The 230,686-nt window shown below is 57.9% G+C and carries 191 protein-coding genes, 7 tRNA genes and 1 pseudogene (2 of these 199 cut by a window edge); 146 read left to right on the forward strand and 53 right to left on the reverse strand.

Annotated elements, in window-relative coordinates:
- The 3 genes from N645_RS0102785 to N645_RS0102795 form a co-directional block, all read left to right on the forward strand.
- Positions 1 to 539, forward strand: the 3' portion of a protein-coding gene (locus N645_RS0102785) for a chemotaxis protein CheW (protein WP_369754925.1). Its footprint begins 373 nt before the window's first position; the window shows 539 of its 912 coding nt (coding positions 374-912); its start codon lies off the left edge, out of view; the stop codon is at positions 537 to 539.
- A 108-nt stretch (positions 540 to 647) separates the two neighbouring features.
- Positions 648 to 1,145, forward strand: a complete 498-nt coding sequence (locus tag N645_RS0102790) for a chemotaxis protein CheW (protein ID WP_024459994.1) — start codon at positions 648 to 650, stop codon at positions 1,143 to 1,145.
- 3 nt (positions 1,146 to 1,148) lie between these two features.
- Positions 1,149 to 1,514 carry a DUF2802 domain-containing protein gene (locus N645_RS0102795; protein ID WP_036159822.1) on the forward strand — a complete coding sequence of 122 codons (366 nt, stop codon included), beginning with the start codon at positions 1,149 to 1,151 and terminating at the stop codon, positions 1,512 to 1,514.
- An 83-nt stretch (positions 1,515 to 1,597) separates the two neighbouring features.
- Here the strand turns inward: N645_RS0102795 and N645_RS0102800 are convergent, their stop codons facing one another.
- From N645_RS0102800 to N645_RS0102815, 4 genes are all read right to left on the reverse strand, one after another.
- On the reverse strand, positions 1,598 to 2,344 hold the full coding sequence (locus tag N645_RS0102800; protein ID WP_024459996.1) for a YciK family oxidoreductase: 747 nt from the start codon (positions 2,342 to 2,344) through the stop codon (positions 1,598 to 1,600).
- 66 nt (positions 2,345 to 2,410) lie between these two features.
- On the reverse strand, positions 2,411 to 3,115 hold the full coding sequence (locus tag N645_RS0102805) for an HAD-IA family hydrolase (RefSeq protein WP_238559185.1): 705 nt from the start codon (positions 3,113 to 3,115) through the stop codon (positions 2,411 to 2,413).
- A gap of 3 nt (positions 3,116 to 3,118) precedes the next feature.
- A complete protein-coding gene (gene ubiG, locus N645_RS0102810) occupies positions 3,119 to 3,820 on the reverse strand; it encodes a bifunctional 2-polyprenyl-6-hydroxyphenol methylase/3-demethylubiquinol 3-O-methyltransferase UbiG (RefSeq protein ID WP_024459998.1) in 702 nt (233 codons plus the stop codon).
- A gap of 13 nt (positions 3,821 to 3,833) precedes the next feature.
- Positions 3,834 to 5,162: a TRZ/ATZ family hydrolase gene (locus tag N645_RS0102815; protein ID WP_024459999.1), complete on the reverse strand. Its 1,329-nt coding sequence runs from the start codon at positions 5,160 to 5,162 to the stop codon at positions 3,834 to 3,836.
- A 266-nt stretch (positions 5,163 to 5,428) separates the two neighbouring features.
- Between N645_RS0102815 and gyrA the strand changes: the two genes are divergently transcribed.
- From gyrA to N645_RS17680, 16 genes are all read left to right on the forward strand, one after another.
- A complete protein-coding gene (gene gyrA, locus N645_RS0102820) occupies positions 5,429 to 7,999 on the forward strand; it encodes a DNA gyrase subunit A (protein WP_024460000.1) in 2,571 nt (856 codons plus the stop codon).
- Positions 8,000 to 8,134: 135 nt separating this feature from the next.
- Positions 8,135 to 9,232: a prephenate dehydratase gene (gene pheA, locus N645_RS0102825; protein WP_024460001.1), complete on the forward strand. Its 1,098-nt coding sequence runs from the start codon at positions 8,135 to 8,137 to the stop codon at positions 9,230 to 9,232.
- 47 nt (positions 9,233 to 9,279) lie between these two features.
- Positions 9,280 to 11,499, forward strand: coding sequence for a bifunctional prephenate dehydrogenase/3-phosphoshikimate 1-carboxyvinyltransferase (locus N645_RS0102830; protein ID WP_024460002.1), 2,220 nt, complete (start codon positions 9,280 to 9,282; stop codon positions 11,497 to 11,499).
- 103 nt (positions 11,500 to 11,602) lie between these two features.
- A complete protein-coding gene (gene cysD / locus N645_RS0102835; protein ID WP_024460003.1) occupies positions 11,603 to 12,514 on the forward strand; it encodes a sulfate adenylyltransferase subunit CysD in 912 nt (303 codons plus the stop codon).
- 203 nt (positions 12,515 to 12,717) lie between these two features.
- The gene (gene cysN, locus N645_RS0102840) at positions 12,718 to 14,130 is read left to right on the forward strand and encodes a sulfate adenylyltransferase subunit CysN (RefSeq protein ID WP_024460004.1); all 1,413 of its coding nucleotides are present in this window, start codon (positions 12,718 to 12,720) and stop codon (positions 14,128 to 14,130) included.
- Between the two features lie 763 nt (positions 14,131 to 14,893).
- Complete coding sequence (locus N645_RS0102845; protein WP_024460005.1) at positions 14,894 to 15,160, forward strand: helix-hairpin-helix domain-containing protein; 267 nt, start codon at positions 14,894 to 14,896, stop codon at positions 15,158 to 15,160.
- A gap of 135 nt (positions 15,161 to 15,295) precedes the next feature.
- Positions 15,296 to 16,003: an orotidine-5'-phosphate decarboxylase gene (pyrF, locus tag N645_RS0102850; RefSeq protein ID WP_024460006.1), complete on the forward strand. Its 708-nt coding sequence runs from the start codon at positions 15,296 to 15,298 to the stop codon at positions 16,001 to 16,003.
- Positions 16,004 to 16,093: 90 nt separating this feature from the next.
- A complete protein-coding gene (cmk, locus tag N645_RS0102855; RefSeq protein WP_024460007.1) occupies positions 16,094 to 16,765 on the forward strand; it encodes a (d)CMP kinase in 672 nt (223 codons plus the stop codon).
- 70 nt (positions 16,766 to 16,835) lie between these two features.
- Positions 16,836 to 18,191 carry a phosphomannomutase/phosphoglucomutase gene (locus N645_RS0102860; RefSeq protein ID WP_024460008.1) on the forward strand — a complete coding sequence of 452 codons (1,356 nt, stop codon included), beginning with the start codon at positions 16,836 to 16,838 and terminating at the stop codon, positions 18,189 to 18,191.
- Between the two features lie 217 nt (positions 18,192 to 18,408).
- Complete coding sequence (gene galU, locus N645_RS0102865; RefSeq protein ID WP_024460009.1) at positions 18,409 to 19,299, forward strand: UTP--glucose-1-phosphate uridylyltransferase GalU; 891 nt, start codon at positions 18,409 to 18,411, stop codon at positions 19,297 to 19,299.
- A gap of 3 nt (positions 19,300 to 19,302) precedes the next feature.
- Complete coding sequence (locus N645_RS0102870) at positions 19,303 to 20,709, forward strand: mannose-1-phosphate guanylyltransferase/mannose-6-phosphate isomerase (protein ID WP_024460010.1); 1,407 nt, start codon at positions 19,303 to 19,305, stop codon at positions 20,707 to 20,709.
- A 701-nt stretch (positions 20,710 to 21,410) separates the two neighbouring features.
- Positions 21,411 to 23,090, forward strand: a complete 1,680-nt coding sequence (gene rpsA, locus N645_RS0102875; protein WP_024460011.1) for a 30S ribosomal protein S1 — start codon at positions 21,411 to 21,413, stop codon at positions 23,088 to 23,090.
- 206 nt (positions 23,091 to 23,296) lie between these two features.
- Positions 23,297 to 24,532, forward strand: coding sequence for an acetyl-CoA carboxylase biotin carboxylase subunit family protein (locus tag N645_RS0102880; protein ID WP_024460012.1), 1,236 nt, complete (start codon positions 23,297 to 23,299; stop codon positions 24,530 to 24,532).
- A 32-nt stretch (positions 24,533 to 24,564) separates the two neighbouring features.
- Positions 24,565 to 26,559: a hypothetical protein gene (locus N645_RS0102885; RefSeq protein ID WP_024460013.1), complete on the forward strand. Its 1,995-nt coding sequence runs from the start codon at positions 24,565 to 24,567 to the stop codon at positions 26,557 to 26,559.
- A gap of 280 nt (positions 26,560 to 26,839) precedes the next feature.
- Positions 26,840 to 27,340: a DUF6795 domain-containing protein gene (locus N645_RS0102890; RefSeq protein WP_152521607.1), complete on the forward strand. Its 501-nt coding sequence runs from the start codon at positions 26,840 to 26,842 to the stop codon at positions 27,338 to 27,340.
- Positions 27,341 to 27,357: 17 nt separating this feature from the next.
- Positions 27,358 to 28,518, forward strand: a complete 1,161-nt coding sequence (locus N645_RS17680) for a lipase family protein (RefSeq protein WP_081665824.1) — start codon at positions 27,358 to 27,360, stop codon at positions 28,516 to 28,518.
- Positions 28,519 to 28,660: 142 nt separating this feature from the next.
- Here N645_RS17680 and metH read toward each other — a convergent pair whose 3' ends face one another.
- Positions 28,661 to 32,377: a methionine synthase gene (gene metH, locus N645_RS0102905; RefSeq protein WP_051174230.1), complete on the reverse strand. Its 3,717-nt coding sequence runs from the start codon at positions 32,375 to 32,377 to the stop codon at positions 28,661 to 28,663.
- 675 nt (positions 32,378 to 33,052) lie between these two features.
- On the opposite strand from metH, the gene nfuA reads away from it, so the two are divergent.
- The 4 genes from nfuA (at position 33,053) to N645_RS16525 (ending at position 38,306) form a co-directional block, all read left to right on the forward strand.
- Entirely contained in the window at positions 33,053 to 33,640 is a 588-nt protein-coding gene (nfuA, locus tag N645_RS0102910) for a Fe-S biogenesis protein NfuA (RefSeq protein WP_024460018.1), read from the forward strand.
- Positions 33,641 to 33,781: 141 nt separating this feature from the next.
- Positions 33,782 to 34,969 carry an efflux RND transporter periplasmic adaptor subunit gene (locus N645_RS0102915; RefSeq protein ID WP_024460019.1) on the forward strand — a complete coding sequence of 396 codons (1,188 nt, stop codon included), beginning with the start codon at positions 33,782 to 33,784 and terminating at the stop codon, positions 34,967 to 34,969.
- The gene (locus N645_RS0102920) at positions 34,969 to 36,921 is read left to right on the forward strand and encodes a MacB family efflux pump subunit (RefSeq protein ID WP_024460020.1); all 1,953 of its coding nucleotides are present in this window, start codon (positions 34,969 to 34,971) and stop codon (positions 36,919 to 36,921) included. Before N645_RS0102915 ends, N645_RS0102920 begins: the two co-directional genes overlap by 1 nt.
- A 5-nt stretch (positions 36,922 to 36,926) precedes the next feature.
- Positions 36,927 to 38,306, forward strand: a complete 1,380-nt coding sequence (locus tag N645_RS16525) for an efflux transporter outer membrane subunit (protein WP_036159825.1) — start codon at positions 36,927 to 36,929, stop codon at positions 38,304 to 38,306.
- A 228-nt stretch (positions 38,307 to 38,534) separates the two neighbouring features.
- Here the strand turns inward: N645_RS16525 and N645_RS0102930 are convergent, their stop codons facing one another.
- From N645_RS0102930 to N645_RS0102940, 3 genes are all read right to left on the reverse strand, one after another.
- The gene (locus tag N645_RS0102930; RefSeq protein WP_024460021.1) at positions 38,535 to 39,614 is read right to left on the reverse strand and encodes a 3-deoxy-7-phosphoheptulonate synthase; all 1,080 of its coding nucleotides are present in this window, start codon (positions 39,612 to 39,614) and stop codon (positions 38,535 to 38,537) included.
- A 577-nt stretch (positions 39,615 to 40,191) separates the two neighbouring features.
- Positions 40,192 to 43,719 carry an exodeoxyribonuclease V subunit beta gene (locus N645_RS0102935; protein ID WP_024460022.1) on the reverse strand — a complete coding sequence of 1,176 codons (3,528 nt, stop codon included), beginning with the start codon at positions 43,717 to 43,719 and terminating at the stop codon, positions 40,192 to 40,194.
- A 137-nt stretch (positions 43,720 to 43,856) separates the two neighbouring features.
- Complete coding sequence (locus N645_RS0102940) at positions 43,857 to 46,586, reverse strand: PD-(D/E)XK nuclease family protein (RefSeq protein ID WP_024460023.1); 2,730 nt, start codon at positions 46,584 to 46,586, stop codon at positions 43,857 to 43,859.
- 208 nt (positions 46,587 to 46,794) lie between these two features.
- On the opposite strand from N645_RS0102940, the gene N645_RS17355 reads away from it, so the two are divergent.
- Positions 46,795 to 49,392: an EAL domain-containing protein gene (locus N645_RS17355; RefSeq protein WP_024460024.1), complete on the forward strand. Its 2,598-nt coding sequence runs from the start codon at positions 46,795 to 46,797 to the stop codon at positions 49,390 to 49,392.
- A gap of 6 nt (positions 49,393 to 49,398) precedes the next feature.
- Here the strand turns inward: N645_RS17355 and murI are convergent, their stop codons facing one another.
- The gene (gene murI, locus N645_RS0102950; RefSeq protein ID WP_024460025.1) at positions 49,399 to 50,226 is read right to left on the reverse strand and encodes a glutamate racemase; all 828 of its coding nucleotides are present in this window, start codon (positions 50,224 to 50,226) and stop codon (positions 49,399 to 49,401) included.
- A gap of 203 nt (positions 50,227 to 50,429) precedes the next feature.
- Here murI and rmuC point away from each other — a divergent pair, with 203 nt between their 5' ends.
- A complete protein-coding gene (rmuC, locus tag N645_RS0102955; protein ID WP_238559188.1) occupies positions 50,430 to 52,019 on the forward strand; it encodes a DNA recombination protein RmuC in 1,590 nt (529 codons plus the stop codon).
- Between the two features lie 76 nt (positions 52,020 to 52,095).
- Entirely contained in the window at positions 52,096 to 52,560 is a 465-nt protein-coding gene (locus N645_RS16535; protein WP_024460027.1) for a DUF2489 domain-containing protein, read from the forward strand.
- Between the two features lie 17 nt (positions 52,561 to 52,577).
- Here N645_RS16535 and trmA read toward each other — a convergent pair whose 3' ends face one another.
- From trmA to N645_RS16540, 3 genes are all read right to left on the reverse strand, one after another.
- Positions 52,578 to 53,666 (reverse strand): tRNA (uridine(54)-C5)-methyltransferase TrmA, encoded by a 1,089-nt coding sequence (trmA, locus tag N645_RS0102965; protein ID WP_024460028.1) that lies wholly within the window; start codon positions 53,664 to 53,666, stop codon positions 52,578 to 52,580.
- Between the two features lie 75 nt (positions 53,667 to 53,741).
- Entirely contained in the window at positions 53,742 to 54,524 is a 783-nt protein-coding gene (locus N645_RS0102970; RefSeq protein ID WP_123637257.1) for a hypothetical protein, read from the reverse strand.
- Positions 54,521 to 56,059, reverse strand: a complete 1,539-nt coding sequence (locus tag N645_RS16540; RefSeq protein WP_024460030.1) for a nitrogen regulation protein NR(II) — start codon at positions 56,057 to 56,059, stop codon at positions 54,521 to 54,523. Before N645_RS16540 ends, N645_RS0102970 begins: the two co-directional genes overlap by 4 nt.
- Positions 56,060 to 56,339: 280 nt before the next feature.
- On the opposite strand from N645_RS16540, the gene N645_RS0102980 reads away from it, so the two are divergent.
- The 9 genes from N645_RS0102980 (at position 56,340) to pepN (ending at position 66,051) form a co-directional block, all read left to right on the forward strand.
- Positions 56,340 to 56,415: transfer RNA gene (locus tag N645_RS0102980), tRNA-Val, on the forward strand.
- Positions 56,416 to 56,449: 34 nt separating this feature from the next.
- Positions 56,450 to 56,526 (forward strand) — tRNA-Asp (locus N645_RS0102985).
- Between the two features lie 605 nt (positions 56,527 to 57,131).
- Complete coding sequence (locus N645_RS0102995) at positions 57,132 to 58,472, forward strand: hypothetical protein (protein ID WP_024460031.1); 1,341 nt, start codon at positions 57,132 to 57,134, stop codon at positions 58,470 to 58,472.
- 81 nt (positions 58,473 to 58,553) lie between these two features.
- Positions 58,554 to 59,693: a cyclic nucleotide-binding domain-containing protein gene (locus N645_RS0103000; protein WP_024460032.1), complete on the forward strand. Its 1,140-nt coding sequence runs from the start codon at positions 58,554 to 58,556 to the stop codon at positions 59,691 to 59,693.
- Between the two features lie 104 nt (positions 59,694 to 59,797).
- Positions 59,798 to 60,694, forward strand: a complete 897-nt coding sequence (locus N645_RS0103005; RefSeq protein ID WP_024460033.1) for an NAD(+) kinase — start codon at positions 59,798 to 59,800, stop codon at positions 60,692 to 60,694.
- 7 nt (positions 60,695 to 60,701) lie between these two features.
- On the forward strand, positions 60,702 to 61,694 hold the full coding sequence (locus tag N645_RS0103010) for a metallophosphoesterase (RefSeq protein ID WP_024460034.1): 993 nt from the start codon (positions 60,702 to 60,704) through the stop codon (positions 61,692 to 61,694).
- A gap of 168 nt (positions 61,695 to 61,862) precedes the next feature.
- The gene (locus N645_RS0103015; RefSeq protein ID WP_024460035.1) at positions 61,863 to 62,711 is read left to right on the forward strand and encodes a rhomboid family intramembrane serine protease; all 849 of its coding nucleotides are present in this window, start codon (positions 61,863 to 61,865) and stop codon (positions 62,709 to 62,711) included.
- Positions 62,712 to 62,751: 40 nt separating this feature from the next.
- Positions 62,752 to 63,012 carry a YeaC family protein gene (locus N645_RS0103020; protein ID WP_024460036.1) on the forward strand — a complete coding sequence of 87 codons (261 nt, stop codon included), beginning with the start codon at positions 62,752 to 62,754 and terminating at the stop codon, positions 63,010 to 63,012.
- 357 nt (positions 63,013 to 63,369) lie between these two features.
- On the forward strand, positions 63,370 to 66,051 hold the full coding sequence (gene pepN, locus N645_RS0103025) for an aminopeptidase N (RefSeq protein ID WP_024460037.1): 2,682 nt from the start codon (positions 63,370 to 63,372) through the stop codon (positions 66,049 to 66,051).
- A 211-nt stretch (positions 66,052 to 66,262) separates the two neighbouring features.
- On the opposite strand, the gene lpxH is transcribed toward pepN, so the two are convergent.
- Positions 66,263 to 66,985: a UDP-2,3-diacylglucosamine diphosphatase gene (gene lpxH / locus N645_RS0103030; protein WP_024460038.1), complete on the reverse strand. Its 723-nt coding sequence runs from the start codon at positions 66,983 to 66,985 to the stop codon at positions 66,263 to 66,265.
- Between the two features lie 9 nt (positions 66,986 to 66,994).
- The gene (locus N645_RS0103035; protein WP_024460039.1) at positions 66,995 to 67,504 is read right to left on the reverse strand and encodes a peptidylprolyl isomerase; all 510 of its coding nucleotides are present in this window, start codon (positions 67,502 to 67,504) and stop codon (positions 66,995 to 66,997) included.
- Positions 67,505 to 67,748: 244 nt separating this feature from the next.
- Between N645_RS0103035 and tmk the strand changes: the two genes are divergently transcribed.
- Positions 67,749 to 68,366 (forward strand): dTMP kinase, encoded by a 618-nt coding sequence (tmk, locus tag N645_RS0103040; protein ID WP_024460040.1) that lies wholly within the window; start codon positions 67,749 to 67,751, stop codon positions 68,364 to 68,366.
- A 154-nt stretch (positions 68,367 to 68,520) separates the two neighbouring features.
- Here tmk and traF read toward each other — a convergent pair whose 3' ends face one another.
- Positions 68,521 to 69,747, reverse strand: coding sequence for a conjugal transfer protein TraF (traF, locus tag N645_RS0103045; RefSeq protein WP_024460041.1), 1,227 nt, complete (start codon positions 69,745 to 69,747; stop codon positions 68,521 to 68,523).
- Positions 69,748 to 69,903: 156 nt separating this feature from the next.
- Entirely contained in the window at positions 69,904 to 70,527 is a 624-nt protein-coding gene (locus tag N645_RS0103050; RefSeq protein WP_024460042.1) for a pseudouridine synthase, read from the reverse strand.
- Between the two features lie 386 nt (positions 70,528 to 70,913).
- Between N645_RS0103050 and N645_RS16550 the strand changes: the two genes are divergently transcribed.
- The 8 genes from N645_RS16550 to N645_RS0103105 all read left to right on the forward strand — a co-directional run bounded on the left by N645_RS16550 (position 70,914) and on the right by N645_RS0103105 (position 78,278).
- On the forward strand, positions 70,914 to 71,927 hold the full coding sequence (locus tag N645_RS16550; protein ID WP_036159830.1) for a DNA polymerase III subunit delta': 1,014 nt from the start codon (positions 70,914 to 70,916) through the stop codon (positions 71,925 to 71,927).
- 215 nt (positions 71,928 to 72,142) lie between these two features.
- Positions 72,143 to 72,493 carry a PilZ domain-containing protein gene (locus tag N645_RS0103075; protein ID WP_024460045.1) on the forward strand — a complete coding sequence of 117 codons (351 nt, stop codon included), beginning with the start codon at positions 72,143 to 72,145 and terminating at the stop codon, positions 72,491 to 72,493.
- 177 nt (positions 72,494 to 72,670) lie between these two features.
- Complete coding sequence (locus N645_RS0103080) at positions 72,671 to 73,453, forward strand: TatD family hydrolase (protein WP_024460046.1); 783 nt, start codon at positions 72,671 to 72,673, stop codon at positions 73,451 to 73,453.
- A 217-nt stretch (positions 73,454 to 73,670) separates the two neighbouring features.
- Positions 73,671 to 74,288, forward strand: coding sequence for a dUTP diphosphatase (locus N645_RS0103085; RefSeq protein ID WP_024460047.1), 618 nt, complete (start codon positions 73,671 to 73,673; stop codon positions 74,286 to 74,288).
- A gap of 229 nt (positions 74,289 to 74,517) precedes the next feature.
- Complete coding sequence (locus N645_RS0103090) at positions 74,518 to 75,846, forward strand: UDP-glucose/GDP-mannose dehydrogenase family protein (RefSeq protein WP_024460048.1); 1,329 nt, start codon at positions 74,518 to 74,520, stop codon at positions 75,844 to 75,846.
- A 239-nt stretch (positions 75,847 to 76,085) separates the two neighbouring features.
- Positions 76,086 to 76,586, forward strand: a complete 501-nt coding sequence (rfaH, locus tag N645_RS0103095; RefSeq protein WP_024460049.1) for a transcription/translation regulatory transformer protein RfaH — start codon at positions 76,086 to 76,088, stop codon at positions 76,584 to 76,586.
- Between the two features lie 154 nt (positions 76,587 to 76,740).
- Positions 76,741 to 77,190, forward strand: a complete 450-nt coding sequence (locus N645_RS0103100) for an NfeD family protein (RefSeq protein WP_036159832.1) — start codon at positions 76,741 to 76,743, stop codon at positions 77,188 to 77,190.
- 161 nt (positions 77,191 to 77,351) lie between these two features.
- Positions 77,352 to 78,278 carry an SPFH domain-containing protein gene (locus N645_RS0103105; RefSeq protein ID WP_024460051.1) on the forward strand — a complete coding sequence of 309 codons (927 nt, stop codon included), beginning with the start codon at positions 77,352 to 77,354 and terminating at the stop codon, positions 78,276 to 78,278.
- 132 nt (positions 78,279 to 78,410) lie between these two features.
- Here the strand turns inward: N645_RS0103105 and cysN (N645_RS0103110) are convergent, their stop codons facing one another.
- The 5 genes and pseudogenes from cysN (N645_RS0103110) to N645_RS18240 form a co-directional block, all read right to left on the reverse strand.
- Positions 78,411 to 80,315, reverse strand: coding sequence for a sulfate adenylyltransferase subunit CysN (gene cysN, locus N645_RS0103110; RefSeq protein WP_024460052.1), 1,905 nt, complete (start codon positions 80,313 to 80,315; stop codon positions 78,411 to 78,413).
- Between the two features lie 335 nt (positions 80,316 to 80,650).
- Positions 80,651 to 82,303, reverse strand: coding sequence for a sulfate adenylyltransferase subunit CysD (gene cysD, locus N645_RS18270; protein WP_369755122.1), 1,653 nt, complete (start codon positions 82,301 to 82,303; stop codon positions 80,651 to 80,653).
- Between the two features lie 78 nt (positions 82,304 to 82,381).
- Positions 82,382 to 82,579, reverse strand: a pseudogene (locus N645_RS18505) (helix-turn-helix domain-containing protein); the annotation flags it as partial.
- A 907-nt stretch (positions 82,580 to 83,486) separates the two neighbouring features.
- The gene (locus N645_RS0103120; protein WP_024460054.1) at positions 83,487 to 83,906 is read right to left on the reverse strand and encodes a type II toxin-antitoxin system VapC family toxin; all 420 of its coding nucleotides are present in this window, start codon (positions 83,904 to 83,906) and stop codon (positions 83,487 to 83,489) included.
- Entirely contained in the window at positions 83,906 to 84,328 is a 423-nt protein-coding gene (locus N645_RS18240) for a type II toxin-antitoxin system Phd/YefM family antitoxin (protein ID WP_238559189.1), read from the reverse strand. Before N645_RS18240 ends, N645_RS0103120 begins: the two co-directional genes overlap by 1 nt.
- A gap of 612 nt (positions 84,329 to 84,940) precedes the next feature.
- On the opposite strand from N645_RS18240, the gene N645_RS0103130 reads away from it, so the two are divergent.
- Positions 84,941 to 86,347: an MBL fold metallo-hydrolase RNA specificity domain-containing protein gene (locus N645_RS0103130; protein WP_024460056.1), complete on the forward strand. Its 1,407-nt coding sequence runs from the start codon at positions 84,941 to 84,943 to the stop codon at positions 86,345 to 86,347.
- A gap of 193 nt (positions 86,348 to 86,540) precedes the next feature.
- Here the strand turns inward: N645_RS0103130 and N645_RS0103135 are convergent, their stop codons facing one another.
- The gene (locus tag N645_RS0103135; RefSeq protein ID WP_024460057.1) at positions 86,541 to 87,179 is read right to left on the reverse strand and encodes a hypothetical protein; all 639 of its coding nucleotides are present in this window, start codon (positions 87,177 to 87,179) and stop codon (positions 86,541 to 86,543) included.
- A 248-nt stretch (positions 87,180 to 87,427) separates the two neighbouring features.
- Here N645_RS0103135 and N645_RS0103140 point away from each other — a divergent pair, with 248 nt between their 5' ends.
- From N645_RS0103140 to rfbD, 31 genes are all read left to right on the forward strand, one after another.
- Positions 87,428 to 87,667: a type II toxin-antitoxin system ParD family antitoxin gene (locus N645_RS0103140; RefSeq protein ID WP_024460058.1), complete on the forward strand. Its 240-nt coding sequence runs from the start codon at positions 87,428 to 87,430 to the stop codon at positions 87,665 to 87,667.
- Entirely contained in the window at positions 87,664 to 87,948 is a 285-nt protein-coding gene (locus tag N645_RS0103145) for a type II toxin-antitoxin system RelE/ParE family toxin (RefSeq protein WP_024460059.1), read from the forward strand. Before N645_RS0103140 ends, N645_RS0103145 begins: the two co-directional genes overlap by 4 nt.
- Positions 87,949 to 88,123: 175 nt before the next feature.
- Positions 88,124 to 91,426 carry a hypothetical protein gene (locus N645_RS0103150; protein WP_024460060.1) on the forward strand — a complete coding sequence of 1,101 codons (3,303 nt, stop codon included), beginning with the start codon at positions 88,124 to 88,126 and terminating at the stop codon, positions 91,424 to 91,426.
- A 138-nt stretch (positions 91,427 to 91,564) separates the two neighbouring features.
- Positions 91,565 to 91,960: a MarR family EPS-associated transcriptional regulator gene (locus N645_RS16555; RefSeq protein ID WP_024460061.1), complete on the forward strand. Its 396-nt coding sequence runs from the start codon at positions 91,565 to 91,567 to the stop codon at positions 91,958 to 91,960.
- A 97-nt stretch (positions 91,961 to 92,057) separates the two neighbouring features.
- Complete coding sequence (locus tag N645_RS0103160; protein WP_024460062.1) at positions 92,058 to 93,296, forward strand: hypothetical protein; 1,239 nt, start codon at positions 92,058 to 92,060, stop codon at positions 93,294 to 93,296.
- A 90-nt stretch (positions 93,297 to 93,386) separates the two neighbouring features.
- On the forward strand, positions 93,387 to 95,222 hold the full coding sequence (locus N645_RS0103165) for a hypothetical protein (protein WP_024460063.1): 1,836 nt from the start codon (positions 93,387 to 93,389) through the stop codon (positions 95,220 to 95,222).
- A gap of 22 nt (positions 95,223 to 95,244) precedes the next feature.
- Entirely contained in the window at positions 95,245 to 97,287 is a 2,043-nt protein-coding gene (locus tag N645_RS0103170; protein WP_024460064.1) for a glycosyltransferase, read from the forward strand.
- A 53-nt stretch (positions 97,288 to 97,340) separates the two neighbouring features.
- Positions 97,341 to 98,348 (forward strand): hypothetical protein, encoded by a 1,008-nt coding sequence (locus N645_RS0103175; RefSeq protein ID WP_152521608.1) that lies wholly within the window; start codon positions 97,341 to 97,343, stop codon positions 98,346 to 98,348.
- A 37-nt stretch (positions 98,349 to 98,385) separates the two neighbouring features.
- A complete protein-coding gene (gene gmd, locus N645_RS0103180) occupies positions 98,386 to 99,504 on the forward strand; it encodes a GDP-mannose 4,6-dehydratase (protein WP_024460066.1) in 1,119 nt (372 codons plus the stop codon).
- 8 nt (positions 99,505 to 99,512) lie between these two features.
- Positions 99,513 to 100,439, forward strand: a complete 927-nt coding sequence (locus N645_RS0103185) for a GDP-L-fucose synthase (protein WP_024460067.1) — start codon at positions 99,513 to 99,515, stop codon at positions 100,437 to 100,439.
- Positions 100,432 to 101,619 (forward strand): DegT/DnrJ/EryC1/StrS aminotransferase family protein, encoded by a 1,188-nt coding sequence (locus N645_RS0103190; protein WP_024460068.1) that lies wholly within the window; start codon positions 100,432 to 100,434, stop codon positions 101,617 to 101,619. The genes N645_RS0103185 and N645_RS0103190 overlap by 8 nt, the downstream gene beginning before the upstream one ends.
- Positions 101,619 to 102,065: a GDP-mannose mannosyl hydrolase gene (locus N645_RS0103195; RefSeq protein ID WP_024460069.1), complete on the forward strand. Its 447-nt coding sequence runs from the start codon at positions 101,619 to 101,621 to the stop codon at positions 102,063 to 102,065. The genes N645_RS0103190 and N645_RS0103195 overlap by 1 nt, the downstream gene beginning before the upstream one ends.
- A gap of 37 nt (positions 102,066 to 102,102) precedes the next feature.
- The gene (locus N645_RS18275; protein WP_024460070.1) at positions 102,103 to 102,711 is read left to right on the forward strand and encodes a hypothetical protein; all 609 of its coding nucleotides are present in this window, start codon (positions 102,103 to 102,105) and stop codon (positions 102,709 to 102,711) included.
- 8 nt (positions 102,712 to 102,719) lie between these two features.
- Entirely contained in the window at positions 102,720 to 104,276 is a 1,557-nt protein-coding gene (locus N645_RS17360) for a glycosyltransferase family A protein (protein WP_024460071.1), read from the forward strand.
- Complete coding sequence (locus tag N645_RS0103210; RefSeq protein ID WP_024460072.1) at positions 104,273 to 105,010, forward strand: hypothetical protein; 738 nt, start codon at positions 104,273 to 104,275, stop codon at positions 105,008 to 105,010. The genes N645_RS17360 and N645_RS0103210 overlap by 4 nt, the downstream gene beginning before the upstream one ends.
- Positions 105,011 to 105,069: 59 nt before the next feature.
- Complete coding sequence (locus N645_RS0103215; protein ID WP_024460073.1) at positions 105,070 to 105,750, forward strand: hypothetical protein; 681 nt, start codon at positions 105,070 to 105,072, stop codon at positions 105,748 to 105,750.
- A gap of 49 nt (positions 105,751 to 105,799) precedes the next feature.
- Positions 105,800 to 106,621 carry a polysaccharide pyruvyl transferase family protein gene (locus N645_RS0103220; protein ID WP_152521609.1) on the forward strand — a complete coding sequence of 274 codons (822 nt, stop codon included), beginning with the start codon at positions 105,800 to 105,802 and terminating at the stop codon, positions 106,619 to 106,621.
- The gene (locus tag N645_RS0103225) at positions 106,622 to 107,497 is read left to right on the forward strand and encodes a hypothetical protein (protein WP_024460075.1); all 876 of its coding nucleotides are present in this window, start codon (positions 106,622 to 106,624) and stop codon (positions 107,495 to 107,497) included.
- The gene (locus N645_RS0103230) at positions 107,487 to 108,551 is read left to right on the forward strand and encodes an ATP-grasp fold amidoligase family protein (protein ID WP_024460076.1); all 1,065 of its coding nucleotides are present in this window, start codon (positions 107,487 to 107,489) and stop codon (positions 108,549 to 108,551) included. The genes N645_RS0103225 and N645_RS0103230 overlap by 11 nt, the downstream gene beginning before the upstream one ends.
- Before the next feature lie 84 nt (positions 108,552 to 108,635).
- Positions 108,636 to 109,187, forward strand: coding sequence for a hypothetical protein (locus tag N645_RS0103235; protein ID WP_024460077.1), 552 nt, complete (start codon positions 108,636 to 108,638; stop codon positions 109,185 to 109,187).
- Positions 109,188 to 109,215: 28 nt separating this feature from the next.
- Complete coding sequence (locus N645_RS0103240) at positions 109,216 to 111,933, forward strand: glycosyltransferase (RefSeq protein ID WP_024460078.1); 2,718 nt, start codon at positions 109,216 to 109,218, stop codon at positions 111,931 to 111,933.
- On the forward strand, positions 111,923 to 112,381 hold the full coding sequence (locus tag N645_RS0103245; RefSeq protein ID WP_024460079.1) for a hypothetical protein: 459 nt from the start codon (positions 111,923 to 111,925) through the stop codon (positions 112,379 to 112,381). Before N645_RS0103240 ends, N645_RS0103245 begins: the two co-directional genes overlap by 11 nt.
- Before the next feature lie 221 nt (positions 112,382 to 112,602).
- Positions 112,603 to 114,294, forward strand: coding sequence for a glycosyltransferase family A protein (locus tag N645_RS0103250; RefSeq protein WP_193744942.1), 1,692 nt, complete (start codon positions 112,603 to 112,605; stop codon positions 114,292 to 114,294).
- Positions 114,281 to 115,756 (forward strand): glycosyltransferase family 4 protein, encoded by a 1,476-nt coding sequence (locus tag N645_RS17690; RefSeq protein WP_193744943.1) that lies wholly within the window; start codon positions 114,281 to 114,283, stop codon positions 115,754 to 115,756. Before N645_RS0103250 ends, N645_RS17690 begins: the two co-directional genes overlap by 14 nt.
- A gap of 21 nt (positions 115,757 to 115,777) precedes the next feature.
- Positions 115,778 to 116,953, forward strand: coding sequence for a hypothetical protein (locus N645_RS0103265; RefSeq protein WP_152521611.1), 1,176 nt, complete (start codon positions 115,778 to 115,780; stop codon positions 116,951 to 116,953).
- Positions 116,954 to 117,038: 85 nt separating this feature from the next.
- On the forward strand, positions 117,039 to 117,809 hold the full coding sequence (locus N645_RS0103270) for an ABC transporter permease (protein ID WP_024460084.1): 771 nt from the start codon (positions 117,039 to 117,041) through the stop codon (positions 117,807 to 117,809).
- Complete coding sequence (locus N645_RS0103275) at positions 117,806 to 118,543, forward strand: ABC transporter ATP-binding protein (protein ID WP_024460085.1); 738 nt, start codon at positions 117,806 to 117,808, stop codon at positions 118,541 to 118,543. Before N645_RS0103270 ends, N645_RS0103275 begins: the two co-directional genes overlap by 4 nt.
- A complete protein-coding gene (gene rfbA / locus N645_RS0103280; RefSeq protein WP_024460086.1) occupies positions 118,534 to 119,463 on the forward strand; it encodes a glucose-1-phosphate thymidylyltransferase RfbA in 930 nt (309 codons plus the stop codon). Before N645_RS0103275 ends, rfbA begins: the two co-directional genes overlap by 10 nt.
- A 167-nt stretch (positions 119,464 to 119,630) precedes the next feature.
- Positions 119,631 to 120,161: a dTDP-4-dehydrorhamnose 3,5-epimerase gene (rfbC, locus tag N645_RS0103285; protein ID WP_024460087.1), complete on the forward strand. Its 531-nt coding sequence runs from the start codon at positions 119,631 to 119,633 to the stop codon at positions 120,159 to 120,161.
- A gap of 162 nt (positions 120,162 to 120,323) precedes the next feature.
- Positions 120,324 to 121,385: a dTDP-glucose 4,6-dehydratase gene (rfbB, locus tag N645_RS0103290; protein ID WP_024460088.1), complete on the forward strand. Its 1,062-nt coding sequence runs from the start codon at positions 120,324 to 120,326 to the stop codon at positions 121,383 to 121,385.
- 145 nt (positions 121,386 to 121,530) lie between these two features.
- Positions 121,531 to 122,388 (forward strand): dTDP-4-dehydrorhamnose reductase, encoded by an 858-nt coding sequence (gene rfbD, locus N645_RS0103295; RefSeq protein WP_024460089.1) that lies wholly within the window; start codon positions 121,531 to 121,533, stop codon positions 122,386 to 122,388.
- Positions 122,389 to 122,567: 179 nt separating this feature from the next.
- On the opposite strand, the gene N645_RS0103300 is transcribed toward rfbD, so the two are convergent.
- A complete protein-coding gene (locus tag N645_RS0103300) occupies positions 122,568 to 123,353 on the reverse strand; it encodes a glycosyltransferase (protein WP_024460090.1) in 786 nt (261 codons plus the stop codon).
- Positions 123,350 to 124,312, reverse strand: coding sequence for a glycosyltransferase family 2 protein (locus N645_RS16570; RefSeq protein WP_024460091.1), 963 nt, complete (start codon positions 124,310 to 124,312; stop codon positions 123,350 to 123,352). Before N645_RS16570 ends, N645_RS0103300 begins: the two co-directional genes overlap by 4 nt.
- 154 nt (positions 124,313 to 124,466) lie before the next feature.
- On the opposite strand from N645_RS16570, the gene N645_RS0103310 reads away from it, so the two are divergent.
- The 3 genes from N645_RS0103310 to N645_RS0103320 all read left to right on the forward strand — a co-directional run bounded on the left by N645_RS0103310 (position 124,467) and on the right by N645_RS0103320 (position 126,942).
- Positions 124,467 to 125,390 (forward strand): NAD-dependent epimerase/dehydratase family protein, encoded by a 924-nt coding sequence (locus tag N645_RS0103310; protein ID WP_024460092.1) that lies wholly within the window; start codon positions 124,467 to 124,469, stop codon positions 125,388 to 125,390.
- 194 nt (positions 125,391 to 125,584) lie between these two features.
- On the forward strand, positions 125,585 to 126,001 hold the full coding sequence (locus N645_RS0103315; RefSeq protein ID WP_024460093.1) for a DUF6088 family protein: 417 nt from the start codon (positions 125,585 to 125,587) through the stop codon (positions 125,999 to 126,001).
- A complete protein-coding gene (locus N645_RS0103320; protein ID WP_024460094.1) occupies positions 125,998 to 126,942 on the forward strand; it encodes a nucleotidyl transferase AbiEii/AbiGii toxin family protein in 945 nt (314 codons plus the stop codon). Before N645_RS0103315 ends, N645_RS0103320 begins: the two co-directional genes overlap by 4 nt.
- 181 nt (positions 126,943 to 127,123) lie before the next feature.
- Here the strand turns inward: N645_RS0103320 and N645_RS0103325 are convergent, their stop codons facing one another.
- Both N645_RS0103325 and N645_RS0103330 read right to left on the reverse strand, forming a co-directional pair.
- Positions 127,124 to 127,396: an antitoxin gene (locus N645_RS0103325; protein WP_024460095.1), complete on the reverse strand. Its 273-nt coding sequence runs from the start codon at positions 127,394 to 127,396 to the stop codon at positions 127,124 to 127,126.
- The gene (locus N645_RS0103330) at positions 127,393 to 127,671 is read right to left on the reverse strand and encodes a hypothetical protein (RefSeq protein WP_024460096.1); all 279 of its coding nucleotides are present in this window, start codon (positions 127,669 to 127,671) and stop codon (positions 127,393 to 127,395) included. The genes N645_RS0103325 and N645_RS0103330 overlap by 4 nt, the downstream gene beginning before the upstream one ends.
- Before the next feature lie 80 nt (positions 127,672 to 127,751).
- Between N645_RS0103330 and N645_RS0103335 the strand changes: the two genes are divergently transcribed.
- Positions 127,752 to 128,768 carry a glycosyltransferase family 4 protein gene (locus tag N645_RS0103335; RefSeq protein ID WP_238559191.1) on the forward strand — a complete coding sequence of 339 codons (1,017 nt, stop codon included), beginning with the start codon at positions 127,752 to 127,754 and terminating at the stop codon, positions 128,766 to 128,768.
- A gap of 218 nt (positions 128,769 to 128,986) precedes the next feature.
- Here the strand turns inward: N645_RS0103335 and N645_RS0103340 are convergent, their stop codons facing one another.
- Positions 128,987 to 130,906, reverse strand: a complete 1,920-nt coding sequence (locus N645_RS0103340; protein ID WP_024460098.1) for a nucleoside-diphosphate sugar epimerase/dehydratase — start codon at positions 130,904 to 130,906, stop codon at positions 128,987 to 128,989.
- A 292-nt stretch (positions 130,907 to 131,198) separates the two neighbouring features.
- Complete coding sequence (gene rlmKL, locus N645_RS0103345) at positions 131,199 to 133,406, reverse strand: bifunctional 23S rRNA (guanine(2069)-N(7))-methyltransferase RlmK/23S rRNA (guanine(2445)-N(2))-methyltransferase RlmL (RefSeq protein ID WP_193744944.1); 2,208 nt, start codon at positions 133,404 to 133,406, stop codon at positions 131,199 to 131,201.
- A 453-nt stretch (positions 133,407 to 133,859) separates the two neighbouring features.
- Here rlmKL and rmf point away from each other — a divergent pair, with 453 nt between their 5' ends.
- Entirely contained in the window at positions 133,860 to 134,072 is a 213-nt protein-coding gene (gene rmf / locus N645_RS0103350) for a ribosome modulation factor (protein ID WP_024460100.1), read from the forward strand.
- Between the two features lie 192 nt (positions 134,073 to 134,264).
- Here the strand turns inward: rmf and N645_RS0103355 are convergent.
- Positions 134,265 to 134,341: transfer RNA gene (locus tag N645_RS0103355), tRNA-Val, on the reverse strand.
- 355 nt (positions 134,342 to 134,696) lie between these two features.
- On the opposite strand from N645_RS0103355, the gene N645_RS0103360 reads away from it, so the two are divergent.
- The 4 genes from N645_RS0103360 (at position 134,697) to N645_RS0103375 (ending at position 136,374) form a co-directional block, all read left to right on the forward strand.
- Positions 134,697 to 135,140 carry a hypothetical protein gene (locus tag N645_RS0103360; protein ID WP_024460101.1) on the forward strand — a complete coding sequence of 148 codons (444 nt, stop codon included), beginning with the start codon at positions 134,697 to 134,699 and terminating at the stop codon, positions 135,138 to 135,140.
- Between the two features lie 192 nt (positions 135,141 to 135,332).
- Positions 135,333 to 135,731: a nucleotidyltransferase family protein gene (locus tag N645_RS0103365; RefSeq protein ID WP_024460102.1), complete on the forward strand. Its 399-nt coding sequence runs from the start codon at positions 135,333 to 135,335 to the stop codon at positions 135,729 to 135,731.
- Complete coding sequence (locus N645_RS0103370; protein WP_024460103.1) at positions 135,716 to 136,129, forward strand: DUF86 domain-containing protein; 414 nt, start codon at positions 135,716 to 135,718, stop codon at positions 136,127 to 136,129. The genes N645_RS0103365 and N645_RS0103370 overlap by 16 nt, the downstream gene beginning before the upstream one ends.
- Positions 136,126 to 136,374: a hypothetical protein gene (locus N645_RS0103375; protein ID WP_024460104.1), complete on the forward strand. Its 249-nt coding sequence runs from the start codon at positions 136,126 to 136,128 to the stop codon at positions 136,372 to 136,374. Before N645_RS0103370 ends, N645_RS0103375 begins: the two co-directional genes overlap by 4 nt.
- Positions 136,375 to 136,488: 114 nt before the next feature.
- Here N645_RS0103375 and N645_RS0103380 read toward each other — a convergent pair whose 3' ends face one another.
- Positions 136,489 to 138,318, reverse strand: coding sequence for an ABC transporter ATP-binding protein (locus N645_RS0103380; RefSeq protein ID WP_024460105.1), 1,830 nt, complete (start codon positions 138,316 to 138,318; stop codon positions 136,489 to 136,491).
- 248 nt (positions 138,319 to 138,566) lie between these two features.
- Here N645_RS0103380 and N645_RS0103385 point away from each other — a divergent pair, with 248 nt between their 5' ends.
- Positions 138,567 to 138,959 carry a hypothetical protein gene (locus tag N645_RS0103385; RefSeq protein WP_024460106.1) on the forward strand — a complete coding sequence of 131 codons (393 nt, stop codon included), beginning with the start codon at positions 138,567 to 138,569 and terminating at the stop codon, positions 138,957 to 138,959.
- A gap of 143 nt (positions 138,960 to 139,102) precedes the next feature.
- Here N645_RS0103385 and N645_RS0103390 read toward each other — a convergent pair whose 3' ends face one another.
- Positions 139,103 to 139,954, reverse strand: a complete 852-nt coding sequence (locus N645_RS0103390; protein ID WP_024460107.1) for a pirin family protein — start codon at positions 139,952 to 139,954, stop codon at positions 139,103 to 139,105.
- 44 nt (positions 139,955 to 139,998) lie between these two features.
- Positions 139,999 to 140,604 (reverse strand): FMN-dependent NADH-azoreductase, encoded by a 606-nt coding sequence (locus N645_RS0103395; protein ID WP_024460108.1) that lies wholly within the window; start codon positions 140,602 to 140,604, stop codon positions 139,999 to 140,001.
- A 129-nt stretch (positions 140,605 to 140,733) separates the two neighbouring features.
- On the opposite strand from N645_RS0103395, the gene N645_RS0103400 reads away from it, so the two are divergent.
- A complete protein-coding gene (locus N645_RS0103400; RefSeq protein ID WP_024460109.1) occupies positions 140,734 to 141,621 on the forward strand; it encodes a LysR family transcriptional regulator in 888 nt (295 codons plus the stop codon).
- Positions 141,622 to 141,818: 197 nt separating this feature from the next.
- On the opposite strand, the gene N645_RS0103405 is transcribed toward N645_RS0103400, so the two are convergent.
- The 3 genes from N645_RS0103405 to N645_RS0103415 form a co-directional block, all read right to left on the reverse strand.
- On the reverse strand, positions 141,819 to 142,067 hold the full coding sequence (locus tag N645_RS0103405) for a DUF4282 domain-containing protein (protein ID WP_024460110.1): 249 nt from the start codon (positions 142,065 to 142,067) through the stop codon (positions 141,819 to 141,821).
- A gap of 301 nt (positions 142,068 to 142,368) precedes the next feature.
- On the reverse strand, positions 142,369 to 143,751 hold the full coding sequence (locus N645_RS0103410; RefSeq protein WP_024460111.1) for an aspartate ammonia-lyase: 1,383 nt from the start codon (positions 143,749 to 143,751) through the stop codon (positions 142,369 to 142,371).
- A 74-nt stretch (positions 143,752 to 143,825) separates the two neighbouring features.
- On the reverse strand, positions 143,826 to 144,674 hold the full coding sequence (locus N645_RS0103415) for a fructosamine kinase family protein (RefSeq protein WP_024460112.1): 849 nt from the start codon (positions 144,672 to 144,674) through the stop codon (positions 143,826 to 143,828).
- 55 nt (positions 144,675 to 144,729) lie between these two features.
- On the opposite strand from N645_RS0103415, the gene uvrB reads away from it, so the two are divergent.
- The 4 genes from uvrB (at position 144,730) to uvrC (ending at position 150,371) form a co-directional block, all read left to right on the forward strand.
- Positions 144,730 to 146,733 (forward strand): excinuclease ABC subunit UvrB, encoded by a 2,004-nt coding sequence (gene uvrB, locus N645_RS0103420; RefSeq protein WP_024460113.1) that lies wholly within the window; start codon positions 144,730 to 144,732, stop codon positions 146,731 to 146,733.
- A 1-nt stretch (position 146,734) separates the two neighbouring features.
- Complete coding sequence (locus tag N645_RS0103425; protein WP_024460114.1) at positions 146,735 to 147,385, forward strand: alpha-ketoglutarate-dependent dioxygenase AlkB; 651 nt, start codon at positions 146,735 to 146,737, stop codon at positions 147,383 to 147,385.
- Positions 147,386 to 147,742: 357 nt separating this feature from the next.
- A complete protein-coding gene (locus tag N645_RS0103430) occupies positions 147,743 to 148,396 on the forward strand; it encodes a response regulator (protein ID WP_024460115.1) in 654 nt (217 codons plus the stop codon).
- Positions 148,397 to 148,541: 145 nt separating this feature from the next.
- Positions 148,542 to 150,371, forward strand: coding sequence for an excinuclease ABC subunit UvrC (gene uvrC / locus N645_RS0103435; protein WP_024460116.1), 1,830 nt, complete (start codon positions 148,542 to 148,544; stop codon positions 150,369 to 150,371).
- 240 nt (positions 150,372 to 150,611) lie between these two features.
- Here uvrC and N645_RS0103440 read toward each other — a convergent pair.
- The 4 genes from N645_RS0103440 to N645_RS0103455 form a co-directional block, all read right to left on the reverse strand.
- Positions 150,612 to 150,698 (reverse strand) — tRNA-Leu (locus N645_RS0103440).
- A 26-nt stretch (positions 150,699 to 150,724) separates the two neighbouring features.
- A tRNA-Cys gene (locus N645_RS0103445) sits at positions 150,725 to 150,798 on the reverse strand.
- A 101-nt stretch (positions 150,799 to 150,899) separates the two neighbouring features.
- Positions 150,900 to 151,445: a CDP-diacylglycerol--glycerol-3-phosphate 3-phosphatidyltransferase gene (pgsA, locus tag N645_RS0103450; RefSeq protein WP_024460117.1), complete on the reverse strand. Its 546-nt coding sequence runs from the start codon at positions 151,443 to 151,445 to the stop codon at positions 150,900 to 150,902.
- Positions 151,446 to 151,716: 271 nt separating this feature from the next.
- Positions 151,717 to 152,211, reverse strand: a complete 495-nt coding sequence (locus tag N645_RS0103455; RefSeq protein WP_202960771.1) for a MarR family winged helix-turn-helix transcriptional regulator — start codon at positions 152,209 to 152,211, stop codon at positions 151,717 to 151,719.
- A 257-nt stretch (positions 152,212 to 152,468) separates the two neighbouring features.
- Between N645_RS0103455 and ectA the strand changes: the two genes are divergently transcribed.
- The 17 genes from ectA to N645_RS0103540 all read left to right on the forward strand — a co-directional run bounded on the left by ectA (position 152,469) and on the right by N645_RS0103540 (position 170,207).
- Positions 152,469 to 152,981, forward strand: a complete 513-nt coding sequence (ectA, locus tag N645_RS0103460; RefSeq protein ID WP_024460119.1) for a diaminobutyrate acetyltransferase — start codon at positions 152,469 to 152,471, stop codon at positions 152,979 to 152,981.
- 142 nt (positions 152,982 to 153,123) lie between these two features.
- Positions 153,124 to 154,560, forward strand: coding sequence for an aspartate kinase (locus tag N645_RS0103465; protein ID WP_024460120.1), 1,437 nt, complete (start codon positions 153,124 to 153,126; stop codon positions 154,558 to 154,560).
- Positions 154,548 to 155,447: a tetratricopeptide repeat protein gene (locus tag N645_RS0103470; RefSeq protein ID WP_024460121.1), complete on the forward strand. Its 900-nt coding sequence runs from the start codon at positions 154,548 to 154,550 to the stop codon at positions 155,445 to 155,447. Before N645_RS0103465 ends, N645_RS0103470 begins: the two co-directional genes overlap by 13 nt.
- 242 nt (positions 155,448 to 155,689) lie before the next feature.
- Complete coding sequence (locus N645_RS0103475) at positions 155,690 to 157,297, forward strand: BCCT family transporter (RefSeq protein WP_024460122.1); 1,608 nt, start codon at positions 155,690 to 155,692, stop codon at positions 157,295 to 157,297.
- The gene (locus N645_RS0103480) at positions 157,294 to 158,274 is read left to right on the forward strand and encodes a quinone oxidoreductase (RefSeq protein WP_024460123.1); all 981 of its coding nucleotides are present in this window, start codon (positions 157,294 to 157,296) and stop codon (positions 158,272 to 158,274) included. Before N645_RS0103475 ends, N645_RS0103480 begins: the two co-directional genes overlap by 4 nt.
- Before the next feature lie 203 nt (positions 158,275 to 158,477).
- On the forward strand, positions 158,478 to 159,386 hold the full coding sequence (locus tag N645_RS0103485; protein ID WP_024460124.1) for a 5'-nucleotidase: 909 nt from the start codon (positions 158,478 to 158,480) through the stop codon (positions 159,384 to 159,386).
- A 256-nt stretch (positions 159,387 to 159,642) separates the two neighbouring features.
- Positions 159,643 to 160,617, forward strand: a complete 975-nt coding sequence (cysB, locus tag N645_RS0103490; protein WP_024460125.1) for an HTH-type transcriptional regulator CysB — start codon at positions 159,643 to 159,645, stop codon at positions 160,615 to 160,617.
- 421 nt (positions 160,618 to 161,038) lie between these two features.
- Complete coding sequence (locus N645_RS0103495) at positions 161,039 to 162,004, forward strand: DUF523 and DUF1722 domain-containing protein (protein WP_024460126.1); 966 nt, start codon at positions 161,039 to 161,041, stop codon at positions 162,002 to 162,004.
- On the forward strand, positions 161,991 to 162,959 hold the full coding sequence (locus N645_RS0103500) for a MerR family transcriptional regulator (protein WP_081665834.1): 969 nt from the start codon (positions 161,991 to 161,993) through the stop codon (positions 162,957 to 162,959). Before N645_RS0103495 ends, N645_RS0103500 begins: the two co-directional genes overlap by 14 nt.
- Positions 162,959 to 163,399 (forward strand): nuclear transport factor 2 family protein, encoded by a 441-nt coding sequence (locus N645_RS0103505; RefSeq protein WP_024460128.1) that lies wholly within the window; start codon positions 162,959 to 162,961, stop codon positions 163,397 to 163,399. Before N645_RS0103500 ends, N645_RS0103505 begins: the two co-directional genes overlap by 1 nt.
- The gene (gene phrB, locus N645_RS0103510) at positions 163,399 to 164,844 is read left to right on the forward strand and encodes a deoxyribodipyrimidine photo-lyase (protein ID WP_024460129.1); all 1,446 of its coding nucleotides are present in this window, start codon (positions 163,399 to 163,401) and stop codon (positions 164,842 to 164,844) included. Before N645_RS0103505 ends, phrB begins: the two co-directional genes overlap by 1 nt.
- A gap of 11 nt (positions 164,845 to 164,855) precedes the next feature.
- Positions 164,856 to 165,611 carry an SDR family oxidoreductase gene (locus tag N645_RS0103515; protein WP_024460130.1) on the forward strand — a complete coding sequence of 252 codons (756 nt, stop codon included), beginning with the start codon at positions 164,856 to 164,858 and terminating at the stop codon, positions 165,609 to 165,611.
- Positions 165,612 to 165,634: 23 nt separating this feature from the next.
- Positions 165,635 to 166,909 carry an NAD(P)/FAD-dependent oxidoreductase gene (locus N645_RS0103520; protein ID WP_024460131.1) on the forward strand — a complete coding sequence of 425 codons (1,275 nt, stop codon included), beginning with the start codon at positions 165,635 to 165,637 and terminating at the stop codon, positions 166,907 to 166,909.
- Positions 166,909 to 167,697, forward strand: a complete 789-nt coding sequence (locus N645_RS0103525; RefSeq protein WP_024460132.1) for a DUF1365 domain-containing protein — start codon at positions 166,909 to 166,911, stop codon at positions 167,695 to 167,697. Before N645_RS0103520 ends, N645_RS0103525 begins: the two co-directional genes overlap by 1 nt.
- A gap of 2 nt (positions 167,698 to 167,699) precedes the next feature.
- Positions 167,700 to 168,968: a cyclopropane-fatty-acyl-phospholipid synthase family protein gene (locus tag N645_RS0103530; RefSeq protein WP_024460133.1), complete on the forward strand. Its 1,269-nt coding sequence runs from the start codon at positions 167,700 to 167,702 to the stop codon at positions 168,966 to 168,968.
- Between the two features lies 1 nt (position 168,969).
- Positions 168,970 to 169,494, forward strand: a complete 525-nt coding sequence (locus tag N645_RS16575) for a DUF2878 domain-containing protein (protein ID WP_024460134.1) — start codon at positions 168,970 to 168,972, stop codon at positions 169,492 to 169,494.
- Entirely contained in the window at positions 169,479 to 170,207 is a 729-nt protein-coding gene (locus tag N645_RS0103540; protein ID WP_024460135.1) for a hypothetical protein, read from the forward strand. Before N645_RS16575 ends, N645_RS0103540 begins: the two co-directional genes overlap by 16 nt.
- A 20-nt stretch (positions 170,208 to 170,227) precedes the next feature.
- Here N645_RS0103540 and N645_RS0103545 read toward each other — a convergent pair whose 3' ends face one another.
- A complete protein-coding gene (locus N645_RS0103545; RefSeq protein ID WP_024460136.1) occupies positions 170,228 to 170,551 on the reverse strand; it encodes an EscU/YscU/HrcU family type III secretion system export apparatus switch protein in 324 nt (107 codons plus the stop codon).
- Positions 170,548 to 172,056 (reverse strand): flagellar hook-length control protein FliK, encoded by a 1,509-nt coding sequence (locus N645_RS0103550; protein WP_193744945.1) that lies wholly within the window; start codon positions 172,054 to 172,056, stop codon positions 170,548 to 170,550. Before N645_RS0103550 ends, N645_RS0103545 begins: the two co-directional genes overlap by 4 nt.
- 93 nt (positions 172,057 to 172,149) lie before the next feature.
- On the opposite strand from N645_RS0103550, the gene ccmA reads away from it, so the two are divergent.
- The 7 genes from ccmA to N645_RS0103585 all read left to right on the forward strand — a co-directional run bounded on the left by ccmA (position 172,150) and on the right by N645_RS0103585 (position 177,523).
- Positions 172,150 to 172,830, forward strand: coding sequence for a cytochrome c biogenesis heme-transporting ATPase CcmA (gene ccmA / locus N645_RS0103555; RefSeq protein ID WP_051174236.1), 681 nt, complete (start codon positions 172,150 to 172,152; stop codon positions 172,828 to 172,830).
- Complete coding sequence (gene ccmB / locus N645_RS0103560; RefSeq protein WP_024460139.1) at positions 172,820 to 173,506, forward strand: heme exporter protein CcmB; 687 nt, start codon at positions 172,820 to 172,822, stop codon at positions 173,504 to 173,506. Before ccmA ends, ccmB begins: the two co-directional genes overlap by 11 nt.
- A 26-nt stretch (positions 173,507 to 173,532) precedes the next feature.
- Positions 173,533 to 174,285: a heme ABC transporter permease gene (locus tag N645_RS0103565; RefSeq protein ID WP_024460140.1), complete on the forward strand. Its 753-nt coding sequence runs from the start codon at positions 173,533 to 173,535 to the stop codon at positions 174,283 to 174,285.
- Complete coding sequence (gene ccmD / locus N645_RS0103570; RefSeq protein WP_024460141.1) at positions 174,285 to 174,473, forward strand: heme exporter protein CcmD; 189 nt, start codon at positions 174,285 to 174,287, stop codon at positions 174,471 to 174,473. The genes N645_RS0103565 and ccmD overlap by 1 nt, the downstream gene beginning before the upstream one ends.
- A 77-nt stretch (positions 174,474 to 174,550) precedes the next feature.
- Positions 174,551 to 175,021: a cytochrome c maturation protein CcmE gene (ccmE, locus tag N645_RS0103575; RefSeq protein ID WP_024460142.1), complete on the forward strand. Its 471-nt coding sequence runs from the start codon at positions 174,551 to 174,553 to the stop codon at positions 175,019 to 175,021.
- Positions 175,011 to 176,996 carry a heme lyase CcmF/NrfE family subunit gene (locus N645_RS0103580; RefSeq protein ID WP_024460143.1) on the forward strand — a complete coding sequence of 662 codons (1,986 nt, stop codon included), beginning with the start codon at positions 175,011 to 175,013 and terminating at the stop codon, positions 176,994 to 176,996. Before ccmE ends, N645_RS0103580 begins: the two co-directional genes overlap by 11 nt.
- The gene (locus N645_RS0103585; RefSeq protein WP_024460144.1) at positions 176,993 to 177,523 is read left to right on the forward strand and encodes a DsbE family thiol:disulfide interchange protein; all 531 of its coding nucleotides are present in this window, start codon (positions 176,993 to 176,995) and stop codon (positions 177,521 to 177,523) included. The genes N645_RS0103580 and N645_RS0103585 overlap by 4 nt, the downstream gene beginning before the upstream one ends.
- 440 nt (positions 177,524 to 177,963) lie before the next feature.
- On the opposite strand, the gene N645_RS0103590 is transcribed toward N645_RS0103585, so the two are convergent.
- Positions 177,964 to 178,040: transfer RNA gene (locus N645_RS0103590), tRNA-Asp, on the reverse strand.
- Between the two features lie 20 nt (positions 178,041 to 178,060).
- Positions 178,061 to 178,136 (reverse strand) — tRNA-Val (locus tag N645_RS0103595).
- Between the two features lie 194 nt (positions 178,137 to 178,330).
- Between N645_RS0103595 and N645_RS0103600 the strand changes: the two genes are divergently transcribed.
- The 15 genes from N645_RS0103600 (at position 178,331) to N645_RS0103670 (ending at position 198,976) form a co-directional block, all read left to right on the forward strand.
- Positions 178,331 to 178,807, forward strand: coding sequence for a cytochrome c-type biogenesis protein (locus N645_RS0103600; RefSeq protein ID WP_081665838.1), 477 nt, complete (start codon positions 178,331 to 178,333; stop codon positions 178,805 to 178,807).
- Complete coding sequence (gene ccmI, locus N645_RS0103605; protein ID WP_024460146.1) at positions 178,804 to 180,081, forward strand: c-type cytochrome biogenesis protein CcmI; 1,278 nt, start codon at positions 178,804 to 178,806, stop codon at positions 180,079 to 180,081. The genes N645_RS0103600 and ccmI overlap by 4 nt, the downstream gene beginning before the upstream one ends.
- 138 nt (positions 180,082 to 180,219) lie before the next feature.
- The gene (gene smc, locus N645_RS0103610) at positions 180,220 to 183,729 is read left to right on the forward strand and encodes a chromosome segregation protein SMC (RefSeq protein WP_024460147.1); all 3,510 of its coding nucleotides are present in this window, start codon (positions 180,220 to 180,222) and stop codon (positions 183,727 to 183,729) included.
- A gap of 45 nt (positions 183,730 to 183,774) precedes the next feature.
- Positions 183,775 to 185,010 (forward strand): cell division protein ZipA, encoded by a 1,236-nt coding sequence (zipA, locus tag N645_RS0103615; protein WP_024460148.1) that lies wholly within the window; start codon positions 183,775 to 183,777, stop codon positions 185,008 to 185,010.
- Between the two features lie 71 nt (positions 185,011 to 185,081).
- A complete protein-coding gene (gene ligA / locus N645_RS0103620; protein WP_024460149.1) occupies positions 185,082 to 187,127 on the forward strand; it encodes an NAD-dependent DNA ligase LigA in 2,046 nt (681 codons plus the stop codon).
- The gene (locus tag N645_RS0103625; RefSeq protein WP_152521612.1) at positions 187,127 to 187,732 is read left to right on the forward strand and encodes a transglycosylase SLT domain-containing protein; all 606 of its coding nucleotides are present in this window, start codon (positions 187,127 to 187,129) and stop codon (positions 187,730 to 187,732) included. Before ligA ends, N645_RS0103625 begins: the two co-directional genes overlap by 1 nt.
- Before the next feature lie 182 nt (positions 187,733 to 187,914).
- Entirely contained in the window at positions 187,915 to 188,340 is a 426-nt protein-coding gene (locus tag N645_RS0103630; RefSeq protein ID WP_024460151.1) for a hypothetical protein, read from the forward strand.
- A 498-nt stretch (positions 188,341 to 188,838) separates the two neighbouring features.
- The gene (hemB, locus tag N645_RS0103635; RefSeq protein ID WP_024460152.1) at positions 188,839 to 189,822 is read left to right on the forward strand and encodes a porphobilinogen synthase; all 984 of its coding nucleotides are present in this window, start codon (positions 188,839 to 188,841) and stop codon (positions 189,820 to 189,822) included.
- A 7-nt stretch (positions 189,823 to 189,829) separates the two neighbouring features.
- The gene (locus N645_RS0103640) at positions 189,830 to 190,105 is read left to right on the forward strand and encodes a DUF3012 domain-containing protein (protein ID WP_024460153.1); all 276 of its coding nucleotides are present in this window, start codon (positions 189,830 to 189,832) and stop codon (positions 190,103 to 190,105) included.
- 7 nt (positions 190,106 to 190,112) lie between these two features.
- Positions 190,113 to 191,621, forward strand: coding sequence for a Wadjet anti-phage system protein JetA family protein (locus tag N645_RS0103645; protein WP_024460154.1), 1,509 nt, complete (start codon positions 190,113 to 190,115; stop codon positions 191,619 to 191,621).
- A complete protein-coding gene (locus N645_RS0103650) occupies positions 191,602 to 192,312 on the forward strand; it encodes a DUF4194 domain-containing protein (protein WP_024460155.1) in 711 nt (236 codons plus the stop codon). Before N645_RS0103645 ends, N645_RS0103650 begins: the two co-directional genes overlap by 20 nt.
- Before the next feature lie 305 nt (positions 192,313 to 192,617).
- Positions 192,618 to 196,244 (forward strand): ATP-binding protein, encoded by a 3,627-nt coding sequence (locus N645_RS0103655; protein WP_024460156.1) that lies wholly within the window; start codon positions 192,618 to 192,620, stop codon positions 196,242 to 196,244.
- A gap of 181 nt (positions 196,245 to 196,425) precedes the next feature.
- Entirely contained in the window at positions 196,426 to 197,238 is an 813-nt protein-coding gene (locus tag N645_RS0103660) for an ion transporter (RefSeq protein WP_024460157.1), read from the forward strand.
- A gap of 4 nt (positions 197,239 to 197,242) precedes the next feature.
- Positions 197,243 to 198,091, forward strand: a complete 849-nt coding sequence (locus N645_RS0103665; RefSeq protein ID WP_024460158.1) for an ATP-binding protein — start codon at positions 197,243 to 197,245, stop codon at positions 198,089 to 198,091.
- Between the two features lie 108 nt (positions 198,092 to 198,199).
- Positions 198,200 to 198,976, forward strand: coding sequence for a peptidylprolyl isomerase (locus tag N645_RS0103670; RefSeq protein WP_024460159.1), 777 nt, complete (start codon positions 198,200 to 198,202; stop codon positions 198,974 to 198,976).
- A 112-nt stretch (positions 198,977 to 199,088) separates the two neighbouring features.
- Here the strand turns inward: N645_RS0103670 and N645_RS0103675 are convergent, their stop codons facing one another.
- The 4 genes from N645_RS0103675 to N645_RS0103690 are packed head-to-tail and all read right to left on the reverse strand — an operon-like array spanning position 199,089 to position 205,839.
- The gene (locus N645_RS0103675; protein WP_024460160.1) at positions 199,089 to 199,562 is read right to left on the reverse strand and encodes a Dabb family protein; all 474 of its coding nucleotides are present in this window, start codon (positions 199,560 to 199,562) and stop codon (positions 199,089 to 199,091) included.
- A complete protein-coding gene (locus tag N645_RS0103680; protein WP_024460161.1) occupies positions 199,559 to 201,544 on the reverse strand; it encodes a hypothetical protein in 1,986 nt (661 codons plus the stop codon). Before N645_RS0103680 ends, N645_RS0103675 begins: the two co-directional genes overlap by 4 nt.
- Positions 201,545 to 201,574: 30 nt before the next feature.
- A complete protein-coding gene (locus tag N645_RS0103685) occupies positions 201,575 to 204,727 on the reverse strand; it encodes an efflux RND transporter permease subunit (RefSeq protein ID WP_024460162.1) in 3,153 nt (1,050 codons plus the stop codon).
- Positions 204,727 to 205,839, reverse strand: coding sequence for an efflux RND transporter periplasmic adaptor subunit (locus N645_RS0103690; RefSeq protein WP_024460163.1), 1,113 nt, complete (start codon positions 205,837 to 205,839; stop codon positions 204,727 to 204,729). Before N645_RS0103690 ends, N645_RS0103685 begins: the two co-directional genes overlap by 1 nt.
- Positions 205,840 to 206,054: 215 nt before the next feature.
- On the opposite strand from N645_RS0103690, the gene N645_RS0103695 reads away from it, so the two are divergent.
- Positions 206,055 to 206,417, forward strand: coding sequence for a hypothetical protein (locus tag N645_RS0103695; protein ID WP_024460164.1), 363 nt, complete (start codon positions 206,055 to 206,057; stop codon positions 206,415 to 206,417).
- Entirely contained in the window at positions 206,404 to 206,958 is a 555-nt protein-coding gene (locus tag N645_RS0103700) for a hypothetical protein (RefSeq protein WP_024460165.1), read from the forward strand. Before N645_RS0103695 ends, N645_RS0103700 begins: the two co-directional genes overlap by 14 nt.
- A gap of 28 nt (positions 206,959 to 206,986) precedes the next feature.
- Here N645_RS0103700 and N645_RS0103705 read toward each other — a convergent pair whose 3' ends face one another.
- Positions 206,987 to 210,061 (reverse strand): glycoside hydrolase family 15 protein, encoded by a 3,075-nt coding sequence (locus N645_RS0103705; RefSeq protein WP_024460166.1) that lies wholly within the window; start codon positions 210,059 to 210,061, stop codon positions 206,987 to 206,989.
- Positions 210,062 to 210,246: 185 nt separating this feature from the next.
- Here N645_RS0103705 and N645_RS0103710 point away from each other — a divergent pair, with 185 nt between their 5' ends.
- The 5 genes from N645_RS0103710 to N645_RS0103730 all read left to right on the forward strand — a co-directional run bounded on the left by N645_RS0103710 (position 210,247) and on the right by N645_RS0103730 (position 217,598).
- Positions 210,247 to 211,926 carry a VRR-NUC domain-containing protein gene (locus N645_RS0103710; protein WP_024460167.1) on the forward strand — a complete coding sequence of 560 codons (1,680 nt, stop codon included), beginning with the start codon at positions 210,247 to 210,249 and terminating at the stop codon, positions 211,924 to 211,926.
- On the forward strand, positions 211,919 to 214,195 hold the full coding sequence (locus N645_RS0103715; protein WP_024460168.1) for an ATP-dependent DNA helicase: 2,277 nt from the start codon (positions 211,919 to 211,921) through the stop codon (positions 214,193 to 214,195). The genes N645_RS0103710 and N645_RS0103715 overlap by 8 nt, the downstream gene beginning before the upstream one ends.
- Positions 214,196 to 214,397: 202 nt before the next feature.
- The gene (locus N645_RS0103720; RefSeq protein WP_152521613.1) at positions 214,398 to 214,985 is read left to right on the forward strand and encodes a hypothetical protein; all 588 of its coding nucleotides are present in this window, start codon (positions 214,398 to 214,400) and stop codon (positions 214,983 to 214,985) included.
- On the forward strand, positions 214,985 to 216,094 hold the full coding sequence (locus N645_RS0103725; RefSeq protein ID WP_024460170.1) for a rhomboid family intramembrane serine protease: 1,110 nt from the start codon (positions 214,985 to 214,987) through the stop codon (positions 216,092 to 216,094). The genes N645_RS0103720 and N645_RS0103725 overlap by 1 nt, the downstream gene beginning before the upstream one ends.
- A 190-nt stretch (positions 216,095 to 216,284) precedes the next feature.
- A complete protein-coding gene (locus tag N645_RS0103730; protein WP_193744946.1) occupies positions 216,285 to 217,598 on the forward strand; it encodes a GGDEF domain-containing protein in 1,314 nt (437 codons plus the stop codon).
- Positions 217,599 to 217,617: 19 nt separating this feature from the next.
- On the opposite strand, the gene N645_RS0103735 is transcribed toward N645_RS0103730, so the two are convergent.
- Positions 217,618 to 220,440 (reverse strand): insulinase family protein, encoded by a 2,823-nt coding sequence (locus N645_RS0103735; protein ID WP_024460172.1) that lies wholly within the window; start codon positions 220,438 to 220,440, stop codon positions 217,618 to 217,620.
- Between the two features lie 220 nt (positions 220,441 to 220,660).
- On the opposite strand from N645_RS0103735, the gene N645_RS0103740 reads away from it, so the two are divergent.
- From N645_RS0103740 to N645_RS0103765, 6 genes are all read left to right on the forward strand, one after another.
- Positions 220,661 to 221,425 carry an SDR family oxidoreductase gene (locus N645_RS0103740; protein ID WP_024460173.1) on the forward strand — a complete coding sequence of 255 codons (765 nt, stop codon included), beginning with the start codon at positions 220,661 to 220,663 and terminating at the stop codon, positions 221,423 to 221,425.
- Entirely contained in the window at positions 221,418 to 221,867 is a 450-nt protein-coding gene (locus N645_RS0103745) for a YchJ family protein (RefSeq protein WP_152521614.1), read from the forward strand. The genes N645_RS0103740 and N645_RS0103745 overlap by 8 nt, the downstream gene beginning before the upstream one ends.
- A gap of 80 nt (positions 221,868 to 221,947) precedes the next feature.
- The gene (locus N645_RS0103750; protein WP_024460175.1) at positions 221,948 to 223,045 is read left to right on the forward strand and encodes an ImmA/IrrE family metallo-endopeptidase; all 1,098 of its coding nucleotides are present in this window, start codon (positions 221,948 to 221,950) and stop codon (positions 223,043 to 223,045) included.
- Entirely contained in the window at positions 223,026 to 223,538 is a 513-nt protein-coding gene (locus N645_RS0103755) for a PIN domain-containing protein (protein WP_024460176.1), read from the forward strand. Before N645_RS0103750 ends, N645_RS0103755 begins: the two co-directional genes overlap by 20 nt.
- A 93-nt stretch (positions 223,539 to 223,631) precedes the next feature.
- A complete protein-coding gene (locus N645_RS17375) occupies positions 223,632 to 224,396 on the forward strand; it encodes a trypsin-like serine protease (RefSeq protein ID WP_255327667.1) in 765 nt (254 codons plus the stop codon).
- A 142-nt stretch (positions 224,397 to 224,538) separates the two neighbouring features.
- On the forward strand, positions 224,539 to 224,862 hold the full coding sequence (locus N645_RS0103765) for a hypothetical protein (RefSeq protein WP_024460178.1): 324 nt from the start codon (positions 224,539 to 224,541) through the stop codon (positions 224,860 to 224,862).
- Positions 224,863 to 224,946: 84 nt separating this feature from the next.
- Here N645_RS0103765 and N645_RS0103770 read toward each other — a convergent pair whose 3' ends face one another.
- Positions 224,947 to 225,843 carry a dienelactone hydrolase family protein gene (locus tag N645_RS0103770; RefSeq protein ID WP_024460179.1) on the reverse strand — a complete coding sequence of 299 codons (897 nt, stop codon included), beginning with the start codon at positions 225,841 to 225,843 and terminating at the stop codon, positions 224,947 to 224,949.
- 40 nt (positions 225,844 to 225,883) lie between these two features.
- A complete protein-coding gene (locus N645_RS0103775) occupies positions 225,884 to 227,551 on the reverse strand; it encodes a hypothetical protein (RefSeq protein ID WP_024460180.1) in 1,668 nt (555 codons plus the stop codon).
- A gap of 563 nt (positions 227,552 to 228,114) precedes the next feature.
- On the opposite strand from N645_RS0103775, the gene N645_RS0103780 reads away from it, so the two are divergent.
- Entirely contained in the window at positions 228,115 to 228,708 is a 594-nt protein-coding gene (locus N645_RS0103780; RefSeq protein WP_238559193.1) for a hypothetical protein, read from the forward strand.
- The gene (locus tag N645_RS18510; protein ID WP_369755125.1) at positions 228,698 to 228,802 is read left to right on the forward strand and encodes an SEC-C metal-binding domain-containing protein; all 105 of its coding nucleotides are present in this window, start codon (positions 228,698 to 228,700) and stop codon (positions 228,800 to 228,802) included. The genes N645_RS0103780 and N645_RS18510 overlap by 11 nt, the downstream gene beginning before the upstream one ends.
- 67 nt (positions 228,803 to 228,869) lie before the next feature.
- Here N645_RS18510 and vapC read toward each other — a convergent pair whose 3' ends face one another.
- Entirely contained in the window at positions 228,870 to 229,271 is a 402-nt protein-coding gene (vapC, locus tag N645_RS0103785; protein ID WP_024460182.1) for a tRNA(fMet)-specific endonuclease VapC, read from the reverse strand.
- Positions 229,271 to 229,501, reverse strand: coding sequence for a type II toxin-antitoxin system VapB family antitoxin (gene vapB, locus N645_RS0103790; protein WP_024460183.1), 231 nt, complete (start codon positions 229,499 to 229,501; stop codon positions 229,271 to 229,273). The genes vapC and vapB overlap by 1 nt, the downstream gene beginning before the upstream one ends.
- Positions 229,502 to 229,784: 283 nt before the next feature.
- Here vapB and N645_RS16585 point away from each other — a divergent pair, with 283 nt between their 5' ends.
- Positions 229,785 to 230,686: the 5' portion of a right-handed parallel beta-helix repeat-containing protein gene (locus tag N645_RS16585; protein ID WP_081665842.1), read on the forward strand. It continues 556 nt past the right edge of the window; 902 of the gene's 1,458 nt are visible here — the first part of the coding sequence; it begins with the start codon at positions 229,785 to 229,787; its stop codon lies off the right edge, out of view.

Here is a 230,686-nt window from a genome sequence, read left to right on the forward strand (position 1 = left end):
CACCCCAATCAGCACCGGACCTGATGCCTGAACCGGAGCCCGGACAATTCCGCTTGAAGGACGTCGAATGGCTGGCCAACGGACGTCCCGCCTGGGCCCAGGAGCGATTCGATGTGCTGTTGTTCAAAGTGTCGGGTTTGACCCTGGCGGTGCCGCTGATCGCCCTGGGACAGATTCAGCCGCTGACCGATGAACTGACACCGCTGTTCGGACAGGCGGACTGGTTTATGGGGCTGCTGCCGACTCCGACCGGCAAAATACGCACGGTCAATACGGCGCGGTTTGTCATGCCGGAGCGCTATGATGAGCGGTTTGTTGAAACCGCCGAATATGTGATTTCCATCGACGGGGTGCCCTGGGGCCTGGCGGTGGACTCGGTCAACCAGCCCATCAGTCTCGACCCGGAGGATGTAAAGTGGCGCACCGAACGCAGTCGGCGTCCCTGGTTGGCGGGAACGGTCAAAGAACACATGTGCGCGCTGCTGGATATTCCGCGTATCGGCCAGTTGCTGATGGAGGCGGATCGCAAGCGGGCCTGAGGTGTGCGGGGCGAGGCACCGGAAACGCGCAGCGAACCGCCGTGATATCAGCTATAGTGCGTATCAATGCATAATGACGAACAGCAAGAGCGATTGAGGATTTGATGTATGGCGACTGATACCAAAACCAGTAAGCAAAAGAACAAAGATGCGGACGATCAGGTTCTGCAGTGGGTGACCTTCCGGTTGGATGGCGAGACGTACGGTATTAACGTCATGCAGGTACAGGAAGTGCTCCGTTATTCGGAAATTGCGCCGGTGCCGGGTGCGCCACCCTATGTGCTTGGCATCATCAATTTGCGCGGCAACGTGGTCACGGTGATCGATACCCGTCACCGGTTCGGCCTGGCCGACGGGGAAGTCACGGACAATACCCGCATTGTGATCATCGAAACGGATAACCACGTGATCGGCATCATGGTCGATAGTGTGGCGGAAGTGGTGTATCTGAATCAGTCCGAGATTGAAACCGCGCCCAACGTTGGCAATGAAGAGAGTGCCAAGTTTATTCAGGGCGTGTGCCACAAGAACGACGAGCTGTTGATCCTGATTGACCTGAACAAGCTGCTCACCAACGAAGAGTGGGCCGAGCTGGACGAGATTTAACGGATGAACTGGATGCTGCTGGCCGTTGGCTTGAGTCTGGTATTGAGCGTTGTGGCGATAGCGGTCGCCCTGGTGGCGCTGCGGGCCAGCCATCGCCAGTTGGATCAGGTGCGCTCCAGTCATCGTCGTCTGGAAAGTGAGCTGGCGGTGTCCAACAGCGCCGCCATTGGCATGGGCAATCGCCTGATCGCCATGGAAAAGCGCCTGGCGCAGGGCGCAGGCGGATCGTCCGACGCACCAACGGAGCAGCCCTACACCGAAGCCAATCAACTGTTCCGCATGGGTGTCAGCGTCGAAGAAGTGGCCCGACGCTGTGGTCTGTCCCGGGCCGAAGCCTCACTCCTGCAAGCCATGCAGGAACACCGGTAGGGCGGATCGGTCCGACGCTTCGGAGCGTCCGTAGGGCGGATAAGGCCGCAGGCCGCATCCGCCGTAACTCACCGTCGCTCCACCTACGGCGTAAAAATCTCCCCATTCACGCCCACCGAATCCTCACCCATCAGATACAGATACAACGGCATATGCGACTCGGGCGTCGGCAGGGTACGCGGATCTTCCGCCGGGTAGGCTGCCGCCCGCATCCGGGTGCGGGTGGCACCGGGGTTGATGCTGTTGGCCCGGATCGGCAGGGCACCGTCCAGCTCTTCCGACAGGGTCTGCATCAGGTTGTCCTGCGCCGCCTTGGAGGCCGCATAGGCGCCCCAGTAAGCGCGGCCTTTCCGGGCGACGCCGGAACTGGTAAACACAATGCTGGCGTTGCCGGATTGCTCCAGCAGTGGCAATAGCGCCTGGGTCAGCATGAAAGGCGCGTTGACATTGATCTGCATCACCCGCAGCCAGGTGTCGGCGGCGTAGTTGGCGATGGGCGTTCGCTCACCCAGGTCGCTGGCGTTGTGCAGAATCCCGTCGAGCTTGCCGAACTCCTGATACAGGGTGTCGGACAGATCGCGATAGTCTTTTTCGGTGGCACCTTCGAGGTTCATGGGGTAAATCGCGGGCTGGGGACCACCGGCCTGTTCAATTTCATCGTAGACTTTTTCCAGCTTGGCCATGGTGCGCCCGAGTAATACCACCGTGGCCCGATGTTCGGCGAAGGTTTTCGCCGCGACCCGTCCTATACCGTCCCCGGCGCCGGTGATCAGAATGATTTTATCCTTGAGCAGGCTGGGGGCAGGTTGGTAATTGTCCGGTAGTGTCATAGTTCAACTCTTTTCGGTGTAACGCTCGGTGTTGATCGGTTGGGTGTTGACCGATAGGGCCAATGCTTATCGGAGCAGCGTGTCCAGAATGGGCAGAATCTCCCGGCCGTGGTCCACGCGGTAGTCCGCGCCCCAGGCGTCGACATCGTCCCCGTCCTCGATGTAGCCATAGGCGGCGGCAATGGTGATGGCGCCGGCCTGTCGACCGCATTCGATATCGCGCCGATGATCGCCAACATACAGAATATGCTCGGGTTCACAGCCCAGATGCTTGGCGGCCAGAAACAGTGACTCCGGGTGTGGTTTGCGCTCGGTGACGTGGTCCGGGCAGATGATGCTCTGGGGGGCGGGCTGTAGATCCAACTGCTCCATGAGGGGCAGGGTGTAGGCCGCCGGTTTGTTGGTCGCAACGCCCCAGGGAATCTGCCGTTCGCCGAGAACCTGCAACAGTGTTTGCAGGCCGGGGAATAGCGCGGTGTGCACCGCCAGGTGATCGCTGTAAAGCGCCAGGAGTCGGGTTCGGAGTGTCTCGAAATCCGGGTGACCCGGCTCCACCCCAAAGGCAAGCTCAACCAGAGCTCTGGCGCCATTGGACACACTGCGCCGGATGGTGGCGTCGGCCAGGGGCGGGCGGTCGTACTCAGCCAGCAGCCGGTTTACGACAACCACAAAGTCGGGCGCGGTATCCAGTAAAGTGCCATCCAGATCGAACATCACGGCGCGAATTGGACGGTGCTCAATCGTTGAGCTTTTCTCGGACTTCTCGGTCATCGGTCAGCCCACCTGGCGGGCGTGCAGCAGGTAGTTGACGCTGACATCGTTCGGGTCCAGCTTGTAGGTCTTGGTCAGCGGGTTGTACGTCATGCCGGTCAGGATTTTCAGCTCGAGGCTGGCTGCCCTCATCCAGCGCGACAGCTCGGATGGGCGGATGAATTTGCGGTAGTCGTGGGTGCCTTTCGGCAACAGCTTGAGCAGGTACTCAGCGCCCACAATGGCAAACACATAGGCTTTGGGGTTGCGGTTGATGGTCGAGAAATACACGTGGCCACCAGGCTTGACCAGAGTGGCGCAGGCGCGGATCACCGAGGCCGGGTCCGGCACATGCTCGAGCATCTCCAGGCAGGTGACGATATCGTATTGACCGGCTTCCTGTTCGGCGAGAGCCTCGGCGGTGATCTGGTGGTAATCGATGGTCAATCCCGACTCCTGGGCATGCAGGCGGGCAACCCCCAGGGGGGCCTCGCCCATATCAATGCCGGTCACTTCAGCGCCGCGCTGGGCCAGGGCCTCGCTCAGGATGCCGCCACCGCAGCCCACGTCCAGCACCTTGCGGCCGGCGACCGGAGAGTGTTCGTCGATAAAGTTGGCGCGCAGCGGATTGATGTCGTGCAGAGGTTTGAATTCGCTCTCGCGATCCCACCAGCGGCTGGCCAGGGCCTCAAATTTGGCGACTTCAGCCGCGTCGACATTGCTCATGTTTGATCTCCGCTTAATGTTGTCCCTTGATCTGCTTGGCCCACCAGCGGGCCTTGCCGATCAATTCGCGTTCATTCAGGGTCTGCAACTGGCGACTGAGCAGCAGGGCCTTGCCGGCCACCCAGACATGGCTGACCTTATGGCCGCAGTTGGTGTATACCAGTTGCGATACCGGGTGGTATACGGGTTGCGAAGGCAAATCGCTCAACTCGATGGCGGTGATATCCGCCGACTTGCCCACCTCCAGGCTGCCGATGTGCTCGTCCAGCCCCAGGGCGCGCGCGCCGTTGAGGGTGGCCATACGCAGGGCGCTGTGGGCATCCAGAGCGTCGGCCCGACCGGCCACCGCTTTGGCCAGCAGGGCGGCGGTCTTCATTTCGCTCAGCAGGTCCAGGTCGTTGTTGCTGGCGGCGCCGTCGGTGCCTAGGGCGACGTTGATGCCCTCGTCCAGCAAACGCTGTGCGGGGCAGAAGCCACTGGCCAGCTTGAGGTTGGACTCGGGGCAGTGAACCACCTGTGCGCCGCTGTCCCGGATCAGCTCGATATCGCCCTCGTCCACCTGGGTCATGTGCACGCACTGGGTCAGGGGTGACAAGAGCCCGAGCTCGGCCAGTCGTTGAATGGGGCGTTTACCGTGCTGCTCGATGGAGTCACTGACTTCCTGGGCGGTTTCGTGCAGATGGATATGGATCGGGGCGTCCAGCTCCTGGGCCAGAGTGGCGATGCGGGTCAGCGGCTCGTCCGAGAGGGTGTAGGGGGCGTGGGGCCCAAAACCGATCCGGACCAGTTCGCTGGCGCGAAAGTCGTCGTGCAGGGCCAACCCCTTGCGGAAATAGTCCTCCGGGCCCTGGCCCCAGGCGCTGGGGGCGTCAAACACCGGAAAATTGACCTGGGCGCGCATGTGGGCCTGTTGCGCTGCCTGAGCCACCTGTTCGGGGAAAAAGTACATGTCGCTGAAGCAGGTGGTGCCGGAGCGGATCATCTCGGCCATGGCCAGTTCCGTGCCGTCGCGCACCATGTCCTCGCTGAGCCACTGGTCCTCGGCGGGCCAGATATGGCCCTCCAGCCACTGTTTCAGGGGCAGATCGTCGGCATAGCCCCGCAACAGGCTCATGGCCGCGTGACCGTGGGCATTGACCAGGCCGGGGATCAGGAGGTGGTTGCCCAGGAAGATTTCCTGTTGGGCGTCGTAGCGTTTGTCGGCTTCTTCCTGGGGTACCAGCGCCTGAATGACGCCTTTATCGACGACCAGGGCACAGTGCTCAAACACCCGGTTTTCCGGCACCACGGGCGCAATCCAGCGGGCTTTGATGATCAGGCTGACGGTTTGCGGGGCTGACATAAAAGGAATCCTGAATACAACTTTGTCCAAAGGCCGCCAGTATACTCTTATTGGCCGCTGGCATGCAGGCCCTCTTCGCTCGAAAAACGCCCTGAAATCACCCCCTTAGCCGGTTTTTATGGTAGTATTCCGCCCTTTGTGCGGCAGCCTGGATACTGCCCCGACAGGCCCCAGAGGGCCCGTTGGGCACGGCTCGGGGGGCTTTATTGGCCTCTCTGGTAAGGGTTGCTTCTCCGACGTTTGATAATAAGGAACTCAGCGAGTCCATGGGCGAATTAGCGAAAGAAGTTTCACCCGTCAACATCGAAGACGAACTCAAACAGTCCTATCTCGACTACGCCATGAGCGTAATTGTGGGGCGGGCCCTGCCGGATGTGCGCGATGGCCTCAAGCCGGTGCACCGGCGCGTTCTGTTCGCCATGAGCGAGCTCAAGAACGACTGGAACAAGCCCTACCTCAAGTCGGCCCGTGTGGTCGGTGACGTCATCGGTAAATACCACCCGCACGGCGACTCGGCGGTGTACGACACCGTGGTGCGTATGGCTCAGCCGTTCTCCCTGCGCTATATGCTGGTGGACGGGCAGGGCAACTTCGGCTCCATCGACGGCGACAGCGCCGCCGCCATGCGTTATACCGAAGTGCGCATGGCCAAAATCGCCCACGACCTGCTGGCGGACCTGGACAAGGAAACCGTCGATTACGTCGACAACTACGACGGCACCGAGCGCATCCCCGATGTGCTGCCCACCCGTATTCCCAACCTGTTGGTCAACGGCTCCTCTGGTATTGCCGTGGGTATGGCCACCAATATCCCGCCCCACAACCTGAAAGAAGTGGTGCGCGGCTGCCTGGCGTTGATCGACGATGAAGACATCAGCATCGATGACCTGATGGAGCACATCCCCGGGCCGGACTTCCCGACGGGGGCGATCATCAACGGCCGCGCCGGTATCGTGCAGGCTTACCGCACCGGCCGTGGTCGTATCTACGTGCGCGCCAAAGCGGAAGTGGAAGAAGATCCGAAAACCGGTCGCGAGACCATCGTGGTGCACGAAATTCCCTACCAGGTGAACAAGGCGCGTCTGATCGAAAAGATCGCCGAGCTGGTCAAGGACAAAAAGATCGACGGCATCAGCGAATTGCGCGATGAGTCGGACAAGGATGGCCTGCGCATCGTGATTGAGGTCAAGCGCAACGAGTCCGGCGAAGTCCTGCTCAACAACCTCTACGCCCAGACCCAGCTGCAGACCGTGTTCGGTATCAACATGGTGGCGCTGGTGGATGGCCAACCGAAGCTGTTGAACCTCAAGCAACTGCTCGAAGCCTTCGTCCGTCACCGCCGTGAAGTGGTGACCCGTCGGACCGTGTACCTGCTGCGCAAAGCGCGCGAGCGGGGGCATATCCTCGAAGGTCTGGCGATGGCCATCGCCAACATCGACCCGGTGATCGAGTTGATCAAAGCCTCGCCGTCACCGGCCGAAGCGAAAGAAGGGCTGATGGCCCGGGGTTGGGACATCAGTCAGATGTCCGCCTTCCTGGAGCGGGCGGGCGACGACGCCTGCAAGCCGGAAGATCTGGGCAAAGAGTTTGGCGTACACGACGGCGCCTATTACCTGTCGGCCGCCCAGGCGCAAGCGATTCTGGATCTGCGCCTGCACCGCCTGACCGGCATGGAGCACGACAAGCTGCTGTCCGAATACGAAGAGAAGCTCGAGCAGATCGCCGGTTTCCTGGATATTCTGAACCGTCCCGAACGTCTGCTGGAAGTCATCCGTGAAGAACTTGAGCAGGTGATGACCGACTATGGCGATGATCGTCTGACCGAAATTACCGCCTCTACGCTGGATCTGACCACCGAAGACCTGATTGCCGAAGAGAATCGGGTGGTGACCATTTCCCATAATGGTTATGCCAAAACCCAACCGCTGGACGATTACCAATCCCAGCGTCGAGGTGGTATGGGCAAATCGGCCACGGCGGTGAAGGATGAGGACTTTGTTGAACACCTGCTGATTGCCAGTACCCACGACACGATTTTGTGTTTCACCAATGCCGGTAAAGTCTATTGGCTCAAGGTGTATATGATTCCTGTGGCAGGGCGTCAATCCCGCGGGCGTCCGGTGGTGAACCTGTTGCCGTTGGAAAGTGACGAGCGGATCACCTCGATTCTGCCGGTCAAGAATTACGACGCGGACCATTTCATCTTCATGGCTACCCGTCGCGGCACGGTCAAGAAAACGCCGCTGGATCAGTTCTCCCGTCAGCGCAGTGTCGGCCTGAAGGCCATCGAGCTGGATGAAGGTGATTCGCTGGCGTTTACCGCCATTACCAATGGTGACTGCGATGTGATGCTGTTCTCCAGTAGCGGTAAAACTGTGCGCTTCAAAGAGTCCACCGTACGCTCCATGGGCCGTGTGTCACGTGGTGTGCGCGGTATTCGTATGGACGACGAGTATCAGGTCGTTGGCATGGTGATTCCGCAGGAGGGCGGTAAGGTGCTGACGGTCAGTGAACACGGCTATGGTAAGCGCACCCCGGTGGAAGAGTTCCCCACCAAAGGGCGCGGTGCCCAGGGCGTGATCGGCATGCAGACCACCGATCGTAACGGCTCGGTAGTGGGCGCCGTGCAGGTGCTCGACGGCGAAGAGATCATGATGATCACCGACATGGGCACGCTGGTGCGCACGCGAGTGGACGAAGTCTCGGTATTGAGCCGAAACACCCAGGGTGTGCGTCTGATTCGCCTGAAAGAAGGTGAGCACGTCAAAGGCGTGGAGCGCATCGAAGAAGACGAAGAAAGCGGCGAGTCCCTGGTAGAGGACGACGCCGAAAACTGATGCACCTGTCACGGTACGTGTAGGGCGGGTAAGGCCAAAGGCCGCACCCGCCGTCACCCCAGCGTCCAAGCGACAATGCACAAACACGACGACAGGCACCCAACGGGTGCCTTCTCAATGGTAAACGATGCTTCTATGAACGAATCTGAACAACTGAAGGTGCTGCGCGATCGCATTGATTCGATCGACGATCAGATCGGCAAACTGATTTCCGAGCGGGCTCAGTGCGCCCAGGATGTGGCGGAAGTCAAAAAGAGCGCAAACCCGGAAGAGGCGGCGAAAAGTTTTTACCGTCCCGAGCGTGAGGCCCAGGTACTGCGCAAAGCCATGGAGCGCAATCAGGGGCCTTTGAGCAACGAGGAAATGGCGCGCCTGTTTCGGGAAATCATGTCGGCCTGCCTGGCCCTGGAACAGCCGATCAAAGTGGCGTTTCTGGGGCCGGAGGGCACCTTTACCCAGCAGGCGGCACTCAAGCATTTCGGTCATTCCGCCATTGCCATGCCGTTCTCGGCCATTGATGAAGTGTTCCGTGAAGTGGAAGCCGGAGCGGTCAATTACGGCGTGGTGCCGGTGGAGAACTCCACCGAGGGTGTGGTCAATCACACCCTGGATAATTTCATGACCTCCAACCTGAAAATCTGTGGGGAAGTGGAGCTGCGGATTCATCAGAATCTGTTGATATCCGATGTCACGCACGTGAAAAATATCAGCCGTATTTACTCCCACTCCCAGTCGTTGGCCCAGTGCCGAAAATGGTTGGATGCGCATTACCCGAACGCCGAACGCATTGCTGTAAGCAGTAACGCGGAAGCGGCCAAGCGTCTGAAAGGGGAGTGGAATGCTGCCGCCATTGCGGGCAGCATGGCCGCCGAGCTGTACGGGTTAAAAGTGTTGGCCGAGAAGATTGAAGATGAGCCGGATAACTCCACGCGGTTTTTAATCATCGGTACCGAGTCCGTTCCCGCCAGTGGTGACGACAAAACTTCCCTGGTGGTGGCCATGCGCAATGAGCCGGGCGCACTGCACAACCTGCTCGAGCCATTCCACCGTCATAATATCGATCTGACCCGGGTTGAGTCCCGCCCGGCGCGCACCGGTGCCTGGACCTACGTGTTCTTCATCGACTTCAGTGGTCACGCCCAGGACGCGGAAGTGAGCAAGGTGCTCAACGAAGTGTCGTCGCGGGCGGCGGACCTGAAGTTGCTCGGTTCCTATCCGAAAGCGGTTCTTTAAGGGCAGTCATGGCGGTCACTTCTGAGGAGCACACAGCGTCTGATTCGATGCCGGTCATCGGCAAATTGGTGGTGGTCGGTCTGGGATTGATCGGCGGCAGTCTTGCCATGGGATTGCGCCAGCGGCACGCCTGTCGTGAGGCCATCGGGGTGGTTCGCCGCCCGGACGCGGGCCGCAAAGCCATTGAGCTGGGCGTAGTGGATCGGGTGGTGGATGATCTCAGTGCTGTCGCACCCGAATTGGGCGAGGGCGATGTCATTTTTATCGCCGTGCCGACCCTGGCGGTGGAATCGGTGCTGGCCGCCATTCGCGATCAGGTGTCGCCGGCGGTGACCATTACCGATGGCGCCAGTGTCAAAGGCAGTGTGCGCTCCGCCGCAGAATCGGTTTACGGGCAAAGCCCTGCCCAACTGGTGCTTGGCCATCCCATTGCTGGCTCCGAGCGCAGCGGAGTGACCGCATCCAACCCGGATCTGTATGAAAACCACCGCGTTATCCTGACGCCGCTGCCCGAGACCGGCGCCGTGCATCTGGAGCGGGTACGGGCCCTGTGGCAGGCCGTCGGTGCCGAAGTGCTGGATATGTCCGTCGAAGAGCACGACCAGGTGCTCGGCGCCACCAGCCATTTACCTCATGCCATCGCCTATTCACTGGTTGATACCCTGGCAGAGGATATCGGTAACCCGAACATCTTCCGCTATGCCGCCGGCGGCTTTCGGGACTTTACCCGTATAGCTTCCAGTGACCCGGTGATGTGGCACGACATCATGAAAGCGAACCGGGGCGCGGTTCTGGATTCGCTGGATCTGTTTATCGACAACCTGACCCGGTTGCGCGCGGCCATCGACCGTGAAGACAGCGAGTATCTGCTGGGCATCTTCACCCGAGCCAAAGCCGCCCGGGACCATTTCACCAATATTCTGGCCAAGAGAGCGTTCATACCAGCCATGACCACAGGAAAAATAGATTACCTATTGCAACCCGGCGGCGCCGTGACCGGTACCATTCGGGTGCCGGGCGACAAGTCGATTTCCCACCGTTCGATCATGCTCGGCTCGCTGGCCGATGGCGTGACCGAAGTGGAAGGCTTCCTGGAAGGGGAGGATGCTCTGGCGACGCTACAGGCGTTTCGCGATATGGGTGTGGTGATTGAAGGGCCGAGCGAAGGCCGGGTCAAAATTCACGGCGTGGGCCTGCACGGCCTGAAGGCGCCCAAGAAGCCGCTGTATATCGGTAACTCCGGCACCACCATTCGCCTGATGTCGGGCATTCTCGCCGGGCAGGCGTTCGACAGCGAAATCAGCGGCGATGAGTCTCTGGCCAAGCGTCCCATGGATCGCGTTGCCAACCCGCTGCGTGAGATGGGGGCCGTGGTTGATACCGCTGAAGGCGGTCGTCCGCCGCTCAAGATCAAGGGCGGGCAGGCGTTGAAAGGCATTGATTACCAACTGCCCATGGCCAGTGCTCAGGTGAAATCCTGCGTGCTGCTGGCCGGGTTGTATGCTCAGGGCACCACCCGGGTAACCGAACCGGCGCCGACCCGTGATCACACCGAGCGCATGTTGACCGGTTTCGGTTACGAGGTGAAGAAAGACGGCGCAGTGGCTGAGCTCACTGGCGGCGGTCATCTCACCGCCACCAAAATTGAAGTGCCGGCGGACATTTCTTCGGCCACCTTTTTCATGGTGGCGGCGAGTATTGCGCCCGGCTCTGACCTGACGCTGACCCACGTCGGCATCAACCCCACGCGGGTGGGCGTGATCAATATTCTGAAGGCCATGGGTGCAGACCTGACCTTGAGCAACGAGCGCACCGTCGGCGGTGAGCCCGTAGCCGATATCCGCGTTCGCTATGCGCCGCTGAAAGGTATTCACGTACCGGAAGATCAGGTGCCGCTGGCGATTGATGAGTTTCCGGCGCTGTTTATCGCCGCCGCCTGTGCAGAGGGCGAGACGGTACTGACCGGCGCGGAAGAGCTGCGGGTGAAAGAGAGTGACCGTATCCAGGCGATGGCGGACGGTCTGACCACCTTCGGTATCGATGCCAGGCCCACTCCCGATGGTATTGTGATTCAGGGCGGCACCATGGGCGGCGGTGAAGTGGAAACCCACCACGACCACCGCATTGCCATGTCCTTTGCCATCGCAGCGCTGCGGGCCACGCAGCCAATCCGGGTCAAGGACGCCACTAACGTGGCCACGTCATTCCCGACCTTCGTGGAACTGGCCAAACAGACCGGAATATCCTTAGAAGTAATCGATCATTAAAGGACGGGGCGCATTACTCTATAATGCGCCTTACTTCGAATCCCAGTCACCCAAGGGCGGGTGAGTCTCGTGCTTGTCCCGCCCCCAAAAAGTGTTGAGCGGAATGTCAGACAAATACAATCTTACCCACCTGAAACAACTGGAAGCGGAAAGCATCCATATCATTCGCGAAGTGGCGGCGGAGTTTGATAACCCCGTGATGCTGTACTCCATCGGCAAGGACTCGGCGGTCATGATGCACTTGGCCCAGAAGGCGTTCTACCCGGGCAAGCCGCCGTTCCCGCTGATGCACGTCGACACCACCTGGAAGTTCAAGGAAATGATCGAGTTCCGCGAAAAGCGCGTGAAGGAACTCGGTTGGGATCTGATTGTGCACATCAACGAGGAAGGGGTGAAGATGGGCGTGGGCCCCTTTACTCACGGCAGCGCCAAGCACACCGACATCATGAAAACCCAGTCGCTCAAGCAGGCGCTGGACAAGTACAAGTTTGATGCCGCCTTTGGCGGCGCCCGTCGCGATGAAGAAAAGTCCCGGGCAAAAGAGCGCGTTTACTCCTTCCGCGACAAGCACCACCGCTGGGATCCCAAGAACCAGCGTCCGGAGTTGTGGAACATCTACAACGGTCGGGTGGACAAGGGCGAGAGCATTCGCGTGTTCCCGCTGTCGAACTGGACCGAGCTGGACATCTGGCAGTACATCCACCTTGAGAACATACCGCTGGTGCCCCTGTATTTCGCAGCCAAGCGTCCGGTGGTCGAACGTGACGGCACCTGGATCATGGTAGACGATGAACGTATGCCGCTGGAGCCGGGCGAAGAGCCGGAAATGAAAATGGTGCGCTTCCGCACCCTGGGTTGCTACCCCCTGACCGGTGCGGTGGAATCCGAAGCGACCACGCTGCCGGAAATCATTCAGGAAATGCTGCTGACCAAAACCTCCGAGCGCCAGGGCCGCGTGATCGATCACGACAGCTCCGGCTCCATGGAAAAGAAAAAGCAGGAAGGGTACTTCTAGGTTGGGTAACGGCGGATGCGCGCTTTGCGCTTATCCGCCCTACGCTGAGATGCGGAGGTTACGGCCTGTTACGGAAGTTGCGTAGGGGCCGAGCGCAGCGGTATTGGTCCGCGCATCCGCCGTTACCGTACGTAAAATCTTCGCCGTAACCCAACTGGACGGCCCCAAAAAAATCGACTTCAAGACCAAGGTAACTGAACACCATGAGTCACCAAAGCGAATTGATCGAAACCGATATCGACGCCTATCTCGAACAGCACGAAAACAAAGAGCTGTTGCGTTTTCTCACCTGTGGTAGCGTCGACGACGGCAAAAGCACCCTGATTGGCCGCCTGTTGCATGACTCCAAAATGATCTACGAAGATCAACTGGAATCCATCAGCTCGGACAGCAACAAGTACGGCACCACCGGTGAAAAAGTGGACCTGGCACTGCTGGTGGACGGCCTGCAGGCCGAACGCGAACAGGGCATCACCATTGATGTCGCCTACCGCTATTTCTCCACCGCCAAGCGCAAATTCATCATCGCCGACACGCCGGGGCACGAGCAGTACACCCGGAACATGGCCACCGGTGCCTCCACCTGTGACCTGGCGGTGATTCTGATCGACGCGCGCCACGGTGTCATGACCCAGACCCGTCGTCACAGCTACATTGCGTCGCTGCTGGGCATCAAGCACATTGTGGTGGCCGTGAACAAAATGGACCTCGAAGGCTTCAGCGAAGAGGTCTACAACCACATCAAATCGGATTACCTCAACTTCGCCGAAAAGTTGGGAATGACTGACGTTCAGTTTGTGCCCATGTCCGCCCTCGAGGGCGACAATGTGGTCAATCGCAGCGAACGTTGCGACTGGTACACCGGCCCGACTTTGATGGAAATCCTGGAAAACGCACCGGTCATGGCCGAGCGCAACTTCGAGGACTTCCGCTTCCCGGTCCAGTACGTGAACCGGCCCCACCTGAACTTCCGTGGTTTCTGCGGCACCATCGTCTCCGGAATCGTGAAGGTGGGTGATGAAGTCAAAGTATTGCCGTCGGGCAAGAAGAGCAAGATCAAATCCATTGTCACCTTCGATGGTGATCTGCAGGAAGCCTTTGTCGGGCAGGCTGTGACCATCACCCTGGAAGACGAAATCGATGTCAGCCGTGGCGATATGATTGTCCACTCGGCGGACAAGGTTGAGCAGACCAATCACCTCAAGGCACACCTGGTCTGGATGAACGAAGACGCGGGCGAGCCGGGCAAGGAATATCTGTTCAAATTCGCCAGCAAGCTGGTCTCGGGGCATATCGATAACCTGGAATACCGGGTCGATGTGAACACCCAGGAGCACAAGCCGGCGGACAAACTACAATTAAACGACATTGCCGTATCCGAGTTGTCGTTCAGCCAGCCGGTGGTGGTGGATGCCTATCCGAATCATCGGATGAGCGGCTCGTTTATCGTGATTGACCGACTGACCAACCTCACCGTCGGTGCCGGCATGGTCATCGAAGGCCTGCGCCGCACCAAAACCAGCCACCACCAGTTCAGCGAATTCGAACTGGAGCTGAACGCCCTGGTACGCAAGCACTTCCCTCACTGGGATGCCAAGGATTTGAGTAAATTGTAGGAATTCGTTACTTCGAACAGGGGTGCTGCGACAGGGTGTATTGTTGCGAGACACGCCGTGAACCCATGACGTGAATGGAATCACTAATGCCGCGGTGGCACGGATGCCATGGAGCGGCCCATGGGGGCTCGTCACCCGCCGTCCAGGCGGGTGACGGTCTCGCAACAATACACCCTGTCTCCGCAGTGCCAGCTTCACGTTTCGGGAAATAGCACCTACAAGATGTTTACGGAGCAGAAGAGTGTTTCGTAGGGTGGATATAGGGCGCAGCCCTGTCATCCACCATTTTACAGTTGCCGCTATAGTCCCGTAGGTCGGATTAGCGCGTAGCGCGTAATCCGACATCTTGTGTCAAAGTCAACGTCGGATTACGCTCCGCTAATCCGATCTACGCGACCGGGCCTCCAGTGGGTGCTAGTTCCCGAAACGTTCAGTGACCCCCGCGGAGGTTGGGCATACCCTTGTGAGACCGTCACCCGCCTGGACGGCGGGTGATGAGCCTACACGGATGTATTTACGGCGTGTCTCACAAGGGTATGCCCAACCGCAGCACTCTGATACGAAGTGCATCTACAAGAGAATCAAAGAAGCCTTCACAACCATAATGTGATCCCTATCAAATCTCAGAATTTTGTCGGCAATTTCCTACAAAACGCCGCGCACATTTCCCCTACGCGCCACGCGTCTCGCTGAATAATCTGGTTCCCACGTCGTCGGACGACGTTTACTGTTTACTCAACAAACCAAGCAAAAGGAGTTCATCATGAAACTGATCTCATCCTTCCTGTGTTCCGTCGCCCTGCTGTTCAGCGTTGCGGCTTATGCTGCACCCGAGGCGCCCGTCAACATCAATACCGCCGATGTGGAAACCCTCGCCCAACTCGATGGAATCGGCACCAAAAAAGCCGAGGCCATCGTTGCCTGGCGCGATGCCAATGGTGAGTTTGTCAGCCTGGATCAGTTGGTGGAAGTGCGGGGCATTGGCGAAGCGACCATTGAGTCCAACCGCGACCATATGACCCTGAACTGACCCCGGGATGACCTGCGACGGTCACCCAGGCACCTCCCTCAGCAACGATTAGACGCTGCAATTTGATGCCAAATTTGCTTTAATGGCAGCCCGGATTCACTGAATTCGGGCTTTTTTTGTGCATAGGGGGAAAACATGCCCAATCCCGAGGCTCCACGCATTGTCGTTGCCATGGATTACGACAACGCTGACGACTGCCTGACCATGGCGCGTCGGCTCTCACCGGAGAACTGTCGGCTCAAGGTCGGCAAGGAACTTTTTACCCGTAGCGGTCCCGCCGTGATCGAGCAACTCCAGGGGCTCGGGTTCGATATTTTTCTGGATCTGAAATTCCACGACATACCCAACACGACGGCGGGCGCGGTGCGTGCGGCGGCCGACCTCGGCGTATGGATGGTCAATGTTCACGCCAGTGGCGGAGAGCGCATGATGAGCGCCGCCCGCGAGGCTCTGGACAAAGTCTCCGGTCGCCGCCCGCTGCTGATTGGGGTCACGGTACTGACCAGCATGACCGAAGCGGATCTGCGCTCGACCGGCGTCGACCGATCCCCGATGGAACAGGTCCTGCATCTCGCCGATCTGAGCCATAAAAGTGGTCTGGATGGTGTGGTATGCTCGGCTCAGGAAGCCCGGGCGTTGAGCGAGCGGCATGGTCCGGATTTTTGTCTGGTCACCCCCGGCATTCGTCCCGCCGACAGTGCGGCGGATGATCAGCGTCGGACCCTGACGCCGCAGGAAGCCATTGCCGCCGGGAGCCATTACCTGGTGATTGGTCGACCGATTACCCGGGCGCCCGACCCCATTGCGCGCTGTCGGGAGATCGCTCAGAGCATTGCCCCCTGAGGCACGGCTTGAGCGCGCCGATCCGAGTGTTGTGATCCGGGTCGGCGAGTAACCCCAAATCTGAATGTTCAAGACCGCTAAGGAACCCCTGTGACCGAAAACAGTCCCATCCCGGTAATTGCGATTGACGGCCCCAGCGGGGCGGGAAAAGGTACGCTGAGTCGGCTGGTGGCCAATCGCCTCGGGTATCATCTGCTCGACAGTGGTGCCCTTTATCGGCTGACCGCGCTGGCCGCCATGAACGCCGGCGCTGACCTGGATAACCCCGATGCGGTGGCCGCGGTGGCCCGTCATCTGGCGGTGCGGTTTGACACGGCCGGTGAAGACACGCGAATTTTGCTGCAAGAGCAGGATGTGTCCCGGGAAATTCGTACCGAGGCTGTCAGCATGAACGCCTCTCGGGTGGCGGCTTATCCGCCGGTCCGGGAGGCCCTGTTGCAGCGCCAGCGCGACTTCCGGCAGGCACCGGGCCTGGTCGCCGATGGGCGGGATATGGGGACCACGGTCTTCCCTGATGCCGGCGTCAAAATCTTCTTGACCGCCAGTCCAGAGGCACGTGCCGAACGCCGCTACTTGCAGTTATTGGAAAAAGGCGAGAAAGTGGATATGGACGCCTTGGTGGCGGATATCCGCGAGCGGGACAAGCGGGACAGCGAACGCGCCGTGTCACCCCTCAAGCCCGCCGATGATGCCCACCTGGTGGACAGTACCGAGCTGACCATCGAGCAGGTGCTCGAGAGAATTTTAAGCTATACCCGCTAGCCGGGTGGGGCTGGCACCCATGGGGTGCCGGAGCAACGATGACAAATAACACAAACCGGACGGAACGAAGATGAAACTGACCTGTTTTAAAGCCTACGATATTCGCGGCAAGTTGGGTGAAGAACTCAATGAAGACATCGTCTACCGCATCGGCCGCGCCTTTGCGGAATACCTCAAGCCCAAAACCGTCGTGGTGGGTGGCGACGTGCGAGAGACCAGTGAGTCCTTGAAGCTTGCCTGCGCCCGAGGCCTGCAGGACGGCGGTGCGGACGTGATCGATATCGGTCTGTGCGGCACTGAAGAGATCTACTTCGCCACCAGCCATCTGAAAACCGATGGTGGCATCGTGATCACCGCCAGTCACAACCCAATTGACTATAACGGCATGAAGATGGTGCGCGAGGGTTCTCGTCCCATCAGCGGCGATACCGGGCTGAACGATATTCAGGCCATGGCCGAAGCCAATGATTTCCCGGCCGTGGACGAATCCAAGAGAGGCGCCTACCGCAAGGGCTCGGTTCTGGAGGATTATATCCAGCATCTGCTGAGCTACGTCGATAAAGACAAGCTCAAGCCCATGAAGCTGGTGGTCAACGCCGGTAACGGGGCTGCGGGCCACGTCATCGATGCGATCGAGCCGCACCTGCCCATGATCGAATTTATCAAGGTCCACCACGAGCCGGACCCGACCTTCCCGAACGGTATTCCCAACCCGCTGTTGCGTGAGAACCGCGCCTCCACCAGCGAGGCTGTGATCAAGCACGGCGCGGACATGGGCATTGCCTGGGACGGCGACTTCGATCGCTGCTTCCTGTTTGATGAGAAAGGCGAGTTCACCGAGGGCTACTACATCGTCGGTCTGTTGGCCGAGGCCTTCCTGCTGAAGGTGCCGGGCAGCAAGATCATCCACGACCCGCGCTTGACCTGGAACACCATCGACATCTGCGAAAAGCACGGCGGCACCGCCATTCAGTCCAAAACCGGCCACTCCTTCATCAAGGAGCGGATGCGCAGCGAAGATGCCATCTACGGCGGTGAAATGAGCGCCCACCACTACTTCCGAGACTTCGCCTACTGCGACAGCGGCATGATCCCCTGGTTGCTGGTCGCAGAATTGATCGGACGTAAAGGGCAGACCCTGTCCGAGCTGCTGCAGGACTGCATCGATCGCTTCCCGTCCCCGGGCGAAATCAACAGCAAAGTGGACGATGCCGCCGCGGCCATTGACCGGGTATTCGAGCACTACAAGGACCAGGCCAAAGCCATCGACCGTGCCGACGGTATCACCATGGAATTCGACGACTGGCGCTTCAACCTGCGCATGTCCAACACCGAGCCGGTGGTACGCCTGAACGCCGAGAGCCGCGGCGACAAGAAACTGGTGCAGGAAAAAACGGACGAAGTTCTGGCGCTGTTGAATCAGTAAGTGCCAATGGATGAAGGTAACGGCGGATGCGGGCTTCGCCCTTATCCGCCCTACACGGGCTTCTGCGGCCCGACCCCAAACCCACGCACCTTGTTTCGCGTAGGGCGGATAAGGCCAAAGGCCGCATCCGCCGTAACCCAAACGTAACGCAACTCAACGTCTATCAATCAACCACCTGAACGCCAGGAACGACCCCCAACACTCAAGGAGACCACACATGCAGATCAAAAAAGCCGTCATCCCCGTCGCCGGTCTGGGCACCCGTATGCTGCCCGCCACCAAAGCCATCCCCAAAGAGATGCTGCCCGTGGTCGACCGGCCCCTCATCCAATACGTAATTGAGGAAGCGGCAGCGGCCGGCATCAAGGAAATCGTCCTGGTCACCCACGCCAGTAAAAACTCCATCGAAAACCACTTCGATACCAGCTTTGAGCTGGAAGCCCAGCTCGAAGCGCGTCTCAAGCGCTCATTGCTGGAAGAAGTCCGGTCCATCACGCCGCCGGGGCTGACCGTCATCTCCGTGCGTCAGGCCGAAGCCAAGGGCCTGGGTCACGCCATTCTATGTGCCCGCCCGGTGGTGGGGGAAGAGCCCTTTGCGGTAATGCTGCCCGACGTGCTGATCGACAAGCACCACTGCAACCTACGCAAAGACAATCTGGCGGCCATGACTCGCCGCTTTGACGAAACCGGCAGCAGCCAGATTCTGGTGGAGGAGGTACCCTGGGAACAGGTGCACAAATACGGCGTGGTCGACTGCGACGGTGCCCAAGTGGAAGAGGGCGAGTGCGCCGCCGTTAAAGGCATGGTGGAAAAACCCGAGCGCGACGCGGCTCCGTCCAACATGGCTATTGTCGGGCGCTACGTCCTGTCCAAGTCCACCTGGGATCTGCTGGCCAAAACCCAACCGGGCGCCGGTGGTGAAATCCAGCTGACCGACTCGCTGGACGCCCTGGTGACTGACGAGACCGTCGAAGCCTATCGCCTGGCCGGCAAGAGTCACGACTGCGGCTCCAAGCTGGGCTACATGATGGCGAACATCGAATACGGCGTGCGTCACCACGAAATTGGCGCACAGTTCGATGAATTTCTCAAAAGCCGGCAGGGCTGATCGATGATTGTTCCCGTTATCCTGGCGGGCGGCTCCGGGTCACGCTTGTGGCCGCTGTCGCGCAAACACTACCCGAAACAGCTGCTCAAGCTGTTTGGTGAAACCACCATGTTACAGCAGACTCTGCTGCGTCTGGACGGGGTGCCCGACTTGGGTGACCCGATTGTGGTGTGCAATGAAGAGCACCGCTTCATGGTGGCCGAGCAGCTCCAGGAAATCGGTCAGAGCCGCGCGTCGATCCTGCTTGAGCCGCTGGCGCGTAATACCGCGCCAGCCTTGGCGTTGGCGGCGGTTAAAGCGCTGACCCAGGAGGATGATCCGACGTTACTCGTGCTTGCCGCTGACCATATGATTCAGGGGGTTGAAGCCTTCCACAAAGCTATTGCCCAGGCGACCGACGCGGCAGACACCGACAAACTGGTGACCTTTGGCATCCAGCCAACCCGCCCCGAAACCGGCTACGGTTATATCAAAACCCGCCGGGAAGGGCAGGGTAGCCATCCCGTCGAGCGGTTCGTGGAAAAGCCGGACCTGGCCACCGCTGAGCAGTATCTCGCTGAGGGCGATTATTACTGGAACAGCGGCATGTTCGTGTTCCGTGCCAGTGCATTCCTCTCCGAACTGGAGCGATGCTCCCCGGAGGTGCTCAGCGCCGCCCAGCGGGCCTACGACAGAGCCAGCACAGACCTGGATTTTGTTCGCATCGACCGGGACGCCTTTGCCGAAGCGCCGGATATCTCCATTGATTATGCGGTCATGGAGAAAAGCCAGGCGGTGGTTTGCGTCCCGCTGGATGCGGGCTGGAGCGATGTCGGTTGCTGGCAGTCCTTTTGGGAGCTGTCCGAGAAAGACGCCAATGGCAACAGCTTTGTGGGCGATGCCATTGATGTGGATTCACGCGACACACTGGTCTTCACTCAAGACAAGCTGGTGGCGACCATCGGCGTCAATAACCTGATGATCATCAATACCCCGGACGCGGTTCTGGTGGCAGACAAGAGTCAGGCTCAGCAGGTGAAGAAGGTGATTGCCCGGATCGAGCAGGGTAACCGCACCGAGCATCTCCAGCACCGGGAGGTCTATCGTCCCTGGGGTTGCTACGATTCGGTAGATCAGGGCACCCGCTACCAGGTAAAGCGCATCCGGGTAAAACCCGGCGCCAGCCTGTCCTTACAGATGCATTATCACCGGGCCGAGCACTGGGTGGTGGTCAAGGGCACCGCCCAGGTGGAACTGGACGACCAGACGCTGCTGCTGTCCGAGAATGAGTCGACCTATATACCGGTCGGCACCCGCCACCGCCTGAGCAACCCGGGCAAAATCCCCCTGGAAATCATCGAAGTCCAGTCCGGCCCCTATCTGGGCGAAGACGACATCCAGCGTTTCGACGACAACTACGGGCGGGCCTAGGGTGCGAACTTCGTCGCGCAGTGCTCCGCCTGGGTAACCCCTTGTGAGACACGCCGTGAACCCATCCATGGGGGCTCGATCGCCTGCCGTCCAGGCAGGCGACGGTCTCACAAGGGGTTACCCAGCCTCCGCGGTGCCAGCTTAACGTTCCGGGAACTAGCACCTTTTCTTCTTTTACCCCGGGGAATGGCGGATGCGCTTCACTCCGATGCGTCGGACCGATCCGCCCAACGGCCGAGCGCAGTGGTATAGGTTTGCGTAGGGCGGATAAGGCCAAAGGCCGCATCCGCCGTTACATATGCCTCCATTGTTCGCTATTGGCACCGAGGTCTGCCGTGGGGTATGCCAGTTCGAGACTCTCTGAGGCATGGATGCCGATGAGAAGCCTCCATGGATGGATTCACGGCGGGTCTCGAACTGGCATACCCCGCGGCAGACCGGGCGTGATGCCAAGAACCCCGCCTGAGTCACCAATCCTTGCCATATCCCCCAAGATCTGCTAGCCTGCCGCGCTTGCTAGAGCGTGTATCCAGACCAATGTGTACAGACCCTGGCATGGGCAGCCCGGCTGGCGCCAGCTTTGAAAGCCGGATCCTGTCTCTTTCATAAACTGACCCGTACCACTGGCAGTACGGTAAACCCGTGACACCGCACCACAGACAAGCGGATCGATCGGGTACTAAAAGGTAGCATGAATGTCCATGAGCGAAAGTTTTGCTGAACTGTTTGAAGAGAGCCTGAAATCCGTCGATATGCAGCCGGGAACCATCGTGACCGGTGTTGTCATCGACGTCGACAAAGACTGGGTAACGGTACACGCCGGCCTCAAGTCTGAAGGCGTAATCCCGGCCAGCCAATTCCTGAATGAAGACGGCGAGCTGGAACTGCAAATCGGCGACGAAGTACAGGTCGCACTGGAAACCGTAGAAGACGGTTTCGGTGAAACCCGCCTGTCTCGCGAAAAAGCCAAGCGCGCTGAAGCCTGGAAAGTGCTGGAAGCCGCTCACTCCGCTGACGAAGTGGTCAAAGGCGTTATCAACGGTAAGGTCAAAGGTGGCTTCACCGTGGATGTATCCAGCATCCGTGCCTTCCTGCCGGGCTCTCTGGTAGACGTTCGCCCTGTGCGCGACACCACCCACCTCGAAGGTAAAGAGCTGGAATTCAAGGTCATCAAGCTGGACCAGCGTCGCAACAACGTTGTGGTGTCTCGTCGTGCCGTTCTGGAGCAAGCCAACTCCGAAGAGCGCGAAGAGCTGCTGGCCACCCTGCAAGAGGGTATGACCATCAAGGGTATCGTCAAGAACCTGACCGACTACGGTGCTTTCGTAGATCTGGGCGGTGTTGACGGCCTGCTGCACATTACCGATATGGCCTGGAAGCGCATCAAGCATCCGAGCGAAATCGTCAATGTCGGCGACGATATTGAAGTCAAAGTCCTGAAATTCGACCGCGAGCGCAACCGCGTTTCTCTGGGTCTGAAGCAACTGGGTGAGGATCCCTGGGTCAACATCACCGGTCGCTACCCGGAAGGCGTCAAGGTCAAGGCTGTGGTTACCAACCTGACCGATTACGGCTGTTTTGCCGAGCTGGAAGAAGGTGTGGAAGGTCTGGTTCACGTCTCCGAAATGGATTGGACCAACAAGAACATCCACCCGTCTAAAGTCGTGAATGTGGGCGACGAAGTGGAAGTCATGATCCTGGACATCGACGAAGAGCGTCGTCGTATCTCCTTGGGCATGAAGCAGTGCCAGGAAAACCCCTGGGACGTCTTCGCTCGCACCTACGCCAAGGGCGACAAGATCAGCGGCAAGATCAAGTCCATCACCGATTTCGGTATCTTTATCGGTCTGGACGGTGGTATCGACGGTCTGGTTCACCTGTCCGACATCTCCTGGCACGAAGCCGGCGAAGAGGCGGTGCGCAAGTACAAGAAGGGCGACGAGCTGGAAACTGTGGTTCTGGCCATCGACCCGGAGCGCGAGCGTATTTCTCTGGGCATCAAGCAGCTGGAGACCGACCCCTTCTCTGAGTACCTGGCCGAGAACGACAAAGGTTCCGTCATCAAGGGTACTGTGAAGGAAGTTGAAGCCAAGGGTGCGACCGTGACTCTGGCGGAAGATGTTGAAGCCTACCTGAAGGCCTCTGAACTGAGCCGCGAGAAAGTGGAAGATGCGCGCAACGTACTGAAAGAAGGCGAAGAAGTTGAAGCCAAGATCATCAGCGTTGACCGCAAGAACCGCACCATCAACTTGTCCGTGAAGTCCAAAGACGTTGCCGACGAGAAGGCCGCTGTTAAAGAGCACAGCGCCAAAACTGCTGAACAGGCTTCGCCCACCACCCTGGGTGACCTGATCAAGGCGCAGATGAAGAACCAGGACTGATCCCTCAGTCAGGTTGTTCTGAAAAAGGCCGGCATTTGCCGGCCTTTTTTTATGGCATCTTCGGTATATAACTATAAAGTCTATCGATACCATACGTGTCCCGGAGCTTATGGCTGGTACAGTGCACGCCTCTTGTCTATGTTTATAGATGGGCCCGTGCGATAGCGCTCGGGGTTGTACCATTGCCACGTCTGGAGAGTCCCACCATGAGTTCCAAGCACACTTTCAATCCTGAAAAAGGTTACGTCGCATTGTTGGGCTGGGCCCTGGGTGCTATTGAGGCGGCCGACAAGTTCGATCGCCGCTACGTGGTGGTGGCGCCGGAGTGGGCCGAAGACTACTGCAAAGAGCATGATATCCCCTACGTGCCCTGGAACTTTGAGCGGCTGAACGATCGCTCCATGGAAATTGCCCAGACTCTGAAGGACATGGGCGTGGATGTGGCGATTCCCCTGTTTGAGGAAACCGTGGAGTGGGCCGGTGCGATCAATTCGGTCCTGCTGGATAACCCGCGGCTGTTTGGTCAGTCCATGTTGCTGCGCGATAAAGCGTTAATGAAGCGCCGGGCACAGCTCGGTGGAATCCGCGTGGGCATTTTCGAAGAGGCCCATGACAAGGAAGATGTTATCCGGTTTCTCAAGCGCGTCAACCAGACACTGCTCAAGTTGGACGGTGACCCCAACGACCCCATTCATCTCAAGGCGTTTGATAAGGCGGGCTGTCTGGGTCATCGCGTCATACGTACCCCGGATGAAGTGGATTCGATTCCCGATGAAGAGTTTCCCGTGTTGATGGAGTCTCACCTGGACGGTTGGGAATTCGCGGTCGAGGCCTGGATTCACAACGGGAAAATCTGTTTCCTGAATATTTCTGAATACGTGACGCTCGGGTATTCCGTGTTCGTGCCGGCGACTCCGGAACTCGAGAAATACCGGCCTCAGATTACACAGCAAATCGAAAAACTGATCAAAACCTTCGATATTGATTTCGGTTTTGTCCATCCGGAATACTTTGTCACCAGTGATGGCGAAATGTACTTTGGCGAAGTCGCCTATCGTCCGCCCGGCTTCAAAGTATTTGAGCTTCTGGAGCGCGCTTATGGCTTCAACGCCTACCAGGGGTTGATCCTGTCGTTCGACCCGAAAACCACGGAAGAAGAGATCAAAGCCTTTTTCCCGAAAGAGGTGGTTGATGCCAAGGGTCATGCGGGCTGCTTTGGCGTTTACCCGCGTCGTCGGGTGGTCAGCAAGCTTGAGATTCCGGAGGAGACGGAAGATCATCCGTACTTTGATTTCCATGAGCTGACGCCGCCGGTCGAAGAGACGGTCACCAAGCGCACTGCCTTTGGCACCCATTGGGGTCTGGTTTACTTTTTTGGTGAAGACCCCTACACCATGCGGGATTTGCTCAAACACCAGGAAGAGCTGGATTTCTATGTATAATCAACTCCATTGCATGAGTTGAGGAGGCCGGCTTGAGCCTAACGGAAACGAACCACAGTGCCGAGGCGGACAAATTGGTCCGCCTCGGAAACCAGCTGGACGAAGCGATTGGACAACTGGCCGACAGCCGTGAGTTTGCCAAGATCACCAAGCTCCAGCGCCTGCTGGATATTGCCCGGCGAGTGCTATTGCTGGACGGCGGTTGTGCCTTTCTGGAGGCCCGCGCTCAGCGGCTGGAAGAGGCGGGCGTTTTTGAAGGGTCGGATTGGGCGCAGCCGCAGATCCTGATTCCGTCACTGACCACTTACTCGCTGAAAAGTCCGGATGCTTCGACGGTGGTGATTGAAGCCATCAGCGAGCTGCGCCTGCTCGCTATTGCCCTGGGTGATTATCAGCACCCGGGTATGTCCTCTGAGCAGGCCCATCATTACCTGACCCAGGTACTGGCCATCAACCTGGAGCTGCTCTTCGGGACGCCCAGTGAGGCGGAGAGGGAGCAGCAAGGCCGTCTCGCGCTGATTACCCGGTCCCTGTACCGACACCTGGCGGAGCGGATTGGCTACGAACACGTCATCGACAAGCTGATCGAAGAAATCTGGCGGATTTTGCAACAGCGGCCCATTCAGGTGGACAGCGTCAAGCGCATGATCACCCAGATTGCGGTCTGTCAGATCAATCCGACCATCGAGCTGGGTATCAGCGGGCAGGGCGCCGACCGATTGATCAGCAGCCTGTTTGGCCCCACCCAGGCCTGCCGCGAGGATCCGGGCGTAGAGGTTTACCAGGAGCGCCTTCAGGCAATGGATACCGGTGCGCTGCAGTACGAGGCGACCGGCTTCGCTCGTGCCATGCACGACACGGGGCTGGTGTCCCCTTATCATCCGGTACTGTTGCGCCATCTTTTGGAACATGGCGACCACCTCCTGTCAGAAGCACTGGGGTTGTCCAGTACCGGGCGCGATTGCCTGCTCTGCTATGGCGAACTGACCCGGGCGATTATCCACCAGGCGATCCACCCGCAAACCGCTCAGGGCGTCTATGGCCTGGCTCTGATGCTCGAACGGGGTATTCTCTACCAGCCGGCGGTCGCGCCGGCACTCTGGCGGCAGCTGGCGCTGCCCGTCTCGCCCTATTGTACCCAGCGGCTGGAAATGATTTTCGGGGCGCAGCCATCCGCCACCGCCTGGCTGATGCAGGGCGTATTGTGCATGCTGGGGCAACCGCTGGGCGTGGGGCAGGGCAACAACCCCACCTGTCAGTCGGCCCGGGCACTGTCCATGTGGGCTTATAACGACCCGGATTATCTGTTGCAGATGGTGGTCTGGGCGGCGCGGGATGATGAAATCATCATTCATTTTGAAGGTCAGCCGATTTCCTCGAGAGAGAGCGAAACCGGGGTTGCCGCCGATATCCCGATGGATCTCGATCCGGTCTCGCTTCTGGTGGTGCCACATCTGGACCGTATCTACGCCGAAATGGGGCGCCGCTGTATCGGGCGTGAGGGTGATCCACACCGTTGGGTGAACCCCGAGTTTCACGGTTGGTGGTCCGGCCGGGGGTTCCGCATCAATGTGGATGTCGCTACGGGAAACCTGTGGGAGCTGGATGATTTTCTGCGTCACTTCTACGCGAGCTACCACCCTTACTACAACGGCAATCAACCGTTGATCCATCCGCAGCCGGCGGGCATTGCCGTCACTGACAGCGCTGCACGGTTTGTGGGGTGGCATGCGATCACCATTTTGCGGGTAGCGCTCGACCCGAAAGAGGTGATGCGGGTGTACTTCTTCAACCCCAACAATGACAGTGGTCAGCACTGGGGAGATGATGTATTGGTTAGCACCGCGGGCAATGGCGAGCGTTTTGGCGAGTCCTCATTGCCGTTTGAGCAGTTCGCGTCGCGCCTGTACATTTTTCATTACGACCCGCTCGAACGAGGCGAACTCGCCAATATTACCGACGAAGAACTCAGCCGCGTCAAAGACCGCATCCACCGCAGTTGGGGCGCCGACCGACAGCCCTCATAAAGGTCACATGGCCTGGATTACGGCGGAAACCACAGCAGCTCGCGTAGGGGCCGAGCGCAGCGATTGGACCGCGCATCCGCCGTTCCCTTCCCGCGGTAATCGTATGACAGATCGGCCCGACGCATCGGAGCCTTCGGCGCATCCGCCAAATAATCCCCCAACCGTGACCAACACCTCACTTTCCACGTGTCCCTCATCGAACCCCTTGACGATATTTCACCGCCTTCGGTATCTTTCCTGAATCCAACGGAAATGCTTCACCGGTACAAAGGATGGCCCCATGATTCGACCTCGAAGACTCCCCTCCGTACTGCTCGGCATCGCCGTATTCTTTTTAATCTGTTCACCGCAAGGAGCTGCCATGGCGTTTTTTTCAAAGAAGGAAGTGGTTGTCGGTTCTCCTATGGAGGGGGTTTTAAGCTATAAAGGCAAACCCGCCTCCGGAGCCCAGTTGAGACGACATTTGCGTTGGAAAGATGAAACGGGCGTAACAGACACGGTTGTTGCTGACCAGAACGGCCATTTCTCGTTGCCTGCTGTCACTGATTCATGGCGACCGTTGTTGCCCGCTGAGTTTGTTGCACATCAAAAAGTGTATGTCGAATATCAGGGCGAGGAGTACTTGATCTGGACTATGGGTAAAATGGATGAAAGCCTTTACGGTGAGTTGGGCGGCAAGCCTAACGATCTGATCTGTGAGATAACAGGGGAGCTGGCCCGTGTTGAAGTGGATCATGGTATGCTCGGCACGGTGTGTCGCTGGAGTTCAATCGATCGATAGACAAGGAGAGGTTAGCCATGGAATTGGAACCTATACAGGCATCAAAGTTGGCAGAAGAAGTGTACACAGTTCAGGATAAGGACATGTTGGGTCTCTTTTTGAGACGCCCCGAATTCTCGAGAAATGAGCGGTCGAAAGCGGTACTCCAAGCAAATATAGGAACACGACTGCTTAGCGCCAAGGATGCATTTGCTGTTTGCGCTGCAGGCGGAGGTGCTCGAAGCAATGAACTATTTCTTATCTTCCGCGGCTCCACTTGGGCCAACTACGGCGCCGATTGGGCCAGCAACGCCAGAATCGGTCTGGAGCGCGGCAGAACCGGCACCTTGGTCCACATCGGTTTTAACCAGATCTTCAGTAGCCTCCTGCCACAACTGAAAGATTTCCTCGATAAACATCCGCATATTTCCGGTCCCATTCACTGCATCGGTCACAGTCTGGGCGGGGCAGTGGCGTCGTTGGTGGCAGACTGGCTCAAAGGCCAACGTCGCAACCCGGTCAAACTCTACACCTTTGGCGCACCCCGTGTCGGGCTGGAGGGCTTTGCTCGGCATCTTACGAACAGGGCTCCCTCGAGCAATATTTACCGTGTTTACCATAAAACCGATCCCGTCCCGATGATTCCGGTTTACCCCTACCGCCACCCGCCATCACCCGGTGATGGCTATCACATTCCCTGGGGCCGAGGCGCCATTTCCTTCGCCGCCCACCGTATCGGTCACTATGTGGACAGCACTCGTCAGTGCAGTTGGTTGGCGTTGAAAGGACGTCCCAACCCCGAGCTGGGAGAAGAGGCGCTCAAACAATGGTTGTCTCGAGATACTCTGGATAATCCCGCGGATCCGTCGGTTTGGGAGCGGGTCAATAGTGCGATGGCGTGGGTGCTGAGGAAAATCAGTGTGGTGTTTGTGGCGCCGATTCAGGCGGCATTCATGGGCGGGCTGACCTTGGCGGACCGAATTGCGCTGGCCTTACGGCAGGGCGTTGATGCGTCCAAAGACGCCGGGTTCTGGGTGTTGCGGTTGATGCGGCGAATCATGAAGCTATTGGGTTTTGGTGCGATTGCGGAGACGACGGCGGAGCTCACCAGAGAGCTCATGCGTTGGGTGCTGATCCGGTTGATCGATCGAATGACCCAGATGGCGCAACGGGCTTTGCGGCAGTTGCGGGGTGGGTGATAGGTCTGGTGCGGCTTTACGGTTTGCCGTTAGTTCGTAACGGCGGATGCGGCTTGCGCCTTATCCGCCCTACGCGAGCTGCCGTGGTATCCGTAGGGCGGATAAGGGCGAAGCCCGCATCCGCCGTCACTGACTGGAATGGTTACTCAGTCCCCGGCTCATACCCAAGCACCGGGCTCAACCAGCGCTCCATTTCGGTCAGGCTCATGCCCTTGCGCTTGGCCAGGCTCTCCACCTGATCCTTCTGGATTTTCCCCACATTGAAATACTTGGATTTCGGGTGGGAGAAATACCAGCCGGAGACCGCGGCGGTGGGGTACATGGCAAAGCTGTCGGTCAGTTCGAGGCCGGAGTTCTTCTCCGCATCCAACACCCGGAACAGCGTCGCTTTCTCGGTGTGGTCCGGGCATGCCGGGTAACCCGGGGCAGGGCGGATGCCCTGGTATTTTTCCCGGATCAACTCGTCGTTGCTCAACGTCTCATCCGGCTGATAGCCCCAGAACTCGGTTCGTACCCGGCGGTGCATATGCTCGGCAAACGCTTCGGCGAGACGGTCGGCCAGGGCTTTGACCATGATTGCGTTGTAATCGTCTCCGGCCGCTTCGTACTCTTTCGCCAGCTCTTCGGCGCCGATACCCGCAGTGACCGCAAAGCCGCCGATGTAATCCTGCTTACCGCTGTCCTTGGGCGCGACGAAGTCCGCCAGTGAATAGTTGGCCGGATCATTACCCGGCTTCTGGTTCTGTTGGCGAATGTGATGCAGGGTGTCGATCACCTTGCCATGGTCGTCATAAATTTCGATATCGTCGTGGTTGACCGTGTTGGCGGGCCAGAGACCAATGACACCGCGTGCCTTCAGGCGTTTCTCGTCGATCAGCTTGCGCAGCATTTTCTGGGCGTCGTCAAACAGGTTGCGGGCCGCCTCGCCGACGACTTCATCGTTCAGAATTTTCGGGTACTTGCCGGCCAGATCCCAGGACATGAAGAAGGGTGTCCAGTCGACAGTATCCAGCAGGTCTTCCAGTGGGTAGTCATCAAAAACCTTCAGGCCGGTAAAGGTCGGGGCAGGGGGCGTGTAGTCGTCCCAGTCCATCGCCGGTGCATTCTCGATCGCTTTCGGGTAGGTGCGCAGGGTGCCGCGCGGCTTTCGGTTGGCATTGCGCTCGCGCACCTTGTCGTATTCGGCCTGCAGGTCGGCGACGAACTTCGGGCGGTTGGCATCCGAGAGCAGACTGCCCGCCACGCCAACGGCGCGGGAGGCATCGGCCACATACACCACCTGGTTCAGGTTGAACGCCGGGTCGATCTTGACCGCCGTGTGGGCCTTGGAGGTGGTAGCGCCACCGATCATCAAGGGTTTATCGATGCCCTGGCGTTGCATTTCCCGGGCGACGTTCACCATTTCATCGAGCGAAGGGGTAATCAGGCCGGACAGGCCGATGATGTCGCAGTTCTCTTCCACGGCCACCTTGAGGATTTTTTCGGTCGGAACCATCACGCCCAGGTCGACCACTTCGTAGTTGTTACATTGCAATACGACCCCGACAATGTTCTTGCCGATATCGTGCACATCCCCTTTGACCGTGGCCATCAGAATCTTGCCGTTGGGTTTGCTGGCCTCGGTTTTCTCCGCTTCAATAAAGGGCTGAAGGTAAGCCACGGACTGCTTCATCACCCGGGCGGACTTGACCACCTGAGGAAGGAACATCTTGCCCGCACCGAACAGATCGCCGACCACGTTCATGCCGTCCATCAATGGGCCCTCGATCACATCCAGTGGCTTGTCGGCGCGCTGACGGGCTTCTTCGGTGTCTTCGATGATGTAGGCGGTGATGCCCTTGACCAGTGAGTGCTCAATGCGCTTTTCCACGGCCCAGCTGCGCCACTCGAGATCTTCCTTTTTCTCGCCGCTGCTGCCGTCGCCTTTGTACTTTTCGGCAATCTCAAGCAGGGTTTCTGTCGCGTCGTCTTTGCGGTTGAGCACGACATCTTCGACTTTCTCTTTCAGCTCGGCGGGGAGGTCGTCGTACACCGCCAACTGGCTGGCGTTGACGATACCCATGTTCAGCCCGGCCTTGATGGCGTGGTACAGAAACACCGAGTGAATCGCTTCGCGCACCGGATTGTTGCCCCGGAAGGAGAACGACACGTTGGATACACCACCGCTCACACCGGCGTGGGGCAGGTTTTCCCGAATCCAGCGGGTGGCTTCAATGAAATCCACCGCGTAGTTGTTGTGCTCGTCAATGCCGGTGGCAATGGCAAAAATATTCGGATCAAAAATAATGTCTTGGGGCGGGAAGCCCACCTTGTCGACCAGAACGCGATAGGAGCGTTCACAGATCTCTTTCTTGCGCGCCGCGGTATCGGCCTGACCGTCTTCGTCAAACGCCATCACCACCACGGCGGCGCCGTACTTGCGGCAAAGTTGGGCGCGCTCGATGAACTCTTCTTCGCCTTCCTTCAGACTGATGGAGTTGACGATCGGCTTGCCCTGAATGCATTTCAGCCCGGCTTCAATCACGGTCCACTTGGAGGAGTCGACCATCACCGGCACCCGAGCAATATCGGGTTCGCCGGCAATCAGATTGAGAAAGCGCACCATGGCTTTCTCGGAATCCAGCATCGCCTCATCCATATTGACGTCGATCACCTGGGCGCCGCCCTCGACCTGCTCCAGCGCGACTTCCAGCGCGGTGGTGTAATCTTCTTCCACAATCAGACGCTTGAACTTGGCCGAACCGGTAACGTTACAGCGCTCACCCACGTTGACGAACAGGGAGTCCTTGGTGATGTTGAAGGGTTCCAGACCAGACAGGCGACAGGCCGGCGCAATGTCGGGCAGTGGCCGGGGGGCGTGCTTGGCCACGGCATCGGCAATCGCTTTGATGTGCTCCGGTGTGGTACCGCAGCAACCACCGATAATGTTCACCAGACCGCTGGCCGCAAACTCTTCGACCACGGCGACCATTTCCTCGGGGGACTGGTCATACTCGCCGAATTCATTGGGCAGGCCGGCGTTCGGGTGTGCTGACACCCAGCAGTTGGCCACCCGGGCCATTTCCTGCACGTAGGGGCGCAGTTCCTCGGCGCCCAGGGCGCAGTTCAGTCCCATGGAGAAGGGGCCTGAGTGGGCCAGGGAGTTGTAAAAGGCTTCGGTGGTCTGCCCGGACAGGGTGCGTCCGGAAGCATCGGTAATGGTGCCGGAAATCATCAGCGGCAGCTCAACACCGTTCTGCTCAAAATAGGTCTGTACCGCGAAGGTGGCGGCCTTGGCGTTGAGGGTATCGAATACGGTTTCGATCAGAATCAGGTCCGAGCCACCCTTGACCAGCCCGTCGAGGGCTTCCATATAGTTCTCGACCAACTCATCGAACGTAATGTTGCGCGCACCGGGGTCGTTCACATCTGGAGAGATGGAGCAGGTGCGACTGGTGGGCCCAAGCACCCCGGCGACAAAGCGGGGTTTATCCGGATTGTCGGCGGTGTACTCATCGGCGATTTCCCGGGCCAACCGCGCCGCGGCCAGGTTCAGCTCCGGCACGAGTTCTTCCATGTCGTAGTCCGCCATGGAGACGCGGGTGGAGTTGAAGGTGTTGGTCTCGACGATATCGGCCCCGGCGTCGAGGTAGCCTTTGTAGATGTCCTTGAGCATGGCCGGTTGGGTAATGGCCAGCAGGTCGTTGTTGCCGGCGACGTCCATGTGATAATCCGCAAAGCGCGCGCCCCGATACTCGGCCTCGGAGAGTTTGAGGTTCTGGATCATGGTGCCCATGCCGCCATCGAGAATCAGGATGCGCTCGCGCACCAGGCGATGGAGGGCGTCAATACGGGCTTGGCGATCGTCGGTCAGGCTCATGGATTACCTATCAAAGGGGATTGATTTGATTCGAAAGGGCGTGGATTTTACCAGAAATGGTGGCAGATCGCAGGTTCCAGCAAGTTGAAGTGATCTCGCGGAACACTTCGTCGCCGAGGGCTGCGGGAGGGAAGGGGTCTTTGAGGCACGCCGTAAACCCATCCATGGGGGCTCGATCGCCTGCCGTCCAGGCAGGCGACGTCCTCAAAGACCCCTTCCCTCCCTCCGCTGTGCCTGCATAGCGTTCCGGGAAATAGCACCCTAAATATCCGCTACATACCAATTCTGTAGGGTGGATAAGGGGTGAAACCCCGTCATCCACCGATCAATGCCGCTGTCATACTGAGTCACGGTGGATGACGTGCTACGCACTCTTATACGTCGGACCGATCCACCCTACGCGAGAGCGATCCACGAGACGTTGACGTTGGCACTGAGGGGCGGCATGGGGTAAGGCCTTTCAAGACCGTGGAGCGGGGGACCCGCGATGCGAGCCTACAGGGATGTATTTACGGCGTGTCTTGAAAGGCCTTACCCCATGCCGCACCGGACTTAGATCAACCTCAAACCCTGCCAAATCGACCCCCTTTGTCTCCAGGCCCAATATCCCGTAAAATACCCGAGTAAATCAATCAGGTATACGCCTGTCCCAGTATTGGAGGCCCGCACGCCACTATGGTCAATGTACAGATCACCGAATCCGCCCAGCAGTACCTCAAAGAGCTTCTGGACAAACAGAAGGACAGCGAGGGCGTCGGAATTCGCATGTTTGTTGCCAGCCCGGGAACCCCCCAGGCCGAGACCTGCATTGCCTACTGCCGCCCCGGCGAAGAAAAGGAAGACGACGAAATTGTCGAACTGACCGGCTTCAAAGCCTACTTTGAAGGCCGCAGCCTGCCATACCTGGAAGACGCCAAAGTCGACTACTCCCCGGACCGCATGGGCGGGCAGCTCACCATCCGGGCGCCGAATGCCAAAATGCCCCAGGTCAATGACGACAGTCCCCTGGAAGACCGCATCAACTACGTCCTGTACAACGAAATCAATCCGGGCCTCGCCTCCCACGGCGGCAACGTCAGTCTGGTGGAGATCACCGAGGACAACTACGCCGTGCTGCGCTTTGGCGGCGGTTGCCAGGGCTGTGGGGCGGTGGAAGTGACCCTGAAAAACGGTGTTGAAACGACACTGAAAGAGAAACTGCCCGAATTGGCGGGTGTTCGGGATGTGACCGACCACACCGACCGTACCAACGCTTATATCTGACGCGATCCTCCGTAGCCCGGCTTTACATCCGTGTTAACGGATGTAAAGCCGGGTTAAAGCCCGGTAAAACCGCTGCCAACCACGTCCTAACTGCCGCACAATAGCCGCTCCAATAAATATAGGCAGGAGCGATAGCAACGGATGGTGGTTTCCCGGCAACTTTTCAAAAAAGCGGTGCTTGTCAGCGCGCTCGTTCTGCTCACTCTGGTCGCGTTTCAGTTCTGGCCGAGCGGTTCTAACGACGAGGCGCTCGTCAGCGTGGAAGTGCGTCGCGGCAATATCGAGGCATTGGTTACGGCAACCGGCGTGTTACAACCCCGCACCTATGTGGATGTCGGTGCTCAGGTGTCCGGCCAATTGGAAACCCTGCACGTGCAGGTGGGTGATGAGGTCAAACAGGGGGATCTGCTCGCGGAAATTGACCCCACGGTGTACCTCGCCCGCGTCGATGGCACCCGAGCGCAGTTGCGCAACCAGCAGGCGCAACTGAAGGACCGCAAGGCGCAACTGACACTGGCCGAAATTCAGCTCCAGCGCCAGAAAAACCTCTTCGCCGAAGATGCGACCACCCGCGAAGCACTGCAAAGTGCCGAAGCGTCATTGCGTTCCGCCGAGGCACAGATCGAAGCGCTGAGTGCCCAGATCGATCAGACTCAGTCCACTTTGCGAGCCGAGGAAGCCAATCTCGAGTACGCCAAAATCTATGCCCCCATGGATGGCACCATCGTGACCATCGACGCCCGCCAGGGGCAGACGCTGAACGCCTCCCAAACGACCCCGATACTGATGCGCATTGCCGACCTGGACACCATGAGTGTCCAGGCTCAGGTGTCAGAGGCGGATATCGGCCAGTTGGAGGCCGGAATGCCGGTTTACTTCACCACCTTGGGCAATCAGGGGCGACGCTGGGAAGGGGAGTTGTCCCGGATTGAACCGACTCCCCTGGTCGAAAACAATGTGGTGCTCTATTACGCCCTGTTTGATGTGCCAAATCCCGGTGGACGCTTACTGCCCCAGATGACGGCTCAGGTGTTTTTTGTCGCCGGAGCCGCTGACGATGCCCTGATCGTCCCGGTATCCGCATTGCGCTACGGAGAGCGGACTCAGCGTAACAATGAAGCGACTTCCGGGAACGGACGATCGGCAACGGTTTCTGTGGTGAGCCCCGGCACTGAGCCGGCGTTACGGGAGGTGCGCGTCGGTGTCACCGATCGGGTGCACGCGGAAATCCTGTCCGGGTTGAGTGAGGGCGAGCGGGTTCTGCTCAGTGGACCGGAAAGCCGCAACCGGCGTGAGCAGGGTAGTGGCATTCCACGGATGTTCCGCTGATGTCGAGCACCCCCATCCTGAGCTTGTCCGGTGTTACCAAGAGCTACCACAACGGCGAGCTTGAAACCCGGGTACTGCACGGTATTGACCTGACGGTTTACCCTGGGGAGTTTGTCGCCATCATGGGCGCCTCCGGCTCGGGTAAATCGACCCTGATGAATATCATCGGTTGCCTGGACAAACCCACTGAAGGCCAGTATTGCTTCAACGGGCGCGACGTTGCCAATCTCTCGCCGGATGAGTTGGCCCAGTTGCGTCGGGAGTCTTTCGGCTTTGTCTTCCAGAGCTACAACCTCCTACCCGGCGCCAGTGCGCTGGAAAATGTCGAAATGCCGGCAATCTACTCTGCGCTCACACCGACTCAGCGGCGCGAGCGGGCCCGGGAACTGTTGTCCACACTGGGGCTGGCCGACCGGCTCGATCACAAGCCGAGTCAGTTATCCGGTGGCCAGCAGCAGCGGGTTTCGGTTGCCCGGGCGCTGATGAACGGCGGTCAGATCATCCTCGCGGATGAGCCCACCGGCGCGCTGGACAGTCACAGTGGACGGGAGGTGATGGCGCTGCTGCAATCCCTGTCTGAACAGGGCCACACCATTGTTCTGATCACTCATGATCCGGAGGTGGCGAAACACGCTCATCGGCGTATCGATATCAGTGATGGTCGGATTGTCGCCGATCCGGGCGCGGCTGAGCCGGTATCGGACGCGGAGCAGCCGTCCGACCAGCCCGCTCCCGATTGGCACCGCGACCCGCCGTTTGCCAACGAGCTGACCGAAGGCACCAAAACCGCCCTTCGCTCATTGGGCAGTAACCTTTTCCGAACGGCACTGACCCTCTTGGGTATTGTGATTGGAGTGGCCTCGGTCATCACCATGCTTGCCATCGGCGACGGCGCGCGCCAGGACGTTGTGGACCGGATCAGCTCCATGGGCAGCAATCTGTTGCTGGTTCGACCCGGCGGGCCAGACCAGCGCGGAGGGCGTTGGAGTGTGACCACTCTGGTGCCGGAAGACATGGACGCGATCAACCAGACCGTACCCAATATCATCGCCGCCATTCCCGAGCTGACCGGCGGCCAGACACTGCGCTACGGCAATTCGGATCACCGCGCCGAGATCAACGCGACCTCCTACGCGTTTCCAGCAGCGCGCCAGTGGTCGGTGGCGACCGGCAGCTTTTTTACCCTGGAGCAGCAGAACAACTACACCTCGGTGGCGGTTCTGGGGCAGACCGTCGCGGACTCCTTGTTCGGCGAAAAAAATCCGCTGGGCGAGTACCTCATGATTCACAACGTGTTGTTCCAGGTTATCGGAGTCATGGAAGAGCGGGGCGCGTCGCCCATGGGACAGGACCAGGACGATGTGGTGCTGGTGCCCTATACCACCGGAAGTCTGCGTCTGTTTGGCCAACAGCACCTGCGCAATATCACGGTTGCCGTGGCGGATACGGACCGGATGAATGCCACCCAGGATGCGGTTCATCAGTTGCTGCTGCAACGCCACGGCACCGAGGACTTCCAGATTCGCAACATGGCGTCATTGATTGAGGCGATCTCCGAAACCCAGGACACCCTGACCTGGCTGCTCGGCTCCATTGCCGCCATTTCCCTGTTGGTTGGGGGGATCGGTGTAATGAATATCATGTTGGTCAGTGTCACCGAGCGTACCCGGGAAATCGGTATCCGCATGGCAACCGGCGCGCGAACACGACATATTCTGCAACAGTTTCTGATTGAGGCCCTGGTGGTGTCTGCTCTGGGTGGCTTGATTGGCGTCGTGTTGGGGCTGTCGGTGGCGGCGGTACTGAGCTACTTCGGTACGCCCATTTACTACTCCCTGTTGCCGGTGGTGTTGGCGTTCAGTTGCGCCTTTGCCACCGGCCTGATTTTTGGTTATCTGCCCGCGCGCAAGGCCTCCCGGTTGAATCCGGTCAACGCCTTGGCCACGGAGTGAACGCGATGAAGTGCAACGTTTTTGCGGTCTGCTGCAGCCTGAGTGTCCTGGTGGGCTGTGCGAACATCGACCCTGTGCCGCGCCCCGAGATTGATCCCGACCTGACCTGGAACAGTGTTCTGGCAACATCCGGCGCGCGAGAGGACTCGAGTTCCTCCGCGAGCTGGTGGCAGGCGTTCGGCGCTGAACCGCTCGACGTCCTGATGCAGCAAGCCTTACAGAACAGCCCGGACCTGATGGCCGCGGAGCAGCGCCTGCGCCAGGCGGATTGGCAGATGCGTGCGACGGGCGCCTCGGTCTATCCAAGCCTCAATGCCGGCGCCGGCACCAGCGTGCGCAGTGATCAGGACGTCGAGGGCGATAGCCGCTCCTCGGAGTCGACTTCTGCCAATCTCGGGTTGAGTTATGAGCTGGACCTGTGGGGCAGGGTGGCGGCGGAACGAGCGTCCGCCCGCGCAGGTTTTCGGGCCAGCGAACAGGATTACCGCGCCGCTTACCTGAGCCTCACCGGTGCCATTGCCAACACCTGGTTTGAATACCAGGCGCTGCAGGCTCGCATTCAGATCGCCCGGGATAATATGGCGCTGAGCGAGCAGGTGATGACCGTCGTCGAGGTGCGTTATCGCAACGGCGTAGCCAGTGCGGCAGACGTCGCCCGTCAACGCACAAGCCTGTTGTCTCAGCGCGCGCAGCTCCCGCCGTTGCAATTTCAGGCGCAACAGACGCGCCGTGCTCTGGCGGTATTGCTGGGAGCCTTGCCCCAGACGCTAGCGGTTGAACCGCAGGCACTCAGCGACATCCGCTTGCCGGATATGAAGGCCCAGCCGCCCGCGGAAGCCATTTTCGCACGACCGGATGTGGCACGCGCCGAAGCGCAACTGCAAGCCGCCGATGCGGACGTGGCGGTGGCACGTCGGGCTTTTCTACCCTCCCTGAGTCTGAGTGCCGGTTTCAGCCTATCAACGGGGGAACTGTTTTCGTTGAGCGATGCGCGGGAATCCGACAATGCCGGGCTGTCCCTCAGTCAGTTGATTTTCGATGGCGGCCGCACGCGTGCCCAGAGCCGTCGGACGGAGGCGAGACGCCAGGAACTGTTGGCGCAGTACCGGCAGACGCTGCTGGTGGCGTTACAGGAAACCGATGATGCTCTGGGACGTGTGATTCTTGAGGCAGGGCAGGAGACAAGCGATCAGGCGATTCTGGCGGAAGCGGAACGGGCGCTGCGGCTTACGGAAGTGCGGTATCGGGAGGGCAGTGATGACCTGTTGACCCTGATCGACGCCCAGCGGAACCTGTTTCAGGCGAGGGAGCAGATTGTCGAGCGGCGTTTGAGTCGGCTGTCAGCGACGGTGGCTCTGTATCAGGCGTTGGGTGGTGTTCAGTAGGAAAGAGCGGCGAGTGGGGTGACGGCGGATGCGCTTTGCTCCGAAACGTCGGACCGATCCGCCCTACGGATGGTTTGGTGATTGCGTAGGGCGGATAAGGGCAAAGCCCGCATCCGCCGTCTCCATGCGCGACGTTACGTCGGGGATGCGACGGATACCACTGCAGATTGCGTAGGGCGGAGCCGAGCGCAGCGGTATGACCCGCATCCGCCGTAACCCAACGTGCCGCTACTTCTTCACCCGCTCCTGAAGATGATCCTTGATCTTCTCCCGCATATCCTTCAGCGCCTGCACGGTGGTATCCCAATCGATACAGGCATCGGTAATCGACACCCCGTACTTCAGGTCCTTCAGGTTTTCCGGAATCGGCTGGTTACCCGCGCCGATATGGCTCTCCACCATCAGACCAATGATCGAATCATTGCCTTCCATGATCTGATTGGCCACGTTCTCCATCACCAGCGGCTGAAGCTCGTGGTTTTTATTGGAGTTGGCGTGACTGCAGTCGACCATGATATTGGGCGGATTGACCCCGGCCTTCTCCAGCTCCTGCTCGCACATGGCGACGCTCACCGAATCGTAATTCGGCTTGCCGTTGCCACCGCGCAGTACCACGTGGCCGTAGGGGTTACCACGGGTGTGGACAATGGAAACCTGGCCTTCGGTGTTGATCCCCAGAAACCGGTGAGGTTTGGAAACCGACTTCAGGGCGTTGATCGCCACGGTCAGGCTGCCATCGGTACCGTTTTTGAAACCCACGGCGCCGGACAGGCCACTGGCCATTTCCCGGTGCGTCTGGGATTCGGTGGTGCGGGCGCCAATGGCGGACCAGCTGATCAGGTCCTGCATGTACTGGGGCGAGATCGGATCCAGCGCCTCGGTGGCGGAGGGCAGGCCCAGCTCGGCAATATCCAGCAGCAGCTTGCGGCCCATGTGCAGACCTTTCTCAATCTTGAATGAGTCGTTCAGATCGGGGTCGTTGATCAGGCCTTTCCAGCCGGTGGTGGTCCGGGGCTTCTCGAAATAGACGCGCATCACCACATAGATGGTATCGCTGACCTCGTCGGCCAGTTTCTTCAGACGCTGGGCATAATCCATCGCCGCGTCCACATCGTGGATGGAGCAGGGGCCAATTACCACAAAAATCCGCGGGTCTTTACGGTCGAGGATATTGCGAATGGTTTCCCGCCCCTGGGTGACAACCTCCCGGGCTTTGTCGGTCATCGGCAGCTCGCGCTTGAGGTCGGCCGGTGAGATCAACAGCTCCTGGGAGACAACGTTGAGATCGTCTATTTGCGTGTCGGTCATTAGGGTTAGTCCATAGAGTGTTTCGAGAATACGGCACCATTCTACTGAAAATGGGGCACTTTTTGGGAGAAATTTGCCGATGGGGTTGATAGTTTTTGGATAATTTGATCGGCTGCTTATTATCTCTGACAGTTGTCGCTAATTGCTTTACCGACATTAAGTCCAGATTGGCGGTGACGTCCGGGCCGGGAAGGGGAAGCCCTTTCAAGACACGCCGTAAACCCATCCCTGGGGGCTCGACGCGCGGAGTCCCTCCGCTTACGGTCTTGAAAGAGCTTCCCCTTCCCGGCCCTCAGTGCCAGCGTAACGTTTCGGGAACTAGCGCCTGTGTGATCTTTACGTTGGGTTACGGCGGATGCGCGCTACGCGCTTATCCGCCCTACGCAACCTCCTGAGCCACGCGAAGGCCGCACCCGTCGCCGCAACCCCGCAATCACGTACCGCACGAGGTCACATCCGTCGCCGAGGCCCCCGCAATTACGCATAGGGCGGAGCCGAGCGCAGCGGTATGACCTGCATCCGCCGTAACCCAAACCTACCTCATCCGCCGCTTCCCGCCCCTTATGCATCAAAGAGGTTAAACGGTGACTTCAACCAACCGCTTATCTGAGGCTAACAATGGAAAATACAGGGCGGTTTTGATGGGGCGGGTTTCGCCCAGGTCTTGCATCACCTTGGCGTAGCGCGCCAACTGCGGCGTATAGGTTGCCACCTCCTGCGTCACAAACGCCTCCGGTGACTGATCCGCCTCCGGTTGGCTGCTCTTGTAATCCACAATCCAGCGCACACCGCCATCCACAAACGTCCGGTCAATAACCGACTCGCGCACCTCCGCGCCCACCGCATGATGAATCGCCAGCTCACAGGCGCTCTCCTCATGGGCCGGGTCAAGCAGCCAGCGGCCGTCCGGGTCGGTCAGAGTCTGATGCAGCCCCCAGCGAATCTTCTCCAGAGCCTCCGCAATGGTGTCCGGCTCCCAGCCGAACTGGCGCAGCTGCAAGGTCCAGAATGGGCGCTGCTCCTCCGCCCAGGCCTCGGTCCAGGCATCCAGCGGCTGCTCGCTCAACCGCTGTAGCTGGTTGTGCAATACGGTGCCGGTATGGCGGGCCAGGCGAGCGGCCGGGGCTTCCACCTCCGGAAGGTTCTCCTCGTCGCCAAACTCCCGCCCCCGGTATGCCTGTAACACGGTCACCTCGGAGGGTGCCGGCGCCTGCCAGTCTGGGGGCAGGCGCAGAATGTGTTGGAGTCCCTCGTAGGCGTGGTCACTGTTGGCGCTTGCTGAGGGCGATTGGGTGCCCGCCGGGGCGCTCAACATCTGCGCCTGTACGGGCTCCCAGATGGTGCGTAACAGGGAGCCCTGGCGGGGGGCGCGAGGCTTGCCGCTGCGCGCATCCAGACCCACGCAGGCCAATAAATGCAGGCGCTTGACCGCGCGGGTGCAGCCGACGTACAGCAGCCGGGTGGCCTCGAAGCTGTCCCGCAGCTTGGCTTCGTTGCGCATGAATTGGTAGAGCGGGTCGGTATCGGTGCCGGTGGGAGCCAGCGGTCCCAGCAGCAGTTGGCGTTCCCCGGCCTGATTGATCCGCTGTTGCCAGAGCAGCAGCTCTTTGTCGTCGTTACTGCTGGCCCGGTCCAGCCCCGGAATGATGACGGTGTCGAACTCCAGCCCTTTGGACTTGTGCAGGGTCATCACCTGCAGGCGCGGGTCGGCGTCGGCGCGGGGGGCGGCGAACAGGCTTTCGACGCCGCGCTCGAAGGTGTTCCAGTCCCGTAGGCCGCCGCCGTGCTGGTGCTTTTCCACCAGGTTGAAGTAGCTCGGAATATCCTGCACGTCGCCGGGCTCGGCCAGCAGAGCCGGGCCGCCCAGCGCCAACCAGACGCCCTCGATCCACTGGCGTAGGGGCTTGCGATGACGCTCCCGCCAGGCGGGCTCCAGCACGGACATCAGTCGATCCAGGCACCGGCGACCGGTGTCGCTGATTCCGGAAATTCGATCGCGCTCCTGCAATTGCTGCCAGATCACCGGCCAGCCGTACTTGGGCCAGGGGTTCTGCGCACCGAGATCGGTGGTGACCAGTGCGTGCAGGTCGTTCAGGTCGAGACCACACCAGGGAGCGCGCAGAATCGAAAGCCAGGCAATGCGGTCGTCCAGGCTCAACAGGGCCCGGGTCAGGGACATCAGGTCGACAATCGCCATACGACTGGCGAGTCGGTCGATTTCCGTGGCCTGCCAGTGCAGGCCGCGCCGGGCCAGGGCAGGGAGTATCCACTGCAGGTGCGGTCGGCTGCGCACCAGGATCGCCACCGAGTCTTCCTCATCGGCGGCCAGGGCCTGCTCGGCGAGCTCGGCGACCGACTCGGCTTCCTGCAGTTGCGCCAGGGTCTTGTCCGGGCTGCCCTCCGGGTTGACGGCTTCACTGTCGACGTCGTCCGAGTCGTTCTGATGCAGACAACCGTAAAACTGGACGGCTTCATTCTCGAGTGGGGCGTTGAAGGCGATGGACGGTGAATAGCGCACCGCACCCCGGCCAATATCGTCCCGGGCGGGAAAGGCCCGGGAAAAAATATCGTTGACCCAGCGAACCACGTTGGTCTGGGAGCGGAAGTTCACAGTCAGATCCAGCGCGGTCATGGGTACCTCGCCAATGCCGTGCTCCCGGGCATCCAGAAACAGACCGACATTGGCGTCGCGAAACCCGTAGCAGGACTGCATACCATCACCGACGATAAACAGCGTGCGGCCGTCGTCGGGTTGCCAGCCGGCGGTCAGCTGCTCCAACAGCCGTAGCTGTGGGGCGGCGGTATCCTGAAATTCGTCCACCAGAATATGCTGAATACGGTAATCCAGTTTTAGGGCGATATCCGTGGGGTTTTCTTCATCCCCCAGAGCGAAGCTGGCCGCCTGGGCAATGGCGCTGTAATCGGTGGCGCCCAGTTGCTTGAACACCAGGGTCAGCTCGGCGCTGAGCAACGGCAGCAGACGGGTCAGGCTGTCGAGCAGTTGCCACTGGCTTTCGGTGTACTCCGCCGGAGGCAATTGGCGCACGGCGTGCAGTTGCTCGGCCAGGTCCGGGGTTTCTTCCTGAATCTGTGCGACCCACTCGCCGTACTGCTCTTTCAATGCGGCGCCGGGTTTGCCGGCTGGGAAGCCTTCCTTTTTCGTCAGGCGCTTGCGCCACTCGCCCTTGGTGGTGAGCATCAGTTCGGCGAGAGCCTGCCAGTCGGCTACCGCCACCGGGCTCGGATCGGGTAGGGCGGTGATGCCTTTCAGGCGCAGAATCGGGCTTTCAGGGTTGTCCTGCTCGACGTTCGAAGCGGCCTGATCGGCTAGGTGGCAGAGATCGCTGGCGTGGTAGCCGATGCCTTCGATCACCCGGTTCAGTTGTTCTTCAATCACATCCTGCAGCACCGCCTCCAGGTAGGGGCGGGCGTGGGCCTGTTGAGCCTCAAGCATCACCCCCAGCCACTGGTCCCGCTTGGCCAGCAGACGCATCAGCAGCGTTTCGATGGCCGGCAGGTTGGTGTCCAGATGGCGCAGAAGTCGCTTCAGGTCCTCCCGGACGCTGTCGTCGGTTTCCAGGCGGGCCAGGAACTGATGCACGGCCTGGCGATAGGCGAGTTCCGGGGCGTCCAGGGTGTCCGGTTGCGCGCCGAGCTGGCTGTCCAGGGGCAGTTGCCGGGTGATGGCGCGACACAGACTGTCGATGGTCTGGATGCGCAGTCGCTGTGGACTCATCAGCAGTTGCCACTGGCACTCTTCGTCGCGCTGCAAGACCGCCTGAGCCAGACGCCAGGTGCGCCGGGCGTGGGGGTTGTCCGGCTCCGGCCGTTCGGCGGCCTCGCGCAGGGCCGCCATGATGCGGTCCTGCATTTCCCCGGCGGCTTTGCGGGTGAAGGTGATCGCCAGTACTTCTTCCGGAGCGTCGCAGCGGGCCAGCAAGGTCAGGACGCGCTGAGTCAGCAGCCCGGTTTTCCCGGACCCGGCGGGCGCCGCCACCGCAAAGGAGCGGGTCGGGTCCAGCGCCGCTTGCCGGGCGTCGAAGTCCGGGGGCGCATCGGGGCTGAAGGCGCCGTGGGGGAGGTTGTCCAGAGTTGTTGGGTCCATAAAAAGAACGTGTCAGGTTGGTCGAAAAGTTGGGTAACGGCGGATAGCACGGCAGGTGGCGTAGGGCGGAGCCGAGCGCAGCGGTATGACCCGCATCCGCCGTAACCGAACCCGGCCGCATCCTCCGTTGCTTTGGTTTACAAAATAAACCGCGCAATGGTATCGGCTTCCAACACCCGGTTTAACGGTACCAATTGCCCGCTGTACCGCTGCGCCTTGGCGTCCTTGAAATCCACCCGGGCATCGCCGGCCATGAAGGTCCGGGCCAGGTCGCTCAGTACCTCGCGCCACTCGGCCCGCTGAGCGTCCCAATCCTCGCTGGGCTTGACGCCGGGTGGGGGAGTACTCAGGGCTCCGAGGCCAATCCACTGCAGGGCTTTTGGGTTCAACTGCGCGAAGGCAATACCGCTGACCGGGTCTTCTTCGGTGACCGCGTATAGCGGCAACTGCGGCTCGTCGGGGCGCGGGCCCTGCCACTGATTGGCATTGAGGTCGGCGCCGGTTTTGTAATCAATCAACAGCCGCTCGCCGTTTTCCAGCTCGTCGATGCGGTCGATAAAAAGCGTCAGGTTCAGGCCATTGAATTCAATCAGCCGGCGCTGCTCGGTGGCCACGACGCGGAAGGGCGGGCGTTGTTTTTCCAGCATCAACCAGCGCTGTACCATCCGGCTCAATCGTTCCTGCTCCAGGGCGCAGTACTCCGGCCCCAGTTCCCTCGGTCGCCGCTGACGGATCGGCGCCAGGGTCTGTTCACAGGTGCGATTGATGAGATCGTTCAGTGCTTCCTCTTCAATGGCATGCAGTTGCGAGGAGTCCCGCAGGGTTTTCCATACGGTGGCCAGCACGCCGTGCAACACCGTCCCGCGCTCGGCGGGAGAGAGGCCCAGTACCGGCGCATCCGGGAGCTGGGCCCCCAGACGCAGTTGGGCGAAGGCGTTGAACGGGCAGGCCGCCTGATGCTTGAACAGCGAGCTGCCGCCGGGCGCCTTGCTGCCGGCGGTGATGCCGGGCCCTTTGGCACTGTGTACGGGTGTGAGTACTCGGGCTTCCCCCAGAGCGGCTTCGAAGGCCTGTCGGGCGCTGATGGGCTCCGGCACCAGTTCGGCCAGTGGCGTTTCCGGCAGGGCGCGAATCAGCGGGCTGGGTGACAGGTCGCCCTGATCGTCGCTGTGGGGTGCGCTGAATACCACCTGTTCGGCGCATTGCCGATAGTGGTCGGTCAGGCTGCGGGCAAAGTGCAGTTCCCGTTCGGCGCTGGCGTGGGGCATCTGCCGGTCCCGCTGCAGTTCGAGCGGCAGCAGGGGATTGGGGGCCGGCACGGGGGGCCATTGGCGCTGGTGCAGGCCCAGTACCCAGCAGTGGCTGAAGCGCAGCCCGGCGCCCTCCAGGGCCCCGAGAATCTGAATCGGGGAATCCGGAGTCTGTGCCTGAAATGGGGTCTGTTGGGCCAGCTGGTTCAGTTGGCTCAGGGCCTGGGTCAGGCTCAGGTCGGCGCCGGTGGCCTCCAGGGCGGCAAAGGTTTCCAGCAGCTCGTGCCAAAGCCCCAGTTGCTGGAACTCCTGACTGTCCAGCCGGCGCGGGCCGGGCCAACCCAGGGTGTCCAGTTGCTGCCGGAAAAGCTGGGCCCACTGGCGCGCACTGGTGGATCGGGGCATGCGTCGTCGCTGCTCGTCGAGCAGCTGCAGGCGCCGGTTCAGCGTCGGTGTCTGCGCGGTCGTGTCGGGCGACAGCGCAGGACTTGCTTGCGCCTCACCCAGCCAGTCGGTGATCACCTGGCCATGAAAGCGCAGGTCACTGCCGGTGAGTTCAAACTTGCCCTGTTCCCGCAACCGGGTAACCCACTGCGCGCGTAGCACGGCCTCCGCATCCGGCTCCCCCCAGAACGGGTTCTGAAGCAGTTGGCAGACCTCGTTCAGCGGCCACTGGTCCCGCAACAGGCCGAGCAGGCTCAGGGCAGCGTGAATCAGCGGCGTCGTGCCCAGGGGCACCCCGGCGGAGAAGTTGAATGGCAGGGTGTAACGGGGCGTTCCCGGCAGGGGCACTGTGGGCTCGAAGACCTCGGCAAAAATCCGTTCCACCTGATCCCGTCTCTGGCCCAGGTCCGGCACGATAATGCCGATGACCGCCTCCGGCGAGGCTTGTAGCTGGCGCAGACTCCACAGGGCGGCAGCGCGCAGCTCGGTGTCCGCATCCGGGGCCGCGACGCGATGCAGGTGATTGTCGCGGGTGCCCTTGGGGGAGAGCGCGACGCGCTCGAGCGCGGCGGCGTCCAGAATCCGCTGATGCAGGGGAGGCAAGTCGTCAAAACCGAGTAGCCAGAGGCGGGGCTCGGGCTTCAGAGCGCCGGCTTCATAGGCCTGGGCGACAGTCTGCTGGCCGGCTTCCGGCGTCATCAATCGGCGACTCGCCAGTCGCTGCTCAAAGTGTTCGGCCCAGCGCAGAAAACTGCGGCTATTGCCGTTCAGATAAGGATCCTGCCGGAGCGTATCGGGCGCCACCTCCCACAGCGTGAGTGCGCGCAGCGCCGAGTCGGCCTGCTGGGCCAAGGGGTCCGCCTGCAGAAGGGTTTGGGCTTCATCCGACTGACCGATCACTTGCTCCCAGACCCATTGGCGTTGGTGGCGGCTGGCCAGTGCCCGGTCGCAACCGGGGTAGCCCCGGCTCACCAGTGTCTGCCACTGCTCATCCAGCCACCGGTTGAGAGGCCATACCCGTGGGGCGGCCCAGGCCTTTTTTCCCTGCTCGCGCTGATAGTGGCTCCAGGCCTTCAGCAGGTGACGCCGAAGGCGATCGTTGGCGGTAATGATGGACTCACCGGCGTTCAGGGCGGGTAGCAGGGGGCCGAGATCGAATAGGGAGGTTGCCATGGTGCTCCGGGGTTTTCGGTCGTTGGGGCAATGCGCGAAGAATAGCATGACCGGCGCGAGGCTTCAGGGGCGCTTGTTCCATTGAACGAATGATGCGCCAAATTCTGTGCTAGTCTTGAAGGAGCTGTCAGAAAAACGAGGGTAGGCGGTGCCCACGGAGCTTTCACGGGGTCACCATTGAACGGGGCCGCCATTCAGGGGAATACAGATGCCGTTGATGACATCGATCAACACCAAACTGTTGGCGATCGTGGTCTTGTTCGCAGCGATCAGTGGGGTGTTGATCGGGTTGTGGCAGGGGGCGGAGGAGTCGCGTCGTCTGCAACAGGGGTATGACGAGCGCCTGCAGATGCTGGGGGAACGTTACCGGGATCGCCTGGCTCAGGAGTTTGCCCGTCGCCAGAACCTGCTGGTGGCCACCCGTGATGCCCTGGCCGACTCATTGACCCGTACCGCCGGGGACGCCGTGCCCCTGGACTTCGGGTTTCAGCGCGACCCCGATGGCGCGGTGCGGGAGTACCTGGGTGAGTCCGGCATCTTCATTCACCGGGATGCGGCCATCACCGACGCTGTGCGCCGGTTGGTGTACCACACCAACGGTACCTGGTTGAATATCGAACCGCTGCTCAAGACTCAGTTCAATGCCTTTTATCTGATCACCAAGGACCGGGTCAGTCGCATCTGGCCGGCCTCGCTGGTATCCGGGCACTTACCTGCCCATGATGTGACCCAGGAAATTTTCTACACGCTTGCTGCTCCCGTTGAAAATCCCCTGGGGAAACCACGCTGGACCCCTATTTATTTTGACTACTACCCTCAAGTCTGGACCACGTCGTTACTGGTGCCGCTTTACGTCAATGGTCAGTTTGAAGGTGTGGTAGGGGCGGACCTGGATATGTCGTTCCTGTTCAGTCAGATCAATCAGTTGGAGTCGGACTTCGAATCCCTCAACGGGTTTATTTTCAGTGCCGATGGCGAACTGATCCTGCACGGCGATCAGTCGCTCAGTGCACCGGCCCAGCAGCGCGGCGATTATGAGGTGTTCAACCAACGGGCCGAGTTGAGCCCGGGCATGCGTGAGTTCATCGACCGGTCCCGGTCGGGACAGTGGCCGCCCGGCGGAGTCTATAACCACGAGTTACGGGGGGATATACAGCGTATCAGTTACCAACCACTACCCGAACTCGACTGGTATATAGGGCTGCACTACCCCGAGTCGATGCTGGAGTCCCGGCATGCGGAAACCATGATGACGATTTACCAGAATATTGCGGGAATGTTGTTGTTCCTGTCGTTGGGGATGTATTACGGGTTGAAGTGGTTGGTAACGCGACGGATTCTGAAACTGGCGGATATGACCGAGCGCATTGGTGCGGACAATTGGTCGATCCGCCTGCCAGAGTCGGGCAACGATGAAATCAGTCAGTTGGCCCGGGGCATGAACCGCATGCTGGAAAAAATCAACGAGCTGTTTCGCGGACTGAATAACAGCATTCAGGATATGGAACGGCTGGCCTATTACGACCAGCTCACCGGCTTGGAGAATCGGCTCCTGTTCAAGGAGCAGTTGCGTACCGCACTGTACGCGATTCGGCGTGAAGATCAGAATCTTGCGTTGTTGTATCTCGACCTGGATCACTTCAAAGACATCAACGACAGTCTCGGCCATGAGGCCGGTGACCGTTTGTTGGTGAGTGTCTCCCAGCGCCTGCGGGCCTGTCTGAGAGAAGAGGACTCGGTGGCTCGTTTGGGCGGAGACGAGTTTGCGATATTATTGCGCAATGTCTCCGAGCCCCGCTATGCGTCGGTGGTGGCGGAAAAGATCATCGACGCCCTGGGATATCCGATCCGGCTGAACGCCCAGGAAGTGGTGGTAGGAACCAGTATTGGCATTACGCTCGCGCCGGATGACAGTCGGGATCTTGAATTGTTGATGCGCAATGCCGACTTGGCGATGTATCAGGCAAAATACCACGGACGCAATGTGTATCGCTTCTACACGCCGGATATGAACCGGGAAGTGGAGCAGCGTTTGCGCCTGGAGCGTGAATTGCGCCAGGCGTTGCAGAATCACGAGTTTGAGCTCTATTACCAGACCCAACTCGATATGCAGACCGGAAGGGTGGTCGGTATCGAGGCGTTGCTGCGTTGGAATCACCCGGAGCGCGGCCTGGTGCCGCCGGATGAATTTATTCCCGCAGCGGAGGACAGCGGCCTGATCGTGCCCATCGGACAGTGGGTCCTGCGTGCCGCCTGCCAGCAGGCCAAAAATCTCTACAAGGCTCAGTTCAAACACGTAAAAGTGTCGATCAACGTGTCAGCGAGGCAGCTCAGTGACCGGGACTTTGTATCGGACTTCAAAGCAGTGGTAAGAGACACTGGGGTGGAGCCGGAACAATTGGTGCTGGAGGTGACCGAGAGTACTTTGATGGCGGACACTCAAGTCGCATTGGCACATCTGCATGCACTGCGCACGTTGGGTGTGGGGCTGGCAATTGATGACTTTGGTACCGGCTACTCCTCCCTGAGCTATCTGAAACGCCTGCCCGTCACCTGTCTTAAAGTGGATCGCAGCTTTGTCCAGCATTTGCCGGCCGATGACGAGGACCGGGCCATTACCACCCTGATCGTCGCCATGGCCAACAGTCTGAACTATCGGGTGGTGGTCGAAGGGGTGGAGACTGAGCCGCAGTGGGCCTTTCTGCGCGAGTGTGGTTGTCACTTTGGCCAGGGCTATTACTTCAGTTACCCGGTGCCGGTGGAGCAGCTCATGGTGGGGTTGCTCGAAGCGCAGAAGCGCCATTGATGGTCGTCAGTTATTGGGTACGGCGACCACCTGGATATCGCTGATGCCAAACTCGCCCAGTGCCGGCCCGAGCCGCTCGACCTCGGGGCCATCGGCGGTAAAAAGTGCCTGGTGAACCGGGCTTTCAATGGCTGACTTCCCGCGACCGAGCTCGGTCAACCAATAGGCCACTCGGCGGGCGATCGCCTCCCCGGAATCAATCAGTGCGACCTCGGGTCCGACAACGGCCTGCAACTCCTGCTTCAGGAGCGGAAAATGCGTGCAGGCAAGGACCAGAGTATCCATTTCCGGAGCGCGCGGATGGCTCAGCATGGGTGACAGCAGGTCCTGAAGCTGTGCCAGGGAAGGCGTCTGTCCGCGCAGGTGAGCCTCGGCCAGCCGGACCAGCTCGGAGCTTCCCAACGAAATGACCGTGCAGTCGGCGGCAAATTGCTGGATCAGGTCCCGTGTATAGGAGCGGGCAACCGTCCCCGGAGTGGCGAGCAAGCCTATGACTCTGGAGCGCGATTGATGGGCAGCGGGCTTGATCGCGGGGACCACGCCCACGATCGGCTCGCGAAAGTGCGCCCGGATGTGCGGCAGGGCCAGGGTGCTGGCACTGTTGCAGGCCACGACCACCACGTCGGGGCGGCTGTGTTCGATCAGCCGGTGCAGGACCCGATCGACCCGCGCAACGAGGACCTCTTCGCTTTTCGTACCGTAGGGAAAGGCGGCATTATCCGACGCATAGCTCACCGAGCAGTGCGGAAGCAGTCGCTGAATGTCCGCCATAATACTCAGGCCGCCCACCCCGGAGTCGAATACCAACAGGCGAGGGGGGGGATCAGCGGGCATTGTACAGGTCCGTGGTCATTGGCTTCACAGTCGTTCTTGTGCTCCTGGAGTGACTATTGTTCCTGCCGATGGGCTCACGGTGTCGCCAACCGCGGCGAATGTGTCGTGGGCAGGGCCGGTCAGGCTTGGTAGAATCGCCGCGACGATTGTATTTTGCCCCCCGGTTCTGCACAAGGGAACCGACCAGATAACGGGAACGATCTTTGCCTCTGACCAATGTGACTTTACTGATGGCCGCCGCGGGTGGCCTGCTGAGCGGTCTGATACTGACTGTACTGTTCTACCACTGGCGGCTCAAGGACGCCGTAGCGGCCCGCACTCGGGAGTTGGAGCAGACCCTTCAGCAGGCGCAGAGCGACTGGGCGCTGGAGCAGGCCGATCATCGCCACGAGCGTGACCGACTGGAGCGGCAGTGGCTGGATTTGCGCCGGCGCGAAGACGAGTTACGCCAGCAGTGGCAGGAAAGTCAGCATCAACATGAGCAAACCCGACAGCGCCTGAACACGGCTCAGCAAGAGCTGGCCGCCGCCCGGGAGAAGCTCGAGTACCTGGGCGAAGCCCAGCGAGAGTTGCGCCAACGGGACCAGGCGCTTGCCGAGGCGCGACGGCAGGCGACTGAGCTGGAAACCCGGCTCGGTCAGGAGCGCGAGCAGTTTGAAGCCCAGGTGGCCCTCCTGCAGGATGCCAAAAAGCAACTGACCAGTGAATTCGAAAATCTGGCCAACCGGATCTTTGAAAGTAAGCAACAGCAGTTCTCCCACAGCAGCAAATCCCTGCTGGAAACCGCCATCGATCCGCTGAAAACCCAGCTCACGGACTTCCGCCGCAAAGTGGAGGACGTGTACGAAAAAGAAAATGCCGAGCGGAACAAGCTCGCCGGTCACATTGAGCAGTTGCACCGTCAGGCATTGAAAATCGGTGAGGATGCCGTCAACCTGACCCAGGCCCTCAAAGGGAATACCAAGTCCCAGGGCAATTGGGGCGAGGTGGTGTTGGAGCGGCTGCTGGAACAGTCCGGGCTGCAGAAAGGCCGGGAGTATGAAACCCAGGTCAGCTACGCGAGTGCGGATGGCGGGCGCCGCACGCCGGATGTCATCGTGCGCTTACCGGAAAACAAGGACATCATCATCGATGCCAAGGTTTCGCTGGTGGATTATGAGAAATATTGCAACACCGATGATCAGGACGAGCGCGACCGATTTCTCGGGCAACACATTCAGTCACTACGCAACCATATCCGTGGCTTGAGCGTAAAAGACTACGAGCAGCTCGAGGGTGTTCGGGCGCTGGATTTCGTGTTCATCTTTGTCCCGATCGAAGCCGCCTTCATGCTCGCGCTTCAGCAGGACCCGAAACTGTACAGTGACGCCTACGACAAACACATCATTCTGGCCAGTCCGACCACCTTGCTGGCCATTCTACGCACCGTCGAAAACATCTGGCGGTACGAAAAGCAGAACAAGAATGCCGAGCGCATTGCCAGGGATGCCGGAGCGCTGCACGATCAGTTTGTGCTGCTATTGGATGCGCTGGATACCGTGGGCAATCACATCGGTAAGACCCAGGAGGCGTTCGATACCGCGCGCAAACGCCTGGCGACGGGTAAAGGAAACCTGTTGCGTCGGGTCGACAACATTCGCCGGTTGGGCGCCAAAACCAAAAAGAGCATCGCTCGGGACAAGCTGGAAGAGGCGGATGAGTCCGAGACTCTGTTGGATGTAGATGAACCAATGGACGCCGATGAGGCGCTGGAGGATGGGGCAGTGCGGGAAGACGAAAAAGCCACGGATTGAGCCTGTGCGGACGTGTCGATCCGCCGATCGTAAATCTGAATTGTCTGAATTGATAGTTGACTGAAAGGATAAAACCATGAGCAGTACCTGGATCATTTTGAGCATCGTCGGGGCCGTCATTATTGTCGCTCTGGCCGTTGTGGCTGGCGTCCTGCAGTACAAGGTGTACAAACTGAACCAGGCCCGCAAAGCCCAGGAGTCGGCGCTGCAGGCCGAGAGCGACGCCCAGCGTGAGCGCATCAACAAAAGCATCCAGGTCATCGCTCACGCCGTCGGCTCCGACGATATTACCCTGACCGAGGCCAGCATCCGGATCAGCGTGTTGCTGGACAGTCTCGGTATCGAGGATGAAGTGCGGGAAGAATTCTCAGCCTTCTACGAACTGAAAGGGGCGACAGAGCATATCCCCTTCCTGGATGCCTGGAAGGCGCTCAGCAAAAAAGAAAAATTCCGTTATGACCGGGAGCGCACAACTCAGGAGCAGTTCCACGAAAAAGCCGTGGTGGACGCCGCCAAACGCATCCGCGGCCGCAACTTCTGATTGATCCACCGTTTCAATCATCGCTTGCGCAGTACCACCCCGCACTCCAGGTGATGGGTGTAGGGGAACTGATCAAACACCGCAAAATGTTCGATACGATGGGTCTGGGTCATAGTGTCCAGGTTGTGCTTTAGCGTATCCGGGTTGCACGACACATACAGAATATTGTCGAACCGTTGGGTAATGCGGGTGGTGTGGGGGTCCAGTCCCGCCCGGGGCGGATCGACAAAAATGGTGCTGAACGCGTAGCTGTCCAGATCCACATGGCGCAACCGGCGAAACGGCCGGACCTTGTCCAGCGCCTGGGCAAAATCCTCACTGGACATCCGCACCAGGGTGACATTGTCCACGCCGTTCAGGCGCTGATTGTATTCGGCGGAGGCCAGCGAACTTTTGGCCAGCTCGGTGGCCAGCACGTGGCGGAAGTTCTGGGCCAGGGGCAGCGTGAAATTGCCATTCCCACAGTACAGCTCCAGTAGATCACCACCGAACGACCGGCTGTGCTCCACGGCCCAGGTCAGCATTTTTTCGCAGACGCGACCATTTGGCTGGGTGAATCCGGTTTCTACCTGTTGATACTGGAAAACCTTATCGGCCACCTGCAGGCGCTCAACCACAAAGTCCCGGTCCATCACCACTTTCTGTTTCCGGCTTCGACCAATCAGGTCCACGCCCAGCTGTTTTTTCAGGGCCCGGGCGGCCTCCTCCCAAGCTTCATCCAGACGCTTGTGGTAGAGCAGGGTGATCAGCGCTTCACCGGACAGGGTGGTCAGAAACTCCACCTGAAACAGCTTCAGCCGCAGTATGGGGTCGGCATTGATGGCGGCCAGCAGTTCGGGCATCAACCGATTGATCTGTTCGGAGGCGACGGGAAAGTCATCGATCAAAAACGGTTTTTTGTATTCCCCCGGCTGATACATGGCGTAGTTCACCTGGCCATCGTCCTGCCACATCTTGAACTCGGCACGTAGCCGGTAGTGCTTTTCCGGGGAGCTGAAAACGTCAATTTCGGGCAGGTCGAAGCGCGCAAAATCCTCTTTCAGTCGCGCCACTTTCTGGTTCAATTGGGCGTCGTACTGATCGGGGAATACTTGATGAATGGCCATAACGTCGGGTCTGTGTGAAAAGCGGGGCATCCGCCCCGGAAAAAGGGCGGATTGTACCAGTTCAGAGGCGGTTTTTCAGGGCGCTTGGCACTCACCCCAATCACAGACGATAAAGCTCTGGCTCTGCTGGCCGCAGTAGATGCCATAGGCTTCGTGAGGCCACTCGTTGGCAATCACCACCAGTTCGGCGTTCGGGCAGGTATTCGCCATGCGCCGCTCGATTTCCCGGTAACTGCGGCCCGGAGCGAGGTTGCGCGGAATATCGAGGGCGAGGGTGGGCACCTCACTCAGGGCGACCGGCCGTTCGGCATCTGCCACCAGGGCGTCCCGCACCAGAATGTCCCGCTCGGAGTCGGGCGTCAGGTAAGGACGTTCGGTCAGGGTTGGCTCCAGCTCATCCAGGCGGCGCTTGCAGACAATCCGTTGGTTGTTGGCGCTGCGCTCGTTCAGTCGCAGCTCCTGCACTGCCCGGCCCCGATGCTCGTGCCGGAATCGCACCGCCGACAATGCCAGGGCATGGCCGGCATAGTCGCGGGTTTCGCCCGCCAGTTCCCGGTTCAATTGAGTGTCGGCACCGGCGAGCAGGTCGCCATGGGTCTCCATCCAGATGGTGCGCAAGTCCTGAGCGTATATCTTCAACTCCGGGCTTACCGCAGCGCACTCGGAGAGTAGCCCTTCGATGTAGATTGCCTCGGTCAGGAGCGCGCGGGCCATCTCGTTGCGCTCCTCCTCGGAAGGCGGTACCACTTTGGGGCCGGCGCAGGCGGTAAGGAACAGGGCAAGTGCCGCCAGCAAAGCGGGAATCACGGATCGGCCAGTGGTAGACGCTGGTGACCGGGTTGGAAGTGTTCGAATCATAAGGAAGACCCCGAAGAAAGCGAGTGAGATGTGCGATGATGTTCGGTGCGATCAGCCAGGGGCAGGCGAATGGTAAAGCAGGTCCCCTCGTCGGGCATTGAGTCCACTTCAATGGTACCCGAGTGGTGTTCGGTGATGATGAAGTAGGAGACCGACAATCCAAGCCCCGTGCCCTGACCGACCTCCTTGGTGGTGAAAAAGGGTTCAAAAATGTGGCGGCGCACATCCTCGGACATGCCCGGCCCGTTGTCCTCAATCTGCAGAACCGCCGCGCCGCGTTCCAGGTAGGCGCGCAGATGAATGACCGGCGCCGTGCTCTGTGCCTCGTCGCGCTCATCGCTCTGGAAAGCCTGGACGGCATTGCGCAGCAAATTCAGAATTACCTGCTGGATTTCCGCCGCGGAGCCCACCACCGGTGGCAGGTCCGGAGCCAGCTCGGTAATGATGTCCGGGCGCCGGTGCCCCTGGCTGCTTTGCAGATTGAGGGTGTTATCACTCAACTCCAGTGTGTGCTGGACGATGCGCACCAGGTCGAACTGCTCATGAGCCCGGTTATTGCCGCGGGAGAATTCCAGCATATTGCTGACAATGTGCATGGATCGCTCGCCGGCTTCGCGAATGTCCTCCAGAAAGTGGAATACCCGGCGCTTGTTCAGATACTGGTGAAGCTGTTCCAGGTCGACCCCCAGCTCCTGGGCCACCTTGTGGTTCTGTTGAAGCTCAAGCGAGGTCCGCCGCTGAATGTTCTGTACGCCGTGCAGTACGGTGCTCAGGGGGTTGTTGATTTCGTGCGCCATCCCGGCGGCCAGTTCGCCGAGCGACATCATTTTTTCGTTCTGGATCATCATGTTTTCAATGCGCACACGCATGGTGATGTCATCCAGCCGGATGACCGCTCCAATCGCCTGAACCGCGATCAGCGGGTAGATACTCAGGTCGGTATAGCGCGCGTTGCTACCCTGGCCCTCCTGAATGTTTTCATTCACGAAGGGCACGCCGCTTTCGATGGTGCGGGTGATCGTTTCCATGGAAATGGGCAGGGCAGGGTACACCTCGGTCAGTGGTCGCCCCAGCGCCTGCTCCGGATTCAGGCCGGTTTCCAGTTCCGCAGCGCTGTTCCAGTGGGTCACGGTTCCGTCAGGGGTGACACCGATCAGCACCGACGGCATCGCATTGATGATGCTGTGGAGGTAGTCCTGGGTTTCCCGCAACAGAATCTCGGTGGCCTGGTGATGGGCGACTTCGTCCTGCAACTGTTGATTGGTCTGATTCAGACTCTCGGTGCGCTCAGCGATGCGGGCCTCAAGCTCCACCTTGTTCTGGCGAAGGGCATTGCGCGCCCGCTTGTTGTTCAGCCGGCTGCGCTGCAGTCCGATGATCAGCAGCGTCTGAAACATCAGCAGCAACCCGATCACCGCCCACAACAGCGCGGCCGGCCACGCGGCCTCCTCCTGAGCCCAGACCGCTGGCGACCAGACCAGCCACAGACCCAGCCAGAGGAATCGAAAACCGTGTTTCAGCTGGCACGCGTTCAAAGGCGATATCACTCATGTTGTTATCGGTGGTGACAAACAAGCATTCTAACCCCCCAACGACCTAACTTCTAACGAACTGCATCAAAATTCGGCGCCAAATCTTGAACAGGGAATACATCGCTGGGGAAAGGCGGTTTATAAGGGGCTGGAAAAGGCCAATCGCGGGCCGCAAAATGATCAAAAAATGCCCAACAATCAATATCTTGGCTTTTTTATCAATAATTCCCCAAAAGTGTTTGACACCGGTTCGGATTTCGGTAGAATGCGCAGCCCATGGCGAGGGTGGTTAGCTCAGTTGGTAGAGCGGCGCCCTTACAAGGCGTAGGTCACAGGTTCGACTCCTGTACCACCCACCACTTCGTTAAGTGCGTTCCCTTGCCATGACAGCGCGGACCGGTAGTTCAGTTGGTTAGAATGCCGGCCTGTCACGCCGGAGGTCGCGGGTTCGAGTCCCGTCCGGTCCGCCATACATACGAAAAAGGCCCACACGAAAGTGTGGGCCTTTTTCGTATGTATCGTGGAATGTGATGGGCGAGAACCCGCGCTCCGGGTTCGACAAAACGGCAGGACAGCCGTTTTGCACAGCGGAAGGCTGCCCGAAGGGTGGGCGCCATGGATGGCGCCCATGAGTCCCGTCCGGTCCGCGCAGCGCAAAGCGCTGCCAAAGAGTGAATCCCGTTCGGGGACTCAATACACCCCCAACCCCGCCCCAAAAAAAATCCCCACAATCACGAAACTGTCACACCCCCATCGTACTCTAACCCTGACGGATCGGCGCATGGAAAGGACTCCACCATTGAACAGGCGCCGCGAACGAAAGAGGATACGATTGTGGAAGACTACGTAGAAGACCTGCTGGACTACAGCTTTGACTACACCGATGATGACGGTGCAGAAGACTATTCCGACCTTTAATCCCTCCCTCATCGAGCCCGTCCGGGCCGATTAATCTGCCGACCACATCACAGAGTCATTGCCAATTGGCGGGCATAATGCGCCTGTCAACTTGAGTGTTGGCGGATTTTGACGTTAACTGTCAGTAGTGTCCCTGTCATCGATGCCCGGTTTGCCTATGGCCCATTCCAACTCGGAACACACCGAAGCGGTGTTCTTTTTCTCTGGTGATCAGGTTGCCCGGGAGATGCTTTACACCGAGTTCGAGGCAATACTGGACGGTTTTGTGCCGGTGCCCGACTACGCGGGCCAGACCGCCAAAGCCGCCTATCTGACCATCAACCCCCAGTTACAGATCAGCGCCCTGGTGTTCTTCGTCATCGCCTTCGATGGCCGGGGAATGGTGGATAACCGCTGGAATCTGCCGCTGCAGCAGTTGGTGGAGCAGGCCTCCCGCGGGCCGGATCTTGGTGCCGGCCCGATTCGTCTGGTGTGCTTCAGCCAGTGTCCGGTGGCCTGGCAGCAGCAGTATCTGTGGGACCCGCAGATGGAGCCGGGGCGGAACAGTTTTGTATTGCTGCGCAAATCTGTGGCCCGCAATCGCCTGGGCCTGGTGAAATACGAGCCGGAGCCCGAGGAGACAAAGGACGAGGAATCCATTGCGCCCCGTGAGGCACAGAAGCTCAGAAAGGCGCTGCACGAACACTACTCCCAGGAGATGCGCGACCGTCTGGCCCGGATGCTCAAGGAGCAGCGGCTTCGTATCACCACACTGAATAATCGTCACGCGCGCAAGATTGATGGGCTCAATCAGGAGCACCAGCAGAGGCTCCAGGCCTATCGGGACAAGGTTCGCCAATTGCAGGAGCAGAATGGCGAGTTGACCCAGCGGCTGGAGACTCTGAAAGAAAATTTTGATGCCCAGGTCCAGAAAATCGAGGGCATGCGGGAGTACTTCAGCCATAAGCTCAAGGCCGCCCACGCGGATGAAAACCTGCAACTTCAGACGCTGCAGGAAAACTATGAGATGGAGCTCGAAGCCCGTGTCCAGAATGCCACCGCCGAACTGGAAGAGCGGCTGGGGATGCGTGAAATGGAACTGTTCTACCGGCATCAGCAGGAAAACAACTTCAAGGAAGAAATCGCCCGACTGCGCCAGGAAAACCAGAGCCTGCTCGAGCAGGGCGGCGGGCAGTTGCTCGACCGGCTGGATCGGGCCGGCATCAGCTTTGTGGCGTTCCATCCGGGAGTCGGTCAGCTTACCGTGCCCGCCAGCGAAATGGCCGCGTACCTCGACGATCCGGATACCTTTGCCGCGCGGGCGGCCGGGGTGGTGCCCACACTCTACAAAGAGTGGCTGGCGCACTCCCGGGAGCCGGTCTGTACCGCCAAAGACGACGCCGGCCACCGCTGTGGCAAGGCTGTGGCCCAGGTCGCCCGTCCGGCGGACTTCCACCCCGGCGAAAGCGATCGCTGTGCAGCACACCAGATGGTGGTGGGTCAGCGCTTGGCACAGTAGGGAAAACGGCGCACAATATTGCTTAATTCATTGATGTGTCATTCGCTCAGCGAATCATGCGAAATCGGTAAGGAACGACCCATGCTGTCATCGCAGCCTCAGACGCCGACCTCCGATCCGGCTTTTGATCTCTCTCTGACCCGCACCCTGGTGCCGCTCAAAGACATGAGCGAAAGCCACCTCCGGGACCTGCTCTCACACAGCCAGGCGGAAGTGGCGTTTGCCGGGCAAACCCTGTTTCGTGCCGGAGAATACGACCGTCAGCACCTCTATCTGCTGCACGGTGATATCCTTTTGACCGACCGGCAGGGCGCGGAAACCCGGATCAAGGGGCGCTCCACCCTCATGCCGCTGGCCCACCAGCAGCCCCGGCCGGTGACGGCGGTTGCCGAGACCGACTGCAGTATCCTGCGCATCGACAGTGAGCGCCTGGACCAACTGCTGACCTGGAGTCAGGTATCGGACTATCTGCAACTGAACGTAGCCCGCGAGCGAGACCTGGATGAAGACATCGAGTGGATGACCACGGTGTTGCGCTCCAACCTGTTCTTCAAGGTCCCGCCTCTGAATGTCGAGCAGATCTTCTACCGCCTCAAGCCCCGAGTGGTCCATACCGGTGAAACCATCATCCGCCAGGGTGAAATCGGTGACTGTTGTTATTTCATCAAGGAAGGGGAGGCGGAGGTTCATCGTCACGGCGAAGGAGGCTGGACGCACCTGGCCGACATCGGCCCGGGACGCTGCTTCGGGGAAGACGCCCTGGTCAACGATGCCCCGCGTAACGCCCGGGTCCGTATGCTCAGCGACGGCGTGCTGATGGTGCTGGACAAGCAGGATTTCTACCGTTTGCTCAAGGCCCCTGAAGTCCCCACGGTACCGCTGGCCACCCTGCCAGAGGCGCGCGCTCGCGGCGCCGTATTGGTGGACACCCGAAGCGAGGAGGAATACAGCGCGCAACACCTTTCCCAGGCGGTCAATATCCCACTGAGCCTGCTGGCCATTAAATCCCGTCTGCTGGCCGAGGATGTGGAATACCTGTGCTACTGTGACACCGGTCGCCGTAGCCGGGCGACGGCCCACCTGCTGCGTCAACAGGGGTATCGCGCCCAGGCCCTCAATGACGCTCCCGCACTGTTTGGCGACCCACAATGGGCGGAACAGTTCGAAGACCCGGCCCCTTATGTGTTAAAAGAGGGCAGGGCGTGTCGGGAACCCTCCTGAAGCCCGAATCTCACCCGTAAGGCACCCAGGTGGTGCCGAACGACGGTGCGATGCCCCCGACAGTCCAATAACTGACAACAGATCATCGCGACGAGAGAATCCGAATGTCCGAATTCACCACCATCGGCCTGATAGTGCGCCGCAACAGCGATCGGGCACTGTATTCCCTGAAGCGCCTGATCCGCTTCCTGCAGAGTCGGGGGCGGGCTTTTGTGCTCGAGCAGGAAACCGCCGAGCACCTGCCGGATCAGGAGTTGGTCAAGGATGCGACCCACACCGTCTCCCTGGAAGTGCTGGGTGCCCACTGTGATCTGGTGATCGTGGTCGGTGGCGACGGCAGCATGCTCAGCGGCGCGCGGGCACTGGTTGAAAGCGGCGTTCCCTTGCTGGGAGTCAACCGGGGTCGTCTGGGCTTCCTGACCGATATCACCCCGGAAGATATTGAAGAGAAAGTGGGCGAAGTGCTCGCCGGTGAGTACGTTGAAGAACAGCGCTTTCTGCTGGATATGAGCGTCTATCACCGGGGCCAGTTGGTCAGCGCCGGGGATGCCCTCAATGATGTGGTGCTGCACCCGGGTGAGTTTATCCGGATGCTGGAGTTCGAGCTCTATGTGGATGGCCACTTCGTCACCAGCCAGCGCTCCGACGGCATGATCGTCTCCACGCCCACCGGCTCCACTGCCTATGCGTTGAGCGGCGGCGGCCCCATTCTGCACCCGCGCCTGGACGCCATTGGCCTGGTGCCGATGAACCCGCACACGCTCAGCAGCCGCCCGATGGTGGTGCCGGGAGACAGCGAAATCAAAATTCTGGTGGGTGAGCACAACAACACCAACCCCCAGGTCACCTGTGACGGTCAGATACACTTTATGACCCATCCGGGCGATGAAGTGCTGATTCGCAAGAAACCGCAACTGCTCAAATTGATTCACCCGGTCAACCACAACTTCTACGAACGCTGTCGCTCCAAACTGGGATGGGGTGGACACTTGCTGGATTGAGGTATCAATGGGGTCAGAGTCGTTTGATGCAGGTTTATCGGGAGATTGGCAGGGCTATGATGTAATCGGCGACGTGCATGGCTGCGCCGAGACCCTCGAGCGGCTTCTGCACAAGCTTGGCTACCGGCAAGGCCCAAGCGGCTATTACCATCACACCCGCCAGGCTATTTTCGTCGGCGATATCATTGATCGTGGGCCGAGAATCCGCGAGGCGCTCCAGTTGGTGCGCGCCATGGTGACCGCCGGCGCCGCTCGCATGGTACTGGGCAATCACGAGTTCAACGCGCTGGCCTACTGTACGCCCAAAGCCGGATCCGCTGGGGAGGCCCCGGCCGACTACCTGCGCCCCCACACGCCCCGCAACACCCGACAACTGGCCGAAACCCTGGAGCAGTTTGCCGACTACCCGGAGGAGTGGAACCACTACCTGGACTGGTTCCGCCGCCTGCCACTGTTTCTCGAGTGGCCGGAGTTCCGGGTGGTACACGCCTGTTGGGACGCCGAGTTGATCGCCCGGCACCGGGCCCGCTTTGGTGATGGCCGGTTCGATGACGCTTTTCTGCAGGAAACCGCCATTCCGGGCAGCGACGCCGCGCGCATCAAACAGCGCCTCACCAGCGGTGTCGACCTGCCTTTGCCCAAAGGCATGACCATTGTTTCCAGCGACGGGGTCGAGCGAACCCATTTTCGGACCAAATTCTGGGCGCCGGACGCGCAGACCTACGAAGAGCTGTTATTCCAGCCCGATCCGCTCCCGGTGGGTTTCGGTCAGCAGCGGATCAGCCCCGAGCACCGGCAACAGATGGTAACCTATGGCGCGGATGAAAAGCCCGTATTCGTCGGCCACTACTGGCTCAAAGGCCACCCGGAACCGATAGCATCCAACATTGGCTGCCTGGACTACAGCGCGGTCAAGTTCGGCCGACTGGTGGCCTACCGTTTCGACGGAGAAACGCAACTGAACCCCGAAAAATTTGTCTGGGCCTACGTCGACCCCTAATAGATTATTTGATGTCCACCTGGATATTTGCGTAGGGCGGATCGGTCCGACGATTCGGAGCGAAGCGCATCCGTCGTTATATAGTTTCACGTACACCGAATAGTCTGCGTAGGGCGGATAAGCGAAGCGCATCCGCCGTAACCAAAATGTCAACCAACGAGACCACCCGTGACCTGGATCCCCGTCAAACAACTCCCCCTGACCCGCGACCTGACCGAACTCAGCCGCTTTCTCCACCAGAGAGGCCTGATCCACCGCATCACCGACGAAGGCAGCCACCAACAGATCTGGGTCCAGGATCCCGCCCTGGTCGATCCCCTGGCAGACCTCACCGAGCGGTGGTTACAGGGCGAACTGGAGCTCCCCACCGACGACTCACCACGTCGCGAGGTGCCCACCGGCCCCGGCCCCCGACAGTTCCCGGTTACCGTCGCGCTGCTGATACTCAGCGCCGCCGGTGCCCTGATTGGTATGAACATCCTCGGCGGAACGCTCATTCCCTGGTTGACGTTCCAGCCTCTGAGCCTGACCGGCGCCGGCCCGGAATTTGGCAACTGGGGAGAGGCCATGGCTCGGGGCGAACTCTGGCGCCTGCTGACCCCCGCATTTCTGCATTTCAGCGCCTTCCACATCCTCTTTAACGGCCTCTGGATCTGGGAATTGGGCCGGCGCCTGGAGGCCGTACTGGGTGTCGGTCACTACCTGCTGTTTTTCGTCGGCACCGCCATCGCCGCCAACCTGGCCCAATTTGCCAGCGGCCCGTCGGTCTTTGGTGGCATGTCGGGCGTCGTCTACGCCCTGATCGGCTTTATCTGGATGCGCCAGAAGTTCAGCCCCCATCCGATACTGGCGGTCCCGTCGGGTATCATCGGTTTTATGCTGGTCTGGCTGGTGATCTGCTTTACCGGCATTGTCGACCGCTTCATCGGCGGCTCCATCGCCAACGGCGCCCACCTCGGCGGCCTCCTGGCCGGCATGGCCTGGGGCATCCTGACCAGCAAAACCCAGGCGCGATGATTTGTTATACTCATCCAATACCTGAACACAGAGCGATCCCATGAACTACCAAGACCTGCTCAATTCACTGACCCCGGAAATCTATGACAACCTAAAACGCGCCGTGGAGCTGGGCAAATGGCCCGACGGCCGGGTGGTAACGCCGGAACAACGCCAGCATTGCATGGAGGCGGTCATCGCCTACGAACACAAACATCTACCCCCGGAGCAACACACCGGCTACATCCCACCCAAGCCCCATACCCACTGCGGCGGCGAAGGCGAGGTAGCCGAGGCGGATGAACCCCTGAAGTGGAAATGACGCTTTTATTTTGTCTTGTAGGATAAGTTGAAGTCCGGCCGGAGGCGGGGTAGACCATTCGGAGACCCGCCGTGAATACATCCCTGTAGGCTTCTCATCGGCATCCATGCCTCAGAGAGTCTCCGAACGGTCTACCCCGCCTCCGGCCTCCAAGCTATCGTAAGCCCGTGAGGCACCCACGGTTTCTACAACGTGCAGAGGGACGGTTCAGGGTGTATGGTTCCCAGACCGTAGAGCGGGGGACCCGCGATCCGAGCCCCCAGGGATGGGTTTACGGCGTGTCTGGGAACCATACACCCTGAACCGGCCCGGTCCCTGAATTTCGGCACCCCACGCTTAAAAAATTTGGAGTTATTTATGTCCGCACGCGACGCACAACCGAAAGCCATTCAATTGAAAGACTACCGGCCGCCGGAATACCTGATCGACCGCACCGAACTGCACTTCGACCTCGGTGCCGACAAAACCCGCGTCACCAGCACACTGACACTGCGCCGAAACCCCGACGCCACCCCAACCGGCAAAGGCCTGACCCTGCACGGCCAAGAAATCGAACTCGTGTCCGTGGCCGTCGACGGCCGCGCACTCAGCGACAATGACTACCGCCTCGACGACGAAACCCTGACAGTGCTTGAGGTTCCCGAGCAATTTGAACTGACCACCGTCGGCGACATCGACCCCAAAAACAACACCTCCCTCGAAGGGCTCTACCGCTCCAGAACCATGTACTGCACCCAGTGCGAAGCCGAAGGCTTCCGCAAGATTACCTGGTACCTGGATCGCCCCGATGTGATGAGCGAATTTTTTACCACCGTGGTGGCCGACGAAAAACAGTTCCCGGTGTTGCTCTCCAACGGCAACCTGATCGAACAGGGCAGTGCCGATAATGGCCGCCACTTTGCCACCTGGCACGATCCGCACAAAAAACCGGCCTACCTGTTTGCGTTGGTGGCGGGCAACCTCGAGCACATCGAAGACACCTTTACCACGATGTCCGGTCGCGAAGTGACGCTGAAGATTTTTGTCGAAGCAAAAGACCTCGACAAATGCGGCCACGCCATGACGTCCCTGAAAAACGCCATGCGGTGGGACGAAGAGCAGTACGGGCGGGAATACGACCTGGATATTTTCATGATCGTCGCGGTAGACGATTTCAACATGGGCGCCATGGAGAACAAAGGCCTCAACATCTTCAACACCGCTTGCGTGTTGGCCAAGCCGGAAACCACCACCGACGCCGGTTTTCAACGCGTTGAAGGCGTCGTGGCCCACGAGTATTTTCACAACTGGTCCGGCAACCGCGTCACTTGCCGGGACTGGTTTCAGCTGAGTCTGAAAGAAGGCTTTACCGTCTATCGGGATGCGACTTTCTCTGCGGACATGGGCTCTCCCACAGTCAAGCGGGTGGAAGATGTATCCATGCTGCGCACCCTGCAATTCGCCGAGGACGCCGGGCCCATGGCGCACCCGGTGCGGCCGGATTCCTACATCGAAATTTCCAACTTCTACACCCTGACCATTTACGAGAAGGGCAACGAAGTGGTGCGCATGCTGGCCAACCTGTTGGGGCCGGAGCTGTTCCGCAAAGGCACGGATCTGTACTTCGAGCGCCATGATGGCCAGGCGGTTACTACCGAGGATTTTGTGGCGGCCATGGAAGCCGTATCCGGTCGCGATCTGACCCAGTTCAAACGCTGGTACGATCAGGCGGGTACACCGAAGCTGACCGTGACCGACCGTTGGGATGAAGACGCCGGGGAATACCACCTGACCATTGCCCAGAGTTGTCCCGCCACGCCCGGACAGCCGGACAAGAAGCCGTTCCACATTCCGGTGGCCATGGGGTTGTTGGGCACTGCCGGTTCACTGCCGCTCAAAATCAAGGGGCAGACTCCTAACCCGGAGACCGACGACAACACCCACACCGTGTTGGAACTGACGGAAGCCGAACACACCTTTGTATTTGAGCAACTGCCCGAGAGGCCGGTGCCGTCCCTGTTGCGCGGTTTTTCCGCACCGGTGAAGTTACATTATGACTATTCCCGCGATGACCTGATGCGCCTGATGAGTGGCGACAGCGACGGTTTCTGTCGCTGGGATGCCAGTCAGCAACTGGCCATTGAGGTGATCGACGATGTGATGACCGCCTATCAGAAGGGCGAAGATCTGAGTGGTATCACCATTGATGAGCGCTTGATCGAAGCCAACCGTCTGTTGTTGCAGGATGACTCACTGGACAAAGCCATGGTGGCCCTGATGCTCAGCCTGCCGTCGGAAGCCTACCTGGGCGAGCAGCAGGACGAGATTCAGGTGGAGGCCATCCACCACAGCCGGGCTGCGGTCAAACGGGCTCTGGCCGAGGCGCTCAAGCCCGAGTTGACCCGGATTTACCGCGCCTACGATCACGGCAAACCCTACCGGCCCACGGCGGATGACATTGCCGAGCGCAGTCTGAAAAATGCTGCGCTCAGCTATCTGATGGTCCTGAACGAAGCGGATATGATAGCGGCCTGTGAGCAACAGTATCGCCAGGCGAACAATATGACCGACGCGATCGCCGCGGTCGGTGAGTTGGTCAACAGTCAGGCATCCGGTGCCGAGTCGGTTCGGGAACAGGTGTTGGCGGATTTTTACCAGACCTGGAAAGACGAGCCGTTGGTGGTGGATCAGTGGTTGCGGGTTCAGGCAACCAGCAGTCGGGCCAATACGCTGGACGTGGTACGCGAACTGGAACAGCATCCGGCGTTCGAGCCCAACAATCCGAACAAGATCCGGGCGCTGGTGGGTGCCTTCACCAATGCCAATCCGATCAACTTCCACCGTGCCGACGGGGCAGGGTATCGCTTTCTGGGGGATCAGATTCTGCGCCTGAACAGCGTCAATCCGCAGATCGCCGCACGGTTGGTGACGCCCTTTACCCGCTGGAAGCGGTACCCGAAGGCGCTGCAGGAATTGATGCACGCCGAGCTGGAGCGCATCAAGGCCGAGCCGAAGTTGTCCAAGGATGTGTACGAGGTGGTGAGTAAGAGTTTGGTGTGATGGTGGTGCGGCAAACGGCGGATGCGCGCTCCGCGCTTATCCGCCCTACGGATCGCATGGCAGTTCCCGTAATAATGGTGGGTGCGCCCCAAAAGATACCACGGAGGTTTTTTGCGCAACACCGGTGAATGTATCCAAACGGATACCACTGCAGGTCGCGTAGGGCGGATAAGGCCGAAGGCCGCATCCGCCGTTACCGTACTTTACGCTATTACAGCTCCCACGACTCCAACTGCAACACCCCCGGCTGCGCCACCAGACACCACCCCCGCTCGTGCCAATCCCCCAACACAATCCGCTCCCCCGGCTGGCCATTCAAGTCCAGCGGATGGCGGGCCGGCCGATGGGTGTGACCATGAATCAAAAGGTCTGTCCGCTCCTTGCGCATGGCTTTTTCCACCTCTCGAGGGGTCACATCCATGATGTCCTGCGCTTTGTTGCTGTTCATGCTCTGGCTCTGCGAGCGCATATGGGCCGCCAGCTCTCGGCGCTTGTCCAGAGGTAAGGAGAGTACCTCTGCCTGCCATTGTGGAGAGCGCACCCGGCGGCGGAACGCCATATACTCAGCATCCCGGGTACACAGGCTGTCGCCGTGCATCAGCAAGGCGGGGCGCCCGTACAGATTGATGACGCTCGGGTCGGGCAACAACTCCGCACCGCTGGCGCGGGCGAATTCGTTGCCAATCAGAAAGTCCCGGTTACCGTGCATCAGGTAGATGCGCGTTCCGGACTCGGCCAGCGCGCTCAGTGCCTGGGCAACCGCCGTCGACAGCTCGCTTCTGTCGTCGTCGCCAATCCAGGCATCAAAAAAATCACCGAGAATATAAAGCGCCTCCACGCCCTGGGCCCGGTCCCGCAGGAAGCGGAAAAAGCCTTCGGTAACGGTGGGTTGGCGCTCATTCAAATGCAGATCGGAAATAAACAACCGCGTCATGGGGAGAACTTACTCGCTGACGGTCGCTTTCTCGATCAAAACCGGTTCAACCGGAACGTCCTGATGCCCGGCCTTGCTGCCAGTCGGTACCGCCTTGATCTTGTTCACCACATCCATGCCTTCCACAACCTTACCAAACACGCAGTAGCCCCAGCCCTGCATGGACTTGTCGCGGTGATTCAGGAAAGTGTTGTCCTGTACGTTAATGAAGAACTGGGAGGAGGCACTGTGCGGGTCGTTGGTGCGCGCCATGGCGACACTGCCCACAGCATTGCCCAGGCCGTTGTCGGCTTCGTTCTCAATCGGCGCGCGCGTGGCCTTTTGCTGCATGTCGGGCGTCATACCTCCGCCCTGAATCATGAAATTGCTGATCACGCGGTGAAAGATGGTGCCATCGAAAAATCCGTCCTGCGCATACTGGGCAAAGTTGGCCGCGGTTTTGGGGGCCTTTTCGTGGTTCAGTTCAATGGTGATATCGCCGTGCGACGTGTTCAGAGTGACCTTGGACGCGGTGCTCATAGTGGAACCCTTATGTTAGGACTAAAAGCCGGCATCTTACCACAAGGTCGCGCGCACCGAGGGTTCAATCCTTGGTGGATGACGGCCTTCGGCCTTACGCCACCCTACGGTCGGTTGAGGCCCGAGGTCGCTTCGTAGGGGGGCATAAGGCCGAAGGCCGTCATCCACCGTCCAATGCCACCTGCTCAACCATGATAAACTCCGCACATAATTTCATGGCACAACCACAGGAACCCATCACCCCGTGACCCCAGGCCGCTTTATTACCGTGGAAGGCACCGAAGGTGTCGGCAAGAGCACTAACCTCAACTTCATCCAACAGTGGCTGGAGGGGCAGGGCCATCGTGTGCTGGTCACCCGTGAACCGGGTGGCACGCCCCTGGCGGAAGAGTTACGCAGCCTGTTGCTGGCTCCCCGTGATGAGACCGTCGACCCGATGGCGGAATTGCTGATGGTGTTCGCGGCCCGGGCCCAACATCTGGAACAGGTAATCAAGCCGGCGCTGGCGGCCGGCACCTGGGTACTGTGCGATCGCTTCACGGACTCGACCTACGCCTATCAGGGCGGCGGTCGGGGCTTTGATCAGAGTGTCATCGCCCAGTTGGAAACCCTGGTGCAGGGCGAGCTGCGCCCGGACCTGACGGTCATTCTGGATATTGATGTTGAGAAAGGCCTGGCGCGCGCCAGTCAGCGCAGTGTGCCGGATCGGTTTGAGGGAGAAGCGGTGGCGTTTTTCGAGCGGGTGAGGGCGGTGTACCACGAATTGGCCGCCCGAGCACCGAACCGCTACGCGGTGGTCGATGCCGGACAACCCCTAGAGCAGGTCCAGCAGGCCATCAAACAGGTCTTAATCAGCCTGTAGGTCACAGGATCGTCGGATTACGCTTCGCTAATCCGACCTACATGGTCGGCGTTCCCGTAGGTCGGATCGGTCCGACCTACTAGGCCAACTCTAGATCCCAACGTTCCCGTAGGTCGGATTAGCGAAGCGTAATCCGACACATCAACTGCCTATTTTAGAACCGCAGGCCCAACTGCATGGAAGCACCGGCAGTATTGCCATCACCGGTAAAGCCGGCAATATCCACATTCACCACGTTGAAGGGCGAGAAGCCAATACCCACCGATACGGTATCTTCCACGTTATCTTCCAGATCACGCTGGAAGCCCACCCGCAACTGTGCCCAATCAAAGGCATTCAGCTCGGCGCCAGCGCGGACGAACTGAGTCTCCTGTCCGGTGGCGAAGTTGGGGCTGGTATTCAGGTCAGCAGCCACCTCGGCAGTAAACCAGCTACCCTCGTAACCGACAGCGGTAGTGGCACGCGGCTTAATTTCCAGCGTGTCGCCGGGCACAATGGTCTCGTACTCATTGCTGATCAGGTTTGATACCGTCAGAGCATAGCGCATGTCGCCGCACAGGTAAGTCGCGCCGAGGTCGATGTTCACATCGTCGGTTTCCACGGTGTACTCATCACCGTCGAAATCGTCCTCATCAAAATCGTCCACGGTAGCGGAATACACAAAGGTCATGACGTGCATCCACTTGGGCGTGACACCCAGCAGCAGGCGGGAGTCCTCACCGGTCTGCAAGCTCTTGGCCATGGCCAGGCCGACTTCGGATACCGCTGCACCACGGCCTACACCATAAGACTGCAGTCCAGCTGGATCGAAGTTGGTTTGACCAACGGATTCCTCGATATACTGGTAATCCTCCTCATTGATCACGGTCTGCACTGCCGCCTCAATTCTGGTTTTACCAACTACTGACAATGACAGAAGATCATTTGGAATGGATAGAACAAAGCTGCCGCCAGCGCCTACGTTGGCGGTCTTGTCCGCAATGTTCTCGAGACGACGGATAGCCTCATCGGCTTCTTCGTCCAGCAGTTGGCGAGCCTGCTGCTCAGCAGCCCACGGGTCGTTGGGGTCATATTCTATGTCGCCGAAATAGCTTTCAGCGGTTTGCTCTTCCAGATAATCCAGATAATCAGCCAAGTCCTCAAGGCCGTCGACCAGGTCGTCCTCGTCCTCGCCCAGCACACCGCCATTGAACACCAGACCAAAATCGTCCCGCTCATCAAATTTGGCGCCCAGGCTGGGGTTGTACACCACGCCATCGGCGTAACCACCAGTGGCGTAACCCGCGCCGGACATGCCGGTCAGGCGACCGTTATAGTAATCACCGGCAACAGCGGCACCAGAAGCGGCCATCAAGGCCATGCTGAGAAGCGTTTTTTTCATTTTAAAAACCTGTGAGGGGAGAACTGGGTGAAACGTAAAAAAATGTTAGTGGCTAAATTGTGGCCCATTATATAAGTAGGTGCAATAACCCATATGGGTGTTATTAGAAAATGGTCTTGATTCTGCCTTGGGGAGAAGCTTTGGCAATAACACCGGCTAAAAAACCGGCGGTGACTCACAGTACACGGGTGAACCGGTCTGCGGATGGGTAAATTCAATCGTAGTAGCGTGGAGCAGCAGCCGATCCGACGCGGCCAGATACGCCGGTGTAGCGTATAAATTATCCCCCAGAATCGGGTGCCCCAGCGCCTGCATATGCACCCGAAGCTGATGCGACCGCCCCGTAACCGGCTCCAGAGCCACCCGCGTCGCCTCTGCGCTACGCTGCAGAACCCGATAGCGAGTCAACGCCGCTTTGCCGTCAGTATAGTCAACTTTCTGTCGCGGGCGATTCGGCCAATCGCAGATCAACGGCAAATCCACCTCACCGGCCTCATCCGCCATGACCCCGCCAACCACCGCCGTATAACACTTATGCACCAAGCGCTGCTCAAACTGCCGCGCCAAATGCTTCTGCGCCTCATACCCCAGCGGAATCAACACCAACCCCGACGTCGCCTGATCCAGCCGATGCACAATCCGGGCATTAGGGTAGGGCACCAACAACCGATTGATCAGACAATCCTGCTTCTCCGGCCCACGCCCCGGCACCGTCAACAACCCCGCGGGTTTATTGACCACCAACAGAGTATCATCGGCATAGACAATCTCAGGAAGCACAACCGTCCCCAGTTCAAAAAGTCGGCATTGTACCCTAGGGCACCCATGTGGTGCCGTTTTGGGGTGGATCGACCGTGGTAATCCCTGCAAGGCAGGCAGGATGAATACCTGTAACTCGGCGGATGCGGGCGTTGCCCTTATCCGCCCTACGGCGAGGATGCTAGTTCCCGGAACGTGATGAGCTGCCGCAGAGGATGGATAGCCCCTTGCGAGACCGTAAGCGGAGGGACTCCGCGCGTCGAGCCCCATGGATGGGTTCACGGCGTGTCTCGCAAGGGGCTATCCATCCGAAGCCCCAGACACAAAGTCCCCAAAAGCCAACCGCTGGGCAACCACCAACCCGAACGCGTACAATACCGCCAAACTTCAACCGAAACCGACGCCCCATGTCCGAACACTTCCCGGCCCTGCCATACCCCTGGCAAAAAGAACCCTGGCAACGCCTCAACCGCCAAATCAGCGAAGGCCAACTGCCCCACGCCCTGATGTTCGCTGGCCCCCCAGGCATCGGCAAAGCCCACCTGGCCACCGCACTCGCCCAGCGGCTCCTGTGCCAGACACCCCAGCAAGACACCGCCTGCGGCAAATGCCACAGCTGCGGCCTGCTCAAAGCCCAGACCCACCCCGACCTCACCGTGCTGCAACCGGAAGAGCCGGGCAAAGCCATCAAAATCGACGCTATCCGCGAACTCACCCAGACCCTGGGCACCACCGCCCAACAGGGCGGCTACAAAGTCGTCATCCTAGAGCCGGCCGAAGCCATGAACGCCAACTCCGCCAACGCCCTGCTCAAAACCCTGGAAGAGCCCGCTGACGACACCGTGTTGATCCTCATCAGCCATACCCCCAGCGCCGTGCTGCCCACCATCCGCAGCCGCTGCCAACTGCGCAGCTTCGCCATCCCGCCCCAGGCCCAGGTCCTGAACTGGCTCAACCCCCTGGTCTCCGGCAGCGGCTTCGAACCCGAAGCCCTGCTCGAACTGGGCCGAGGCGCACCCCTGCACGCCCTGGCCCTACTCGAAGGCGACGCCCTCGAACAACGCCGACAGCGCGAAAAAGACTTCATCAAGCTCTGCGACCAACAACTCACCGCCATCCAGCTCGCCGACCAATGGCAAAAAGGCGACGTCGGCGAAGCCATTGAATGGCTCCTGATATGGCTCTACGATCTGGCCCGCTGGCAAGCCGGCGCCGACGTCTCCACCTTCAAACCGCTGCCAGAGCACCTGCAACACCAATTCCAGCGCATCCCCCCGGCGCTTCTACACCGGTACCTGGAAAAACTCCTCACCGTCAAAAGCCAATGGCTCAGCGGCGCCAACCCCAACAAACAGCTACTATTGGAAGAGTTGTTGCTCGATTGGGGTGTCGTTATGCGGCAGGCGATGAAGGCGGCGTAGAGTTTGGGTTACGGCGGATGCGCGCTTCGCGCTTATCCGCCCTACGCGGGTTTATACCGCTGCGCTCGGCCGTAGGGCGGATAAGCGAAGCGCATCCGCCGTTACCGATCGTGACGCATCCGCCGTTACCAAATCCAACCAACGCAAGCACCTTATCTGGACACCCGGACCCGAATCCATTACTGTTTCACCAAAATCCAACACCGGAGCAGAGTATGCACGCACTTGGCGGTGCCCGAAACGGGATACTTTCTCTCACCATCAAAGACAAAGCCGTGCTCTACGCGGCCTACATGCCCTTCGTCAAAAACGGCGGCCTGTTCATCCCCACCGGCAAAAGCTACAAACTGGGCGATGAAGTCTTCATGCTCCTCAACCTCATGGACGAACCCGAAAAGATCCCCGTCGCAGGCAAAGTCGTCTGGGTCACCCCAAAAGGCGCCCAAGGCAACCGCGCCGCCGGTATAGGCGTCCAATTCAGCGACCAGGACAACACCGCCGTCAACAAAATCGAAACCTACCTCGCCGGCTCCCTCGAGTCCGAGCGGCCGACCCATACCATGTGATTTACGGCGGAGCGCAGCGGTATAAACCCGCGTAGGGCGGATAAGCGCGAAGCGCGCATCCGCCGTAACGAACTCCAACATACCCAACCACCCGCATTAACCGGCACGACATACCCACCCCTGGTATGCGACAATCCTTCCCCAACATCCATTCACCCGAATTTACGACCGACTGCAATGCTGACCGACTCCCACTGCCACCTCGACCGCATCGACCTCAAACCCTACAACGGCGACCTCAACGCCGCCCTCGACGCCGCCCGCGAGCGGGGCATCCGGCAATTCCTGTGCATCGGCGTCAGCCTCGAAAACCGTGAAACCGTCGTCGACATCGCCCGCCAATACCCCGACGTCTACGCCTCCGTCGGCGTCCACCCCTGCGACGTCGAATCCGGCACCGCCACCGTCGAACAGCTGGTAGAGTGGGGCGGGGCACCCGAAGTCATCGGCCTGGGCGAAACCGGGCTCGACTACCACTATGCCGAGCAGACCAAAGAACTCCAACAGGAAAGCTTCGCCCTGCACCTCAAAGCCGGTGCCCAGGCAGGACTGCCCATCATCGTCCACACCCGCGAAGCCCGGGAAGACACCCTGGACCTCATCCGCGAGCACGGCAGCACCGAACACGCCGGCATCCTCCACTGCTTCACCGAAACCTGGGGCATGGCGAGCCAAGCCCTCGACCTCGGCTACTACATCTCCCTGTCCGGCATCGTCACCTTCAACAGCGCCAAAGCCCTGCGCGAAGTGGCCAAACAGATTCCCCTCGACCGCCTGTTGGTCGAAACCGACTCCCCATACCTGGCGCCCGTCCCGCACCGGGGAAAATCCAACGAACCCCAATACGTACGCGAAGTGGCAGAGTTTGTCGCCGATCTTCGGGGAATTCCCGTAGAACAGCTCGCCGAGCAGACCACCGAGAATTTCCATCGGTTGTTTCCGAAATCCAGAGATAAGTAATTCGGAGGCGGAGAGTTGGATTACGGCGGATGCGGCCTTCGGCCTTATCCGCCCTACGGCTGGCACAGTGGTATGCGTAGGGCGGATAAGCGCAATGCGCGCATCCGCCGTAACCGAACCCAGCGGCGCCCTCTCTTCCCGGGCCGGGCTTTAACTACCCTACAAAACTTCGCTCCTAGGTTATAATGCCGCCACAAAAACCAACCGGAGACACCTGATGCCCCGCACCCAACAACTGATGATCATGCTCGACCTGCAAGACAGCATGAACACCAAAGTCCACCCGGAATGGCGCTCCCAGCAATTCGAGTTCTACCGCGCCATCTGGATCGAATGCGCGGAGCTGCTCGAACACTACGGCTGGAAATGGTGGAAAAAGCAGACCCCCGACACCGACCAGGTCGCCCTCGAACTCATCGACATCTGGCACTTCGGCCTCAGCATCCTCCTGCAGAACAGCGACGACCTCGATGCGCTGGCCTCCGATATCGACCAACAGCTCAACGTCAGCACCGACGAACCCGACTTCCGCCTCGACCTGGAAGCCTTCGCCGGCGCCACCCTGGCCGACCGCCAGTTCCACATTGATAAATTCGGCCGCCTGATGGCGGGTGTCGATATGAGCTTTGAAGACCTCTATCGGGGCTATGTCGGTAAAAACGTCCTCAACTTCTTCCGCCAGGACCACGGGTATAAGGATGGCAGCTACCGCAAGCACTGGCAGGATGGTCGGGAAGACAATGAGCACCTGGTGGAAGTGGTGCGGGAACTGGATGCGGGGAGTCCCAGCTTCAAAGATGACCTGTATCAGGCGCTGTCTGCGCGGTACCAGTAGTGGGAGCGGCGGATGCGCTTCGCTTATCCGCCCTACGCGGACTGCGGAGGTTGCGTAGGGCGGATAAGGGCAAAGCCCGCATCCGCCGTTCTCGAACCCGGCCGCATCCGCCGTTACCAAACCCCGCCGCATCCACCGCATCCAAACCCACACATAGAAATACCCACCCAACCCCGTTATCATACGCCCCAACGAAATCCACTCTCTTTATGAAAGGGACCTTACCCGCATGAAAGTTACCGTATTTGGCACCGGCTACGTCGGTCTGGTGCAAGGCGCCATCCTCTCCGAAGTCGGCCATGACGTGGTCTGTGTTGATGTAGACGCCAAAAAGGTCGAGCGCCTTAAAAACGGTGAAATCCCGATTTACGAACCCGGCCTGGAGCCGCTGGTGACTGAAAACTACGCCGCCGGCCGCCTGCATTTCACCACCGACGCGGCCGAGGCCGTTAAACACGGTGACCTGCAATTCATCGCTGTAGGTACTCCGCCGGACGAAGACGGCTCCGCCGACCTCAAATACGTCCTGGCCGTGGCTGAGACCATTGCCACCCACATGGAAAAGCGCCAGGTCATTATCGACAAGTCCACCGTGCCCGTGGGCACTGCCGACAAGGTGAAAGCCAAAGTCGCGGAAACCCTGGAAAAGCGCGGCCGCACCGACCTCGAATTCGCCGTGGTGTCCAATCCCGAATTCCTGAAAGAAGGCTCTGCGGTGGCCGACTGCATGAAGCCGGACCGTATTATCATCGGCACCGATGACGACTACGCCGAGGAAGTCATGCGCGAGCTGTACGCGCCGTTCAACCGCAACCATGACAAAGTCATGATCATGGACGTGCGCAGTGCCGAGCTGACCAAGTACGCCGCCAACTGCATGCTGGCCACCAAAATCAGCTTTATCAACGAAATCGCCAACCTGGCCGAATTGCTGGGTGCGGATATCGAAGCCGTGCGCCAGGGCATCGGCAGCGACCCGCGTATTGGCTACCAGTTTATCTACCCCGGCGTGGGCTACGGCGGCTCATGCTTCCCGAAAGACGTTCAGGCCCTGATTCGCACCGCTGACGCCATCAACTTCGACGCCAAAGTGCTCAAGTCGGTGGAAGCGCGTAACAACGAACAGAAAGCCACCCTGTTCCAGAAGATCAACAAGCACTACGGTGGCGACCTGAAGGGCAAAACCTTCGCCGTTTGGGGCCTGTCGTTCAAGCCCAATACCGACGACATGCGCGAAGCCCCGGCCCGGGTACTGATGGAAGCCCTCTGGGCCGCCGGCGCGACGGTACAGGCCTATGATCCGGAAGCGATGGAAGAAACCCAGCGTATCTACGGCACCCGTGACGACCTGAGCCTGTGCGGCACCAAAGAAAGCACCCTCAAGGGCGCCGACGCCCTGGTGATTGTCACCGAATGGCAGGCCTTCCGCGCCCCGGATTTCGACCTGATCAAACAGCAGCTGGCCCAGCCGTTGGTGTTCGACGGTCGAAACCTGTTTGATCCCAAGCGGATGGTCAAGAAGGGCTTTACGTACTACTCCGTGGGCCGGCCATCGTAAAGGCTGGCAACGGCGGATGCGGGCTTTGCCCTTATCCGCCCTACACAAGCTGCCGAGCCATCCGTAGGGCGGATAAGCCGAAGGCGCATCCGCCGTAACGCCACGTGATGCATCCGCCGTAACCAAACGTGATGCACCCGCCGTAACCCAACTCGACGCATTCGCCGAAACCAAATTCTGCGGATTCGCCAAACGATTGCCAACAACCCGGCGCGCAGAACGTGCCCGATGAAGATGTTATGACCCAACCCCAATGGTACCTGGTGCAATGCAAACCACGGCACGCGTTTCGGGCCGAGGAGCACCTCGCCAACCAGGGCTTTGAGTGCTTTCTCCCGTCGCACCGGGTTAAGCGTAAACACCGCGACAAATACCGGCTCGTTACCGAGCCGCTGTTCCCACATTACCTGTTCATCCTTCTGGATGACGAGAGCAACTGGGGCGTCATCCGCTCAACCCGCGGCGTCGCCCAGGTGGTGACCTTCAATGGCGTGCCCAAGCAGGTACCCGACGATATCATCGAAGGCCTCCGGCAACACTGCGCGCTACTTAACGGCGCCGAGCCGGAACCCCTGTTCAGGGCAGGAGACCGGGTGGTGATCACCAAAGGCGCCTTCCGTGAACTGGAAGCCGTAGTGCACGCCACCAAAGGCGAGGAGCGGGTGGTCCTGCTACTCAACCTCCTCAACCAACCCCAGCACATCGAAGTCCCCACCCACGCCCTAAGTAGGTCGGACTAGCGCACAGCGCGTAATCCGACAATTACCCCCTTAGCACGAACGTCGGATTACGCGCTGCGCGCTAATTCGACCCACGCGAGAGCAATGGGTGCCGTGCGGGGCGGTGGATGGTACTATGGCTGCCTGAACCGATAACAACCGCACGGACGTTACTATGCTGATCACCACCTACGCATTCTGGCTCTTGCTGGGCATTGCCTTACTGCTCTCCGAACTCTTCATTCCCGGACTGATCGCCGCCTTCTTCGGCATAGGCGCGCTACTGGTAGGCGTGCTCACACTACTAGGCATCATCGACACCCTGGCCGCCCAACTGGCCGTCTTCGCCGTGTTCAGCCTAGTGGCCCTGTTCGCCCTGCGAAAGCACTTCCACCGCTGGCTACGCGGCACCGAAGCCGACCCCTCCGCCAAGGATATGGACGACGCTGGAGTTATTGGCTCCCGAGTCAAAGTCCTGACCGACTTCACCGACGGCACCGGCAGCGTGCAGCTCAACGGCGCCAAATGGGACGCCGAATCTCCCGACTCCCTGAAAATGGGTGACTCCGCGTGGGTCAGCGAACACAAAGGCATTATTTTGGTAGTCAGCGCCACCAAACCGTAACGGCGGATGCGGCCTTTGGCCTTATCCGCCCTACGCATACCACGGCAACTCGCGTAGGGCGGATAAGCGCCGACGGCGCGCATCCGCCGTAACCGTGCGTGACGCGACTCTATAATCTGATGGAACTGCATAATTCATTACCTTAACCCGGAGAACCACCAATGGAACTTGATATCCCCACAATCATCATGCTGGCCATCGTCGCGCTGGTCATCATCACCCTCGTCAAAACCGTCCGAATCGTCCCGCAGCGATCCGCCTTCATCGTCGAGCGCCTCGGTAAATACGCCAAAACCCTCGAAGCCGGCTTCCATATCCTGATTCCTTTCGTCGACAAAGTGTCCTACCAGCACACACTGAAAGAAGAAGCCATCGACGTCCCCAGCCAGGCCTGTGTGACCAAAGACAACATCCAGGTGGTCGTCAACGGCGTCATCTATCTGCAAGTCATCGACCCGAAACTCGCCAGCTACGGCATCAGCGACTACCGCTACGCCGGCATCCAGTTGGCGCAAACCACCCTGCGTTCAGTGGTGGGTAAAATCGATCTGGATAAAACCTTTGAAGAGCGGGAATCAATCAACGTCCAGGTAGTGCAGGCGTTGGATGAAGCGGCCAAACCCTGGGGCGTGAAAGTCATGCGCTACGAAATTGCCGACATCGAACTGCCCGCCACCATTCTCGACGCGCTGGAAAAACAGATGCGCGCCGAACGTGAACGCCGCGCCACCGTCGCCGAATCCGAAGGCGAGCGTCAGGCAAAAATCAACGTATCTGAAGGGCAGAAGCAGGAAACCATCAACCTGTCCGAAGCCGAAAAGCTGCGTCAGATTAACGAAGCCGAAGGTAAAGCGCGGGAAATAGAAATGATCGCCACCGCCACCGCCGAAGGTATTCGCCGCGTTGCGGAAGCCATCAACCTGGAAGGCGGCAAAGACGCCGTGAACTTGCGTGTAGCGGAACAGTACGTGCGGGCGTTCAGCAACCTGGCGAAAGAAAACAACACCATGATCCTCCCCGCCGAATTCGCCGACATCGGCGGCGCCGTCGCCGCCATAACCCGTACATTGGATAGTGCTAAGAAGTAGGGCGGATCGGTCCGACGCATCGGAGCGAAGCGCATCCGCCGTAAATACACGTCACGCGTGGTAACGGCGGATGCGGGCTGCGCCCTTATCCGCCCTACGCGGACAACGCCGTACGCCGCCCGCCCAACACAACTACGCCAAATACCCCCGATCCGCCATAAACTGAATCACCCGCTCGGCGGCGTCATCGGCGGACATATCCGCGGTATTCAACACACACTCCGCATTCACCGGCGGCTCATAAGGTGAGTCAATCCCGGTAAAGTTCTTCAGCTCCCCCTTGCGCGCCTTGCGATACAACCCCTTCACATCCCGCTGTTCAGCCACTTCCAGAGGCGTATTCACATACACCTCCACAAACTCATTGGCCTCCAGCAAGTGACGGGCCATATCCCGCTCGGAGCGGAAGGGCGAAATGAACGCGGTAATCACAATCAGGCCCGCATCCACCATCAGCTTGGCTACCTCCGCAATCCGGCGGATATTTTCCACCCGGTCCGCATCGGTGAAGCCCAGATCCTTGTTCAGACCGTGACGGACATTGTCACCGTCCAGCAGGTAGGTGTGATGACCGCGCGCATACAGCTTCTTCTCAATCAGGTTGGCAATCGTGGACTTGCCCGCGCCGGACAAACCGGTCAACCACAACACGCAGGGCTTCTGGTTCTTCAGTTGCTGACGCGCCTGCTTGTTCACATCCACATGCTGAACGGTAATGTTCTGGCTGCGTCGCAGGGAAAAGTGAATCATGCCTGCGCCCATGGTGTTATAGCTCAGGCGGTCGATCAGGATGAAGCCACCGGTATCGTGGTTGTCCTTATAAGCATCAAAGGCGATGTCCTGGTCCAGGTTGATGGTGCACACCCCGATGCCGTTCAGCGCCAGGTTCTTGGCCGCGGTGTGCTCCAGAGTGTTCACATTCACCTGATACTTGATGTCGGTGATGGTGGCCGATACGGTTTTTGAGCCGATTTTCATCAGGTAGGTACGGCCTGGCAGCATCGGCTCGTCATTCATCCAGACGATGGTCACCTCGAACTGATTGGCGACGGAGGCCGGTGTGTCTGAGGCACAGAGCAGGTCGCCCCGAGAAATATCGATCTCATCGGTGAGAGTCAGGGTCACGGATTGTCCGGCCACCGCCTCGTCCAGATCGCCGTCGAGCGTGTAAATGCGCTCCACGTAACTCTCGCGGCCGGAGGGCAGGGTGCGTATTTTATCGCCCGGGTGAATGACCCCACTGGCAAGCTGCCCGGAAAAACCCCGGAAATCCAGATTGGGTCGGTTCACCCACTGCACCGTCATGCGGAAGGGCGATTCCTGCATCAGTTCATCATCCACCTCGACCGTTTCGAGGTAACCCATCAAAGTTGTACCCCGATACCAGGGCATGCGCTCACTGCGCTCAATGATATTGTCGCCCCGGAGTGCGGACATCGGAATAAAGGTGATGTTCTCCAGGCCGATCTGCTTGGCGAACTCACGATACTCCTCAACGATGCGATTAAACGTTTTTTCCGAATAATCCATCAGGTCCATCTTGTTGATCGCCACCACCACATGGCGAATGCCGATCAGTGCGGCGAGATAACTGTGGCGCTTGGTCTGGGTCAGAATGCCCTTGCGGGCATCGACCATCAGAATCGCCGCATCGGCGGTCGAAGCGCCGGTCACCATATTGCGGGTGTACTGCTCATGCCCCGGGGTATCGGCAACAATGAACTTGCGTCGGTCGGTGGAGAAAAACCGGTAGGCCACATCGATGGTAATGCCTTGCTCGCGTTCGGCGGCCAGTCCATCCACCAGCAGGGCAAAGTCCATCTCCTCACCTTGGGTACCCCAACGGGCCGAATCCGCTTCCACGGCGGCGAGCTGGTCTTCAAACAGCATCTTGGATTCAAACAGCAGACGCCCGATCAGCGTACTCTTGCCATCGTCCACGCTGCCGCAGGTAATAAAACGCAGCAGGCTCTTATGCTCGTGCTGCTCCAGATATTCATTAATGTCTTCTGCAATCAATTCCGATTGGTGGCTCATAATCTTGTCCTGTTAATTCTAGCTTTGGCAACGGCGGATGCGGCCTTTGGCCTTATCCGCCCTACGGGTGGCACCGTGGTATGCGTCGGTTGGGGGTACGGCGGGTGCACTTCGCTTATCCGCCCTACGGGTGGCACCGTGGTGTGTGTCGGTTGGGGTTACGGCGGATGCGCTTCGCTTATCCGCCCTACGCAAACCACGGCAGGTGGCGTAGGGCGGATAAGCGCGAAGCGCGCATCCGCCGTCACCCATCGTGATGTACCTGCCGTAACCGATCGTGACACATCCGCCGTAACCCAATTCGACGCACCCATATCACCCAAAAAATATCGGTCCTAAAAATACCCTTCCTGCTTCTTCTTCTCCATTGACGCGGAAGAATCATGGTCAATCATCCGCCCCTGGCGCTCCGAGGTGCGGGTCAACAACATCTCCTGAATAATATCCGGCAGAGTATCCGCCTCGGACTCAACCGCGCCGGTCAACGGGTAACAACCCAACGTCCGGAAACGCACCTTCTTCATCATCGGCACCTCGCCGGGATTCAACGGCATCCGGTCATCGTCCACCATGATCAGCGTACCGTCGCGCTCCACCACTGGGCGCTCGGCGGAGTAATACAAAGGCACAATCGGAATCTGCTCCAGGTGGATGTACTGCCAGATATCCAGTTCCGTCCAGTTCGACAGCGGGAACACACGAATGGACTCTTTCGGGTGTTTTCTGGCGTTGTACAGCTTCCAGATTTCCGGGCGCTGGTTCTTCGGGTCCCAGCGGTGGTTGGCGGTACGGAAGGAAAAAATTCGCTCCTTCGCACGGGACTTCTCCTCGTCCCGACGCGCGCCCCCAAAAGCCGCATCGAACCCGTACTTGGTCAGCGCCTGCTTGAGCGCCTCGGTTTTCATGATGTCAGTATGAATGGCCGAGCCATGAGTAAAGGGGTTGATGCCCTGGGCGCGGCCTTCCTCATTGACGTGGACAATCAGCTTCATGCCGGTTTCCTTCGCCATGCGTGCGCGGAATTTGTACATCTCCTGAAACTTCCAGGTGGTATCCACGTGCAGCAGAGGGAAGGGCGGAACGGACGGCGCAAAGGCCTTCATCGCCAGGTGCAGCATTACGGCACTGTCTTTACCGATGGAGTACAGCATCACCGGATTTTCCGTTTCCGCGACCACTTCGCGCATAATCTGAATGCTCTCGGCCTCCAGCCGCTGAAGGTGTGTGAGTGCCATAGGATTCCTCTTTAATGGTTTGCGCGATGCCGAAGGGTCGGCATCGGAGTGTGATTGTCTGGCTTGTTGCGTTGACTGTTCGGGATGGCTCAATGGTGGATGACGGCCTTCGGCCTTATGCCACCCTACGGGACTAGAGCTGATAGGATCGCTATCCTTGGGGTGCGAATTTTCCCCGGGACCCTCGGTATTAGACGTGCCCTTTGCAGGTTGGGCAGGCCAATGGGGTGTGGTTAATAATTGAACGGGTCGTTCGCCCATTAACCAGGGCTTTAGCGGCTCATGCCGGCTCAAGTCTACCGATTGAAGTACCAGCACCGCTTCGGTACTCACAGTTTGTTCCAAGCGACCGAGAAAGGTCGCGATATCGTCGGCGCGAGGAGGGGTAGGGAAGGCCGACCACAACAGCTGCCCGCGACCGTCCCGGGCATAGAGCTGATAACCGCGCAGCGGCTCACCCTCGTACTCACCATTGATAGAGCGAACGCCCCCGGTAAGCACCTTCCGCCGCCCAGGCTCTACCGCACGTTCGGAAAGCACTTTATCCAGTACCTCACGGGAAGGCCCCTCAGGAACGCTCAAGCCCCACCGCTCCATATACCGCCCGGCACTGCGCCCAGTAACCTCAATCCCCCGAGCCTCCAGAAACCCGCTTACAGCCCGAAGACTCCAAAGCTCACTACCGTCACCCTGCGTAGGGCGGATAAGCGCAAAGCGCGCATCCGCCGTTGCAGGACTTGCCGCATCCGCCATTCCTTCTTTAGACGCCTCCGCCTCTCCCTGCTGAGTCAGCTCAATCCCCCCGGCATCCCCGCCAGCAGACACGTCACGCCCCCGACGCCCCCGAGCCTTAGTCTCCACCGCCGCCCAACCCCCGGCCACAAACCGCTTGTAAGCGTCCGTAATAGTCGGTCGAGTTAACCCCGTTAACTCACTGATTTCCTTATAGGTTTTTTGCTCAATCCGCAGCCGCACCGCCTGCTTACGCAGCCGGTTCAAGTCATCCGCAGAGAGCTTTTTACCACCCATAACCCGTCCATCAGTGATCAGAAAACACCCAGATTACCCAACAAACAACCCAATGTAAAACATTTAATGTCGCAGTTTCATGCCCGGCTTCCCGTAGTCCAGTAGGTCGGCTTAGGCCAAAGGCCGTAAGCCGACGCCAACCCCCGAGTTACATTGTCGGTTTACGGCCTTTGGCCTAAACCGACCTACGGGGCTCCCGTGCGTAGGCATGGTTTCGGCGGATGCGCTTCGCTCCGATGCGTCGGACCGATCCGCCCTACGACAGGCTTTGGTTGTTGCGTTGATTTGGGTAACGGCGGATGCGGGCTTCACCCTCCGAGGCGTCGGACCGATCCGCCCTACGCAACCTGCCGTGCCATCCGTAGGGCGGATAAGCCGCAGGCGCATCCGCCCTCACCAAGCCTGGCCGCATCCGCCGTCACCACCCGACAAAACACCCACAGCCATTAATCGAACCCCCAAAAGCGTGACCCAAGTCACACCACCCCACCTTTGTAGTCAATCTCCTACAAAACCCACTCACAATCTCGTATTTCCCACACCCCGGTATCCGTGGAGAATACACATCACAGGGAAGCGAAAGGAAACACACCCCGCCAGGAACGGCAAAGGAACCTCAGGCAGGATGCCAACAGGACGAGCACTGACAAGACGTCACAGGAAGCCGCTCAAGAGGGAAGGGGAATCAGGAAGTGCAGCCCGCCTGCACAGCTCAGGACGAGCAAACGCACGGTCCGTCGCGTCAGGCATCAGACCGTCACCATCAAGGGCCAGCGCCCCGCGCTGGCCCTTGTCTTATATGAATTCGCCCAGTAGGTCGGCTTAGGCCAAAGGCCGTAAGCCGACAATGTGCCTCGGAGGTGTTGTGTCGGCTTACGGCTCTTCGGCCTAAGCCGACCTACTCAAACTAGAGCCACGGGTTAAGCAGGTGTAACGCAAAGGGCTCGAAATCCCTGGTGTTTCGAGTCACCAGCACCAAGTTGTGCTCTCGGGCTGTCGCTGCCAGCAAGGTATCAATTACCGGCGCGGAAACGCCGTTTTGCTTCGCCTCCCCGCTAAGTAAACCCCACTCAGTTGCCGTATCTTCAGACACTGGCAAGATTCGGCCTGAAAAACGATGTCGTAAGTCCCGATCAAGCCATGACTGAAGGCTCTGTTTTCTCTGACCGGAAGCCAGCCCGAAAACACCCTTCTGGATTTCTCCCAGAGTCAAAACGCTCAGATGCAAGACATATTCATCCGTCGCATCGAGCCAGGCTGTTACGCCCGGATTGGGTTCCGGTTTGACCACTTCGGAGAGCACACAGGTATCCAGCAGAAATCGCATTAAAGATCGACCTCTCGACCAGTATCCTTATCGCGCTCCACCTCGAAGACATCGTCCCCAAGCGGCGAGTCGCGGAAAAACTGCACAAGGCTTCCTGCGGTTGCCCCCCGATTAAGCCGCTCGTACTCCGCGGCGGACAAAACAACGGCTTTGCGCTGCCCACGTACCGTAATGACCTGTGGCCCACTGACGTCCGCCGAAGCAATCAGCTCACTTAACCGGCTTTTCGCGTGTTGAAGTTGCCATTCCATATGTTCACCTGAAGCTCGACCAATTTGTTCAGATGGTAACAGTGAATCCCTGAAATGACTAGTCTGACTAGTTTGTTCTGTTGGTGGTCCAATAATCATCTTTTTTTGCCTCTTTTTCTGTATAAATAAGCAGTATTTGTTGCCAATTAATTTGTCAGCGGAGTAATACATGACAATGTGTTCCTTCAGTTGGCATGGTGACGGCGGATGCGCTTCGCTTATCCGCCCTACGGATGGCACGGCAGGTTGCGTAGGGCGGATAAGGGCGAAGCCCGCATCCGCCGTAACCCCCGGTAAAACACCCAAAGCCATTAATCGAACCCCCAAAGCGTGACCCAATTCACACCACCCCACCTTTGTAGTCAATCTCCTACAAAACCCACCCATAATCTCCTATTTCCCGCGCCATCCGACCTATGGAAAATACACATCACAGGGAAGCGAAAGGAAACACACCCGCCAGGAACGGCAAAGGAACCTCAGGCAGGACGCCAACAGGACGAGCACTGACAAGACGTCACAGGAAGCCGCTCAAGAGGGAAGGGGAACCAGGAAGTGCAGCCCGCCTGCACGGCTCAGGACGAGCAAACGCACGGTCCGTCGCGTCAGGCATCAGACCGTCACTATCAAGGGCCAGCGCCCCGCGCTGGCCCTTGTCTTATATGAATTCGCCCAGTAGGTCGGCTTAGGCCAAAGGCCGTAAGCCGACGATTTTGCACCGCGGGCTAGTGTCGGCTTACGGCCGATGGCCTAAGCCGACCTACGTTCTAGCTGAGAACACCAATGGACTACCCAAAATTCCAACACCACGGCGGCGCCGACGGCGTCACAGGCAGCTGCCACCGCTACATCGCCAGCCCCGACCACGCCGTCCTCGTCGATTGCGGCCTCTTCCAGGGCCAGGACGCCGACCACCTCTACAGCCTCGAACAACACCAGATCCACTTCGACCTCAGCGCCGTATTCGCCCTGATCGTCACCCACGTCCATATCGACCACATCGGAAGGTTGCCATACCTCATGGCCGCCGGATTCAAAGGCCCCATCTACTGCTCGGAGCCCTCCGCCAAACTCCTCCCGCTGGTCATCGAAGACGCCCTCAAAATCGGCTTCACCCGGGACTCGCGGCTGATCAACCAATTCCTCGACACCGTCAACAAACAGCTCAAACCGCTACCATACCGGCAATGGCACACCATCCTGGACGACGACCAACGCAAAATCCGCATCAAACTCCAGCGCGCCGGCCACATCCTCGGCTCCGCCTATGTTGAAGTGGACCAGCTCGATAAAACCACCGGACAAAGCCACCGCACCGTCTTCTCGGGCGACCTGGGCGCGCCCTATGCGCCGCTGTTGCCGGCGCCCAAGTCCCCCTACAAAGCAGACACCCTGATCATCGAAAGCACCTACGGCAACCGCACCCACGAAAGCCGAAAGGATCGGCGCCTCAAACTCAAAACTGCCATCGAACACGCCCTGAAAAACGACGGCACCGTGATCATCCCCGCCTTCAGCATCGGCCGGACCCAGGAGCTGCTCTATGAACTGGAAGACCTGATCTACCGGGGCGGGGAAACCTGGCAAAAAATGGAAATCATCGTCGACTCACCCCTGGCCGCCAAATTCACCGACGTGTATCGGGAGCTCAAGCCCTTCTGGGACGCCGAAGCCCAGAAGCGGCTCAAGGCCGGTCGCCACCCGCTGAGCTTTGACAACCTGTACACCGTCAACAGCCACGAAGAACACCTGCAGACCGTGGACTACCTCGCCAAGACCGGTCGCCCGGCCATCGTCCTGGCGGCGAGCGGCATGGCCGCCGGGGGCAGGGTGGTGAACTACCTCAAAGCCATGCTGGAAGATGAGCGCCACCAGGTCCTGTTCGTCGGCTACCAGGCCCAGGGCACCCCCGGTCGTGCCATCCAGCAATACGGGCCCACCCACGGCTGGGTCGAACTCGACGGCGAGCGCCGCACCATCCGGGCCGGTGTCACCACCATCGGCGGCTACTCAGCCCACGCGGATCAGAACGACCTGGTGCATTTTGTGAAAAGGATGAAGCAGTGGCCCCGCACCATCCGCCTGGTCCATGGCGACTGGGACGCAAGAGAGGCCCTGAAGGAAAAGTACCAGGCACTGGGTGATTCCCGTCACCACCACTTCAATGTCCTTCTGCCCACTAACGAGTAAGTCGGCTTACGGCCTTCGGCCTAAGCCGACCTACGAGAAAGCACGCAGCCGCCAATACCGTCCTGTAGGTCGGCTTAGGCCAAAGGCCGTAAGCCGACAAAAACCACGAGAAAGCAAGCAACCGCAATTACCCACTCAGTAGGTCGGCTTAGGCCAAAGGCCGTAAGCCGACAACTCCCTCCGGACTAGAAACCTACACACAAACCCCCGTTTCCTCCTGACTCAACTCCTCCAGCGTCTCGATCGTCCCGTCGGGCGAGACCTGAATCAGATTCTCCCCGCGCACCAGACACTGCGAGTCCCACGCCACATGAACGATATAACCCTCGTCGTTCGCCTCAAAGGCCAGCGGCGTCAGTACGCTTAAGTTTGGAGTGTGAGTCAAATACACAAACAGCTCCGCCTCGGTATCAATGTCGCCAAAAAATTCCAGTAATAGCGCGTCGGAATCAATAACGGTCGCGTCAAAACCGGTTAAAGACACCGCATAAACCGGGCAATACAAGGGTCGACACTGAGCACCAAAACCAGTATCAAGAACCGTGGTCTCCTCAAGAATGGCTTTCTGAGTATCATTCAGAGCCTCATGGGTTGACGCATCAAAGGTCATCAACCGTTCAAATTCATCGCTACCCAACCCGGGAATCGCGCCCAGACGAATCTCCCAATAATCCACAGGTTGGGCGAGATCGAAATCCTCAGCCGAGTACTCCCCGGAGAAGGTGGTTTCCGGAATTGAAAGCGTTTGTCGAGGGTTCTCCGGTGAAGGATGGTCATCGCCGGAGCAGGCGACCAGGGACAGGCTGATGGCGAGCAGTAATGTACGAGTCATGGGCATTTCCCTATAGTGGTGAGTGAACACAGGTACACGGGTAGCGTAGCCAAGGAAAATGTAGGAGTGTGTAAGGTTTTGTGCGGAAACTGTGTGCCAACCGGCTCGCTGGTCGGCTCAGGCCGAAGACCATAAGCCGGCACCCTGGAAGCGACATACGTGACTTACGGTTCGGCTCTTTCGGCGAGATCTTCGCTCTTGACAATCTTTGCCAATACCAAGACACTACTTTGTCAGGAGGTGTCACCATGGCGACCATGAACGTTTCCCTGCCGGACCCAATGAAGTCCTGGGTAGAGCAGCAGGCCAAAACCGGAAAATTTAGCAACTCAAGCGATTACGTGCGGGATCTGATCCGAAAAGATCAGGAAAAAGCCCAAAAAATCGCCAATTTGCAAGCGCGGGTCGATGAAGGGCTTCGCAGCGGGCGCAGTTCATCGGACATGCGGGCCATAAAGAAGCGCGCCCTGGAAGCCGTCACCAAATGACCTACCAGCTGAGCAAGGAAGCGGAGCAGGACGTTCTTGATATCTTTGTCCATACCACCGAAGAATTCGGCCTCAATCAGGCAGAGAGCTACCATGACAAGCTGGCTGCCTGTTTTGAATTCCTGGCAGAAAACCCCACGGCGGCACCGGTGCGAGAGGAAATCACTCCCCCTGTTCGAATTCACCCCGTTGGCGCACATATCATTGTTTATAGGGAGGAGCCCACCGGGGAAATCCTGATCATCCGCGTCCGCCATCAGCATGAGAACTGGATCCCGTAGGGCACTACAAAGACCGATCGTCGGCTTAGGCCGCAGGCCGTAATCCGACAACTTCCCAGCACCCCAAAACGTGATTCCCAAGCGCAAACCACGTATTATCGTCATATTCAACATAATAAACCGCCTCGGGAGCCATGGGGCGGCAGGAATCCGTTACCGCTACAGGAGTTCCAACATGGATGCCCTCAAAACGAGACTCATCATCCCAGCCCTGACAATTGCCCTGACAGCCTGTGGTGGCGGAGGAGGGGGTGCCGGAGAGAACTCCGGAAACCCCACCGGCGGCCTCTTGGACACGCTTGATGACATACCGGAAATCCGGTCCTATCGGCCCGTCTTCCCTGAACCGCGCTATGACGGCATCACAGAACAGGCTTCGCTGACACGGCAGAACAGCTTCTACTTCGTTGAAGCGGTCTACCAGCTTCTGGATCCCATATTCGAAGCCGGTACCACGCAGTTTTATATCGATAAGCCCGGAATACTGGATTACCCCTACACCGGCCCCTCGGATTTCCAGTGCATCAGCGGCAGCCTGGATCACGCCCAGCACGAACGGGATGACCGGATTGTCCAGGTGATAACACTCGATCAGTGTGAGAGCCGCGACCACGGAAAGGCCCATGGCCAGGTCATCTCGGAGGTATTTATCGATGCCGAAGGGTGGCCCACCCATGCCATCGCCACCTATCGGGACCTCACCCTTGAGGTGGAGGGAGAGCGCTTCAATTACTACGGCCAAATCACCACAACACCAGAGCGCCGCCTGTTGGTGGATTACCTGACAATCCGTAATTCCGCGCTGGACGCCACCTACCACGCCCGGGATCTCGAGAGCCTGGACGGTACGCTGACCGGCCCCATTTACCACAGCCACTGGGGTTATGTAGAGATAACCGCCGAGCCGGGCCGGACGTCGCAGACCAGGCTGGACGGCGCCGGGAACACCAGCCTCGATATGGCGTTTTATCGCGCTTACACCGCCTCCATCCTGGAGTTTTCACTGTCATCGCCCGCCATTGAGGCAGAATTTGCGGTGTCAGCCCTTGAAACCTCAATGCCGCTCGACGACCTGTTCCTTTGGCCCTATCGTGACAACCAGGCGCCTCAAGGGCAGGTGGACACGCCGGAATTGGTCGAGCCAGGCCATACGATGATTCTGGACGCCTCCGACTTTCGCGATGAGGATGATGACTTCGTCACCTATTCCTGGCGCCACCTGAGCAAACCGGACGGCTGCAAGGATGCATTGCCAAAAAGTGCGCCGGTAGTTGAACTTCGGGACGCCTGCAGAGGCACACACGAGCTGGAGCTCGTGGTCAGTGACGGATTCAATGAGGTTGTTCGGCCTTTCACGGTAACTGTCGCCGGTCCGCTACCCCAGGTAGAAAAGGTTGTGGCGCTGGAGTCCGAGGACGGCTCTGAATCACTGTCGCTGCAAGTCGAAGTGAACAACGCCTCCGAAGCAGGTCCGCTCAGCTATGCCATCGCCTATGGACCACCGGGCGTTGAGGTCAGCCCATCCGGCCTCGTGACCGGAATCCCCGAGCGCCTGTTTCAGACCAAAGGCGGCAGTGTATACATCGGTATTGAAGTGAGTAACGAGCGCTCCGTGGTGCAGGAGTTCACCATCAACTACCCCAACCGGGCACTGGAGATCGCCGCCACCAACCGCGGCGGTGCTCCCAATGACCTCTCGCGCGGATGGCAGGACATCAACAACGACGGTAATCCGGAACAACTGGTCGATTACAACGATACCTTCGCCATCATCGAAGTGCACGAGGGGGCCACACGATACCGCCACCTGGAAACCAGAGCTTTCTCGACCGACTTCCTGAGTGATAAAACCGTCATCGACTACAACGCAGACGGCCAGTTGGATATAGTGCTGCTGTACCCGGAAAAATATGTCGCCCTGTCTGGCGAGGACTTCAGTCTGATTGCCGAAGTGCCCCGCGACTCCAGCATCACCGAGCAAAGGGTTGCCGAGCTGTTTCCCGACACGCCGGTGCTCTACGGCGATATCGATGGCGACGGCGCCGATGATATTCTCTGGCTCCCGTTAACGGGTGCCGTCGAGCAGTTCACCGTCGAACACTACAGTGACGACTCAGAGACCTTGCTACAGACCTATACCCTCAATGTCCCCGAGCTGGACGGTGAATACGGGTTTGAAACCCGGTTCGTCAATCTGGATGACGAACCGGGGGACGAGCTCGTCCTGGCCCCCTACAGATCCGATCAACTCTACCTGCTCAAACGCGCTGGCACGGTGTTCGAGTTGAGCCGGAAGATCACTTACCCGGAGCGGGGCGAGCACACGGCTCAGAGCCGGCTTGAAAGCCTGAGCCAATTTACTGACCACTCCGCCGCCATGATGGGCAGTGCCGACGATGGACAGCTATTCGAATTCAGCCTGCTCGACGACCCGGTTCACTACGAGTCCGGCTTTCAGCATTACTCATTGGAGCTCGACGGTGTGAATGGCCTGCGCACGATTCGTAGCGGCCCCAACAGTATCGATGTGATCGGCGTTCGCCAGTGGCTGAACGAGCAGGGCGAACCGCAAAGCGAAATGACCCTGAGCACACTCACGGCTGACCTGGAATGGACCGGGCATCAACGATTTCCCGAATTGCCCACGCCTTATAGCCTGGATGACGTTGTCAGCATCAGTGCGGCGAACGAATCCCGGGATTTCTGGCTATACGCCCATTGGCCACCCAGCTACAGTGTGATAGACCCGGTATTGGGAGTAAGTATTTTCAGCGCGGAAGCGGTTGCCACTGCGCTCGGGTCAGGCGACCTGGATGGTGATGGACGAGTGGAGGCCTACGGAATCAGCGACGCTGGACTGTATAGGCTAAATAGCGATACCTATGCGTTTGAGTTGGTGGACGACTCGCTGCCAGAGCGCACCTTTGGGGAGGAGGGGCCGTTTGTGGCGACGTTTGCTGGCACCAATCCAGCATTGTTTGTACCTTGGGAGTTTCAGTCCAGTGGGCGGAAGCCCCGGCTGGACATCTACGAGTACCGCGACAATAACGTGCAGCGCACCGGCACCATCACATTCGATACCGAACCACTATACATGAGCCACGCACAACAGGATGTAACAGGCGATGGCGTTCCGGAACTTATTGTATGGAATACCATCCGGCAGACCGAGTTCTGGGTCATCGACAGCAGCCTGAGCGTGGTGGCGCAGTTCACCACGGAAACACCGATAGATGGCGTGTTTGAGCTCCCCACACAAACGTCCGATAGCCTCGTGGCCTACCAGCAAGGGCAGGGCGCGGGCAACTGGCGGGATACCCATATCATTCAAATCGACCTGAAGTCGGGCCGAATCTTCACCCGATCGCCCATATTGCCAGGCTGGACGGATAAGAACGGCCTGGCCTGCCTGGGAGACAACCTGGCCGATTGCACCAAAATGGTCATCACGAGCCATGGGGTGTTTTCGCTGAAGTAACCCACTCTCCAAGCTTGCAATTCACACCGCTCCTGCCTACCATGCGTTCACCGATTGAACAACGCGCCCAGGAAGGGCTCCACGACCCCCACTTCCTGGCTGTGCCGTCATGACAAGGTAGGGCGGTAGCCCATCCAGATGCTGACCGACGAATACCGCTACAAAGTCCTCAAACTGCTGGACGACAACCCCGAATTGACCCAGCGTCAGCTCGCCAAATCCCTCGGAATCAGCCTCGGGAAGGTCAACTATTGCCTGAAAGCGTTGATCGAGAAGGGCATGATCAAGGCCAGTAACTTCCGGAACAGCCAGAATAAGCAGGCTTACGCGTACCTCCTGACCCGCCGTGGGATAGAGGCAAAAACACGTCTGACAGCAGAGTTTCTGAAAATCAAGATCGCCGAACATCAGGCTTTGAAGAGGGAAATTGAGGAACTTAGGCGTCAAGTGTCGCTAAATTCCGGGAAAGTGGCAGAAAGTAGTAAAGACAACTCAGTTTCATTGAGCCATGACACCAGCGATGTCGAAGTGTAAAATCATGTAAAAGCATAACAGCGAGGCACCGGGCGCCACTCTGCCCATTGCTCTTCTACTGTTTGATGTACCGAAGAAATCCCGGAGAGATTACCGAATGCCCCTGACAGTCGGCGTAACCCCTTTTGCCCAGTGGACAAGCCTAAGTACCTTACTCACCCGGATGGGCTGGGATGAAACGCAGGACATTACCGCCTATAAAGCGGGCGATGGCCCCTGGCTTCTGTTGCACACCCGCCCCGAATATGCCGTTGCCTCCGCTCTAGATGCGGGGATTCCCCCAGAAGAGGCGCTGACTGAATGGCAGTTCGAGGCCCAAGAATTAATCGACTTCTTTAAGGAAAACCGCGAACAGGCTGCCATGACGGATATCTCCTGCGCACTCCGACATCCGCAGGCGCTAGTCCAATGGCTGGGAGCGAATCACACGGCCTTTCAGGACCGCTTCTCCGGGTTGGAGCAAGGTATACCAGAGCTCAGTCCGCCGCCCGTCGCCACTCCGTTGAGTCTGCTCATTGCCACTCAACTGGTTGCACAGACGCCGGCATTGAGTCCTTTGTTAGCCCAGCTCGAAGCGTCTAGCGTGCCAGTGGGTAATCCCGGCGAGCAAATGCCCCATGTAGACATTCCAAGCGTACTGAATGAACTTAATAACACGGCCGATACCCAGCAGAGCGAGAAGCTATCCGGGGAGCGTGATGACTTGAAGGCCGAGAATGATCTGTTGCTGCGGCAGCTTTTCGCTGTGCAGGAGGAACTGGAGAGAATCTACCTGGATAACAAGGCAAAAGACGCCAGGTGCCAAGAATATCAAGACGAGCTCGCTAAACAGGAAGCGGATAATGCCGAACTTAAAATAGCGCTTGATCGCCAGAACAACGAAAACAACATACTGAACAGCAGGCTAAGGGCTACAGAAGATTCAAAAGAGTCCCTCCAGTCTCAAAACGCTGAGCTGGAGACGACGATCCAGAGCCTGCGCCAGTGCCTCAGCGAGTATTCGGCTTCCAAGCGTGGCTCTCCTCTGAAGTCTGTTATGAAATCAGTCAAAAAGCTCAGCCCCTCTGCGCGAAACCAGGAAAAGTGCATCGAATTGGTTCGCCAAAGCGACTTGTTCGACGCCGATTGGTATGTCCGAAAGAATCCGGATGTGGCCGCCAAATTCCCCGATCCCGCCATGCACTACACATTGTTTGGTGGCTTGGAAGGGCGGGCCGCCAGCGAGCGGTTCGACTCAATAAAATACCTGAAACGGCACCCCGACGTGGCGAAGTCAGGGGTCAACCCGCTAGTGCATTACTTGCTGCACGGTAAAGCTGAAGGCCGGAAGCTTTAAATACTTCCGTAGGGCGGATAAGGGCGAAGCCCGCATCTGTCACCAATAAGCAAAACCAATACTGACCCCCTGTAACCGAACGGAACTCAAATGTTTGAAGTCCCTAAGAACCTGGATACTATCCTCCATATCGGCGCTGGCCACTGCGAGGAGTTATCGGCTTACCTGGCATCCGACGCCAAACACATCGTACTGGTGGAGCCCAACCCTGGCACTGCTGAATCACTGCGTCAGCGCACGCAAGGTGAAGCGCGTGTTGAGGTGCTGGCGCTTGCCATTACCGATGATCCGGCGCTCAACCAGCTTTACGAGTTCAACCTTCCCGAGGCCGCTAGTCTCTATCGGCCCACAGGGCTGCTCAAGATGTATCCGGGCTTGCGTGTCAGCGCTCAACATTCCGTTGCTACCTGTACGCTGGAGCAACTGGTGAATGAACACCCATTAAAAGGCGATAGGAACCTTCTGGTCTTGCAGGCGCCCGGTGCTGAGCTGACGTTGATAAAATCCTTGATAGATACCACAAATATTGAGCACTTCAGCCACTTCTGGATCACTTGCCCGCATGACGCCTACTATCAGGCGAGCGCTCCCGCCGAGGTCCTATTGGTTGAGCTTAAACAGCATGGTTATGAGGTTTCTGCTGAAGGCGGCTTGAATTCCGAATGGCCCAAATGGCAGTTGACCAGCAATCCGCTGGTGCGTCAGTTAGAAGCTGTGAAAACTGAGAAACAAGCGCTGTCCGATGCTCTACAGGCGCGTGAGAGTGAGCTTGAATATGTGCATGCAAACTTGGTAAGCGTGAAGGGAGAACTGAGCGAAGCGAGAAAGGAGTTCGATCGTAAGCAAAGTGAGTGGGACAAGCAGAAGCAAAAGCTATTGAAAGAGGAAGAGCAGAAAAGTATGGAAACTAGTGAACTACGACATGAGTTGGATAAAGAGAGGAGGTCCCACGCTGAGACCCGAGAAGAGGTCAAAAAGCTTATGGAGTCGCTGAATGAGAAGAACAAAAAGTTGGCAGAAGCAGAAGGGAAGCTTCAAACAGTAGTTAAGCAGCTTGATGAGCAGAGTGCCGGCGTGCAGCGATTTGAGGACTTGGAAGCCAAGCTGAATGCGCTATCCGGCACTATTACCAACCACATTGACAAAAAGCTCTTAAATACAACTAAACAAATTGAAGGCAGCATGGGGCTTCAACAATATCTCTCTTCTGGAGAGTTGCCCCTGAATTACCACGGTTGGCCGATCAGTCCCGACTTGGGACTATATCTCGCTGAAAAGATTGAAACGCAGAACTTTGATCTGATCATTGAGTTCGGTAGTGGTACGTCCACCAGCCTTTTTGCTAAAACAGTGATGAACAAAGTCTGGCGATCTCAGTCTTCAGGGAGAAAGCAAGCCCTTCTTGAGCGAGGCCACGAGGAAGGCTATACAAAAGATTTGGCATTTGTGGAGCCGGCCGAAGAGGACTTGCCCAAAAGAGTTGTCACCTTTGAACACAAAAAGGAGTATTACGACAAAACAGCAAATCTGCTCAAGCAGGGAGGACTGGGGAAAGTGGTTGACCTTGTTCATGCACCACTGGTGGACTATGAATACAAAGGCGAAAGCTTTCTGTACTACGCGTGTGACGAGAAATTATCAGACCTTGCCAAAATGCTTGGCGGGAGGAGGGCCAATATTCTGGTTCTGGTTGATGGTCCACCTGGTGCGACCGGGCCCTTGGCAAGATTTCCCGCTCTTCCAAAGTTGTTAAATGCGTTGCCCCTCTGCCGGTTCGATGTAATTTTGGATGACTATAATCGGAAGGAAGAGAAAGATGTAGCTAATAAGTGGCTTGAGATGCTTAAGAGCAGAGGAGTGAGCTACTCCGAAGAAAGGATTAGCTTAGAAAAAGGCGCAGTCTGTATAACGGTCGGAAACGGTTGAATTACTAGAGGTGGTAGTAAAAATGGGGGCAGGACAAAACATCCTCGCAACAGCCAATGCACACTTTAGAGCGGCTAATTACCTGAAAGCACTTGAGCTGTACCAGGGGGCAGGACGCATATATGGCGCGGAAGTGGTTTCTGCGAACATCGACGCATGCTTGACAAGACTGCAGTCCAGTGAGATTCAGAGGGCGCGCACCCTTGATCCGATTACGCGTGTTTTGTTGAATAATGCGGGAGAGATCACTTTAAGTGAACAGGAGAGAGAGCTTTCTCTCACTCATTACCAGCAGTGTGTCAATAGCTCTCCAGAAAATTTGCCTGTTAAGCCAGTCGCTAAAATTCCTCCTGATTGGCCTGAAGACTTAAAGCTTGCACCGCTACCTGAAAGTACCAACGATTTTGAGTGGTATAAACAATATAGGTACAGCGGCAGGCAAAGTCCCGTTGTCAACGTAGGTTTGAGTGTTGTTGTGCCTACATTTAATAGAAGTCGAATTCTGGATGTTACTCTTGCTTGTTTGGTAAAACAGAGAACAGAGTTCAATTACGAAGTTATCGTGGCAGATGATGGGAGCAATGAAGATCTGACACCGCTGATTCGTCGCTATGAGAGTCTACTGGATATCAAGTACGTTCGGCAAAGGGACTACGGTTACCAGCTTTGTGCGGTTCGAAACCTTGGTCTGAGAACCGCAAAGTATCCTTTCGTATCCATTCTGGACTGCGATATGGCGCCGGGGCAGTCGTGGGTACAGTCATATGTTCAGGCGCTGATTGAGTGTGAGGATGTCGCGCTGATAGGGCCTCGTAAGTACGTCGATACTCATGGCATTTCCGGTAGGCAAGTGCTTGAAAATTCAGGAATGGTAGAACGCTTGCCGGAAGTGAGAACCAACAATGATGTGGGTAACAAGATTAACGGTGAAATCTCCGTTGACTGGCGGCTGGAACACTTTCATAAGACAGATAACTTAAGGCTTTGTGATACACCCTTTAGATTCTTTAGTGGTGGCAATGTTGCCTTTTCCAAAAAGTGGCTGGAAATTGCGGGTTGGTTTGACGAAGAGTTTACCCACTGGGGCGGAGAAGATAACGAATTTGGATATCGGCTTTACCGGTCAGGATGCTTCTTTAAGGCGTTGGAAGGCGGAATGGCTTACCACCAGGAGCCACCAGGAAAAGAAAATGAAACAGATAGGGCAGCCGGAAAAGCGATTACGATCAAGATTGTCCAAGAAAAAGTTCCTTATTTTTACCGGAAGCTCAAACCGATTAAGGAGTCCATCATACACAGGGTTCCGCTGGTATCAATCTACATTCCTGCTTTTAACTGTGAAGGGTCCATTAAGCGCTGTATTGACAGCGCATTAAATCAAACCATCACAGATCTAGAAGTTTGTGTATGCGATGACGGATCCACTGACGGTACGCTAGATGTTCTTAAGGCTCATTATGGGCTTAATCCGCGAGTGCGATTTGTAACCCAGAAAAATGGTGGCATTGGTAGGGCATCTAATACCGCAGTAAATCTCTGTCGAGGATTCTATATTGGTCAGCTGGACTCCGATGATTATTTGGAGCCCAAAGCTGTTGAGTTGTGTCTAAAAGAGTTCCAAAGAGATAAGCAGTTGGCGTGTGTTTATACGGGCAACAGAAATGTCAATCCGGACGGTTCCTTGATTGCCAATGGCTATAACAGGCCAGAGTACTCCAGGGAGAAATTGACATCAGCTATGATTTGTCATCATTTCAGAATGTTTTCGGCTAGAGCATGGAGTCTGACGAGTGGCTTTGATGAGCACATAACGAACGCTGTGGATTATGATATGTATCTAAAGCTTAGTGAGGTGGGGCCTTTTAGGCACATAAACCTAATTTGCTATAATCGCGTGCTTCACGGGGAAAACACTTCAATCAAAAAACTGGGTGAACAGAAGAGAAACCATTTTTTAGTGGTTAACTCCTCGCTGGAGCGTCAAGGTGTAAGGTTGTATCGCTATAGAAGTATCACTGAAGATAAGTCATGCAGGAAGTATTTTTTTGAAAAGAATTACTTATAATTTTAGTTGTTACTTGAATCTATGAGTTGCTTTTTTTGAGGTTAAAAAGGGTTATGAGTATTACAAGTTATATTGAGCGACATGATAACTATATCCGGAATCGGTCAGACGAGGGGGTTGAACGAAATGAGAGGGTTTTAGTTTTTTCGGTGAATAGATTTAGAGGTGATCAGCGAGTCGTTGTTGGGGGGTTTGCTGATAGATTAAAAGGGATGTGCTTCTCTTATCTTGTTGCCCTCATAACTAACCGGCTATTTTTTGTTGAATGGAATAATCCATCGGATATAACATCATCTTTTGTTCCAAAGCTGTTTGGTTGGGATCAGCTTGACGACTACGACGCATCCGTAATGAAACAAGTAGATTGGGTTGATACGAATCTTGATGAGCAGGTCAAGTTGGCGTTACGGGAGGGCGGTGAATCGATTGAGGGGTTGTTTGGAGGTGAGCGCGTTGTTAAGGTCAATAGCAACCAGTTTCCACATTCGTTGCTATCTGATTACTCGAAGCTGTTTTCCGATTATGGAATAGATTGGGCAAGCTATAAAGGTTGTTTTAGCGGTGCCTTTAATTCGCTTTTTGAGTATTCTCCTCCTGAAGATAAAATGAAGTCGTTTAAGGCTTTTGGCCAGTTTAGGGAGAGCAATGTTGTAGTGATTGGTGCTCAGTTTCGAGTTGGCGGAACTTCTGGTGGCTGGAAAGATCCACAGTTGGAAGATGTGGAAAACGCACCTATGTTAGCTAAAGCGATTGAAACTTTCGCCAGTGATCGAGGGTATAATAAGTTTGGTGTTTACATAACAACTGATAATCAGGATGTTAAGAATATTTTGGCGGACTATTTCCTCGGAAAAGCTGAAGTGTTTTTCTTTGAGGAACGTCCCACCCATCTAGATAGGTCCACAACTGAAGATGCTGCCAGAGGTGCGGATCAAGTGTACTTGGAGCACACACTGTTAAGCCTGTCCGACCATGTCATTGTCGGGAAAGGCGGTTTCGGGTTGACTGCGGCATACCGTGAGAATAAGACACCAGTAAAGTATACGAGTTTACTGGATTAGTACTTTAAATTTTAGAACAACAGAGGCTTGATTAAGTATGAAGCGGGCGCTTATTACTGGTGTAACAGGGCAGGATGGTTCTTATTTGGCGGAGTTCCTTCTGGAGAAAGGTTATGAGGTTCATGGGATCAAGCGCCGTTCCTCTTTGTTTAACACGCAGCGAGTCGACCACATATATGAAGATCCTCATGTGGAGAATCAACACTTTATTCTTCATTATGGTGATCTGTCAGACTCTACGAATCTAATTCGTATTGTTCAGGAAGTGCAACCAGATGAAGTCTACAATCTTGGGGCTCAATCCCATGTCGCGGTCTCGTTTGAATCTCCTGAATATACGGCCGATGTTGACGCGCTGGGAACGTTGAGGCTCTTGGAGGCGATTCGTATTTGTGGGCTAGAGAAAAAGACCCGGTTCTATCAGGCTTCGACTTCAGAATTGTATGGTCTGGTTCAAGAAATACCTCAGAAAGAGACAACGCCATTTCATCCTCGCTCGCCTTATGCGGTAGCGAAGCTTTATGCGTATTGGATAGCAGTCAACTACCGTGAGGCTTACGGAATGTATGCCTGTAATGGCATTTTGTTCAATCATGAGTCCCCTCGTCGTGGCGAGACCTTTGTCACCCGGAAGATTACTCGAGGTTTGGCCAATATTGCACAAGGGCTTGAGGATCGGTTGTACTTGGGAAACATGGATGCCTTGCGTGACTGGGGCCATGCTAAAGATTTTGTTCGTATGCAGTGGCTGATGCTTCAACAAGATAATCCGGAAGACTTTGTGATTGCAACGGGTGTGCAGTACTCAGTTCGTCAGTTCGTAGAATGGTCGGCAAATGAGTTGGGTATCAGCCTTTCTTTTGAGGGCTCTGGTGTTGAGGAGAAAGGCATAGTAACCGCTGTGACTGGCGATAACGCCCCAGCTGTGAAAGTGGGGGATGTTCTTGTGGAAGTGGATCCACGATATTTTCGCCCAGCGGAGGTGGAAACCTTGCTGGGTGACCCGAGTAACGCAAAAGAAAAGCTTGGTTGGGAGCCGGAGATAACCGTTCAGGAAATGTGTTCTGAAATGGTCGCTGCGGATTTGGAGCAGGCTAAACGTCACGCGTTATTGAAAAAGCACGGTCACCACGTATCTATATCCACGGAGAATTGATAAGCCGTATGAAAATTTTGCTGACCGGCGCGTCCGGGATGGTGGGGCGCAACATATTGGCACACAAAGATGCTAGCGATCACGAGTGGCTTACCCCCTCAAGTCGAGAATTGGATCTATTGAATCACTCATCTGTTTTGCGATACATGCGAGAGCATGCACCAGAATTGGTGATCCATGCGGCCGGTGTGGTCGGTGGAATTCAGGCCAATATGGCGAATCCGGTCAAGTTCCTGGTTGACAACACCCTGATGGGTATTCATGTGCTTGAGTCTGCCCATGCTTCCGGCGTACCCAACTTATTGAATCTTGCCAGCTCTTGTATGTATCCAAAGGATGCTGAGAACCCATTGAAGGAAAGCCAAGTCCTTACAGGAGCGCTTGAACCAACTAACGAAGGGTATGCCCTCGCGAAGATTACCGCTAGTCGGCTGTGTGAGTATATAAGTCGGACGGATGCCGGGCGCCATTACCGTACCCTTATTCCGTGCAATCTCTATGGGAAATATGACAAATTTGACCCTAAGCATTCTCATATGATTCCTGCGGTCATTCGCAAGTTGCATGAAGCAGCACGCGCAGAAAAGGCATCCGTAGACATTTGGGGTGACGGAACTGCACGCAGAGAGTTTATGTACGCCGAGGATTTGGCAGATTTCATTTTTTATGCTCTCCCCAGGCTGGCCAGCATGCCCCAAACACTGAATGTCGGCCTGGGACAGGATTACTCGATTAACGAGTACTATCAAGTGATCGCTCAGATCGTGGGTTTCGAGGGAAGGTTTGAACATGATCTCACAAAGCCCGTTGGCATGAAGCGAAAGTTGATAGATACGACCTTGTTACAAGAGTTTGGCTGGAACTCTAAAACCTCCCTGACGGAGGGTGTTCGCCAAACGTATTCCTATTTCCTCAAAGAGGCTGTCAATGACTAAATACTCTCTGGCGTCCAGTACTTGGGACGAGGCCGAAATCAATGCTATTCATCAGGTTATCGAATCTGATATGTATACGATGGGGCCTAAAGTCGCCGCTTATGAGCGGGCTTTCGCTGATTACTTTGGTTCTCGTTATGCTGTAATGGTAAGCTCTGGATCGACCGCCAACTTGTTGATGATTGCATCGCTGTTCTTCACTAGGAATCCTAAGCTTAAGCGAGGTGATGAAGTCATCGTTCCCGCAGTATCCTGGTCCACCACTTATTTTCCGCTGCAGCAGTACGGACTTAAAGTGAAGTTTGTGGATATTGATCAAGATACGTTGAATATAGATTTGGAGAAACTCGAATCGGCGATTACTGAGGATACTAAAGCAATCTTGCTTGTTAATCTGCTTGGTAATCCAAATGATTATTCTCGTATTTCAGAATTAACGGAAGGCAAGGATATTTTGCTTCTAGAGGATAATTGTGAATCCATGGGAGCTGAGTTCAATGGGTTGAAAAGTGGCACCTATGGATTGATGGGCACATTCAGCTCTTTCTTTTCGCACCATATTTCTACAATGGAAGGTGGTTGTGTCGTTACCGATGACAAGGAGCTTTATCACGTTCTGTTGACCATACGTGCCCATGGGTGGACGCGTAATCTACCCAAAGAGAATTTGGTCAGTGGTATAAAAAGTGATGACCCATTTGAAGAGTCATTCAAGTTTGTTCTCCCCGGGTATAATGTTCGCCCCTTGGAAATGAGTGGTGCGATCGGACTGGAACAACTTAAGAAACTTCCGGAGTTTATCCGTGTTAGGCGTGCAAACGCAAAGCTGTTTTTAGAGCTTTTTGGTGATCATCCGCATCTGAAAATTCAATCTGAAACTGGCAATAGCAGCTGGTTTGGTTTCTCGCTAGTAATAAATAAAAATGCTCCATTTGATCGAAAATCCTTGGTTAAGGCTCTGCAGTCAAATGACATCGAGTGTCGTCCCATTGTCACCGGAAACTTCTTGAAGAACACGGAGGTGCTCCAGTTCTTCGATTATACAGTCGCTGGCGACCTCGATGCGGCTGAATATATCGACAAAAATGGGCTTTTCGTGGGTAATCATCAGGTGGATCTCTCTAAGGAGATTCAGCATTTGTACGATACCGTCCAATCTTTAAGTGCTAAAAATTTGTAATGTGGTTATCAGAGCCTGATTTCATGAATGTTATTCAATCGACCCCTTTGGTGTCGATTGATCTAATTCTTATGAATAAAGCCGGTGATGTATTGCTAGGTAAGCGGAAAAATCGTCCGGCAAGAGATTTCTGGTTTGTGCCAGGCGGGAGGGTTCTGAAAGGCGAGGAGATACACCAAGCAATCAATAGAATTTCCCGGGACGAACTAAATTGCGATCTTCTTGAGCAGGATGTGCGCTTTCTCGGTGTATATGAGCACTTTTATGATGACTCAATGTTTTCCGATGATGTCAGCACACATTATGTCGTGCTCGGGTATCGGGCGAAAATCACCGGAGATGTGAGCCTGCCATTTGAGCAACATCGCGATTATCGGTGGTTTAGTCCTGATGAAATTGAGCGTTGTCCTCTGGTGCATCAAAATACAAAAGCGTATTTTATTTAGTTGATCAAATGAATTTATGTGCCGCTAAAGGTATGGTATGAGGGAGTCAACTGAAGTGTCCAGAGGGTTTGAGCGGTCTAACAAGGAGGACTCTGATTTTGAGTGGAATAACAGCCAACTTCTGGACGAGCTGATCCGCCTTCAGCTGGAGGTAGAGGCCTATTATGAGAGAGCTCAGACGCTTGAGGGTGAAGCTCTGGAAAAAAGGCGACAATTAGACCGTTGTACAAATCAACTTAAACAGATGAACCAGCTAGTGGAGCGGGCGCAAGAAGCGATTTTTAGCACACGTGTCCAAACCAGCCGCTCCATGGGCAAAGTACTGCTTCGTGCCGTGTCTTGTCTCCGCCCTTCACGCTACCGAATTCGGTCACAAGTCGCTTTAGTTGAAAAGTGCTCATTTTTCGACGCCAAGTGGTATGCCCTGCGTAACCCTGATGTGGCGTTACGTGCGCTGGACCTTGCTGAACATTATGTTCGGCATGGGGGGTTAGAAGGGCGGGCGCCAGGTCCTGAGTTCTCCAGTCGTCAATATCTTGATCAGTACATTGATGTCTTGGAGTCCCGTCAGAACCCCCTAGTTCATTATCTTACGCACGGGCGGTCGGAAGGTCGGAAGCGATTCAAACCAGAGGTTAACGAGTGACATCAAGAATGACTAGGCTGGAACAGTACCTGGATTTGGTGCGGCGCCGGGGAAATTTTGGGCGAAACGTTGGCTCAGCCGATTTCCTTATCGACTACCTGGGCAAGGACTTTTTCATGCTCCCCCCTGGTGAGGTTTACTCACTGGATATTCTTGCAGGTAAATCTTACCGGCAATTGGCGGAGTGGAATAAGCACCTCCGTAAGTTGCGTGGAGAGCAGGAGTTGGTCGCACTGATTGACTATGCTGACCTGTTGCGAAAAGTGCAGATGACAGAGTCATTCCTTGGGGTAACTCGATACCTGATTTGCCAAATGGTATCGCTGCCAGATACCAGTAAGAGGAAGTTGCTCAAGCTGGCTCGTATGGCGTTTTTGGTCAGTGGCGACGTGTCCTTGTTCACCTTGGTGAGCCGGGTGGCGCCCGAGTGGCTTCCGGAGATAACACTGCCTGGTACGATTCATCAGACGCTACCCTCGGAGCTTCAGCAGAACGTGACGCTTGGGGAGGATGTGGATGATCAGGTTTTTGATCGACACAATTCTCTGGCAGGTACCAGGCGTTGCCTGGCGACGCTCGAAGACCGGCTGACCGATGAGCAATACTGGGGGCTGTCTTTGAATCAGGCTGCGTTTGAGAAAAGTCGAAGCCGGTACAATGCTTGCCTTAACGAGCTATTCTCCTCTTTCCAGCTGAGCGGTGTGGATTCAGTTGACCTCGATTCAGACAACGTTCTGAATACGATCGTGGCGACGTCTCCAGCTTGCGCCCTGGGGGATCAGGGTTTGGTGTCCGTTATCGTGTCCTGCTTCAATGCTGAGGATACGGTGGGTTACGCGTTGTCGTCGCTGAGTCAGCAAACCTACCAGAACATTGAAATTCTGGTGTGTGATGATGGCAGTAACGATGCCAGTATGGCCAAGATTCTTGAGCAAGCAAAGAAAGACGCACGGATTAGAGTCTTCCGTTCACGGAAGAACCAGGGTACCTACAACATACGCAACGCATTGATCCACGAGTCAAGCGGTGAATTTGTGACGTTTCATGACTCTGATGATTGGGCGCACCCACAGAAGCTGGAGCAGCAGCTGGCTTTTATTACGGACAACGGCATTGATGTGTGCAGTACTCGGTGGATTCGCATTGATCCGGCAGGGGCGGTTGTGTTTTTTGTTGATGGTCGTATGTATCGGTTTTGTGTCGTTTCCACAATGGCTAAGCGTTCAGTGTTCTCAGTGGTCCCTCGTTTCAGGGAGAGCTTGGTGGCTGCTGATACCGAGTTTCATGCCTCCTGTGTCAAACTGTTGGGTGAGCATAGAGTCAAAATATTGAACAAGCCTCTGGTTCTCGGCTTGTGGGGAGAGGGTTCCTTGACGCGAGCTGAGGGGTTGAAGGCGGAGAACAATGGCTATGTGGCAGAACGCCGTCGACGATACTCGGAGGTTTCTGCTCGTCAGCAGGTCTTGGGTTCGCGAGTGGTGGCAGATGAAGATGTGATTGAAGTTCTCAAGCAGAACAATATCTATCGTGAATTTTCCGGAGTGGAAGCGGTGGTGAGCTCGTGATTATTGCCAATATGAGTAGTTTTCCACCTAGAGAGTCACTACTTTTGGAGGTGGTTGATCAGGTGCTGCCCCAGGTGGATCGGCTCAACATCTGTTTGAACGATTATTTGCATGTTCCTGAACTTTTGATGCGGGATAAAGTCAACGCTTTTATACCGGATGAGGATTACCGGGATGTCGGAAAGTTTGTGGTTGATGATTTTAAGGACGATGACGACATCTTCTACATGGACGACGACATCTTCTATCCAGAGGAGTATGTCCAGACTCTGATGACAGCGCGTGATCGGTTTGAGGGATTGAACCCTGTTGTTGGAGTGCATGGCATTATTTATCCGGATGCCTATGATGGTTCGGTGGGCAACCGCAAGGTATTTTCTTTCCCCAAGGCTCTGCCTCACTTTCGAGTGGTGAATCAACTCGGAACGGGTACCGTTCACTGTAAAGGTTTTCAGGCGGCACCTTTGGGGTTTATGCAAGGGTCGCAACGGTTTGTCGATGCCCGATATGCCCGATACGCGTTGGACCATCAGTGGCCAATGTTATGCATTCCCCGTGAATGTGGATGGATGACCGAGTTTGATAGTGGTGAAAGCATTTTTCACAGCTTCACAAAATCCTGGCCAATAGAAGTGGTTAAGGAGTGCCAGGCGATTGCGGGTTATGCCCGCCTGAATGTTGATGCTGTGATAGGGGTTGAAACCCACCAGCTATCCGGTAATAGCCCCGAGTAGAATTATTTTGGTCGCGGGATCTCCGATCGGGAGCATTGGATTTAAAATGGAGAAGGTTTATGAGTGAAGTATCGGTGCAGTACGCCGTTTATATTAATCTGGATGAGCGTGATGACCGACGGTCTCATATGGAGTCAATACTATCCAGTGCGGGCTGGGAGTACGAGCGACTATCGGCAACAAGGTTGGAAGAAAGCCCGGAAAGCGCGGGTTTGAAGATGATCCCAAGACTCACAGGTCACAAAGGGGTAGCCTCGATCTGGCTGTCTCATGAACGTGCCTTAAATCGCTTTTTGGCTGTGGCTGAAAAGGGGGGCGAGACTGGTGCGTATATTTTGCTTGAAGACGACGTAAAAGTACTCAGCCCGACCTATTTGCAGAATCCACTTTCCTTGCCAGCGGGGCTTTCAGATGACTGGGAGATCATTTTGCTGAGCCCGCGTTTTCGATGGAAGAATAAGGCAAACATTCCTCCTGAGGATGAAGGTAAGTACTTTACGACACCTTATGAGAAAGAGACTTGGGCTGACCTCAATCAAGCTCAGGAAAAGTTTATCATTACGGGTGCCCACTATGTGATCTTCAAAAATCAGGGTGTGGTTTCAAAAGTTCTGGATCGTATGAAAGAGCGCTCTCTGTATGATGTTGATAACTTTTATGTCAGTGACTTCAGAACCTACGGGGTCAGACTGCCGGACGTGACAGCGGGCGGTTTTGGTTCCGATCATAATTACGAATGATGAGTACTAACCTGGTAATGGGTTGAAAGTCGGCGATGTGGCGTACTTTATGGCTTCGATAAAATTATTTTGGTGGCGTCCCAAAGACGGCTCCTTCAATTTGGGTGATGAAATCTCCAGATTGCTCTTTGAGCGTTTGTTTGATGTTCAGGTGAAACGTGCCGCGTATCCTGGTGCGAATGTGAACAGCACTGGCAGCACGCTGGGTTGGGCTTTCGATCGGGAAGACTTCGAGACACGCAAAACCAAGATGGTAGTGTTGGGTTCTGGTTTGATGCATCCTTGGCATCAGATAGAGGATCATGGCTGGCTCGACATTCGATTGGTGAGAGGCTATCTCACTCGTAGTGTCATTTCCCGGGCATTTGGTGAATCGATGGCCATTGGTGATCCGGGGCTATTGGTATCTGATTTGTTGCCCTCCAAAAAGCCGGAGAAGAAATTCCGCTATGGGGTGATTCCTCACATTAGCAAAGTGGAAGATGATTCGTTTTATCAGCGATTTGATGGCCTTCCCTCGGCGACCTTTATCAGCTTCAAAACCGACGATATAGATGCGGTTTTGCGCAAGATGATGGAATGTGAGGTGATTATAAGCCAGAGTCTGCATGGGGTTATTTTTTCTGATTCGCTGGGACTACCGAATGTCTGGTTGGATGCAGGTAGCCTTCATCCTGGTGGGAACTTCAAGTTTTTCGATTACTTTTCATCGATAAACCGACCTTTCGACAAGGGGTTCAAGGTTAATCCTGGAGAGGTTATAGATGAAACCGTAGAGCAGGAGCTGTTTACGCCAGATATGAAAAAGGTAGAACAGGTAAAGCAGACAATTAGGCAAGAAATTGTCCGAGCCATCGGAGAGTTTCGTTAGGTGTTCGGGATATTTAAACGCAAAAGAAAGCTTATTGAAGTGCCAAGGTATTCAGGAAAGGTGGGGTTTACTGACTTGGCGGACTATGAGCGAGTGGAATTTGGCGATGGATTGGCCAGATCGACGGGTAGCCGTGTGATTTTCACCCGGTGGCACGAGGGACTGCGTTACGATTTCGCCCTTGCAAAACGGCGCAGGGGCCGGCGTTTATTTGTGTTGTTCAGTGGCGCCGCCTCTCGAGATAAGATGGATCCTCCGGTTTTTCAGCGTTGGAAGTGGGCAGACCGTTTCCCTGGACACGTTCTGTATGTCTCTGATCCCGCGTTATTCGAAGATGAAACGCTGGGTCTCGCGTGGTACATAGGAGTCGGAGACCGTGATCCCCTTCCTTTTATAGCCGATACCGTTCGCTCAGTTGCTGGTTATCTGGGGTTGCAGGATGATAAGGTCGTGTTCTACGGTTCCTCTGGTGGCGGGTTTGCGGCTTTACGCATGCAGGACTTTATGGCTGAAGCGACCTCAGTGGCCATTAACCCCCAGGTAACGCTTACCAAGTACAACCGGAGCCTGGTAGGGCGTTATTTGAAAACGTGTCACGGTGTATCCTTGAATGAATTTGACTTTGAGGCGAACCGGGATCGTTTTGATCTTCTCGCGCACCCGAAAACAATAGAGAACCGGTTGATTCTCGTCCAGAATACTCTCGATAAGAGTCATTACACTAAGCACTTTTCAGCCTACTGCGAAATGTTGGGGGTTAGCCCGGACGAATCTACCGAGATGGGGAACGTGAAGACTATTTTGTTTTCTCATGAGAAAGGGCACCTTCAGGCGGAAACGTCAGAGGTGTTTACGCAAATTATGAATGCAATTTGATATGGCGCTGTTCGGATCACCGGCGGATAAGCGCCTAAAGGCTGTTCGTGCTGCATTGGCTGAAATCAGGGCGCAGTATCAGTCGCTATCACGTCCATTAAAAGCCTTGATTAAGGAAGATTCATTGAGCGAAGGCCAGGCCCGGCAATTGAACGAGCTGAAGAACTTCAATTTCTATCCACGCCTCGGGCATATCGAAAATGTGTTCTTTGAGTCTGCCCAAACTGCGTCGTATCGGGTACAGCGAGCGGCTCAGTTGGGGGCTATTCAACACTCGCGCAAATTGCCGCCAAGAGTGGTTAGCGTGAAGGGTAAAAGTGTCCGTTTTGCCGAGCAGGTGGGGCTACCTATTCCTGGAACAGAATTCCCTCTGAGGCTTGAAGAGATTGAGTTTGATGCCCCGTGTGTCATTAAGCCGCTATACGCTGAAGGTAAGCCTTGTATTTATGCCATTGCGCTTCAAAACGATGGTTCTTTCAAGGATTTTTTTTCTGGACAGCAGTTCGCAGATATAGCGTCTTTGCAAGACGCGTTGCGGCAGGCAATGAAGAAGTCGGGAGTCGCCAAGGATGCATGGCTAAAAGAAGAAATGATCGTGGGTTCCTCGGGCAGCCCGTTGGACACCTATGATGTTAAAATGTATACCTTTTACGGCGAAGTTGGATTGGTTTTGCAGGTGGACCGATGGCGAGGTCGGCACTATCGCTTTTTCGATACCAACGGTCGTATGGTAGATACCGGAAAGTATTCGGCGGAACCAAATATTGCTCCGGTGTTCGATCAAAGTTTGATCGATGTTGCCCGTAAGGTGAGCCTGAGAATACCTTGGGCACATGCCCGGGTAGACTTTCTGGTTTCTGATACGGACTGGCGTTTTGGTGAGTTTACGCTTCGCCCCGGCGTTCCTGCCAGCTTTAACGAGGAGTGGGACCGAAAACTGGGGGAGCTGTTTGTTAAAAGCCAGGCCCGGGTATATGAAGATCTGATTTTAGGCAAAGATTTTTCGGAGTACCGTCGACTGTTGAGTGAGCACCAAAAAAGCGGCGGTCATTGAGTTGGAACTCATTGAGCCTGGGGCCGTCATAGCCAGGTATATCGTCAGCAATCGTTCATTGCTTTTTACCAGGTACGTTGATTTATGAAAAAATTGCTTTTGGGTCTAGGTGCGATTGTCGGAATTGTGGTGATATTCGGCATTTGGTACTTCATCGAGACGTATGATCGCAGTAATCTTCCAGAGTGGTTAGGGGGTGACCCGGAGTATGTGCAGTCTGACGGCGCTCCTCAGGTATGGAACCACTTTGTGGCCGTAGATGAGTTATCTGAACAGGACTTTGAACGCTGGCCGGGTACCCTCGAATGCGATCCGTGGCAGCGGTGGGACGGATTTTCTCGCGAAAAGACCTTGTGGGTCAGTGACGGCATGGTGGCCTATGACAATGGTGATGTGGCGGCGTTTCTTGAGTCGGCCGGCGACGGCACCGCGATTCCTGCAAAACTTACCGCCAGATTTGAGTGGTGGCGTGGTGATATAATGGAATCCGATGTGGTGATGGAAGGCTGGTACACCGCTGTAACAGACGATTTAAAGCGTTTACAGATGAGAGGACGGCTGGTCGACGGCGTTTTATCTCTTGAAGGGACCCGGGGACCTCGCGACTGCCGAGTTGAAGCCACGCGTCCTAAGTAGCAAGTCGCCGTAAGGCGAATGAGAGGATATGATCAACCTTTTGCGCCACTTTTCAGTATCGCACCGGGCCAAGGGTCGCGACTATGCGCTGTATGCGATGCTCATTGATGAGTCGTGGTACCGCAAACAGTATGGAGACGTTATACCGGCTCATATGTCGGCGCTGTCTCACTATTCGACTTACGGCGTCCGATTGAGGTTTGACCCTAGTGCTTTCTTCAGTACTGAGGAATACCTCGATCAATGCCCGGAACTTTATACATCCGGTGAGAACCCCCTGTGGCATTTTGTCACCAAAGGTCAATACCAGGGTGTGGCAGTTAAACCTTCCCATTTATTCCAACCGAATGACTATCCTCCTGCGTTAGCCCGCCAGTCCGCTCGCAAACTCGAGATGAAACTGTGGGGGGGATTCTCTGGTGAGGTGTGGCCGGTGTTACGCTCCCGCCTGGTCGTCCCGTCCGCACGGGCGTCTGACCGCAGCTATGCGGCCTGGGCTCTGGCTCGATGGAGCGCATTTCACAAGGACTACTCGGCAGCATTGAGTTTCCTGTCATGGCGTCGTTGGATAGACGGTGAGGCGCTGAAACATAAGGCCCAGGTGCTGTTGGAGGTCGATTGCCTGATTCGCCTGGGGCGAGAGGGAGAAGCTTATGACCGGCTGCGGGCCGCTCGGAAAGGCGCCGCAAATGATGCGGATTTATTGCTTTCTCTAAGTAACGTGTTTGTGAATGGTGTGGGAGATAAGGTTCGGGAACAGCGGCTCCGCGCGGTGAATCAGGTGTTGACCCACCATGGGTTTACACCATTGGCATTGCGTAACCGGGAGGAGCCGCTGAGTATATTCAATCTGAAAGGGGCGGCGCAGTCTGCAGGTCGGTGCGAAGAAGCAAAAGTGTCGATACTGATGCCGGCTTATAACGCAGGGGCGCAAATTGAGCTGGCCATTCGCAGTCTGCAGGAGCAAAGCTGGACCAACCTTGAAATTCTTGTAGCGGATGATTGCAGCTCCGACGATACCCGATCCCGGGTTGAGGCGCTGGCGAAAAGCGATCCCCGAGTTCGCCTGATTGCACTGGAGCACAATGGTGGTGCTTACGCGGCTCGCAATGCCGCATTGGAGCAGGCCAGCGGTGATGTCATTACGGTACACGATAGTGATGACTGGTCTCACCCTCAAAAACTCGAGGTTCAGGTTCGCCATCTATTGAATCAGCCCTCGGCTGTCGCCACTATCACCGATTGGGCTCGGGCGCGTGAAGACCTGTATTTTACAGGAACCTTCCGGGCTCACGGCTCACTGGTTTCCGAGAATACGTCCTCCCTTATGTTCCGCCGCGAAGCGGTTGAACACCTGGGAGGATGGGATTTGGCCAGGACCAGTGCCGACTCTGAGTACGTGCTTCGACTGCGACGAGTGTTTGGTGATGACGCGGTGGTGCGCTTGCACCGCGGTGTACCTTTGGCCTTTGCCCTGGATCAGGAAACGTCTCTGACCCGCACGCCGGTCACTCATGCGAAGACGTTGTTTTATGGGGCTCGGCGTGAATACCGTGAGGCTGCGTCGGCCTGGCATGAATTGGCCTCCTCCGAGGAGCTTAAGCTGCCGCTGTCGGCGAATGATCGCCCGTTTCCAATTCCCACGGTTATGCGTACGAAAAACCGCGATGAAGTTCGGCACTACGATATTGTGGTAATTGCGGATTTTAATTTGAGTGGTGGCGCATTTGTCTCAACAATGAACTATGTTGATGCCGCCATTGCTCAGGGGAAGCGAGTGGCCATTTTTCACTGGCGCCGGGCCGACCTGGATGTTGAAACACCACTAAAGCCAGTTCTTCGGCAGCGTGCGGGGAGGGGTGACTTTGATATCCTTGCCGCCGGGGAGAGCGTGAAAAGCGAGGTTGTTCTGGTGGGGTATCCGGTGGTTCTTAACTATCGTCTGGATATGGTTCCTGAGATCATAACGAAGCATTTCATCATTCTGGTAAATCAGATGGCGAGTCGATTGACGACCGGCGAAGACCCTCAGTATGACCCCAGACGTGTCGGTGAGAATGTTCGCGCGCTGTTTAGCGTAGCGCCAGTCTGGGTACCCATTTCAGGCCTTGTGCAACGCTTGATGCGCGAGGATGAGCGCTACCCGGAACCGCACTTCGATATTTGGAATCCTTTGTTGAACGTCGATAACTGGTGCCTGACACGAGTTAACTGGCGCGGAGATCAGCGTCCAATGCCAGTGGTGGGGCGTCACGCCCGCGACCATTACACCAAGTGGCCGGGTACGGCCGAGGCGTTGGCTGCTGCCTATTGCGTGAACCGGGACTGTGAGGTCAGGTTGCTCGGTGGCGCTGACCATGCGCTGAGTATTCTCGGTGCACATCCCGACAATTGGCACGTGTTGGAGTTTGCAGATAGCACCTACGATTTTTTGCAGGAACTGGACTTTTTCGTCCACTATCCCCATGAGCACTATATTGAAGAGTTCGGGCGGGCAGTGCTTGAGGCCATGGGCCTGGGTATCCCGGCAATTTTACCGCCAGTTTTCAAAGAGACATTCGGCGATTTTGCGTGTTACGCGGAACCCGACGAGGTATGGCAAGTCATTGAGTCGCTATGGGGCGATAGGCAAGCATACCAGGCGGCCTCCGAGCGCGGATTACAATTCGTTCGTGAACATGCACGCTATGACGTTCTCAATCGACGGCTCGAGAAGCTTAATGAGCAGGTTACGTATGAAGGATGAGCAAAGCAAAATCTTGACCCTCACTGAGCAGTTGGAGCGCCAGCAGGATGAGATTGACCGCTTACGAGGTCGGCCTTCTCCGTTGAGGCTGTTTGTACAACGAGCAGAGGTATACCCCTTTCCGGGCCAGTCGTGGTGGGAGCGGCTGGTGGATCGCTATAGAGAGTTGGTTCCCCAGAGTGGCGTTCAGATCATTAGGAGGTCCGGTCTGTTTGATGCTGACTGGTATTTGGCGCATTATCCCGAGTTAGGGAAAGACAGACTGGCCCGTCGTAACCCGGCCAAGCATTACTACAAGGTGGGTGCTCTGCACGGGCTGAATCCCGGGCCGAATTTCGATACCCAGTTCTATCTGGCGAATAACCCGGACGTTCGCTCTGCCGGAGTGAACCCGTTAGTCCACTACGTGCTTTTTGGGCAGGATGAGGGTCGAACCTGTGTCCGTTAAGGGAGTTGTGTAGACCTTTGTTACGCTCACGTATAAAGAATCTCGGATTACGGTTGATTGCTCACTGGAAAGCATGGACATCAGACGTAAATTTCGACGCTGACTGGTACCTGGCTACCTACCGGGACGTTGCCCACTCTGGCATGCCGCCGCTGGTCCATTATCTCGCCTACGGCAGAGCTGAGGGCAGGCTACCATTTTTTGGTGCGGCGGCCCCTGTGATGAGTGCTTATCCCTTAGGCACTGCACCTGTAGACAAGCTAAACCAGATTATGTGGAACGGCTTTGACCACTGGGCGCACCCCAAGCTTGTCGAGAAGGCATCCGGCGGAGACTTGAAGGCGGCATGGCATTTGGCGACCTGGCACTATGCTCACGGCCAGTTCCGGGATGCTCTGCGTTGGTTAGTGTCAATCCCCCAGCCTACAACAGACCCTAAGGTGGTTGTGGGCTTAATTAAATGTTACTCCGCATTGGACGAGAGCAGGTCGCTGCGAGCCTTGCTGAGCGAGCTTGGTGTGAGTGAACCGTTGGCCAGTATTCTGCCATACGCTAAAGCAAATTCTGCCCAAAATGCAGAAGAACGATTGGCGGCGATTAACTCTGTATACGAAAGAAACGAGTTAATGCCGATTAAAGTCAAGCGCCCAGACCAACCACTGGCATTGACAAACATTACCGGTGACTTCAATCGCGTCGCCGCCCCACTTGGTGTGGAGAAGGGGCCACTGGTATCCGTCGTAATGGCTGCGTACAACGCCTCCAACACGATTGAAATGGCGATAGAGTGCTTACTTGCACAAAGCTGGCATAATATTGAAGTAGTGGTTGTGGACGACGCCAGTACTGACGATACGCTTGAGCGGGTCAGGAGATTGGCGTCCAATGACTCCCGGGTTCGTTATCTTGAAAGCGACAGTAATTCCGGGGCTTATGCCGCACGTAACCGGGGTATGGCACAGGCGCAAGGCGAATTTGTTACTGTACACGATAGTGACGATTGGTCACACCCTCAGAAAATCGAAAAGCAAGTGGCGCCTTTATTGCGTTCCCCCCACTTGGTGGCTAGCTACAGCTGGTGGGTCCGTGTAACAGATAGGCTTCAATGTCTGGGATCCTGGATACTTGGAGATTCATTTCTGGAGCTGAACCAATCATCCTGGCTGATTCGGCGCAGCGCGTTAGTGGCAACGGGGTTTTGGGATGAAGTGCGAGTGGGTGGTGATGTGGAGTTTGCCACCCGCTTGCAGCACCACTTTGGCCACGCGGCACTTGAATCTGTTTTGCCGGTGGTTCCGCTGGCATTCTCCTTGACGGATTCAGGAAGCCTTACCCGTACGAAAGCGACCCATATCACCACGCTGTTTCATGGATTGCGCCGTCAGTATCGTGAAGCATTTAGCTGGTGGCATCGTCAAAGGAAGGGTGTACCGATCATGCCTCCGAACCCGGGTTCTGCAGAGGTACGTCCTTTCCCGATTCCACTTGGGAACTTGCGCATTAATCAGCATTATTTTTCGGCCGTTCTGGGGGGCAATTTCGCAGTCCAGGGCGATGAATTACAAAGTTTGTTGGCTTTCCTGGAGTCCGCGCGACAGCAGTACAATGACGTATGTTTGTTGCACTGGCCTGAGCGTGATGCCTGGCATGGTAATCCGATTGCGGATGATGTATTCGAATGGTGCCAGAGGCATGGGATTCAATTTGCTCATTTTGGGGTAAGTATACAGGCACACACTGTGGTGCTTCACCGCGCTTCTCTGTGGCACCGTCCTCCCACCAGGACTGCTCAGCTAACGGGGCTCAAACATCTTATAGTGAATGAGGGTGAGCTTAGAGACCAGCGAGCGGCCATATTGGCTTATTTTAGCGCTGGTGGCATTAATGTTGAGGCTTGTGATGAAGCTTGTTAATGCCTTGAAAAACCTCTATTGGCTCTGGCGGTTACGTGGCGAGCAATTGGCCGAAGGTTTTGATTCGACTTTGTACAGCCGGTTGCACAGGGATGTCGCGATATCGGGCGTAAATGGGCGGGTTCATTACTTGCGGTTTGGTAGGGCCGAGGGGCGTGATCCTCATCCGGATTTCAGCGCTTCAGGCTACCGGTATCAACACCGAGACCTGCCCGAACAGGAAGATCCATTTGTTCATTATGAGCGATTTGGCAGGCGTGAAGGTTATGCCGCTCTTCCTGAGTGGGATGGTGCGCGGGAGTTTACCCCGAATAATCCGACCTGGCTTGTATGTGGTCATCAGGCAGGGAAGGAAGTCTATGGTGGGGAGCGCAGTCTACTGGATATATTGGCCTACCTCTCTGAACTGTGTGTCAATACGGTGGTTGTTCTACCGGGAGCATTGAATCACGATTATATTACCCAGGTGACGGCACTGTCGTGTCGAGTGATTATTGTCCCGTATGGCTGGTGGCACCGTGATTGCCCGTCGTTACCACAAACTCAGAAAAATTTTGAGAGAATTTTAACTGAGTACCGGTGCAACGCTGTGTACGTCAACACGTCAGTTCTTGATGAACCGCTACTGGCAGCGCGTGCCGTGGGTACACCGGTTATTGTGCATGTCAGGGAGTTGCCGGAGCATGATCCTGATTTGTGCGCGACGCTTGGTGCAAATGCGGATGAGGTGCGTGAACGTCTAATCAATATGGCAGACCTGATTGTCGCTAACTCAGACTTCACCGCGAGCACTCTGGGTATTCCGAATACAATGGTCGTACCAAATAGTATAGATATTACGACGTTTGAAACTATCAGTTTCCCTGTTGAGCGGGGTGACGTGTTTTCGGTGGGGATTATCAGTAGTAACCAGCCTAAAAAGGGCATTGATGATTTTGTGATGCTGGCTTCAGAGCTTGAGTCAAGAGGACTTTCAGTTCGCTGTGTTGTTATAGGCCCGGATACGACTTATTTACGGCGTTTGAGGGGTTCGGGTGGGCGATGGCCGGGTAACCTGGAAGTTCTGGGTTACCATTCTTCGCCGGAGGATGCTATTGCTCAAGTGGACTTACTGGTCAGTCTCTCACACTGTTTTGAGTCATTTGGGCGGACAGTGCTGGAGGCAATGGCCGCTGGTCGGCCTGTCGTAGCCTATGATCGAGGTGCAGTCAGTGATTTGGTGGTTCACTCAGAGACCGGATACTTGGTGCCTTATCACTCCAACAAGGCGGTGCCAGATCGCGTCGCTTTGGTGGCTGACAGGGTAGAACAGTTGCTTCAGGATCAGGAAAAATATAGGACAATGAGCATGGCGGCTCGACGGTCAGCGGGCCAGCGCTACTCGAAGCCGGTCGTAAGGGAGTCGTTGAGGCATGTTCTACTACGATCAACTGACCTTCAGCGGGCGGCCCTGGACTGCTGACGGGCTATTCAGAGTATATGTATGGGCAGTAGTGTGTTGGGTAAATATTGGGGCAGGTTTACGGACTCCCTTTTTCTGAATAAAACGTCAAGATCAACAGATCTTGACGTGATACTTCACATAGGAGCCCCGAAAACGGGAAGCTCTGCGATTCAGCGGTTCTGCCTCAATAATCGGGATCAGTTGCTTCGCGCAGGCTATTATTATCCGCGTCACTCCCTAGACAAGAATGGTGTTTCTGGCGGGCACTCGTTGGTTGGCAACCTGTTACGAGAGGGAAGAGTACGCAAAGCGAACTTGTATTTCAGATTGATGCTGCTGGGTGCGCGTTTGCAGGGGAAGACCTTGTTGCTTTCATCAGAGAGCTTTCATCGAAATGCGCGAAGCTTTGGGCCTTTGCTCCAGGGGTTGAACGTGAGGGTCGTTGGTTGGTTTCGTCACCCGGTCGAAGCGTTTGTTTCGAACTACAACCAGTCAGTAAAACGGCATTTCAGAACGGCCGATATATCTGAGATGTTGGACGAGCGCTTTATGAAGACCGGCGCTGCTAACCTCAATGGACGACGGTTGCGGCAGTGGGCGGACGTCGTCGGAGACCGTTGCTGCACATTCCTGCCTTATGTAAAGGAGTCAAAATCAGGTGGTTCTCTTCAGGATGAAGCTATTGAGAGAGTTTGGCTTCGCGTGCTTGGAGTGGATGCCGGGAAGGCAGAGGGTTTTGTTTTCGATGACAAACGGGTCAATAGAAGCTACGTTGAAGAGGCATTGGAGCTGAAGCGATTGCTCAACTTGGTGCTGTCGTCTGAAGAGGGCGGTTTGGCGAGTAGGGTCGACTGGGCGCTGCAGGATTATTCGGATAGCGCTAATGATACCGGCTCCAGTTTAGGCGTTTATTTGAAACCGGATCAAGTGCAAAGGTTGAATGAGCGATTTTCCCGTTCGAACTCGATTTTGGTCAGGCGCTTTCCTTCTTTGAAACCCATATTGAAGCAAGGTGACGCTTATGTACTTCAAGCGGAAGTTTCGAAAGAGCGTGCTCTGGATCTTTCCCTGCCCCTGGCGCACCTTCAATATTTGTACCCGGACGATTTTCGATCCCTCCAGAGCAGGGTGAGTGACCAGGTTGGTCACGGAAGCTCGCCCTCTGGGGAGTTGCTTTACCTGGCAGGCCTGTTAGGCGTTTACAGCAAGGGATAGTTCGAGTAGCATCCTGCGTTCAGTGGTTGAACGTCTTGGCCTTCACCTTATTCATAGCGCTTTAGTTTGGAACTAGTCGTTTCTAATGAAAATTTCTAATTTTTTGGCCTTGGTCGATGTCAAGGCGCGTATGTCGCTAAAGTCTGATGCGTCCAAGCTCTATTTGAGCTATTTGTGGTGGCTTCTGGAGCCGGTTCTTTGGGTATTGATGTTCTACTTGGTGTTTACTTTACTCCTGGGATTTGGTCGGGACCTCCTGTTTCTGATGGCGGGTAAAATTCCCTTTTTGTGGTTCAGCAAATCGGTGCTCTCGTCATCAAATAGTATTGTTCAGGGGAAGTCGCTAATTACGCAAACTAATGTGCCTCGTCAGTTCTTCCCCTACGAACAGGTTCATACAGTATTGTATCGCCAATGGGTGACTTTTCTGATGTTGTTCGGTCTCACAGTAGTTTATGGCTATATGCCAAGCTGGCACTGGTTGTGGATGGTGCCGCTCTGGGTCGTGCAGTACATGCTAATTCTTCTCGTATCATTGGTTGCGGCGATCTGCGTAAGCTATGTTCGTGATACTCGTATTTTGATTGGTATGTCAATGATGGGGCTTATGTTTGGTTCAGGCATTTTCTGGGACTTGGAGCGCATACAAGATCCAGTGTCGCGAGAGCTACTTGTGACCTGGAATCCCTTGGCCTACTTGCTTGATGCCTATCGGGACGTGCTGATGCGAGGAGAACTGTATGATCTCCATCATTTGGGTTGGCTGGCTCTGATCCTGGCAGTAGGCTTGGTGCTGGTGCATTTGTTTTATCGATATATGGGGCAGTCTATGGCCTCCAGGGTGATTAACTCATGACGACGGGTGACATTTTGCTCTCGGTTGAAGATGTAGAGTATGGTTACAATAGTCGGGTTTGGGGATTCAAGCGAGTCAGTATTCCTGTTCTCAAGGATGTAACTTTCGAGGTGCGTCGAGGTGAAACCCTGGGCATTATGGGGCGAAATGGCTGCGGCAAAAGCTCGTTGTTACGCATTCTGAATGGCGTAGTGGCACCCACCAAGGGGAAAGTAACTCATCCAAAGCATATATCCCGTATTTTGCTGACATTGGGGATGGGGTTTGATAAGGAGCTTTCCGGCCGGGATAACGCTTTGCTTGCGGCAATGTTGCAAGGATATACAAAGAAGCAGGCTCAGGAGTCCATTGAAGGTATCAAGGAGTTCTCGGAGCTTGGCCAGTTCTTTGAACGCCCAGTGCGGACCTACTCATCGGGAATGCGTGCGCGGCTCGGGTTCTCCACCGCGTTGTTGACCGAAGTGGACTTGCTGATGATTGACGAGACACTCAGTGTCGGTGACCAGCAGTTCAATAAAAAGGCCGAAAAAGCCATGATGGAAAAGATCAATAGTGAACAAACTGTGGTTTTTGTCAGCCACAGCGGTGCGCAAGTCAATAAAGTCTGCAGTCGCGCCCTCTGGTTGGAAGACGGCGTAATCAAGGCCGAGGGCGACACCCATGAGGTCGCCAACGAATACAAGCAGTTTATGAACAACCTGACAAAAAAGGGCGGCAAGTCCGCATGGCAATAACCTCTAAAGCCCGCAAAGGCATCGTTCTTGCCGGTGGTTCCGGCACTCGCCTGTACCCGCTAACGCTGGGTGCAAGCAAGCAACTGATGCCCATCTACGACAAGCCCATGATTTACTACCCGTTGACGACTCTGATGTTTGCGGGTATTCGCGATATCCTGATAATTACGACACCCCACGACCTCGAGGCTTTTCAACGCCTGCTGGGCGATGGGAGCCAGTGGGGCGTCAACTTTGAGTATCTTGCTCAGCCGAGCCCTGACGGTCTGGCGCAAGCATTTGTCTTGGGGGAATCGTTCTTGAACGGTCACCCAAGTACTCTGATTCTGGGCGACAATATTTTTTACGGCCATGGTTTTCTGGCTCTGATGCAGCGAGCCAACCAACGCACTGAGGGTGCCACCGTATTTGGTTATCACGTAGATACCCCGGGTGCCTATGGTGTGGCCGAGTTTGATGCTGAGGGTAGGGTGATAAGCCTGGAAGAGAAGCCCGCGGAGCCCAAGTCTAACTATGCCGTCACCGGGTTGTACTTTTACGATCATCAGGCGCCGGAGATTGCCAAGAGCCTGAAGCCTTCGGCACGTGGTGAGCTGGAAATCACCGATTTGAATATGCATTACCTGCGCCAGGGTGAGCTGAATGTAGAGATTATGGGGCGCGGTTATACTTGGTTGGATACCGGTACCCATGAGAATCTGCTCAGCGCCGCGCAGTATGTGCAGACCATTGAAAAGCGCCAGGGTTTGAAGATTTCCTGCCCGGAGGAAGCCGCTTACCGGCAGGGGTTTATCAGTGATGAGCAGTTGGAGGCCTTGGCCCATGCGCAGGTCAAGAGTGGTTATGGGCAGTATTTGTTGAAGATATTGAAGGATAGGCAGCGTCCGTGTGGCGACCTTCGAAATCGTTTTAAAGATTAACGAGGTTTTCGGAAGTTTCAAAGGTGCGCGTAGGGCGGATAAGCTAAGCGCATCCGCCGTAAGTACACGTGAATCACCCAGCATAAACGCGTGGAGACGCATGACGTTCAATAACGGCGGATGCGCCTTTGGCTTATCCGCCCTACGCAGAGGGTATAGGTTTATTCATGCAGGTAGTAGACACCAACATCCCCGATGTAAAAATCCTGGAACCTCGCGTCTTCGGCGACGAGCGGGGTTTCTTTATGGAAACCTTTCGCGAGAGCTGGTTTCGAGAAAACATTGCGGATGTGACCTTTGTCCAGGATAACCATTCAAAGTCCCGTCGGGGGATTCTTCGTGGCCTCCATTACCAGGAACAACAACCGCAAGGTAAGTTGGTTCGCGTGGTGTCGGGCGAGGTTTTTGATGTAGCGGTGGATATTCGGCAGGGTTCCGCCACGTTTGGTCAATGGGTTGGGCATTATCTGAGTGCCGAGAATAAGCGGCAGATGTGGGTACCGGAGGGCTTTGCTCATGGATTTTTGGTGACATCCGAATCCGCCGAGTTTGTTTATAAGTGTACGAATTATTACCACCCGGATTCTGAGCGTTCAATTCGGTGGAGTGACCCGACGTTGGGTATTGATTGGCCGGTTGACCGGGTTGGTGAGGTGATTTTGTCAGAAAAGGACAAAGCTGCACCGAATTTCGCGTAGGGCGAACTTTGCGTAGGGCGGATAAGGCCGGAGGCCGCATCCGCCGTAAATACACGTGACGCCTCAAATATAAATGCGATTTGGGGTGCATAACGTTCGGTAACGGCGGATGCGCCTTCGGCTTATCCGCCCTACGCGACCATTGTTGGAAAGATTCAAATTATGAGAATAATCGTTACCGGCGGTGCCGGATTTATTGGGTCGGCGGTTGTCCGCCAACTGATAGCGGACGACGAACACGAGGTGCTGATCTTCGACGCGCTGACCTACGCCGGCAACCTGGACTCGATTCCCGGTTACGATCAACACCCAAAGGTTCGATTTGCTCAGGTTGATCTGCGGGATGCTGAGGCGACGCGCCAGGCCGTACTGGACTTTGCCCCGGACGTCATCATGCACTTGGCGGCTGAGTCTCACGTGGACCGTTCCATTGATGGCCCTAGAGCGTTCCTTGAAACCAATGTGATGGGGACGTTCAACCTGCTGCAAGCGGCGCGAGAGCACTTTGGGAGGCTGGGTGAGCCGGCCAGGGCGCGCTTTCGGTTTCATCATGTGTCTACCGATGAGGTATACGGCGATCTTGAAGGGGCTGACTCACTGTTTACTGAATCTACCGCTTACGCGCCCAGCTCGCCTTACTCGGCGTCCAAGGCCGCATCGGATCATTTGGTGCGTGCCTGGGGGCGGACTTATGGCTTGCCGGTGGTGGTGACCAACTGCTCCAATAATTACGGGCCGTATCACTTTCCCGAGAAGTTGATTCCCCATATGATTCTGAATGCTCTGGCTGGCAGGGCTCTGCCGGTTTATGGGGATGGCTCACAGGTCCGTGACTGGCTGTATGTGGAAGACCATGCACGGGCGCTGGTGCTGGTTGCAACCCAGGGACAGATCGGGGAAACCTATAATGTCGGTGGGCATAATGAGGTAAAGAACCTGGATGTTGTTCGCGCGGTTTGTACCCTGCTGGAAGAGCTGGCGCCGGAGAAGCCCGATGGCGTGGAGCAGTATGAGGATTTGATTACCTTCGTCAAGGATCGGCCCGGGCATGACAAGCGCTATGCGATTGACGCGGCCAAGATCCAGCGGGAGTTGGGTTGGGTGCCTCAGGAGACTTTTGAGACCGGGCTGCGTAAGACCGTTCAGTGGTATTTGGATAACCGCGAGTGGTGGCAGCGGGTGTTGAGTGGGGATTATCAACTGGCCCGCATAGGCAACGTTTAGTGGGTTGCGCAGGGCGGAGCCGAGCGCAGCGGTATGACCTGCATCCGCCGTTGCCCAAGGTGACGTTCTTACGGAACTCCACGTATATTTACGGCGGATGCGCTCCGCTTATCCGCCCTACGCGAAGCACGCGGAATTTTGTGGTATGAATGTCGTTATTATTGGCACCGGCCAATTGGCCTGGGACTTGATGCAAACGGTACCAGATGCGGTCCACGCCCGTATGGTCGGGCGTTCGGAGCTGGATATTACTCTGCCTGATGCTTGCAGATCGGTACTGACAACTTTTAAGCCCGACGCTGTGATCAACGCCGCTGCGTATACGGCTGTGGACCGGGCTGAAACTGAACGTGAAGCGGCGTTCGCGGTGAATGAGCAGGGCGTTGCCAACTTGGCCGTGGCTTGCGAGCAGGTCGGCGCGCGATTGTTTCACGTTTCTACGGATTTTGTGTTTGACGGTTCCGCTAACGCGCCGTACTTGCCGTCCTCTGCCGCGAACCCTCAGTCTGTGTACGGTGCCAGTAAGCTCGCGGGTGAGGCGGTATTGCGTCACCGCTTACCGGATGCGGTGATTGTTCGCACGGGGTGGCTTTATTCCTGCAATTGCGACAACTTCGTCAAGACCATGCTGCGGTTGATGGCGGATAAGCCAGAACTGGGTGTGATCGTGGACCAGGTGGGGACGCCGACCTGGGCTCGGGGCCTGGCTCAGTTGTTGTGGGTTGGGGTGATGCAGGCTGTGCCGGGGGGTGTGTACCACTGGTCGGATGCAGGCGTTGCGTCCTGGTATGATTTTGCGGTGGCCATTCAGGATATTGGGTTGGAATTGAGTTTGTTAGACAAAGCGATTCCAGTTCGCCCTATTCCAGCAAGCCAGTACCCGACGCCGGCCCAGCGGCCCGCATACAGTGTATTGGATAAGCGGAGCACCGAAGCGGCGTTTGGGATTGAGTGCGTTCATTGGCGGCGGCAGTTGCGGACGATGATGCAGTTGTTGCCGTAATCGTAAGGTGTTTCCCATGCAGGTCGCGTGGCGCGGGTTGCGTAGGGCGGATAAGCGTAGCGCATCCGCCGTCACCGCACGTTATGCCACTCCGAACGCGACTGCATACACTGTGTCACGGGTATTTACGGCGGATGCGCCTTCGGCTTATCCGCCCTACGCGGACCGTGGAGTGTTATTCACTTTAACGAATCCACCCCAAATAAAGCGGTTTTGGTCCTCACCCACGCAAATCGCAATGCACTGGTCAAATGCCACCACAAGTGTCGATTGTTCAACGTATGACTGGCCCGCTTACCCCGGTGCACCATCCTCGCACCCGGAACATAGAATGTCTTCTCGCCCAGCATATGTCTTGCCCGCCAGCAGAAGTCCACGTCTTCATAATATAAGAAATACCGCTCATCAAACCCGCCCAGGGCTTTGAAGGTGCTGGCGCTGAACGCCAGGCAGGCGCCGGATGCCCAATCCACTTCGCAGGCCCGATCCGTGCAGCGGTCCACTCCGGTCCGGTTTTTCCGGAATAGATAGGAGGTGACGAGTTCCCACAGGTAGGGAAAGCGGCGCACAGATTCCTCATGCTCCTCGAATTGCCTGTCCTTGAAGATATTGGGCGCGCCTATTTTTGCACCGCTTGCCTGCATGTCGTCGATCAGGTGCTCAATCGCCTCGCGGTCGCACTCCAGGTCAGGGTTAAGGATAACGAACCAGTCGTTCTCAACATCCATACTCAGCATGTGCTGACAGTAGTGGAAAACCTTGTTGTGGTTGGCACCGAAGCCCTGAATGTTTTCGTTGGCCAGGTACGTCAACTTGTGTTCCGTCGCGTAGGTTTCCAGCTCCCGGGCAGGGCAGTTGTCCAGGATGACGATCTGGTGTTCGGGGGATTTCAGCCGGTGGGGCTGTAGGTCGTGAATGATTTCGAGTGTGTCTTCGTGGGAGACGACGGAAATGTAAACGGTCATTGTTTCCGTGCTCCCTCTACGAGCAGCATGCTCGCCCAAAGCTTGAACGTTCTGTTCAGGTCACGATGTTGAGGCCAGTAACGGAGAATGAAAGCCGTACGAGCCAGTGCGCCTCCTTTCATGGCTTCCTGATACTGTTTAAAAAAATCTTGGTGGGCCAGGGGCAACGCCTCGTGGTAATGGTCGGTAAACGCGACGGCCTGGCGAAGTATCCGGTTGGCGACCGTCAAGGTATCCGCGAGTTTACGCTTGCGCCGGTTTGCTTTGTTCTGACTTCCCACCTGGTTGTTGTCATGCTGGCGATACAGAAGCGTCGGCTCCCGGATGTAATCAATGTGGCCAGTGCCGCTGGCGATCAGCGCGAGCCACCAGTCGTGCATGACGATGTCCGGGTGCTCGGCGGTGGGTTCCATGGCGGCGATCAAGGATCGGTTGACACACGCCGAGGCACCTTGCACTGTGTTGTGAAACGCGAGCCGTCGCGGGTCCCTGGCGTTGTCCGGGCGCAGTTGGTCCAGTTCCCAGAAAGAATGTTTTTCGTCCCTGTCGGGGTGCCAGACCCAGGCGTCGGAAAAAATCAGGTGAGGGCAATGCTCGCCGTGCATTTTTTCGGCGAACAGCGCGGCTTTGTTGTCCAGCCAGATGTCGTCCTGGTCCGCCAGAAAGACGTAGTCGGCGGTGGTTTTCGGTAGGGCGGTCAGCACGTTGCGGATAACGCCTCGGCCGGGTCCGTCGATGATCTCGATCGGTATGGGCGAGGATTGCGCAACCTGGTTTACAATGGCTCGGGTGTTATCGGCGGAGTGGTCGTCGCTGATCAGCACGCGCTTCGGGGCGGGCTGTTGGCGAAGAATGCTGTGGAGTTGCTCTTCGATGAATTCTGCGCCATTGTAGGTGCAGACGAGAACGTCGTAGTCGATCCCTGAGGCGGGTTGTGCCGGGTTGGGCGTGTTGGGCATAGGGTTAAATCAGTTTTATCCGTAATTGGGTGGAGTATACCTGAAAAGTGGGTTGGATTGGTCGGGTTTGGGTTACGGCGGATGCGCGCTTCGCGCTTATCCGCCCTACGCGAGCTGTGGTGAATTGGTCGATTTGAAATAACGGAATAATGTGATGACGATCTGGATTCCTGGTGCGACCGGTTTTGTGGGGCGTGCTTTGATGGCCCGTTTGCGGGCCGATGGACAATCGGTGGAGCCCATTTCCCGTTCGGCGTCGACGGTGGAGGGGGTGACGGCGCATCGCATTTCGGCGTTGGGCTCGTTGCTGTCCGCCGGTGATACGGTGGTGTATTGCGCGGGTAGGGCGCATGTTGCTCTGACCGGCAGTGCGGAGGATGAGTTGGCGGCGCATCGCCGGGCCAATTGTGAGGAGCCTCTGGCGGCCGCTCGATTAGCCTCGGCTCGGGGCGCGCGCCGGTTTGTGTTTGTCAGCAGTATCAAGGTTAATGGTGAGCGAACTGAGGGCGTTCCGTTCAGTGAGCGGGATACCCCGCAGCCTGAGGATGCTTACGGGCGTTCCAAGTGGGAAGGTGAACAGGCGCTCTGGGAGCACGCTCAACGGGCGGGGATGGAGTTGGTAATTGTCCGCCCCCCGTTGGTGTATGGGCCTGGCGTGCGCGCCAATATGGCGGCGCTGATGCGGGCGGTCGGGCGCGGGTGGCCATTGCCGCTGGCGTCTGTGCGCAATAAGCGCAGCCTGGTGTTTGTGGAGAACCTGGTGGACTTGCTGGCGCTGTGCTGCACGCACCCGGCGGCGGCCAATGAGGTGTTCCTGGTGTCCGATGGCCGGGATCTGTCCACGCCGGAGCTGGTGCGCTTGATGGCCGAAGCCCAAGGGCGCACTGCTCGGTTATGGCCGTTTCCGATGCCGCTGTTAAAACTCGGCGCCGGCTTGCTCGGTCGCCGCTCAATGGTGGACAGGCTGTGTGATTCCCTTCAGGTCAGTACGGATAAAGTGAAAAACCGCCTGATCTGGCGGCCACCGTTTTCGGTGGAGGAGGGGCTGCGAAGAATGGTGGGTGACGCTGGTGGATGACGGGGTGAGTTGCCATTCAGGTGGAACTTGATTTGTGCCGTATTTTCGGCGATTGATGGTAGCTTTGAAATCTCATAAGCTATTGAAATAAAAGGACATAAATGTTTTTAACGGCATTTTTTGATGTCGTGTTTTTGACTGACGAACAATGAACCGATATGATATTGGTTAAACCGATTACGTTTGGTGCATCTATGGCCACAGAAACCTTGAAATCCAGAATGCAAGAGAAAATCCGCAAGAGTCATCGTACGGTCTTCTTGCGTGAGGATTTTGATGCGTTGGGAGGCTATGACCAGGTTGGTAGGGCGTTACGGCAATTGGTAGGGCAGGGGCGGTTGGTGCGTATCGGAAAAGGCCTGTACGCGAAGGCCCGCAAGAACCGGATCACAGGAAAGCCTATGTTGGCGGCTCCAGGCGGCTTCGACCAGGTTTCCAAGGAAGCGCTAAACCGGTTGGGCGTAAAATGGGAACCAGCCAGTGTGGAAAAGGCTTACCAGGCCGGCAATACGCAAATACCGGCACGAGTCGTTATCAAAGTAACTGGCCCATTCTGTCGTCGTATCGCGTATGGAAAATACCGGCTTGGTATTGAGCGAACTTCTACGTGAATTGTAACCCTGAATTGTTCCCGGATGTAGCCGATGCGCTAGGTATAGAGAGCCCGGCTATTGTTGAAAAAGATGCCTATGCCGTTGAGCTGCTTCGTCTGCTTACACAGGTGCATTCAGAGCACTTTCAACTCGTGTTTGCCGGAGGAACCAGCCTCGCAAAAGCGCACAGACACATATACCGCATGTCTGAGGACGTTGATATCAAACTGGTTACTCGCAACGGAGTAACTGGCAATATGTCGAGAACGGCGCTAAGAGCAGCTCGTAAAGCGGTGCTGGCGAATATAGAGCAGACCATTAATCACTCGGAGCATCTGAACCTTGCTGAGGGAGGAGTTTTGAAGCGTAACGAGTACCGCTACGCGGAGTTTACCGTTACTTATCCTCGTACTCAGCGCGGTATTTCGGCGCTGCGACCCAACCTTAAGCTTGATGTGACGGCATCAGAACTGTTTGAGACTCCAATAGAGTGCTCGGTGAGCTCATTGTATGCTGAAGTGTTGCGGAATCCGCCAGAGGTGAACAGTTTTCCGGTGGTCTGTATCCTCTCAACCATCAGTGAGAAACTGGTCGCTTTGCTTCGCAGGACTGCCCAAGTGGACCGCGACTCGACAAGGAAAGATGACGAAATGCTGGTCAGACACGTGTACGATCTCCACATGGCTACCGCTTCCGGCTACAGCGTCAATACACTTCGATGGTTGGTTCATGAGGTGGTGCGTACTGATGCAGAGCAGTTTGGCCGCCAGCACCCGCAGTTCCTCGCTGACCCCGCAGCCGAGTTACACCATGGTCTCCGTTGTTTGCACATCAACCCCGTTCATAAAGAGCGCTATGAGCGCTTTATTGTCCCACTGGTATATCACAAAGTCCCAGTGTCTTGGGGTGAGGCGATGCAGAGCGTAAACAAGTTACTGCACGATGTCCTGCCGAGTTAGAAGGTCAGGGTTTTGCCGTGGCCTAGAGGGTGGTGTCCGACGACCGGGATCTGTCCACGCCGCACGTCCAGATGTCTCGGGGGTCATGCTTGGCTCGAGGGGTAATTTTAAGCGTTTTTGCGTTCTTTGAATTCATTCAGCATACCTTCCTTGGTCTGAGTGATGAATTGTCCCGCATCGGCTATCGCTGTTCGTGCAGACGACCTTCTACGTACTTGTGGAGGATACTGGCGACCAGTGTCTGGTAGGGGATGCCTTCCTCCAGCGCTTTCTTTTGGAGCCCGCGAAGGTCTTTTGAAGAAAGGCGGATGTTGATTCTGGCGTCTTTTTTGAACGTGCCTTCTGCGTACTTTTGATGCCGAGCTTTTCTCTCTTCAATATCCGGCGCTCGCTGTAGCTTGGCGGCGTCGAAAGCCTCGAGAATGTCTTGCTCCTCTTTGTCCAGTTTGCTCATTTTGGACCTCCCAAATACGTTTTGGTCGCTTTACGGCTCGGAATGATTGTTTTCAGGAATACCTCACCTTCCGACTCTACGAAGGGAACCAGATAAGCATATTCCTCGATGTTAATCACATGTATTTTCTGACCTGGGTAACGTTCCTGGTTTGGATGCTCGAACGTGTCTAAAATTCCCCCGATCGAGATATGTAAAACCACATCCTCAAAGGCGATGTTTCGCTCTTCTTGGAGAAGTTTGTTCTTTTCGGGGTTCCATGTGATTGATTTCATGAAGTGAATTATAGCACACTGTGTGCTTTTTGTACTCAATCCTGATGATTGTTGTTTAGAGGGTGGAAGATACGTTGATTTTGATTCTTATTTTGGTGGTGGCGCTGGGGTTGGCTTGGGGGCTGACCGGGGTGTTGCGGGGTTATGCACTGCACAAAAAGCTGATGGATATTCCCAATGCGCGCAGCTCGCATTCCGTACCGACTCCGCGCGGGGGTGGGGTAGCGATTGTGGTGGTCTGCCTGCTGGCCTTGCCGGCCCTGGCCTGGTTGGGCCTGGTGGCGGATGCGGTAGTTTACGGCCTGGCCGGCGCCGGGTTGCTGGTGGCGCTGGTGGGCTGGTGGGACGACCACGGCCACGCACCGGCGTTGGTGCGTCTGCTGGTGCACTTCTCGGCAGCGGCCTGGGGGCTTTATTGGTTGGGCGGGCCTATGGCCTTGCCCTTGCTGGGCTGGACGCTTGAGGGGGGATGGCTGTGGGCGCCGTTGCTGTTGTACCTGGTTTGGGTGCTGAATCTGTACAACTTTATGGATGGCATCGACGGCATTGCCGGGGTGGAAGCGTTGACCGTCTGTGTGAGTGGGGCGCTGCTGGCCTGGTGGGCTTTGCCGGAGGCCAATGTGGCGTTGTACGGCCTGTTGGCGGTGGCAAGCCTGGGCTTTCTGATCTGGAATTTTCCCCCGGCAAAGATCTTTATGGGCGACGCCGGCAGTGGCTTTGTGGGGCTCTGGCTGGGGTTGTTGTCGGTTTATGCCGGCCATCAGGCGCCAGAGCTGTTCTGGGGTTGGGTGATTCTGTTGGCGATGTTTGTGGCGGATGCGACGCTCACGTTGTTCTTTCGGTGGTGGCGCCGGGAGAATCTGTTTGAGGCGCATCGTAGCCATGCCTATCAGCACCGGGCGGTGAATTGGGGGCACAAGGCTACGACCTTGTTTTACGGTACGTTGAATGTGATCTGGTTGTTGCCCATGGCCTGGTGGGTGGTGTCCGGGGGCATAGACCCGTTGTGGGGTGTGTTGTTGGCTTATGCGCCGGTGGTGTTTTTGGTGTATCAGTTTGGGGCCGGGATCCGGCATGTGGAGTGGGATGATTATTAGAGAGTGGTGCGGGGGTAGGGTTTAGTTTTGGTGGATGCGTTGGGGTTGGGTTACGGCGGATGCGCTTCGCTTATCCGCCCTACGCGGTCTGCCGTTTTACATCACGCACACAATCCATACGCGAACTGCCGTGGTACGTCCCGCACCAATCCATACGCAAATCGCCGTGGTACGCGTAGGGCGGATAAGCCGAAGGCGCATCCGCCGTCACTGAGCTGTCAGTTAACCACCCGCAACTTCCCGGTATTCTGCTTCTGCCGCCACACCGAGTCGCTGATCAACATGCTGGCCTTGTAATCCGTGGGCGCTTCCACCAATAGCTGTTTCACGCGGTCGCACTGGTAGGCGTGGCAGGCGACGTCGAGGTCGTCGAGCAGGTTTTTGGTTTCTTCCCAGCTCAGGTGGTGCTCTTCGGCGCGCAGGATGCCGGGGTGTTGAGTGCCGGAGACGTTGCTGCCGATCAGCAGTTCTTCGTACAACTTCTCGCCCGGGCGCAGGCCGGTAAATTCGACTTCTATATCGCCGTTGGGGCGGTCTTCGTCTTTGATTTCCAGGCCCGAGAGGTGAATCATCCGGGTGGCAAGGTCCACGATTTTCACCGGCTCGCCCATATCCAGCACGAACACGTCGCCACCGGTACCGATGGCGCCCGCTTGAATCACCAGCTTGGCGGCTTCCGGGATAGTCATGAAATAGCGGACCATCTCCGGGTGGGTGACCGTCACCGGTCCACCGTTTTTGATCTGTTCCCGGAACAGCGGGACCACGGAGCCGGATGAACCCAGTACGTTACCGAAGCGGACCATGCTGAAGATGGTGGTGTTCTGACGTTTGGCCAGGCCCTGCAGTACCAGCTCCGCCAGTCGCTTGGAGGCGCCCATGATGTTGGTGGGGCGCACGGCCTTGTCGGTAGAAACCAGCACGAAAGACTCCACCCCGGCGCGAATAGCGGCCTCGGCGGTGTACCAGGTGCCGTAGACGTTGTTGCGCACGCCCTCGACGATATTGTGTTCTACCAGCGGCACGTGCTTGTAAGCGGCGGCGTGGTAGACCGTCTGCACACCAAAGCTGCGCATGATGGTTTCCACCCGGTGTTCTTTCTGAACCGAGCCCAGGATGCTGTAGAGGTTGATGTGGTTGGTGCGGAATTCAGAGGTTTCCTGCAGCTCACGTTCGATCTGGTAGAGACTGAACTCGTTCAGCTCAAACAGGACGATGGCGCGGGGGCGGTGCTGGATGATCTGGCGACACAGCTCGCTACCAATGGAGCCGCCAGCGCCGGTGACCATGACCACCTTGTCGGTGATGTTGGCGGCCATCAGCTCCGGCTGGGATGAGACGGGGTCCCGGCCCAGCAGGTCTTCAATTTCCACATCCTTGATGTGTTCGATGCGGGCCTTGCCACTCAGAATATCCGGAATGGCCGGCACAGTCTGGACCGAAATGGCCAGGGATTCCAGGCGCTTGATTACCTGAGCCCGACGGGAGTTGGGCGTGCTGCCCAGCGCGAGCAGGACTTTGCTGACCCGGTGCGTGCGGATCAGGGCCTCGATCATTTTCGGGCTGTAAACCTTGATGTTGGCTACGGACGTGCGATGCAGGGCCGGGTTATCGTCCACAAAGGCCACGGGTTTGTATTGCGAACCCTGTAAGGCCAGAGTGAGCTGGTGTCCCGTGTAGCCGGCACCGTATACCAGGACGGGCTCCTTGATATCCATGCTGCGCCGGTTGAGCATCATGATGACGCTGCGCACCATCAGGCGCGGGGCGCCAATGAGCAGCAGGGCGATGGTCAGGTAGATGAACGGAATGGAGCGGGGCAGTCGGGACTGGGTCAGAAAGCTGGACGTGGCCAGGACCAGTGCGGAAATAAACACACAGCCAACAATGGTCAGCATGGCCGGTGTGCTCATGTAGCGCAGGATGGCGCGGTACATGCCCATGCGGATAAAGACGGCGAGGCTCACCACCAGGGTAATGGCGATGACGGTGACGTCTTTATCGAGAAACTGGGAGTTAAAGGTGCCCAACCGCAGGAAGGCGGCGGCGTAGAAGGCGGTAACAATAGCGACGGTGTCGTAAATCAGTGAAATAATGCGTTTGGTGGTCCGGGAGGACTCAAACAGGGCTTCCAGCATAGACCTCTAACTCCATTGATTGACCGAATCTTGCCTCTGGCCGATTGTGCTCCTTCATGGGGCAATGACCGCTGGAGTATAGCGCAAAATCGGGGCAATTGTTACGAAAACCTTACGGTTTTTGGGGTTAGGCTGGATAAAGCAATTTGGGTGCCAAATGGGAGGGGCGCGTGGTTTTACGGCGGATGCGCGCCTGTGGCGCTTATCCGCCCTACGCGGATTTATACCGCTGCGCTCGGCCGTAGGGCGGATAAGGCCGAAGGCCGCATCCGCCGTTACCCCATGGTGACGTTTACCACCTGACCAACCAACACTGATGAATCTTCGGGTTGCGCTGAAAATCCTTATCAATCGTTTGGGGGGTTATGTCTTCGAGCTTATATTCTCTCAACGCGTCCCGATCCATCGCAAACGTCCGCAAATTGGTGGAGAAAATCACGGTTCCGCCTTTTGCCAACGCCTTCATGGCACCGTCGATCAGGGCCACATGGTCCCGCTGAATGTCCAGCACGTCGGGCATTTTCTTGGAGTTGGAGAAGCTCGGTGGATCAAGCAGAATCAGGTCGAATTCCTGCTCGTTGGTTTTCAGCCACTCCACACAGTCGGCCTGCTCGGTGCGGTGCTTGGTGTCGCTCAGGCCATTCAACGCCAGGTTGTTGCGGGCCCATTTCAGGTAGGTATTGGACATATCCACGCTGAGGGTGAACCGGGCGCCGCCCAGGGCGGCGTGAACGCTGGCGCTGGCGGTGTAGCAGAACAGGTTCAGAAAGCGTTTGTTGTTTGCCATTTCGGCGATTTTCAGCCGTACCGGGCGATGATCGAGAAACAATCCGGTATCCAGATATTGCCAGAGGTTGACCTGAAGCCGCGCCTGGCCTTCGATGACATTGATGATTTCGCCGTCCGGGCGCTCGGCGAGCTTTTGGTACTGACTGCCATCGGAATGCTTGTGACGGCGGCGCTGCTTGTAGCTGACCCGGTCCGGGTGAATGTCCAGAGCGCGGGGGACCGCGGCCTGAATCTCCGCGAAGCGCTGTTCGGCCCGGGCTTCGTCCACGGATTTGGGGGCGGCGTATTCCTGAACGTGGGCGTAGAGATCGCCCTGTTCGGAGCGGTACAGGTCAATGGCCGCCGAGTACTCGGGCATATCCGCATCGTAGAGCCGATAAGCATTGATACCGTCTTCGGAGCCGCGGCGCTGCTTTTTCGCCCACTTCGCCAGCTGTTTCAGGTTTTTTTGCAGTCGATTGGCCAGCATTTGTGCGCCGGAGGACAGCGGGGCGTCGGCCTCGAGCTCGGCCTTAAGGGGCTTGGGCGCGGCGCTGACGAACTGGCTTTCCTCGATGGAGAACATCAACAGCTCGGCGGGCAGGGTGCCGTTATAGAGGCGGTATTTCTTTTCCGCCCGCAGGCCCATCTGCTTGCCGAGCTCGGGGTTGCCGGTGAAGATGCCCGCGCGCCAGCCTTTGAATTCGGTTTTCAGTCGCTCACCCAGGTGTTGATACAGCAACTTCAGGGACTCGACATCACCCAGGCGCTCGCCGTAGGGCGGGTTGGTGATCAGCAGGCCGGGTTCGAGCACCTTGTGGGTGGGCTGTTTGAGGTCGGCCAGCTCCTTGCGACTGACTCTTAGCCAGTCGTCCAGTTCGGCCTGGATGATGTTGTCTTCCGCCGCGCGGATGACGGACAGGTTAGCGTCGTAGCCGCGGATTTCCGGGCGGGGTTTGGCGAGGCCGGCGCGTTTGCGGGCAATGGCTTCCTCGCGCAGCTCCAGCCAGATGTCATTGCGGTGATTGAGCCACTGCTCAAACCCAAACCGGGCGCGGCCCAGGCCGGGCGCGATGTCCGCGGCGATCAGGGCGGCTTCCACCAGTAGGGTACCGGAGCCGCACATGGGGTCGATTAGAGCGCCACCACGGGCGGCGATGTCCGGCCAACCGGCGCGTATGAGAACACCGGCCGCCAGGTTTTCCTTCATCGGGGCGGTGCCCTGTTTGGTGCGGTAGCCCCGACGGTGCAGGCTTTCCCCAGACAGGTCCAGGCTGATGGTGACTTTGCCTTTATTCAGGCGGGCGTTGATGCGCAGGTCCGGGTGCTGCTTGCTGACCGACGGGCGATCACCGGTGACATCGCGGATGCGATCGACAATGGCGTCCTTGATTTTCAGGGCGCCGAATTGGGTGTTGCGAATGGCGCCGCTGCTGCCGATGAAATCCACCAGCAGGGTGCTCTGGGGACCCAGGTGTTCTTCCCAGGGGATGTTTCTTGCGCCGTTGTAGAGAGTGTTCTGATCGCCGACGGGAAATTCCGCCAGGGGCAGCAGGATCTTGTTGGCCAGGCGGGACCAGAGACAGGCCCGATAGGCGAGGGCAATGTCCCCTTCAAAGGCGACGCCGGCCACGGTTTCCTTGAGGTGTTGGGCGCCAATGGCGTCCAGTTCCTGGTACAACAGTCCTTCAAGGCCCTTGGGGCAGGTGGCAAACAGGTTCATAGATATCATCAGTTGTTTTTGGGTGCAGTGAGGTGCCGGTGTGTGTCGGGTTACAGTTACGGCGGATGCGGGCTTTGCCCTTATCCGCCCTACGCATGGCTTCGGAGGTCGCGTAGGGCGGATAAGCCGAAGGCGCATCCGCCGTAACCCAACGTTCTGTTTTACGCTGGAAAGCCCACCCCAACCACTTTGTCAAACCGGATTCTAGAGCAAAGTGCCATATGAAACACCTCTGCTATAAAAAAACAATCGTTCACAGCCGGGGGGCTTTTTGCTGTACTGAGCATTCGCCTCCACGGATCCACCACCGATTTTCCCGGGTGGCTGGCTAGAGGCGATGCAGTACCTCCCTACGCACAGTGCCGGGCATCCCCGCCCAGTGGGTGCGTTTCCCTAACAGGCCCAGCGCCACCCCGGCGCTGGGCTCTGCAAGATTAACGGCTACATAGAGGTGCATCACATATGAAACGTCAAAAGCGTAACCAGACAGCTCGCGCATTTGGTAAGGGTTATCAAGCCGGTATTGCGGGTCGGTCCCGCAGCCTGTGTCCGCACGAGAGCGGCACAGCGCGCCAGGAATGGCTCTCCGGTTGGCGCGAAGCGCGCACGGATCAGTGGGATGGTTACAACATGGCCGCTCAAGTACAAAAACTGAACAACTTGTCCCCTCACTGACTGGAGCCTTTTGACAACCTTATTTCTTGGCCATCATCTCCTCAAACTAGCCCGCCTTAGCGCGGGCATTTTTTTAAAAACCGCATTACAGCTACCTGCGTTGCCGACGCTGTAAAGCGGTTTTTGGGTGCCTGAATGTCTGGGCATAAAAAAACGGCTTGGGGTCTGAACCTCAAGCCGTTTTTCGGTATTTGGTAGGACTAACCAGATTCGAACTGGTGACCTCTACCATGTCAAGGTAGCGCTCTAACCAACTGAGCTATAGTCCTGTCTCGTTTGAGGCGCGAACTTTACCAAAACTTCGGATTTTTGCAACCCCTTTTTTAGCGTTGCAGGTTAGTTTAGGCCGTGGTTACGGCGGATGCGGCCTCTGGCCTTATCCGCCCTACGGCTGAGCTCAGCGTCATAAATCCGCGTGGTGGTTCCGGCGGATGCGGGCTTCGCCCTTATACCGCCCTACAGATAGCACGGCAGATGGCGTAGGGCGGATAAGGGCGAAGCCCGCATCCGCCGTTACCCAACCCAACCGCATCCGCCGCAACCCAAGCTTCTGGCGCCACGGAACCCAATGCCATGTGCTATAGTCTTTGCTACGTGGAATTCAACAACAAAGAGGAAAACTCTATGCGCATCAATCGCTTAAGCAAAGCCATCGCTTCCGGCCTGTGCGTTGGCCTGATTCTCCAGACCACCGCCTGCGGCACCGTGCTGTATCCCGAGCGGAAAGGGCAGACCGGTGGCCAGCTCGACCCGGCCGTGGTGGCTCTTAACGCCGTGGGTTTGCTGTTCTTCTTTGTGCCCGGGGTGATCGCTTTTGCGGTGGACTTCTCTAACGGCACCATCTACCTGCCCGGCGGCAGCGCCCAATTGACCGACGAGCAGATGGAGCGCATCACCCGTGCCGATGGCCAGGTGGATCAGGAGGCGCTGGAGCTGTTGGTCAAAGAAGAGCTGGGTATGGATGTGGACCTGCAGGCGAGCGGTGTCGAGGTGCGCAGCATGCAGTCGGCCGAGCAGGTTCAGGCCTTGATCCAGTCCCGCCAGCCGACCACGTTGGCAGCGTTGTAAAGCAGGGCAGGTTTGTCGGGTTACGCGCGTTGCGCTAACCCGACCTACTCGACCGTCACGCAGAGCTTCCCGTAGGTCGGGTTAGCGCAACGCGCGTAACCCGACTAATTCCGCCGCAAGCCCAGTAGGTCGGCTCGATCCGACGTTTCGGAACGCAACGCGCGTAGTCCGATCCCCCCCCAAGGAGACATTATGCCAGCTGAAGACACCATCAACTCGCTCAAGCTAGCGCTGGCGGATCGGACGGATATTCGCCTGGCGGTGCTCTTTGGTTCCATGGCTGAAGGTTGGGAGAAGGTGACAAGCGATCTCGATCTGGCTGTCGAGACAACCGCGCCGTTGACGACAGAGCAAAAGATGGCGTTGATCGGGGAACTCGCGAGTCGTTTTGGTCGTGCCATCGACATTATTGATATACGTCAAATCGGACAGCCCCTGCTCCATGAAATCGTCAGCAAGGGTGTCCTCGTAAAAGGCTCGGTATCCGACAAAGGCGATCTTCTCTATCGAAGTATCATGATGGAAGAGGATTTTGGCCGTTATCAACGACGTATATTGGAGGGGAGGCGCAACCAGTGGATCAAGCCTTGATAGAAGAGAAGATCGAGTCACTCCGGCGTTGCATCCAGCGGGTTGAACAAAAACTCCCGGCGTCTTTGGCGGAATTGCTGTCGGATGTGGATGCGCAAGATATCGTCGCCTTGAATCTGACTCGCGCCGTTCAGCTCTGTGTCGACATGTCCGCACACTGGCTGGCCGAACATTCCGATGCTCCCGCGCCAAAAACCATGGGGCAGGGCTTTGATGCCCTGGCGAAAGTGGGTGTCATTGAGCCCGCGTTAGCGGAGAGGATGAAAAAGGCCGTTGGTTTCAGAAATGTGATGGTTCACAGTTACGATGAAATTGACTGGGCCATTGTCTATGCGATTGGAAGTCGCCACCTGGATGACTTCAAGCTGTTCGCCCGAGCACTTTTGGCCACCCAATGAAAATCAAAAATCCCATTACCGCCATCTGGCGCAGCGATGCGTCCCGAGGGTTGAAGATCATTGCCTACAGTCTGCTGTTGGTGTTTGTCACCTCTTTGCCACTGATTGCGTATGTGATTTTTGGGCCTTCCGACGGGAATCCGATTGGGTTGGGGCTGTTATTTGCCGGTGGGGCGATGGTGGCGCATGTGGGGTTTTTTATTGGGCTTTTGATGTTGATTTGGGATCATTATTTTCGGAAGTAGGGCAGGTTGCGGTTGGTGGGGTAACGGCGGATGCGGGCCTCAGTGCTACCCGTAGGGCGGATAAGCGAAGCGCATCCGCCGTTACCGAACTAACACGCATCCGCCGTCCCGAACTTATTCCTCCCCCAAAAACCCGCCGGACTGATGCGACCACAACTGCGCATACAACCCACCCTGGGCAATCAACTCCGAATGGGTTCCCTGTTCGACAATCTTACCCTGATCCAACACGATCAACCGATCCAGCGCGGCAATGGTGGACAACCGGTGCGCGATGGCGATGACAGTTTTGCCTTCCATCAATCGGCTGAGGTTGCTCTGGATGATGCTTTCGACCTCTGAATCCAGGGCCGAGGTGGCCTCGTCCATGATCAGGATCGGGGCGTCTTTAAGCAGCACCCGGGCAATGGCGATACGTTGACGCTGGCCGCCGGAGAGTTTCACCCCGCGTTCGCCTACATGGGCGTCGTAGCCGGTTCGTCCTTCGGCATCACTCAGACCGAGAATAAAGTCGTGGGCTTCGGCCTGCTTGGCCGCTTCGATCATTTCCTCTTCGGTCGCGCCGGGTTTGCCATAGAGCAGGTTGTCACGTACCGAGCGGTGGAGCAGGGCGGTGTCTTGGGTGATCATGCCGATCTGGGCGCGAAGTGTTTCCTGCTGAACCTGGCTGATGTCCTGATCGTCGATCCGGATCTGCCCCTTCTCAATGTCGTAAAAGCGCAGCAGCAGGTTGACCAGGGTGGATTTGCCGGCGCCGGAGCGGCCGACCAGACCAATCTTCTCGCCGGGCTTGAGGTCCAGCGAAAAATTCTCCAGCACTCCTTCGCCCTTGTCGTAGTGGAAGGTCACCTGATCAAATTCAATGCCGCCTTCACGGACGTTCAGGGGCTGTGCCTGTTCGGCGTCGCCCACCGCACGCGGGTGAGAGAGGGTGTTGATGCCGTCTTTGGCGGTGCCGATGTTTTCAAACAGGGTGGAGACTTCCCACATGATCCACTGGGACATGCCGTTCAGGCGCAATACCAGCCCCATGGCGGCGGCAATGGCGCCGACTGAAATGATGTTGCCACTCCACAGCCAGATGGACAGCGCCGCGCTGCTGAAGATCAACAGGGCATTGATGCCCCAGACACCGCTGTTGAGCAGGGTGGCCAGGCGCATCTGCGGGTAGACGCTGTGCAGAAACCGCTCCATGCCATCCCGGGCGTAATCGGACTCGCGCCGGGAGTGCGAGAAGAGTTTGACCGTGGCGATGTTGGTGTAGGTATCCACAATGCGCCCGGTCATGTCGGCTCGGGCATTGGCCTGCCGAGTGGCAACGGCGGACAGGCGCGGCAGGAAATAGCGCAGCAGGGCGATGTAGGCAAGAAACCAGACACCGAGCGGCACCATCAAGCGCCAGTCGAGTGAGCCCAGCAGCACCAGCATGCTGGTGAAATACACCAGCACATAGACGGTGATGTCCAGCAACTTCATGACCGTTTCGCGCACTGCCAGCGCGGTCTGCATCACCTTGGTGGCGATGCGCCCGGCGAATTCGTCCTGAAAGAAAGCCACGCTCTGACCGAGCAGGTAGCGGTGCGCCTGCCAGCGGATGATCATGGGGTAGTTGCCGAGCAGGGTCTGGTGAATCAATGTGGAGTGAAAAAACACCGTGACCGGGATAGCGATGAGGACCACAAAGGCCATCAACCACAGCTCCGTGCCGCGTTCGGCCCAGAGTTCGGTCGGGCTGTATTGGCCGAGCCAGTCGACGGTCAGTCCCAGGAACTGAAACAGGGCCACTTCCATGACGGCAATCAGTGCGGCCATGAACGACATGGTTAACAGGAATTTGCCGGCGCCTTTGGTATAGTGGCGGCAGAAGGCCACGAGGTTCTTGGGTGGCTGTTGCGGCTCTTCGACCGGGAAGGGTTTGAGCAGGCTTTCGAAAAACGCGAACATAGGGATAGACGGCTGAAGAAATGAGGGCGTAGTTTACAGGCTTTTGGTGGTATGGACCATTGGGGGTTGTTAAGGGATGTAATGAGTTGTGTCCGCCGTAGCAATCCCGTAGGTCGGATTAGCGCGCAGCGCGTAATCCGACGTCCCGCTCCGAATATCCTGTCGGATTACGCGCTGCGCGCTAATCCGACCTACGCAAATTGCGGTTGTTTGCCGTAACCAAAACCATATTTACTTGGGGGAAAACAATGAAAAAACTGTTAATGGTCTTCGGCGCCGGCTCGCTCGGCGGTTTGGGTAACAGCCTGGTGGTCTGGCTGTTCGGGATGTACGGCATCAGCCAGTCGCTCGGGGTGTCCATTGCGCCGGGGTTGTCGCCGGACTGGTTGTACCCGAGGATTGTCTGGGGTGGGCTGTGGGGCTTTCTGTTTCTGCTGCCGGTGTTGAATAATCGGCTGTGGGCCCAGACGTTTGTGCTCAGTCTGTTCCCGACCATGATTCAGTTGTTTCTGGTGTTTCCGTATAAGACGCCGCATGGGATTGCGGGTCTGGGGTTGGGGACCCTGACGCCGTTGTTGGTGATTGTGTTCAATTGGGTTTGGGCGTTGGTGACGGCGGTGGCGTTGCGGATGGGGCGGTGATTGATTTGATTGGGGTGGATGCTTGACGTTGGGTTACGGCGGATGCGGGCTTCGCCCTTATCCGCCCTACGCGTAACTCGGTGCCAGGCGTAGGGCGGATAAGCGAAGCGCATCCGCCGTAACCGAACGTGATGCTACCGTAACTACCCGGCCAAACGCCCGGCCCGATAATCATTGATCGCTTCCTCGATCTCCTCCGGGGTATTCATCACGAAAGGCCCGTACTGCGCAATGGGTTCCTGAATGGGTTTGCCGGCTAACACCAGCGCACGGGCTCCCGAATCCCCGGCGGTGATGGTCAGCGACTCGCCATCGCTCAACACACCGGCGGCGCCGTTCTTCAACTGCCTGGGTGGCTCGCCGATGGTCAGATCCCCTTCAAACACATACAGAAACGCATTCAGTCCTTTCGGCAGTGCCTGCTCGAAGGTGGCACCCGCGGGCAACTGCACATCCCAGTAACGCGGCTCGGTGCTCAGCCCCTGGATCGGGCCTTCCACCGTTTGTCCATCGGCCGTCACACTACCCGCAATCACTTTCACCTTGCCACCGTTGGCCAGCGCCAGGGTCGGGATGTCGCTGGCGGGAATATCCCGGTAGGCCGCCGGCTTCATTTTCTCTGCTGCCGGCAGGTTCAGCCACATCTGGAAGCCGTGCATACGACCTTCTTCCTGCTGGGGCATCTCCGAGTGAATGATGCCGCGCCCGGCGGTCATCCACTGGACGTCACCGCTTTTCAGGTCACCCCGGTTGCCCATGTGGTCCTCGTGCAACATATGACCTTCAAGCATGTAGGTGACCGTTTCAAACCCGCGGTGCGGGTGAGACGGGAAACCGCCGATGTAGTCGTCCTTGCTCTCGGAGTTGAACTCGTCGAGCATCAGGAAGGGATCCAGACGCGCCTGCTGGCTCTGTCCCAGGCTGCGCTTGATCCGCACGCCGGCCCCGTCGCTGGTGGCGAGGGCCGGAATCAGTTGTTGCAGTTGGCGTTGCATAGACACCTCCGACGGGTTGTTGCCCGTTGATCTGGGCCGCTGTATCAGGCAGCGGCCAATTCAGTCAGTTGTTCCTCGGCACTGGAGAGTGCCTTTTTCTGGTTGTCCTCACCCATGGCCAGACCTTCGGCGTAGACGAAGTGGGTCTTGGTCAGGCCGATAAAGCCCAGGAAGGTATTGAGGTAACCGGTCTGGGAGTCCGCATCGGTGCCCTGATAGATACCGCCCCGGGCCGCGAAGATATACACTGGCTTGTCTTCCAGCAGGCCTTCGGGGCCATTACTGGTATAGCGGAAGGTTTCACCGGAGCGGGCAATGTGATCGAAATACGCTTTCAGCGTAGATGGCACGCCGAAGTTGTACATGGGCACACCGAAGACGATCACGTCCGCGCGCTTGAGCTCGTCGATCAACTGATCGGAATAGCTCACGATATCCTGCTGGGTGGCCGTGCGCTTCTCAGCCGGGGTGATGAAGGCGTGGAGCCGCTCCGCGTCCAGGTGCGGAATCGGGTGGCGGGCCAGGTCGCGAACGATGACTTTACCGCCGGGGTTGTGCTCGCGCCAGCGCTGAACGAACTTGTTGCTGAGGGCGCTGGAATGGCCGTCGTCACCGGACAGGCTGCTGTTGATCTGAAGTAATGTCGCCATGTGAATCTCTCCTTTAGAGACTGTTGACTCGATGCATCTATTAAATGATTTGACGAGCGAATAATAAATAGCGATATTTGGAAGGGTTTGATCGAATTATTTGATGGTTTTTGTGTTTAGGGGCGGACTATGGAACCGAAAGTGAGCCTGGATCAGTGGCGGGCGTTTATGGCAGTGATCGATGCCGGTGGCTATGCCAAGGCCGCCGAGGCACTCGGCAAAAGCCAATCGGCGGTGTCCTATGCCATTTCCCAGCTGGAAACCGCGCTGGGTGTGGCGGTGTTCGAGCTACAGGGGCGTCGGGCGGTGCCCACTCCGGCGGGTGATGTGCTGTACCGGCGGGCCCGGCACCTGCTGATGGAGGCCGAAAACCTGGAATCGGCCGCCACTCAGCTCTCCGCCAAGGTGGAGCCGCTGGTGAGTCTGGCGGGGGATGTGATTGTGCCGCCAGAGCAGGTGCTGTGCTGTATTGCTTCCTTTGCCCGGGAGTTTCCGGACACCCGGGTGGAGTTATACGAGTCTGTGATGAGCGGCACCGAGGATATGCTGATTCAGCATCAGGTGGATGTGGCGATCGCCGGACGGGTGCCCGCCGGGTTCAATGGCGAGTATCTGATGTCTGTGACCTTTCGCGGGGTGACCAGCCCGGACCATCCGCTGCAGCATCTGGGGCGCCCGGTGAGTTACGACGATTTACGTCATTACCGGCAGTCGATCGTCCGGGACTCGGGGATTCATCGACGGTATACGGAAGGATGGCAGGAGGCGGAGCAGCGCCTGACGGTGAGCCACATTCGAACGTCACTGCACGCGATTCGCCTGGGGTTGAGTTATGCCTGGTTGCCTGAGGCCTACCTGAAGGACGATCTGGAGGCGGGGACACTGAAACTGATTCCGATGGAGACCGAGAGTAAGCGGGTGCACGCGCTCTATCTGATTTTTGCCGATCGGGAGTTGGCCGGACCGGCGACGCGGCATTTGGCGGAGGTGTTGAAGCGGCAGTTGCCGGCGCAGTAGGGAGGTTCAGGGTGGGTTACGGCGGATGCGCTTTGCTCCGATACGTCGGACCGATCCGCCCAACGCGAACTGCGGTGGGTGCGGATGGTTTGGTTACGGCGGATGCGCCTTCGGCTTATCCGCCCTACGCAAACTACCGTGGTATCCGTAGGGCGGATAAGGCCGAAGGCCGCATCCGCCGTTACCTGGCGTGACGATTATGGCTTATCGGCAATCGCTTTCAGGTTCTGATGAATCTTGAACAACACAATCAACAGCTCACACCAGATACGCACACCAACGGCACCAAACACGATGATGCCCAGACCAGCGAAAAACGATTGGCCGAACATCATGCCGATACCGCCCACCAGCACGCTCAGCAACAGCAGCCAATAGACAACGGTAATGATGCTCGGGGTCAGCATACGATCGAAAAAGAACAAGTCCTTGCCTGACACACTCATTATGATTTTCTCCAGATTGTTTAATTTTTAGCCCAAAAAGTGTCGCATTTTCCGACACTTAGGTGAGTATAGAGGGGATTTTTTGTTTGGCAAGGTGCCGCTTAAGTTTTGGGTGGATTGCGGTGGATGCGCCTTCGACTCCGAGGCGTCGGACCGATCCGCCCAACGCGAATTTCGGTGGGTGCGGATGGTTGGGTTACGGCGGATGCGCCTTCGGCTTATCCGCCCTACGGATACCGTGGAGCCCTGCGTAGGGCGGATAAGGGCGAAGCCCGCATCCGCCGTTACCAATCGGTGAAGACTATCCCGGCAACCCACCTTTGGTCAGCTTGGCCGGATCCAGTAACTTCTCCAGCTCCTCCCGTCTCAAATCCGTCTCCGCCTCCGCCACGTCAATAATGGGCCGCCCCTCGGCGTACGCCTTTTTGGCGATGGCCGCCGCTTTGTTGTACCCGATAATGGGGTTGAGCGCCGTCACCAGAATGGGGTTGCGGGCCAGGGAGTGCTGAAGGTTGTCCTCGCGCACGGTGAAGCTGGCGATGGCGCGCTCGGCGAGAACCTCGCAGCTGTTGCCCATCAGTTTGATGCTGGACAGCAGGTTGTGGGCCACCAAGGGCAACATGACGTTGAGCTCAAAATTGCCGGACTGACCCGCCACGGTAATGGCGGTATCGTTGCCCATTACCTGGGCGCAGGCCATGGCCACGGCTTCGGGAATCACCGGGTTGACCTTGCCGGGCATGATGGACGAGCCGGGCTGCAATGCCTCCAACTCAATCTCCCCCAGACCGGCCAGTGGGCCGGAGTTCATCCAGCGCAGGTCATTGGCAATTTTCATCAGACTGACCGCCAGCGTTTTGAGCTGCCCGGAGGCGGCGACGGCAACATCCTGGCTCCCCTGGAGCGCAAAGAAGTTGTCCCCCGGCGCACAGACCAGGCCGATATTTTCGCTCAATTGTCGGGCGAACAGACCGGCGAACTCCGGGTGGGCGTTGACGCCGGTGCCGACCGCGGTGCCGCCCTGGGGGAGGGCGCAAAGCTGGTCGAGGCTCTGGTGCAGGCGCTGTTCGCTGCTCTCGATCTGGCTGGCCCAGCCCCGCAGCACTTGCCCAAAGGTGACCGGCATGGCGTCCATCAGGTGGGTCCGACCGGTTTTCACAACCTGGTCCAGCTCATGGGCCCGGTCCAGCAGGGTGGTGTGCAGGAATTTCAGCTCCGGCAGGAGGTGGTTGTTCAGGGCCAGGGCGCCGCTCAGGTGAATGGCGGTGGGGATGACGTCGTTGCTGCTCTGGCTCATATTGACGTGATCATTGGCTCCGACCGCTTTGCCGCTGCGTTCGCTGGCCAGGTGCGCAATGACCTCGTTGACGTTCATATTGGTGCTTGTGCCGGAGCCTGTCTGGAAAACATCGACGGGAAACTGGTCGTCGTGGTGCCCTTTGATGACCTCGCCGGCGGCGCCGATGACCGCCTCGGCAAGGGGGTGCTCCAACAATCCCAGCGCGGTGTTGGCCTGTGCGGCGGCTTTCTTGATCTGTGCGACGGCGTGAATGAAGGCCGAGGGCAGGGGGGTACCGCTGATATGGAAGTTGTTGATGGCCCGCTGAGTCTGGGCGCCGTAGCGGGCGCTGACCGGGACCTGCACCTCGCCCATGCTGTCCTGTTCGGTACGGTACTGCTTCATACGGGGCCTCCTGTTAGCGGTGTCCCTGAGGGATACGTCGGATCGTGAAAATAATTCACTTTAAATAAACGACTCTAAGTGTATCGACTAACTATTTGATTTACTTGGGAGTGATAGCCCCCACCAAACAGATTCAGGTGGTTGAGCAGGTGGTACAGGTTGTACAGTGGCACCCGTTCCTGCCACCCGGAATCGAGCGTGTTGACTTGAGTATAGTGCTCATAGAACCCGGTAGAGAAACCGCCGAACAGTCGGGTCATCGCCAGCTCGGCTTCGGGCCAGCCCCAGTGGGCGGCGGGGTCGATCAATACGGGGTTTCCCATTTCATCGCAGTGGATATTGCCGCCCCAGAGGTCACCGTGAATCAGGGCGGGCATCTGCTCGGGAATCAGATCGGGCAGCTTTTGGCAGAGCGTTTCCAGGTCCCGCAGTTCCCGGGCGGAGAGCAGGCCCGCCGCCTCGGCCAGCCGGCCTTGATACATCAGGCGCTGTTCGGCGAAAAACTGGTGGCCATCGTTGGTGGCGGGGTTGGGTTGCGGGGTGCGACCGCAATAGTTGTCCATGGTGAACCCGAAATTCGGCGCGGGCTGGTGGTGCAGGGCGGCCAGCCCTTCGCCCAGGTCCCGCCAGTAATTTGGACCGGGGCGCCCGGGCGCAATATATTCCAGGGCGATAAACGTGGGCTGTGCGGTGATCACCTCCGGCACCCGTAGCGTATCGGTTGCCCGGAGGGCTTCCAGACCGGCGGCCTCGGCAAGGAAAAAATCCGCCGGTGCGGTGGCCTGTTGTTTGATGCACAGGTCCCGTCCATCCGTGGTAGTGATGCGAACGGTATCGCAGATATCGCCGCCGGAGAGTGGCTCCGTACGGGCGACGTCGGTGTCCAGTTCAGTTTTTAACCAATGTTTAATGGCGTCCATCATTTACCACCAGGGTATGCGTTACAATGTTTCTTTTGATCGTACAAAAGGCGTCTCAATGTCCAAGCAGTTTGTGGTTCAGAGCGATTACCAGCCCGCGGGCGACCAGCCGGCGGCCATTGCCGGGCTGGCCAAAGGCATCGATGCTGGCCTCGCGCACCAGACGCTACTGGGTGTGACCGGTTCGGGCAAGACCTTCACCATGGCCAATGTGATCGCCCAGGCTCAGCGGCCGACCCTGATTATGGCACACAACAAAACCCTGGCCGCCCAGCTCTACGGGGAGTTCAAGGAGTTCTTCCCCAACAACGCGGTGGAGTACTTCGTCTCCTATTACGACTACTACCAGCCCGAAGCCTATGTGCCGTCTTCGGACACCTTCATCGAGAAAGACGCCTCGGTCAACGAGCACATCGAGCAGATGCGCCTGTCAGCCACCAAGGCGTTGATGGAGCGTAAGGACGCCATTGTGGTGGCGACGGTTTCAGCCATCTACGGTCTGGGTGACCCGGATTCCTACCTGAAAATGCTGCTCCATCTGGTGCGGGGTGATCAGGTGGATCAGCGCCAGATTCTGCGCCGTCTCGCCGAGCTGCAGTACACCCGCAATGACATGGACTTTCAGCGCGGTACCTATCGGGTGCGGGGCGATGTGATCGATATTTTCCCGGCTGATTCCGAGTTCGACGCCTACCGGGTGGAGCTGTTTGACGAGGAGGTGGAGCAGATTTCCGTGTTCGACCCCCTGACCGGCGAGGTGCGGGGCAAGGTGGCGCGAGCCACCATCTACCCGAAATCCCACTACGTCACCCCGCGCAGCCGCATGTTGGAGGCCATTGACCAGATCAAGGTGGAGCTGGAAGAACGCCTGAAACAGCTGCGTGAGAACGACAAGCTGGTAGAGGCTCAGCGCCTGGAGCAGCGCACGCGCTATGATCTGGAGATGATGCAGGAGCTCGGCTACTGCAATGGCGTGGAGAACTACTCGCGCTACCTCTCCGGCCGGGACGCGGGCCTGCCGCCGCCGACCCTGTTTGACTACCTGCCGAACGAGGCGCTGCTGATTGTGGATGAGTCCCACGTGACCATCCCCCAGATTGGCGCCATGTTCAAGGGTGACCGCTCTCGTAAAGAAACCCTGGTGGAGTACGGTTTTCGCCTGCCCTCGGCACTGGATAACCGACCCCTGCGGTTTGAAGAGTGGGAACGGCTGGCACCGCAGATGATTTTTGTCTCGGCCACCCCGGGGCCCTACGAGGCGGAACACGCCGGGCAGGTGTTGGAACAGGTGGTACGCCCCACCGGTCTGGTGGATCCGGAAATCGAAGTGCGGCCAGCCACTACTCAGGTGGACGATGCCCTGTCCGAAATCCGTTTGCGGGTAGACCGGGACGAGCGGGTGTTGCTTACCGTACTGACCAAACGTATGGCCGAGGACCTGACCGAATACCTCGCCGAGCACGGGGTCCGGGTGCGCTACCTGCATTCGGACATTGATACCGTTGAACGGGTGGAGATCATTCGCGACCTGCGTCTGGGCGAATTTGATGTGCTGGTGGGTATCAACCTGTTGCGGGAGGGCCTGGATATGCCGGAAGTGTCCCTGGTGGCCATTCTGGACGCGGATAAGGAAGGTTTCCTGCGTTCCGAGCGTTCTCTGATCCAGACCATCGGCCGGGCCGCCCGGAACCTGCACGGCAAGGCGATACTCTATGCCGACCGGATCACCGGCTCCATGCAACGGGCGATCGACGAAACCGAGCGCCGGCGGGCCAAACAGTTGGCCCACAATGAGGAACACGGCATTACCCCGATGGGTATTCGCAAGAGTGTGACCGACATTATGGAGGCGGGCCCGGTGCCCGGTTCCGGCGCCCGTCGTCAGCGCAAGGAAGCTGTCGCGGAGAAGCGGGCCCGCTACGAGGTTGAGCAGGAGGGCGATCCCCTCAAGGCGGTGGCCAAGCTGGAGCAGGCCATGTACCAGGCCGCCAAGAACCTGGAATTCGAAGAGGCCGCCCGCCTGCGGGATCAGATCGAAAAGCTGAAACACCGGGCTCTGTAAGATGACGGCGCAGCAAACCTCGTTATTTGGTGACATGGCGGACCCTGAACCGGAGGTATTGATCCGGGAGGACGGCGATGTTCGCCTGTATCGCAACTGGTGGACCCCAGAGGAAACCCGCCGATTGTTCGACCAGCTGCGCACCGAATTGGCCTGGCAGCAGACCCACATTCAGATGCATGGCAAACGGATACCGGTCCCTCGCCTGGATGTCTGGTATGGTGACCCCGGTCATCCGTATCGTTATTCTGGCGTCCGGTTCGACCCCGAACCCTGGACCCCGACCCTTGAGGCGATAAAAAGCGAGCTTGAGAGGCGACAGGGCTTGACCTTTAACAGCGTCTTGGCCAATCTTTACAGAACTGGACAGGACAGTGTGGCCTGGCATGCCGACGATGAGCCGGAGCTGGGTCGCAACCCGGTAATTGCCTCACTCAGCCTGGGCTCGGAGCGACGCTTTGCGCTCAGGCACAAAACCCGCAAGGATCTCGCGCCGGTTCGGCTGGATTTGCCCAGCGGTTCGCTGCTGGTCATGGCCGGAACCACCCAGCATTTCTGGCAGCACCAACTGGCGAAAACCGCCCGAGCCGTCGGACCAAGGATCAATCTGACCTTCCGAACGGTGTTTGGTGCGGGTGATGGCGGTTTATAATAAGGGCTGATTCGGCGGATGCGCTTCGCTCCGAAACGTCGGACCGATCCGCCCAATGGATGCTGCCGTGGCTCGCGCAATAACGGCGGATGCGGGCTTTGCCCTTATCCGCCCTACGGAGACTGCGGTGGTTGCGTAGGGCGGATAAGCGAAGCGCATCCGCCGTAACCTAATCGTTACCGTATGGATGTAATCGACAACAACTCTCGAGGGACCGAGCGTGAGACCGGTTCCCTCACGCCCCGCTAAAGTGCACCGAACGCCGGTGTCAGGAACCCCATAACAGACGTTTTGCCAAAAAAACGCCATAACAAAAATTGAATGTGTCAGGACCAAAAGCTGGATTGGGGGCTAACGTTGACAAAGATTCTGGTAGTAGACGACCACGACCTGGTTCGCATGGGCATTGTGCGCATGCTGGCCGACGTGGACGGCTTTGATGTAGTAGGAGATGCCAAAAGCGGCGAGGAAGCCGTCACCAAGGCACGGGTACTGGTGCCCGACGTTGTGCTCATGGATGTGAAAATGCCCGGTATGGGCGGTCTGGAAGCCACCAAAAAACTGCGGCAGATCAATCCCGAAGTGAAGATCATCGCGGTCACCGCCTGCGATGACAGTCTGTATCCCACCCGACTGATGCAGGCCGGCGCGGTCGGCTACGTCACCAAGGGGGCCGAATTCACCGAAATCACCGACGCCATCAACAAGGTGATTCGCGGTGACCTTTATATGAGCAACGCCATCGCCCAGCAGTTGGCCCTGAAAAACTTTGCCGGAGAAGGGGACACGTCCTCGCCGTTTGAGAAACTCTCCCAGCGGGAGTTGCAGACCGCCATGCTGATTGCCAATGGCCAGAAGGTGCAGGATATTGCCGATATTTTCTGTGTCAGCCCGAAAACGGTGAACAGCTATCGGTATCGGATTTTCGAGAAGCTCGATATCAATAGCGATGTGGAGTTGACCTTGTTGGCGGTGAAGCACAATTTCCTGGATCCGGAGGCGGTGGTGTAGGTTGGGTTGGGATGCGGCGGATGCGCTTCGCTTATCCGCCCTACACGGATCACGGCAGTGTGCGTAGGGCGGATAAGCGCGAAGCGCGCATCCGCCGTAACCCAAACCACGACATCCCCGCCAACCGGTGGTATTCTTCCCGCCCATGAACACACCTGATGTATTCGACCACAAACAATTCTTGGCCAACACCACCAAACAACCGGGCATCTATCAGATGTACGACGGTGGCGGTGAGCTGCTCTACGTCGGTAAAGCCAAAAACCTGAAAAACCGGTTGTCCAGCTACTTCCGCAGCTCCGGCCTGTCTCCGAAAACCGTGGCCCTGGTGGCGAAAATTCGTCAGATCGATGTGACGGTCACCTCGAGCGAAACCGAAGCGCTGATTCTTGAGCAGAATCTGATCAAATCCCACCGGCCGCCCTATAACATTCTGTTGCGGGATGATAAGTCCTACCCCTACATTTTTCTCTCCAGTGGCGAGACCTTTCCGCGCATCAGTTTTCATCGGGGCTCCAAGAAAAAGCGCGGTCACTACTTCGGCCCTTACCCGAATGTTGGGGCGGTGAAAGACAGCCTGAATTTTCTGCAGAAAACCTTTCAGGTGCGTCAGTGCGAGGACAGTGTGTTCAAAAACCGCTCGCGCCCCTGTCTGCAATATCAGATCAAACGTTGCACCGCGCCCTGTGTGGATTACATCAGCCCGGAAGACTACGCTGACGATGTGCGCCACACCCGCATGTTTTTGAGCGGGGACAGCGACTCTCTGATGAAGGAGTTGGCGGACCAGATGGACGCGGCGTCCCAGGCGCTGGAGTTTGAGCGGGCGGCGGCGCTGCGGGATCAGATCACCGCGCTGCGCTCCATTCAGTCCCAGAATCTGATTGAAGAGGGGTATGGCGATCTGGATGTGGTGGCCGCCGTGCTGCAGGCGGGGTTGATCTGCGTGCATGTGTTGTTTGTTCGCCAGGGGAGAATTCTGGGCAGTCGCAGCTACTATCCGCAGGTGACACTGGCGGATTCAGAATCCGATGTCCTGACCGAATTCCTGCCACAGTTTTATCTGGCGAGCGAGGGCCGGGAAATCCCCCGGGAAATTATCACCAGCCACCCGGTGGCGGAGGCTGAGCTGATTGCCCAGGCGCTCAAGAGTGCCTCGGGTCGCCAGGTGACGGTCACTGACAAGGTGCGCACCCATCGTTCCCAGTGGGTGCAAATGGCGACCACGGCGGCCCAGCAGAATCTCACGAGCCGGGTAAACAGCCGTAAGAACAGTATGGACCGCTTTATTGCCCTGCAGGATGCGTTGGGTCTGGACGAGATGCCCCAGCGATTGGAGTGTTTCGATATCAGTCACAGCAGCGGTGAGCTGACCCAGGCGTCCTGTGTGGTGTTCGATACCAACGGTCCGCTGAAGTCCGATTATCGCCGCTTCAATATTGACGGTATCACCCCCGGTGACGACTACGCGGCCATGGAGCAGGCGCTGCAGAGGCGCTATACCCGGTTGCAGAAAGGCGAGGGCAAGCTGCCGGATATTCTGATTATTGATGGCGGTAAAGGTCAGCTCGGTAAGGCCGAGGCAGTACTGGCGGAGCTGGGTGTGAACAATGTCCAGTTGCTGGGTGTGGCCAAAGGTACCACGCGCAAGGCGGGGTTCGAGACGCTGTATTGGGCGGAGAGCGGTAAAGAGATTGTGATGTCGAGCGATTCGCCGGCACTGCATTTGCTACAGCATATTCGCGATGAGGCGCACCGGTTTGCGATTACCGGGCATCGCCAGCGCCGGGACAAGAAGCGGCGCACGTCCAGTCTCGAGGGGGTACCCGGGGTGGGTGCCGGCCGCCGTCGGGAGTTGTTGCGCCACTTTGGGGGGCTGCAGGAGGTACAGAAGGCCAGTGTGGCGGATCTTTCCAAGGTGCCAGGAATCAGCAAACGCCTGGCGGAGGAGATTTACGGCCATTTTCATGGGTGATGGTGGTTATATGACGTCCGGTTCGGCCCGGGGTATACCGCTTCGAGACCCGCCGTGAACCCATCCCTGGGGGCTTCTCATCGGCATCCATGCCTCAGAGAGTCTCGAAGCGGTATACCCCGCGCCGAACCTCAGTGCTACTTCTGACCATTGATTCATGTAGGTCGGATCGGTCCGACGCATCGGAGCGCGCAGCGCGTAATCCGACGCCTGTGGGTCTACCAATTCCGCGAGTATAAATGGTGCCGGGAGCGGGACTTGAACCCGCACGATCTTACGATCTCAAGATTTTAAGTCTTGTGTGTCTACCAATTTCACCATCCCGGCCGGGGAGAGTACTGCGAAGGGAAAGTTGGAGGCGCGAGCCGGAGTCGAACCGGCCTAACCGGATTTGCAATCCGGGGCATAACCGCTTTGCTATCGCGCCTTGCTTGAAGAGGGGCGAATTCTAAAGGAATCGCCGAAAAAATCCTAGGGGTTTCCGTGGGTTATCCGGGAATTTTTTGTGGTTGGTCAATATTTGAGCGCCTACTTCAATCGCATAAACGGCCAGGCGGCGCGCAGGTAGAGGATCATGGACCATAGGGTCAACAGGGCGGCGCTGTACAGGGTGATGTAGCCCAGCCAGTAAAAGAGCGCGAAGGGCAGGTCGGCCAGCAGGACGATCAGGGCCGTCATCTGCAGGGTGGTTTTGATCTTGCCAATGTAGGACACCGCGACGCTGGCGCGTTCGCCCAGCTCGGCCATCCATTCCCGCAGGGCCGAAATTACGATCTCCCGGCCGATAATCACAATCGCCGGGGCGGTGAACCAGGGCGTGGCGTGCAGCTCAACCAGAAGGGCCAGGGCGATGACCACCATCAGCTTGTCCGCCACCGGGTCCAGGAAGGCGCCAAAAGGGGTGGACTGGTCGTATTTGCGGGCGACGTAGCCGTCGGCCCAGTCGGTGATGGCGGCAACACTGAAGATCATGGCGGAGGCGAAGTGGGCCCACCCGAACGGAAGATAGAAGACCACTACAAACAGCGGGATGAAAACAATGCGGATCAGGGTCAGTTGGTTCGCCAGGGTCATGGGATAGATCGGTCTCTGGTTCTGTCGTTGGGCGAATCATACAGCCGTGAGGCGGGGGTGACCAGTGTCGAGCGTTATCCGTATTGCACAGAGGGCCGAATTGGGGCCGACTTTTCAAGACCGTGGAGCGGGGGACCCGCGATTCGAGCCTGCGTGGACGCCCCGCAGGGATGCGGGAAGTGTCCGCGAGCGCCGGGAGCGCGTAGGACCGTATTTACGGCGTGTCTTGAAAGGTCGGCCCCAATTCGGTCCGGGCCCGGATATGTGGCTGCTACAGCGTAGGGATAGCGCGATCCAGGGCGCCGACATCCAGGAAGGGCGAGGCATCAATATCTTTGGCGTCCATCATTTCCGCCACGCGCTGCAGGGCGGCGATGATCATGCTCTGTTCCCATTCATCCAATTCCCGAAACCGTTCCACAAAGTTGTCCTGCAGCGCCGTGGGCGCTGAGGCCAGGATTTTTCGGCCGTGGTCGGTCAAACGGGGGTAGACCTTGCGCTTGTCGGTTTCCGAGCGGATGCGCTCGATCAGCTCCCGCTTCTGCAGGCGGTCCAGAATGGTGGTGACGGTGGCCTGACTCAGGCTCATATCCCGGGCCAGCTCGCTGATGGTCATGTCGCCCTTGGCATGAACGATCTGCAGGAGCAATAACTGTGGCCCCGTGACGCTGGCGGTTTTCACCAGCTTCTTCGAATGCAGGTCGGTCGCCCGGATGACCCGACGCAGCGAAACCAATACCTCTTCAATCTTGTCCGAGGTGCTCATGGACTTGAGCGCCGTCATGTTGCGTTCGGCGCGGGAAGCCAGGCCCTGAGGCAGGTGAGATTCGTCTTTGGTCATGCGCGTGTCTCCGAAGGGCTGCATGGGTTCGGGTGGACTGATCATTTAGCTTAGTGTACTATAGATTTTTATTTAGTTCTCTAACTATTTCAATTCATTCGAATTGTCGGGGCAAACCTTGATTTTTTGCGGGTTTGGGATCATACCCCTATATTGTTGTTATAAACGGGAAGGAGCAGACCATGACCGACACACCCAGTGACAATCTGGATTTTCGCAAGCCCACCGCTGAGGTCGGCTACCTCCTGAATCAGCTGGTGGCTGCCAGCCCGCCCCTTGACCCCAATTCCATTTACTGCAATCTGCTCCAGTGCTCTCACTTCGCCGATACCGCCGTGGCCGTATTCGATGGCGAGCAACTGGTCGGTTTCGTGTCCGGTTACGTAGAACCCAACAAACCGGACACACTGTTTGTCTGGCAGGTGGTGATTGCCGAGGCTGCGCGCGGTAAAGGTCTGGCCAAACGGATGCTCAAACATCTGCTGGGCCGTGAAGCCTGCGCGGAGGTGCGCTACATCGAAACCACGATCACTCCGGACAACGAGGCGTCTTGGGCGCTGTTCCGCAGCCTGGCCCGGGACCTGGATACTGAGCTGAACAGCGAAGTGTTTTTTGAGCGCAACACCCACTTCGGTGGTGAGCACGATGATGAACACCTGCTGGTCATCGGACCGTTCCAGACCAGTCGTCACTGATTGGTCGGACACGGTCCGATAGAAACTGACACCGGCCGACCTGTCGGCCATAAGGTGCCTCGAGATGAGTAGAGGTATCGAACAGGCGGGTTAGCGGGGCGGCACCCCGGTAATCGGCACAATGCTTCAGAATGGAGGACTTATGTCACACACAGTCGAAAAAATCGGCGGCACGTCAATGAGTGAGTACGATGCCGTACGCGACAATGTGGTTATGAAAAACGGGAAAGACGAGGACCTCTACCATCGGATTTTTGTGGTCTCCGCCTACGGCGGCCTGACCGACCTGCTGTTGGAGAACAAGAAAAACGGCCAGCCCGGCGTCTATGGCCTGTTTGCCAGCACCAATGACGATGACCCCTGGATGGAAGCCTTTGACAAGGTGCGCAAGCGCGTGCTGGAACTGAACAAGCAGTATTTTGGCGATACCGACCTTCGCAAAGAAGCTGATGCCTATATCAAGGAACGCCTGGACGATGCAGAACGCTGCCTGACCGATCTGCAGCGCCTGTGTCAGCACGGCCACTTTGAGCTGGACGCGCACCTGTTCACCGTGCGTGAAATGTTGGCCAGTATTGGCGAAGCCCACAGTGCCTGGAATATGGCCAAATTGCTCCAGCGTGATGGCGTCAACGCCCGGTTTGTCGATCTCTCCGGCTGGAAAGCGGATGGTGCACTGGCGCTGGATGACATGATCAAACAGTCCTTTGCGGGCATCGATTTTGCCAAAGAGCTGCCCATTGTCACGGGCTACACTCACTGTAAAGAAGGCCTGATGGCCAGCTTTGACCGTGGCTACAGCGAGATGACGTTCAGCCGTATCGCGGTGCTGACCGGTGCCCATGAGGCGATCATCCATAAGGAATTCCACCTGAGCAGTGCCGATCCGCGCCTTGTAGGTGCGGATAAAGTGGTTCCCATCGGTCGTACCAACTACGATGTGGCCGATCAGCTCGCGAATTTGGGGATGGAGGCCATTCACCCCCGCGCCGCCAAGGGCCTGCGCCAGAACGGCATCGCACTGCGGGTGAAAAACACCTTCGATCCGGATCACGACGGCACCCTGATCACCGGCGATTACGTCAGTGAAAAACCCTGTGCGGAAATCATTGCCGGTCGCAAAGGTGTGTACGCGATTGAGGTGTTCGACCAGGACATGATGGGCAATATCGAGAAGTATGATTCCGGTATTCTGCATCAGATTTCGCGCTTCAAGGCGCATGTGGTCAGCAAGGACATCAACGCCAACACCATTGTCCATTACGTTGCCGGTAACCTGAAAACCGTCAACCGTATTCGCAATATGCTGGAAGAGAAGTACCCGGATGCGGAAGTGGATGTGCGCAAGGTGGCGGTCGTGTCCGCCATTGGCAGTGACATGAAAGTGTCCGGCATGCTGGCCAAGTCGGCAACGGCGCTGTCCAGCGCCAATATCAGTGTGCTGGCCATTCACCAGTCGATCCGTCAGGTGGATATGCAGTTTATCGTGGACGAGGACGACTACGATCAAGCCGTTAAAAGTCTGCACAAGGCCCTGGTGGAAGTCCATGACCATGGGGACGCCATATGCGCAGCCTGATCAGGCTGGCCGCGCTCTTTCTACTGTGTGCCTCGGTATCGGTGTTCGCCCAGAGCGACGCCGATGGCGAGGCACGTCAGCGTGTGGCCGAAGAAATCGAGAAGCTGGAAGAACCGATGTACAGCCCCTTCATTGAGCGCTATATGCTCGATGAGCTGAAGCAGTTGCGGATCGATCTGTCCAACCAGCGCGCCGAGCTGATTCAGCAGGTGGTGGACCGGGAGATCGAGTCCATTGACCGGGGCGTGACCTATGCAACCAACACGGTCACTTACTTTTTCTATCTGATCGCGGCGGTGAGTTCGATTCTGGTGTTACTTGGCTGGAACTCCATTCGCGATATGAAAGAAAAAATGAGTAGCCTGGCGGACGAGGAAGTGGGCAAGCTGGTCAACGCCTATGAGGTACGTCTGCGGGGTATCGAGAAACAGCTGACCCAGAAAACCCGGCATATTGATGCTAACCGCGAGGAGATTGAGCGCACCCAGGAAATTCATTCACTCTGGCTGCGCGCCAATCTTGAGCACACGCCGGCGAATAAAATCGCCATCTACGACCAGATTCTGGCCGTGAAGCCCGAGGATTGTGAGGCGCTGACCTACAAGGCGGATGTGGTGCTCGAGTTGGGCGAACCCCAGTGGGCAGTGAATCTGTGTCAGCAGGCGCTGTCGATCGACTCGGACAATGCCCATGCGTTTTATCAGTTGGCCTGTGCCCACACGGCGTTGGGGCATTATGAAGACGGCGTGCATTTCCTGGGCGAGGCACTGAGCCGCGCGGAAAGTTATCGGGAATCCCTGATGCAGGACCCGGCGTTGTTCCCGTTGCACGACATGCCCGCATTCAAGGAATTGTTGGGGATTCGGGAAGAAGACGGGCAGTCGTAGGGTGTGGTTGCGGCGGATGCGCGCTTCGCGCTTATCCGCCCTACGCGGACCGATGAGCTATCCGTAGGGCGGATAAGGCCGAAGGCCGCATCCGCCATAACCAAGCCCCGATAAACACCATAAGCTTGCGTAGGGCGGATAAGCGAAGCGCATCCGCCGTAACCTAACCTTCCGCATCCACCGTCGCCATACATTAAAACGACACAACCAATAAACAATAACAGGCCACCGAGGAGTTTCCGATGTTCGACAAACTCGCACAACGCCTGAACTTGAGTGCGATTCCGCAAATCTTCTTTATCTCCGTCGGCATTATCGTTCTGTTTGTCGGCTTCGCGATTCCCTTCAATGAACCCTTTGCCCGCTTTTTTGACATGCTGGGCGGTTTTACCTTCACCAACTTTGGTTGGTTCTACGTCCTCAGCGTCAGCGGTTTGCTGTTGTTTCTGATCTGGGTGGCCAGCAGTCGCTATGGTCGGATCAGGTTGGGGCCGGACGGGGAGGGGCCCGAGTACGATACGTTGACCTGGTTCTGCATGTTATTCGCGGCCGGTATCGGTACCATTCTGATGTTCTGGGGCGTGGCTGAGCCGATGTCCCACTTCGCCAACCCGCCGCTTGAAGGTGTGGAAGGCGGCACCAAAGACGCCGCTCGCCTGGCGATGAATATCTCCCTTTACCATTACGGGCTGCATACCTGGACCATTTTCACACTGCCGGCTTTGGCGATCGGGTATTTCACCTATCGTCAGGGATTACCCATGCGCATCAGCAGCGTGTTCTATTCGGTGCTGGGGGATCGCATCTACGGCCCGCTCGGCTGGGCCATTGATATTGTCGCGTTGCTCGGCACGCTGTTTGGGGTCGCGGTGTCGGTCGGGCTGGGGACGCTACAGCTCAATACCGGGATGAATTATCTGTTCGGCCTGCCCAAAGGGCAGGTGGCGGAAATGGCCATTGTGGCTGCCATTACCCTGGTGGCCTCCGTGTCCGTGGCTCTGGGGCTCGACCGGGGCATCAAGCGGTTGTCCGAGTTCAACATCGTCGTAGCCCTGATCATTCTGCTGTTCGTCGCGGTGGCGGGGCCGACCCTGTTTATTGTTTCCGGTACCGTTCAGAACATCGGAGCTTACCTGCACAATCTGCCCTGGCTGGCTTTCTGGACCGAAGCCTACAACGAGGGCAACTGGCAGCGGCAGTGGACGGTGTTCTACTTTGCCTGGACGATCTCCTGGGCACCCTACGTGGGCATTTTTATCGCCCGGATTTCCAAGGGCCGCACCATCCGCCAATTTGTGGCGGGCGCACTGGGGGCGCCGCTGCTGTTTACCATTGTCTGGTTTTCCGTGTTCGGCATGGCCGCCATCGATCTGGATCTTAACCACGGCACGGACATCGCCGGGCAGGTGCAGGCGGATGTGTCCGTGGCGCTGTTCAGTTTCCTCGAGCAGTTTCCGATCGCCACCCTGATCTCGACCCTGGCGGTGATTGTGATTGTGGTATTTCTGACCACCTCCGCCGATTCGGCGGCACTGGTGGTGGACCTGCTGTCGCGCAAGGACAGCCAACCTTCGCGCACCGCTCAGCGGGTGTTCTGGACCCTGCTCCTGGGGTTGGTTGCCGCAACGCTGTTGCTGGGGGGCGGATTGCAGGCGCTGCAGAATGTGATTACAGCGCTGGGCTTCCCGTTCTGTGTGCTACTGGTGTTCATGGCTTACTCATTGACCCGCGCCCTGCATGCGGACTATCTGGGGTATTCTATGGAGGAGCTCGCCGAAGGTAAGGCACCGGCGATGGGACCCATGGGTTCTCTGCCCAGTGATCGCAAAGGTCGAGGAGATGACGAGTGACTGAACATCGTGCCTACCGGGTTCACCAGCCCGGTGATGAAAACGCCCTGAGTCTGGAGCACACGCCCGTGCCCGAACCGCGTGCGGGGCAGGTGAGGGTACGCCACAAGGCCATCGGCCTGAACTTTATCGACATATACCACCGCACGGGCCTGTATCCCCTGGACTTGCCGACGGGGCTGGGGCTGGAGGCCGCCGGGGTGATCGAGGCTCTGGGTCCGGACGTCCATGGCTGGAAGAAGGGCGATCGGGTGGCCTATTGCAGCGGCCCGCCCGGGGCCTATGCGGACTCCCACGTCGTCGCGGCGGATCGGCTATTGGCCTTGCCGGATGGCGTCGAGTATGAGGTTGCCGCCGCCACCTTGCTCAAGGGCCTGACCGCGGCCTATCTGTTACACCAGACCCATCCCGTTCAAGCCGGGGAAACCCTGCTGTGGCACGCCGCCGCTGGTGGTGTCGGGCTGCTGGCCTGTCAGTGGGCATCGCATATGGGGGCACGTGTTATTGGTACCGTCGGTTCTGATGCTAAAGCGAAGCTGGCGCTGGCGCGGGGCTGTGCGGAAGTAATTCGTTACCGTGATGAATCTGTGGTGGATCGGGTTATGGCCCTGACAGACGGCAAGGGCGTGCCGGTGGTGTATGACTCGGTGGGCAAGGATACCTTTGATGTCTCTCTGGATTGCCTGGCCCGGCGCGGGCTGATGGTGAGCTTTGGCAACGCCTCCGGCGCCGTGCCGGAGTTCAGTCCCTTGCTGCTGGCTCAGAAAGGTTCTCTTTTTATCACCCGACCCACGCTGGGGCATTACGCAACCACGCGGGAGGAGTTGGAGACTCTGGCCGGGCTCTGGTTTGAGGCGGTGCTGTCCGGTGCGGTCACGGTGGATATCAATCAGACCTACCGCCTGGACGAGGTGCCTCGGGCGCATCGCGAGTTGGCAAACCGGCAGACCACCGGGGCCAGTGTTATTATTCCGTAAAGCGGATTGGGTTGCGGCGGATGCGCGTGGCGGCTTCACGTTGGGTTACGGCGGATGCGGCCTTCGGCCTTATCCGCCCTACGGAAACCACGGCAGTCCGCGTAGGGCGGATAAGCGCGCAGCGCGCATCCGCCGTTACCAAACCGAAACGCATCCGCCGTTACCCAAACTCGATTACCATCAACCATCAGGACCCCAACACCATGCCCAAAGGCTTCGGCACCAAACTGGTTATCGCCATTTCGTCCCGCGCGCTGTTCGACCTGGATGAGAGTCACCAGGTGTTCATCAACGAAGGCCTGGAAGCTTATGCCAACTATCAGATCGAGCGAGAGGACGAACCTCTGAAGCCGGGCGATGCCTTTCCCATGGTACAAAAGCTGCTCCACCTGAACGAAAGCCTCGAAGGCGACCCCCGGGTCGAAGTGATTCTGCTGTCCCGCAACAGCGCCGATACCGGCCTGCGGGTGTTCAACTCCATTGAGCATTACGGTCTCAATATCACCCGGGCTGCGTTCTGCAGTGGCAGCAGTCCGTACCGCTATATCTCCGCGTTCGGTTGCCACCTGTTCCTCTCCACCGATGGCGAAGACGTGCGTCAGGCGCTCAACCAGGGCGTGGCGGCCGCGACCCTGGTCGCCGCCAAGAACAAGTCCGAGCAAGAAGAGGAGCTGCGTTTTGCCTTTGACGGCGATGCGGTGCTGTTTTCCGATGAGGCGGAGCAGGTGTTCAAAAGCCAGGGCCTGAGTGCCTTCGCCGAGAGCGAGAAAGCCTCCGCTAAAACCCCCTTGAGTGGTGGACCGTTCAAGGCGTTCCTGTCTGCTCTGCAGGGGTTGCAGAGCGAGTTCACCGAGAGCCGCTGTCCGATCCGCACGGCCCTGGTGACGGCCCGTTCGGCGCCCGCCCACGAACGGGTCATCCGCACCCTGCGCGCCTGGAATGTGCGTATTGATGAGTCCCTGTTCCTTGGCGGACTGCCGAAAGGGGAGTTCCTGAAAGCCTACGGGGCGGATGTGTTTTTCGACGACCAACAGCAGCACATCGAGTCGGCCAGCGAACACGTTGCCAGTGGCCATGTCCCCCATGGCGTGGCCAATCAGGCCAAGGGTTGAGTGCCGCGTCGGCCGCACAATTGCAGGCGGCAGCGGGAGTCTATATAGTCTAAAGTTATAGCAGAGGGTTATTTTTTGATCAGAGGCTGGCAATTTGGCTTCTGAGGCTCTATTCTACAAAAGAATAATTACCGCAATTTTTATAACACCGTCCTTTTGTTAACACCGTGCTCTGGGTGCTCGAGTCGACGGGTGGGTTCAACGGTCTTTCGTGTCGGGGCGCACGGGACTGTCCGAAGGACGATCGGAGGACATTATGAAGCTGCAACAACTGCGTTATATCTGGGAAGTGGCGCACCACGACCTGAATGTGTCCGCGACCGCCCAGAGCCTGTACACCTCTCAGCCGGGCATCAGCAAGCAGATACGCCTGCTGGAAGACGAGCTGGGTGTGGAGATCTTCTCCCGCAGCGGCAAACACCTGACCCGCATTACCCCCGCCGGTGAGGCGATTCTGAAAACCGCCGGTGAGATTCTGCGCAAGGTCGACAGCATCAAGCAGGTGGCGCAGGAGTTCAGCAACGAGCGCAAGGGCAGTCTGTCCATTGCCACTACTCACACCCAGGCGCGCTATGCCTTGCCGCCGGTCATTCAGTCCTTCATTCAGCAGTATCCCGATGTGTCCCTGCACATGCATCAGGGAACACCCATGCAGATCTCCGAAATGGCCGCCGATGGCACGGTGGATTTTGCCATCGCCACCGAAGCCATGGAGCTGTTCAGTGATCTGGTGATGATGCCATGCTACCGCTGGAACCGCTGCATTGTGGTGCCGCGCGAGCATCCGCTGGCACAGGTTGAGCCGCTGACCCTGGAAGCGGTCGCCAAGTATCCCATCGTGACCTATGTGTTTGGATTCACCGGCCGCTCGAAGCTGGATGAAGCCTTTATGAACCGGGGACTGGCACCGAAGGTGGTGTTCACCGCGGCGGATGCGGATGTGATCAAGACCTATGTTCGCCTCGGGCTGGGCATCGGTATTGTGGCCAAGATGGCGGTGGATGAGCGCCTGGATTCAGATCTGGTGGCGCTGGATGCGAGCCATCTGTTCGAGAGCAGTGTGACCAAGATCGGCTTCCGCCGCGGGACTTTCCTGCGGGGCTTCATGTACGACTTCATCGAGCGTTTCGCGCCCCATCTGACTCGCAATGTGATCGACGAGGCCTACAACCGCCACTCCCGCGCGGAGTTGGAGGAGCTTTTTGCCCATATAGAGCTTCCCACTTATTAGTGAGTAAGTGGGTGAATCGAGTCCGGTTTGTGGAGGGGAAGCCCTTTCAAGACACGCCGTAAACCCATCCCTGGGGGCTCGACGCGCGGAGTCCCTCCGCTTACGGTCCTGAAAGGGCTTCCCCTCCACAAACCTCAGTGCCGTATTCCGGGTTTGCGCGCTATTTCCCTGAACGATATGTTGGCACAGCGGAGGAAGGGTATACCTCTACAAGACCGTCACCCGCCTGGACGGCGGGTGATGAGCCCCCATGGACGGGTTCACGGCGTGTCTTGTAGAGGTATACCCTTCCGCAGCACTTTCTACGTAGTTTCTAAGCCGTATACTCTCTCTGTAAAAATTATACAAAACCTCTTGCCTTGTACAATAAATTGGCGTACAACTTATACAAAGCCTAGCCACTTGTATAAGAGGTGCATCGATGGATACCCACGCAGACGTCAAAATTCCGGTTGGCATCAGTGAATGCCTGCTCGGCGAGCGGGTTCGCTTTGATGGCGGACACAAACGCAACCGCTTTCTGACCGACGTCATGAGCCGCTACTTCGACTACCGGCCCGTCTGCCCCGAAGTGCTGATTGGCCTGGGCATTCCCCGCAAGCCCATCCGCCTGGTCGCCACCGACAAAGGCACCCGCGTGCGCGGGGTTCAGGACGACAGCCTCGATGTCACCGAAGCGCTGGCCGCTGAGGCCGACAAGGCACTGGAACGTATGCCGGACATCTGCGGCTACGTGATGATGCAGAACTCCCCCAGCTGCGGCGCCTTCCGCATGAAACGCTACGGCGAAAACGGCTACCCGCTCGACAGCGAGGGGATCGGAGCCTATGCCGAACGGTTGATGGAACTGCACCCGCTACTACCGGTGGAAGAGGCCGGGCGCCTGACCGATGCCGGTCTGCGTGATAACTTCATCTCCCGGGTGTTCGCCTACCACGACTGGAAAACCTCCGTCGAGCCGGACCCCACGCCTGCCAAGTTGGTGGACTTCTACTCCCGGTACAAATACCAGGTAATGGCTCACCATGTTCCCAGCTACCAGTCCATCGGTCGGTTGGTGGCCCAGGCGGGAACGCGGGACATCCATGAACTGTGCAATGAGTTTCTGACCGCGTTTATGGCCGCGCTGAGTCATAAAACCACGCGCAAGAGCAATACCAACACCATGCTGCACCTGCGTGGCTACCTGCGCGACCTGCTCGATGGCAATGAACAGCAGGAGCTGTCCGAGGTCATCGACGCCTATCACGCCGGTGATGTGCCGCTGGTGGTACCGCTGACGCTGCTCAAGCACTACCTGCGCAAGGTGGATAATCCCTACCTGCAAAAGCAGACCTTCTGGGCGCCGCATCCGGAAAAACTGGGCCTTCGCAATGCCAACGTCTGAAGATCGGGAGTCGATGGTTTCCGAAGCGGTGCCCATCCGCAGGGTATCCGAGCTGACCGGCGTGAACAGCGTGACCCTGCGGGCCTGGGAGCGGCGCTATGGGCTGCTCAAACCGCTGCGCACCGCCAAGGGCCACCGACTGTATCGACCGGAGGATATTGCCCGGGTAGAGGCCATTCAGCGCTGGCTCGCCCGCGGCGTTGCGGTGGGTCAGGTCCGGGCGCTGCTGGATCAGGGTGCTGAGGATACCGAGACTGACCTGTCGCCAACCGATCCCTGGCAGCAGCACCGCCAGGTGATCGTCCAGGCGCTTGCCGCGCTGGACGTGCAGGCTCTGCGAAAGCGGCTCGCGGTATTGACGGCCGAGTATCCGATGCCGGTTCTGGTGGATCACTGTATTGAACCGCTGCTGTCGCAGTGGCGGTCCGACGTCGGTCAGGGGCGGCCTCAGTACGGGGTAACGTCGCAACTGTTGTGCTTCGAATCGGTGCTTTATGACTACTTCGCATCGGCACGCCATCGGCAGTCGGCGCCCAAGGGGGCACCGCGTCTGTTGCTGGTAGATAACGGACGCACCCCGGATTCCGTGCTGCCGATGATCCTCGCGTACAGTCTGGGCGTAAACAGGCTCCAGGTGGACTTCTTTGGCCCGGTGCCCCAGGCGGAGTGGTTGTACGCGGTGGACCAGCGGGGGGCGGATGCGGTGTTGCTCTACACCGACAGCGTTCCCGAACCAGGTTTGGAGGCCGCACACCGCGATCTGGAGCGGCAATTGGCGGTTCCGATCTGGTTGGCGGGCCGGCAGACGGCGCTGGTGGACAGCACGCTACAGCCTCATTGCCTCGGACAATCCCATAGTGAAATTCTGGCGGCGCTGGAGGCACGGCTTCCCGTGCGGGTCGAAGGTCCTGATTTCTCTGATAACGGGTCCCCCGGCTCTGGAGCATCACGATAATGACAGACAAGCTGATCACTAAAGTCACTACCCTCTACGAGCGATTTGATCCCGCGCTGATTGGTGCTCTGGATCAGATTTACGATACCGACGTGGTGTTTGAAGACCCCCTGCACCGGGTAGAAGGCCTGGTTGCCCTGCGCCGCTACTTCTCCGGCATGGTGCATGGGCTTCAGGAGTGCGGCTTTACCTTCAATCACATTCTCGAACAGCGAGGGCACGCCGATGAACCGGATCAGGCGGTCCTGCTGTGGACCATGCATTACCGCCATCCGAAGCTCAAAGGTGGTCAGCGATTGAGCCTTGAGGGGAGCAGTCATCTCCAGTTTCGGGAGCGAGTGGTGTACCACCGTGACTATTTCGATGCCGGTGCCATGCTGTATGAGCATATTCCGGTATTGGGGTACGTGATCGGTAAGCTCAAGGCGAGGTTGGGGTAATGGTGAGTTCGGAAAACCAACGTATTCTTGTCTGGCTGCGCAATGATCTGCGCCTGCGCGACAATCCAGCCCTCTATAACGCCGCTGAAGCAGGGCAGGGCGTGGTTGCTGTCTATGTGTTGTGCGAGGATTTTATCGAGCGGCACAGCACGGCGCCATCACGGCTGGATTTTATTCGGCGCCATTTACGTCAGATGCAAACCGATCTGGCCGAGCGGAACATCCCCCTGGTACTGCTTCGGGTTCGCCGGGCCGCTGAAATCCCTCATCAGTTGCTATCCCTGAGCCGTCGGGAAGGCTGCCATTCGCTGTATTTTAACGCGGAATATCCCCTCGATGAGTTGAACCGGGACCGCGCAGTGGCGGAGTATTTCCATGATCACGATCGGCATTACAAGCGGTTTCATGACCGGGTGATTCTGCCCCCGGGAAAAGTGCGTAACGGCCAGGGTGAGCCCTATCAGGTGTTTACCGCGTTCAAACGGCGCTGGATCCAGATGGCCCGTGAGCTACCGATGGTGCCTCACGGCCTTCCGGCCGTGCAGCCGGAAGCCTTGGGACAGGTCAGCGACGCCGGGATGACCCTGGATAGTCTCTTCCGGGGGGGTCATCTCAAGGACCTCTCGGCACTTTGGCCTGCGGGCGAGGAGGAGGCGTTGAGCCGCCTCGCCGAGTTTGCAGACGGACCCATTCGGGACTATAAAAGCAAACGGGACCTGCCTGCGGAGGCCGCTACATCGACGCTGTCACCCTATCTGGCGGTGGGCAGCCTGTCGCCCCGCCAATGCCTGACCGCCGCGCTGAGTGCCAATGAAGGGCGCTGGGACGAGGGCAGTGAGGGCGTGACCACCTGGATCAGCGAGCTGGTCTGGCGGGACTTCTATCAGCATGTGACCGTGGATTTTCCGGTGGTGTGTAAACACAAGCCGCTCCAGGGCCACACCGACGCCTTCCCCTGGCGCGACGATGAAGAGGATTTCAACCGCTGGCGTCGCGGAGAAACCGGCATTCCCATCGTGGATGCGGCGATGCGACAGCTGCTCGACACCGGCTGGATGCACAATCGGCTCCGAATGATCGTGGCGATGTTTCTCACCAAGAATCTTCGCATTGACTGGCGTCTGGGTGAGCGCTGGTTCATGTCGCAGCTGATCGACGGCGACTTTGCGGCCAATAACGGCGGCTGGCAGTGGAGCGCGTCCACCGGGACCGATGCGGCGCCTTATTTCCGTATTTTCAATCCCGTGACCCAATCCGAGCGTTTTGATCCCGATGGCCGGTTTATCCGTAAATATGTTCCAGAGCTGGCAAGGGTTTCGACAAGACAGATACACCAGCCGCCACCGGTGCCGGGTTATCCTGCGCCGATGGTGGACCTGAAAGCCAGCCGCAAGGAGACCATTGCGTTGTTTCAGCAGCTCAATGGCTCATCGTCAAAGGGCTAGAGGAGTCGTTTATGAGCCAGTCCCAGTGGATATGGGTTACAGGTGCCTCGACCGGTATTGGTGAAGCACTGGCCCGTCGGTTATTGCAGAACGGCCACAACGTGGTGATCAGCGCCCGCTCCGCGGACAAACTGGAATCACTGGCCCGGGCGTTTCCCGAGCGATGCCATGCGCTTCCCGTCGACCTGACGGATCGAGAGGCACTGAGCCAGGTGAGCGATCGGTTGAAGACCATTACCCATCACCTTGATTCCGTCGTAATCAACGCCGGCACCTGCGAATACATCGACGTCAAGCATTTCGATGCCGCCCCTTTTGCCCCGGTGATGAACATCAATGTGGTCGGCTCGGCCAACACCGTCGAGCTGGCACTGCCGTTTCTGCGTAAATCCCCCAACCGTGCCCAAGTGGTCGGGGTGGGGAGTATGGTCACGGTGCTGCCGCTGACCCGCAGCGAGGCCTATGGTGCTTCGAAGGCCGCCATGGAGTATTTCATGCACTCTCTGCGCGTCGACCTGGCACCCGAGGGCATTGATGTGACGCTGGTTCGACCCGGTTTTGTCAAAACCCCGCTCACCGACCGCAATGACTTTGAGATGCCGTTTCTGGTGGAAGCCGAAACGGCGGCAGAGCACATTGCCCGCGGTATGGCCCGTCGTCAGCGGATCGTGCAATTTCCCTGGCAGTTGGTGTGGACCATGCGTCTTATCAGCTGGTTACCCCTGGGCTGGAAAACAGCTCTTTTGAAAAAGATGGTGAAAGATTGAGCGACACAAATAGAACAAACGCTATGAAAGAAACGGGCTACGAAACAAAACAGATTGCGATTGTCGGCTCCGGTATCAGCGGATTGACGGCGGGGCACCTGCTGGCCAAGCGTCACCGGGTCACGGTGTTTGAAGCCGGTGAGAGCATTGGCGGCCACACGGCCACCAAGCGCGTCAATGTGGCTGGACAAGATTACGATGTGGACACCGGTTTTATCGTTTTTAACGACCGTACTTATCCGAATTTCATCAAGCTGATGTCCCGACTGGGCGTTCCCAGTCAATTGACCGAAATGGGTTTTGGCGTTACTCAGCCGGGGAGTCATCACGAGTACAGCGGCAGTGGCGTCCGTGGTCTGTTCGCTCAGAAGCGCAACCTGTTTCGACCGGCGCACTGGCGGATGCTTCGGGAGATTCTGCGCTTCAATCGAGCCTGCACTCAGGCCCATGAGCAAGACCGGGTCGACCCGCAGATGACTCTGGGGGAGTACCTGGAACAGGAGCGCTATAGCCGGTTTTTCCGGGAACACTATATTCTGCCTATGGTTTCTGCGATCTGGTCCTCGGGCCTGTCCGGCGCGGCAGAGATGCCACTGATCTTCTTTATCCGGTTTTTCCACAACCACGGGCTGCTGACTGTCACCCAGCAGCCCCAGTGGTACACGGTCAAAGGCGGCTCCCACAGTTACCTGCCTCCACTGACCCGCGAATTCGCTGACAGCATTTATACCGGTTGTCCGGTTCGCCGCGTGGAGCGAACAGAGCAGGGCGTGCGCCTGACCACAGACCGCTTTGGTGAGCAGGCTTTTGATGAAGTCATTTTTGCCTGTCACAGCGACCAGGCGCTAAAGCTTTTGGTGGATCCGACCGACCGTGAATATGACATTCTGTCGGCCATTCCCTATCAGGATAACGACGTTGTCCTGCATACTGACACCAGCATCCTGCCCAAGGCACCAGGTGCCTGGGCCAGCTGGAATTATCGGCTCAGTCCCGGACGGGACAACGAGGCGGTGTTGACCTACAACATGAACATGCTCCAGCGGCTCGAGTGCCCGGAAACCCTCTGTGTGAGCGTCAATGCCACGGAATGGCTCGATGAGCACAAAATTCTCGGGCGCTATCGCTACAGTCACCCGGTATTCAACCGGGAAAGCATTGCAGCCCAGGCGCGCTGGAGTGATATCAGTGGTGTCAATCACACCCATTACTGCGGTGCTTATTGGCGCAATGGTTTTCACGAGGACGGTGTGGTATCGGGCCTGCGCGTTGCCAAGGCGTTGGGAGAGTCCTTCTGATGCACAGCGCGATCTATCAAGGCTGGGTGCGCCATCGCCGCTTTGTGCCTCGCGGGCATGAGTTCCGGTATCGCTCGACCCTGTTTTACCTGGATCTGGATGAGTTGCCGGGGCTGTTCGACGGGCTGTGGTTCTGGGGCTTCAATCGTCGCCGACTTGGCTGGTTCCGACGGGAGGATTACCTCCATCCCCAGGAGACGGACTTGAAAACCGCTGTGCGCGAGGAAGTGACTCGCCAGACGGGCCACTGCCCGTCGGGTCCGATCCGGTTGTTGACCAACCTTCGCCAATGGGGGCTGTGTTTCAACCCGGTCAGTTTTTATTACTGCTTCGAACCTGACGCCGAGAAGCCCAGTGTCATCTTGGCCCAGGTGAACAATACGCCCTGGAATGAACGACATTGTTACGTGATTCCCTGCAACCCGAATACCGGCAAGAGTCGATTGGGGTTCAGGAAAGCGTTCCACGTATCGCCGTTCAATCCGATTGACATGGAATACCGGTGGATCAGCACGGCGCCGGACGAATCTCTACTGGTCCATATGGAAAACTGGCGCGAGGGCGCCTGTCATATGGATGCAACGCTCAGCCTCGAGCGGCAGGCATGGGAACCATCGCGCCTGAATCGCATTTTGTGGCAGCAGCCCTGGCTGACGATCAAGGTGCCTCTGGCCATTTATTGGCAGGCACTCAAACTCTGGTTAAAGCGGGTGCCTCCCTATGGGCACCAGACGGCCCCGGCTTCTGAACGATCCACCACCCAAATTACGCTGGCACCCAGGAGGTAGTTGTGACGCATTCCAACCCCAGCATCGCACGTTTTAAAGGTCATCGTCTGGCCAAACCGCGCTGGAACCAGGCGCTGGCCAAACGTTTGATTCTCAAAACGCTCTCCGCCATGGAGGAGGGCTGCCTTCGGCTGCACGATGGCGACGAGTGCCACGAGTTCGGTCAGCCGGCCGACCAGGCGGTGTTGGTGGCGGATCTGCATGTGCACGATCCCATGGCCTACGCCGAAGTGGCCTTTGGAGGTTCAGTGGGTGCCGGAGAAGCCTATATGAGCGGCTACTGGTCGACCCCGAACCTGACCCAGGTCACGCGCATTTTTGTCCGCAATATGCACGCGCTGGACAAGATGGACGCCAGCCAGTCTATGTTCGGAAAAGGGCTGCTTCGACTGTTCAGCTGGATGAATCGAAACTCGAAAGAGGGCGCCCGACGCAATATCGCCGCGCACTACGATCTGGGTAATGATTTTTTCCGACTCTTTCTCGACCCGAGCATGATGTATTCCTCGGCCATCTACCCGCGTGCCGAGTCCACCCTGGCGGAGGCTGCCGAGTACAAGCTGCAGCGGATCTGCGAGAAGCTGGAACTTGGGCCCGATGACCACTTGTTGGAAATCGGCACCGGCTGGGGTGGTATGGCGATCTACGCCGCCCGGCATTACGGTTGCCGGGTGACGACCACCACCATCTCCCGTGCCCAGTGGGAGCATGCCCAGGCGCAAGTGAAAGAAGCGGGGCTTGAAGATCGGATAACACTGCTGTTCAAGGACTACCGGGACCTGACCGGCGAGTACACCAAACTGGTGTCGGTGGAAATGATCGAGGCGGTAGGGCATGAACACTTCCGGGAATATTTTGAGCGCTGCTCCCGTCTGTTGACCAGCGATGGGCTGATGTTGATTCAGGCCATCACCATTGCCGATCAGCGCTACGAGCACGCCCGCAAACACGTGGACTTTATCCAGCGGTATATTTTCCCCGGCGGTTCGCTGCCTTCGGTTGCACTGATGAGCGACCTGACGCGCCGCTTTACCGATCTGAACCTGCTGCATCTGGAAGATATCGGCCAACACTACGCGCGCACCCTGAGAGATTGGCGGCTCGCCTTTGAGGCGCAGCTCGACCGAGTGCGGGCAATGAAATTCGACGAACGCTTTATCCGGATGTGGGAATACTATCTGTGCTATTGCGAGGGGGGCTTTATCGAGCGCAGCATCGGAACCGCACAGCTGTTGATGGCCAAGCCCAAGTATCGTCCGGAGCCGGTCTGACGTGGAACTCAAACGGCACTACTGGTGGATCAATGCGGTCATCTCACAAATCGGCTGGTTTGTGTGCGTACTGCTGGGCAATGTACCGGGCGTGGCATTCACGTTTCTGTTTGTCGTGCTGCACTTCCGGTTCGCGCCGGTGCACCCGCGGGACTGGCTGGCCGTCTGTGTCGCGCTGCCCATGGGTGTTGCGCACGACAACCTGCTCGGCTACTTCGGGGTGTTGGATTACAGCGCTGAGTCCGCCTCGGGATTGGCGCCGGGCTGGTTGACCTGTCTCTGGGTGATCATGGCACTGACTCTGCATCATCCTCTGAAAGCGTTGTACGAACGTCCCTGGTTGATCGGCGTGGTTGGCGCGGTGGGTGGCCCCATGGCGTATCTGGGTGGCGTTCGTCTGTCCGGTGTGGAGTGGGGCCTGCCGGTCACTCAGGGTTTCCTGATCATGATGGCCATCTGGGTCTGGTTGTTGCCACTGCATCGGTGGCTGGTGTTACGAGGAGAACGGTTATGTGGAAAAGTCTGATATCAGGTGTGGCGGCAGGCCTGCTTCTGCTGCCGGCGGCTCAGGCACTGGCCGAAGAGAGCGAGTACGAGATCATTGGCGCGGCCTATCATGCCGACAACATAGAGCAGTTGCTGTACGAAGAGCGGTATACGCCGGTAAATGACAGCGGCAAAGGCGAAGTGCATTACGTGGACCCGGACGGAGAACGCATTGCCGAGAAAACCCTCGATTACTCCCACGGTGAAACCAGCCCGTCATTTGAGCTTCGGGATCTGCGCCAGGATCTGCACTGGAGTGCGCGCTGGAGTGATGATGAGGAGCAGATCCGCTTGACGCGAGGTTCCCGGGAAGAACCGGAAAGTGAATCGGTAGAGGTCAAAAGCCGGCAGGTGATCGACGCCGGTTTCGATCCGTTCATTCAGAGTCATTGGGATCGTCTGATGGACGGGGAGCGGGTGACCTTCCACTTCGCCTTTCCCAACCGACTGACCAACGTCCGGCTGCGCGCCGAGCGCATTGAAGCCGACGACTCGCCCATTCAAAAACAGGAAGAGGGCTGGGTGTATTTCCGTATCCGGGTGAACAGCGCTGTGCTGTCACTGTTCGCGGATAATCTGTACCTGGCCTATGATCCTGAGGACACACGTCTGATGGTCTTTCGCGGTCGTTCCAATATTCCGGACGCCGATGGAGAGGGACGGGATGTAGAGATTCACTATCGGTACCCCTGATGTGCCGATAACATCCAGGGTCACGAAGTCGATGGCCCTGGCGTAAACCCTTCGGGTTGTTTGCCCTGTAGCTCGTAGGCGAAGGCAATGATGTGAGCCACGGCCCGGTAGAGGCTCTCGGGAATTTCGTCGCCCAGCTCCAGGGTCACGAGAAGATTCACCAATTCTCGGTTATCGCACAGCGGTACCCCCTCGGCTTCGGCAATGGCCATGATCTCCCGCGCCACATCGCCCTGGCCCTTGGCGCTGACGTGGGGCGCGTGGGTGCCGTCATAAAACAGAGCCACCGCCTTTTCAATCTCGTCCGGGGTGAACCCGTTGTTCCCGTCGGTGCGCCTGTTCATGTTGTGATGTCCACCAGTGAATAGTGAATGTCGGTCATCGGCCGGGGTGGGGCGCCTGTGTGGCATTCCAACTGGGTCACTTCGATGCCTTCTTTCTCCAGCCGCTGCTGCAGGTCGTTCAGACGCGCGCGTATTGCGTTGGCGGTCTGCTCCTGTTCCGCCCACAGGCGGGTCGCCACTTTCTGATCCCGTACCGTCACCTGTGCGTGCAGGGTACCGGCATCCGGCAACTCAAAACTGAGTTGCACCTGCCACTGACGGATTTTTCCGCTGCGTTTTCCCGTCTCGTCTTTTTCCGGCTCCGGCTCTATTCTCAATAGTAACGGTTGAACCTCCTGTCCCAGACGCATGGGCACTTCCAGGGTCAGAGTCTGGGGCGCAGGGCCGGCGTCCGCCGGGGCAAACTGTTGGGTCAGGGCCTGGCTCTGCTGAACCTGAATCCGGGCCAGACTGTGCAGCGTCAGTTGATGAACCATCTGTAACAGTTGGGTGCGCAGACTCCGGTCGGCGAGTTCGGGTGCCGGGCGCGCCGATACCTGCTCCAGCAGCGCACTCAGATTCAGTTCATTGCCGCGCATCAGCTCCGGTGTCTGACCGAGCCGGCTCAGCTCCGTACGCACCTGGTGCAGTACTTTCAACAGTGCGCCTTTCCAGTCCCCGTTCAGGACCTGTTGCGCCGCAACATTACCGCCGCGCTCGGCTTGGGTCGACGCCACTCCGACGCCCGCTGCGTCGCGGGCCGCGGGGCGCAGGGCGGCCAGCAGCTTTTTCTCCAGAAACACACCGCTCTCGCTCAATGCTTCGCGCAATGCGCCCGGTCGGGTCAATTGGCTGGGCTCCCGCAACTGCTGAGCGGCCTGCCTCAACGCCTGTTGCAGGTTGCTGGAGAACAACGTCCGTTGTTGCCGGATGTTGAGTAGCTGGTCCATGCGGACAAGTGGCGGGGAGAGGTCCGGGGCGTCCTTCATCGGGAGTGCCCGTCTCAGCGCCTCGCTGAGCAGCGCAGGTCCATCGCTTGCGCGGGGCGCGGATGCGCCGGTCTGGAGCCCGCCCGCCTCGGAGAGCGAGGTCGCTTTGGGAGCGGCGAGCTGCCACAAGCGGTTTTCGGCCAGATAGACGGCCACCTGCTGCCCGGGTTTGAGTGGCCGATCAGTATAGGTCACCACGTTCTGCTGTTGTACGTTGAGTCGGACCAGCTTGAGCTGGGCGGCATTGAGCAACTGCTGCTCGTCGGCCAGACGGGCGAGCTGTTGGGTCCGATTGGCGCTATCGGGTCGGCTCTGCCACTGCAGTAAGGTGTCCACCAGGCGGTTGATCAATTGCTGGCGCTGCTCGGCCGTGACCGGCGCGACCTGACGGACCTCCGCCGATACCGCTGAGGCGGGGGAGCGAGCCAGGGATTCGGTCAGCAGGCGCATCAGGCCGGATTCGCCTGCGGGACGCTCGCCGGAGGCGGGGCGCGTCAAGGGCAGAATCGGATTTGTCGAAGACAGCTTATCAACCATGTCGGGTCCAATCGGGCTTTTCATTGTGGGGAGCGATGCAACCCCGTTATAATCCGTCGCTCACCAGTATAGCGGCCAGCGGGCCGTTTTCGTATGGCGAACGGCGGCACTATTTTGGCGGAGCTCCTCCTTACATTAGAGAACCTGACCTGCGAGCGCGATGAGCGCCCCCTGTTCAGTGGTCTGACCGCCCAGCTGCACGCCGGAGAGCGGGTCCAGATCCTGGGCCCAAACGGTTCCGGCAAAACCACTCTGCTGCGAACCCTGGCCGGTATAGGCGTTCCTGCCCAGGGTCGCATTGAATGGCGCGGCACCCCGGTATCCGCCTGTCGCTGGCCGTTCCGTCAGTCTCTGCTCTACATCGGCCACGCCCCGGGCATCAAGGCGGCGCTCACCCCCCTGGAAAACCTGGCCTGGTATCGGGCGCTCAGCGCCGGCAGCCAGCAGGGCGATATGGTGGCGGCTCTGGAGCGGGTCGGTCTGGCCGGTTACGAAGATATTCCCTGTTATCAGCTATCGGCCGGTCAGCTGCGTCGGGTGGCTCTGGCCCGCCTGTACCTGTCCCGGGCACCGCTTTGGATTCTCGATGAACCCTTTACCGCAATCGACCAGAAAGGGGTGGCGGATCTGGAGCAGCAGCTGCAGCACCACACCCGTGAAGGGGGCCTGGTGATTCTTACCTCCCATCAGGAGGTCCGGCTGCCGGAACTGCGTCCGCTCAACCTGCTCGATCATCCGCCGCGCGTGGAAGAGGAGGTGGGCGATGAGTACTGAGGCGGGCAGTGCCTTTATTGCCACCCTGAAACGGGATCTCCTTCTGGCCGGTCGTCACCCTGGTGACTGGATCAATCCACTGGTCTTTTTCCTGATTGCGATCACCCTGGTGCCGCTCGGTGTCGGGCCGGAGTCAGAGTTGCTCGCCGTGCTGGCGCCGGGAATTCTGTGGGTCATGGCGCTGCTCGCGACCCTGCTGTCACTCGATGGCCTGTTTCGCTCTGACTTTGACGATGGCGCTCTGGAGCAGTGTCTGGTCAGCCCGTCATTGCTCTACCTGACGGTCCTCGCTAAAGTGTTGGCCCACTGGCTGGTCACCGGGCTGCCCCTGACGTTGATGTCACCGCTGCTCGGCTTGATGCTGGCACTGCCGGAGGGCGGTTATGGGGTGCTGTGTCTGTCGCTGATGATTGGCACCATCACCATGAGCCTGATTGGCTCGGTCGGGGCGGCCCTGACCGTATCGCTGCGCCGGGGCGGATTGCTGCTGTCCCTGATCGTGATGCCGCTGTATGTTCCGGTGCTGATTTTCGGCGCCAGCGCCGTCAACGACGCCGCCCTGGGCAATGAGGTGGGGGTCGCCCTGGCCGTGTTGGGCACCTTTGGGGCCATGGCCGCCGTGCTGGCCCCGTTTGCAGCGGCAGCAGCCCTGCGCATCTGCGTCGACAGTTACTGATACAAGAATCTGAGGAGCACCACCGAATGGCTTCCTGGCAATGGTTTCACCGACTTGGCTCTCCCCGCTGGTTCTATGACAAGACCGGCGCCTGGCTGCCCTGGCTGACCGCCATTGCTCTGGTGTTGCTGGTGCTCGGCACCGTCTGGGGGCTGGCCTTTTCGCCTGAGGACTTCAAGCAGGGCAACAGCTACCGGATCATCTATATCCACGTGCCCGCCGCGTTTCTCGCACTGGCGGGCTATTACGTGATGGCCCTGTGCGGGGCGGTAGGGCTGATCTGGCGGATGAAGCTGGCCTTCATGGTGATGAAATCCGCCGCCCCCATCGGCGCAGCCCTGACCTTTGTCTCCCTGGTGACCGGCGCCATCTGGGGCAAACCCACCTGGGGCACCTGGTGGGCCTGGGATGCGCGCATTACCTCGATGTTGATACTGTTTTTCCTGTATCTGGGCATCATGGCGCTGCAGAGCGCCTTCATGAGCCGCGAGGCGGCCGATAAAGCCAGTGCCGTGCTGGCTCTGGTGGGCACCGTGAATATCCCGATCATCTACAAGTCCGTGGACTGGTGGTACACCCTGCATCAGCCGGCCACGCTCAAGTTGACCTCGGCGCCCACCATTCACGCCTCGATGTTGTACCCTCTGTTGACCATGATCCTGGCGTTTTACGTATTCTATGCGGTGGTGCTGCTGCGCTACACCCGCTATGAAATACTGCGCCGCGAGAGCCGTACCGGCTGGGTGCGAGAGCTGATTGCCCAAGAGGAGCGTCACTGATGAGTTTTTACTTTGACTCGTTTGCCGAATTTTTGCGAATGGGAGGGCACGGCCCCTACGTCTGGGTGTGTTATCTGATCACCTGGGGAACGCTCCTGTACCTGTTGCTGAGCCCGGGTATCCGCCGCAAGCGCTGGTTGCGCCGACAGGCGGCACTGCTTCGCCGCTCGGCGCGGTCAGCGGAGTAACCGGCGGCGGTGACGCCCCAATCCTGATACACTGCGGCTTCTTTCGGCCGCCTTCGTGAAGAGAAGTGAAGTAGCCTATGCATCCCGTCCGTCGACAACGTCTGTTCATGGTGCTTTTTGTGGTGGTGTTTTCCACCCTGGCAGTGGGTCTGATGGCTTACGCCTTGCGCGCCAATATCAATCTGTTTTACCCGCCCGGTCAGATCGTCTCCGGTGAGGCGCCGGTGGATACCCGGATCCGCGCCGGAGGCTGTGTGCGTCCGGGCAGCGTGCAGCGCTCCCAGAGTGGCGATCTTGAGACCCGCTTCGACCTGACCGATGGCGTGGTGGACTTCACCGTGACCTATGGCGGTATCCTGCCGGATCTGTTCGCCGAGGGAGAAGCGGCGGTGGTCAACGGGACGCTGGGAGCGGATGGCGTTTTCCGGGCCACGGAAGTACTGGCCAAACACGATGAAGAATACATGCCCCCGGAAGTCGCCGACGCAATGTCGGCGGCCGGCGGCGATCATGACGAAGGCTGTGGAGTGATGGTTTATGGTCCCTGAGATTGGACATTTTGCGCTGATTCTGGCGCTGGCCTTCAGTCTCGCTCTGGCCACGGTTCCCCTTGCGGGCTCGCTGACCGGCAATCAGCTGCTGATGCACACCAGCCGCTCCCTGGCTACCGGTCTGTTCTTTTTTGTCGCCGTGTCGTTCGTCTGTCTGACGATCGCCTTTGTTCAGGATGATTTTTCCGTGTCCTACGTGGCCGGGCACTCAAACTCCCTGATGCCGGTGTACTACAAGATCAGCGCTGTCTGGGGCGGGCACGAGGGTTCACTGCTGCTTTGGGTGTTGATGCTGTCCGGCTGGACGCTCGCCATTGCACACCTGAGCAAAAGCCTGCCTCTGAGCCTGCGCGCCCAGGTTCTGGCGGTGATGGGTTTTGTGGCAATCGGCTTTTTACTGTTCATGCTGCTGACCTCGAATCCGTTTGACCGGCTGCTGCCGCTGCCGCCGGAGGAGGGCAGTGATCTGAATCCGCTGCTCCAGGACTTCGGGCTGATTGTGCATCCACCGGTGCTGTACATGGGGTACGTGGGGTTTGCAGTCAGCTTCGCCTTTGCTATCGCCGCACTGATCAGCGGCCGGATGGATGCGGCCTGGACCCGTTGGGCCCGCCCCTGGACCAATACCGCCTGGGCTTTTCTGACCCTGGGAATCGCCCTGGGGAGTTGGTGGGCTTACTACGAGCTCGGCTGGGGAGGCTGGTGGTTTTGGGATCCGGTTGAAAACGCTTCTTTCCTGCCCTGGCTGGTGGGTACCGCGTTGATTCACTCCATGGCGGTAACCGAGAAACGAGGGTTGTTCAAAAGCTGGACCCTGTTGCTGGCCATTTTTACCTTTGCTTTGAGCTTGCTGGGCACCTTTCTGGTTCGCTCAGGAGTGCTGACGTCGGTGCATGCTTTCGCGAATGATCCGGAGCGGGGTGTGTTCATTCTGATGTTCCTGTTGCTCGTGGTCGGCGGCTCATTGACCCTATATGCACTCCGGGCACCGGTGGTACACACCACAACGCGGTTCACGGCAACCGCGCGGGAAACGTTCCTGTTGGCCAATAATATCCTGCTGGTGAGCATCATGATCAGTGTGCTACTGGGCACGCTGTATCCGCTGATTGCCGATGCCCTGGGCTGGGGCAAGATTTCCGTGGGGCCGCCGTACTTCAACGTGTTTTTTGTCCCGCTGATGGGCTTGGTGTGCCTGCTTATGGCACCGGGCGTTTCCAGTAACTGGAAGCGGACCACCTGGCAACAATTGCGTCAGCTTCTGTGGAAGCCTCTGACCATCAGTGTGGCGGGCGGTGCGCTGTTTCCCGCCCTGTATGGTGACCAGTATTCCTGGCAGGCCGGCCTGGCGGTGTTTTTCGCGCTGTGGATCGTCACTGCGGGCATCTCGGATTTGAGCTACCGGTTGCGTCACAGCGAACGCTGGTGGACCGGCCTGAGAAAGCTGACCTTGAGTTATTGGGGCATGCAGCTGGCGCACGCCGGTATCGCGGTCACTACGATCGGTGTCTGCCTGAATACCGTGTACACCGAGCAGCGGGATGTCCGCATGGCGCCCGGCGAGTCAGTGCGCACAAGCCACTATGAATTTGTGCTCGAGAGTGTTGAGCGGGTCCGTGGGCCCAACTATCTGGCGGATGAAGCCCGTATCCGCGTTTCCAAAGACGGTGAGTACCTGTTTCAGATGACCCCCCAGAAGCGACGCTATCTGGCCGGCGGCAACCTGATGACAGAGGTGGCCCTGGACCCGGGACTGTTCCGGGACCTTTACGTCGCCATGGGTGAGCCCCTGGAGAATGGTGCCTGGGCCATGCGGGTGCACATCAAACCGTTCGTACGCTGGATCTGGCTTGGGGCGATTTTCATGGCCCTCGGTGGGGGACTGGCTGTGGCCGATAAGCGCTACCGCCGGCTCGCCCAGAAGGAAGCCGATAGTCACGCGCCTACCCTGGGAGGCGAGGTCACCGAATGAATCGTCTGAAGCTGTTTATCCCGCTGATGATTTTTGCAGTACTCGCGGTGCTGTTCTGGCGTGGACTGAGCCTCGATCCAACCGAAATGCCGTCCAGCCGAATAGGCGATCCGATGCCCGCGTTCAATCTGCCCACGGTACGGGATGCCGATGCGCAGATTACCGAGCAGACCTTCAAGGGTGAGGTGAGTCTGGTCAATGTCTGGGCCACCTGGTGTGCCGCCTGTCGGATCGAGCACCCGTTTCTGGTGCGGTTGGCCGAGCAGGGCATGCCGATTTATGGCATTAACTATAAAGACGATGTAGAAGAGGCCAAGCGCTGGTTGGGGCAGTTACACGATCCGTATCGTCTGAGTGTGGTCGATCAGGACGGTCGTCTCGGGGTGGATCTGGGCGTGTTTGGGGCGCCGGAGACCTATGTGGTCGATAAGCAGGGAGTGATCCGTCATCGCCATGTGGGGATTATCGACCAGCGTGTGTGGGATGAGGAGCTTGGGCCCTTGGTGGAGCGGTTGAAAGCCGAGTAGGGCGGATAAGCCGTAGGCGCATCCGCCGTTGAAGACTGCCGTGGTTCGTGTATGTGGAGTGTGGCGGCAGAGGTTGCGTAGGGCGGATAAGCGAAGCGCATCCGCCGTTGCCGAGCCGAACCGAACTTCTTGGCGGTTTATTGTCTTCGTCTGATCTCTTTGGCAGCGCTTCGCGCTGCGCGGACCGGACGGGACTCACTCGGGCCATCCATGGCCCTCGCCCTTCGGACGGCTTCGGTACTAGCTGTGAGGTAGCGTCACGTCCCCGGACGGGACTCATGGGCGCCGTCCATGGCGCCCACCCTTCGGGCAGCGCTTCGCGCTGTGCAAAACGGCTGTCCTGCCGTTTTGTCGAACCCGGAGCGCGGGTTCTCGCCCATCACATTCCACGATACATACGAAAAAGGCCCACACTTTCGTGTGGGCCTTTTTCGTATGTATGGCGGACCGGACGGGACTCGAACCCGCGACCTCCGGCGTGACAGGCCGGCATTCTAACCAACTGAACTACCGGTCCAACGGTAGCGTGAACGGATGTGGTGGGTGGTACAGGAGTCGAACCTGTGACCTACGCCTTGTAAGGGCGCCGCTCTACCAACTGAGCTAACCACCCCCGTTCAGGAGCTGCGTATTCTAATGAAACGAGGGCTCAGGTCAATTCCTTTTTGGCATTTTTTTCAAAAAACTTTCGCGGGCGAATTTCTTCGGGTTTCTCGCCACCCGAGAGAGGGGCTTGTTATACTCTTCGCTCTCGAATCAGCAGAGGGGGCGTTTGCCTTGAGGTCATTGGTGCGGACTTGGTGGTTTATGGGGTGGCTGTTGATGTTGCCCTGGTCGGCGGCGCATGGCGCCGTGGATATCCGTGAGTTTGACAGCGAGACGGACCGGCAACGGTACCAGAGCTTTATTGATGAGCTTCGCTGCCCCAAGTGTCAGAACCAGAATCTGGCGGGATCTGATTCTCCGATTGCCAAGGACCTGCGTGATCAGGTCTACCGGATGATCAAAGAAGGGCGCGCCGACAAGGAAATCACCGACTTCCTTGTCGAGCGCTACGGCGACTACGTACTCTACCGCCCCCCACTGAAAGCGGCCACGCTGGCGCTCTGGCTCGGGCCGGTAGTGGTGTTGTTGCTCGGTATCATCATCCTTATCTGGGTAGTGCGTCAGCGACGCAGCAGCGGGCTGGCCCCGACCGAGACGGCCAAAAACCTCACTGATGCCGAACGCTCCGAGCTGGACCGGCTGTTGAACTCTTCCGACGACGAGAATCCCGAACGATGATGACTCCTTTGTGGTGGGTCATGGCCCTGATGGTGGTTGTGGCTCTGGCGTTTTTTCTTTGGCCCATGCGACGCAAAGCAACCGGTTCGCATCTGGAGCAGGTGCGTCGGCACTATCTGGAAACCAATGTGGCGCTGTTTCGCAAATACCTGGCGGAGCTTGAGGCCGACCGGAGTGCGGGACGCATCAATCAGGAAACCTTTGAGCAATTGAAGCTGGAGCAGGAGCGAGCCCTGCTTCAGGAGGAGCGCGAGCTGGCCAGCAGTAAGCCGGTACGCGGGCGGGCACTGCCCGGCGGTCGGGTGTTGGTGATCGTGGCGGCGGCGTCCATGGTGGGCAGCCTGGCATTTTATGAGTGGCGCGGAGCCAGCGAAGATGTGTTTCTGGCGGATCTTCAGGCGAATAAGGCTCGTCTTGATCGGGAAGAGCGGATGAGCGACCAGCGGGTCGATCCCAGCCGGACCTGGGAGCTGGTGGAGCACATTCAGGCCCGCCTGAAAAAAGAACCGGACTCCACTCAATATCTGTTCCTGCTGGCGCACTATTCCCGCGAACTGGGCCACTACGATCAGGCAGTGGACGCCTACGAGCGGATTCTTGCGCTCGAGCCCGGTTCCGCGCGTATTCGTGCCGAATTGGCGGAAACCCTGTTCATCCGAGACGACAACCGGATTGGCGAGCGCGCCCAGACCCTGATCGAGGAAGCGCTGGCCGCGGATCCCCAGGAGACCACGGCGCTGGGGTTGGCTGGTATCGATGCCTTTGGTCAACGCAACTTTCAGGACGCGATTGATTACTGGCAGCGGGCGCTGGAAGTCATGAATCCGCAGTCCGGCAACGCCATGGCGTTTCAGAGAGGGATTGAGCGAGCCCGTCAGGCGCTTGGGGAATCCGGTGAGAGCCAGACGGCCGACGCCTCCGAGGACAAGGTCAGCGTCACCGTTGAAGTGTCGCTGGGCGAACAGGTTCAGTACGACGGTGACGAAACGGTGTTTGTTTACGCCCGCGCCTGGGATGGATCACCCATGCCCCTTGCCATTCAGAGGGTAGCGGCGAACCAATTGCCAATATCCATTACTTTGGATGAAACTATGGCCATGTCACCGGCGGCTTCGCTGGCCACAGTGGAGCAGGTAGAACTGGTCGCACGACTATCCCACAGTGGTGACGCTGTGCCTCAGGCCGGCGACTGGGAAGGGCGTATGGGTCCGGTTGACCTGGAGAATCGCTCTGAGCCCCTGACCCTGGTCATTGACGAGCCCATCGCCGAATAGCACAAATCCGTGTAGAATCCTCGCTTTTGCTGAGCGCTCCAGAGCCCGAGTCTTTGGATCGCTAAAATTCTAATGATTTCAATGGGCTAGGCGACGGGAATCCGGGCGCCGAACGTCGAAACAGAGTGATAGGGACCTATGCGCCTCAAGTGTATCAAGCTGGTCGGTTTTAAATCCTTCGTCGACGCGACCACGGTCAACTTTCCCAGCAACCTGTGCGCGGTCGTGGGCCCCAACGGCTGCGGCAAGTCCAACATCATCGACGCCGTCCGCTGGGTGATGGGGGAGTCCTCCGCCAAAAACCTGCGCGGCGAAGCCATGACCGACGTCATTTTCAACGGCTCCAACGCCCGTAAACCGGTAGGGCAGGCGTCCATCGAGCTGGTGTTTGATAACTCGGACAAAACCGTCCAGGGCGAATACGCCGCCTTCAACGAAATCTCCATCAAGCGGAAGGTCACCCGCGAAGCCCAGAACTTCTATTACCTGAATGGCACCAAGTGTCGCCGTCGGGATATTACCGACATTTTCCTTGGCACCGGCCTCGGCCCGCGCAGCTACGCCATCATTGAGCAGGGCATGATCTCGCGCCTGATTGAAGCCAAGCCGGAAGAGCTGCGGGTGTATATCGAGGAAGCGGCGGGCATCTCCAAGTACAAGGAGCGACGCCGTGACACCGAAAACCGCATGCGCCGCACCCAGGAAAACCTGGAGCGCCTCACCGATATTCGCGATGAGCTGGAGCGTCAGCTCAGCCGCCTGCAGCGTCAGGCACAGGCCGCGGAGAAGTACACCGAATACAAGAAAGAAGAGCGTCAGCTCAAAGCCCAGTTGCAGGCCCTGAAATACCGCAACCTGGATGAACAGGCCAAGGCCAAGCAGACCGGGATTCGCGACCTGGAGCTGCGCATGGAGTCCTTCGTCACCGATCAGGTGAATAAAGATACCCAGATCGAGAAATGTCGCAGCCAGTACACCGAGCTTCAGGACAAATTCAATGAAGTTCAGGGCCGGTACTACGCCATTGGCGCGGACATTGCCCGCATTGAACAGACCATCCAGCACGCCCAGGAGCGCAGCCGGCAACTGCAGACCGACCTGGAGCAGACCGAGCGGGACAGCCGCGAAGCGGAAGACAGCCTGCAGTTCGACCGGGAAAAAGCCGAGGGCTGGGAAGCCGAGCTGATGGAAATCGAGCCGGAGCTGGAGCTGGTTCGGGCCGCCGAGGAGTCCTCAGGGGACGCTCTGCAGGAGTCGGAAGAGGCCATGCAGCGCTGGCAGACCGAATGGGACACCTTCAACCAGCGCGCCGCCGAGCCCCGCCAGCGGGCGGAAGTGCAGCAGTCCCGGATTCAGCACCTGGAGCAGGTCCAGCAGCGCCTGCTGCAACGGATCGAAAAGCTCAAGGAGGAGAAATCCAATCTCCAGTTGGGCTCCGACGATGAAGAAATCGAACAGCTGAACGAACAGTTGGCCGAGCTGGACCTGGTGGTCGAGGAAAAACGCGGTCGCAGCGAAGCGCTGGGCGAGGAGCTGGAAACCCGTCGGGAAGACAACAACCGCCTGGCGGACGAGCTTGACCAGGCGCGCAGCAAGCTGCAGAGCCTGCGCGGCCGCCACGCCTCCCTGGAAGCCCTGCAGCAGGCCGCCCTGGGTGAGAAGAGCGAGGCCGTCGCCGACTGGTTGGCCGAACAGCAACTGACCGACCAGCCGCGCGTGGCGGAAACCCTGACCGTATCGGATGGCTGGGACAAAGCGGTCGAGACCGCCCTGGGCAACAGTTTGCAGGCCGTCTGCGTGGACGGTTTTGATGCCGTGGCCAATACCCTCGCGGGGCTCAGCCAGGGTGAGCTGGTACTGATGGATACCGCCCGCCGGCCGGGTGTTGCCACCGGCGACAAGGCGGAGCGCCTGCTGGACAAAGTCCAGGCGGACTGGGATCTGAGTGAGCTGCTGCACGGCGTCTACATCGCCGAAGACTTGCCCTCCGCCCTGGCGCTGCGCTCACAGCTGGAGGCCGGGGAATCGGTGATTACCCGCGACGGCCTGTGGCTCGGTCCCCAGTGGCTGAAAGTGGCCCGGGACACCGACGCCAGCGACGGTGTGATTGCCCGCCGTCAGGAGCTTGAAGAGCTCGACGCCAGCATTGCGGAACTCGAGGAAACCGTTGCCCGTCTGGATGAGGCCCGCACCGAAGGCCGCGAGGCCGTGCAGAACCTCGAGCGCGAGCGGGAAAACCTGCGTCGGGAATCCGACGAGCAGAGCCGCCGCGCCGGTGAGTTGCGAGCCCAGTTGAGCGCCAAGCAGGCCCGTATCGAACAGATCAGTGTTCGCCGCGAGCGCACCGAAACCGAAATCCGGGAAGCCAGTGAACAACTGGACCAGGAGGGCGAACAGCTCGCCGAAGCCCGGATGATCCTCAGCGAAGCCATCGAATCCATGGAAATGGACACCGATGAGCGTGAGCGCCTGTTGCAGCAGCGGGATGAAATCCGCTCCGGTCTGGATCAGGCCCGGCAGAAGGCCCGGCACGATCGCGACAAGGCCCATGAAATGGCCATGCGCGCCCAGTCTCTGAAAACCCAGCTGGACAGCATTCGCTTGGGTATTACCCGCCTGCAGGAGCAGACCCAGCGGCTGCGCGAACGCAAAGAACAATTGCTGGAAGCACTCGGCGAAACGCGGGATCCCGCCGAGGAGCACCAGCTTGAGCTGGAAGCGAATCTGGACAAGCGCCTGGCGGTCGAAGGGGAGTTGAGCGAGGCTCGCCGCGCCCTTGAAGAGGTCGAACAGGAGCTGCGCACCGCCGAGCAGGCCCGGCACAAGGCTGAGCAGGAAGTTCAGGCGGTGCGGGCCCATCTGGAACAGGAGCGCCTGGCCGCCCAGACCTTTGAAGTGCAGCGGGCCGGGCTCGCCCAGCAACTGAAAGAAGATGAGTTTGACCTGGACACCTTGTTGGCGGACCTGCCCGAGGACGCCGAAGTGAAGCCCCTGGAGCAGGAGCTGGAACAGGTGGCCGGCCGCATTGCGCGCTTGGGCGCCATCAACCTGGCCGCCATCGACGAGTACCAGACCGAGTCAGAGCGCAAACAGTACCTGGACGCTCAGGATGAAGACTTGCGCGAAGCGCTGGAAACCCTGGAAAACGCGATCCGCAAAATCGACCGCGAGACCCGGACACGGTTCAAGGAGACCTTTGACGAGGTCAACAAGTCCCTCCAGGAGCTGTTCCCTAAAGTGTTCGGCGGCGGACACGCCTATCTGGAACTTACCGGCGAAGATTTACTCGATACCGGTATTGCCATCATGGCGCGGCCACCGGGCAAGCGGAACAGTACCATTCACCTGCTCTCCGGTGGGGAGAAGGCGCTGACGGCCATTGCCCTGGTATTCTCGATTTTCCGCCTGAATCCGGCACCATTCTGTATGCTGGACGAAGTGGACGCGCCGCTGGATGACGCCAACGTGGGCCGCTATGCCCGCATGGTGGAAGAGATGTCCCAGCACGTGCAATTCATTTATATTACCCACAACAAGATTGCCATGGAGATGGCGCACCAGTTGATGGGTGTTACCATGCACGAACCGGGCGTATCCCGCCTGGTTACTGTGGATGTGGACGAAGCCGCGGAACTGGCAGCGGTATAATGCGCCTCGGGCGAGCAGACAACGGAGTAACTGACGGTTAACGCTATGGGTGACTGGCTGACGATACTGATTATCCTCCTGATCCTCGGGATTCTGCTCGATGGCTGGCGGCGTATGCACAATGCCCGCAAAGACTCCCTGAAGGTTTCGCCCTCGGTACGCCGCTCAGCGGGGTCGAGCAAGGCGGCCGCCGACGACTATAGCGCCGAGCTTCCCAATGGCGGTGCGCGCGTGGTGGCCTATCGGGAGACGCCGGAGGATGAGCGTCCTTTCCATCACGCCCCCGTGGATGAAGTCGATGACGATCGGGACCTTGATGGTCAGGATTTTGATGATAGAGCGTTTGACGATCGCGAAGCGCTGCAGGAAGAGGACGGTGAGCTGGCCGAGGACGACGAAACCAACCTCGATGAGCAACTGGCCGAACTGGACAGCGAAGCGGCGGAAGCCGAGACTCGGCCGCCCGCCACCTCCAAGCTGACCTCTGAACGCCAGCGCCCGGAAACCCACCGGGGCATTCCGGAGCAGGTCACGCTGAATCTGGACGAATCGGTGCCCATTCTGATGGAAACCACCGGCGAAGATACCTTTGAGGACGATCCGGAGCGGATCGAGCCCACCTTGGGTGGAAACGCCGACAGCAGCGTATCCAGCGCCAGGGCGGCCAAGCCGGAACCCTCGAGCCCCGCCCGCAGTGAGGCTAAAAAGCCCGAAGCGCCGGTGGCAAAATCGCCCAAACCCGCGCCCGCAAAACCCGAGCCCCGGAAAGCCGAAAAAGCACCCTCTGACCGTCGCACAGCCAAACCGGAGGAGCCGCCGAAGGCGCCACCGCAGCCCGAAGAGGTGCTGATCGTGAACGTGATGGCGCCCACCGGTGAGCAATTCCGTGGGGACGCTCTGTTGGACTCGCTGGTGTCAGCGGGCCTGCGCTTTGGTGACATGAACATTTTCCATCGCTACGAAGGGGCCAAAGGTGGCGGCCCGATCCTGTTCAGCCTGGCCAATATGGTCAAGCCCGGCGTCTTTGATCTGGACACCATGGCGGACTTCACAACGCCCGGCGTCAGCCTGTTCATGACGCTACCGCTTGAAGAGCGGGTCGAGCTGGACAATGTGGAAGTGTTCGACGAAATGCTCGAAGCCGCCCGGGCCATTGCCCTGGAGCTGGGGGGCGAGCTCAAGGACGAAAACCGCAGCGTCATGACCCGGCAGACCCAGGAACACTGCCGCCAGCGCATCCACGAGTTCGAGCGCAAGCAGCTGTCCCGGATGCCGCACTAGGCGACCTGGGCACGAGCCCACGCTGAACCGTCTGACAATGAAGTAACCCGACTGCCAGGATAATTCCGTACATGGCCAAATCGACCTCTGCCATTCCGGCCGAGACCAGCGCCCGGGCGCAAACGCTCCGGGCCGAGATTCAGGAACACAACTACCGCTACTACGCGCTGGACGAGCCCCGGATTCCCGATGCGGCCTATGACCGGTTGATGCGCGAGTTGCAGGATCTGGAAGCCGAGTATCCCGAGTTGGTGACGCCGGATTCACCGACTCAGCGGGTTGGCCAGACACCGCTGAGCGCCTTCGCCACGGTCACTCACGAACTGCCGATGCTCTCCCTCGATAACGCGTTCGGCGAGGACGACCTGATCGCCTTCGACCGGCGGGTCCGGGATCGGCTACAGGACGACGCCACCATTGAATACGCCTGCGAGCCCAAGCTCGATGGCATCGCGGTGAGCCTGCTGTACCGCGATGGCCTGCTGGTGCGCGGCGCCACCCGGGGAGACGGCACCCAGGGCGAAGACATTACCCAGAACGTCCGCACCATCGATTCGATTCCCCTGAAACTGCGCGGCTCCGGGTACCCCCGGGTGCTCGAGGTGCGCGGTGAAATCTACATACCCAAAGCCGGGTTCGAGGCCCTTAATGAAAAGGCCCGGGAGAAGGGCGACAAGCTGTTCGTCAATCCACGCAACGCGGCCGCCGGCAGTCTCCGACAGTTGGACGCGCGCATTACCGCGACGCGGCCCCTGGAGATGTGCGCCTACAGCGTGGGTTATGTCGAAGATGGCGAAGTGCCCACCAAGCACTCGGAAACACTCGAGGCGTTCCGTGACTGGGGTCTCAAGATCAACCGGGAAATGCGGGTGGTGCAGGGCGCAGATGCCTGTATTGAGTACTACCAGCAATTGGGCGAGCGCCGGGCGCAGCTGGATTACGACATCGACGGTATCGTATTCAAGGTCAACCGGCGGGACCTGCAGGAAGAGCTGGGCTTTGTGGCCCGCGCGCCGCGCTGGGCGATCGCCTATAAATTTCCCGCTCAGGAAGAAATGACCCAACTGCTCGACGTCGAGTTTCAGGTCGGGCGCACCGGCGCGGTCACTCCGGTGGCGCGGCTGGAACCGGTGTTCGTCGGCGGCGTCACCGTTTCCAACGCCACGCTGCACAACCGTGACGAAATCGAGCGACTGGGCGTCAAAATCGGTGATACCGTCATCGTGCGCCGCGCCGGGGATGTGATTCCGCAGATCGTCTCGGTGGTGACCGACCGCCGCCCCGACGATGCGCGTGAGATTGAATTTCCCGACCACTGCCCGGTGTGTGGCTCGCCGGTCGAACGCGTACCCGGCGAAGCCGTGGCCCGCTGCGACGGCGGCCTGATCTGTGCCGCCCAGCGCAAAGAGGCCATCAAGCACTTCGTCTCCCGCAAAGCGCTGGACGTGGATGGTCTGGGCGACAAGCTGGTGGATCAACTGGTGGAAAAGGGCCTGGTCAACGCCGTGGCCGATCTTTACCACCTGACCCGCGAGGACCTTACCGGGCTGGAGCGCATGGGCGAAAAGTCTGCGGACAACCTGCTCAAGGCCCTGGACAACAGCAAACAGACCACCCTGGCCAAGTTCATCTACGCCCTGGGAATCCGTGAAGTGGGGGAAGCCACCGCCCGCAATTTGGCCCAGTACTACGGCAGTCTGGATGCCCTGGCACAAGCGGATGAAGAACATCTGCAACAAGTAGACGATATCGGCCCTGTAGTAGGCCACTTCGTCGCCGAGTTCTTCGCCCAGCCCCACAACCGCGAGGCGGTACAGGCGCTGCGCGACGCCGGCGTCTCCTGGACGGAACAGGCGCCCATTGACCGGGAGTCCTTACCCCTGGCGGGGCTGACCTACGTCCTGACCGGATCGCTGGAATCCTTGACGCGGGATGAGGCCAAGGAACGTCTGCAGGCCCTGGGTGCCAAAGTGGCGGGCAGTGTGTCCAAGAAAACCGATTACCTGGTCGCCGGCCCCGGGGCCGGCTCCAAACTGAAGAAAGCCGAGGAGTTGGACGTGGACATAATGGACGAGGCCGGCCTGCTTGAGTTGTTGAACCAGTGGGAGCAGAACTGATGCGAGCGCTGAGTCTGATACTGTTGGCAGTGACCACGCTGGTCGGTTGCGCCTCCGCTCCGCCCAAGAGCAGCGACAATATCTGCGACGTCTTTGACGAAAAGCGCGGTTGGTACAAAGACGCCCGGCGCGCCGAGCGCCGTTGGGGCTCGGACATCCCGACGCTGATGGCCATGATGTACCAGGAATCAAGCTTTCGCCCCAAGGCAAAACCGCCGCGCACCAAAATCCTGTGGGTGATCCCCGGCCCGAGAAAAAGCAGCGCGTTCGGCTACGCGCAAGTGAAAGACGAGACCTGGAAAGAATACCAGCGCATGAGCGGCAACCACTGGGCTAGCCGCAGCTATTTTGCGGACGCGATTGATTTTATCGGCTGGTACAATGCCCAGAGCAAAAAGCGGGTAGGGATCGACAAAAACGACGCCCGCAACCTGTACCTGGCGTACCACGAAGGTCACGGCGGCTATAAACGGCGAACCTTTGATCAGAAAGCCTGGCTGGTGGGTGTTGCCGGTAAAGTGGAACAGCGGGCTCGGCGCTATCGCGAGCAATTGAAGTCCTGCGAAAGGCGTTTCAAAGGCCCTTGGTGGTGGCCGTTGCGGTAACTGATGTCGGATTACGCGCTGTGCGCTAATCCGACCTACGGAACTGCGAGTAGGTCGGGTTAGCGAAGTGTAACCCGACCAACCCGACCTTGCGGGCACCCCAGTTTTACAAGTAGGTCGGATTAGCGCATCGCGCGTAATCCGACAGAAAGTTGGTCAGGCAGTCGTGAAAAGGAGCGGCTATGGATCAAGAATCGATTGTGTATGGTTGCATCAAGGACATGGCGTACCTTCCCTCGGAAGGGCAACGCCTGCTGGTCAACCGCGACGCGATGTTGACGTTGCCGCACGCGGACGATTGGCCGTTTTTGTCCCAGGAGATGTTTTCAATTCCGCAGGTGGAGGTTCGTCCAGGACACTACCAGACGGAGGTGATGCATTTCGGTGCGTCTTATAAAGCCGTTGAGTATGAGTGGGATCAGTGGATCGCACAGTTTGAGGATTTGCTGAGCAAGATGTATTGGGTCTCAGCCACGGTACACCTGGAAACGGAGTTGTGCGGCACGCATACGTTCACTTGGGAGTCCACGGCAAGCTACCACAAGCCAGGCTCAGGAGATATGCAGGTACGCTGCGAGTGGTCGCACGAGGGTGCTCTGGCGGTTTGAAGGCGACGATACGATAACTTTCGGTTTAACCCGAGAGCCCGGCGGCTACGGGGTATAGCCATTGGAGACCCGCCGTGAACCCATCCATGGGGGCTTCTCGTCGACATCCATGTCTCCGAGAGTCTCCAATGGCTATACCCCGCATCCGCCTCCCCACTGACGTAAGCGAGTTAGGTGCGGCACCGGAATCGCTACGACCGCACGGAGGCGGATGCAAGGTAAGGGGTTTCGGAACCGTCGCTTCAGGGAGAAGCGATGGAGCCCCATGGATGGGTTTATGCGTTTCCGAAACCCCTTACCTTGTAGCCGCCGGACGTTCCGGCTACCACGTAAGGTTTGTGTCGGATTACGCTTCGCTAATCCGACCTACGGGGTCATCCGGTGAGTAGGTCGGGTTAGCGAAGCGTAACCCGACAAACCCGGCTATTTTGCATTCGTACTTGTTACGCTAAGAATGTTTGGCTTTGGCCACAATCAAAAATCGATCAGAGGTAATCAATGACCAACGATACTCATCCCGAATTTCGGTTTCGTCGGCTGCGGCGGACGGGCGCGCTGCGCGACATGGTTCGGGAGACCCGGCTTGAGGTCAGTGACCTGATATTGCCGTTGTTTGTCGAAGAAGGCATTGATCAACCCGTCGAAATCGGCAGCATGCCCGGCGTGGTTCGCTACCCAGAAGCCCAGCTCGCCGACAAAGTCACCAGCGCCTGGAAAAAAGGCATTCGGGCGGTACTGCTGTTTGGCGTGTCCCGGCATAAAGACGCCGAAGGCTGCGACACATGGAACCCCGAAGGCCTGATGGCGCGTATGATCCGCACCGTCAAAGCCGCCCAGCCCGAGATGTGCGTCATCAGCGACAACTGCTTCTGCGAATATACCGATCACGGTCACTGCGGCGTCGTCCATGGGGACGATGTCGACAACGATGCGACCCTTAAAAACCTGCAGAAGCAGGTCGTGGTGGCGGCCAAGGCCGGGGTCGACATGATTGCCCCCTCCGGCATGCAGGACGGCATGATCGCCGCCATCCGTGCCGCACTGGATGCCTCCGGTTATGGCCATATCCCGGTGATGTCCTACTCCACCAAATTTGCGTCCGCCTTCTATGGTCCTTTCCGGGACGCTGTGGACAGCAATTTCAAAGGCACCCGGGCGAGTTACCAAATGGACCCCGCCAATCGTCGGGAAGCGCTGGCGGAATCCCTGCAGGATGAGGATGAAGGGGCGGACATTCTGATGGTCAAACCGGGTATCGCCTATCTGGACGTGCTGGCGGACATTCGAGCGCACTCCGCTCGGCCGCTGGCGGTGTATCAGGTCAGTGGCGAGTACGCCATGATCAAGGCCGGCGCCGAGGCCGGAGTGATTGACGAACGGGCGGTTGCCATGGAAAGTCTGTTGGCGTTCAAGCGTGCCGGGGCCGATCTGATCATTACCTATTTTGCCGAAACCGTAGCCGACTGGCTGAACGAATCCTGAGGTAGTCATGAAAGCGATTTTTGCCCTGATGGGCGCCAGTGTCCTGATGATTGTGGTTGGCGTGTTGCTAATTCTGAATCAGCCTGAATCCGAACCAGAGGAGCCGGTCCGGGATATCGCGGTCATTCCCGCGCCCGCCGAGCGCGATTCCGAAATCCCCCAAATCGAGGTGAATGCCGAACCCGGCAGTGAAGCCTGGTGCGAGCAGATGATGAATGTTCCCAATGCCGACTGGTCGCGGGAGGATTCCCAGACCTTTGCCGACCAGTGTATTTACGATTAACTGCTGAATGTTCTTCACCGACGAACGTCCCCATTTCTTCAATCCGCTGACGGGAAAGTACCGTGAAGTGGTCGCGGAATGCCTGCGTCTGTTGTACCAGAGGTTATACACGGACCTGCGGGATTACGGCGCGGGCCTGAACCGGGAAGGGCTGCTGGATATTTTCAAGGAAGCGATAGCCCGCACTCCGGTTCTGGACAGTCGCGACGAGCCCGGTGATAGCGAAGGGCGCTTCAAAACCCAACGGGAACTGGCCGGTTTTATTGTCAATCGACTGCTCGAAGCCGGCTGGCTGGAACGTCGGGTAGATGATGCCAACCTACAGAGCAGCTACGGCTTTTCCCGCATGGGACGGCTGTTTACTCAGCCCTTTGCAGCCAACCAGCACAATGACTTTCGCACCCGGCACCGTAACACCCGCAATACCCGCAACAGTCTTCAGGCCTTTCTGGATCGCGGCGAAGTCCACGACCTGCTGGATGCCTACGAATACTCCGAGCGGATCATCAGCGACTTCACCGATGTGATTGCAGAGCTGGAAGAGCGCAAGCGACAGCTGGTCCGCGATGTCGAAGCCCGGCAGTTGGTGCAACAGGCCAGCGATGAATTTTTCGACTTTATGGAAAAAGTCTTCAAACCCGATCTGGAAGTCCGGCTGTCCGCCGATAGCGTAGAGAAATACCGGGACCAGGTGGCCCGGATCATCAGCCGCATTCGGCGCAAACGCAAATACGGCGAAGGCGACCCCGAAACCGCCGAAAAAGACTGGCGCGCGGTGATGGAATTGCGCCTGCGAACACTCTTGCCGCAACGGGTGGTGCCAGGTAGCTCGCTACTGGAAACCCTGCTGCAGACCATCGAGACCCGGCTGAAAAATGCCTGCGATGTGATGTTGCCGGCCCTGCGCAAAGCCCTGAATACCTTTACCCAGCGGGCCGACATCATCATCCGTCAGCTCAGCTACATTCATGCGCAAAGCGGTGACGGCGCCCTGGAGCTGTGTCAGCTATTGGCGGCGCAGCCCCGCGAGCGACAGGACGAACTGTTGCAGCGTCACGGCGAGGACTGGTCCGCACTGCACTTGCGCTATATCGACCCGGGCCAACTGATACTGCGTGAACGACGGTCGCGGGCGCCGATTCGCAGCGACCTGGACGATGATCAGCCCCTGGACCGGGACGCCCAACGACAGCTGTATATTCAGCAAGCCCTTGAACAGGCGTTTTCGCTGCAGGGCAAGGATGTGCGCGCCTACGTCCAACAGGCGCTGGACGAACAGGGGCAGGTCAGCAGCCGGTCGCTGACCGCCGTGAGTCTCCCCGAATTGTTGAGTCTGGCGCGGGCCACCGAAGTGGGAGCGGCGGCCAACCTGTCCTCCGAGTTCGGTTTTCGGGTGCGTCAGGATGAAGCCTGGTTGGCGGAAAGTCCACGCATTACCGAGGGTGATTTCTTCACCCACCGCGACGAATACATTATTGAACTGACCGAGGATGCCAATGAGCCCTCTGACCGATAGCCTCGAACGGGCCCTGGAGTCACACAACCTGACCCTCAAAGAGTGGCGAGAGTTGATTCAGCGACTGCTGGATTATGGCGTATTGTGCCGGGACGACAGTCAAGTGGAAGCCGAGTTGTACGATCGCTTCGAGCGCATTGAAGCCTTGGTGGATGATTACCTCAGCCTGATGGGCGTTCGCCTGCAACACGACACGCGCTTTCAGTTTGTCCGTCTGATCCCGCCCGGTGCGCGAGTGCCCGGCATTGAAGATGAAAGTGACGAGCCGTTTAACGGCGGTTTTCGCACCCGCCTGAATCAGGCGGAAATCGCCCTGGTGCTGATTTTGCGCGCCGAGTATGACAAGGCGGTGCGCGAGGGCGTGATTGACGAACAGGGCTGCGCGACCCTGTCTCTGGAAGCGGTGGCGCTGGCCAGCAAGAACCTCCTGCAACGCAGCCTGCCCGAAGCCCTGGCGGAACGCCGTCAGTTATTCCGCCGGTTGCGTCAGTTGCGACTGATTCACTACGCCCAGGAGGCGGATCTGGAGCAGACCGATAGCTGGATCAAGGTGCGGCCGTTGATTGTGAATCTGGTGAACAATGAATGGCTGGATAATTTGCGGCAGGACATTGAAGCCGAAGCACCGACCGAGGATGAGGCCGGTGAAGCAGAACCGGAAGGCGCATCGATATTTTCCGGGGAGCGGTGATTGGGTCAAGGTGTGTGACGGCGGATGCGGCCTTTGGCCTTATCCGCCCTACGCGACCTCCGCTTTGGAAAAACCGATATGTATGCATGTTGAACGATTCACAACACGTGGTTACTGGCACTGAGGGGCGGGGGCCAGAACCCGTTTCAAGACCGTAAGCGGAGGGACTCCGCGCGTCGAGCCCCCATGGATGGGTTTACGGCGTGTCTTGAAACGGGTTCTGGTCCTCGTCCCGGGCGCGACGCCAAAAAAGATTAATTTGTGCATTGAGAGCAGCCTGATTTTGGCGCCCCTAGAGACTATTTATGTATCTGAAGAAGTTCATCTACATCCACTGGGGCAACATCCCCAACACCGAATGTGAATTCGGCCCGATCAACCTCTTTTCCGGGGGGAATGGTTCGGGCAAAACCACCGCGGCGGATGCCATCCAGACCATCATGACCGCCGCCCACGACAACCTGTTCCATTTCAACCCCGGGCAGGACGAAGCCAGTCAGCGCGGGCGCGGTGGCAAGCAGGTGCGCACGCTCGCCTCCTACGTACTCGGCTGCGACGACGGTGCCTACGCGCGGCCCGAAGGTTGTGATGGCTACCTCGGCGCGGTGTTTTACCCGACCCCGGGAGAAACCAGTGAGCCGTTCACCGCACTGATCGGTATGCGCGCCCACCTGGAAGGCTCCGGCCAGCAACGGGTCGCGCGCCTGGACGAGCTTCAGTTCATGTTATTGCCGGGCGTTCAACTCGGGCTATCCGATTTACTTAAAAGCGATACCGGTGGCCGCTATGTGCTGCCCCTGGATCGAGCGTATGGCCTGTTGCGGAAACAGTTCGGCCCCGAGTCCGTCGAGAAGTATGACAAGAAAAAAGCGTATCTGGGCCGACTGTATGGTCTGATCCGGGACCGACAGGATGCCGTGTCCGAACGGGAGGCGATGAACGCCGCCCGAGCCTTTTCCCGTTTTATGGCCTACAAACCCATCAAGGGGATCGACGAGTTTGTCGCCAACGAAGTGTTGGAACCGCGCGACCTGGGTGAAGCAATCCGCTCGGTGTCGGCCATGCTCAAACGCATCCACGGTATGGAAGCCGATGCCCGACAACTGCGCGAAACCATTGAGCGACTCAACCAGGGTCGACTCACGGCCGGTCACTTTGTCGATCAATGGCTCGATTGGCAATTGCTGCACTACGGCCTGGCCCGGCGCCGCTACAACGACTGCCAGAACCGCTACCTGACCGAAAAGCGTAAGCAGCAGACACAGCGCGAGTCGGTGGAAGCGAACCGGCAGGCCATCGAGTTGAGCGAGCAGCGCCGGGATGACCTGCAGCAACAGTTGCTGGATCTCAACACCCGACGCCTGGGCATTCCCGGGTTGCGGGAAAAAGACCAGCTCGCCCAGGAGCGCAAGGCGGAGGAGCAGCGGCTGCACGCGACGGTGCCGAAGCTGTTGGAACAACTGCAAAAGGTCGATCGCAATCGCGAGAGTGCCAAAGTGCTTCACGACGGCTTGCGCCGCACATCCCTGTCGCTGGTGCTGCCGGAGTTGGCCGATAAAACCCGCAACGCCCGCCTGAAAGCCATTGCCGAAGACGATTCCCGGCTGGACGCCCATGAGCTGCTCAACCGGGACTGGATTGACATCAGCCCGTTGGAATCCCGTCTGGATCAGGCTCTGATGCAACAACAGCAACACCGCCAATGGTGGTCGGACTGGTTTGAGAGTGAAGAGAGCGCCGCCAACCTGCGGGATCGCCTGGCGCGCGAGTGCGACAAGCGCCAGCAGGCCTGCGATCAGGTACAGGCGCGAACCGAGCGTTTGGGTCGCGAAATGGGCGCATTGGAAGCCCGGGAAGTGAGCTATCCGCCCTACGTGCAACAGGCGTTGGCGGAACTGCACAAGCAGCTTCCCGAAGCCGATGCCCGGGTGCTGTGCGACCAGGTGGAGGTGACCGACCCGGAGTGGCAGTCCGCCATCGAAGGCTATCTGGGCGGCGCCCGTTTTGGTTTGATTGTGGACCCGGATTATGAGGCCGAGGCCATTCGACTGGTTCGCTCCCTCAGTGGCGTCGGTCAGAAAGCCCGGGTGATTCAGGGCCACAAGGCCCGGCGGGATAATGAAAAGCTGGGTGCCTTGCCTCAAGGCAGCGTGGTGGAAGTGATGCAGTTCAATCACGACACCGCCGAGCAATACCTGAAGGCGAGCTACGGCTCAGTGCAGCGGGTACCGGATGCGGATACTCTGCGCAATACCCGACGGGGCGTCACTCGGGACTGCCTGGGTTCCGGAAATTATTCCCTGTTCCGCTGTGATATTGCCGACAGCGATCTGGTGTTCGGCCAGAGCGCCCGTGAGCGCGCCCTGGCGGCCCGCCGACAGGAGCAGGAAGCGTTGACCCGCGAGTGGCAGGCAAGCCGGGATCTTGCCGCCGAGGCGCAACAATTGCTGGCCGCCGTAGACGGACTGCGTGTCCCCGAGCATGGCGACTGTCTGCAGACCATGCTCAGCGCCCAGCGTCGCTTGCAGTCCCTGGAGCAGCAGGCCGAGCAGCTCGACCTGAGCGCCGGTGAGGCTCTGGAAGAGGAGCTCCAGGCGTTGAAGGGCCGGGTGGATGAACAGGCCGCTCAGGCGCGGGCGCTCAACGAGGAGCGGGCCAACCTGCTGGCGGAATTGAAGAACATCGACAGTCGCTGCCAAACCCTGGATCGGGATCAGGACCAGACCCTGGCGGTGGTGGAGCAGTGCGAACAGAGCCTGGAAGGCCTGGATGCGCTCGCACCGGGGTTCGATGCCGAGGCACGGTTGGCCGAGATCGACGAGGACCTGCGCGAAGCCCGCTATTATGAGGCCCGTCTCGCGGACGTGCAGGGCGAGCTGAAAAGTGCCCTGCACAAACTGCAGCAGAGCGCGTTGCAACATAATCAGCAGTGCCGTCCGGCGGACGCCTTCGCGCTGGATCTGGACTTCAGTGACGAGTTCGGACGGGAGAATTTTGCCCGTATCTGCCAGTTACGCCGCCAGTTCGACAGCCTGTACAACCGGGACAAGAACCACATCCTGGCTCAGCGCCACAGCGAACTGCAGTCTCTGCGAGACAGCTTCAACAACGCCTTTGTCACCAACCTCTGTCACTCGATCTACCAGGCGATCAACGATGGCAAGCGGGTACTGGAGGATCTGAACCGGGAACTGGAGCACCACCGCTTCGGTGCGGACCGGGAGCGGTTCCGGTTTGATTGGCAGTGGGTGCCGGAATTCAAAGAGTACTGGCAGTTTTTCAAGGCCATCATCGATAATCCCAGTCTCGGCGATGGCGCTACCCTGTTCGATATCGAGCTTGAACCAAAGCACCAGAAGGTGCGCGAGCGGCTGATGACCATGCTGCTGGATGAGGACGAGCAGAAGGCGCTGCGGGATCTGGAGCGTATCGCGGATTACCGGAATTACCGCCGCTACGAAATCTACAAGGAGCCGGAGGGCAAGCAGCCCATTGCTCTGAGCCAGTATGGCACCGGTTCTGGTGGCCAGCTGGAGACGCCTGCGTATATTATCCGCAGTGCGGCCATTACCTCGGCGTTCCGCTTTGGCGAGGGCAACAGCCATTTGCGGATGGTATTGGTGGATGAGGCCTTCTCCAAGATGGATGAACACCGCTCGCGAGAGGTCATTCACTACCTGACCGAGAGCCTGGGCTTACAGTTATTGTTCATCATGCCCAGCAGCAAATCCGGCCCGTTCCTGGAGCTGATTTCCAACCAGTTTGTGTTCAGCAAGTGCGCCACCCGCGAGCGGGTAGGGGAGTTGCAGACCCGGGTGGTGTTGGATCGACAGGAATGCGACCGGGAGCGGATTCAGGAATTGATGGCGAACCACCGCCAGACAATTCGCCAGCAGGCGGAGTTGGATTTTTTGGAAGAAGTGGAAGTATAGCGGGTTAACGGCGGATGCGCGCTTCGCGCTTATCCGCCCTACGCGGACGGAGGTGTTATTTTTACGGCGGATCGCCGCGGATAATACGGTGGCTTGCGTAGCGCGCATCCGCCGTTACCCAACTGACTGCACTGCCCAACGATATGTGTCTGGCTCAATGCCATCTTTGAGAAACCTGTAAATGATTTCAAACGATACTCTACAATCCCGATTCCACCAATTGCGGACCAACAAGGCCTTCGAGCTGTTTGTGGTGGGCATTATCATCTTCTCGGCCCTGGTCATCGGGGCAAAGACCTATGATATTCCGCCGCTGATCTCCAATGCGATTGTCATTACCGACTGGTTCATCACCGTTTTCTTTCTGGTGGAAATTACTATTCGGTTTCTCGGTGAGCCGCGCAAGCGGGACTTTTTCAAATCCGGCTGGAACATCTTTGACACCACCATCGTGATCGTCAGCCTGATCCCCATTGAAGACAGCGAACTGGCCCTGGTGGGCCGCCTGGTGCGGGTGTTCCGGGTGCTGCGTATGGTGTCCATCATCCCGGAGCTGCGCACGTTGCTGGTCTCCCTATTGAAAGCCCTGCCACAGCTCGGTTACGTGGCGCTGATGATGTTCATCATCTTTTATATCTACGCCGCCATCGGCAGCATGTTCTTTGCCAGCGTCAACGAGGAGCTCTGGGGTGATATCGCCATCAGCATGCTGACCCTGTTCCGGATCATGACCTTTGAGGACTGGACCGATGTGATGTACGAAACCATGCTGGATTACCCGTTCAGTTGGGTTTTCTACGTCACCTTCATCTTCCTGTCGGCTTTTGCATTTCTGAACATGATCATCGGGATTGTCGTCAACGTACTGGACGAGCAGCACCGCAAAGAGCGCCAGGAAGAGGGCGAGCCGACCTTGCGGGAGTTGCAGTATGAGCTGCGCGAACTCAAGGAACTGGTGCGCCAGTCAAGCCGACACCGAACACCGCAGGAGTAACCTCATGGCCACAATGGATTCCATCATTGATCGTCTCGATCAGCTTCTCGACCGGGCGGAGCGTTTACTGCCAGTCCCTGACCCGACGATTGACTGGACCGCCCAGGCCTTTCGCTGGCGGAGCGTCAATGGTCGAGGGTTTCTCCAGGCGGTGCGCCACCCGCATCGGGTGGCGCTGGAGGCCCTGCAGAACATCGATGCCCATAAAGAGGCCCTGGTGCGTAACACCCGGCGCTTCGTTGAGGGTAAACCGGCCAACAATGTGCTGCTCACCGGCGCCCGTGGTACCGGTAAGTCCACCCTGATCAAAGCCGTCTGGAATACCCTCTCTGATCAAGATCTGAAACTGGTCGAGGTGGACAAGGCCGACCTGCCTAACCTGACCGACATTCTGGTGTTGCTGGAAAAGCGGCCGGAGCACTTCATTGTGTTCTGCGACGACCTGTCCTTTGAGGAAGGTGATATCAGTTACAAGGCCCTGAAATCGGCACTGGATGGGTCGATTGCCGCTCCGGCGGAGAACATTGTGTTTTACGCCACCTCCAATCGACGTCACCTGTTGCCCCAGACCATGCGGGACAACCTGGATGTCAGTTACGAGGAGGGTGAACTTCGCCCGAGCGACAGCATTGAAGAGAAAACCTCACTGTCGGACCGGTTCGGCTTGTGGTTGAGCTTCTATCCGTTCAGCCAGACCGAGTACCTCGCCGCCGCCCGCTACTGGATTGAAGCCTTTGGGGGCCAATGGAATGACGAGGTGGAAGCCCAAGCGCTGTTGTGGCATCGAACCCGGGGCGCCCGCAGCGGCCGGGTTGCCTGGCAGTTTGCCCGGGACCATGTCGACCCCGCCTGACGCCAGCGACGTTACAAACTGTTAACAGCCTTCTACAAATGGTTACAGATTCGTGACCCTGGCTTTGCTAGAGTGCTGAACATAACATCCAACTGTAAGGAATCTCCCATGTTCAAACCGTTTATGGCGGCCGGTGCTCTGGCAACGGCGGCGCTGTTCTCCAGTACCTCAGCCCTGGCGACCATTGTTGAATTCGAGACGGAGCTGGGTAATGTCCAGGTCAACCTGTACGATGAAAGTACCCCGGAGACTGTCGAGAATTTTCTGTCTTACGTGGAGTCCGGCGCTTACGACAATACATTCTTTCATCGCCTAGTGCCCGAATTCATCCTCCAGGGCGGCGGTTTCCGATACATCGAAGACAGTGGCGATGTGAAGAGCATTGAAACCGGTGACCCGGTGATCAATGAACCCGAGTGGTCCAATCGGCAAGGTACTATTGCCATGGCCAAGCTGGGCACTGATCCAAACAGCGCGACCTCTCAGTGGTTTTTCAACCTCGAGAACAATCACGAAAACCTGGATGTTCAGAACGGTGGCTTTACCGTGTTCGGTGAAGTGATCAGTGGTATGTCGGTTCTGGAGGACATCGCCGAGCTGCCCCGTTTCAACCTGCAGGGCGCGTTCACCAATCTGCCGCTGCGCAATTATGGCGAAGAGGAGCTGGAGAACGATGTGGAAGTCGATTCCACCCATCTGGTGAATCTGCTGTCTGTGCGCATCATTGACGATGCGGAGAACTCGGCGGCCGATCTGGACCCGGTTCCCAATACGCTGATCGATTCCGTGGAAGACAAGGACTCCGGTGGCAGCTCCGGTGGTGCCATGGGCTGGTTGACGTTGATGCTGGGATTGTTGGGGTTGCGGAAGGTTTTGGTGAGTTGAGATCTTGTCGGGTTACGCGCTGCGCGCTAACCCGACCTACTGGAACGCAACGAAGTCCCTCGTAGGTCGGGTTAGCGCGCAGCGCGTAACCCGACAATCAAGCTCCGAGATTTCACACTTCAATCGAATCAAACACCGTAACCTTGCGCCACAGGTGCGAACATTCTTCCACAAATTTCTGGTGGATCGGGTGCACCTGGTAGGCGTTCTGACCTTCGACATCATCAAACATCAGCAGCTCGGATACCTGGTAGCTGTTATCCACCACGTCCCGCTTTTCCGTTGAGGCCGGCACACCGATGTGAATGCCGCGCACGGTTTCAATGTCCTTGAGGGTTTTCAGACCCGCGATCAGGGCATCGCGATCTTCTGTCGATTCCGGATTCTTCAACCAGAAAAACACCGTATGGGTCAGCTTCGGAATCGCCACGGTGCCGTGTTTGTGGTGTTTGTGATCGCCATGACCGTGGTCACCCCGTTGCTTTTCTTCACCGTGATTGTGGGCCTGAGCCGAGGGCAGCATGGCCGCAGCGCCCAAAGCCGCTGCACCGGTGATGAATTGCCGACGATTGGAGAGATCTTTCATTGTGATTGTGCTCCTGTTGGGAGGTTTTTATGAAGGCCGGTGTCGGTCAGGATGACCAACCGGTCTTGTGGTGAAAGGTTGAGTGCCGCGTCCCGCTCAGGGTTCAATTGCAATCTGCGCCCCTGATGCGACTCATGGTAGTACACCCCAAGCGCTGTTTCGCCCCGCTCGGCGACCATCGCCTCCAGTTTCCAGAACGGCAGGGAGCCCCGAATGCCGTAATCCTCGGGCGCGCGGAAGTAGATTTCCGCACCGCCCTCGGTAAACAGCTCATCAAACACCAGACGGAGCTCCGGGCGCAACGCCACTTGGGCCAGCAAGTGACTCAAAATAAGCGGGCTGATGATGGTTTCACCCCGTTGATGTCCGAGCAGAATGGCATTGTCCGGATCGCTCAACTCCACCAGCAACTGTGGCGGCTCATCGGTCTGTTTCAGGTGTTCTTCGAGAATGCTCTGCCCGACAATGGCCCGGGCATCGGCCTCTTCACCACTGTTTACCCGGTCGCTGCTGGTCAGAACAATACTGTCATACTGCGCCGGTTCGATGTCATGCAGCTCGCCTTCCTGCATGAAATCTGTCTCGACATGCCGACAGTGCGCTTTGGCGCTGCCTATGTGGTAACGGTCAATCGATCTCTCCCGCTCCTGGGCCGGAAGTATTGAGACAATGTCCAGCTCAAACCGATATTGGCGATAACTGCCCAGCTCGTGCACCAGTGCTGGAAGACGATCGTTCCACCCGAGAATCAACACTTTCTTTTTGGTCAGGCGGTTGGCGGGTTTATGCTTGTCATCCAGCGCTTTGCGTTCGAGCGGGTTCAATCGGTACCCCGACGCCTTGAGTGGCTGGGTATCATTGAATTCCGGCGCAATGAACACGACTTTATCCGCCTCGGTGACGACGGTGTCCGAAGGAGCATTCAACTGCACACGCCAGTGCTCCTCTTCCCGGCGCAGCAATCCGCAGATCACAGCACGGGGACAGCGCATGGCGATGGACGAGAGGGAGTCACCGGCAAAGTGTTCGCCGCTGCGGACATAAAACTCGTTGCCACTCTGATCGGTCAGCAACTCGTTGTAGACCTCCGACAGCCCCGGGTGAATCAGGTTCTGGGCCATCAGGCTGGCGATGGTGGCATCACCGGGCACCACCTGAAGGGGCCCGGAATAAGCGCGGCGGGCGATGGGCAGCTTACGCAGGTCCTGAATTTCCGCCACGACAAACGGCCGGGTGACATTCTGTCTGCGGGCCAGGGCGTCCAGTGACATCAGCGCCTTGATGGTCTCCACATCAGCGCTGACAAGGCTATTGAGCTCGTGGGAATCGCTGGGGATGATGACTGCAGCCGCGTTCAGGCAGGCGGCCCGGTGCAGGGCGTCGGGCTGAAGGGCACTCCCGGAGCGCAGTACAATCTGCCGGGCTTTGCGACCGATACCGGGCTCGGCGCGCAGCTCTTCGGCCTGTAGCGCCGACATATCCTCTGCCAACACCACCAGTTTGAGACGGGAACTGTCGTGCCCCAGCAGGTGTTGACGCATCGACCCGGAGGCACTCAGGAGCTCTCTGATCAGGGGTAAGGTGCGGCTGTTCCAGCCGATGATGACCACGTGGTTGCGAAAGGCCACCGGTGTCAGGCCGCGCTCCAGCGCGGTCATCCGGGCGATCAAGGAGCGGGTGAGAATGGCCACCAGGGTACCCATGAACACCACATAGCCGCTGACCGTGAGGATCGTCGACACAAAGCGCAACCAGGAACCCTGGTCATCGCCCAGATAACCCGGGTCCGTCAGGCGCAGAAACGCCCACCAGACCGCGTCACCGACGTCCTCACCTTCACCGGCCGGGAACGCCAGCAGGCCACCGGTAATGGAGATGAGGGCGATGATTGCACCCACCACCAGCAACTGAAACAGGGCGCCTTTGACGAACTGGCGCTCAACAAAAAATTTGACCCGGTCTATAAAACGCAACGGCAGCATGGCAGCTCCTGTCCCGACGAGCTCAGTGCATCAATTAGGGCTGCCAGTATACCGGTTTTTGCGCTCAGTCCAATTCAGAACCATGACGGTCAATGAGGGCAGCGTAGTGAGCGTCACCAGTGTGGCGCCGATAATGCCCGCCATAACGATCACCCCGACCCCGCGATACAGTTCGCTACCGGCACCGGGCAAGAACACCAGGGGCGCCAGCCCAACGATGGTGGTAATGGTGGAAATGGCAATGGGCCGCAGGCGTGAACTGACCGCTTCGCGCACCGCATCGACCGAGTCCATGGCCTCTTCTTTTAGGTTACTGATCGCCCGGTGCACGATCAGAATCGGGTTGTTGACCACGGTACCCATGAGAATCAGAAAGCCAAGCATGGAGATCATGTCGAAGGGCTGACTGATGCCGCCCAGCCCGAGCGCCGAGGTGACGCTACCCATCAGGTTGAGCAACGCGAGCCCGGCAATCCCGCCAGCGATGCCTAGTGGAATGGTAGTCATGATCAACAGCGGATAGCCCCAATGAGTAAAGATGGCCACCATCAACAGATAGACAATGAACAAGGCCACCAGATAGTTGCTGCTGAGGGACTCCCGAGTGGCATCCAACTGGTCGGCCGCCCCGGAAATATTCAGCGTCACCCCCGTGGGCACCTGCCCATTGTCCTGCAGATAGCCTACGATGTCTTCGCGCACCCGTTGGACTCCGGTCTCCAGTGCCACCGAGCGGGGTGGAATGATGTTCAGCGTTACGGTGCGGCTGCCGTCAAGCCGACGGATGCTGCTGGTATCCACTGTCTCCTCGATTCGGACGAAATCGGATAGGGGCAGGGTGCCGCGCTCGGGGATAAAGACGGCGATATCCTGAAGCGTATCCAGGTCCGCACCGGGACCCTGCTGGTTGTAGAGGTAGATGTCGATTTTGTCATCGGCAAGGAAGAACTCATTCACAAAGGCACCGTCGGTCAGCGCCGACACGGAGAAACCGATGTCCTCGGTAGTCAGGCCGAGCTCCGCCGCCCGATCCCAGTCGGGGCGGATTTCCAACAGCGGCTGGGCAAGCGAGAGGCTGGAGGGGCGGGTCTGGATGCTCGGGTTATCAAACACCGACTCAGCGCGGGCGTAGGCGGCCTGCGCCACCTGAAACAGGCTGGCCAGGTCCGGCCCGGAGATATCCAGGTTGACGCTGCGTGTGCCGCCGTCGTTGCTGCTGATGATCGAACCGCGCGCCGCAAACGCCCGCATGCCGGGATAGGTTTCGTACTGCCTGACCAGGGCGGCCATCAGTTCCTCGATCTGCCCCGGATCCTTGGATTCGGTGATGATCCTCAGGCTCTGGGGCGAGATGCCCAGGTTGATGTACTTCATCGCCGGCACCTCGGTTTCACCCCGTTCGAAGGCTTCCGGCTCATCGTCCACGTAAGGCATGAAATACTCCTGAAGTTCCATGCCGATAGCTTCCATGGTTTCGAGGTTATAGCCCGGTGGGGCATTCATGGAGGCGAAGGTTTTCGGCTCCTCACCCTCGGGCAGGTATTCTGCCGGAGGGGTGAGGAACAACACAATGGCACCACTGATCACAATGGTGGCTACAATGGCACTGATACGCCGTCGGGGCGTTTCGATCAGCCAATTAATCTGCCGCGTGATCCGCTGCTGGAGCGGATGGGCTTCGTCGCCACCGGAGGCGCCTTCAAATTTCAGCCGGGCGCTCGCGGTGGGGATCACGGTAATCGCCACCAGCATCGATACCAGGATCGACGCGGAAATGGCGATCGCAATATCCGAATACAGCTGCCCCGCCTCTTCGGAGATAAACACCACCGGCAAAAACACCATCACCGTGGTCAGAGTGGAGGCCAACACCGCTGGCCAGACTTTCTGGACCCCGACAACAGCGGCCTGCAGCTTTTTCAATCCCTTGCGGCGCTCGAGCTCGATGCTTTCAAGCACCACAATACTGTTGTCCAGGGTCATGCCGATAGCAAAGGCAATGCCCGCGAGGGAGATGACGTTGATGGTTCGCCCCGCGATCAACAGCCCCAGGAATGCCGCGATGGTACAGATGGGAATACCCACAACGCCGAGTGCCGTCGCTCGAAATGAACGCATAAAGGCGTACATGATTGCCGTCGCAAGCAGGGCACCGAGGATGAGGTTTTTCCAGACGTTGAACACCGAGGCCTGCACATACACCACATCATCAGCGGTCAGGGCCAGTTCCATGCCCTCCGGGTTGAGCAGGTCCCGGTTGATGTTGTCCACCTCGGCCATCATGGCGTCCTTGATGGCGATCACGTTGGAGCCGCTTTCCCGGCGCACCGACAGACTGATGACGGGGCGGGTATTGACGTAGGAGGTCTGGCGAATTTTGAAGTGATCGAGGTCGACGTCGGCCACATCGGACAGGCGGGTAATGCTATCTCCCCGACGCTCGAGGATGAGGTTTTCCAGATCTTCCAGATCTTCGAAGCGGCCCATGGTGCGCAGCAGGTAGCGCCGCTTGCCGCTTTCCACTTCACCGCCGGACAGGTCCCGGTTGCGCTCGCGGATGGCATCGCGCACCTGGGTCAGCGTTATCTCCCGCTCCGCGAGGCGCTCGGGGTTAAGATGAATCTGAATCTGGCGCTCGGCGCCGCCCCCGACGTTGACTTCAGACACGCCGGGCACACCGGACATGCGCGGTCGGACATTGTCTTCGATGAAATCACGCATCATGTCCATATCCAGTTCCCGGGGATTGCCCTCCATCGGGGAAATCCGGAAATACATGAATGCGTTGGACGAAAACGACGTGGCGTAGACGCTCGGTTCGTCGACGTTTTCAGGGTAAGAGGGGACCTGTGTCAGGGCGTTGTTGACGCGGATCAGGGTTTCGTTGATGTCCACCCCAAACGGAAATTCGAGCTCGATCTGGGCCGAACCGAAATCGGCACTGCTCTGCATTTCCACCAGGTAGGGAATGTTCCTCAGGTACTCCTCCTGTTCGATCAGGATCTCCTTCTCCACATCTTGGGGCGTGGCGCCGGGCCAACTGGTGCGGATGGAAATGGTACGGACTTCCAGGTCCGGAATCATCTGCACCGGAATGCGCAGCGCGGCCAGGATACCGAGCACGCAGATGATCAGAACGGTGACGGTGACCAGAATGCCGTGGCGAACAACCCAGGAAAACATCAGCGACTCCCTCCCTGGTCATTCGCGTGACTCTCTGCAATGCGCTCGGGCACAACGTTCTGGCCCTCCTGCAAGGCTTCGTTACCCAGGGTGACCACCACATCACCGGAGGACAGGCCGGAGCGGATCTCGACCCAACCGGAGGCACTGATTCCCGGCGTGACCTGTTGCTCGCGCACACTGCTGACCTGGCCCTGCTCCGCTTCGGTAATCACCCAGACACTGACCCGGCCATCCGGGTAGCGGATCAGGGCGTCACGGGGCACCGAAAGCCCGGTGCGGTCCGTGTTGAGCTCCAGAAGCCCCGAGGTGGACAGACCAGGAATCAGCTCAGGTGCGTCGTCGGGCGGTGTGACCCGCAAGAGAAATGTTCGCGCACCGGATTCGCTAAGCGGCACCTTGCGATGCACCCGGCCGATGACTTCGGTGTCGGGGTAGGCGTCAAACCGCAGGGACAGTCTGGATTGTTCGCTGACTCTCGGGAAGTACCGCTGGGGCACCTGGAAGTGCACCCGCAAGGGCGCACTGGCCACCAGCTCCATCAGCGGGTTGCCCGGAGACACCCATTCGCCCAGGTCGACCTGACGTGAGCTGATCACGCCGCTGAAAGGCGCTCTGACCTGGTGTCGCTCAAGCTCCGCTTCCAGGCGCTTCAGGCGGGCCCGGGCGGCATCGCGATTGGCCCGGCTGACCCGCTCTTCCGCCTCCAGGCGCCGAATGTCACTGGCGGCAATGGCGCCATCGCGCAGCGATCGGGCTTCATTGAGCTGCCGTTCGCTGTCGGCCCACTGCGCCTCGGCGCTGGCCAGGTCCGCGGCGGCCTGATCCCGGTCGATACTGACCAGCTCGGAATCCAGCTCCAGCAGCAGATCGCCAGCGTCGACCCGGTCCCCGGCGTCCACCGCCAAGCGGGACACCAGCCCGGCCACCTGGGGCGAGAGCAGAGAGCGCTGCTCTGCGGTAACCGAGCCGGTCAGGGGAACCGTTTCGATGACCGGCCGCTCCACAACCCGCACCGCCTCGACTTTGGTTGGTTCCTGGGCTGAAGTACAGGCCGCCGCCAGAAGGAGTAATAGGCCATACCAAGGGCGAGGGGAGGCGATAATAGTCATACCGGGTTGTCTCCTGAGTTCCTTCAATAGATTTCAGCATAACGCCCGAAGGGCAGGGCGCAAATCTCCACCGCGTTAAGATTTGTCGTCAAACCCGCGCCGGGCGGGGCGTTTTGCTCGGCTTTATGCTAGGGTATGCTTCCTGGTGCGGACATTGTGTCGCCGTTGAGGGCGAGCCGACCGCACCCTGGTACCAGAATTACGGAATACGCAGTATGAACGATCAGTACGACCGCCGGAATGCCGCCTGGCGCGCCGCCCAACAATGGCGAGAAAAGGCCCAGTCCAGCTCTCGGTGGCGAGGGCCCAAGCTATTTCTGGCCTGGGTGGTATTTGGCCTTCTGATGCTTATCGGCCTGGTCATAGCGCTGGTATTTTTGCTGGTGGGCTGGCTGGCCATGCCGCTGCTGCGCCGGCGTTTTCGCAAGCGCACCGAGCAGATGCGTGCCCAGGCTGAGCAGGCCGCCCGCCGCGCTGGCGGCCATGGTCCCGGTTCCGGCAACCGGGGCAATGTGATCGAGGGTGACTATTCCGTTGATAAATCCTCCCCCGAGAGCGACCACAATGATCGCTCATAGCGCCAAGGGGCTGGTCATCGCCCTGGTACTCGGCGTGCTGCCTGGCTGCGCGCTGTTCCAGCCGGATGTGAGCCGCAACGCCTGGCCCGAAGACATTCCACCCCGTTCGGATTTTGAAGCCCTGTATGCGGCGGATGAGCGCAATCAGGCGGTCCAGTCCCAGGAGGAGTATCTGGTCTGGATTACCCGCTTCTATCAAGGCTGGAAGCTCTATCCGCAGGGCTGGAACGACTTGGTGCCGGATATTCTGGCCGAGGTGGACGATCCGGACGAGCGCGCCGAGCTCGAAGCGGAGCTTTACGACGCCGGGCGTTTTATCGCCAGTGAATGGTCGAAGGACGCCGAGACCCGCAAGGTGCGCACCCGGCAATTGTCGATCTGGGGCAACGCCATGCGCGAAGCGGTCACCCGGGGGGAAACCCGGGAAATGATCGAGCAGATCGCCCGCGACGTCGATCGACTCAAGGCGCAACGCCTGACCTATTCGGATATCACCCCGGGGCGCTACTACGCCGAAGATGAAGATGATGTCTTCCGCTAAGGGGTGACTTGGGTGCCACCCTGGCCTGTCAGGCAGGCTGAGTGGCGCTGTCCAGTTCCGCCAGAACCTGATTCACATAGCTCTGCAACACCTCCGGTGACTGCTCCAGCAGATTATCAATATCCCGGGTGCCCGGTTTGGCGTGATCCTTCTCCGCAACGTACTGCCGTGCCGCCGCTTCCAGCACCTGGCTGAACACGACCGGCTGCTCGAAATAGGCCTCGGGATTCGCCTCGCAGTAGTGAGTGAAGGCCGACAGCGCTTCCACCACCGCCGTTTTGTAGTAGGCCGGATGCAACTGCTGGGTCAGGCGGTCAATCAACTGGGCAAAACTTTCCTCGCCCGAGGTCATGGAACTGCGCACCAGCTCGCACTCCAGCGTTGACTCCTCACTGTCCCGGTCGCCGAACTCCAGGGTGACGGCGTGGGCCAGACTCTGCCAGATGGCCTTGAGAAAATCATTGTCCAGCCGTGTCACCAGCCCGCGCGCCAGACGCCACTCAAACCAGTCCGCATCCAGCGCATGGAACTGTTCGGCGGCGCTGCGCGGCAGGGCACCGGGTTCGGGTTTGCTCAACTGGACTTCCTCGGTGAAAATCCGCCGCTGGTAGGTCAGTATGTCGATCAGCCGCTGCGTCACGGTCGACGGCGGCAGCACGCCCAACTCATCCAGAGAACAGTAGTCATCGCTGATTCGCCCCTGGCGCAGGCACAGTTGCATGAAGTTGTGCAGATGAATGGAGCGCAGCCCGTCAAACAGCTCCGGACGCGTGCGCACCAGGGTGCCGATCTGGGCGAGCATTTCCTGGGCCAGGGTCCGCTCTACCGGGTCCTTGTAGGTCCGGGATACCCCTTCCATCAGCTCGTCATTGCTCAGGTGGGCGCTGACGATGAATTCGCGTTTTTTGTCTCCCAATACCACCAACAGGTGGCGCATGGCGAGCACGGACAGACTGCCGGCAAGATCGCTATGGAAGCGATTCAGTGCCGCGAAACAGTAGCGGGCCATCAGCCATTGATTCAGCTCGCGAGCGCGCCGGTAGAGCATTTCCAACCATTGCTGCAGGGTCACCGGCTGGCCCTCATGCTGGCCAACCAGGGTGTCCAAATCCCGCTTGTGTAGAAAACCGGCGAGCTGTTTCTGAAGCTCTATTTCCGGCGACTCGGTCAGAGAGTCCCAGATGGCCTGAGCTTCCGGCGCGAGATCGTCCCATTGATTCAGACAGTGCGAGCAATCCCGAGGCGCCAGCGGCTCCAGCTTCACATCGCGAATACTCAACGCATTCACCCGGGAGGCGCGGTAGGCCAGATTGGCCGACGCGTAGCCGACGTGTTCGTGCTCGGTACGCAGCTGGAGGGAGCGAATGGCCTCAAACAGCGACTCGATGTGGGGCATCTGACACAGTTCGTGGGTCATCAACAAGGTGAAGACGGCGACTTCCTGATTGATCCAGTGCTTGCGGATATGCTCGATTTCCTGGGCGAGGCTTTCGCTGAACCACTGAGCATCATACAGGCGGTAATCCTCCTCTTCGCTTTGCAACCAGGAGAGCGTCAGGTAGACCTTGCCGTTGATCTGATAAGTCTGGGAACTGGCCAGGCTCTGCAGGCGTCGGGCCGGACGCCCGGTCAGCTTCAACGCCGAGTTGGCGCCGACCTGCCCATAGGCTTTGACCAGCTCGGGAGCGGGCAGGGCGGTCAGAGGCTGAATCTCCTGAAGCGTCTCGGCGATCACACCGTGCTCAGAGAGAATGTCCTTGGTCACTTCGTTATCGGTCAGCACCACCAAAGCGATGTTCGACTTGATGAACTTGGTGGCCCGCCGACGCAGGAACAGCGGGTCCAGATGATCCGGCTCCAGCAGCCCTTCATGCATGATCAGACCGGTCCAATACAGGCTCTGGGCCCAGACCAGAGGCACATTGTCGTTGGCCACCCGCTCCTGGGAGCCGGGCTGTTTCTTTTCCGCCGCGACCCGGTCGTCCGGCAGATAGTAAAGCTCCGGTAACAGTCCGATGCCGTCCACGTCCACCATCAGGGATTCCAGCCTGTCCCGATAGTGTTGCGCGGTGGATTCATTGCCGTCGAACAGCGCCTGAATGTACAGATAGGTGAAAAACAGCGGCCACTCGGACTCAACGTGCTCAAAGTTCGCCAGCTCCGAGTGCTCATAATACAGGCGGGAGGTTTCTTCCAGCGCGGTCTGGTGACCGTCCCAGATGAATCGTTTACAACCATAATGGCCGCCCAGCTTACCCAGAATTTCATCCCGGGTCCGGGTAACCAGTTTTTCCCGGCTGACGGCAAACGCCGGGAATCCGATAATGCTCAGCAGCGCGCTGTCCACCTCTTTGGAAACCGACTCTCTGGGCAACAGAGACGCCAGCGTGGTGCGCGCCAGGGAAATGGCATCGGCCACCACATGAATGGTGGCCCGTTTGGGCCCCGTGGGACCAAACAGGTTAAACCCGTCCAGCGCCTGGAGCGCGGCCTTGGCCATGCCCACCGAGCTGGCGTTGATCTCGGTTTTGCCATTGTTGATTTTGTTGCCGCGCTCCCAGATGCCGTAATCCGGGGTGCGGTAGGCGCTGGAGATGTAGTACACCAGGTTCTGAACAAAATCCACTTCGCTGAAGGTGGTGACAATCCGCAGGCCCGAGGCGGTCATCTGGGCGAGCATCAGCAGGTACAGGGAGGTGGCATCAATCTGTAAGTGACCCCAGGCGTCATCGGCCACCACCGTCAGGCCACTGGCGGTATCGTATTTGGCGTGCAATGCATCCAACGGATCGAGGGACGACTTGAAGGTTTCGACCTTGTCCGACTGACGCATCATGGATTGCAGTAATCCGCGCATCAGCTTGATGGTCGCCTGTTCGAGCTGGTCGCTGCGATCCCGGTCACCGGCGTGACGCAGGGCCATGCCCAGGGCCCAGACACAGACGACGGAGTAGACATTATCCCGCACCCAGGCGTCGGTGTAGTCTCCGTGATGGTTTACACTGGTGCTGGCCGGCAGCAACCCAGTGACCGGGTGTTGCCGGCTGAGGATGACCGTATCGATATCCTGAAACAGCTGGTTCAATACTGACTTGTTTTTCATAGGGTTGCTTTACACCGCGTTGAGCAGGCAAGGGGAGCATGCTGTCATTATATGAGTAGAACTGAACCGTTGATATGACAATTTTTCATACCCGGGCCTAATTGACACGCACCGGGTAAACACAGCATATTCCGTGCCCAAGCCGCTCCGACCCGATTCGGGGCAGGAGTTTCACTGAGGTATCCGTGACACTGAATTTTACACCCGCACCGCTGGACGATCCGCTCTACTACCTGCGCAACTTCGAGTGGGTACTCGGCTGGGTACGACAGCGCTACGGCGACCTTCTACCCGCGGCCGAGCTCGACTTTATCGATCGGGCGCTCGCCTTGCCCGACGCCAGTCGCGGCCTCTTGGTTCGCATGGTGATGCGCAAGGGGGAGCTGTTCCGCCCGGACACCCTCGAATACCCCGAGCTCGGCCCCTATCCCGGCGCCGCCGTGCCCTTGCAGCAGGCGGGCTGGTTACAGGAAGGTCCCGAAGTGAGCCTGGAGGCCCTGTTTCGACTCTTCACCTGGCCGACGTTGAAAGCCGTTTTATGGGACACGCTGGAGGCCCGACACATTCCTTCGGCGTCCCGTAAAGGAGAAGCCCTGGCCGTACTGCTGGCCGAGCCCGAAGCCGAGGACCTGGCGCCCAAACCGGCATCAAGCTGGGGGTTGCCAGCGCAATCGTTGGTCCGGCTGACGGTCATGCCCCAATGCGATCGACTGCGCTGGCTGTTTTTTGGCAACGGTTGTCAGGACTGGTCCGAGTTTGTCCTGACCGAGCTGGGCCTTTACCAGTACGAACCCGTGACCTTTGATGAGCGCTCCCGTCCGGTGCATAAGCGCACCGAGTTAGAGACCTTCTGGCAACTGCTCGAATGCCGCCAGCAATGGCACGAGGATGAGTCGCCGGAAGCGGTTCTCGAGCAGTTGCCGCCGGAACCAGAGGAGCAACCCTGGCTGGCCCGTCACTATCACCGCCTGTTGTTCAAAATGGCCCGCCACTGGGAGCGCACCGGAGAATTGGAACGGGCCCGGGACAGCTACCAGCGCTCGTCCTATCCCGGTGCCCGCGGTCGACTACTCCGGGTGCTGGAACGCCTGGGGCACCATGAAACCGCCTTCGAGTTGGCCCAGGCGGCACAGCAGGCGCCCGAAAGCGAGGCCGAACGGCAACAACTGGAACGGCTGCTGCCGCGACTGAAACGCACCCTGACCGGAGAGCGTCAGCGCCGGACAGCGCCGCCCGAAGTGCCCGAGCTCCATTTGAGACTGCCCCAAGACCCATCGGTGGAGCGCGCCGTGGCGGCATACCTGACCACCCCGGAAACGCCGGTGTACTACGCCGAAAATACCCTGCTGACCGGCCTGTTCGGCCTGCTGATGTGGGATGCCATCTTCGAGCCCTTACCGGGGGCGTTCTTCCATCCATTTCAGCGGGGACCGGCGGATCTTTACTGGCCGGATTTTGTCGAGCGCCGCGCGGACCGTTTCGACGCCTTGATGGCACAGCTGACCACCGGCGCGTACCGACAGACCATTCTCGACAACTTTGAGCGCAAGGCCGGACGACAGTCCCCCTTTGTCGCCTGGGGCGCCCTCGACCAAGAGCAGCTGACCCAGGCCCTGGAGTGCATTCCCGCCGAACATCTGGCTTTGTGTTTTCAGCGTTTCCTGCAGGACCTCAAAGCCAACTGCGCCGGCCTGCCGGATCTGATCCAGTTCTGGCCCGATGAGCGTCGCTATCACCTGCTTGAAGTCAAAGGCCCCGGGGATCGCCTGCAGGACAATCAGAAGCGTTGGCTGGCGTTTTTCAGGCAACACCAGATCCCCGTGTCCGTCTGTTATGTCCGCTGGAGTGAGTCGGCGGATGACTGATACCACCTATACGGTTTCCGTCCGCGCCCTGTGCGAATTCACCGCCAAACGCGGCGACCTGGATATGCGCTTTACCCCGTCGCCCAGTGCCCGGGAGGGAATGGAAGGTCACCTCTGGGTGACGCGTCGACGCCCGGACCACTACCGGGCGGAGGTGACCCTCAAAGGCAGATACCAGAACCTGACGGTGCGTGGCAGGGCGGACGGCTATGATCCCGAGCAGGGGCGCCTGGAGGAAATCAAAACCTTTCGCGGCAACCTCAATCTGATTCCCGACAATCACCGGGCGCTGCACTGGGCACAAGCCAAGGTCTACGGCGCGCTGTTGTGCGCAGCGGAAGGGCTCGAGTCGGTGGAATTGGCTCTGGTGTATTTCGATATTGTCCGGCAGGAAGAACACCACCTGACCGAACACTGGTCGGCGGAGGATCTGAAAACCGAATTTGAGGCCCAATGCGACGCGTTCATCCTCTGGGCCGAGCAGGAGCTCGCACACCGGGAGCGACGCAACCTGTCCGCCGAGGAACTTCAGTTTCCCTACCACGATTTCAGGTCTGGCCAGCGGCCCCTCGCCGAAGCGGTTTATCAGTCCGCCGCCACCGGTCGCTGCCTGCTGGCGGAGGCGCCGACGGGCACCGGGAAAACCCTGGGGACGCTATTCCCCCTGATCAAAGCGTTGTCGACGCAGTCGTTGGATAAAGTCTTTTTCCTCACGGCGAAAACCCCGGGCCGTCAGTTGGCGCTGGACGCCTTACAGACGCTGGACCTGCCGGAGCTGAGAACGCTCGAACTGGTCGCGCGGGAGAAAACCTGCGAGCACCCGGATAAAGCCTGCCACGGCGACTCCTGCCCACTGGCCAAGGGGTTCTACGATCGTCTGCCCGAAGCGCGGCAGGCCGCCGCCCGGGAGCGCTGCCTGGATCAGGCTCGCGTGCGGGATATTGCCCTTGCCCACGATCTGTGTCCCTATTATTTAAGTCAGGAAATGGCTCGCTGGAGCGATGTCATCATTGGCGACTACAACTATTACTTCGATCAGAGCGCCATGCTTTACGCCCTGACGCAAACCCACCAATGGCGCACCGCACTGCTGGTGGATGAGGCCCACAACCTGATCGAGCGCGCCCGAAGCATGTACTCGGCGGCGCTGGACCAACACCGCTTTCGGCGTACCAAAAAGCAGGCTCCCAAGGCCTTGAAGTCCCGACTGGAGTCGCTCAATCGCAGTTGGAATGAATTCAATCGCGCCTTGCCGGAGGAGCAGGATCTGGTGTTGCAGACGGAACCGCCGGAGCCGCTGATCGGTCAACTGCAATTGACCGCGGCGGCGATAACCGACTATCTGGCCGAGCACCCCTTTGCCCTCGACAGCGAGCTGATGCAATTTTATTTCGACGCGCTGCAGTTTCTGCGCATCGCCGAGCTGTTTGATGAGCGCGACTTTCTGTGTGATATCGAGTGGCGCCCACCGCCGAGCGGGAAGGGTGGCAAGCGCAAGGGCACCGTGATCCAGCTACGCAACCTGATTCCCGCCGCGCAACTGAAACCACGCTTTGAGGGTGCACACAGTGCCACCCTGTTTTCGGCCACCCTCAACCCCGCTGGTTATTACTGCGACCTGCTGGGACTGCCCGACACAGTCGTGGCCATGACCATGCCGTCGCCCTTCAACGCCGAACAGGTCACCGTCCATACGCATCGCAACCTGTCCACGCGCTACCACGATCGCTCCCGTTCCATTGCGCCCATCGCACACCTGATTGCCGAGCAGTACGAGCGACAGCCTGGCAATTACCTGGCTTTTTTCAGTAGCTACGACTATCTGCAACAGGTGCACGAACACCTGCGAGATCATCACCCCGAGGTGCCCACCTGGGCGCAGGAACGAAAGATGAACGAAGGCGCTCGCGCGGACTTTCTTGCCGCGTTCAACGAGCACAGCAGCGGCGTCGGCTTTGCGGTCCTGGGTGGCGCCTTTGGCGAGGGTATTGACCTGCCCGGCAAACGCCTGATCGGCGCCTTTGTCGCGACGCTCGGATTACCCCAAATGAACCCGATCAATAACGAACTGAAACAGCGCTTGGAAGAACAGTTTGGTCAGGGGTACGATTATGCCTACCTCTATCCCGGCCTGCGTAAAGTGGTGCAGGCCGCCGGCCGTGTGATTCGAGGAGAGGATGACACGGGAGTGATACATCTGATCGACGACCGCTTCGCCCAGCCCCGGATTCGCCGCCTCCTACCCGAGTGGTGGGCACTGGAACGCTAAGGGCGAGCTTGTCGGATTACGCCTGCGGCTAATCCGACCTACGAGAAAGATTCCAGTGGCATCCAGTAGGTCGGATTAGCGAAGCGTAATCCGACAACCCCCTCCATTCGTGATCACCATCACACATTAACTCAAACGATTGGCAATATCCGCTCAGTTTGGCACAATTCCCGGCGCCCAAGAATTTCGTAGGAGTACCTTCGTGCCCATAAGGACCGTGTTCCGCCGCCTCGCATCGCGTCTTTCAAACCCGCTAACCCCCGGCGAGCTTCGCCACGGTAGCTTCTGGTTCAGCCAGTTTCTGATGATCGGGGCCACCGTGTTGGGTGTTTACCTCGCCTCATCCGAAGGAATGAAAGTCGCCATTCAATTCAATGAACTGACCCGTCTGGAGCGCAATTACTACCTGCGCCAATCACTTGCCAATGAACTGGAAGCGAATGCCCGTCTTGTGCAGGCGTACGCGGAGAGTCTTAACGACGGAATTCAATCTCATAGTTTCTTTGAACAGAATCCGTTGACGCTTGATCAGTACGTCTGGACCGTTATGGGTGAGTCCGAAACCACGCTTGAAACCCCCAGTATTTACCTCAGTAGCACTCAGCGATTTTATCGGGAAGTGCCGTCGATCTATCACCGCCTGAGCAACCGAATGATCGGTGTTCAATACGGTGCGGAGCAGTTACGCGAAGCTGCACAACCGATTCTTGACGATACCATCCCGGGCCTTCGGGATAGTGCCTCGATCCTGAAACAACACCTTCAACAAGCCGGAATGGACGTCCACTAATGCCCTCTACACTACATCGCTGCCCCAACTGTTTTCAGCAGACCCTATTGGAATCCCGCGTCGGCCGTCAGGCGGTCATGCAATGCGATAACTGCCTCGGTGTCTGGTTTGAAGACGGTGCCTTGAACAAGGCCATCGCCCACAAACACGAGGACATCAGTGTTTACGAGCATGAACAGAATCTCGGAAAGAGAATCGGGGTAGGGGCGCGACTGTGTCGTCGCTGCGATATCAACATGGAACGCTTCCACCTGTTGGAACAGTACGAAGTGGAAGTCGACTGCTGCCCGGACTGTGACGGCGTATGGCTGGACCAGCCGGAAGTCGAGCTGGCCTTGAAATCGCCGCAGCTGAACAGTGCCTTGGCGACCCTGTCGGAGCGACTGACCTGGCGCTCCATGGTGTTTCAGTTTCTCACCGGCATGCCGGTGGAATACAACCTCAAACCTCACCGCACGCCCTGGGTAACCTACGCCATGATGGCGATCTGCATCTTGCTGTTTGTCGCCGGCCAACTGAACGGCCAGTGGGAAAACACGCTTTACCTCTATCTCGGGCTACACTCCGATGCACCCACTCAGTGGCAGCTCGGTCAGTTGCTCTCCCACCAGTTTATGCACGGTAGCTGGTTACACTTGGCGGGCAATATGTATTTCCTCTGGGTGGTGGGCGACAATATCGAGGATGTACTGGGGCACTGGCGCTACCTGGGCGTCTACCTGGGAGCCGGCGTTCTCGCTGCGTTGGCCGAACTGGTCTTTTTCGACAACGCCCAAGGGCCGCTATTGTTGGTAGGGGCCAGTGGTGCCATTGCCGCGCTGTTTGGCCTGTATATGATGTGGTTCAGGCGCGCCGGCCTGACGGTGATGATTCTGGTCCTGCAGTTTAAAGTCGCGCCCCACTGGTATTTTCTGGTATGGAGCTTGACCAATATTGTCGGGATGATCATGGGCGAGAGCAATGTCGCCTACATGGCGCACCTGGGTGGCTTTCTGGCGGGCATTCTGGTGGGGTGGCTGCTGTACCCTTGGGTCCTCCGTAACAATCCGCTGCTGAACTGGCTCAGCCAACCAGAGGTGAAGTTGCGGCGCACAAAATACATCAGCTGACCGTCACCGGGGCACGGGGAGCTCAAACCTTGCATTATGATGATAAATGTGCCATTTTGGCCGCATGATTGCCGGAGTCCGCGACGATCGGCGTTAATCACACCCATTATTAAAATAACGTATGACGCAAGGCACCCACACATCAAAGGGGCTACTCCGCCGGGCTGGCACAGGGTTCGGCGTGGAGATTGTGGTTCTGATATTCGCGCTCATCAGTGTTGGCCTCATGGCCTGGCAGCACTGGGGGATGAATCTGGTCATGCCCATTGCCTCGGAGAACGGTAATCCCGGCTGGGTGGAGGATGATCGCTCCGAGAACGGCAACTCCATCGTTCACTACCAGCAGAATGATGCCTACCACATGCAGTGCGAAATACGCACCGCCATTACCTATCCGTTCTGCAATCTGTTTACCGCCCTAAACCCCAAAGACCAAAGCGTGGATCTTACGCAGTACACCACCTTGCATCTGGATCTGTCACATCAGTCGTCGACCCGCGACAGTCTGCGCATTTACCTCAATCACTTTTTTGCGCCCGACGACCAGGTCTGGTTTCCGTACAAGAGCAATCAGCAGGTGATCAACCCGCGCGAGGGCAGGCACTCTTACACGCTGAAACTGGACGAATTCTACGTTCCCCCCTGGTGGGTGTACGCCAGCGATCTACCCGCTGAACAGACCACACCGCAACTGACCAACGTCCGTCATCTGGTGCTCTCCACGGGTGACAGCTCGATCCCCAGGAAAGTCAGCCTCATCCTCCATCACGCCGAGTTGAGAGGAAAGTGGATTTCCGCCAATGCCCTGTATCGAGGCCTGATCTGGGCCTGGATGCTGCTGGCCTTACTGTACTTTTCCTATCGCGCCGTCCGTTTCAGCCACGAAGCCAAAGCGAAACACGCTGAAACGGAACAGCTCCGGGCGGTCAATCGACTGCTCGACCTGAAAAGCAAACGGTTTGAAGACCTGGCGACCCATGACACCCTGACCGGGCTATACAACCGCGCGGGCCTTCGCCCGCACCTCCAGGAAGCGGTGGCAGACTACAAGAAAAAGCAGCTAACTTTTTCCGTGCTGATGATTGATCTGGACCACTTCAAGGCGATCAATGACAGCTATGGTCACGACGAAGGCGACCGGATTCTGAAAGCCTTCGCTCAACTGATCAGTGAGCGTTGCCGACACAGCGACATTCCCGCCCGGTGGGGAGGGGAAGAGTTTGTGGTGGTCTGCAAAGGCTCATCCGCCAAGGCCGCAAAAGTGCTTGCCGACGATCTGTGCCGAACCGCCCGGGAGGCCGAGCTGGGCAAAGGTTATGTGGTGACCTGTTCCATCGGTGTGTCAGAAGTCAGCGGCACAGGCATCAGCGCATTGTTCAAACGGGCGGATACAGCTCTGTACCAGGCCAAAAATAGCGGGCGGGACCAGGTCGCCGTTGCCTTACGTCTGTTGGCAAACCCTATGAAATTTCGGGAGTCAAATGCAGAAGGGCGAAGGCTATAGCACCTCCGCCCTTCTGCGTTTAGGGGGTTGCGCCCTGTGCTTGCAAGGTGATCCAACCGGATCCATCGCCCAAAATCCAGCGACGGTAATCCTCTTGAACCTTCTCCAGTGAGGTGGACTCAATCAGGTCAGCCATTTCCAGATGAGTATTGAAGTTGCCGTCATTGCGATAGAAATCGTGACGGTAGCGACTGGCTTCGCTGATAAAATCGTTGGGCGGCTGACGGAATTGCTGGAGCAATCCGCTTTTCATCTGCTCAAATTCCGCAGGCTTCACAGCCTGAAGCGTTTCATCAAATTCCCGCATAAAACGCTCTACGCGGTTTTCGATATCGGGAAGGGACCGTTCTGAGCTTTGCACCAATGCGATAAAGGCGGGATAGTTCTGTGCCCAGGTATCACCGGTCTGCACCCAATAGCCCCATTGTTCCTCCGTTCGTAACTGAATGAAAAAGGGCTGATGGCTCAGGATTCCCAACAATTTCAAAGACGCTGATGCAGTGGTTCGCTTGTCTTCCGGCACGCCGGGTATCCAGGCGCGCAGCCAGGCAACATCGGTATGGTCCACGTCGCGATGTATATCAAAGGCGTCTTCCTGGCCAAAATTGATGGTTTCGGTCACGTGAATCGGGCCTGGACGACGATCGGGCCCCAGAGCCGCTTCACTTTGACGAGCCATGGCTTCAACCTGTTCGGGCAGGTAATGGCCGAAAGCATACAACCGAAGCGTACTGGTCTCTTTCACTTGCTGGTAGTAGGCGCGGACGTCCTCAACCGTAATGGACTCGTTTTCGGTCAGGAAGGCGTCAATATCCCAGTCAAACGCCTGCATGGTCCGGCCCAGCCAGCGCATGGTCTGCTGACCGGGGGCGTTTTTAGCTTCACTTCGCAACCACCGCGCCAGGTTATCCCGCTGTTGATCTAACTGGTCTTTGTTGAACTCCATTGTGCTGAAGTTCTCCATAAGCTCCGCTACCAATTCCGGGTGGCCCTTCACCGGCCCGTGAATAGTCAGATTCTGCATATTGCTGTCCGAGCGATCGAAGGCCACATGGATTCCTTCTCGACCGGCCCGGCTGGCGACATGGGAGTTTTGGTGAATCAACAAGCCATTAAGCAGGCAGCCCAGGACGAAGTGTCGGGCATCCGTGACACCCAGATCCGTGTTCCAGACATAGTGCAAATAACCTTGACCGTTTTGATGGTGTGTGGCGTGACGAAACCAGACGTCCAGGGCCGGTTCGTCGACAAGTTGGGTAAACGCCTGAATATCGTGCTCCACCTCATCCTCACTGGCGTCTGCCCACTGGACCAGTGGTGGCAGATTCAAGGCCAGGGTCTCTCCGTGCTGCTGCCAGGTTTTAAGTTGGTTCTCAGTGATGGGGCGAACGGCGTATTGGCCGGACATGTGCGGAATGTCCGTATCGACCGACTCACCTTGGCTGATGTGCCAGACTCTCACGGCTTCTGGGTTGAGTTGATCCAGTACCGCCTGTATCGCATCGGGATTATAGGGGCCAAATTCCGCGTCCAGCGCATTGATGTACTGCGGACTGAAGGTCTGCATACGGATGCTGCTGTGGATCGCATGCCTGAGCGGGGCAGGGGGTTGCTGGGAGGCAAACCGATGGTCAGCCTGTCGCTTGTATTCGTTGTAGTAAGCTTCGGTCACGCCCTCGCGGCGGACCTGCTCAATGTAGGCGAGGGCCGCACCAATAACCTGGTCACGATTGTCCATGCCCGACTTGGTCGTGCTGATGGTCAGACGGAGCAGGCCATCGCCCCCCAAAAAATCGGGTTGCACATCGACGCCCACATCGTTGGCCCAACCCTGGTCCTTCAGAAAGTGACTGAGCGTACCGGGTTCTTCGGAGCTCAGGATGTTTGCCACATAGTGATTGGCTTTGCTACGCCACTGGTCGACGTTGTTTTCGATACCGAACTCCAGATGCAGCTGACGCAATTCCGTTTGGGGCCGGTAGTAAATATGCTGACCACGTTCTGTATCAGTAATACCTGGGACGGCCACCTTGGGGCGCTCCGCATCGCGCCGGGGCAGGTCGCTGAAGTGCTTGCGCACCAGGGCCTCCTGCTCATCGAGATTCTGCTTGCCAATCAGGGTCAAGGTCATCACCGATGGGCCGTAATAGCGCTCAAAGAAATCAACCATTGCCTCGTAAAGGCCGCTATCGCCTCCAGGCAATGTCTCCAGGTTGCCGACGCCCAACTGGTTCAGCGGGTGTTCCGGATTGCCGGTGAGCCCCCTCAGCCGATGCAGTATTCTCGGGTCCTGACTTTTCCCCATAGACCATTCATTGTTGATAGCATGACGCTCCTTCTCGCTGTATTCCCGATCAAAGAGTGGCGCACGGAAATAGTCACTGAAACGATCGAGCGCCCCGTCCAGGTAGTCGTCCGGAATCTGGAAGTAATAGGCCGTGTGATCGGTCGTTACGTGGGCATTGGAGCCACCGCTGTTTTCGCTCAAGTAAGTCTGCAGCGCGTTGGCCTCGGGATACTTCTCAGTGCCGAGAAACAGCATGTGCTCAAGATAATGTGCCAGGCCCTGAAACTCCGCCGGATCCTGATACATGCCCGCGGGAATCGCCAAAGCCGCCGCAGACAACTCGCTTTCCTGCGCCTGAATCAACATGACTTTAAGTCCGTTATCAAGCTCCAGGTAGCGGTATTGCCGTGGATCCTGCTTGCTTTTGATGACCGACAGGGACTCCGGCGCCGGAGGCGTAGAACTGCACGAGGAGATTCCAATCAGAGCAATCAGGCCGAACAGAACAACCGAAATACTCGGGAGAATAGGGTGGTAAGAGGTGAAGCGAGCCATACCAAGTCCTTCTATCGATGAATTGTTATTGTCACGACAGGGTAGAATAAGATGCCATCCCTGCGGCGACCGTAATAGTCACAAGGACACTCTAGCGCAGATAAGAGTGCCTGGCCAATCGACTTATGTATTGGAACACTGGATATTGACCATTTGAATTGATGCTGACACTCTTTCCTGCCTATCCACACAAGTAGTCTGACACCACAAGAGGTACCTTATGGCTGACACCACGCCAGTCGCTGTAATAACCGGCGCAGCCCAAGGAATTGGTCGAGGTATTGCGCAATCCCTACTGGAACGGAACTGGCGTGTCGTGCTTTTCGACATCGACGAGGCCGCCGGACAGCAGTGTCTGGACCAGTTGCCTGAGGGCAGGGCAGCGACGTTTATTGCCGGTGATGTGGCCAACGAGGCCGATGTCCGCCGCTGCATCGAGCATACCCTGGAGTGGGGCGGCCGACTGGACGCGCTGGTCAATAATGCCGGCCTGGCGGATCCGCATTCCGGCCCCCTGGAAACGCTCGCGCTGGAAGACTGGCAGCGTCGGCTCGACGTCAACCTGACTGGCCCTTTTTTGATGGCCAAACACGCCGTTCAGGCCCTGCGGGCCTCTGAAGGGGCCATCATCAACATCGCGTCAACCCGTGCCTGGCAATCAGAGCCACAGTGTGAATCCTACGCGGCGAGCAAAGGCGGTATAGTGGCGTTGACCCACGCCTTGGCCATGAGCCTCGGGCCGCAGGTCAGAGTCAACAGCATCAGCCCCGGCTGGATAGCCGTCCGCGCTCTGCAGGCCGATGCACCAGATGACCTGAAACCTCTCCCGCCCAGCGCCCACACGCAACACCCGGCCGGCCGCGTAGGCAAGGCGGAAGATATCGGCTCGCTGGTAGCTTACCTCGCCTCACCAGAGACGGGCTTCATCACGGGGCAGGATTTTATCGTGGACGGCGGCATGACCCGGAAAATGATCTATGAGTGACCACCCGATTTGCCCCTGTGGCAGGCAAACGGCCTACGAGGAGTGCTGCGGCCAGTACCATAGCGGAGCGCCGGCGCCCACGCCGGAGACGCTGATGCGTTCCCGATTCAGTGCCTTTGTGCAGAATAAAGCCGACTACCTGATGGCCACCTGGCACCCGTCAACACGCCCCGAGCACCTGGACTTGAGCGATAGCCCGGATTGGGTGGGGTTATCGGTGCTGGCCAGCGACACCAACGAAGACCGGGGCCGCGTCCACTTCAGAGCGTACTACCGAGCAGGTGGCCAGTGGCGCTTCCTGGAAGAACACTCCGAATTCGTGCGTGAGTCAGGGCGCTGGTTCTATGTCAGCGGAGAGACCCGTGATGAAAGTTTCAAACCGGGGCGTAATGATGCTTGCCTGTGTGGCAGTGGGCGGAAATTCAAGCGGTGTTGTGGTTAAGTCATACCGGTTGGACAAAGTGCTCACCCTAGGTTTACAATAACAATACAAACAACGATTTTGTAAACCTGGTAGCGATTATGGATTCCCAAGAGCGATTGACCCAGTTCGGACAACGCCTGCTGCGCGCTCGGAAGGCGGCGGGATTGTCCATGAAAGCCTTGGCAGGCCATGTGGGCCTGTCTGCCAATGCCATCAAGAAGTACGAACACGGCGCTAATATGCCCACTTCCGCCAATTTGCTGAAACTGGCTAAGGCGCTGGAAGTCCGCACGGAGTACTTTTTCCGCCCAGTCAATGTCACGCTTGAGCGGGTTGAATACCGCAAGCGTTCCGGCACGTCGCAGGCCTTGCTGAACCAGGTCACTGGGGACGTTATGGACCAAGTAGAGCGCTGGGCCGAGCTGTTGACACTTTACCCGGACTCGGTGAAACCTGTGCCCGCCTTTGCCTTGCCGGAGGCGCTTCCCACCCAGGTCTCGACGGACGCCGACATTGAGGCTCTGGCGGAACAAATGCGCAACGCCTGGGCTCTGGGTATGAACCCTATCCCTGATATGATCGATACTCTCGAAGCACGGGGAATACAGGTAATTACCACCGACGTACCCGCCAATAAAAAAGTGGACGGTTTGGCCGGCAAAGTCGGCGACATGCACGTCGTGGTCATCTCTAGCAACTACCCCGGTGACCGACAGCGATTCACCTTGGCACACGAGCTGGGACACCTGGTGCTCCATGGGCGGCTGTCAGAAAGCCTTGACGAGGAAAAGGCCTGCAATCGCTTTGCCGGCGCCTTTCTATTGCCCGAAGCCGCGTTGCGACAGCAAATAGGCGCGCACCGAAGCGCCATCGAGCCGCGTGAACTGTACATGCTGAAGCACGAATTTGGTGTCAGCATGATGGCGATACTGGTACGGCTGCGCCAGTGCGGTGTGATCTCGGAGGCACTCTACAAACAGACTCTACTTGCTTTTAACGGAGCCGGTTGGCGCACCAAAGAGCCCGGAGATCCTTACCTCCAGGAACAGACTATCATGTTTGAACAGTTGGTTTACCGGGCATTGAGTGAAGGGTATATCGGTGAGTCAAAAGCGGCGGAGCTGCTTGGGCAGTCTCTCAGTCATTTTCATCGGGAACGAAAACTGGGGGGCATGGATGCTATTGCTCATCAGTGATGCCAACATCCTGATCGACATGGAAGAGGGGGAGCTATTGGAGCAGATGTTTCAGCTTCCCTACGAGTTTCATATCCCGGATATACTCTTTTCCGAAGAACTGGAAGATCAGCACCGTCACTTACTGGATAAAGGACTAACACTTGCACAGCTCGACAGCGAAACCATGCTGAACGCCATGGAACTCTCGGCCAATTACGTTAAGACAAGTCGGAACGATTGCTTCGCACTGGCCTTGGCCGCACAGCAGCAATGCCCACTGCTCACCGGTGATCTGGCGCTCAGGCACGCAGCCGAAAATGAGGCCGTGATGGTTCAAGGTACCCTCTGGTTGGTGAAAATGCTGGTGACTCGAAAACTGATCTCTACGGGCGAAGCTCGTGTCGCCTACCGGAAGATGAAAGACGCCCGTCGCCGCCTGCCCTGGGATCTTGCGGAAGCTGCATTAGTCGATCTGGAAGCACAAGAACTAGATAGCTTACGTAGAAAGTAATATTCACATTCTATAATTTACAATAAACCAAATGGTGCCCATATGAACCCACACCGTCGCCTCTTTCGCCTCGGTTCTGCCGCTATAATCGTCATGCTTACTGCTCTCATTGCTCCTATAGCATCAGCTATAGTCATACGCCATGATATTCCTGAAGCTGCGTATTTTGCGCACCAAAGTGAGTATCCGAGCGTCTTCGCTCTTTACCGGACCGACGCAGGGCACAACGACTGTATGGCCACCCTGATCAGCCCCAAATTTGCGGTCACCGCAGCGCACTGTGCCAGGGACGAGTCGCTGCTCAGCGAAAGCGAGCCGGATGGGCCAGGATACGAAGTAACCATTGCTGGATTGCCTGCTCGTATTGACTCAGTACTCCATCATCCAGGCAACGGCACCGACCCTGCGCCCGATATTGCGCTGCTTCGCCTTGCCGAGACGGTCACTCACGTTGTACCTATGCCTCTGTACCGGAGCAAGAATGAAGTGGGCCAGGTGGTTGTGATGCCGGGGTGGGGCGGCACCGGAACTGGCAAGACAGGGCTTGCCTCTGAGGACGGCCTGTTCCGCGTTGCCGAGAATCGCGTTGACCAGGCGGATGACGAATGGTTGTCATGGCGCTTCGACGCACCCGGTGATTCACATGCACTCACACTCGAAGGCATCAGCGGTATGGGTGACAGCGGTGGTCCAGCGTTGATCCGCACGTCTGGCAAATGGCACATTGCGGGCATAGGTTCGGGTCAGGATACCAAGGGCGGCCCAGAGGGCTTGTACGGCGTAGAGGAATACTTTGTCCGGGTTTCGTCGTTTATCGAGTGGATTGAAAAGCACGCCGGAGAAATAAGTGCACGGTAAGGCTAGGGCAAATAGGAGGCGTACAGTTGAATAAATATACCGGGGGCGGCTCACAAACAGAGTATCAGCCTGGCTCTGACGGAATGATCGAGCCCCGCAAAGCAAGTGACTACGTGTTATCCAATACAAAAGCTGAGAACTAATGTCTGAAGATCCCCTGAAAGCGCTGTCCGATATGGCCAGCGATGCCCACGCGCGCATCCAGGCCACCCATGAGCACATCAACCCGGTGGTAGGAGTGCGCCGCAAAATGCGGGACGCCGGCATTCCTGCCGACGTGATGACGATTGACTGCCTGCGGACGCGTCGGCGTATTAATCTGATTTTGCACGATGAGCAGCCGGGCGTCTTACTGTACCAGTTCATCACGATTGAAGACGAAGTGAAGGACGACTTTCAGAGTATCGCGTTTTCGCAGGTCAATACACAGACGCTCTATGAGTGGATGGAGACGTATTTTGCGTGAGGGTCAGACCACCGACTAAGTCGCCGGCCCCCTCGCGCTTCTCAGAGCGGGCATCGGAAACCTCAATGGTGGTGGGACCAAAAGTCACTTTTCCAGGTGTTTCTTAAAGAAGTCGATGGTGCGCGACCAAGCCAACTCCGCAGCCTCTTTGTCATAGCGGGGCGTGGAGTCATTGTGAAACCCATGGTTGGCGCCCTCATAGGTGAAAATCTCGTAGTTGACTCCGTGTTCTTCCAGCGCTTTTTCATACTCCGAATACTGACTGTTAATACGTTGATCCAGCTCTCCCAGATGGATTTGCACAGGGGCCTGAATGTTTTTCACGGTGTCCAGATCGGCGGGCGATCCGTAGTAAGGGACCGCCGCCTGAATCAGGTCGAAATGCTCGGCGGCCAGACGGTTGGTGACGCTACCACCAAAGCAGAAGCCCACTACACCCAGCTTGCCATTGCTGTTTTCCACCGCTCGGGCGTGCTCCGCCGCGGCCACCAAGTCGGCAAACACCTTCTCACCATCCAGCCCCGCCTGTAGCGCACGGCCCTCGTCATCGTTGCCCGGGTACCCACCCACCGGATGAAGCGCATCCGGAGCAAAGGCGATAAACCCTGCCTTGGCCAGTCGTCGTGCCACATCTTTGATGTAGGGATTGAGTCCCCGATTCTCGTGCACCACCAGGACCACAGGAGCGGGCCCTGTGAGTTCACTGGGATACACCAGATACCCTCGGCCCTCACCGTGCCCCTTGGGCGAATTGAAAGTTTGATAGCTCGGCCGGATATCCGGATCATTGAACGAAACCTGCTCCGCCAGCGCATAGTTGGGCAGTAGGGCGCTCATCAGGGTAGTGGCGGTATAGCCGCCCACGGCCACTCCGGTCAGACCGCGCAGAAACTGACGTCGGTTGATCGCGCCGTGAGCGTACTGATCGTAAAGCTCGAACGCCTGGGGAGGGATATCGGTTGTGCGGTTGCGCTGACTCATCGGGACTGCCTTATGATTTGTATGGTTCATTACAAGCCAACTAAGGCCTGCCAATGGTTGTGAGTGGGGACCTGCATACTCTCTGTTCGATATCGCTGCCAGACATGAAGGCTTTATGAACTTTAGCGTAGGGGATAGAAACGGCCATCGGCGTGGGTTCGTTCAACTTTTTTGCTGCAAGGTCGACCAGACAGCCACAGCGACTGGGTAACTCCATAATATCGTACTCCCAGCAAACCTCGCTGTGATGCCGGTATTCACCCGGCCCTTGAGGGGTATCGCTCACCCAGGCCGCCCCTGAAATCTCCGCTGAATATGCCTCTGAGGGCAGTGAGGCATCGTTTGCCACCAGAAAAATGCCCTGGCTCATTTGCCGAGCGGTGGGGCTATCACAACCGACCAATTGGAAGAACCGGTCAAAATCGTCGAGAGCATGGATGTAGGGTTCCACAAATGCGACGGCTACTCCTGAAGCCTGAGCGCCGTTTTTCGCTACGTCCATAAACATTCCCCATAAGTTACCCTGAATCTGTCTTTGAAATCTTGATCGCATGGCGTCTTGAGATGCTGCATACGGCGCCATAAGCCCTGGCTGAAAACGCATAACATCTGTACCCGTCAATCGGGTCATGCGTCGAAAATAAGGCCCACTGGTCTCAAAGTATTCAGTCCTCAACGTATCGGAATTATCGGGTAAAAATTCACCGCAATGAGCTTCGTAGGTGCGCACCCAGGCAGTCAGGACGGCCGCCTGGTCACCTCGGCCACGCTCTAGGGGATAGCCAAAATAAAAATAGATTGATCCTTCAAATCCCGGCTCGGGAACGCGATTGCCATTGAATATAGTCCTCATGACACGAGGTTCCCGAAACTGACTCCAGAACCACAAAGCCCGGTAAACCCGGCCTTCACGCTCTGCTTTGGCAGCAAGATCCGCTTCGATTTCGGCAATTTTCCTGTCACGATTAACTTCTCTCTCGGATGTTCTGTCAGCCTTGCTCATAATGGCCGGCATTGTCGCATCACGCAATATTGATCGATCGTTACGATCCACCTCTACCTGTGATCGGGTAATTTCAGAAAACTGCGGAAACTGAGCTTCAAAGCGTTCGTTCTCACGATCAGTATTCGCCTTCTGAACAGCATTATAATTCGGTAGGGCGGCGGAATAGTACTTCTGTGCGACGGGCCTCAGCCAATCGGGAACCTCATCAGGGGGCAGCAAGCCATCCGGTGGTTTAACATTGCTCGAATCCCTGTCAAGGCGGCTCACGACCCACAGTTCAAACGGATCGGCTCTATTTTCACCGGTCATCGGATCGGTATCTCTCATGGCATTGGTGATTTGCAATCGAGTGGCTGAAACCAGTTCAGAGGCGTCTTTCTCATCAATAATCCTTCTGAGTTCTGACGAGTTCTGCGCGCTGGTTTCCAGGATTACGACATCAGGCCGGTCTCTCAGGTTGCAGTCTGGATTTTCAGGAATTTCCCAATAGAACATTTTTTGTTGTGTCGCTTTACAGGTGTCCAGAAAGTTCTGGGTCGTGTAAAGGTGGGCGATGTCGCAAGAGTAGAGCTCGGTTTCAAAGACCGCTTTGTCGGCGCAGTTGCTTCCGCTGTCCGATGCCCTCTGCGCCAACGTCATAGAAGGCAGCACCAAGAGACCCCACAAGAGTATAGTCACCTGCGTTTTCATTATACTTTCCATGGCTTTTCCTATCGAATGAGGTTAGTCCAGCCAACTCTCCCTTTCTGAGCAGTCCTGAAGCACCCACTGGCTTGGCTAACCTAAAGACGTCATTCCTGAAGTCGTCAGAATAACTTGTACGGTCTCTCTGATCATAATCCATTGTCCCGAATGCAAGTTAGAAGCCAGGATAAATTTTCCGATTGAATACAATACTCTTCCAGAATAAATGTTCTTTCATAGCGCACATATGTAAACAATATCGACATTAAAAATTTCCTTAACTCAGGTTCTGCTGTCTGCTGTGCTATGAGAACATTGCGTATTCATCCCTCGACTCACCTAGAAAGACGGTAAGCGTTTAATACGAGGCAGACTGCCCTTGACGTTTATTCAGACGAGCCGGGCACACCCGGCCCATCATCTCCCTCAAGATAGCCGAGATGAGAGGCGCACCAAACGCGGATACGATGGTCCGCTGGCTAACAGAGGCGAAGGCAGCCTCCCCCCAGATCGACCGGAAGAAGTGGGGCGTGATCATAGAACCACCCACATTTGTCGACTTTAACCGAAGCTGTGAGCGCTTGAGCAAGACCAGTACTCCGTTTGTAGACGGGGAATTTCCGATCGTCTTCAACAGCCATACGCCTCGGGTAATCGGCGATATGTGCGCTGAAGAGCCGGAAATACGGTTTGACGTCAGTCGGTACTCTCTGATGGGTGTCAATATCGAGCTGGGAGACTTCTACAAACCGGAGTATTCATCGGACCGCCCGTTTCCCTACGCCGAACTGGAGAGTGAAGCGGACCAAAACCGGAAACTTCCCGCCTTCATCCTTGCCTTGATGGGGGTCAGGATGGCGCAATGCGATAACCTCCCCGCGTCGATGACGCTTGTGGCGGAATCGGAGGACACATCTGTCATGACGGCCTCATTATTGTTTCTCGATCATGGGATACAAATACTGACCCGAGACGACGCGACAGCTGAACGCATTGTGGCGGCACGGACGCGGGCGAAAGAACAGCTCGCCGCGCGGCTCGATCGAAGTTCGAACTGGGAGGAGCGTGCGGCCATCGGAGCGGCCATCGTCATTACCGGAGTTGCGGTGATAACAATGAATCGATGCAACGACCGGGGTAATTTCGGCAATACGACGCTGCCGGATTGCGAGTAAGCTTCAGCAGAGCCGGGCCGAAAACTTCAAGCCGGGGCGCAACGACAGCTGCCCGCGCGGCAGCGGCCGCAAGTTGAAGAGGTGTTGTGGCTGACAGAGGCAAAGGGTAGGGAGGCCGTTAATCAAAGATGTGACTTATGACATCCATCTGCTGAGCTAAACTAGCTGGCCCAGTTTTCAAGGCGAAGCCCCGGAACGCGTGCAAACTCTTTTTCGTTGTTACTTACCAGAATCAGTCCTCTGGATCGGGCATGACCCGCGATCATCTGGTCGTAGGGGCCAATCGGGGTACCCGTTTTGGCCAGCTGCGCTCGAATCTCGCCAGAGTGCGCCGCCGCTTCACTATCGTAGTCGAGCACGTCAAGGCGGGCGGCAAAGCCTTCGACGTCTCTCAGGTTTCTGTCAGGCGAGGCCGATTTTTCAGCGCCGTATATCAGCTCCATCAGCGTGACCGTGGAAATGCACATTTGTCCATAGTGAGCCAAAAATGTTTGCTTTACGGCATCAGGGCGGTTTTTTATCGTGTAAATGACGATGTTGGTATCCAGCATATACTTCAGCATCAGAAAGACTCCCGCTCCTGGTCTTTGGGCTGATCCCGGTCGGCCATGAAATCGTCACTTACGCCTTTCTCTGCAAACCAGCTATCCCATAGCTCGCCCGAAGGGGCAATGATTCGGGTACGACCCACAACCGCGATGTCTACCTGTTTTACGGACTCAGGCAGGGCCACGGCCTTCGGTAGCCTGAGAGCCTGGCTTTTGTTGCTTTTGAATATCGTTGATCGCTCCATAGCATTACCTCACGTTCGTTTGCGCGTAAGGCTATGGTAGGGAGCCAAGCAGGGATATGTCAATGGGATATACAAGTTCGCCAAACCCTATTTAACATAATATACATTATGCGAAGTCATGGCTTTGGGAGACATTTGACAGATTTTGCATTATCCACCATATTGGTAAGGCCACCTTCCCACCTTACCGTGAAGATGGTCGCTGTTCGGAGGAGTTTTCAAGGACGCCTTTCATGGTTTATAGCCATTACATTCAAATAATATAGACACGAGAACAGAGACTATGTCAGACATACAATCACAACTCCATTCCAAGAACCGTTTTTTCCATCCGGTATTCGTTATTGCCTGGTTATGCCTGGCACCGACGGCGTGGTCAAGCACCCTGTTGGTGGATTCCGCTTCTGAGATCCAGAATGCACTCCAGAACGCGTCGCCGGGCGATGAGATCGTCATAGCACCAGGTACATACGAAGGCAACACCTCCACCAGTGGTTATTCCGGGGCTCACTTCTTCGCCGATGCCAGCGGAACCGCTAGCAGTCGAATTGTCGTGCGAAGCGAAGATCCGGATAATCCCGCCGTACTCGAAGGCAGTTCCCTGTCCTCAAAAATCGTTCTCCACATCAAGGGCGACTACTGGGATTTCAAGAATCTCGCGGTGACTCATGCTCAGAAAGGTATCATTCTGGATGGCGCGAATTACAACCTTCTGGAGAGTGTTGAGGTGTTCGATACCCGGGACGAAGGCGTTCACTTTCGCGATGCCAGCTCGAATAATGTGATTCAGAACTCCTATATCCATGATACAGGCGCGCCCGGTCGCGAGGGTTATGGCGAGGGCATTTACGTTGGCACCGCATCCAGCCAGTGGGATAAATATGACGAAAACTGTCACGATAACGTCATCAGAAGCAACCGCATCGGCCCGGGTGTTGGTGGAGAACACATTGACATCAAGGAAGGAACCCTGCGAACCATTGTCGAATACAATACCTTTAATGGCACAGGCATTTCGGGAGAACATTATGCCGACAGCTTTATTGACGTAAAAGGCAATGACGCGATCATTCGATACAATACCGGCTATCGAAACGGGAATTCAGAGATAAATGATGCGTTCGATGTGTTCAGCATTGTTTCAGGCTGGGGCATCAACAACCAATTTTTCCAAAATATTGTTGA

It is taken from the genome of Marinimicrobium sp. LS-A18 (assembly GCF_000463525.1).
Lineage (GTDB): Bacteria > Pseudomonadota > Gammaproteobacteria > Pseudomonadales > Cellvibrionaceae > Marinimicrobium > Marinimicrobium koreense.

Excerpts from the sequence above, each read along its gene's own strand:
- ccmB (WP_024460139.1), top strand. The coding sequence starts at position 172,820 with ATGAGTACTGAGGCGGGCAGTGCCTTTATTGCCACCCTGAAACGGGAT.
- pyrF (WP_024460006.1), top strand. The coding sequence starts at position 15,296 with ATGCCCAATCCCGAGGCTCCACGCATTGTCGTTGCCATGGATTACGAC.
- N645_RS0103735 (WP_024460172.1), bottom strand. The coding sequence starts at position 220,440 with ATGGCTCGCTTCACCTCTTACCACCCTATTCTCCCGAGTATTTCGGTT.
- N645_RS0102935 (WP_024460022.1), bottom strand. The coding sequence starts at position 43,719 with ATGGACCCAACAACTCTGGACAACCTCCCCCACGGCGCCTTCAGCCCC.
- rfbC (WP_024460087.1), top strand. The coding sequence starts at position 119,631 with ATGCAGGTAGTAGACACCAACATCCCCGATGTAAAAATCCTGGAACCT.
- N645_RS0103630 (WP_024460151.1), top strand. The coding sequence starts at position 187,915 with ATGGATCAAGAATCGATTGTGTATGGTTGCATCAAGGACATGGCGTAC.
- N645_RS18275 (WP_024460070.1), top strand. The coding sequence starts at position 102,103 with ATGAGGGAGTCAACTGAAGTGTCCAGAGGGTTTGAGCGGTCTAACAAG.
- N645_RS0103695 (WP_024460164.1), top strand. The coding sequence starts at position 206,055 with ATGAACGATCAGTACGACCGCCGGAATGCCGCCTGGCGCGCCGCCCAA.
- N645_RS0103485 (WP_024460124.1), top strand. The coding sequence starts at position 158,478 with ATGCCCAAAGGCTTCGGCACCAAACTGGTTATCGCCATTTCGTCCCGC.
- N645_RS0103400 (WP_024460109.1), top strand. The coding sequence starts at position 140,734 with ATGGAACCGAAAGTGAGCCTGGATCAGTGGCGGGCGTTTATGGCAGTG.
- N645_RS0103175 (WP_152521608.1), top strand. The coding sequence starts at position 97,341 with ATGAGTATTACAAGTTATATTGAGCGACATGATAACTATATCCGGAAT.
- metH (WP_051174230.1), bottom strand. The coding sequence starts at position 32,377 with ATGAGCCTGACCGACGATCGCCAAGCCCGTATTGACGCCCTCCATCGC.
- N645_RS0103250 (WP_193744942.1), top strand. The coding sequence starts at position 112,603 with ATGAGTGCTTATCCCTTAGGCACTGCACCTGTAGACAAGCTAAACCAG.
- murI (WP_024460025.1), bottom strand. The coding sequence starts at position 50,226 with ATGCCCGCTGATCCCCCCCCTCGCCTGTTGGTATTCGACTCCGGGGTG.
- N645_RS0103245 (WP_024460079.1), top strand. The coding sequence starts at position 111,923 with ATGAAGGATGAGCAAAGCAAAATCTTGACCCTCACTGAGCAGTTGGAG.
- N645_RS0102880 (WP_024460012.1), top strand. The coding sequence starts at position 23,297 with ATGAGTTCCAAGCACACTTTCAATCCTGAAAAAGGTTACGTCGCATTG.
- N645_RS0102845 (WP_024460005.1), top strand. The coding sequence starts at position 14,894 with ATGAAACTGATCTCATCCTTCCTGTGTTCCGTCGCCCTGCTGTTCAGC.
- gyrA (WP_024460000.1), top strand. The coding sequence starts at position 5,429 with ATGGGCGAATTAGCGAAAGAAGTTTCACCCGTCAACATCGAAGACGAA.
- N645_RS0103600 (WP_081665838.1), top strand. The coding sequence starts at position 178,331 with ATGGGGTGGCTGTTGATGTTGCCCTGGTCGGCGGCGCATGGCGCCGTG.
- N645_RS0103020 (WP_024460036.1), top strand. The coding sequence starts at position 62,752 with ATGAACTACCAAGACCTGCTCAATTCACTGACCCCGGAAATCTATGAC.
- N645_RS17690 (WP_193744943.1), top strand. The coding sequence starts at position 114,281 with ATGAAGCTTGTTAATGCCTTGAAAAACCTCTATTGGCTCTGGCGGTTA.
- N645_RS0102815 (WP_024459999.1), bottom strand. The coding sequence starts at position 5,162 with ATGTCAGCCCCGCAAACCGTCAGCCTGATCATCAAAGCCCGCTGGATT.
- N645_RS0103545 (WP_024460136.1), bottom strand. The coding sequence starts at position 170,551 with ATGAACAGGCGCACCGACGGGAACAACGGGTTCACCCCGGACGAGATT.
- N645_RS0103415 (WP_024460112.1), bottom strand. The coding sequence starts at position 144,674 with ATGATGGACGCCATTAAACATTGGTTAAAAACTGAACTGGACACCGAC.
- N645_RS0102790 (WP_024459994.1), top strand. The coding sequence starts at position 648 with ATGGCGACTGATACCAAAACCAGTAAGCAAAAGAACAAAGATGCGGAC.
- N645_RS16535 (WP_024460027.1), top strand. The coding sequence starts at position 52,096 with ATGAGCAGTACCTGGATCATTTTGAGCATCGTCGGGGCCGTCATTATT.
- N645_RS0103230 (WP_024460076.1), top strand. The coding sequence starts at position 107,487 with ATGCAATTTGATATGGCGCTGTTCGGATCACCGGCGGATAAGCGCCTA.
- N645_RS0103640 (WP_024460153.1), top strand. The coding sequence starts at position 189,830 with ATGAAAGCGATTTTTGCCCTGATGGGCGCCAGTGTCCTGATGATTGTG.
- N645_RS0103585 (WP_024460144.1), top strand. The coding sequence starts at position 176,993 with ATGAATCGTCTGAAGCTGTTTATCCCGCTGATGATTTTTGCAGTACTC.
- N645_RS0102800 (WP_024459996.1), bottom strand. The coding sequence starts at position 2,344 with ATGACACTACCGGACAATTACCAACCTGCCCCCAGCCTGCTCAAGGAT.
- N645_RS0103135 (WP_024460057.1), bottom strand. The coding sequence starts at position 87,179 with ATGACTCGTACATTACTGCTCGCCATCAGCCTGTCCCTGGTCGCCTGC.
- N645_RS0103130 (WP_024460056.1), top strand. The coding sequence starts at position 84,941 with ATGGACTACCCAAAATTCCAACACCACGGCGGCGCCGACGGCGTCACA.
- N645_RS0102860 (WP_024460008.1), top strand. The coding sequence starts at position 16,836 with ATGAAACTGACCTGTTTTAAAGCCTACGATATTCGCGGCAAGTTGGGT.
- ccmI (WP_024460146.1), top strand. The coding sequence starts at position 178,804 with ATGATGACTCCTTTGTGGTGGGTCATGGCCCTGATGGTGGTTGTGGCT.
- N645_RS0103005 (WP_024460033.1), top strand. The coding sequence starts at position 59,798 with ATGTCCGAATTCACCACCATCGGCCTGATAGTGCGCCGCAACAGCGAT.
- N645_RS0103405 (WP_024460110.1), bottom strand. The coding sequence starts at position 142,067 with ATGAGTGTGTCAGGCAAGGACTTGTTCTTTTTCGATCGTATGCTGACC.
- rfbD (WP_024460089.1), top strand. The coding sequence starts at position 121,531 with ATGAATGTCGTTATTATTGGCACCGGCCAATTGGCCTGGGACTTGATG.
- N645_RS0103455 (WP_202960771.1), bottom strand. The coding sequence starts at position 152,211 with ATGAGCACCTCGGACAAGATTGAAGAGGTATTGGTTTCGCTGCGTCGG.
- N645_RS0103750 (WP_024460175.1), top strand. The coding sequence starts at position 221,948 with ATGGATTCCCAAGAGCGATTGACCCAGTTCGGACAACGCCTGCTGCGC.
- N645_RS0103465 (WP_024460120.1), top strand. The coding sequence starts at position 153,124 with ATGTCACACACAGTCGAAAAAATCGGCGGCACGTCAATGAGTGAGTAC.
- N645_RS0103325 (WP_024460095.1), bottom strand. The coding sequence starts at position 127,396 with ATGAGCAAACTGGACAAAGAGGAGCAAGACATTCTCGAGGCTTTCGAC.
- ubiG (WP_024459998.1), bottom strand. The coding sequence starts at position 3,820 with ATGAGCAATGTCGACGCGGCTGAAGTCGCCAAATTTGAGGCCCTGGCC.
- pgsA (WP_024460117.1), bottom strand. The coding sequence starts at position 151,445 with ATGACCCTGGCGAACCAACTGACCCTGATCCGCATTGTTTTCATCCCG.
- N645_RS0102920 (WP_024460020.1), top strand. The coding sequence starts at position 34,969 with ATGTCGAGCACCCCCATCCTGAGCTTGTCCGGTGTTACCAAGAGCTAC.
- ccmD (WP_024460141.1), top strand. The coding sequence starts at position 174,285 with ATGAGTTTTTACTTTGACTCGTTTGCCGAATTTTTGCGAATGGGAGGG.
- N645_RS0103745 (WP_152521614.1), top strand. The coding sequence starts at position 221,418 with ATGAGTGACCACCCGATTTGCCCCTGTGGCAGGCAAACGGCCTACGAG.
- N645_RS0103310 (WP_024460092.1), top strand. The coding sequence starts at position 124,467 with ATGACGATCTGGATTCCTGGTGCGACCGGTTTTGTGGGGCGTGCTTTG.
- N645_RS0103385 (WP_024460106.1), top strand. The coding sequence starts at position 138,567 with ATGAAAAAACTGTTAATGGTCTTCGGCGCCGGCTCGCTCGGCGGTTTG.
- N645_RS0103240 (WP_024460078.1), top strand. The coding sequence starts at position 109,216 with ATGATCAACCTTTTGCGCCACTTTTCAGTATCGCACCGGGCCAAGGGT.
- N645_RS0103035 (WP_024460039.1), bottom strand. The coding sequence starts at position 67,504 with ATGAGCACCGCGTCCAAGGTCACTCTGAACACGTCGCACGGCGATATC.
- N645_RS17355 (WP_024460024.1), top strand. The coding sequence starts at position 46,795 with ATGCCGTTGATGACATCGATCAACACCAAACTGTTGGCGATCGTGGTC.
- N645_RS0103515 (WP_024460130.1), top strand. The coding sequence starts at position 164,856 with ATGAGCCAGTCCCAGTGGATATGGGTTACAGGTGCCTCGACCGGTATT.
- vapC (WP_024460182.1), bottom strand. The coding sequence starts at position 229,271 with ATGCTGAAGTATATGCTGGATACCAACATCGTCATTTACACGATAAAA.
- N645_RS0103565 (WP_024460140.1), top strand. The coding sequence starts at position 173,533 with ATGGCTTCCTGGCAATGGTTTCACCGACTTGGCTCTCCCCGCTGGTTC.
- N645_RS0103520 (WP_024460131.1), top strand. The coding sequence starts at position 165,635 with ATGAAAGAAACGGGCTACGAAACAAAACAGATTGCGATTGTCGGCTCC.
- uvrC (WP_024460116.1), top strand. The coding sequence starts at position 148,542 with ATGAACACACCTGATGTATTCGACCACAAACAATTCTTGGCCAACACC.
- N645_RS0103775 (WP_024460180.1), bottom strand. The coding sequence starts at position 227,551 with ATGGAAAGTATAATGAAAACGCAGGTGACTATACTCTTGTGGGGTCTC.
- N645_RS0103085 (WP_024460047.1), top strand. The coding sequence starts at position 73,671 with ATGCCCCGCACCCAACAACTGATGATCATGCTCGACCTGCAAGACAGC.
- N645_RS0103650 (WP_024460155.1), top strand. The coding sequence starts at position 191,602 with ATGAGCCCTCTGACCGATAGCCTCGAACGGGCCCTGGAGTCACACAAC.
- trmA (WP_024460028.1), bottom strand. The coding sequence starts at position 53,666 with ATGGCCATTCATCAAGTATTCCCCGATCAGTACGACGCCCAATTGAAC.
- rfbB (WP_024460088.1), top strand. The coding sequence starts at position 120,324 with ATGAGAATAATCGTTACCGGCGGTGCCGGATTTATTGGGTCGGCGGTT.
- N645_RS0103080 (WP_024460046.1), top strand. The coding sequence starts at position 72,671 with ATGCTGACCGACTCCCACTGCCACCTCGACCGCATCGACCTCAAACCC.
- N645_RS0102930 (WP_024460021.1), bottom strand. The coding sequence starts at position 39,614 with ATGACCGACACGCAAATAGACGATCTCAACGTTGTCTCCCAGGAGCTG.
- N645_RS17360 (WP_024460071.1), top strand. The coding sequence starts at position 102,720 with ATGACTAGGCTGGAACAGTACCTGGATTTGGTGCGGCGCCGGGGAAAT.
- N645_RS0103390 (WP_024460107.1), bottom strand. The coding sequence starts at position 139,954 with ATGCAACGCCAACTGCAACAACTGATTCCGGCCCTCGCCACCAGCGAC.
- N645_RS0102995 (WP_024460031.1), top strand. The coding sequence starts at position 57,132 with ATGGCCCATTCCAACTCGGAACACACCGAAGCGGTGTTCTTTTTCTCT.
- N645_RS0103075 (WP_024460045.1), top strand. The coding sequence starts at position 72,143 with ATGCACGCACTTGGCGGTGCCCGAAACGGGATACTTTCTCTCACCATC.
- N645_RS0103375 (WP_024460104.1), top strand. The coding sequence starts at position 136,126 with ATGAAAATCAAAAATCCCATTACCGCCATCTGGCGCAGCGATGCGTCC.
- cysD (WP_024460003.1), top strand. The coding sequence starts at position 11,603 with ATGTCAGACAAATACAATCTTACCCACCTGAAACAACTGGAAGCGGAA.
- N645_RS0103330 (WP_024460096.1), bottom strand. The coding sequence starts at position 127,671 with ATGAAATCAATCACATGGAACCCCGAAAAGAACAAACTTCTCCAAGAA.
- N645_RS0103170 (WP_024460064.1), top strand. The coding sequence starts at position 95,245 with ATGGGGGCAGGACAAAACATCCTCGCAACAGCCAATGCACACTTTAGA.
- ccmE (WP_024460142.1), top strand. The coding sequence starts at position 174,551 with ATGCATCCCGTCCGTCGACAACGTCTGTTCATGGTGCTTTTTGTGGTG.
- N645_RS0102970 (WP_123637257.1), bottom strand. The coding sequence starts at position 54,524 with ATGATTCGAACACTTCCAACCCGGTCACCAGCGTCTACCACTGGCCGA.
- phrB (WP_024460129.1), top strand. The coding sequence starts at position 163,399 with ATGGTGAGTTCGGAAAACCAACGTATTCTTGTCTGGCTGCGCAATGAT.
- N645_RS0103275 (WP_024460085.1), top strand. The coding sequence starts at position 117,806 with ATGACGACGGGTGACATTTTGCTCTCGGTTGAAGATGTAGAGTATGGT.
- N645_RS0102830 (WP_024460002.1), top strand. The coding sequence starts at position 9,280 with ATGCCGGTCATCGGCAAATTGGTGGTGGTCGGTCTGGGATTGATCGGC.
- N645_RS0103340 (WP_024460098.1), bottom strand. The coding sequence starts at position 130,906 with ATGCTGGAAGCCCTGTTTGAGTCCTCCCGGACCACCAAACGCATTATT.
- N645_RS0103270 (WP_024460084.1), top strand. The coding sequence starts at position 117,039 with ATGAAAATTTCTAATTTTTTGGCCTTGGTCGATGTCAAGGCGCGTATG.
- N645_RS0103145 (WP_024460059.1), top strand. The coding sequence starts at position 87,664 with ATGACCTACCAGCTGAGCAAGGAAGCGGAGCAGGACGTTCTTGATATC.
- rlmKL (WP_193744944.1), bottom strand. The coding sequence starts at position 133,406 with ATGATATCTATGAACCTGTTTGCCACCTGCCCCAAGGGCCTTGAAGGA.
- rmf (WP_024460100.1), top strand. The coding sequence starts at position 133,860 with ATGAAACGTCAAAAGCGTAACCAGACAGCTCGCGCATTTGGTAAGGGT.
- N645_RS0103140 (WP_024460058.1), top strand. The coding sequence starts at position 87,428 with ATGGCGACCATGAACGTTTCCCTGCCGGACCCAATGAAGTCCTGGGTA.
- N645_RS0103190 (WP_024460068.1), top strand. The coding sequence starts at position 100,432 with ATGACTAAATACTCTCTGGCGTCCAGTACTTGGGACGAGGCCGAAATC.
- rpsA (WP_024460011.1), top strand. The coding sequence starts at position 21,411 with ATGAGCGAAAGTTTTGCTGAACTGTTTGAAGAGAGCCTGAAATCCGTC.
- pepN (WP_024460037.1), top strand. The coding sequence starts at position 63,370 with ATGTCCGCACGCGACGCACAACCGAAAGCCATTCAATTGAAAGACTAC.
- N645_RS0103265 (WP_152521611.1), top strand. The coding sequence starts at position 115,778 with ATGGGCAGTAGTGTGTTGGGTAAATATTGGGGCAGGTTTACGGACTCC.
- N645_RS0103660 (WP_024460157.1), top strand. The coding sequence starts at position 196,426 with ATGATTTCAAACGATACTCTACAATCCCGATTCCACCAATTGCGGACC.
- N645_RS0102940 (WP_024460023.1), bottom strand. The coding sequence starts at position 46,586 with ATGGCAACCTCCCTATTCGATCTCGGCCCCCTGCTACCCGCCCTGAAC.
- N645_RS18240 (WP_238559189.1), bottom strand. The coding sequence starts at position 84,328 with ATGTATTACTCCGCTGACAAATTAATTGGCAACAAATACTGCTTATTT.
- N645_RS0103505 (WP_024460128.1), top strand. The coding sequence starts at position 162,959 with ATGACAGACAAGCTGATCACTAAAGTCACTACCCTCTACGAGCGATTT.
- N645_RS0103425 (WP_024460114.1), top strand. The coding sequence starts at position 146,735 with ATGACGGCGCAGCAAACCTCGTTATTTGGTGACATGGCGGACCCTGAA.
- N645_RS0102795 (WP_036159822.1), top strand. The coding sequence starts at position 1,149 with ATGAACTGGATGCTGCTGGCCGTTGGCTTGAGTCTGGTATTGAGCGTT.
- N645_RS0103655 (WP_024460156.1), top strand. The coding sequence starts at position 192,618 with ATGTATCTGAAGAAGTTCATCTACATCCACTGGGGCAACATCCCCAAC.
- N645_RS0103315 (WP_024460093.1), top strand. The coding sequence starts at position 125,585 with ATGGCCACAGAAACCTTGAAATCCAGAATGCAAGAGAAAATCCGCAAG.
- N645_RS0102805 (WP_238559185.1), bottom strand. The coding sequence starts at position 3,115 with ATGACCGAGAAGTCCGAGAAAAGCTCAACGATTGAGCACCGTCCAATT.
- N645_RS0103165 (WP_024460063.1), top strand. The coding sequence starts at position 93,387 with ATGTTTGAAGTCCCTAAGAACCTGGATACTATCCTCCATATCGGCGCT.
- N645_RS0103495 (WP_024460126.1), top strand. The coding sequence starts at position 161,039 with ATGGATACCCACGCAGACGTCAAAATTCCGGTTGGCATCAGTGAATGC.
- cysN (WP_024460004.1), top strand. The coding sequence starts at position 12,718 with ATGAGTCACCAAAGCGAATTGATCGAAACCGATATCGACGCCTATCTC.
- N645_RS0103550 (WP_193744945.1), bottom strand. The coding sequence starts at position 172,056 with ATGGTTGATAAGCTGTCTTCGACAAATCCGATTCTGCCCTTGACGCGC.
- lpxH (WP_024460038.1), bottom strand. The coding sequence starts at position 66,985 with ATGACGCGGTTGTTTATTTCCGATCTGCATTTGAATGAGCGCCAACCC.
- N645_RS0102870 (WP_024460010.1), top strand. The coding sequence starts at position 19,303 with ATGATTGTTCCCGTTATCCTGGCGGGCGGCTCCGGGTCACGCTTGTGG.
- N645_RS0103090 (WP_024460048.1), top strand. The coding sequence starts at position 74,518 with ATGAAAGTTACCGTATTTGGCACCGGCTACGTCGGTCTGGTGCAAGGC.
- N645_RS0103675 (WP_024460160.1), bottom strand. The coding sequence starts at position 199,562 with ATGAAAGATCTCTCCAATCGTCGGCAATTCATCACCGGTGCAGCGGCT.
- N645_RS0103150 (WP_024460060.1), top strand. The coding sequence starts at position 88,124 with ATGGATGCCCTCAAAACGAGACTCATCATCCCAGCCCTGACAATTGCC.
- ligA (WP_024460149.1), top strand. The coding sequence starts at position 185,082 with ATGGCCAAATCGACCTCTGCCATTCCGGCCGAGACCAGCGCCCGGGCG.
- galU (WP_024460009.1), top strand. The coding sequence starts at position 18,409 with ATGCAGATCAAAAAAGCCGTCATCCCCGTCGCCGGTCTGGGCACCCGT.
- rfbA (WP_024460086.1), top strand. The coding sequence starts at position 118,534 with ATGGCAATAACCTCTAAAGCCCGCAAAGGCATCGTTCTTGCCGGTGGT.
- N645_RS0102915 (WP_024460019.1), top strand. The coding sequence starts at position 33,782 with ATGGTGGTTTCCCGGCAACTTTTCAAAAAAGCGGTGCTTGTCAGCGCG.
- N645_RS0103235 (WP_024460077.1), top strand. The coding sequence starts at position 108,636 with ATGAAAAAATTGCTTTTGGGTCTAGGTGCGATTGTCGGAATTGTGGTG.
- N645_RS0103715 (WP_024460168.1), top strand. The coding sequence starts at position 211,919 with ATGACTGATACCACCTATACGGTTTCCGTCCGCGCCCTGTGCGAATTC.
- hemB (WP_024460152.1), top strand. The coding sequence starts at position 188,839 with ATGACCAACGATACTCATCCCGAATTTCGGTTTCGTCGGCTGCGGCGG.
- pheA (WP_024460001.1), top strand. The coding sequence starts at position 8,135 with ATGAACGAATCTGAACAACTGAAGGTGCTGCGCGATCGCATTGATTCG.
- N645_RS0103100 (WP_036159832.1), top strand. The coding sequence starts at position 76,741 with ATGCTGATCACCACCTACGCATTCTGGCTCTTGCTGGGCATTGCCTTA.
- N645_RS0103580 (WP_024460143.1), top strand. The coding sequence starts at position 175,011 with ATGGTCCCTGAGATTGGACATTTTGCGCTGATTCTGGCGCTGGCCTTC.
- N645_RS0103540 (WP_024460135.1), top strand. The coding sequence starts at position 169,479 with ATGTGGAAAAGTCTGATATCAGGTGTGGCGGCAGGCCTGCTTCTGCTG.
- rfaH (WP_024460049.1), top strand. The coding sequence starts at position 76,086 with ATGACCCAACCCCAATGGTACCTGGTGCAATGCAAACCACGGCACGCG.
- N645_RS16570 (WP_024460091.1), bottom strand. The coding sequence starts at position 124,312 with ATGCCCAACACGCCCAACCCGGCACAACCCGCCTCAGGGATCGACTAC.
- N645_RS0103690 (WP_024460163.1), bottom strand. The coding sequence starts at position 205,839 with ATGACTATTATCGCCTCCCCTCGCCCTTGGTATGGCCTATTACTCCTT.
- N645_RS0103725 (WP_024460170.1), top strand. The coding sequence starts at position 214,985 with ATGCCCTCTACACTACATCGCTGCCCCAACTGTTTTCAGCAGACCCTA.
- N645_RS0103685 (WP_024460162.1), bottom strand. The coding sequence starts at position 204,727 with ATGTTTTCCTGGGTTGTTCGCCACGGCATTCTGGTCACCGTCACCGTT.
- N645_RS0103395 (WP_024460108.1), bottom strand. The coding sequence starts at position 140,604 with ATGGCGACATTACTTCAGATCAACAGCAGCCTGTCCGGTGACGACGGC.
- N645_RS0103300 (WP_024460090.1), bottom strand. The coding sequence starts at position 123,353 with ATGACCGTTTACATTTCCGTCGTCTCCCACGAAGACACACTCGAAATC.
- N645_RS0103000 (WP_024460032.1), top strand. The coding sequence starts at position 58,554 with ATGCTGTCATCGCAGCCTCAGACGCCGACCTCCGATCCGGCTTTTGAT.
- N645_RS0103160 (WP_024460062.1), top strand. The coding sequence starts at position 92,058 with ATGCCCCTGACAGTCGGCGTAACCCCTTTTGCCCAGTGGACAAGCCTA.
- ectA (WP_024460119.1), top strand. The coding sequence starts at position 152,469 with ATGACCGACACACCCAGTGACAATCTGGATTTTCGCAAGCCCACCGCT.
- nfuA (WP_024460018.1), top strand. The coding sequence starts at position 33,053 with ATGGTCAATGTACAGATCACCGAATCCGCCCAGCAGTACCTCAAAGAG.
- N645_RS0103700 (WP_024460165.1), top strand. The coding sequence starts at position 206,404 with ATGATCGCTCATAGCGCCAAGGGGCTGGTCATCGCCCTGGTACTCGGC.
- N645_RS0103670 (WP_024460159.1), top strand. The coding sequence starts at position 198,200 with ATGTTCAAACCGTTTATGGCGGCCGGTGCTCTGGCAACGGCGGCGCTG.
- uvrB (WP_024460113.1), top strand. The coding sequence starts at position 144,730 with ATGTCCAAGCAGTTTGTGGTTCAGAGCGATTACCAGCCCGCGGGCGAC.
- N645_RS0103010 (WP_024460034.1), top strand. The coding sequence starts at position 60,702 with ATGGGGTCAGAGTCGTTTGATGCAGGTTTATCGGGAGATTGGCAGGGC.
- N645_RS0103380 (WP_024460105.1), bottom strand. The coding sequence starts at position 138,318 with ATGTTCGCGTTTTTCGAAAGCCTGCTCAAACCCTTCCCGGTCGAAGAG.
- N645_RS0103500 (WP_081665834.1), top strand. The coding sequence starts at position 161,991 with ATGCCAACGTCTGAAGATCGGGAGTCGATGGTTTCCGAAGCGGTGCCC.
- N645_RS0103410 (WP_024460111.1), bottom strand. The coding sequence starts at position 143,751 with ATGAAGCAGTACCGTACCGAACAGGACAGCATGGGCGAGGTGCAGGTC.
- N645_RS0103105 (WP_024460051.1), top strand. The coding sequence starts at position 77,352 with ATGGAACTTGATATCCCCACAATCATCATGCTGGCCATCGTCGCGCTG.
- traF (WP_024460041.1), bottom strand. The coding sequence starts at position 69,747 with ATGAAAAAAACGCTTCTCAGCATGGCCTTGATGGCCGCTTCTGGTGCC.
- N645_RS0103665 (WP_024460158.1), top strand. The coding sequence starts at position 197,243 with ATGGCCACAATGGATTCCATCATTGATCGTCTCGATCAGCTTCTCGAC.
- cysB (WP_024460125.1), top strand. The coding sequence starts at position 159,643 with ATGAAGCTGCAACAACTGCGTTATATCTGGGAAGTGGCGCACCACGAC.
- N645_RS0103740 (WP_024460173.1), top strand. The coding sequence starts at position 220,661 with ATGGCTGACACCACGCCAGTCGCTGTAATAACCGGCGCAGCCCAAGGA.
- N645_RS0103360 (WP_024460101.1), top strand. The coding sequence starts at position 134,697 with ATGCGCATCAATCGCTTAAGCAAAGCCATCGCTTCCGGCCTGTGCGTT.
- smc (WP_024460147.1), top strand. The coding sequence starts at position 180,220 with ATGCGCCTCAAGTGTATCAAGCTGGTCGGTTTTAAATCCTTCGTCGAC.
- N645_RS0103705 (WP_024460166.1), bottom strand. The coding sequence starts at position 210,061 with ATGAAAAACAAGTCAGTATTGAACCAGCTGTTTCAGGATATCGATACG.
- N645_RS0103755 (WP_024460176.1), top strand. The coding sequence starts at position 223,026 with ATGCTATTGCTCATCAGTGATGCCAACATCCTGATCGACATGGAAGAG.
- N645_RS0103195 (WP_024460069.1), top strand. The coding sequence starts at position 101,619 with ATGTGGTTATCAGAGCCTGATTTCATGAATGTTATTCAATCGACCCCT.
- N645_RS16555 (WP_024460061.1), top strand. The coding sequence starts at position 91,565 with ATGCTGACCGACGAATACCGCTACAAAGTCCTCAAACTGCTGGACGAC.
- N645_RS0103185 (WP_024460067.1), top strand. The coding sequence starts at position 99,513 with ATGAAAATTTTGCTGACCGGCGCGTCCGGGATGGTGGGGCGCAACATA.
- cysN (WP_024460052.1), bottom strand. The coding sequence starts at position 80,315 with ATGAGCCACCAATCGGAATTGATTGCAGAAGACATTAATGAATATCTG.
- N645_RS16525 (WP_036159825.1), top strand. The coding sequence starts at position 36,927 with ATGAAGTGCAACGTTTTTGCGGTCTGCTGCAGCCTGAGTGTCCTGGTG.
- N645_RS0103365 (WP_024460102.1), top strand. The coding sequence starts at position 135,333 with ATGCCAGCTGAAGACACCATCAACTCGCTCAAGCTAGCGCTGGCGGAT.
- vapB (WP_024460183.1), bottom strand. The coding sequence starts at position 229,501 with ATGGAGCGATCAACGATATTCAAAAGCAACAAAAGCCAGGCTCTCAGG.
- N645_RS0103215 (WP_024460073.1), top strand. The coding sequence starts at position 105,070 with ATGAGTGAAGTATCGGTGCAGTACGCCGTTTATATTAATCTGGATGAG.
- zipA (WP_024460148.1), top strand. The coding sequence starts at position 183,775 with ATGGGTGACTGGCTGACGATACTGATTATCCTCCTGATCCTCGGGATT.
- N645_RS0103770 (WP_024460179.1), bottom strand. The coding sequence starts at position 225,843 with ATGAGTCAGCGCAACCGCACAACCGATATCCCTCCCCAGGCGTTCGAG.
- N645_RS0103470 (WP_024460121.1), top strand. The coding sequence starts at position 154,548 with ATGCGCAGCCTGATCAGGCTGGCCGCGCTCTTTCTACTGTGTGCCTCG.
- N645_RS0103525 (WP_024460132.1), top strand. The coding sequence starts at position 166,909 with ATGCACAGCGCGATCTATCAAGGCTGGGTGCGCCATCGCCGCTTTGTG.
- N645_RS16550 (WP_036159830.1), top strand. The coding sequence starts at position 70,914 with ATGTCCGAACACTTCCCGGCCCTGCCATACCCCTGGCAAAAAGAACCC.
- N645_RS0103680 (WP_024460161.1), bottom strand. The coding sequence starts at position 201,544 with ATGCTGCCGTTGCGTTTTATAGACCGGGTCAAATTTTTTGTTGAGCGC.
- N645_RS17375 (WP_255327667.1), top strand. The coding sequence starts at position 223,632 with ATGCTTACTGCTCTCATTGCTCCTATAGCATCAGCTATAGTCATACGC.
- N645_RS0103645 (WP_024460154.1), top strand. The coding sequence starts at position 190,113 with ATGTTCTTCACCGACGAACGTCCCCATTTCTTCAATCCGCTGACGGGA.
- ccmA (WP_051174236.1), top strand. The coding sequence starts at position 172,150 with ATGGCGAACGGCGGCACTATTTTGGCGGAGCTCCTCCTTACATTAGAG.
- N645_RS0103120 (WP_024460054.1), bottom strand. The coding sequence starts at position 83,906 with ATGCGATTTCTGCTGGATACCTGTGTGCTCTCCGAAGTGGTCAAACCG.
- cysD (WP_369755122.1), bottom strand. The coding sequence starts at position 82,303 with ATGGCGGATGCGGCAAGTCCTGCAACGGCGGATGCGCGCTTTGCGCTT.
- N645_RS0103220 (WP_152521609.1), top strand. The coding sequence starts at position 105,800 with ATGGCTTCGATAAAATTATTTTGGTGGCGTCCCAAAGACGGCTCCTTC.
- N645_RS0103765 (WP_024460178.1), top strand. The coding sequence starts at position 224,539 with ATGTCTGAAGATCCCCTGAAAGCGCTGTCCGATATGGCCAGCGATGCC.
- N645_RS0103625 (WP_152521612.1), top strand. The coding sequence starts at position 187,127 with ATGCGAGCGCTGAGTCTGATACTGTTGGCAGTGACCACGCTGGTCGGT.
- gmd (WP_024460066.1), top strand. The coding sequence starts at position 98,386 with ATGAAGCGGGCGCTTATTACTGGTGTAACAGGGCAGGATGGTTCTTAT.
- N645_RS17680 (WP_081665824.1), top strand. The coding sequence starts at position 27,358 with ATGGAATTGGAACCTATACAGGCATCAAAGTTGGCAGAAGAAGTGTAC.
- N645_RS0102890 (WP_152521607.1), top strand. The coding sequence starts at position 26,840 with ATGATTCGACCTCGAAGACTCCCCTCCGTACTGCTCGGCATCGCCGTA.
- N645_RS0103475 (WP_024460122.1), top strand. The coding sequence starts at position 155,690 with ATGTTCGACAAACTCGCACAACGCCTGAACTTGAGTGCGATTCCGCAA.